216 protein-coding genes, 1 tRNA gene, 2 pseudogenes and 1 riboswitch (2 of these 220 only partly in view) are annotated in these 225,870 nt (G+C 68.9%); of the genes and pseudogenes, 83 read left to right on the top strand and 136 right to left on the bottom strand.

Annotation, left to right across the window (positions count from 1 at the left end; all coding sequences use genetic code 11):
- Positions 1-1,247 carry the 5' portion of a diguanylate cyclase gene (locus tag ACQP2E_RS35680; RefSeq protein ID WP_433827365.1) on the bottom strand. Its footprint begins 727 nt before the window's first position, so only the first 1,247 of its 1,974 coding nucleotides appear in the window; its start codon is at positions 1,245-1,247; its stop codon lies off the left edge, out of view.
- Between the two features lie 82 nt (positions 1,248-1,329).
- On the opposite strand from ACQP2E_RS35680, the gene ACQP2E_RS35685 reads away from it, so the two are divergent.
- On the top strand, positions 1,330-1,965 hold the full coding sequence (locus ACQP2E_RS35685; RefSeq protein ID WP_433827366.1) for a 5-formyltetrahydrofolate cyclo-ligase: 636 nt from the start codon (positions 1,330-1,332) through the stop codon (positions 1,963-1,965).
- 235 nt (positions 1,966-2,200) lie between these two features.
- Here ACQP2E_RS35685 and ACQP2E_RS35690 read toward each other — a convergent pair whose 3' ends face one another.
- Entirely contained in the window at positions 2,201-2,500 is a 300-nt protein-coding gene (locus ACQP2E_RS35690; RefSeq protein ID WP_433834288.1) for a hypothetical protein, read from the bottom strand.
- Between the two features lie 133 nt (positions 2,501-2,633).
- Between ACQP2E_RS35690 and ACQP2E_RS35695 the strand changes: the two genes are divergently transcribed.
- Positions 2,634-3,203, top strand: coding sequence for a hypothetical protein (locus tag ACQP2E_RS35695; RefSeq protein ID WP_433827367.1), 570 nt, complete (start codon positions 2,634-2,636; stop codon positions 3,201-3,203).
- A gap of 78 nt (positions 3,204-3,281) precedes the next feature.
- Here the strand turns inward: ACQP2E_RS35695 and ACQP2E_RS35700 are convergent, their stop codons facing one another.
- Positions 3,282-3,461 carry a hypothetical protein gene (locus ACQP2E_RS35700; RefSeq protein WP_433827368.1) on the bottom strand — a complete coding sequence of 60 codons (180 nt, stop codon included), beginning with the start codon at positions 3,459-3,461 and terminating at the stop codon, positions 3,282-3,284.
- A 64-nt stretch (positions 3,462-3,525) separates the two neighbouring features.
- Between ACQP2E_RS35700 and ACQP2E_RS35705 the strand changes: the two genes are divergently transcribed.
- On the top strand, positions 3,526-3,867 hold the full coding sequence (locus ACQP2E_RS35705; RefSeq protein ID WP_433827369.1) for a translation initiation factor 2: 342 nt from the start codon (positions 3,526-3,528) through the stop codon (positions 3,865-3,867).
- 95 nt (positions 3,868-3,962) lie between these two features.
- Here ACQP2E_RS35705 and ACQP2E_RS35710 read toward each other — a convergent pair whose 3' ends face one another.
- On the bottom strand, positions 3,963-4,439 hold the full coding sequence (locus ACQP2E_RS35710) for a DUF2231 domain-containing protein (protein ID WP_433827370.1): 477 nt from the start codon (positions 4,437-4,439) through the stop codon (positions 3,963-3,965).
- 126 nt (positions 4,440-4,565) lie between these two features.
- Between ACQP2E_RS35710 and ACQP2E_RS35715 the strand changes: the two are divergent.
- Together ACQP2E_RS35715 and ACQP2E_RS35720 are read left to right on the top strand one after the other, a co-directional pair.
- Positions 4,566-4,770 (top strand): annotated as a pseudogene (locus ACQP2E_RS35715) (hypothetical protein).
- Between the two features lie 40 nt (positions 4,771-4,810).
- Positions 4,811-5,662, top strand: a complete 852-nt coding sequence (locus ACQP2E_RS35720) for an oxygenase MpaB family protein (RefSeq protein ID WP_433827371.1) — start codon at positions 4,811-4,813, stop codon at positions 5,660-5,662.
- A gap of 27 nt (positions 5,663-5,689) precedes the next feature.
- Here ACQP2E_RS35720 and ACQP2E_RS35725 read toward each other — a convergent pair whose 3' ends face one another.
- The 7 genes from ACQP2E_RS35725 to ACQP2E_RS35755 form a co-directional block, all read right to left on the bottom strand.
- Entirely contained in the window at positions 5,690-6,514 is an 825-nt protein-coding gene (locus ACQP2E_RS35725; protein WP_433834198.1) for a RecB family exonuclease, read from the bottom strand.
- An 88-nt stretch (positions 6,515-6,602) separates the two neighbouring features.
- The gene (locus ACQP2E_RS35730) at positions 6,603-7,223 is read right to left on the bottom strand and encodes a MarC family protein (RefSeq protein WP_433827372.1); all 621 of its coding nucleotides are present in this window, start codon (positions 7,221-7,223) and stop codon (positions 6,603-6,605) included.
- 62 nt (positions 7,224-7,285) lie between these two features.
- Positions 7,286-8,071, bottom strand: coding sequence for a PHP domain-containing protein (locus tag ACQP2E_RS35735; RefSeq protein WP_433827373.1), 786 nt, complete (start codon positions 8,069-8,071; stop codon positions 7,286-7,288).
- Positions 8,072-8,130: 59 nt separating this feature from the next.
- Positions 8,131-8,922, bottom strand: coding sequence for a PH domain-containing protein (locus ACQP2E_RS35740; protein ID WP_433827374.1), 792 nt, complete (start codon positions 8,920-8,922; stop codon positions 8,131-8,133).
- Between the two features lie 9 nt (positions 8,923-8,931).
- A complete protein-coding gene (locus tag ACQP2E_RS35745) occupies positions 8,932-9,090 on the bottom strand; it encodes a hypothetical protein (protein WP_014447648.1) in 159 nt (52 codons plus the stop codon).
- 131 nt (positions 9,091-9,221) lie between these two features.
- Positions 9,222-9,830 carry a DUF6758 family protein gene (locus tag ACQP2E_RS35750; protein WP_433827375.1) on the bottom strand — a complete coding sequence of 203 codons (609 nt, stop codon included), beginning with the start codon at positions 9,828-9,830 and terminating at the stop codon, positions 9,222-9,224.
- 130 nt (positions 9,831-9,960) lie between these two features.
- Positions 9,961-10,593 carry a TrmH family RNA methyltransferase gene (locus ACQP2E_RS35755; RefSeq protein ID WP_433827376.1) on the bottom strand — a complete coding sequence of 211 codons (633 nt, stop codon included), beginning with the start codon at positions 10,591-10,593 and terminating at the stop codon, positions 9,961-9,963.
- Between the two features lie 495 nt (positions 10,594-11,088).
- Here ACQP2E_RS35755 and trxA point away from each other — a divergent pair, with 495 nt between their 5' ends.
- The 3 genes from trxA (at position 11,089) to ACQP2E_RS35770 (ending at position 14,207) form a co-directional block, all read left to right on the top strand.
- A complete protein-coding gene (gene trxA / locus ACQP2E_RS35760) occupies positions 11,089-11,508 on the top strand; it encodes a thioredoxin (protein WP_433827377.1) in 420 nt (139 codons plus the stop codon).
- Between the two features lie 120 nt (positions 11,509-11,628).
- Positions 11,629-13,695, top strand: a complete 2,067-nt coding sequence (locus tag ACQP2E_RS35765) for an intein-containing Rv2578c family radical SAM protein (protein WP_433827378.1) — start codon at positions 11,629-11,631, stop codon at positions 13,693-13,695.
- Between the two features lie 104 nt (positions 13,696-13,799).
- Positions 13,800-14,207: a CoA-binding protein gene (locus tag ACQP2E_RS35770; RefSeq protein ID WP_433827379.1), complete on the top strand. Its 408-nt coding sequence runs from the start codon at positions 13,800-13,802 to the stop codon at positions 14,205-14,207.
- Between the two features lie 979 nt (positions 14,208-15,186).
- Here the strand turns inward: ACQP2E_RS35770 and ACQP2E_RS35775 are convergent.
- The 3 genes from ACQP2E_RS35775 to ACQP2E_RS35785 all read right to left on the bottom strand — a co-directional run bounded on the left by ACQP2E_RS35775 (position 15,187) and on the right by ACQP2E_RS35785 (position 18,007).
- The gene (locus ACQP2E_RS35775) at positions 15,187-16,122 is read right to left on the bottom strand and encodes an SDR family NAD(P)-dependent oxidoreductase (protein ID WP_433827380.1); all 936 of its coding nucleotides are present in this window, start codon (positions 16,120-16,122) and stop codon (positions 15,187-15,189) included.
- Between the two features lie 133 nt (positions 16,123-16,255).
- Complete coding sequence (locus ACQP2E_RS35780; protein ID WP_433834200.1) at positions 16,256-16,849, bottom strand: hypothetical protein; 594 nt, start codon at positions 16,847-16,849, stop codon at positions 16,256-16,258.
- Positions 16,850-17,047: 198 nt separating this feature from the next.
- Positions 17,048-18,007, bottom strand: coding sequence for a DMT family transporter (locus ACQP2E_RS35785; RefSeq protein WP_433827381.1), 960 nt, complete (start codon positions 18,005-18,007; stop codon positions 17,048-17,050).
- A 140-nt stretch (positions 18,008-18,147) separates the two neighbouring features.
- Between ACQP2E_RS35785 and ACQP2E_RS35790 the strand changes: the two genes are divergently transcribed.
- Together ACQP2E_RS35790 and ACQP2E_RS35795 are read left to right on the top strand one after the other, a co-directional pair.
- On the top strand, positions 18,148-18,846 hold the full coding sequence (locus tag ACQP2E_RS35790; protein WP_433827382.1) for an HAD family hydrolase: 699 nt from the start codon (positions 18,148-18,150) through the stop codon (positions 18,844-18,846).
- A gap of 79 nt (positions 18,847-18,925) precedes the next feature.
- A complete protein-coding gene (locus ACQP2E_RS35795) occupies positions 18,926-19,420 on the top strand; it encodes a hypothetical protein (protein WP_433827383.1) in 495 nt (164 codons plus the stop codon).
- A 1-nt stretch (position 19,421) separates the two neighbouring features.
- Here ACQP2E_RS35795 and ACQP2E_RS35800 read toward each other — a convergent pair whose 3' ends face one another.
- Positions 19,422-20,300 (bottom strand): PhzF family phenazine biosynthesis protein, encoded by an 879-nt coding sequence (locus tag ACQP2E_RS35800; RefSeq protein ID WP_433827384.1) that lies wholly within the window; start codon positions 20,298-20,300, stop codon positions 19,422-19,424.
- Between the two features lie 27 nt (positions 20,301-20,327).
- On the opposite strand from ACQP2E_RS35800, the gene ACQP2E_RS35805 reads away from it, so the two are divergent.
- Genes ACQP2E_RS35805 through ACQP2E_RS35815 form a run of 3 tightly spaced genes read left to right on the top strand, consistent with a single transcriptional unit; the run spans position 20,328 to position 23,299 of the window.
- Entirely contained in the window at positions 20,328-21,608 is a 1,281-nt protein-coding gene (locus ACQP2E_RS35805) for a magnesium transporter MgtE N-terminal domain-containing protein (RefSeq protein ID WP_433827385.1), read from the top strand.
- On the top strand, positions 21,605-22,129 hold the full coding sequence (locus tag ACQP2E_RS35810) for a DUF1003 domain-containing protein (RefSeq protein ID WP_433827386.1): 525 nt from the start codon (positions 21,605-21,607) through the stop codon (positions 22,127-22,129). Before ACQP2E_RS35805 ends, ACQP2E_RS35810 begins: the two co-directional genes overlap by 4 nt.
- A gap of 21 nt (positions 22,130-22,150) precedes the next feature.
- Entirely contained in the window at positions 22,151-23,299 is a 1,149-nt protein-coding gene (locus ACQP2E_RS35815; protein ID WP_433827387.1) for an Mrp/NBP35 family ATP-binding protein, read from the top strand.
- Here the strand turns inward: ACQP2E_RS35815 and ACQP2E_RS35820 are convergent.
- Together ACQP2E_RS35820 and ACQP2E_RS35825 are read right to left on the bottom strand one after the other, a co-directional pair.
- The gene (locus tag ACQP2E_RS35820; protein ID WP_433827388.1) at positions 23,296-23,700 is read right to left on the bottom strand and encodes a preprotein translocase subunit TatB; all 405 of its coding nucleotides are present in this window, start codon (positions 23,698-23,700) and stop codon (positions 23,296-23,298) included. The two genes, ACQP2E_RS35815 and ACQP2E_RS35820, sit on opposite strands and share 4 nt — an antisense overlap.
- A 71-nt stretch (positions 23,701-23,771) precedes the next feature.
- Positions 23,772-25,025 carry a S1C family serine protease gene (locus tag ACQP2E_RS35825; protein WP_433827389.1) on the bottom strand — a complete coding sequence of 418 codons (1,254 nt, stop codon included), beginning with the start codon at positions 25,023-25,025 and terminating at the stop codon, positions 23,772-23,774.
- A 313-nt stretch (positions 25,026-25,338) separates the two neighbouring features.
- Between ACQP2E_RS35825 and ACQP2E_RS35830 the strand changes: the two genes are divergently transcribed.
- Positions 25,339-25,896, top strand: coding sequence for an O-methyltransferase (locus ACQP2E_RS35830; RefSeq protein ID WP_433834202.1), 558 nt, complete (start codon positions 25,339-25,341; stop codon positions 25,894-25,896).
- A 1,093-nt stretch (positions 25,897-26,989) separates the two neighbouring features.
- On the opposite strand, the gene ACQP2E_RS35835 is transcribed toward ACQP2E_RS35830, so the two are convergent.
- Both ACQP2E_RS35835 and ACQP2E_RS35840 read right to left on the bottom strand, forming a co-directional pair.
- Positions 26,990-28,381, bottom strand: a complete 1,392-nt coding sequence (locus tag ACQP2E_RS35835; RefSeq protein WP_433827390.1) for a leucyl aminopeptidase family protein — start codon at positions 28,379-28,381, stop codon at positions 26,990-26,992.
- Positions 28,382-28,473: 92 nt separating this feature from the next.
- A complete protein-coding gene (locus ACQP2E_RS35840; RefSeq protein ID WP_014447667.1) occupies positions 28,474-28,641 on the bottom strand; it encodes a DUF3117 domain-containing protein in 168 nt (55 codons plus the stop codon).
- 274 nt (positions 28,642-28,915) lie between these two features.
- Here ACQP2E_RS35840 and ACQP2E_RS35845 point away from each other — a divergent pair, with 274 nt between their 5' ends.
- Together ACQP2E_RS35845 and ACQP2E_RS35850 are read left to right on the top strand one after the other, a co-directional pair.
- On the top strand, positions 28,916-29,722 hold the full coding sequence (locus tag ACQP2E_RS35845; protein WP_433827391.1) for a PaaX family transcriptional regulator: 807 nt from the start codon (positions 28,916-28,918) through the stop codon (positions 29,720-29,722).
- A complete protein-coding gene (locus tag ACQP2E_RS35850) occupies positions 29,719-30,507 on the top strand; it encodes an enoyl-CoA hydratase-related protein (RefSeq protein WP_433827392.1) in 789 nt (262 codons plus the stop codon). The genes ACQP2E_RS35845 and ACQP2E_RS35850 overlap by 4 nt, the downstream gene beginning before the upstream one ends.
- On the opposite strand, the gene ACQP2E_RS35855 is transcribed toward ACQP2E_RS35850, so the two are convergent.
- The 5 genes from ACQP2E_RS35855 to ndhC form a co-directional block, all read right to left on the bottom strand.
- The gene (locus ACQP2E_RS35855; RefSeq protein WP_433827393.1) at positions 30,504-31,025 is read right to left on the bottom strand and encodes a hypothetical protein; all 522 of its coding nucleotides are present in this window, start codon (positions 31,023-31,025) and stop codon (positions 30,504-30,506) included. The genes ACQP2E_RS35850 and ACQP2E_RS35855 overlap by 4 nt on opposite strands.
- Positions 31,026-31,050: 25 nt before the next feature.
- Entirely contained in the window at positions 31,051-31,629 is a 579-nt protein-coding gene (locus ACQP2E_RS35860; protein ID WP_433827394.1) for a DNA-3-methyladenine glycosylase I, read from the bottom strand.
- Positions 31,626-32,129 (bottom strand): SRPBCC family protein, encoded by a 504-nt coding sequence (locus ACQP2E_RS35865; protein ID WP_433827395.1) that lies wholly within the window; start codon positions 32,127-32,129, stop codon positions 31,626-31,628. The genes ACQP2E_RS35860 and ACQP2E_RS35865 overlap by 4 nt, the downstream gene beginning before the upstream one ends.
- The gene (locus ACQP2E_RS35870) at positions 32,126-32,665 is read right to left on the bottom strand and encodes a DivIVA domain-containing protein (protein ID WP_433827396.1); all 540 of its coding nucleotides are present in this window, start codon (positions 32,663-32,665) and stop codon (positions 32,126-32,128) included. The genes ACQP2E_RS35865 and ACQP2E_RS35870 overlap by 4 nt, the downstream gene beginning before the upstream one ends.
- An 80-nt stretch (positions 32,666-32,745) precedes the next feature.
- A complete protein-coding gene (gene ndhC, locus ACQP2E_RS35875; protein ID WP_433827397.1) occupies positions 32,746-33,123 on the bottom strand; it encodes an NADH-quinone oxidoreductase subunit A in 378 nt (125 codons plus the stop codon).
- Between the two features lie 279 nt (positions 33,124-33,402).
- Between ndhC and ACQP2E_RS35880 the strand changes: the two genes are divergently transcribed.
- Both ACQP2E_RS35880 and ACQP2E_RS35885 read left to right on the top strand, forming a co-directional pair.
- On the top strand, positions 33,403-35,199 hold the full coding sequence (locus tag ACQP2E_RS35880; protein WP_433834204.1) for a 2-oxoacid:acceptor oxidoreductase subunit alpha: 1,797 nt from the start codon (positions 33,403-33,405) through the stop codon (positions 35,197-35,199).
- On the top strand, positions 35,192-36,211 hold the full coding sequence (locus ACQP2E_RS35885) for a 2-oxoacid:ferredoxin oxidoreductase subunit beta (RefSeq protein ID WP_433827398.1): 1,020 nt from the start codon (positions 35,192-35,194) through the stop codon (positions 36,209-36,211). The genes ACQP2E_RS35880 and ACQP2E_RS35885 overlap by 8 nt, the downstream gene beginning before the upstream one ends.
- Before the next feature lie 19 nt (positions 36,212-36,230).
- Here ACQP2E_RS35885 and ACQP2E_RS35890 read toward each other — a convergent pair whose 3' ends face one another.
- Positions 36,231-37,247 (bottom strand): potassium channel family protein, encoded by a 1,017-nt coding sequence (locus tag ACQP2E_RS35890; protein ID WP_433827399.1) that lies wholly within the window; start codon positions 37,245-37,247, stop codon positions 36,231-36,233.
- Between the two features lie 72 nt (positions 37,248-37,319).
- Between ACQP2E_RS35890 and ACQP2E_RS35895 the strand changes: the two genes are divergently transcribed.
- Complete coding sequence (locus ACQP2E_RS35895; RefSeq protein WP_433827400.1) at positions 37,320-37,781, top strand: phospholipase; 462 nt, start codon at positions 37,320-37,322, stop codon at positions 37,779-37,781.
- On the opposite strand, the gene ACQP2E_RS35900 is transcribed toward ACQP2E_RS35895, so the two are convergent.
- A complete protein-coding gene (locus ACQP2E_RS35900; protein WP_433827401.1) occupies positions 37,768-40,383 on the bottom strand; it encodes an ATP-binding protein in 2,616 nt (871 codons plus the stop codon). The two genes, ACQP2E_RS35895 and ACQP2E_RS35900, sit on opposite strands and share 14 nt — an antisense overlap.
- Before the next feature lie 1,065 nt (positions 40,384-41,448).
- Complete coding sequence (locus ACQP2E_RS35905) at positions 41,449-41,676, bottom strand: FmdB family zinc ribbon protein (protein ID WP_433827402.1); 228 nt, start codon at positions 41,674-41,676, stop codon at positions 41,449-41,451.
- Positions 41,677-41,777: 101 nt separating this feature from the next.
- Between ACQP2E_RS35905 and ACQP2E_RS35910 the strand changes: the two genes are divergently transcribed.
- Both ACQP2E_RS35910 and ACQP2E_RS35915 read left to right on the top strand, forming a co-directional pair.
- Positions 41,778-43,277, top strand: a complete 1,500-nt coding sequence (locus tag ACQP2E_RS35910; protein WP_433827403.1) for a lytic murein transglycosylase — start codon at positions 41,778-41,780, stop codon at positions 43,275-43,277.
- A gap of 83 nt (positions 43,278-43,360) precedes the next feature.
- Positions 43,361-44,386: a GNAT family N-acetyltransferase gene (locus ACQP2E_RS35915; protein WP_433827404.1), complete on the top strand. Its 1,026-nt coding sequence runs from the start codon at positions 43,361-43,363 to the stop codon at positions 44,384-44,386.
- Here the strand turns inward: ACQP2E_RS35915 and hemB are convergent.
- From hemB to ACQP2E_RS35955, 8 genes are all read right to left on the bottom strand, one after another.
- Complete coding sequence (gene hemB, locus ACQP2E_RS35920; protein ID WP_433827405.1) at positions 44,380-45,369, bottom strand: porphobilinogen synthase; 990 nt, start codon at positions 45,367-45,369, stop codon at positions 44,380-44,382. The genes ACQP2E_RS35915 and hemB overlap by 7 nt on opposite strands.
- Before the next feature lie 59 nt (positions 45,370-45,428).
- Positions 45,429-47,015, bottom strand: coding sequence for a uroporphyrinogen-III synthase (locus tag ACQP2E_RS35925; RefSeq protein WP_111649856.1), 1,587 nt, complete (start codon positions 47,013-47,015; stop codon positions 45,429-45,431).
- Entirely contained in the window at positions 47,012-47,941 is a 930-nt protein-coding gene (hemC, locus tag ACQP2E_RS35930; protein ID WP_433827406.1) for a hydroxymethylbilane synthase, read from the bottom strand. The genes ACQP2E_RS35925 and hemC overlap by 4 nt, the downstream gene beginning before the upstream one ends.
- Entirely contained in the window at positions 47,938-49,254 is a 1,317-nt protein-coding gene (locus ACQP2E_RS35935; RefSeq protein WP_433827407.1) for a glutamyl-tRNA reductase, read from the bottom strand. The genes hemC and ACQP2E_RS35935 overlap by 4 nt, the downstream gene beginning before the upstream one ends.
- Entirely contained in the window at positions 49,251-49,991 is a 741-nt protein-coding gene (locus ACQP2E_RS35940; protein WP_433827408.1) for a redox-sensing transcriptional repressor Rex, read from the bottom strand. Before ACQP2E_RS35940 ends, ACQP2E_RS35935 begins: the two co-directional genes overlap by 4 nt.
- Before the next feature lie 231 nt (positions 49,992-50,222).
- Positions 50,223-50,864, bottom strand: coding sequence for an HAD family hydrolase (locus ACQP2E_RS35945; protein WP_433827409.1), 642 nt, complete (start codon positions 50,862-50,864; stop codon positions 50,223-50,225).
- Positions 50,865-50,875: 11 nt separating this feature from the next.
- Positions 50,876-51,124: a glutaredoxin family protein gene (locus ACQP2E_RS35950; protein WP_433827410.1), complete on the bottom strand. Its 249-nt coding sequence runs from the start codon at positions 51,122-51,124 to the stop codon at positions 50,876-50,878.
- Positions 51,121-52,617, bottom strand: a complete 1,497-nt coding sequence (locus ACQP2E_RS35955; RefSeq protein WP_433827411.1) for an AMP-binding protein — start codon at positions 52,615-52,617, stop codon at positions 51,121-51,123. The genes ACQP2E_RS35950 and ACQP2E_RS35955 overlap by 4 nt, the downstream gene beginning before the upstream one ends.
- A 375-nt stretch (positions 52,618-52,992) precedes the next feature.
- Between ACQP2E_RS35955 and ACQP2E_RS35960 the strand changes: the two genes are divergently transcribed.
- Entirely contained in the window at positions 52,993-53,949 is a 957-nt protein-coding gene (locus ACQP2E_RS35960; RefSeq protein WP_433827412.1) for an ECF subfamily RNA polymerase sigma factor, BldN family, read from the top strand.
- Positions 53,950-54,115: 166 nt separating this feature from the next.
- A pseudogene (locus ACQP2E_RS35965) lies at positions 54,116-54,988 on the top strand (DUF5667 domain-containing protein); the annotation flags it as partial.
- A 441-nt stretch (positions 54,989-55,429) separates the two neighbouring features.
- On the opposite strand, the gene ACQP2E_RS35970 reads toward ACQP2E_RS35965, so the two are convergent.
- The 5 genes from ACQP2E_RS35970 to ACQP2E_RS35990 form a co-directional block, all read right to left on the bottom strand.
- Positions 55,430-56,407, bottom strand: a complete 978-nt coding sequence (locus ACQP2E_RS35970) for a lysophospholipid acyltransferase family protein (protein ID WP_433827413.1) — start codon at positions 56,405-56,407, stop codon at positions 55,430-55,432.
- Positions 56,404-57,540, bottom strand: a complete 1,137-nt coding sequence (locus ACQP2E_RS35975; RefSeq protein ID WP_433827414.1) for an NAD-dependent epimerase/dehydratase family protein — start codon at positions 57,538-57,540, stop codon at positions 56,404-56,406. Before ACQP2E_RS35975 ends, ACQP2E_RS35970 begins: the two co-directional genes overlap by 4 nt.
- Positions 57,541-57,621: 81 nt before the next feature.
- On the bottom strand, positions 57,622-57,723 hold the full coding sequence (locus ACQP2E_RS35980) for a 30S ribosomal protein bS22 (protein WP_007465623.1): 102 nt from the start codon (positions 57,721-57,723) through the stop codon (positions 57,622-57,624).
- Between the two features lie 185 nt (positions 57,724-57,908).
- Positions 57,909-58,121 (bottom strand): helix-turn-helix domain-containing protein, encoded by a 213-nt coding sequence (locus ACQP2E_RS35985; protein ID WP_014447695.1) that lies wholly within the window; start codon positions 58,119-58,121, stop codon positions 57,909-57,911.
- A gap of 145 nt (positions 58,122-58,266) precedes the next feature.
- A complete protein-coding gene (locus tag ACQP2E_RS35990; protein WP_433827415.1) occupies positions 58,267-59,187 on the bottom strand; it encodes a proline dehydrogenase family protein in 921 nt (306 codons plus the stop codon).
- 87 nt (positions 59,188-59,274) lie between these two features.
- Between ACQP2E_RS35990 and ACQP2E_RS35995 the strand changes: the two genes are divergently transcribed.
- Positions 59,275-59,811 (top strand): CGNR zinc finger domain-containing protein, encoded by a 537-nt coding sequence (locus tag ACQP2E_RS35995; protein WP_433827416.1) that lies wholly within the window; start codon positions 59,275-59,277, stop codon positions 59,809-59,811.
- A 28-nt stretch (positions 59,812-59,839) separates the two neighbouring features.
- Here the strand turns inward: ACQP2E_RS35995 and ACQP2E_RS36000 are convergent, their stop codons facing one another.
- A complete protein-coding gene (locus ACQP2E_RS36000) occupies positions 59,840-60,667 on the bottom strand; it encodes a sugar phosphate isomerase/epimerase family protein (protein WP_433827417.1) in 828 nt (275 codons plus the stop codon).
- A gap of 84 nt (positions 60,668-60,751) precedes the next feature.
- Between ACQP2E_RS36000 and ACQP2E_RS36005 the strand changes: the two genes are divergently transcribed.
- Entirely contained in the window at positions 60,752-61,597 is an 846-nt protein-coding gene (locus tag ACQP2E_RS36005; protein WP_433827418.1) for a hypothetical protein, read from the top strand.
- Here the strand turns inward: ACQP2E_RS36005 and ACQP2E_RS36010 are convergent.
- Positions 61,579-62,262 (bottom strand): response regulator transcription factor, encoded by a 684-nt coding sequence (locus ACQP2E_RS36010; RefSeq protein WP_014447701.1) that lies wholly within the window; start codon positions 62,260-62,262, stop codon positions 61,579-61,581. The two genes, ACQP2E_RS36005 and ACQP2E_RS36010, sit on opposite strands and share 19 nt — an antisense overlap.
- Positions 62,263-62,291: 29 nt before the next feature.
- Positions 62,292-63,572, bottom strand: coding sequence for a sensor histidine kinase (locus ACQP2E_RS36015; protein ID WP_433827419.1), 1,281 nt, complete (start codon positions 63,570-63,572; stop codon positions 62,292-62,294).
- 196 nt (positions 63,573-63,768) lie between these two features.
- Here ACQP2E_RS36015 and phoU point away from each other — a divergent pair, with 196 nt between their 5' ends.
- Positions 63,769-64,422: a phosphate signaling complex protein PhoU gene (phoU, locus tag ACQP2E_RS36020; RefSeq protein WP_433827420.1), complete on the top strand. Its 654-nt coding sequence runs from the start codon at positions 63,769-63,771 to the stop codon at positions 64,420-64,422.
- An 82-nt stretch (positions 64,423-64,504) separates the two neighbouring features.
- Here phoU and ACQP2E_RS36025 read toward each other — a convergent pair whose 3' ends face one another.
- Positions 64,505-65,254 carry a phosphoglyceromutase gene (locus ACQP2E_RS36025; RefSeq protein ID WP_433827421.1) on the bottom strand — a complete coding sequence of 250 codons (750 nt, stop codon included), beginning with the start codon at positions 65,252-65,254 and terminating at the stop codon, positions 64,505-64,507.
- A gap of 149 nt (positions 65,255-65,403) precedes the next feature.
- Here ACQP2E_RS36025 and ACQP2E_RS36030 point away from each other — a divergent pair, with 149 nt between their 5' ends.
- Positions 65,404-66,654 carry an MDR family MFS transporter gene (locus tag ACQP2E_RS36030; protein ID WP_433827422.1) on the top strand — a complete coding sequence of 417 codons (1,251 nt, stop codon included), beginning with the start codon at positions 65,404-65,406 and terminating at the stop codon, positions 66,652-66,654.
- A gap of 1,545 nt (positions 66,655-68,199) precedes the next feature.
- On the opposite strand, the gene ACQP2E_RS36035 is transcribed toward ACQP2E_RS36030, so the two are convergent.
- On the bottom strand, positions 68,200-68,688 hold the full coding sequence (locus ACQP2E_RS36035; RefSeq protein WP_433827423.1) for a YbjN domain-containing protein: 489 nt from the start codon (positions 68,686-68,688) through the stop codon (positions 68,200-68,202).
- The gene (mshA, locus tag ACQP2E_RS36040; protein ID WP_433827424.1) at positions 68,682-70,067 is read right to left on the bottom strand and encodes a D-inositol-3-phosphate glycosyltransferase; all 1,386 of its coding nucleotides are present in this window, start codon (positions 70,065-70,067) and stop codon (positions 68,682-68,684) included. The genes ACQP2E_RS36035 and mshA overlap by 7 nt, the downstream gene beginning before the upstream one ends.
- A gap of 74 nt (positions 70,068-70,141) precedes the next feature.
- Here mshA and ACQP2E_RS36045 point away from each other — a divergent pair, with 74 nt between their 5' ends.
- The gene (locus ACQP2E_RS36045) at positions 70,142-70,894 is read left to right on the top strand and encodes an SDR family oxidoreductase (protein WP_433827425.1); all 753 of its coding nucleotides are present in this window, start codon (positions 70,142-70,144) and stop codon (positions 70,892-70,894) included.
- A gap of 3 nt (positions 70,895-70,897) precedes the next feature.
- Complete coding sequence (locus ACQP2E_RS36050; RefSeq protein WP_433827426.1) at positions 70,898-71,656, top strand: class I SAM-dependent methyltransferase; 759 nt, start codon at positions 70,898-70,900, stop codon at positions 71,654-71,656.
- On the opposite strand, the gene ACQP2E_RS36055 is transcribed toward ACQP2E_RS36050, so the two are convergent.
- Both ACQP2E_RS36055 and ACQP2E_RS36060 read right to left on the bottom strand, forming a co-directional pair.
- Positions 71,653-72,066 (bottom strand): response regulator, encoded by a 414-nt coding sequence (locus tag ACQP2E_RS36055; RefSeq protein WP_433827427.1) that lies wholly within the window; start codon positions 72,064-72,066, stop codon positions 71,653-71,655. The genes ACQP2E_RS36050 and ACQP2E_RS36055 overlap by 4 nt on opposite strands.
- Positions 72,067-72,179: 113 nt before the next feature.
- A complete protein-coding gene (locus tag ACQP2E_RS36060; RefSeq protein ID WP_433827428.1) occupies positions 72,180-73,412 on the bottom strand; it encodes a S8 family serine peptidase in 1,233 nt (410 codons plus the stop codon).
- A gap of 237 nt (positions 73,413-73,649) precedes the next feature.
- On the opposite strand from ACQP2E_RS36060, the gene ACQP2E_RS36065 reads away from it, so the two are divergent.
- Both ACQP2E_RS36065 and ACQP2E_RS36070 read left to right on the top strand, forming a co-directional pair.
- A complete protein-coding gene (locus ACQP2E_RS36065; protein WP_433827429.1) occupies positions 73,650-73,862 on the top strand; it encodes a DUF7455 domain-containing protein in 213 nt (70 codons plus the stop codon).
- Positions 73,863-73,938: 76 nt separating this feature from the next.
- Complete coding sequence (locus tag ACQP2E_RS36070; protein ID WP_433827430.1) at positions 73,939-75,543, top strand: ATP-binding protein; 1,605 nt, start codon at positions 73,939-73,941, stop codon at positions 75,541-75,543.
- Positions 75,544-75,616: 73 nt separating this feature from the next.
- Here ACQP2E_RS36070 and ACQP2E_RS36075 read toward each other — a convergent pair whose 3' ends face one another.
- Together ACQP2E_RS36075 and ACQP2E_RS36080 are read right to left on the bottom strand one after the other, a co-directional pair.
- The gene (locus ACQP2E_RS36075; RefSeq protein WP_433827431.1) at positions 75,617-76,318 is read right to left on the bottom strand and encodes an SRPBCC family protein; all 702 of its coding nucleotides are present in this window, start codon (positions 76,316-76,318) and stop codon (positions 75,617-75,619) included.
- 81 nt (positions 76,319-76,399) lie between these two features.
- The gene (locus ACQP2E_RS36080; protein WP_433827432.1) at positions 76,400-77,128 is read right to left on the bottom strand and encodes a hydrolase; all 729 of its coding nucleotides are present in this window, start codon (positions 77,126-77,128) and stop codon (positions 76,400-76,402) included.
- Positions 77,129-77,351: 223 nt separating this feature from the next.
- On the opposite strand from ACQP2E_RS36080, the gene ACQP2E_RS36085 reads away from it, so the two are divergent.
- On the top strand, positions 77,352-78,215 hold the full coding sequence (locus ACQP2E_RS36085; protein ID WP_433827433.1) for a peptidoglycan DD-metalloendopeptidase family protein: 864 nt from the start codon (positions 77,352-77,354) through the stop codon (positions 78,213-78,215).
- Between the two features lie 45 nt (positions 78,216-78,260).
- Here the strand turns inward: ACQP2E_RS36085 and csrA are convergent, their stop codons facing one another.
- From csrA to ACQP2E_RS36110, 5 genes are all read right to left on the bottom strand, one after another.
- Positions 78,261-78,503: a carbon storage regulator CsrA gene (gene csrA / locus ACQP2E_RS36090; protein ID WP_111649829.1), complete on the bottom strand. Its 243-nt coding sequence runs from the start codon at positions 78,501-78,503 to the stop codon at positions 78,261-78,263.
- An 83-nt stretch (positions 78,504-78,586) separates the two neighbouring features.
- Positions 78,587-79,024 (bottom strand): flagellar assembly protein FliW, encoded by a 438-nt coding sequence (gene fliW, locus ACQP2E_RS36095; protein WP_181557829.1) that lies wholly within the window; start codon positions 79,022-79,024, stop codon positions 78,587-78,589.
- A 2-nt stretch (positions 79,025-79,026) separates the two neighbouring features.
- Positions 79,027-79,914 carry a flagellin gene (locus ACQP2E_RS36100; protein ID WP_433827434.1) on the bottom strand — a complete coding sequence of 296 codons (888 nt, stop codon included), beginning with the start codon at positions 79,912-79,914 and terminating at the stop codon, positions 79,027-79,029.
- A 62-nt stretch (positions 79,915-79,976) separates the two neighbouring features.
- Positions 79,977-81,401, bottom strand: a complete 1,425-nt coding sequence (gene flgK / locus ACQP2E_RS36105; protein WP_433827435.1) for a flagellar hook-associated protein FlgK — start codon at positions 81,399-81,401, stop codon at positions 79,977-79,979.
- Positions 81,401-81,886: a flagellar protein FlgN gene (locus ACQP2E_RS36110; protein ID WP_111649825.1), complete on the bottom strand. Its 486-nt coding sequence runs from the start codon at positions 81,884-81,886 to the stop codon at positions 81,401-81,403. Before ACQP2E_RS36110 ends, flgK begins: the two co-directional genes overlap by 1 nt.
- Before the next feature lie 283 nt (positions 81,887-82,169).
- On the opposite strand from ACQP2E_RS36110, the gene ACQP2E_RS36115 reads away from it, so the two are divergent.
- The 14 genes from ACQP2E_RS36115 (at position 82,170) to ACQP2E_RS36180 (ending at position 95,403) form a co-directional block, all read left to right on the top strand.
- A complete protein-coding gene (locus tag ACQP2E_RS36115) occupies positions 82,170-83,357 on the top strand; it encodes a flagellin (RefSeq protein ID WP_433827436.1) in 1,188 nt (395 codons plus the stop codon).
- A gap of 126 nt (positions 83,358-83,483) precedes the next feature.
- On the top strand, positions 83,484-84,896 hold the full coding sequence (fliD, locus tag ACQP2E_RS36120; protein ID WP_433827437.1) for a flagellar filament capping protein FliD: 1,413 nt from the start codon (positions 83,484-83,486) through the stop codon (positions 84,894-84,896).
- Positions 84,897-84,973: 77 nt separating this feature from the next.
- Positions 84,974-85,348 (top strand): flagellar export chaperone FliS, encoded by a 375-nt coding sequence (fliS, locus tag ACQP2E_RS36125; protein WP_433827438.1) that lies wholly within the window; start codon positions 84,974-84,976, stop codon positions 85,346-85,348.
- 8 nt (positions 85,349-85,356) lie between these two features.
- Positions 85,357-85,680, top strand: coding sequence for a hypothetical protein (locus tag ACQP2E_RS36130; protein ID WP_433827439.1), 324 nt, complete (start codon positions 85,357-85,359; stop codon positions 85,678-85,680).
- Positions 85,681-85,858: 178 nt separating this feature from the next.
- On the top strand, positions 85,859-86,206 hold the full coding sequence (locus tag ACQP2E_RS36135) for a flagellar basal body rod protein FlgB (protein WP_433827440.1): 348 nt from the start codon (positions 85,859-85,861) through the stop codon (positions 86,204-86,206).
- A 2-nt stretch (positions 86,207-86,208) separates the two neighbouring features.
- Positions 86,209-86,601 carry a flagellar basal body rod protein FlgC gene (locus ACQP2E_RS36140; RefSeq protein ID WP_111649820.1) on the top strand — a complete coding sequence of 131 codons (393 nt, stop codon included), beginning with the start codon at positions 86,209-86,211 and terminating at the stop codon, positions 86,599-86,601.
- Between the two features lie 5 nt (positions 86,602-86,606).
- Complete coding sequence (locus tag ACQP2E_RS36145; RefSeq protein ID WP_433827441.1) at positions 86,607-86,960, top strand: flagellar hook-basal body complex protein FliE; 354 nt, start codon at positions 86,607-86,609, stop codon at positions 86,958-86,960.
- Position 86,961: 1 nt separating this feature from the next.
- Positions 86,962-88,578, top strand: coding sequence for a flagellar basal-body MS-ring/collar protein FliF (gene fliF, locus ACQP2E_RS36150; protein WP_433827442.1), 1,617 nt, complete (start codon positions 86,962-86,964; stop codon positions 88,576-88,578).
- A gap of 36 nt (positions 88,579-88,614) precedes the next feature.
- On the top strand, positions 88,615-89,640 hold the full coding sequence (gene fliG, locus ACQP2E_RS36155) for a flagellar motor switch protein FliG (protein ID WP_433827443.1): 1,026 nt from the start codon (positions 88,615-88,617) through the stop codon (positions 89,638-89,640).
- A complete protein-coding gene (locus tag ACQP2E_RS36160) occupies positions 89,624-90,295 on the top strand; it encodes a FliH/SctL family protein (RefSeq protein ID WP_433827444.1) in 672 nt (223 codons plus the stop codon). The genes fliG and ACQP2E_RS36160 overlap by 17 nt, the downstream gene beginning before the upstream one ends.
- An 83-nt stretch (positions 90,296-90,378) precedes the next feature.
- Positions 90,379-91,686, top strand: coding sequence for a FliI/YscN family ATPase (locus ACQP2E_RS36165; RefSeq protein WP_433827445.1), 1,308 nt, complete (start codon positions 90,379-90,381; stop codon positions 91,684-91,686).
- 102 nt (positions 91,687-91,788) lie between these two features.
- Positions 91,789-92,241, top strand: a complete 453-nt coding sequence (locus ACQP2E_RS36170; protein ID WP_433827446.1) for a cell envelope biogenesis protein TolA — start codon at positions 91,789-91,791, stop codon at positions 92,239-92,241.
- Complete coding sequence (locus ACQP2E_RS36175; protein WP_433827447.1) at positions 92,238-93,221, top strand: transglycosylase SLT domain-containing protein; 984 nt, start codon at positions 92,238-92,240, stop codon at positions 93,219-93,221. Before ACQP2E_RS36170 ends, ACQP2E_RS36175 begins: the two co-directional genes overlap by 4 nt.
- Positions 93,222-93,243: 22 nt before the next feature.
- Positions 93,244-95,403: a flagellar hook-length control protein FliK gene (locus tag ACQP2E_RS36180; protein ID WP_433827448.1), complete on the top strand. Its 2,160-nt coding sequence runs from the start codon at positions 93,244-93,246 to the stop codon at positions 95,401-95,403.
- Positions 95,404-95,458: 55 nt separating this feature from the next.
- Here ACQP2E_RS36180 and ACQP2E_RS36185 read toward each other — a convergent pair whose 3' ends face one another.
- From ACQP2E_RS36185 to ACQP2E_RS36305, 25 genes are all read right to left on the bottom strand, one after another.
- Positions 95,459-95,683, bottom strand: a complete 225-nt coding sequence (locus tag ACQP2E_RS36185) for a hypothetical protein (RefSeq protein ID WP_433827449.1) — start codon at positions 95,681-95,683, stop codon at positions 95,459-95,461.
- Positions 95,680-97,359, bottom strand: a complete 1,680-nt coding sequence (locus ACQP2E_RS36190) for a hypothetical protein (protein WP_433827450.1) — start codon at positions 97,357-97,359, stop codon at positions 95,680-95,682. Before ACQP2E_RS36190 ends, ACQP2E_RS36185 begins: the two co-directional genes overlap by 4 nt.
- Positions 97,337-99,385: a flagellar biosynthesis protein FlhA gene (locus tag ACQP2E_RS36195; RefSeq protein WP_433827451.1), complete on the bottom strand. Its 2,049-nt coding sequence runs from the start codon at positions 99,383-99,385 to the stop codon at positions 97,337-97,339. Before ACQP2E_RS36195 ends, ACQP2E_RS36190 begins: the two co-directional genes overlap by 23 nt.
- Before the next feature lie 180 nt (positions 99,386-99,565).
- Complete coding sequence (locus tag ACQP2E_RS36200) at positions 99,566-100,657, bottom strand: EscU/YscU/HrcU family type III secretion system export apparatus switch protein (protein ID WP_433827452.1); 1,092 nt, start codon at positions 100,655-100,657, stop codon at positions 99,566-99,568.
- 31 nt (positions 100,658-100,688) lie between these two features.
- Entirely contained in the window at positions 100,689-101,456 is a 768-nt protein-coding gene (gene fliR, locus ACQP2E_RS36205; protein ID WP_433827453.1) for a flagellar biosynthetic protein FliR, read from the bottom strand.
- A gap of 4 nt (positions 101,457-101,460) precedes the next feature.
- Positions 101,461-102,315, bottom strand: a complete 855-nt coding sequence (gene fliP, locus ACQP2E_RS36210) for a flagellar type III secretion system pore protein FliP (protein WP_433827454.1) — start codon at positions 102,313-102,315, stop codon at positions 101,461-101,463.
- A gap of 23 nt (positions 102,316-102,338) precedes the next feature.
- Positions 102,339-102,767, bottom strand: coding sequence for a flagellar biosynthetic protein FliO (locus tag ACQP2E_RS36215; RefSeq protein ID WP_433827455.1), 429 nt, complete (start codon positions 102,765-102,767; stop codon positions 102,339-102,341).
- 11 nt (positions 102,768-102,778) lie between these two features.
- Positions 102,779-103,534: a flagellar motor switch protein FliN gene (gene fliN / locus ACQP2E_RS36220; RefSeq protein ID WP_433827456.1), complete on the bottom strand. Its 756-nt coding sequence runs from the start codon at positions 103,532-103,534 to the stop codon at positions 102,779-102,781.
- Positions 103,531-104,499: a flagellar motor switch protein FliM gene (locus ACQP2E_RS36225; protein ID WP_433827457.1), complete on the bottom strand. Its 969-nt coding sequence runs from the start codon at positions 104,497-104,499 to the stop codon at positions 103,531-103,533. Before ACQP2E_RS36225 ends, fliN begins: the two co-directional genes overlap by 4 nt.
- A gap of 121 nt (positions 104,500-104,620) precedes the next feature.
- On the bottom strand, positions 104,621-105,085 hold the full coding sequence (locus tag ACQP2E_RS36230) for a flagellar basal body-associated FliL family protein (RefSeq protein ID WP_433827458.1): 465 nt from the start codon (positions 105,083-105,085) through the stop codon (positions 104,621-104,623).
- Between the two features lie 16 nt (positions 105,086-105,101).
- Positions 105,102-106,103, bottom strand: coding sequence for a flagellar motor protein MotB (locus ACQP2E_RS36235; protein WP_433827459.1), 1,002 nt, complete (start codon positions 106,101-106,103; stop codon positions 105,102-105,104).
- A 3-nt stretch (positions 106,104-106,106) separates the two neighbouring features.
- Complete coding sequence (locus ACQP2E_RS36240; protein WP_433827460.1) at positions 106,107-106,898, bottom strand: motility protein A; 792 nt, start codon at positions 106,896-106,898, stop codon at positions 106,107-106,109.
- Positions 106,898-107,179: a flagellar FlbD family protein gene (locus tag ACQP2E_RS36245; protein ID WP_111649801.1), complete on the bottom strand. Its 282-nt coding sequence runs from the start codon at positions 107,177-107,179 to the stop codon at positions 106,898-106,900. The genes ACQP2E_RS36240 and ACQP2E_RS36245 overlap by 1 nt, the downstream gene beginning before the upstream one ends.
- A gap of 150 nt (positions 107,180-107,329) precedes the next feature.
- The gene (gene flgF / locus ACQP2E_RS36250; protein WP_433827461.1) at positions 107,330-108,580 is read right to left on the bottom strand and encodes a flagellar basal-body rod protein FlgF; all 1,251 of its coding nucleotides are present in this window, start codon (positions 108,578-108,580) and stop codon (positions 107,330-107,332) included.
- A 79-nt stretch (positions 108,581-108,659) separates the two neighbouring features.
- Positions 108,660-109,091 carry a flagellar hook assembly protein FlgD gene (locus ACQP2E_RS36255; protein WP_433827462.1) on the bottom strand — a complete coding sequence of 144 codons (432 nt, stop codon included), beginning with the start codon at positions 109,089-109,091 and terminating at the stop codon, positions 108,660-108,662.
- Positions 109,092-109,218: 127 nt separating this feature from the next.
- Positions 109,219-109,707 carry a hypothetical protein gene (locus tag ACQP2E_RS36260; protein WP_433827463.1) on the bottom strand — a complete coding sequence of 163 codons (489 nt, stop codon included), beginning with the start codon at positions 109,705-109,707 and terminating at the stop codon, positions 109,219-109,221.
- A 7-nt stretch (positions 109,708-109,714) separates the two neighbouring features.
- On the bottom strand, positions 109,715-110,077 hold the full coding sequence (locus ACQP2E_RS36265) for a response regulator (RefSeq protein ID WP_433827464.1): 363 nt from the start codon (positions 110,075-110,077) through the stop codon (positions 109,715-109,717).
- Positions 110,074-110,562, bottom strand: a complete 489-nt coding sequence (locus ACQP2E_RS36270) for a chemotaxis protein CheX (RefSeq protein WP_433827465.1) — start codon at positions 110,560-110,562, stop codon at positions 110,074-110,076. Before ACQP2E_RS36270 ends, ACQP2E_RS36265 begins: the two co-directional genes overlap by 4 nt.
- Positions 110,559-110,945 (bottom strand): response regulator, encoded by a 387-nt coding sequence (locus tag ACQP2E_RS36275; protein WP_433827466.1) that lies wholly within the window; start codon positions 110,943-110,945, stop codon positions 110,559-110,561. The genes ACQP2E_RS36270 and ACQP2E_RS36275 overlap by 4 nt, the downstream gene beginning before the upstream one ends.
- Positions 110,946-110,950: 5 nt before the next feature.
- On the bottom strand, positions 110,951-111,796 hold the full coding sequence (locus ACQP2E_RS36280) for a CheR family methyltransferase (RefSeq protein WP_433827467.1): 846 nt from the start codon (positions 111,794-111,796) through the stop codon (positions 110,951-110,953).
- Complete coding sequence (locus ACQP2E_RS36285) at positions 111,793-112,968, bottom strand: protein-glutamate methylesterase/protein-glutamine glutaminase (RefSeq protein WP_433827468.1); 1,176 nt, start codon at positions 112,966-112,968, stop codon at positions 111,793-111,795. Before ACQP2E_RS36285 ends, ACQP2E_RS36280 begins: the two co-directional genes overlap by 4 nt.
- Positions 112,969-112,981: 13 nt before the next feature.
- Positions 112,982-113,854, bottom strand: a complete 873-nt coding sequence (locus tag ACQP2E_RS36290) for a hypothetical protein (RefSeq protein ID WP_433827469.1) — start codon at positions 113,852-113,854, stop codon at positions 112,982-112,984.
- Positions 113,854-114,291: a chemotaxis protein CheW gene (locus tag ACQP2E_RS36295; RefSeq protein ID WP_111649792.1), complete on the bottom strand. Its 438-nt coding sequence runs from the start codon at positions 114,289-114,291 to the stop codon at positions 113,854-113,856. Before ACQP2E_RS36295 ends, ACQP2E_RS36290 begins: the two co-directional genes overlap by 1 nt.
- A gap of 1 nt (position 114,292) precedes the next feature.
- Positions 114,293-116,662 carry a chemotaxis protein CheW gene (locus tag ACQP2E_RS36300; RefSeq protein WP_433827470.1) on the bottom strand — a complete coding sequence of 790 codons (2,370 nt, stop codon included), beginning with the start codon at positions 116,660-116,662 and terminating at the stop codon, positions 114,293-114,295.
- An 83-nt stretch (positions 116,663-116,745) separates the two neighbouring features.
- Positions 116,746-117,444, bottom strand: coding sequence for a response regulator transcription factor (locus tag ACQP2E_RS36305; RefSeq protein ID WP_014447761.1), 699 nt, complete (start codon positions 117,442-117,444; stop codon positions 116,746-116,748).
- A gap of 370 nt (positions 117,445-117,814) precedes the next feature.
- On the opposite strand from ACQP2E_RS36305, the gene ACQP2E_RS36310 reads away from it, so the two are divergent.
- Positions 117,815-118,477: a CAP domain-containing protein gene (locus tag ACQP2E_RS36310; RefSeq protein ID WP_433827471.1), complete on the top strand. Its 663-nt coding sequence runs from the start codon at positions 117,815-117,817 to the stop codon at positions 118,475-118,477.
- Between the two features lie 8 nt (positions 118,478-118,485).
- Here the strand turns inward: ACQP2E_RS36310 and ACQP2E_RS36315 are convergent, their stop codons facing one another.
- Positions 118,486-119,550, bottom strand: a complete 1,065-nt coding sequence (locus ACQP2E_RS36315) for a UDP-N-acetylmuramate dehydrogenase (RefSeq protein ID WP_433827472.1) — start codon at positions 119,548-119,550, stop codon at positions 118,486-118,488.
- A 68-nt stretch (positions 119,551-119,618) separates the two neighbouring features.
- On the opposite strand from ACQP2E_RS36315, the gene ACQP2E_RS36320 reads away from it, so the two are divergent.
- The 3 genes from ACQP2E_RS36320 to ACQP2E_RS36330 all read left to right on the top strand — a co-directional run bounded on the left by ACQP2E_RS36320 (position 119,619) and on the right by ACQP2E_RS36330 (position 122,926).
- Entirely contained in the window at positions 119,619-120,380 is a 762-nt protein-coding gene (locus tag ACQP2E_RS36320; RefSeq protein WP_433827473.1) for a maleylpyruvate isomerase family mycothiol-dependent enzyme, read from the top strand.
- A 112-nt stretch (positions 120,381-120,492) separates the two neighbouring features.
- The gene (locus ACQP2E_RS36325) at positions 120,493-121,896 is read left to right on the top strand and encodes a GH1 family beta-glucosidase (protein WP_433827474.1); all 1,404 of its coding nucleotides are present in this window, start codon (positions 120,493-120,495) and stop codon (positions 121,894-121,896) included.
- 16 nt (positions 121,897-121,912) lie between these two features.
- Entirely contained in the window at positions 121,913-122,926 is a 1,014-nt protein-coding gene (locus tag ACQP2E_RS36330; RefSeq protein ID WP_433827475.1) for a LacI family DNA-binding transcriptional regulator, read from the top strand.
- 4 nt (positions 122,927-122,930) lie between these two features.
- Here the strand turns inward: ACQP2E_RS36330 and ACQP2E_RS36335 are convergent, their stop codons facing one another.
- From ACQP2E_RS36335 to ACQP2E_RS36375, 9 genes are all read right to left on the bottom strand, one after another.
- The gene (locus tag ACQP2E_RS36335) at positions 122,931-123,707 is read right to left on the bottom strand and encodes an EI24 domain-containing protein (RefSeq protein WP_433827476.1); all 777 of its coding nucleotides are present in this window, start codon (positions 123,705-123,707) and stop codon (positions 122,931-122,933) included.
- Between the two features lie 610 nt (positions 123,708-124,317).
- A complete protein-coding gene (locus ACQP2E_RS36340) occupies positions 124,318-125,205 on the bottom strand; it encodes an alpha/beta fold hydrolase (RefSeq protein ID WP_433827477.1) in 888 nt (295 codons plus the stop codon).
- A gap of 58 nt (positions 125,206-125,263) precedes the next feature.
- The gene (locus ACQP2E_RS36345; RefSeq protein WP_111649783.1) at positions 125,264-125,578 is read right to left on the bottom strand and encodes a DUF2516 family protein; all 315 of its coding nucleotides are present in this window, start codon (positions 125,576-125,578) and stop codon (positions 125,264-125,266) included.
- Positions 125,579-125,636: 58 nt separating this feature from the next.
- On the bottom strand, positions 125,637-126,140 hold the full coding sequence (locus tag ACQP2E_RS36350) for a hypothetical protein (protein ID WP_433827478.1): 504 nt from the start codon (positions 126,138-126,140) through the stop codon (positions 125,637-125,639).
- On the bottom strand, positions 126,137-126,526 hold the full coding sequence (locus ACQP2E_RS36355; protein ID WP_433827479.1) for a helix-turn-helix domain-containing protein: 390 nt from the start codon (positions 126,524-126,526) through the stop codon (positions 126,137-126,139). Before ACQP2E_RS36355 ends, ACQP2E_RS36350 begins: the two co-directional genes overlap by 4 nt.
- An 80-nt stretch (positions 126,527-126,606) precedes the next feature.
- Entirely contained in the window at positions 126,607-127,515 is a 909-nt protein-coding gene (locus ACQP2E_RS36360) for an asparaginase (protein ID WP_433827480.1), read from the bottom strand.
- A complete protein-coding gene (locus ACQP2E_RS36365) occupies positions 127,512-128,345 on the bottom strand; it encodes a 3-keto-5-aminohexanoate cleavage protein (RefSeq protein WP_433827481.1) in 834 nt (277 codons plus the stop codon). The genes ACQP2E_RS36360 and ACQP2E_RS36365 overlap by 4 nt, the downstream gene beginning before the upstream one ends.
- Before the next feature lie 15 nt (positions 128,346-128,360).
- Complete coding sequence (locus tag ACQP2E_RS36370; protein ID WP_433834206.1) at positions 128,361-129,389, bottom strand: YgfZ/GcvT domain-containing protein; 1,029 nt, start codon at positions 129,387-129,389, stop codon at positions 128,361-128,363.
- A gap of 8 nt (positions 129,390-129,397) precedes the next feature.
- Positions 129,398-129,796, bottom strand: coding sequence for a Fur family transcriptional regulator (locus ACQP2E_RS36375; protein WP_181557839.1), 399 nt, complete (start codon positions 129,794-129,796; stop codon positions 129,398-129,400).
- 56 nt (positions 129,797-129,852) lie between these two features.
- Here ACQP2E_RS36375 and ACQP2E_RS36380 point away from each other — a divergent pair, with 56 nt between their 5' ends.
- Positions 129,853-130,632, top strand: a complete 780-nt coding sequence (locus ACQP2E_RS36380) for an aminotransferase class IV (RefSeq protein WP_433827482.1) — start codon at positions 129,853-129,855, stop codon at positions 130,630-130,632.
- An 818-nt stretch (positions 130,633-131,450) separates the two neighbouring features.
- Here the strand turns inward: ACQP2E_RS36380 and ACQP2E_RS36385 are convergent.
- Together ACQP2E_RS36385 and mtfM are read right to left on the bottom strand one after the other, a co-directional pair.
- Positions 131,451-132,050, bottom strand: a complete 600-nt coding sequence (locus ACQP2E_RS36385; RefSeq protein WP_433827483.1) for an FABP family protein — start codon at positions 132,048-132,050, stop codon at positions 131,451-131,453.
- The gene (gene mtfM / locus ACQP2E_RS36390; RefSeq protein WP_041830316.1) at positions 132,047-132,151 is read right to left on the bottom strand and encodes a small membrane protein MtfM; all 105 of its coding nucleotides are present in this window, start codon (positions 132,149-132,151) and stop codon (positions 132,047-132,049) included. The genes ACQP2E_RS36385 and mtfM overlap by 4 nt, the downstream gene beginning before the upstream one ends.
- A gap of 14 nt (positions 132,152-132,165) precedes the next feature.
- Here mtfM and ACQP2E_RS36395 point away from each other — a divergent pair, with 14 nt between their 5' ends.
- Positions 132,166-132,540, top strand: a complete 375-nt coding sequence (locus tag ACQP2E_RS36395) for a DsrE family protein (protein WP_433827484.1) — start codon at positions 132,166-132,168, stop codon at positions 132,538-132,540.
- A gap of 4 nt (positions 132,541-132,544) precedes the next feature.
- On the opposite strand, the gene ACQP2E_RS36400 is transcribed toward ACQP2E_RS36395, so the two are convergent.
- Genes ACQP2E_RS36400 through ACQP2E_RS36410 form a run of 3 tightly spaced genes read right to left on the bottom strand, consistent with a single transcriptional unit; the run spans position 132,545 to position 135,769 of the window.
- Positions 132,545-133,396, bottom strand: a complete 852-nt coding sequence (locus tag ACQP2E_RS36400; RefSeq protein WP_433827485.1) for a hypothetical protein — start codon at positions 133,394-133,396, stop codon at positions 132,545-132,547.
- Positions 133,397-133,454: 58 nt separating this feature from the next.
- On the bottom strand, positions 133,455-133,865 hold the full coding sequence (locus ACQP2E_RS36405) for an NUDIX hydrolase (protein WP_433827486.1): 411 nt from the start codon (positions 133,863-133,865) through the stop codon (positions 133,455-133,457).
- A complete protein-coding gene (locus ACQP2E_RS36410) occupies positions 133,862-135,769 on the bottom strand; it encodes an ATP-dependent DNA helicase (protein WP_433834209.1) in 1,908 nt (635 codons plus the stop codon). Before ACQP2E_RS36410 ends, ACQP2E_RS36405 begins: the two co-directional genes overlap by 4 nt.
- Positions 135,770-135,924: 155 nt before the next feature.
- On the opposite strand from ACQP2E_RS36410, the gene ACQP2E_RS36415 reads away from it, so the two are divergent.
- Positions 135,925-136,431, top strand: a complete 507-nt coding sequence (locus tag ACQP2E_RS36415; protein WP_433827487.1) for a DUF402 domain-containing protein — start codon at positions 135,925-135,927, stop codon at positions 136,429-136,431.
- Here the strand turns inward: ACQP2E_RS36415 and sigJ are convergent.
- Complete coding sequence (sigJ, locus tag ACQP2E_RS36420; protein ID WP_433827488.1) at positions 136,414-137,349, bottom strand: RNA polymerase sigma factor SigJ; 936 nt, start codon at positions 137,347-137,349, stop codon at positions 136,414-136,416. The genes ACQP2E_RS36415 and sigJ overlap by 18 nt on opposite strands.
- A gap of 98 nt (positions 137,350-137,447) precedes the next feature.
- On the opposite strand from sigJ, the gene ACQP2E_RS36425 reads away from it, so the two are divergent.
- The 4 genes from ACQP2E_RS36425 to ACQP2E_RS36440 all read left to right on the top strand — a co-directional run bounded on the left by ACQP2E_RS36425 (position 137,448) and on the right by ACQP2E_RS36440 (position 141,980).
- Positions 137,448-138,383 carry a hypothetical protein gene (locus ACQP2E_RS36425; protein WP_433827489.1) on the top strand — a complete coding sequence of 312 codons (936 nt, stop codon included), beginning with the start codon at positions 137,448-137,450 and terminating at the stop codon, positions 138,381-138,383.
- A gap of 86 nt (positions 138,384-138,469) precedes the next feature.
- Positions 138,470-139,096: a DUF47 domain-containing protein gene (locus ACQP2E_RS36430; RefSeq protein WP_433827490.1), complete on the top strand. Its 627-nt coding sequence runs from the start codon at positions 138,470-138,472 to the stop codon at positions 139,094-139,096.
- Positions 139,097-139,099: 3 nt separating this feature from the next.
- Complete coding sequence (locus ACQP2E_RS36435; RefSeq protein WP_433827491.1) at positions 139,100-140,104, top strand: anion permease; 1,005 nt, start codon at positions 139,100-139,102, stop codon at positions 140,102-140,104.
- Positions 140,105-140,735: 631 nt separating this feature from the next.
- Positions 140,736-141,980 carry an IS256 family transposase gene (locus ACQP2E_RS36440; protein WP_433824898.1) on the top strand — a complete coding sequence of 415 codons (1,245 nt, stop codon included), beginning with the start codon at positions 140,736-140,738 and terminating at the stop codon, positions 141,978-141,980.
- Positions 141,981-142,315: 335 nt separating this feature from the next.
- Here ACQP2E_RS36440 and ACQP2E_RS36445 read toward each other — a convergent pair whose 3' ends face one another.
- On the bottom strand, positions 142,316-143,170 hold the full coding sequence (locus ACQP2E_RS36445) for an NUDIX hydrolase (RefSeq protein ID WP_433834211.1): 855 nt from the start codon (positions 143,168-143,170) through the stop codon (positions 142,316-142,318).
- Between the two features lie 71 nt (positions 143,171-143,241).
- Between ACQP2E_RS36445 and ACQP2E_RS36450 the strand changes: the two genes are divergently transcribed.
- Entirely contained in the window at positions 143,242-144,225 is a 984-nt protein-coding gene (locus ACQP2E_RS36450) for a Gfo/Idh/MocA family protein (protein ID WP_433827492.1), read from the top strand.
- A 134-nt stretch (positions 144,226-144,359) separates the two neighbouring features.
- Here the strand turns inward: ACQP2E_RS36450 and pstB are convergent, their stop codons facing one another.
- The 6 genes from pstB to ACQP2E_RS36480 all read right to left on the bottom strand — a co-directional run bounded on the left by pstB (position 144,360) and on the right by ACQP2E_RS36480 (position 151,172).
- The gene (gene pstB, locus ACQP2E_RS36455; protein ID WP_111649766.1) at positions 144,360-145,136 is read right to left on the bottom strand and encodes a phosphate ABC transporter ATP-binding protein PstB; all 777 of its coding nucleotides are present in this window, start codon (positions 145,134-145,136) and stop codon (positions 144,360-144,362) included.
- Between the two features lie 13 nt (positions 145,137-145,149).
- Positions 145,150-146,235 (bottom strand): phosphate ABC transporter permease PstA, encoded by a 1,086-nt coding sequence (gene pstA / locus ACQP2E_RS36460; RefSeq protein ID WP_433827493.1) that lies wholly within the window; start codon positions 146,233-146,235, stop codon positions 145,150-145,152.
- Positions 146,232-147,302, bottom strand: a complete 1,071-nt coding sequence (gene pstC / locus ACQP2E_RS36465; protein ID WP_433827494.1) for a phosphate ABC transporter permease subunit PstC — start codon at positions 147,300-147,302, stop codon at positions 146,232-146,234. Before pstC ends, pstA begins: the two co-directional genes overlap by 4 nt.
- Before the next feature lie 40 nt (positions 147,303-147,342).
- Positions 147,343-148,437: a phosphate ABC transporter substrate-binding protein PstS gene (gene pstS, locus ACQP2E_RS36470; RefSeq protein WP_433827495.1), complete on the bottom strand. Its 1,095-nt coding sequence runs from the start codon at positions 148,435-148,437 to the stop codon at positions 147,343-147,345.
- Between the two features lie 1,129 nt (positions 148,438-149,566).
- A complete protein-coding gene (mshD, locus tag ACQP2E_RS36475) occupies positions 149,567-150,433 on the bottom strand; it encodes a mycothiol synthase (RefSeq protein WP_433834213.1) in 867 nt (288 codons plus the stop codon).
- Between the two features lie 16 nt (positions 150,434-150,449).
- Positions 150,450-151,172: a winged helix-turn-helix transcriptional regulator gene (locus ACQP2E_RS36480; protein WP_433827496.1), complete on the bottom strand. Its 723-nt coding sequence runs from the start codon at positions 151,170-151,172 to the stop codon at positions 150,450-150,452.
- A gap of 280 nt (positions 151,173-151,452) precedes the next feature.
- Between ACQP2E_RS36480 and ACQP2E_RS36485 the strand changes: the two genes are divergently transcribed.
- The 5 genes from ACQP2E_RS36485 to ACQP2E_RS36505 all read left to right on the top strand — a co-directional run bounded on the left by ACQP2E_RS36485 (position 151,453) and on the right by ACQP2E_RS36505 (position 154,764).
- Positions 151,453-152,439 (top strand): hypothetical protein, encoded by a 987-nt coding sequence (locus ACQP2E_RS36485; RefSeq protein ID WP_433834215.1) that lies wholly within the window; start codon positions 151,453-151,455, stop codon positions 152,437-152,439.
- Between the two features lie 74 nt (positions 152,440-152,513).
- Entirely contained in the window at positions 152,514-153,251 is a 738-nt protein-coding gene (locus ACQP2E_RS36490; RefSeq protein WP_433827497.1) for an LmeA family phospholipid-binding protein, read from the top strand.
- 65 nt (positions 153,252-153,316) lie between these two features.
- Positions 153,317-153,394, top strand: a complete 78-nt coding sequence (locus tag ACQP2E_RS36495; RefSeq protein WP_433834217.1) for an Ms5788A family Cys-rich leader peptide — start codon at positions 153,317-153,319, stop codon at positions 153,392-153,394.
- Between the two features lie 177 nt (positions 153,395-153,571).
- A complete protein-coding gene (locus tag ACQP2E_RS36500; RefSeq protein WP_433827498.1) occupies positions 153,572-154,420 on the top strand; it encodes a sulfurtransferase in 849 nt (282 codons plus the stop codon).
- Between the two features lie 2 nt (positions 154,421-154,422).
- On the top strand, positions 154,423-154,764 hold the full coding sequence (locus ACQP2E_RS36505) for a DUF1416 domain-containing protein (protein WP_433827499.1): 342 nt from the start codon (positions 154,423-154,425) through the stop codon (positions 154,762-154,764).
- Positions 154,765-154,812: 48 nt separating this feature from the next.
- Here the strand turns inward: ACQP2E_RS36505 and ACQP2E_RS36510 are convergent, their stop codons facing one another.
- Complete coding sequence (locus ACQP2E_RS36510; protein ID WP_433827500.1) at positions 154,813-156,069, bottom strand: AI-2E family transporter; 1,257 nt, start codon at positions 156,067-156,069, stop codon at positions 154,813-154,815.
- 190 nt (positions 156,070-156,259) lie between these two features.
- On the opposite strand from ACQP2E_RS36510, the gene ACQP2E_RS36515 reads away from it, so the two are divergent.
- Entirely contained in the window at positions 156,260-156,556 is a 297-nt protein-coding gene (locus ACQP2E_RS36515; RefSeq protein WP_433834219.1) for a GroES family chaperonin, read from the top strand.
- Here the strand turns inward: ACQP2E_RS36515 and ACQP2E_RS36520 are convergent.
- Together ACQP2E_RS36520 and ACQP2E_RS36525 are read right to left on the bottom strand one after the other, a co-directional pair.
- Positions 156,547-158,127 carry a PrsW family intramembrane metalloprotease gene (locus tag ACQP2E_RS36520; protein ID WP_433827501.1) on the bottom strand — a complete coding sequence of 527 codons (1,581 nt, stop codon included), beginning with the start codon at positions 158,125-158,127 and terminating at the stop codon, positions 156,547-156,549. The genes ACQP2E_RS36515 and ACQP2E_RS36520 overlap by 10 nt on opposite strands.
- 45 nt (positions 158,128-158,172) lie before the next feature.
- Positions 158,173-159,285, bottom strand: a complete 1,113-nt coding sequence (locus tag ACQP2E_RS36525; protein WP_433827502.1) for an FUSC family protein — start codon at positions 159,283-159,285, stop codon at positions 158,173-158,175.
- Between the two features lie 29 nt (positions 159,286-159,314).
- Between ACQP2E_RS36525 and ACQP2E_RS36530 the strand changes: the two genes are divergently transcribed.
- The gene (locus tag ACQP2E_RS36530; protein ID WP_433827503.1) at positions 159,315-159,953 is read left to right on the top strand and encodes an HD domain-containing protein; all 639 of its coding nucleotides are present in this window, start codon (positions 159,315-159,317) and stop codon (positions 159,951-159,953) included.
- Here ACQP2E_RS36530 and ACQP2E_RS36535 read toward each other — a convergent pair.
- Positions 159,925-160,212 (bottom strand): DUF4031 domain-containing protein, encoded by a 288-nt coding sequence (locus ACQP2E_RS36535; protein ID WP_433827504.1) that lies wholly within the window; start codon positions 160,210-160,212, stop codon positions 159,925-159,927. The two genes, ACQP2E_RS36530 and ACQP2E_RS36535, sit on opposite strands and share 29 nt — an antisense overlap.
- Positions 160,209-162,047, bottom strand: a complete 1,839-nt coding sequence (locus ACQP2E_RS36540; protein WP_433827505.1) for a glycerol-3-phosphate dehydrogenase/oxidase — start codon at positions 162,045-162,047, stop codon at positions 160,209-160,211. The genes ACQP2E_RS36535 and ACQP2E_RS36540 overlap by 4 nt, the downstream gene beginning before the upstream one ends.
- A 130-nt stretch (positions 162,048-162,177) precedes the next feature.
- Here ACQP2E_RS36540 and ACQP2E_RS36545 point away from each other — a divergent pair, with 130 nt between their 5' ends.
- Positions 162,178-166,671, top strand: coding sequence for an Ig-like domain-containing protein (locus ACQP2E_RS36545; protein WP_433827506.1), 4,494 nt, complete (start codon positions 162,178-162,180; stop codon positions 166,669-166,671).
- The gene (locus ACQP2E_RS36550) at positions 166,664-171,307 is read left to right on the top strand and encodes an Ig-like domain-containing protein (RefSeq protein ID WP_433827507.1); all 4,644 of its coding nucleotides are present in this window, start codon (positions 166,664-166,666) and stop codon (positions 171,305-171,307) included. Before ACQP2E_RS36545 ends, ACQP2E_RS36550 begins: the two co-directional genes overlap by 8 nt.
- Positions 171,308-171,361: 54 nt before the next feature.
- Here ACQP2E_RS36550 and groL read toward each other — a convergent pair whose 3' ends face one another.
- On the bottom strand, positions 171,362-172,984 hold the full coding sequence (gene groL, locus ACQP2E_RS36555) for a chaperonin GroEL (RefSeq protein WP_433827508.1): 1,623 nt from the start codon (positions 172,982-172,984) through the stop codon (positions 171,362-171,364).
- A 365-nt stretch (positions 172,985-173,349) separates the two neighbouring features.
- Between groL and ACQP2E_RS36560 the strand changes: the two genes are divergently transcribed.
- Positions 173,350-173,856: a GNAT family N-acetyltransferase gene (locus ACQP2E_RS36560; RefSeq protein WP_433827509.1), complete on the top strand. Its 507-nt coding sequence runs from the start codon at positions 173,350-173,352 to the stop codon at positions 173,854-173,856.
- A 32-nt stretch (positions 173,857-173,888) separates the two neighbouring features.
- Positions 173,889-174,299 (top strand): hypothetical protein, encoded by a 411-nt coding sequence (locus ACQP2E_RS36565; RefSeq protein WP_433827510.1) that lies wholly within the window; start codon positions 173,889-173,891, stop codon positions 174,297-174,299.
- Between the two features lie 225 nt (positions 174,300-174,524).
- On the opposite strand, the gene thrC is transcribed toward ACQP2E_RS36565, so the two are convergent.
- The 4 genes from thrC to ACQP2E_RS36585 form a co-directional block, all read right to left on the bottom strand.
- A complete protein-coding gene (gene thrC / locus ACQP2E_RS36570) occupies positions 174,525-175,808 on the bottom strand; it encodes a threonine synthase (protein WP_433827511.1) in 1,284 nt (427 codons plus the stop codon).
- A 10-nt stretch (positions 175,809-175,818) separates the two neighbouring features.
- Positions 175,819-175,956, bottom strand: a riboswitch (SAM riboswitch).
- Positions 175,957-176,681: 725 nt separating this feature from the next.
- Positions 176,682-177,548: an ABC transporter permease gene (locus ACQP2E_RS36575; RefSeq protein ID WP_433827512.1), complete on the bottom strand. Its 867-nt coding sequence runs from the start codon at positions 177,546-177,548 to the stop codon at positions 176,682-176,684.
- A complete protein-coding gene (locus ACQP2E_RS36580; RefSeq protein WP_433827513.1) occupies positions 177,545-180,361 on the bottom strand; it encodes an alpha/beta fold hydrolase in 2,817 nt (938 codons plus the stop codon). The genes ACQP2E_RS36575 and ACQP2E_RS36580 overlap by 4 nt, the downstream gene beginning before the upstream one ends.
- 46 nt (positions 180,362-180,407) lie before the next feature.
- A complete protein-coding gene (locus ACQP2E_RS36585; RefSeq protein ID WP_433827514.1) occupies positions 180,408-181,025 on the bottom strand; it encodes a hypothetical protein in 618 nt (205 codons plus the stop codon).
- A gap of 75 nt (positions 181,026-181,100) precedes the next feature.
- On the opposite strand from ACQP2E_RS36585, the gene ACQP2E_RS36590 reads away from it, so the two are divergent.
- Positions 181,101-183,332: an AAA family ATPase gene (locus ACQP2E_RS36590; RefSeq protein WP_433827515.1), complete on the top strand. Its 2,232-nt coding sequence runs from the start codon at positions 181,101-181,103 to the stop codon at positions 183,330-183,332.
- On the opposite strand, the gene ACQP2E_RS36595 is transcribed toward ACQP2E_RS36590, so the two are convergent.
- The 5 genes from ACQP2E_RS36595 to ACQP2E_RS36615 form a co-directional block, all read right to left on the bottom strand.
- Positions 183,329-183,661, bottom strand: a complete 333-nt coding sequence (locus tag ACQP2E_RS36595; protein ID WP_433827516.1) for a DUF3263 domain-containing protein — start codon at positions 183,659-183,661, stop codon at positions 183,329-183,331. The genes ACQP2E_RS36590 and ACQP2E_RS36595 overlap by 4 nt on opposite strands.
- Positions 183,662-183,745: 84 nt before the next feature.
- Complete coding sequence (locus tag ACQP2E_RS36600; RefSeq protein WP_433827517.1) at positions 183,746-184,744, bottom strand: ABC transporter permease subunit; 999 nt, start codon at positions 184,742-184,744, stop codon at positions 183,746-183,748.
- Positions 184,741-185,733: an ATP-binding cassette domain-containing protein gene (locus tag ACQP2E_RS36605; protein WP_433827518.1), complete on the bottom strand. Its 993-nt coding sequence runs from the start codon at positions 185,731-185,733 to the stop codon at positions 184,741-184,743. The genes ACQP2E_RS36600 and ACQP2E_RS36605 overlap by 4 nt, the downstream gene beginning before the upstream one ends.
- 49 nt (positions 185,734-185,782) lie before the next feature.
- Complete coding sequence (locus ACQP2E_RS36610; RefSeq protein ID WP_433827519.1) at positions 185,783-186,109, bottom strand: contact-dependent growth inhibition system immunity protein; 327 nt, start codon at positions 186,107-186,109, stop codon at positions 185,783-185,785.
- Positions 186,110-186,766: 657 nt separating this feature from the next.
- On the bottom strand, positions 186,767-187,552 hold the full coding sequence (locus ACQP2E_RS36615; RefSeq protein ID WP_433827520.1) for a DeoR/GlpR family DNA-binding transcription regulator: 786 nt from the start codon (positions 187,550-187,552) through the stop codon (positions 186,767-186,769).
- Between the two features lie 192 nt (positions 187,553-187,744).
- On the opposite strand from ACQP2E_RS36615, the gene ACQP2E_RS36620 reads away from it, so the two are divergent.
- From ACQP2E_RS36620 to nagA, 3 genes are read left to right on the top strand one after another with little or no spacing between them, the layout of a single operon-like run.
- Positions 187,745-188,668, top strand: coding sequence for an SIS domain-containing protein (locus ACQP2E_RS36620; protein ID WP_433827521.1), 924 nt, complete (start codon positions 187,745-187,747; stop codon positions 188,666-188,668).
- Positions 188,665-189,588, top strand: a complete 924-nt coding sequence (locus ACQP2E_RS36625; RefSeq protein ID WP_433827522.1) for an ROK family protein — start codon at positions 188,665-188,667, stop codon at positions 189,586-189,588. The genes ACQP2E_RS36620 and ACQP2E_RS36625 overlap by 4 nt, the downstream gene beginning before the upstream one ends.
- Positions 189,585-190,694 carry an N-acetylglucosamine-6-phosphate deacetylase gene (gene nagA, locus ACQP2E_RS36630; protein ID WP_433827523.1) on the top strand — a complete coding sequence of 370 codons (1,110 nt, stop codon included), beginning with the start codon at positions 189,585-189,587 and terminating at the stop codon, positions 190,692-190,694. The genes ACQP2E_RS36625 and nagA overlap by 4 nt, the downstream gene beginning before the upstream one ends.
- Here the strand turns inward: nagA and ACQP2E_RS36635 are convergent.
- Positions 190,662-191,366, bottom strand: a complete 705-nt coding sequence (locus tag ACQP2E_RS36635) for a phosphatase PAP2 family protein (RefSeq protein ID WP_433827524.1) — start codon at positions 191,364-191,366, stop codon at positions 190,662-190,664. The genes nagA and ACQP2E_RS36635 overlap by 33 nt on opposite strands.
- Positions 191,367-191,375: 9 nt before the next feature.
- Positions 191,376-192,779 (bottom strand): trypsin-like serine peptidase, encoded by a 1,404-nt coding sequence (locus ACQP2E_RS36640; RefSeq protein ID WP_433827525.1) that lies wholly within the window; start codon positions 192,777-192,779, stop codon positions 191,376-191,378.
- A gap of 89 nt (positions 192,780-192,868) precedes the next feature.
- Here ACQP2E_RS36640 and ACQP2E_RS36645 point away from each other — a divergent pair, with 89 nt between their 5' ends.
- On the top strand, positions 192,869-194,098 hold the full coding sequence (locus ACQP2E_RS36645) for a DUF4032 domain-containing protein (protein WP_433827526.1): 1,230 nt from the start codon (positions 192,869-192,871) through the stop codon (positions 194,096-194,098).
- Between the two features lie 10 nt (positions 194,099-194,108).
- Here the strand turns inward: ACQP2E_RS36645 and ACQP2E_RS36650 are convergent, their stop codons facing one another.
- The gene (locus ACQP2E_RS36650) at positions 194,109-195,854 is read right to left on the bottom strand and encodes an NAD-binding protein (protein WP_433827527.1); all 1,746 of its coding nucleotides are present in this window, start codon (positions 195,852-195,854) and stop codon (positions 194,109-194,111) included.
- Positions 195,855-195,991: 137 nt separating this feature from the next.
- Between ACQP2E_RS36650 and ACQP2E_RS36655 the strand changes: the two genes are divergently transcribed.
- Positions 195,992-196,852, top strand: coding sequence for a hypothetical protein (locus tag ACQP2E_RS36655; RefSeq protein ID WP_433827528.1), 861 nt, complete (start codon positions 195,992-195,994; stop codon positions 196,850-196,852).
- Positions 196,853-196,991: 139 nt separating this feature from the next.
- Here ACQP2E_RS36655 and ACQP2E_RS36660 read toward each other — a convergent pair whose 3' ends face one another.
- Entirely contained in the window at positions 196,992-198,479 is a 1,488-nt protein-coding gene (locus ACQP2E_RS36660) for a PQQ-binding-like beta-propeller repeat protein (protein WP_433827529.1), read from the bottom strand.
- Positions 198,480-198,575: 96 nt separating this feature from the next.
- Between ACQP2E_RS36660 and ACQP2E_RS36665 the strand changes: the two genes are divergently transcribed.
- Positions 198,576-199,106, top strand: a complete 531-nt coding sequence (locus ACQP2E_RS36665) for an MSMEG_6728 family protein (RefSeq protein ID WP_433827530.1) — start codon at positions 198,576-198,578, stop codon at positions 199,104-199,106.
- A gap of 1,134 nt (positions 199,107-200,240) precedes the next feature.
- Here the strand turns inward: ACQP2E_RS36665 and ACQP2E_RS36670 are convergent.
- Both ACQP2E_RS36670 and ACQP2E_RS36675 read right to left on the bottom strand, forming a co-directional pair.
- Positions 200,241-200,654 (bottom strand): GNAT family N-acetyltransferase, encoded by a 414-nt coding sequence (locus tag ACQP2E_RS36670; protein WP_433827531.1) that lies wholly within the window; start codon positions 200,652-200,654, stop codon positions 200,241-200,243.
- 258 nt (positions 200,655-200,912) lie between these two features.
- Positions 200,913-202,001 (bottom strand): ABC transporter ATP-binding protein, encoded by a 1,089-nt coding sequence (locus ACQP2E_RS36675; RefSeq protein WP_433827532.1) that lies wholly within the window; start codon positions 201,999-202,001, stop codon positions 200,913-200,915.
- Positions 202,002-202,140: 139 nt separating this feature from the next.
- Here ACQP2E_RS36675 and ACQP2E_RS36680 point away from each other — a divergent pair.
- Positions 202,141-202,214 (top strand) — tRNA-Thr (locus ACQP2E_RS36680).
- A gap of 146 nt (positions 202,215-202,360) precedes the next feature.
- Here the strand turns inward: ACQP2E_RS36680 and ACQP2E_RS36685 are convergent.
- Positions 202,361-203,356 carry an NADP-dependent oxidoreductase gene (locus ACQP2E_RS36685; RefSeq protein ID WP_433827533.1) on the bottom strand — a complete coding sequence of 332 codons (996 nt, stop codon included), beginning with the start codon at positions 203,354-203,356 and terminating at the stop codon, positions 202,361-202,363.
- Between the two features lie 79 nt (positions 203,357-203,435).
- On the opposite strand from ACQP2E_RS36685, the gene ACQP2E_RS36690 reads away from it, so the two are divergent.
- A complete protein-coding gene (locus tag ACQP2E_RS36690; protein WP_433827534.1) occupies positions 203,436-204,245 on the top strand; it encodes a helix-turn-helix domain-containing protein in 810 nt (269 codons plus the stop codon).
- A 36-nt stretch (positions 204,246-204,281) separates the two neighbouring features.
- A complete protein-coding gene (locus ACQP2E_RS36695; protein ID WP_433827535.1) occupies positions 204,282-205,379 on the top strand; it encodes a PQQ-binding-like beta-propeller repeat protein in 1,098 nt (365 codons plus the stop codon).
- Here the strand turns inward: ACQP2E_RS36695 and rlmB are convergent.
- The 5 genes from rlmB to ACQP2E_RS36720 form a co-directional block, all read right to left on the bottom strand.
- The gene (gene rlmB / locus ACQP2E_RS36700) at positions 205,376-206,506 is read right to left on the bottom strand and encodes a 23S rRNA (guanosine(2251)-2'-O)-methyltransferase RlmB (protein WP_433827536.1); all 1,131 of its coding nucleotides are present in this window, start codon (positions 206,504-206,506) and stop codon (positions 205,376-205,378) included. The genes ACQP2E_RS36695 and rlmB overlap by 4 nt on opposite strands.
- Positions 206,506-207,915 carry a cysteine--tRNA ligase gene (gene cysS, locus ACQP2E_RS36705; RefSeq protein WP_433827537.1) on the bottom strand — a complete coding sequence of 470 codons (1,410 nt, stop codon included), beginning with the start codon at positions 207,913-207,915 and terminating at the stop codon, positions 206,506-206,508. The genes rlmB and cysS overlap by 1 nt, the downstream gene beginning before the upstream one ends.
- A 79-nt stretch (positions 207,916-207,994) precedes the next feature.
- The gene (locus tag ACQP2E_RS36710; RefSeq protein ID WP_433827538.1) at positions 207,995-209,647 is read right to left on the bottom strand and encodes a S8 family serine peptidase; all 1,653 of its coding nucleotides are present in this window, start codon (positions 209,645-209,647) and stop codon (positions 207,995-207,997) included.
- A gap of 78 nt (positions 209,648-209,725) precedes the next feature.
- Positions 209,726-211,081, bottom strand: a complete 1,356-nt coding sequence (locus tag ACQP2E_RS36715) for a class II fumarate hydratase (RefSeq protein ID WP_433834220.1) — start codon at positions 211,079-211,081, stop codon at positions 209,726-209,728.
- A 38-nt stretch (positions 211,082-211,119) separates the two neighbouring features.
- A complete protein-coding gene (locus ACQP2E_RS36720; protein WP_433827539.1) occupies positions 211,120-213,963 on the bottom strand; it encodes an AfsR/SARP family transcriptional regulator in 2,844 nt (947 codons plus the stop codon).
- Between the two features lie 380 nt (positions 213,964-214,343).
- Between ACQP2E_RS36720 and ACQP2E_RS36725 the strand changes: the two genes are divergently transcribed.
- A complete protein-coding gene (locus ACQP2E_RS36725) occupies positions 214,344-214,859 on the top strand; it encodes a hypothetical protein (RefSeq protein ID WP_433827540.1) in 516 nt (171 codons plus the stop codon).
- Between the two features lie 34 nt (positions 214,860-214,893).
- On the opposite strand, the gene ACQP2E_RS36730 is transcribed toward ACQP2E_RS36725, so the two are convergent.
- The 3 genes from ACQP2E_RS36730 to ACQP2E_RS36740 all read right to left on the bottom strand — a co-directional run bounded on the left by ACQP2E_RS36730 (position 214,894) and on the right by ACQP2E_RS36740 (position 218,510).
- Entirely contained in the window at positions 214,894-216,561 is a 1,668-nt protein-coding gene (locus tag ACQP2E_RS36730) for a fumarate hydratase (RefSeq protein ID WP_433827541.1), read from the bottom strand.
- A gap of 105 nt (positions 216,562-216,666) precedes the next feature.
- Positions 216,667-217,959, bottom strand: a complete 1,293-nt coding sequence (locus ACQP2E_RS36735; protein ID WP_433827542.1) for a PQQ-binding-like beta-propeller repeat protein — start codon at positions 217,957-217,959, stop codon at positions 216,667-216,669.
- A 62-nt stretch (positions 217,960-218,021) separates the two neighbouring features.
- Positions 218,022-218,510: an Lrp/AsnC family transcriptional regulator gene (locus ACQP2E_RS36740; protein ID WP_433827543.1), complete on the bottom strand. Its 489-nt coding sequence runs from the start codon at positions 218,508-218,510 to the stop codon at positions 218,022-218,024.
- A gap of 169 nt (positions 218,511-218,679) precedes the next feature.
- Between ACQP2E_RS36740 and ACQP2E_RS36745 the strand changes: the two genes are divergently transcribed.
- Both ACQP2E_RS36745 and hisC read left to right on the top strand, forming a co-directional pair.
- Positions 218,680-219,714, top strand: a complete 1,035-nt coding sequence (locus ACQP2E_RS36745; protein ID WP_433827544.1) for an RDD family protein — start codon at positions 218,680-218,682, stop codon at positions 219,712-219,714.
- Complete coding sequence (hisC, locus tag ACQP2E_RS36750; protein ID WP_433827545.1) at positions 219,711-220,790, top strand: histidinol-phosphate transaminase; 1,080 nt, start codon at positions 219,711-219,713, stop codon at positions 220,788-220,790. Before ACQP2E_RS36745 ends, hisC begins: the two co-directional genes overlap by 4 nt.
- Positions 220,791-221,514: 724 nt before the next feature.
- Here the strand turns inward: hisC and ACQP2E_RS36755 are convergent.
- A complete protein-coding gene (locus ACQP2E_RS36755) occupies positions 221,515-222,732 on the bottom strand; it encodes an MFS transporter (RefSeq protein WP_433827546.1) in 1,218 nt (405 codons plus the stop codon).
- Between the two features lie 44 nt (positions 222,733-222,776).
- On the opposite strand from ACQP2E_RS36755, the gene ACQP2E_RS36760 reads away from it, so the two are divergent.
- Entirely contained in the window at positions 222,777-223,982 is a 1,206-nt protein-coding gene (locus ACQP2E_RS36760; RefSeq protein WP_433827547.1) for an ROK family protein, read from the top strand.
- Between the two features lie 11 nt (positions 223,983-223,993).
- Here the strand turns inward: ACQP2E_RS36760 and ACQP2E_RS36765 are convergent, their stop codons facing one another.
- Both ACQP2E_RS36765 and ACQP2E_RS36770 read right to left on the bottom strand, forming a co-directional pair.
- Complete coding sequence (locus tag ACQP2E_RS36765; RefSeq protein WP_433827548.1) at positions 223,994-225,136, bottom strand: PQQ-binding-like beta-propeller repeat protein; 1,143 nt, start codon at positions 225,134-225,136, stop codon at positions 223,994-223,996.
- 18 nt (positions 225,137-225,154) lie between these two features.
- On the bottom strand, positions 225,155-225,870 hold the 3' portion of the coding sequence (locus tag ACQP2E_RS36770; protein WP_433834222.1) for a hypothetical protein. Its footprint extends 115 nt past the window's final position; the window shows 716 of its 831 coding nt (coding positions 116-831); its start codon lies off the right edge, out of view; it ends in the stop codon at positions 225,155-225,157.

A 225,870-nucleotide genomic window follows, 5' to 3' on the forward strand; every position in this document is an offset into this window, starting at 1 on the left:
TCCGGGCCGTCCTCCGGCTCCGGGTTCGGCGGCGCGCAGATCGGGACGGCGAGATACGACTCACACGCCGGTTCGTCGGGCGCGCCGCCTGTCGTCCCCCGCAGCGGAGCGCCGGTGGCCGCCACCGTGCCGAGCACACCCCGTCCGGAGATCAGCCGGCGCTGTGCCAGCTCGGCGGCGGTCACATCCCACTCGCCGGTCAGCCCGGCCCCACAGCGTGCCGCCAGCAGCCCATCCGGCTCGGCGAGCAGGAGCAGCCCGGCACGGGCGCCGGTCGCCGTCATCGCGGTCCGCAGGATCACCGGCAGGATCCGGTCGAGGTCGTGGGTGCTGGACAGGGTGTCGCCGAGGATCGCCAGATGCCGCCGGAGCTGGTCGCGGCTCGCGGTCAGCGCCTGCACGTAGGACTGCAGTTCCCTGGTCATCCGGTTGAACGTCGCGGCCAGCCGGCCCAGCTCGTCCGGTCGCGGGATCGGCACCCGGGTGTCCAGATCGCCGTTCGCCACCCGGTCGGCTGCCCAGGCGAGATCACCGAGCGGCCGGGTGGTGGACCGCGCCAGCCAGCGGGCGGCGAGGATCGCCACCAGAGCGGTCACCAGGACGATCATCAGCAGGATCGCGTACCGGAAGGTCGGATCGGAGGCCGGAACGGTCAGGCTCAGCGGCAGCGGGTTTCCCGGCTCGGCGCCCAGATTTCTGGTCGCGGCGCCGTCGCTGCCTCGCTGTCCGGTTCCGCTCAGCGCAACCGTCACGCCTCCGGCTTCGCCGAGGCGCGCGAGCAGGTCGTCATCCACCCGCTGGGCGGCCATCACTGTCACATCCGATGCGTACGCGACCGCTGCGAGCGCCGTGACCGCACCGCCCCGAGGCTCCGCGCAGTCCTGCCAGCCGGCCGGCCGCCCGCCCTTCTCCAGGACCTCTTCCCGACTGGATCCCCGCACCGCCTGCGTTTTCTGATCAGGACCGGTCACCCGGACGGCGGTTGCCAGACCTCGGACGATCAACTGGTCGGCCACCGCGGAACGCTCGGTAGCGGGCACCACCGCTACCGCATCGGCAACAGCCTGAAGTTGGCCACAGAACGCGCTCACCGCCGCACCGACGGTAACCGCGGCATGATCAAGTCGCTCGGCCGTCCGTTCGCGGCTCACCGCGCCGACGGTGAGGGCGACGAAGATTGACCCGAGTAGGACCGGACCGAGCACGACCACCAGAAACGCGCTGGTGAGCCGGCCACGTAGTGTCACACATCCTCCCGGAAGTGGCCCTCTTATCCAGCGATGCTGACATAGTGTGCGCCGTTTGCCGGTTTTCAAAAGGGGGTGTTGCATGTCGGATTTAGCCACTGACGCGGAAAAATCACCACAAAACAAGATCGCGCTGCGCACACGCCTACTCACAGCGCGTCGATCACTTTCGGTCCACGAGCTATCGCTCGCGGCAGCCAAAATCCAAGATCAAACCCTTGCCCTGGTACGCGAAACCGCACCGGCAACGATCGCCGCCTACGTGCCGGTCGGCTCGGAACCAGGCGGAGCCGAGCTTCCACGGCTGCTCGCCGAGGCCCTGCCACCCGGCGGCCGGCTGCTGCTTCCGGTCCTGATGTCCGACAATGATCTCGACTGGGCACTCTTCGACGGCGCCCTGACGGCCGCACCCCGCGGACTCCGCGAGCCGGACGGCCCACGGCTCGGCCCCGAAGCCGTACGCGAAGCGGACCTGCTCCTGATCCCGGCACTGGCGGTCGGCCCCGGCGGCGTACGAATGGGACGCGGTGGCGGTTCCTACGACCGGGTGCTGGCCCGGCTGGGCAGTCCCGGCCCGCTCACGGTGGCGTTGTTGCATGATGGCGAGATCGTCGACTCCGTGCCGGCCGAGCCCCACGATCGGGCGGTGCGCGGTGTGATCACGCCCACTGGCGGCCTGGTCACCTTCACCGTGACCACCCCTCAGGCAGGGGGCTGAGTGGACGAATTGACCTCCGATGCCGCAACATTGGCACTCGGAGTTGGCGAGTGCCAACAGCCGAACGATCCGGAGGGGCCGTGCCTACCTACCAGTACGCCTGCACCGAATGCGGTGAGCAGCTCGAAGCCGTGCAGTCCTTCTCCGACCCGGCGTTGACCGAGTGCCCGAACTGCCAGGGCAAGCTCCGCAAGGTGTTCAACTCCGTCGGCATCGTCTTCAAGGGCTCCGGGTTCTACCGCAACGACTCCCGCTCCGGAAACGTGAGCGCGGAGAAGCCGGGCTCGGAGAAGTCCGGTTCCGAGAAATCGGGCTCGGAGAAGACGGGCTCGGAGGAGTCCGGTTCCGAGAAGTCGAGCACGCCTGCGACGACCTCGTCGTCCTCGTCCGGGGACTCCTCGTCGTCGTCTTCATCGTCGTCGAGCGCTCCGGCGTCGTCGTCCTCCGGAGCGAAGACCAGCACGTCTTCCTGAGGACTTTCGCAGCTCAGAACGCGTCGGGCCGGATTCACGGCTCGGCGCGTTTCGTTGTTCACGCGTACCAAAGTCATGTGAATTTTCGCTGGTTGTCCACAGCCCGGAGTTGTCCACAGGGCTTGAGCGCCACGGCGCCGGCAGCGCCTACCGTCCCGATCGTCCGCCCGCACCGGCGCGATCAGGGAGGTTCCGATGGCCCGCAGACCCACGGCCCGGCACGAGCGTGCCGCGCGGCGAGAGGAACGCCTGGACCCGGTCCGATGGGGCCGCCCCCGGCGCGGCTCCCTGATTCGCATGACGCTGGCAGCGGTGTTGTTGCTCACATCGGCGGCGGTGCTCTGGCACCAGCCCACCGGAGACAACCCGGCCGCCCTCGATCCGAGCGCCCAGGCCCAGCGAGTCACCGACCCAGCCATCCCCGGCGGCGACACGGGCGCAGGCGACAACGCGAACGGGCCGGCTGGTGATGACACCGTCATCCCGGCTGGTGATGGCACCGCCATCCCGGCTGGCCTGGTCGGTGTGCCGGTGCGGCTGGCTGATCCGACCGCGCTGGCGCTGGTGCGGGCCGGTCAGCGGGTCGACCTGCTTCGGTCCGGGGATCCCAGCACGGCGGTGGCGAGCAACGCGCTCGTGCTCGAAGTCGCCGGCGAGAGCGATCCGGCCACCGGCGGCCTGCTGCTGGCACTCAGCCCTGACGAGGCGGAACGAGCCGTCGCAGCTGCCGATCAGGGTTTCGCGATCCTGATCAGGCCGGGATGACCGCGCTGCTCAGGTCGGGATGACCGCGCTGATCAGGCCGGGATGACCGCGCTGCTCAGGCCGGGATGACCGCGCTGCTCAGCCCCAGTGCGGTGGCCGGTCCTCGTAGAGACGATCGTCGTTGGAGTCGCCGCGCTCGCCCCAGCCTCGCTCCGTGTCGTCGCGGGTCTGCTCGGGCAGCACCGGCGCCTCCTCGGCCTCGAAGTCGACCACTCGCTCGGCATCGGCGTCCCGTTCGGGGCCATCCAGGATGTCCACACCTAGAAGCTTAAGCCGACGGCAACCCGGCCGTCCTCCCCCTCCGGCTGTACCGTCGGTGAACGTGACATCCCCCACCAGCGATCCGGACGACGCGTACTGGCAACGGCCCGACCCGTCCGCCGAATCACTCGGCCGCCCGGAACGGGACGAGCGACTCGCCACCGGCTTCAACGACCCGGGCGCCGGATATGCCGGCCCGCCCCGGACCGACCCGCCGGCCCCGAACTGGCGCCCGCCGACGATCGCCCACCCGCCGCCGCCCCGCAGCATGCCAGGCCAGGACATCGACGCCCTGGACGAGGCAGAGGGCTCAGCCCGCACGGTGACGTACGGCGTGGGCCTGGTAGCCGGCGCGGTGTCGGTGATCCTCGTCTGCCTGCTCTGCGCCAGAGTCTTCTTCTGACCACCGCCGCACCCACCACCACTCCCTTTCACAGATCTTGGCAAGTTCGGGTCGAAATGAGGCCCCGCTTGCCAAGATCTCGGGTGAGTGGCCGGTTAGTAGGTGCCCCAGACCGCGTTCGCCCCGGTGTCGCCTGTGTTGAAGATGTAGTAGCCGGTGAGCACGGCCAGCACCACGATCACCACGGCGAACGCGATGTCCGCGACCTTCGGCAGCGCTGCGCCCGCCCGTGACGTGAGCACCACCAGCACCAGGCTCACCACGCCCAGCGCGATCGACAGCCACATGGTGATGGTGCCGTAATTCATGTGGTCGTCGAGGATCACCTTGCCGGGACCGGACATCCCGTTGTCGAGGAGCCGGTTGTAGAGCTCGGTCCCGGACAGCTTCGACACGACCGCGGAGATCGGCGCGACGACCGCGAGGAGCGCGACGGCCCAGCCGATCTTGGCTCGCCAACGTGCGACAAGGGCGTAGACGATGCTGCCGAGCGCGAGCAGGGGTACGAAAATGACTGCGGCGTGGAGCACGAGGATATGTACCGGTAAACCGTTGACCTGGTCGAACACCATTCCTCCTCGATCCGGGCGTACGCAGGACCATAAATTACGTGACGACGCAAAGATCTTAGGGCGACAGCCGCCGATGTGACGACCGTCCCGATTGGTTAACCGCCGGTGTCGTGTTGTCATGTAGCGATGTCGAGCGGTGAGGAAATGCTGCGGTCACACGGTCTGCGGGTGACCCGGCCACGACTCGCCGTGCTCGACGTGCTGACCGCGTGAGCCGCCCTGCCTCACTCCGAGCGTCAGCCACGGCTTCACCCTGGACGAAGCCGAGGTCACGTTCTGTGGCCTGTGCCCAGCGTGCCAAGCCCGCCGCAACGCGGAGACCACTGCCTGACCACGAGCGGAACCCCGTCCGGCGTGGCACGCTGGACAGCATGGCGGGAGATGTCGGCCTGTTCGGACCGGATTCGGTCACCTGGAAACTGCACCGCGAGCCGATCCTGCTTCTCGGCGGGCTCCGTTCTCTCTATCTGCAAGCGCTGCACCCACGCGCCGTCGCCGCTATCGCTCAGAACTCCGGTTACCGCTCCGACCCGTGGGGTCGTCTGGTGCGCACCTCCAACTACGTCGGCACGGTCATCTACGGCAGCAACGACGAGGTGTCCGAGGCCTCCACCCGGCTGCGCCGGTTGCACGCACGGATGTCGGCGACCGACCCGCGTACCGGTGAGCGGTTCCGGATCGACGAGCCCGACCTGCTGCGCTGGGTGCACGTCGCCGAGGTCGATTCGTTCCTGAGCACGGCGGTGCTCGCCGGCGTACGCCTCACCGCCAAGGAGATCGACGGTTACTACACCGAGCAGCGGCGCTCCGCGGAGCTCGTCGGGCTCGACCCGGCCACGGTGCCCGGGACAGCCGCCGAGGTGGACGCCTATTACGCGGCAATGCAGCCGGAGCTCGGCCTGACTCGCGACGGCGCGGAGACGGCGCTGTTCCTCACCGTGCCGCCGGTTCCGTCGACGTGGGGCAGCCGGGCGTTCCGGCTCGGGCTCACTCTCGGGCCGCCCCGCTGGGCGTACCTCGGTGTCGCGAGCACGGCGATCGGCCTACTGCCGGGCTGGGCCCGGAAGTTGTACGGCGGAGTCGGCTGGCCCGGCACCGATCTGGCCGCCCGCCTCTCCGTTCGCGGCCTGCGCGCCGTGCTGTCCGGCGTCCTCGCCACCCTGCCCGAGCAGCACCGCGTCGCCCCGGCGAGACGAGCAGCGTTGGAAAGAGCCAGAAGCTGACGAGGGAAAGAACCAGAAGCTGACGAGTCAGGAGCTGAGATGCTCCACCGCGGTCCACGGCTCCTTGCCCGCCACCCCGGCACCCGCGGGACACGCCTTCCGGAAGTCGCACCAGCTGCACAACGACCCCGGGTTCGTCGGGAACGTCGCGTCCGGGTCAGCGCCGGCGGCCACCGCTTTCTCTGCCGCCACGATGTCCATCGCGGTCTCCTCGGCCCGGCGCACCTGCCGGGCCAGCGACTCCTCGGTGTGCTCGTGCGCCGCCACCGTGCCGGTCGGCAGGTGGTGCAGCTCCACCCGGCGGCACGGCCGGCGGAAGACACGCTCCGCGGCGTACGCGTAAAGGGCCAGTGCCTGCGACCCCCGAGCATCGTCGGCGTCCAGCCCCGAGCGGCCGGTCTTGTAGTCGACGATCACCGCCTCGGGACCGTCCGGGCCGGCGCGGCCGTCGATGCGGTCAGCCCGGCCGTTCAACGCCAGGATCGACGTTTTCGCGGCGACCGTCCGCTCGACGCCCAGCGGCTCGTCAGCCGGATCGAGCGTCGCCACGTAACTCTCGAGCCAGTCCAGAGCACGCTGGTAGGTGGCTCGCTCCTGCTCGACGTCGCGGTATCCCTCGCGTACCCAAGTGGTCTTCAAAAGGGTGGGAAGCGCGCCTGGCGCGCGCCGCTCGGCAGGAAGGCCGTACCAATTCTTCAGGGCTGTGTGGACGCTCGCGCCGAGTGAGTTGTGTGCCCAGGGCGCCCCTTTCGGCGGCGACGGGCGATCTATGTAAGTGAATCGGTATCGGCGGGGGCAGTCCGCATAAGCCCCGAGCTTGCTCGGCGTGCAGACGAAGAGCTTCTCGGGCATGCCGGCAAAACCGAGCTGCTCAGGAACGACGGCGCGAGATTTGGTGGGGGGCACACGACAATCCTGCCAGCACCCCCCGACAAGAATTTCAGAGCAGGCGGCTGTACGACTGCACGAAAGCGAAGATGGCATCCGCGATGAGCTGGACCGCGATGGCCGCGAGGAGCAGACCGGCGATCCGGGTGAGCACCTCGATGCCGGCCGGGCGCAGCAGCTTCACGATGATCCCGGAGAACCGCAGGACCAGCCAGACCGTGGCCATCACCGCGACGATGCCGGCCGCGATGACCAGGTATTCGTCGGCGCTCTCGGCCCGCTGCACGAAGAGCATGGTGGCGACGATCGCACCGGGTCCGGCCAGCAGCGGGGTGCCGATCGGCACCAGCGCGACGTTGCTGGTGCCGCCGCCCTGATCGGTGGGTTCGTCGGTCTTGCCGGTGAGCAGTTGCAGCGCGACCAGGACAAGCAGCAGGCCACCGGCCGCCTGAAGCGCCGGAAGTTGCACGTGGAGGTAATCGAGGAGGGTCTGTCCAGCCACCGCGAAGCCCACGATCACGCCGAGGGCGAGCAGCACGGCCTGCGTGCCGGCCCGGTGGCGGGCCTTCGGCGGCATGCTGCCGGTGAGCGCGAGGAAGACCGGGACCATGCCCGGAGGGTCGACAATCACCAGCAGAGTCACGAAGAACTCGCCGAACAGCTTGACATTCACCCGATCAAGGTAGGGCTCGGCCCATTTTTCCGCAGGCTGCTGGGGCGATAGTCACCCTGCGGTCAGCCCAGGACGGGCACTCCGGTCGCGGCGGAGGCGATTTTCTCGTACATCTCGGGCGCGGTCCGGAAGGCACCCAGCTTGACCGTCTTGTGCGTACCGTGAAAATCGGACGAGCCGGTAACGGCGAGGCCGAGCTGATCAGCCAGCGCACGGATCTGCTCGCGCTCCGCAGGCGTGTGATCCTCGTGGTCGGCCTCCAGCCCGAACAGGCCCGCATCAGCCAGCTCGACGATCAGCCGATCAGGAACAACCCGACCCCGGACCGTCGCCCGCGGATGGGCAAAAACGGTCACGCCGCCGGCATCACGCACCGCACGCACGGCCTCGAAAACATCAAGATCAGACTTGGGTACGAAGTAACGGGCGCCCAGCCACTTGGAGGCGAACGCTTCCGTGGTCGTGCCGACCAGATCAGCCCTGATCAGCGCCTGAGCGATGTGCGGCCGGCCCACCGAGCCGCCCGCCGCGTAATCCTGGACCTCGGCCCAGGTGATCGGCACCCCGTCGGCCCGCAGTTTCTCGACGATCTTCTCGGCGCGCTGCTCCCGATCGCTGCGCAGCCTGGTCAGCTCGGCCGCGAGCAGCGGCTCCGCCGGGTCGAAGAGGTACGCCAGAAGGTGCAGCGCGATGGCCGGCTCGGCACCGTGCCACCGGCAGGAGAGCTCGGCGCCGCGCACCAGCGTGAGGCCGTCGGGCCGGGCCGCGGCAGCCTGGGCCCAGCCACCGGTGGTGTCGTGGTCGGTGATCGCGAGAACGTCCAGCCCGGCGGCGGCGCCGGCACGCACCAGCTCGGCTGGTGTCAGGGTGCCGTCGCTCGCCGTCGAATGGCAGTGCAGGTCGATTCTCAGGCGTCGTCTCCGTCGTCCTCTTTGCCCAGCCGAGCCTCGACGGCCTGGGGCTCGTACATCTCCTCGACCACGCGGAGGTAGAGCTCGTTCGGGTTGGGCAGGTGCTTGACCTCGCGCAACGCCTGGTCCTGGCCGGCCGACTCCAGCACGAAGGTGCCGTAACTGAGCATCCGGCCGAGGGCCGACTGCTCGTATTTCATGTCGGTCACCCGGAGGAGCGGCATCATGGCCACCTTCCGGGTGACGATGCCGTTGACCACCATCACGCGCTTGTTGGTCAGGATAAATCTGTCGAAGTACCAGTCGAAGACACGCCAGGCGACCCAGCTGATCACGCCGAGCCAGACCAGGACGGCGACCGTGACCATGCCGTCGATGTTCTGGCGGGTGAGGAAGCCAGCGAGATAACCCAGGACGAGCGTCGCGCCGGCGCCGATCGAGATCGGTGTCGTCAGATGGATCCAGTGCCGTTTCCACTCACCGCGGTACCGCTCGGTGGGGAAGAGGTAACGAGCGACCAACGTGGTCGGTTCATCCTCGAGCGGCAGGAACCGGCGCGGGCCACCGCCCTGGTCCAGGCCCTCCAGCTCCTCCTGAGTGAACGAAGGAGGCTGGTACTCGGCGGAATCCTCGTAGACGTCGTCGGCACGCCGCTGGCCGCGTGCGTACGCGGCATCGTCCCCATAGGGGTCGTCGAACGCCGGGTCGCGGAACCCGTAGTCCTCATCGTCGTCCCGAGGGCGCCGGGCACCCTCGCCTCGCGTGTCGCGCGGCTCGCCAGGATCCATGTAGCGATGCTATGCGACGAGGTCGGTGAAGAAGGTGCCGAAGCCTCGTGCGATGTCGGCGATCGTGCCTCCGAGCGACTCGAAGACCGCCGCGGCGGATCTCGGGTTGAAGGCAATAAAGAAGATCAAGAATGCGATGCCAAGCCAGGTGAGGACCTTCTTGATCATGGCGGGCCTTCTCCTCCGGTGCGGGTTGCGTTCAGCGCCGCGGCAGTACTGACGGTATCAGCTTCGTCGCTTCGTGTGAACAAAGTGTCCAGAAAGCCGATTGTCAACACCACAGGTCACACCCGACAGAGTTAGGCACGACCGTGCAGGTATGGCGATGGCGCTCCGAACACCAGCTCGGGCGGCACACCGTCGGAGAGGTCGTGCAGAACGACGTGCTCCGCGAGTAGATAGCCCGCGCTTGCGGGCCACGCTACCGCATAGAGCCACATTCCTTTGGCCTCACTCACGTAGGCACTTCGATCTTCGGGTGACTTTACACACCACAGTGGAGTCGGATGCCCGGCCGCTTTGATCTTCGCGTGTGGACCGGTGTGCTCGGACAGCGCCTCGGAGAGCAGGTGACCCGGGTCGAGGCCGGGTATGCCGGCGAACCGGGTCCCGAGACCGACACCCGGCTGCTCGGCGACCAGGACAAGATCGGCCGGGCCACCGCCGAGCGGTTCCGGACCACTGCACGCGAGAACCGTGGCACGTACGCCGAACCGGTCGTCACCCGACCAGCCGACCCCGGTGACCATCCACCCGGACGGCAGCGGCCAGGGGCACCAGAGCGGTATCCGCTCCGCACTCGACGCCGACTCCCGCAGGACCGCTCCGACGATCTCCGCGCTGATGTGCTCGGCGACGTGAAACGGCGGAACGTCCCCACAGTCGTCGCAACGCCAGGTGCTGTGCATCAGGTCTGGCTTCCGGACCTGAGCTGCACATCTGGGGCAACTCACTGTGACACCCACACTCCATACCGTGCGGGTCGGCCGGTCCGCCGTCAAGCGAATCGGTGCTTTTCGTCAACGGGCTCAGCTCGGCTCAGCTCGGTGGCGGACCCGCGTGCGCCCTGATCCATGCATGCATGGCGATGCCGCTCGCCACTCCCGCGTTGATCGAGCGGGTCGAGCCGTACTGGGCGATCGAGAACAACTCGGCACACGCCGCCCGCGCCGGATCGGACAAGCCGGGCCCTTCCTGGCCGAAGAGCAGCACACAGCGCCGCGGCAGGGTGGTCGTCTCCATCGGGCGCGAGCCCGGCAGGTTGTCGATCCCGACGATCGGAACGCCGGACTCCACCGACCAGGCCACGAATTCTTCGATGGTCGGGTGGTGCCGGACATGTTGATAACGATCGGTGACCATGGCACCCCGGCGATTCCATCGTCGCCGGCCCACGATGTGCACCTCGGCGGCGAGGAAGGCGTTGGCGTTGCGTACGACGGTGCCGATGTTGAAGTCGTGCTGCCAGTTCTCGATGGCGACGTGGAATTCGTGCCGCCGCTCGTCGAGATCCGCGATCACCGCTTCCCGAGTCCAGTACCGGTACCTGTCGACCACGTTGCGGCGATCGCCCTGTTCGAGCAGCTCGGGATCGTAATGCTCACCGACCGGCCGCTCGCCGGGCCACGGGCCCACGCCGACCTCGGTCAATTGGTCCTCGCCCGCCGTCATGGGGCGTTACGCTACCGATCCCACGCCGGGACATGATCTTCGGCGGGCCGCTGCCAGAATTTCGGCATTCGGCATTCGGCATTCGGCAGGAGACGCAATGAGCGGCGGGGCCCTCCCCGGCACCCGCCGCCCACGCTCTGTTGTGGAAGAGTTTGCCTCACGGTCCGTATCCATGTGAAGGACTTTCAACTGTGAGCCAGCTCACATTTAAGTTTCTTTCCTATTTATCTAGCGGCTCGGGCGCGCTCCCACGGCGGCTACACAGGCTGGACAAACAGGCTGGTTCAGATCAACTGGGACGAAGCCGTCAGGTTGATCGTGTCGCCAATCAGACACCGCGCGCCTACATTCAGTTACCATGAGTTGCCCGGCCGCCTTGGCGCCCCGGCTCGCAAAGGTGCCGCACGCCACGTGTGCCTGCATCCCCAGCGGGAATGGGAAGTGGGTACCAGGAGTTTCACCGGACGAAAGCGATTCGGAGCAGACGGAGGCATCATGGCGACGGTTGCGCTCACCGCAGCGAACTTCGACGAGGTCACCGGCAAGGACGGCATCGTCCTGGTCGACTTCTGGGCCAGCTGGTGCGGGCCCTGCGTCCGCTTCGCACCGACCTACGAGCGGTCCTCGGAGAAGCACTCGGAGATCACCTTCGGCAAGGTGGACACCGAGGCGGAACAGGCTCTGGCCGCGAAGTTCGACATCCGTTCGATCCCGACGATCATGGCCATCCGCGACGGCATCGTGGTCTTCGCCCAGCCGGGCGCACTCCCCGAGTCCGCGCTGGAGAGCCTGATCGAGAAGGTCGAGCAGCTCGACATGGGCGAGGTGCGTGAGCAGATGTCCGCACACCGCAAGGCCGATCACAGCGAGCCGGCCAAGGCGGAGACCGAAACCGCGGCCGCAGGCCGCAGCTGACCCAGCGATACGCAAGGCCCGCGGACCGGTTCCGGTCCGCGGGCTTTTTCGTGTTCTTCACTTAAACCCTTCCGGGTATGAGCATGGACAGGTGATCGAACATGTGTTCGAATACCTGCCATGCGATGGTCCCACCTGTCGGCTCCCCCCGACGGCTCGCTCTCGGGCCGGGCGGTGTCAGCGGCCCCACTCCTGCCGCTGGCGCTGCCCGGCGCCACGGTCCGCACCTTCGACACGCCTAGCTTCGCCGGCATGACGTTCTACGAGGTGCGTGCCAAGTCCCTGATCAACCGGGTTCCCGGGGCGTCCAGGGTGCCGTTCGAGTGGACCATCAACCCATACCGCGGCTGCTCGCACGCCTGCACCTACTGCCTGGCCGGTGACACGCCGATCCTGCTGGCCGACGGCTCCACCCGGCCGCTCGCCGAGATCCGCCCCGGCGACGCGGTGATGGGCACGATGGGCGCCGGCCCGCACCGGCGTTACGTTCCGACCACAGTCCTCGACCACTGGGCCACCAGCAAGCCAGCTTTCCGGGTCACCCTCTCCGACGGCACCCGGCTGGTCGCAAGTGGCGACCACCGCTTCCTCACCGACCGCGGCTGGCGGCACGTCAGCCCCTCCGAGCCTGATCTGCCCGCTCTGGCGATCGGTGACCTGATGTTCGGGGTGGGCCGGTTCGCCGATCCGCCCAAGGAGTCCCCCGACTACCAGTCCGGGTTCCTCTGCGGCCTCGTCCGCGGCGATGCCTCAGGCGGCGGCACGGCCCGTGAGGGCGACGCGTGGATCCGCGCCGACGGCTACCTCGACGACATCTCCCTCACCGAGGCACTGCGCTGGCCGGAGCTGCCGACCGGCGATTGGTACCGCGGCTTCCTGGCCGGCGCCTACGGCGCCACCGGGCACGCCGAGCGGCTGGCCGTGGTGTTCTCCAGCGACGACCCGATCTACCTCGACCGCGTCTGCGAGGCGCTGGCCCATCTGGGGCTCGCCACCCGGCGTCCGGTGAGCACTCGACGGCCCCTCAGCACCCGGCGCGCCGGGTCGCCGTCCGAGTGCGTCGAGACCGAGCGCCACCTTGATGCGGCTCTGCGGTTCCGGCACATGACCGGTGCGCCTCAGGCCCCGCTGGATGCCTCAGGGGTGGGCGTGCGGGCCAACCGGCGGCTCGCTGTCGCCGACATCGAGGACCTCGGCCTCACCCTGCCGCTCTTCGACATCTCCACCGGCACCGGCGACTTCATCGCCGACGGTGTGGTCAGCCACAACTGCTTCGCCCGCAACACCCATACGTACCTCGACATGGACGCCGGCCACGACTTCGACACCAGCGTCGTGGTGAAGGTGAACGCCGGCGACCTGATCCGCCGCGAGCTGGCAAACCCGCGCTGGTCCGGCGCTCCGATCGCGATGGGCACCAACGTCGACGTCTACCAGCGCGCCGAGGGCCGTTACCGCCTGATGCCGGAAATCCTCGCCGCCCTGCGTGACCACGCCAACCCGTTCTCCATCCTCACCAAGGGCACCCTGATCCTGCGCGACCTCGACCTGCTCCAGCAGGCAGCCGAGGTGACCGAGGTCGGCCTCTCCTTCTCCGTCGGCTTCGTCGACGAGCAGGTCTGGCGCTCCGCCGAGCCCGGCACCCCGAGCCCGCACCGCCGCCTGGACGCGATCCGCCGCATCACCGACGCGGGCTTCCCGATCAGCGTCCTGATGGCCCCGATCCTCCCCGGCCTCACCGACACCGAGGACACCATCGACGAGACGGTCGCCGCCATCGCGGCCGCCGGAGCGACAAGCGTGATCCCGCTCCCGCTGCACCTGCGCCCCGGAGCCCGCGAGTGGTACGCCGCCTGGATAGCCCGCGAGCACCCCCACCTGCTGCCGCGTTACCGCGAGCTGTTCGGCAAGGGCTCCTACACCCCGAAGAGCTACCAGGACGAGGTGACAGCCCGAGTCCGCCAGGCCACCCGCCGCCACGGCCTGTACCGCCCCACCACCCGCAACCAGCCCGGCACCCGCAACCAGCCCGGCACTCCCGACCAGCCCAGCACTCGCGACCAACCCGGCACTCGCGACCAGCCCAGCACTCGCGACCAGCCCGGCCTCAATAACCGTCCCGGGACCAGCACCCGCCCCAGCGCATCCGGCCAGACCCAGAATCCCCACCAGCTGACTCTCCTGTGACCCGCCGAGCCAGCCGCGCCCCGGTCGGGGGGCCGGGGCGCGCTGGCTCGCGCCTGCACTCCTGCGCAAGGTCGTGCGGGGCCCCACGTGGATAGAGTTGATTTATGCGGAGTGCTCAGCAGATCCTCGCCGACGCCAAGGTCATCGCCGTGGTCGGCGCCTCACGGGATCCCTACAAGCCGTCACACACGGTGCCTCTTCAGATGCTTCGGCACGGGTGGCGGATCATCCCGGTCAACCCGTTCGTCGCCGAGGTGTTCGGGGTGCCGACCGTGCCCACGCTCGCCGACCTGACCGAGCCGGTCGACCTGGTCAACATCTTCCGCCCGGCCCGAGACGCCGTGGACGTGGTTCGACAGGCCGCCGTCATCAAGGCCCCAGCCGTCTGGCTGCAGAGCGGCATCGCCTCAGCCGAAGCCCGCCGCATCGCCGAAGAGGCCGGCATGGAATACGTCGAGGACCGCTGCCTAGCCGTCGAACGCGCCCTGGGCCAACTCACCAGAATCCCCTGACCACCGACAATTCTTGAACGGCTGGCTGCCGCTGTTCCCTAACAGCCGCTGAGACAGCAGTGATAGCCAGCCAGCCAAGATCTCGCGCAGCTCTATCTGCCACACGTCCCGCTGTCCGCTGTCCGCTGTCCGCTGTCCGCTGCTCGCAGCCCGGAGCCCGCTGCCCGCTGCCTACCGCCTGCTGCCCGTCGCCTGCCGTCCACCACACGCTGACGCTTGCCACTCGCTGTTCGCCACGGATCTTGAGCGATTTTCCACCCTCGAATTTCGCCATTTGAGGAGCGGTGGCGGGTTCGTGGCGGCGTGGCGGCGTGGCGTTTTCTCGGTGCGAGGTGCCGTTCGGAGATCTTGTGCGGTTCGGCCGGACGATCGACCACGAATGCACGAGTTTGCGGGACGACCATCGATGGCATGCCGGCTTTGGGCGGTTTGAGAGCTTTGTGGCGACCCTGCCACCGCAACGGGTTTGCACGGTTCCGACCTGGTGAACGTGGTGAAGCTGGTGCTCGTGCTCGTGCTGGTGCTGGTGCTGGTGCTCGTGCTGGTGCTCGTGCTCGTGCTTCGCCGATCTTGTGGAGTTCGGCGAACCGTTTGTGCGTAACTCCGCAAGATCGGCCAGGTCTGTTCGATCTTGTGGAGTTGTGCGGGCACGTCTGCGGGGAAGTCCACAAGATCCAGACCGAGCGGCGCGGGGCGGGCAGAGCGCGGGGTCGATGCCTACTGCGGAGCGTGGGGAAGGTCGAGCCCACCCTCTGGGGCACAAATCGCCCAAGATCTGCTGTAGGGCAGGGCATCGCCGGACCAGGCGTCGCCGCGCCGGACCACGCGAGGCCACGCCGGGGCGCGCGAGGCCGGACCACACGACGCCGGACCACGCGAGGCCGGGCAGGCGTCGCCACGCCGGACCACGCGAGGCCGGGCAGGCGTCGCCGCGCCGGACCACGCGAGGCCGGGCCGCGGGACGCCCGGCCGCGCGGGGCTAGCGGAACTGGGCCTCTCGGACGCTGTTGCCGCCGTCGACGACCAGCATTTGGCCTGTGATGTAGGAGGCTGCCGGAGAGCACAGGAACGCCACTGCTGCGGCTACCTCGTCCGGCGTACCCGGGCGGCCGATTGGAGTGCCGAGACCCTGCTTGATCTCGGTGACCGTTGACGCCGCCGTGTAGATCGTGCCGGGGGCTACGCAGTTGACGTTCACGCCGTCGGCGACCAGCTCCATCGCCAGCGCCCGGGTGAGGCCGACGACGCCTGCTTTTGCCGCCGCATAGGCTGCCTCGGTCGGAAGGGCGTTCACCGGGCCGGCCGTGGCGGACAGGTTGACGATGCGGCCCCAGCCCCGTTCCGCCATGCCGCCCACGAAGGCGCGGCTGCACAGGAACGCGGTGCTCAGGTTCCGATCGATTTCGGCCTTCCACTCGTCGAGGGTCAGCTGGGCCACCGGGCGCAGGACCTCGGGACTGGTACGGCTGGCCAAGCCGGCGTTGTTGACCAGGACCTCGACGTCGCCGAGCGAGTCGGTGATCGCGTCGGCCAGAGCGCCGACCTCGGACTCGTCGGTCAGGTCGGCTACGAAACCGGTCACGCCGAGCTCAGAGGCCCGCTCGTGGATCCGGCGGGTGGTCGACACGATGGCCACGCGGGCGCCCAGGTTTCGCAGGCGGCGCGCGGTCGCGTATCCGATGCCGTCCGGGCTGCCGGCGCCGGTGACCAGCGCGACCTTCCCGTCCAGGCGCATGGTGACCGGCGCTTGGCCGGATTCTTCGATCTCCGCTTCCACGATATCCATCATGTCCGGTTCGGCGGGCCGATCGGGGTCAGACCCGGGAGCACCGGAACGTGGTGGACGGCCATCAGCGGGGCGGGTGGCGTCGCGCCGGGACGGACTACCCCCGGCGGAACGGGCGTCGAAGACCATGCGGCGATCCTGCCCGCTCCCGCAAGCCGGGGCAAACATGCTGTCACCGTGGCGCACCCCGGGTTCCCGGCGCCCCAGCGCGAAGCCTGACGAAAACAGCCACCGGGAGACAACAACCCGACAACCCCGAAGGTCAGCCGCCGGCTTCCGGCACGACCTTCCTTCCGCTGGTCAATGGCAGGACCGGGCCCTCTTCGACGAACACCAGGGGCGCCTCGGCGCCGTACCGCTCGGGTAGCTGGAGGCGAGCCTGGTCGATGTCCCGGGTTCCGATCTCCACGCCGACGCCGTCGTGTCGGCTGCCGACAGTGACGATCCGCACGCCCTGGTCCACCCAGTAGTGGAGATCGGCCACCACCCGCTCCTGCCAGCCGGTCAGCTCGGCGACGGCGTGTGCGGAGTCGCGTACGACGATGCAGGCGTCCTCGGCGCTGCTCCGGACGAAGTCGTCGAATCCGGCGGACGGCACGCGGTAGACGACCGCGCGTACGCGTTTCTGGTCGATCTCCATGCCGGAGTACCGCTCCGCGAACCGGTCCCGGCCACCCTGGTCGATCCGCTCCATCGCGTCGGAGAGCACGGGCGGGGTGACCGGCACCCGGACCTTGCCGGTGACGGTGTACTGCGGCGACCGGGCGAACGCACAGCCCGCGGTACGCCAGCCGCCGACCAGGCCGGCTCGTTCCGGCGGGCGCCCGGCCCCGTCAAGCGCACCGCACCCGGCCACGCTCAAGGTAAGCGCTGCCAGAGGCGCTACCCGAGCCAGTAACCGGACCACCCGATCGCGATGCATCGCACTCCCCCTCGGTTTCCCCCGATTGCTGGTGCAACGAGCGGAACCGCGCCCTGGGTGACGGCCCAGAGCCGTACCCGATAAGACAGGTTGTGCGGCGGAAGGCGTACAGAAAGAGGGTTTTGTCTTTTATCAGCCGAAATCACGACGTCCCGAGCGCGCCGCGCCGATGATCACCACGGCCACTCCGGCCAGGAGCAGCGTTAGGCCCGGCAGCGAACCCGGGCGGATCGCCTGGCCGAGCCACCACCAGGCGATCAGCGCGGCGCCCGGCACCTCCAGCAGGATCAGCACGCTGACCGCGGTCGCCGACGTGTGCTGGAGCGCGTAGCTGAACATCGAGTGCCCCAGCAACTGCGCGCCCACCACCAGCGCGAGGATCGCCGCCCAGGTCCGTCCGTCGTAGCCGCTCAGCTTCGCGCCCGAACCCAGGCACACGACCAGCAGGATCACGCCGCACGTGCCGTAACAGATCCAGGTGTAGGTCGTCGTGCTCAGCGAGATCCGGGCCCGCTCACCGAGGGCCGTGTAGACCGCCGCGAACATGCCGCCGGCAAGCGCGAGCACGTCGGCGAACACCGCCTGGGTGGAGACGCCGAAATCAGCGCCGGTGGCCCAGGCAGCCCCGGCGACCGCGAGGCCGATGCCGATCCAGCCGGTGAGCGACGGCCGGCGACCCTGCGCGGCCGCGATCAAGCCCTGCCAGACCGGCTGGGTGGCGACAAGCGCGGTAGCGGTCGCGACGGTACCGAGTTGGACCGCCGGCATCCAGGTGGAGAAATGAGCGGCCAGGGCAATTCCGGCGAGAACGCAGAAAAGACCCTCGCGCCGCAGCGGGCCACTGATGATTCCGGTCACCTCGGTGCGCCGGGATGCCAGCACCACAGGAGTGAGCGCCGCCGTCGCGAGGGCGTTGCGCCAGAAAGCGACAGCCAGCGCGGGTGCCGCGGCGAAAGCGATCAACGGACCCGACGAGGAAACCGCCAGGATGGCCACGACCAGCGCAATCACCGTTGTCGGCGGCGGCAGAATTCCAGATCCAATTCCTTGGGTACGCGTGATCGAAGCGGCGTCTTGACGCGGTGAGCGCATATTCATCCCCGGCCGTCGCTTCTTGCACAGCCGAACTGCGCAAGTTGCAGATGTCTATTGGCTGACAGTGACGGAGTGGCTACAGTCACCGACGGCTCTTCTGCCGATTTCTTCCCTCGATGCCCTGGAGGCCGATTTACATGCCCGCATACCGTGCGGTCGTGTTCGACTTTTTCGGCACCTTGACCCGTTCTGTCCAGCGCGGCCCCCAGCACGCGGACATTGCCCGGTCGCTCGGTGCCGACCCCGAGACCGTCACCGGCGTCCTCGACCGGACCTTCCGGGCCCGGGCCTGCGGACGATACGGCTCGGCGGAAGCCACTCTCCGCTGGGTGATCGAGCAGGCCGGTGGCCGGCCACGTCCGGGCGCCATCCGAGCCGCCATGCCGGCCCGGATCGACGCCCTGCGCGCCGATACCCGGCTGCGGCACGACGCGGTCAGCGCGCTCACCGCTATCCGAGGGCGTGGCGTACGCACCGCGTTGATCAGTGACTGCACCCACGAACTTCCCGCCTTCCTGCCGGGCCTTCCGGTGGCGCCGCTGCTGGACGCACAGATCTACTCGGTCGAGCTCGGTGTCTGCAAACCGGATCCCGCTATCTACCTGGCGGCCTGTGACCGGCTGGGTGTCGATCCGGAGGACTGCCTCTACGTCGGTGACGGCGGCAGCCACGAGCTGACCGGCGCGGCGGCGGTCGGGATGACGCCGGTCCGGCTGGCAGCCCCGGATCTCGCGAACCATCTGGTTTTCGACGCCGACACCAATTTCGCCGGGCGTACCGTGCGGTCGCTGACCGAGGTGCTCGATTTGATCCGCCGCACCCCGGCGATGGTTTGAAGCCCGGCGATGGTTTGAGGCACAGCGATGGTTTGAGGCACAGCGATGGTTTGAGGCACAGCGATGGCAGGATGAGCCGGTGACCTCTGGTGTGCTCGACGAGGCGATCAAGAAAGCGGCGATCGCCTGGATCTCGGTGGGCGACGGTCCGGCGTACGCCCTGTGGTGCATGCCGGCCGAGAGTTCGCTCGTGGTGGTCAGCGGACCGGGTGAACAGTTCGCACCCGGGCTGGCCGAGGCGCAGCGGGCCACGGTCCGGCTGCGCGGTGATCACGGCGGGCTGATCGTGGTGACCGAGGCCGTGGTCGAACGGCTCGCCCCGGGCAGCGAGGAGTGGAGCACGATCGTGCCCGCGCTGGCCGGCAAGCGTCTGAACGCGTCGGGTTCGGCCGACGAGGTGGCGGCGCGGTGGGCGGCGAACGACTGCGCGGTGGTCCGGCTGGTACCGGTCGCCGAGTCCGCCGTCGGTACCGCCGGCCTGCCGGCCGAATCCGCGGCGGAGGCGCCACGGGAGACGCCGGCCCGGGTGGAGACGCGAAAGCCGTTCCGCCTGCACCGAGTTCGCAAACGCTGAGTCAGCCGACGAACGGCGGGACTGCGATCTCGCCCTTGGCGATCGCGCAGACGTGGCCGGCCACCGTCGCTGACGTCGCCGTTCCGCCCTTCGCGGTCACCGTGCACTCCAGCAGGGACGGGCGCTTCATCTCGTGGCCCTGGTGCACCCGGTACGACGACTCGCCGTCGCCGGGCAGCAGTCCTTCCGCGACCAGCCACACACCCAGGCCGAGCGCTGCCGAGCCGGTCGCCGGGTCCTCCCAGACGGCCTCGCCGGGAACGAAGACCCGGACGTGTGCGGCACCGTCCGACCACGAGAAGGCGCATATCCCGGTCACCCCGTGCCGGGCGGCGGCCGGCGTGTTCAACTGAATCCGGGCCAGCGCCTCCCGGCGTACCGGAAGGAATGTCCAATCCAAGCCGCAGCCGGCCGTCCTGGGGTGACCGGCGAGATCCGAGGCCGTCAGGCCGAGGGTGTCCAGCAGCGGTTCGGCCTCGACCGGATCGCCGAGCGAAGGCGCTCCGCCGGTGAGCGTGGCCGAGCCCGCGGCGGTGACCTCGATCGGCAGCAGGCCGGCGCCGCACTCCTGCACCACCCGGCCCGGCGGAAAATCGCCGCGGCGCATCAGCGTCACGGCGGCGCCCACCGAGGGATGACCGGCGAACGGCAACTCGGTCTCGGTCGTGAAGATGCGCACTCGATAGGTTGCGCCCTCAGCGCGCGGGGCAAGGATGAAGATCGTCTCGGCCAGGTTGAACTCGCGTGCCAGCGTTTGCATCTGGGCGGTGGCGAGAGCACCGGTGGCGAGGGCGTCGGCACTGTAGACCACCGCGAGCGGATTTCCCGCGAAAGGCCGATCGGTGAACACGTCGACGATCTCGTACGCCACGGTGGACATGTCCGGACCCTAACCTAATCTGAGGGCGTGACCATGGGGACGAGGGTTTATCTGGCTCGCCTCGCCGGGCTTCCGGTGTTCGACCCCAATGGCGACCGGGTCGGGCGGGTACGCGACGCCGTGGTTCGGCTGCGCACCACGAACCGGCCGCCGCAGATCGTCGGGCTGGTCGCCGAGATGGCGCTGCGCCGGCGCATCTTCCTGCCGATCGGACGCTTCACCAGCATGGACGCCGAGTCGGTTGTGCTCAGCACCGGCACGCTGAACCTGCGCCGGTTCGAGAAGCGGCCGAACGAGCTGCTGGCCCTGGAGGACCTGCTGGACCGGCGGGTCACCGTGGTCCCGGAGCACGGCGACGGCCCGGACCACATCGGCATCGTGGTGGACATCGGGATGGAGCTGAACCGGAACACCGAGTGGATCATCACGCGGGTGGCGGTCCGGGAGCACACCGGCCGGCTGGCCCGGCGCGGTCACGTCTACCAGGCGGAGTACAACCGGATCCGCGGGCTGGTCGGGCCGACCGACACCCAGGGCACGTCGAACCTGCTGGCGCTGCTCGACCAGATGCGTCCCGCCGACATGGCGAACGCGCTGCAGGACCTGCCGGACGCCCGCCGCAACGAGATAGCGGCCGCGCTGAGCGACCGCAAACTGGCCGACGTGCTGGAGGAGCTGCCCGAGCACGACCAGGTGGAGATCCTGGCCCGGCTGGACCGGGAACGCGCCGCCGACGTGCTCGAACGGATGGACCCGGACGACGCGGCCGACCTGCTCGCCGAGCTGCCCAAGTCCGAGCAGGCGGTGCTCCTCGACCTGATGGAGCCGGAGGAGGCGGCGCCGGTCCGGCAGCTGATGAACTACCGGCCGGGCACCGCGGGCAGTGTGATGACCTCAGAGCCGGTGATCCTCACACCGGACACCACGGTGGCCGAGGCCCTGGCCCGGATCCGCGAGCCAGAACTGCATCCGGTGGTCGCGGCGCAGGTCTTCGTGGCCCGGGCGCCGAGCGCCACGCCGACCGGTAAATATTTGGGCATGGTGCACTTCCAGCGGCTGCTGCGGGAGCCGCCGTCGTCGATCGTCGGCGGTCTGGTGGACAGCGGCATCGACCCGCTGCGGCCGGAGACCACGCTGCTCGAGATCACCCGGCGGATGGCGACGTACGACCTGATCGCCATGCCCGTTGTCGACTCGGCGCACCGGCTGCTCGGGGCGGTGACCGTCGACGACGTGCTGGACCATTCGCTGCCCAGGGACTGGCGGGACCGTGACGCCCACGACGACGAGCTGGCGGATCAGACATGAGCGAGCCACGCCGCGACCGCCTGGACCAGCCCCGCGAGCCGGGTCGCGTGCATCTGCCGAAATTCGACCCGGAGGCGTTCGGCCGCTGGTCGGAGGCGATCGCGCGGTACATGGGCACGGCGAAGTTCATCGTCTACATGACCGTGCTGATCGCCGCCTGGTTCGCGTGGAACACGCTGGCGCCGGAACACATGCGCTTCGACCCGTACACATTCACGTTCTTGACCTTGATCTTGTCCTTGCAGGCGTCCTATGCGGCGCCCTTGATCCTCTTGGCGCAGAACCGGCAATCCGACCGGGATCGTCTCTCGATGGAGGAGGACCGGCGGCGGGCCGCGCTGCAGAAGGCCGACACCGAGTACCTGACCAGGGAGATCGCCTCGCTGCGGATCGCCCTGGGCGAGGTCGCCACCCGCGATTTCCTCCGCAACGAGCTGACCAGACTCGCCGACGAACTGGACGAAGCGGCCCACCGGCGGGACAAGCGGGCGCGCATGGAGTGGGAGGAAGAGCACCCCTGAGCCCGACGTAGCATGGCAAACATGTCCGCACCTGCATCGACGCTCGAGGACGCCATCCAGGCCGCACTGGCGACCGTTGACGACCCCGAGATCCGCCGCCCGATCACCGACCTCGGCATGGTCTCCGGCTTCACCGTCAGCGAAGGCCTGGTAAAGGTCGATCTGCTGCTCACCGTCGCCGGCTGCCCGCTGCGCGACAAGCTGACCTCCGACATCACCGCCGCTCTCACCAAACTCCCGAGCATCGACCGGGTCGAGATCAACTTTGGCGTGATGAACGAGGAGCAGCGCAAAGCGCTGCAGAGCACGCTGCGCGGTGGTGGCGATTCCGCGGAACCGGTCATTCCCTTCGCCCAGCCCGGCTCCCGCACGCGTGTGTACGCGGTAGCGAGCGGCAAGGGCGGCGTCGGCAAGTCCAGCGTGACGGTGAACCTCGCGGCGGCGCTCGCGAAACGTGGCCTGTCGGTCGGCGTCGTCGACGCGGACATCTACGGCCACTCGGTGCCGCGGATGCTCGGCGTGGAGGGCAAGCCCACCCGGGTCGAAGAAATGATCATGCCGCCGCAGTCGCACGGTGTGAAAGTCATCTCGATCGGCATGTTCACCTCGGGCAACGCCGCGGTGGTCTGGCGCGGGCCGATGCTGCACCGCGCGCTGCAGCAGTTCCTCGCCGACGTCTACTGGGGCGACCTCGACGTGCTGCTGCTCGACCTGCCGCCGGGCACCGGCGACGTGGCGATCTCGCTGGCCCAACTCCTGCCGAACGCGGAGATCCTGGTCGTCACCACCCCGCAGATGGCTGCCGCCGAGGTGGCCGAGCGGGCCGGCGCGATCGCGCTGCAGACCCACCAGCGCCTGGTCGGCGTCGTGGAGAACATGTCCTGGCTGGAGCTGCCGGACGGCTCCCGGATGGAGGTCTTCGGCTCGGGCGGTGGCGAGACCGTCGCCGAGTCGCTCACCAAGACGGTCGGCGCCCGCGTGCCGCTGCTGGGGCAGATCCCGCTGGACACCCGGGTCCGTGAGGCCGGCGACGCCGGAACCCCGATCGTGCTGGCCGACCCGGAGTCACCGGCCGCGAAGGCTCTGGACGCGGTGGCCGACAAGCTGGCGATCCGCCGCGAGTCCCTGGTCGGCAAGCCGCTGGGTCTGGCGGTCACCACCAGGCGCTAGGTGGCATCCAAGTCGAATCGCTGGGCCGGTCGGGGACTCTCGACCGGCTCAGCTTTTTTCTTGATGTCGGCCGCTGCCGCGACGTCGCTCAGCTCGGACTTCACGCCGTTGAGGTCCTGCTTCACGTCGTCGAAGAGGTTCTGCAGCGGCTTGCGGATCGCCGCCTCGTCGTCCTCGCTCAGCAGGTGCTTGCGGATGAACGCTTTCGGATGCAGATCCTCGAGCTGGATGTCGGTGCCGAGCTCACGGCTCAGGTCGGTCGTCGCGTTCTGCGCCATCGCCCGCAGGCCGCGCAGCATGCGCAGACCGTCGCCGATCACCTTGGGCAGACGTTCCCCGAAGATCAGGAGCGCCAGCATCAGCAGCGCGCCGATCTCCCACCAGTTCAGATTCTCGAACACCGTACGGCCTCCCAGGCGGTCCCGGGCCAAGCGTACGCACGGCCGCTGTGAGTTGGCAGCCCGCCCGGCTGTCAGTTCGTGTCTGCGGCAAGTGTCACTGACGCCGACGCGGCTTTCGTGCCACGGCGGTAGTCGACGGTCACCACCGCCCCCGGAGCGTATTTACGCACCAGGGCGATCAGGTCGGTGCCGTCCTCCAGCACGTGCCCGTCGATCCGGGTGAGCACGTCGCCGCTTTTCAGCCCGGCGGCGGCTGCCGGGCCGGCCGGTTCCACCGCGCGCAGCCGGGCGCCACCAGCGGTCTCGCCGGTCACCACTTCGGCGCCGATCACCGTACGGCGGGCCTTGCCGGTGTCGATGATGTCTTTCGCCACGCGCTTGGCCTGATTGATCGGGATGGCGAAGGCGAGGCCGATGTTGCCCGCCTCGGTGTCGGTGCTGCCCACCGAGCGGATCACCGAGTTGACCCCGACGACCTGGCCGGCCGCGCTCACCAGCGGGCCGCCGGAGTTGCCCTGGTTCACCGCGGCGTCGGTCTGGATCGCCGCGTAATAGCGCGTGGCGCCGCCCGCCTCACCGGCCTCGATCGGCCGGTCCAGAGCGCTGACGATGCCGGATGTCACGGTGTTGACCAGCGCGAGCGGCGAACCGAACGCGAGCACCGGGTCACCCACCGCGATCGTGTCCGAATCGCCAAGGGCCACCGGAGTGAGCCCGGACTTTGCGACTTTGATCACTGCGATGTCCGACTCCGGGTCACGGCCGACCACCCGGGCAGAGGCCGTGGCGCCGTCGCTGAACGACACCGACAGGGTGTCACCGGCGCCCTCGACCACGTGGTCGTTGGTGATCACGTAGCCGTCCGCCGAGACCACGAAGCCGGAGCCGATCGCGCCGGTGACACGCACCGTCACGACGCTCGGCAGCACTCGCTCAGCCACGCCGGCCAGGGTTTCCGGCGCCCGCTGCAGCGACTCCGGAACCGGCTGGTCGGTGGCGCCGATCTGGGCGCCGGCACTCCCCACGTAACCGCCGCGAACCGCGAAGACGAAGCCCAGCGTGCCGCCGAGACCGCCGGCGAGCAGGGCCGTCACCAGGCAGATCGCGAGGATCGGGGCGAGCGAGCGGCGGGGTGCGTCCGGGTTGGGAACGGACTCCGGCTGCGGGACGTCGACGATCGGGGGGGCCGGGACATGCACGGCCGTTGGAGCGTAAGGGTCACGCCACGGGTCCGCCATCGCATCGGACCACCACGGCGAGGCCGGATCAGGTGCCCCAGTGACAGCAGGGCCCGAGGGCCGGCGCCAGTTCCAGCCGTCGGTCACTTCGGTGCCTCCACTCTCGGTCCGCGCGGCTCCGAGCATCCAGGATGACACGGATTCCGCAGAAACCACCTTGCCACCGATTCCCGTCCCGGGCCGCATGGGTCGTTTATCCATCGACGGCGCAGTGCATCACGCGTGAGCATCGCTCTACTCTCTTATCCGATGTGCGTGTTTGGACCACGCTCGTCACCACTGCCGTCCGGAGGTCGCCATCATCGGTCCAGCCCGTTCATTCGGTCAGCCGGTCCCGCAGTCAACGCCGTTCGCCGAGACCTACGCCACCGAGGATCAAGTCCAGCAGACCGCGCGTGCCCTGGCGCACGAACTCGGCCTGCCCTGCGTCTCGCCCGGCGCGGGCTCCGTGCTCCGCCTTCTCGCTGCCGCGGGCAGCGCCAAGTCGGTTGTCGAGATCGGCACGGGTACGGGAGTGAGCGGTGTCTGGCTCCTGCGCGGGATGCGCTCCGACGGCGTTCTCACCACGATCGACGTCGAGCACGAACACCAGCGGATCGCCCGCCGGGTCTTCCAGGAAGCCGGTTTCCCGCCGGGCCGCACCCGGATCATCAGCGGCCGCGCCCTGGACGTGCTGCCCCGCCTCGCCGACGGCGCGTACGACCTGATCTTCGTGGACGCGGACACCACCGAGTTCGCGGCCTGCACCGAGGCGGCGCTGCGGATGCTCCGCCCGGGCGGCGTGCTGATCGTGAACGGCGCGCACGCCGGCGGCCGGATCACCGACCCGACCGCCCGCGACGTGGACACCCTGACCATCAGGGCGACCGTGAAGGCGATCCGCGAGTCCGAGGACTGGATCCCCGCGGTCATCCCATCAGGCGCCGGCCTACTGGCCGCCGTCAAGCGAAGCCAGTAGCGCCCGTCCCGCCTCGCGGGGACGGTCTCACGTCGGCCCGTCTCAACGGGCGGTCTCGCGTCGCGTCGCACGACGGGTGTCCACGATCTCGCCAGCTGTGTCCGGGAAGTCTGCCGACGTCACCCCTCTCCCCGGTGACAGCGCGTCAACCGAGAGTTCGCGAATCACCCGAAATCAACACGTCGCGCTTTGGTGTACCCGGCAACTCGTGAGTTTGCGGTCGATCGGCCGGTTTGCGGTCGATCGGCCGGTTTGCGGTCGATCGGCCGGTTTGCGGTCGATCGGCCGGCCGAACCTCACAAGATCCGAACGACCCTCGCGGCGAGAGGCGCCCCGAACGAACCTGCTACGAGTCGACACAATGACGAGACTCGAGAGCGCCCTTCGAGTTTCGCCATGTGCGTGTGCCGATGCGGAGCGGGGAACCGGCTGATCAAGGGCAGCAAGGTCGCTATCGAGAGGCAGGGTGGGGCCCACCGTGTGCTCGGAGCTACGTGGCGCGTGGCCGGGAGCACACACATGCCCGCTTGGCGTAGATGAGATCGCACGGTTGCGGTCTGTGTGACCTCACCACGGCCAGGGCGTGGACCCGGGCCCACGGTGGCGTTGTGTGCGACCTGACCCACCCTGCCTCCGGACCCACCGTGCGACCTGACCCACCCCGCCTCCGGACCCACCGTGCGACCTCACCCACCCCGCCTCCGGACCCACCGTGCGACGGGGTCCGGCTGGTGCCAGTGCTGTCTCGGGGGCGTATGACAGCACTGACCTCGCTGGTCAATTGAGGCAGTGTGTCGATTCGGGTGCGATCCGCACCCAATGTCCACACGCACTCCACAAAACGGCTGCCCGTGTCGATTTCAGGTTCGCATCGCACCCTAAGTCAACACGCAGCGAGGGGCCGCGCCGGAGCTGTCCTGCGCAGTAGCGGTTCGCGGTTCGCCGGCGGCCTGTTTCATCGCTCCGCGTGTCGGGCCCGCCTCGCCGTGGCACTGAGCGACAACTTGCGGGGCGCCAGCCTATCTAGCCAACAGGGTCAGCGCTGGCAGGGGCGGTCGCCGCGCACCAGACGTCTGCGCGGGGGCGGTTCGCGTCAGGGCAGGCCGGAGAGGTAGCGCAGCAGGGTACGGGCACCCCAGCCGGTGGCGCCCTTGGAAAGGTCCAGGTCGTCGGCGTCGGACCAGCTCGGCGCGGACATGTCCAGATGCGCCCAGCGGGTGCCGGTGAAGAAGTCGCGCAGGAACAGCGCGGCCATCACCGAGCCAGGTCCGGCCGGCGCGCTGATCCGGTCCGCGATGTCGCTGCGCAGGTTGTCGGTGTAGTCGTCGGCCAGCGGCAGCCGCCACATCCGCTCCCCCGCCGCGGCGCCGGCCCCGGCGAGAGCCTCTGCCAGCTCGTCGTCCGGGCTGTACAGGGCGGCCGTGCGCTTGCCGAGCGCCACCGCGTTCGCCCCGGTCAGGGTGGCGAGGTTGAGCACCAGATCGGGCGCGAGCTGCTCGGCCGCGTACGCCAGAGCGTCCGCCAGCACGATCCGGCCCTCGGCGTCGGAGTTGGTGTTCTCGCTCGTCGAGCCGTCGTAATGGGTGATCACGTCACCGGGGCGGAACGCCGAGCCGCTTATCGCGTTCTCGGCGAGCGGCAGCAGTGCGGTGATGCGTACCGGAAGGTTCAGATCGGCGGCGCCCAGCGTGGCCGCGACGACCGCCGCGGCGCCGCCCATGTCCTTTTTCATCAGCTTCATGCCGTCGCGCGGCTTGATCGAGATGCCACCCGTGTCGAACGTGATGCCCTTGCCGACCAGGACCACGTGCGTTGTCGCACCGGCCGGGTGCCAGGAGATCTCGACGAACCGGGGCGGTGAGATCGAGCCGCCGCCGACCGCGCGCAGCCCGCCGAAGCGTTTCAGTTCGTCGCCGGCCCGGACGGTGACCGTCAGACCGGTGCGCCCGGCCGCCTCAGCGACGATCTGGTCGGCGAACCACTCCGGGTTCTTCACCGAGGACGGCGTGTTGGTCAGATCCCGTGCGAGCCACGTGGCGGTGGCGGTGACGCGTGCCAGAGTGAGGCTTTTCGCGTACCCAGGGGTCTCGCTCAGGATGAGCCGCACCTCGCTGGAGCGAGCCGCTTTGATGGCATCGCGATAGCGATAGCCGCCCAGCCAGAGGCCTTCCGTGAGGCCGCGCAGAGCGGCCTGGGTGACCTCGGCCGGGAGGATCACGTCAAGAGTCTCGTCGCCGGCCGCGCGGACCACGGCAGCGCCGGCAGCGCGCCAGTCCGCCTCGGCGCCGTCGCCGATGCCCGCGAGCAGAACCCGGGAGGGCCGGCCCACCGGTCGCGACAGAAGCGTGACCTGGCCGGCCTGACCTGCGCTTTCCGTCTGTCCGACAAGCGCGCTCAACTCGGCGTCGAGATCACCGGCCGGCTGTGGCCCGTCCGGACCGACCGGCACGATCCAGGTCGCCGACTTGTCGGAAGTGTCGGTCATGCGGATGTCGAACACGGGAGGATGACCTTTCCGTAAGACGTGGAAAGCCCGCCGGTACGGGCGGTACCGTACCGGCGGGCTCGCGTGAAACGTCAGCCGGCGATCGACTTCAACGCGTCACCCAGCGCGTTGGCCTCGTCCGGAGTCATCTCAACGACGAGACGGCCACCACCCTCCAGCGGGACGCGCATGACGATGCCACGACCCTCTTTGGTGACCTCCAGCGGACCATCGCCCGTCCGCGGCTTCATCGCCGCCATCTTGTCTCCCCTCAGACCTACGTCAGGGTCGGTGGGTTGCCCCACAGCCACTTGCTCCTGGAATGTCCAGCAGCCCCGTCACGTGCTCAGCCCCACGCGACGCGGTGCTCGTTTCCGACCGGCGGCCGTACAGGCCGTTTCACGTGTCAACGCGATGCGGCCCACCGTGCCGATCAAACATTTTCCCTGATGAACACCGGCGAACCCAAACCCAGCCCGGGCGGATGTGACAGCATCTAGCATATCGCCTTTTCGGCTGTCACAATGTGCGGTCATGCAGGCGCGGTCCGCACTCTTCGACCTGTACGGCGATTACCTGCGCGCTCGTGGCTCCCGGGCCCCGGTCGCGGCCCTCGTGAAACTGCTCGCCCCGCTCGACATCGCGGCCCCGGCGGTTCGTACAGCGGTGTCGCGAATGGTGCGTCAAGGATGGCTTCATCCGCTCCGCCTGGCGTCCGGACCTGGCTATCTGCTCACCCCGAAGGCCGCACGCAGGCTGGACGAGGCGGCCGGCCGGGTGTACCGAACCGGTCGCGGAGGCTGGGACGGCCGGTTCGACATGGTCCTTCTGCACGAGCCGCCGCTCGCCCGGCGGGACGCCATCCGGCTCAGCTTTCTCGGGTACGGATCGCTCAGCGAACAGGTCTGGGTGGCGCCGCGCGCGTCGGAAGAATTGGAGTCGGCGCTTAACGAGGCCGGCGCGAAATTCGAGCGATTCAGCGCCAGCCATACGGCAGGTTCCGCCTCAATCGTCGACCAAGCCTGGGATCTCCGGCGAATCGGACAGTCGTACGAGGACTTCGTGACGACATTGCACCCTGTCGTGAAGGCGATCACTGCACGTAGTTCCGACGAGGAGGCGTACGCCGCGCGGTTCCAGCTGGTGCACGCCTGGCGGTCGTTCCTCTTCCAGGATCCGCAGCTTCCCTCGTCGCTGCTGCCGGCCGGGTGGCCCGGTGCGCGGGCCGCCGGGTTCTTCGACAAGCACGCGTTGCGGCTGCGCCCGGCAGCCGATCGCTACGTGGAACGTTGCCTGCAATCGGCCATGCGTGGAAGCCGTGTGGGATTCTCGGACGTATGACGGACTCGCTCCTTGTCGACCGCACCGATGCGGTCGCCACGCTCACCCTGAACCGCCCCGACGCGATGAACTCCTTCACCGTCGACCTCAAAGAGGCGCTGCGGGACACCCTCGCCCAGCTGGAGAGCGACCGGTCGGTCCGGGCGATCGTGCTCGCCGGTGCGGGTGGCGCCTTCAGCGCCGGTCAGGACCTTCGTGAGCACGCCACGCTGCTGGAGTCCGGGTCAACCGACCTGAACACCGTCCAGGTGCATTACAACCCGATCGCGCAGCGTCTCGCGAGCATGCCGAAGCCGGTCATCGCGGCCGTTCGCGGCATGGCGGCCGGCGCGGGCGCGTCGCTGTCCCTGCTCGCCGACTTCCGGATCGGCGGGCCGTCGACCAAGTTCCTGATGGCGTTCGCCAACGTCGCCCTGGCCGGCGACAGCGGCATCTCCTGGTCGCTGCCCCGGATCGTGGGCCACGCCAAGGCCGTGGAGCTGCTGCTGCTGGCTCAGCCGGTGAAGGCCGAGGAGGCGTACCGGATCGGGCTGCTCACCCGCCTGGCGGAGGACGACGAGCAGGTGCTGCCGGCCGCTCAGGAGCTCGCTGCACGGCTCGCCGCCGGCCCGACGGTGGCGTACGGCGCGATCAAGCGGGAGCTCTCCATCGGCGACGCCGGCACGCTCTCCGACGCTCTGGCCGCCGAGGCTCAAGCCCAGTCGATCTGCGGTGGGACCGAGGACCACAAGGCCGCGGTGACCGCGTTCCTGAACAAGCAGAAGCCGGTCTTCAACGGCCGCTAGTCCTCGTCTTCTTCCTCGGGGTCCTGGTTCGCCTCGGCCCCGAGGACGAATGCCTGCATCGCGAGCTCGTCGCCGGACGGCCAGACATAGGTTGGCAGCTCCTGCGGCCCCAGCTCGGCGACGTGCGACCAGAACTGGCGCACCGCCTCGGCCGGGCTGGTCGCTTCGATCGGCATGGCCACGCTGACCAGCCACGACTTCTTGTCGCTCTGGGCGGCGAGCCGACCGGCCAGCCGCCGGAACAGCTCCTCGCCGATCGCGGTCACCGTGCCGTCGCCGGCCAGCTCGTCCGCCGGGACCGGCTCGTCGAACGCGCGCCGCAGGTAACCGAGAACCAGGTCGCCGCCGTCGGTCTTCTCCACCCGGGCCAGCGCCACGACACGTTTCTCGGCGACCAGCAGCACCTCGTCACCGGCTGAGGCCTCGGTGGGCCTGCTCGCCACTGTCACGACATCGTGCTGGAACAACCGCTCGGTCGCCCACTGCTCGTCCGGGATGATCACTGACCACTGCGCCATGCGGTCCATCTCATCACGCGCCGGCTCAGGCAGTCACCGGTGGGACCCAACAGCCGATCAGGTGGTCGTCCACCATGCCGGTGGCCTGCATCAACGCGTACGCGGTGGTGGGTCCGACGAACTTGAAGCCCTGTTTTTTCAGGCTCTTGGCGAGCGCTGCCGACTCGGGCGTGATGGCCGGCACATCCGCGCGTGTCGCCGGCCGGGGCCGGCCACCGGAGGGCGCGAAAGACCACAGCAGGGCGGAGAGTCCGTCCGGCAGGTCCGCGGCGACCTTGGCGTTGTGCAGCGCGGCGTCGACCTTCATCCGGTTGCGGACGATCCCGGCGTCGGCCATCAGGCGGGCCGCGTCGGCCTCGGAGTACGCCGCGACCTTGGCGATCGAGAAGTCGTCGAAGGCGGCCCGGAACGCCTGGCGCTTGCGCAGGATCGTGATCCACGACAGCCCGGACTGGAAGGCCTCCAGGGTGAGCCGTTCGAAGAGCGCGTCGTCGCCGCGCAGCGGCTTTCCCCACTCGGTGTCGTGATAGACCAGGTAATCGGGGGTGCTGGCGCCCCAGAAACAGCGGGCCCGCCCGTCGTCGCCGACCACCAGGTCGGTCACGGAATGAGGCCCTGCTCCACCAGACGGCCGAACTTCTTGAGCGCCCCGGTGAAACTGATCTTGGAGCCCGGCCAGAGCACCGGCCAGGCGATCTTCCCGACCGGCCCGGCCGGCAGGTGGAACCACTCGTGCATCACGACCTGGGTACGGTCGCCGGACATCGCCGTGCACCGCATCGAGCCGGGACCACGCAGCACCTTGCCGCAGTGCACGACCCGCACCTCGAACGGCGCGTTGACCTTCACGACCCGCAGCTCGTCACGGATCACCGCCGGGCCGAGCGCGGTGACCGCCTCGACCAGGCTGCCCTCACCACCGTCGCCCTCGACCACCCGGACCTTGGTGAACGGGATCCACTCGGACTGCTTCTCCCAGTCCATGAAGGCGGCGAAGACCGTGGGCGCGGGAGCGTTGACGATGACCGTGGCGGTGAACTCGCCGATGCCGGGCTTCGCCGCGTCACCCAGACCGCCGGCTGGGCCACCCTCCGCGGCGGTCACCGGCTCTCCGCCCGCTCTTCGTCGGCGCCCTCTTCCTTTCCGGCTTTCTCGGCGTCGGGATCTCCGGAACGCGCGTGCGGCGGCAGGCCGGCGACCTCGTCGATCGGGTCGTCGCTGCTGATCAGGTCGGTGTGCGGCGCGGCCTCGGTGCCGGCCGGCGGCTCCGGGAGGGCCGGGACCGCGGCCGCCTCACGGGCGCGGCGCAGCGCGTCGGCGTCCTCGAGCCGGCCGTCACGCAGCGCGGACACCTCGGCCTCGAGCACGCCGATCAGCTCGCCCTTGTAACCGATGTCGTACGCCGCACGCTGAAGCGCCTGGTCCACCTGGTTCATCCGGTAACCGCGCCAGACCGTGTCGAAACGCGCGCTGCCGATGTCGGACTCGCCGAGTGGACGGTCGCCGGGAAGCGGTACCGCACGCCCGTCGGGCTCGACCGGGGTCAGCCCGGAGTCGCCCCCGCTCAGCAGAACGGTCACGCCGAAGACGATCGTCGCGACCACCAGCGCCACGACGATGAAGAGCAGAAGCTGACCCATGCGCACGATGTTGACATGTCGGCTTTCCGGTGGCGAGCCCGCCACCCGGTCGATGACGCCGATAACTGGGCGACCGGCGCTCAGGTCCAGGTCAGGATGCGCTTACGCCACGCATAAAGGATGCCGAGCGCAAGCACCGCGACGAAGACACCCATCTCGGCGATGGCGGCGCCGCCGAACTCCGGTCGATCGAAGACGACCGCCCACGGAAAGAGAAAAACTGCCTCAACCGCAAAAAGGACATAAAGGTACGCGTAAACGTAGTACCGGATCTGCGCCTGAGCCCAGTCCCCGCCGACCGGGTCGATGCCGCTCTCGTACGAGATCCGCTTGCCCGCCGGCTCCGCCGGGTTCGACGGCCGCAGCAGCCTGTTCGCCCCGAACGCGGCCACGAACAGCAGCACTCCGGCGGCGAGCACGAGCCCGAGCGTCGCGTACGAACCGAGATATCCGTCCACGATCGGGGAGCCTAACCGACCAGGGCCCGCGAATTACGTGCCGCATGGTGGACATTGCTGGCTGGGACTTTACCCGCACCGCTACCGTGGGCAACGGTCCGAGGCCGCTTTGTAAGGAGTGGCGACGTACTCTGGAAGTGACGATTTGCGGACCGGCTCATCGACAAACTTAAGCCGCCGGACCGCGTCTTATGGAGGTTGAACGTGGCCGCTCCCGCGAAGCGAGTCGAGCAGCTGGACCGGGTAGTCATCCGATTCGCCGGAGACTCAGGCGACGGAATGCAGCTCACCGGGGACCGATTCACGTCGGAGACCGCGCAGCTCGGCAACGACATCTCGACCCTTCCGAACTTCCCCGCTGAGATCCGCGCGCCGGCAGGCACGCTGCCCGGGGTCTCCAGCTTTCAGGTGCACTTCGCCGATTACGACATCCTGACCCCCGGCGACGCGCCGAACGTTCTGGTCGCCATGAACCCGGCCGCACTGAAAGCCAACCTCGCCGATCTGCCGGCCGGCGCCGACATCATCGTGAACACCGACGAGTTCACCAGGCGAAACCTCGCCAAGGTTGGTTACCAGGTCAGCCCGCTCGACGACGGGTCGCTGGAGAGCTACGCGGTCCACCCGGTCGCACTCACCTCGATGACAGTCGGTGCGCTGGCCGAGCTCGGCGTCTCGAAAAAGGACGCCGAACGCGCCAAGAACATGTTCGCCCTCGGCCTGCTCAGCTGGATGTACTCCCGCCCCTTCGAGTCGACGCTGCGGTTCCTGGAGCGCAAGTTCGCGAAACGTCCGGACCTGGTCCTGGTCAACAAGACCGCACTGCAGGCCGGCTGGAACTACGGCGAGACCACCGAGTCCTTCACCGTGCGATACGAGGTGAAGCCGGCCAGGATGCGCCCCGGGACGTACCGGAACATCACCGGCAACCAGGCGCTGGCGCTCGGGTTGGTGGCCTCGGCGGTCCGGTCGAAACTGCCGCTCTTCCTGGGCGCGTACCCGATCACCCCGGCGTCGGACATCCTGCACGAGCTCTCCAAGCACAAACGGTTCGGCGTCACCACGGTGCAGGCCGAGGACGAGATCGCCGCGATCGGCGCGGCGCTCGGCGCGTCGTACGGCGGAGCGCTCGGCGTGACCACCACGTCCGGGCCGGGTGTTGCGCTCAAGAGCGAGACCATCTCACTCGCCATCGCCCTGGAGCTGCCCCTGGTCATCGTCGACGTGCAGCGGGCCGGCCCGTCGACCGGCATGCCGACCAAGACCGAGCAGGCCGACCTCAACATGGCGCTGTACGGCCGGCACGGCGAGGCACCGCTCGCGGTGATCGCGCCCCGGTCGCCGTCGGACTGTTTCCACGCCGCCCTGGAAGCGTCGCGGATCGCGCTGACCTACCGCACCCCGGTCATCCTGCTCTCCGACAACTACGTGGCGAACGGCTCCGAGCCGTGGTCGCTGCCGTCGGTCGACGAGCTGCCGGACATCTCGGTCGCGTTCACCACCGCGCCGAACGCTCCCGGCGGGCACTTCCTGCCCTACCTGCGAGATCCGGAGACGCTGGCCCGGCCATGGGCCATCCCCGGCACCCCCGGACTCGAACACCGGATCGGCGGCCTGGAGAAAGCCGACAAGACCGGCGACATCTCCTACGACCCGGCGAACCACGAGCACATGGTCCGGATCCGGCAGGCGCGCATCGACGCCATCCCGGTGCCGGACGTCGACGTGGAGGACCCGGAGGCCAATCTCTCCGGGCAGGATGGCGCCCGGGTTCTCGTCCTCGGATGGGGCTCCACCTACGGCCCGATCGGTGCGGCCTGCCGGGCGCTGCGCCAGCGCGGCCTGTCGATCGCACAAGCACACCTGCGCCACCTCGCCCCGCTGCCGGCCAACCTCGGTGAGGTGCTGGCGGCGTACGAAAAGGTCGTCGTCCCGGAAATGAACCTCGGTCAGCTGGCCTCGGTGATCCGCTCCAAGTACCTGATCGACGCGGTCCCGTTCAACCAGGTCAACGGCCTTCCGTTCACCGCCGCCACGCTGGAGAGCATGCTGGAGGACGTGGTCAAGAATGGCTAATCCCGTAACGGTGAAGCTGACCGCCAAGGACTTCAAATCCGACCAGGAAGTGCGCTGGTGCCCGGGCTGCGGCGACTACGCGATCCTCGCCGCCGTGCAGCAGTTCATGCCCGAGCTGGGCATCCCCCGGGAGAACATCGTCTTCGTCTCCGGGATCGGCTGCTCGTCGCGCTTCCCGTACTACATGAACACGTACGGGCTGCACTCCATCCACGGGCGCGCGCCGGCCATCGCGACCGGTCTCTCCACGTCGCGACCGGACCTGAGCGTATGGGTGGTCACCGGCGACGGCGATGCGCTCTCGATCGGTGGCAACCACCTGATCCACGCGCTGCGCCGCAACGTGAATCTGAAGATCCTGCTCTTCAACAACCGGATCTACGGGCTCACCAAGGGCCAGTACTCGCCGACCTCGGAAATCGGCAAGATCACCAAGTCGACCCCGGCCGGGTCGGCGGACTCGCCGTTCAACCCGCTCTCGCTGGCGCTCGGGGCCGAGGCGACGTTCGTGGCCCGGACCATCGACTCGGACCGCAAGCACCTCCAGTCGGTGCTGCGCGCCGCGGCCGCTCACGAGGGTTCCGCGTTCGTCGAGATCTACCAGAACTGCAACATCTTCAACGACGGCGCGTTCGACCTGATCAAGGACGCTGACTCGCGTGACGAGCACCTGATCCGGCTCGAACAGGGCAAGCCGATCACGTTCGGGACCGACGACCGGTTCTCCGTCGTGCACCCGGAGGGCAGCTTCGGCCTGAAGGTCCAGGAGGGCGGCGCCGCGATCGTGCACGACGCCACAGTCGACGACCCGGCGTACGCGTTCGCCCTGTCCCGGCTCTCCGGCTCGGAGCTGACCACCACGCCGATCGGGGTGTTCCGGGACGTGCAGCGCCCGTCGTACGACGAGATCGTGCGTAAGCAGGTGCTGGACGCGAGATCCCAGGTCGACGGCGTTCCGGAGGAGATGCTGAACAACCTGCTCAACGCCGGCGACACCTGGACCATCCTGTGACCGTCACACAGACGCAGCCTCAGACCGTCACGCCGCTCGGCACACCCTCGTCGTCACGGATGTAGACAAGCAGGTCGCCGGTCTCGATGGCGATCACGGCCTCGCCGCCAAGCGGCAGCACCTTGCCCCGGCGGATCAGCGCGACCACCAGCGTGACCAGCTCGCGCGGGTTCCTGCCGACCTCGGCACGCTCGGCCGAGCGCATCGCCAGCGCCATCCCCTGCCCGGGGGTGAGCAGGTCCTCCACCACGTCGATCAGCGGCGGGGCGGTGGTGGTCAGGCCGAGCAGGCGGCCTGCCGTCGAGGACGACACGATCACGTGGTGGGCGCCGCTCTGCTTGAGCAGGGCGGCGTTCTCCTGTTCACGGACCGCCGCGATGATCCGGACCTGACCGGCGGTGAGCTGGCGGACAGTCAGCGTGATCAGGACCGAGGCCTCGTCGCGGTCGGTGGCGATGATGACCGACTTGCAGTTCTTCACGTCGGCCTCGTTCAGCACTGCCGATCGGGTCGCGTCACCCTCGATGACGACGAACCCGCTGGCCTGCGCCTGCCGTACACCGGCTTCGCGGTTCTCCACGATCACGATGCGCGCCTTGTCGTACCCGGTCTCGAGAAGCGCGGCGACCGCGGCCCGGCCCTTGGTGCCGTAACCGCAGATGATGATGTGGTCCTTCAACTTTCGCCTCCACCGGCTGACCCGCAGGCCCTTGCGGTACTGGTCAGTCAGCACTTCCAGTGTGGTGCCGACCAGGATGATCAGGAAGAGGACGCGGGCAGGCGTGATGAACAGGACGTTCACCAGTCGCGCGCTCTGCGTCGCCGGGGTGATGTCGCCGTACCCGGTGGTGGAGAGCGTGACCACCGCGTAGTAGGCGCAGTCGAGAAGGGTCAGCCCGTCCTCATTGACGTCCCGGTAACCCTCGCGATCGGCATAGATGATCATCACGGTGACCAGAACGAGGCCAAGCGCCATCGCCAAACGCGCTGCTAGAGCCTTCAATGGTCCCTGACGGACCAGCGGCAGATGAATCATGAAACCGCCCGCACGCACTCACCCTAACGGTCAAGCTGGAGATCACACCCGTAGGACGCTATCGGAGGCTCGATGAGTTGGCGCGCCGCCGTCGCAGGTTTCCTCCTGGCCGGCTTGCTGCCGGTTCCTGCGGCTGCCTCGGCGACCGTCGACAAGGCCACCTTGCTGCTCAGCTGGACACAACCGACCGCCGCGAGCACCGCCGCCTGGAACACCGCACGGCGTAACCAGAAGAAGTGGGCGGAGTACGGGTTCGACTGGGCCACCGACCACTGCAGCCACGCCCCGGAGCGGCCGTTCGGATTCCGGTTCGGGCCGGCCTGCCGGCACCACGACTTCGGGTACCGCAATTACCGGGCCGCCGGCACCCTCGACAAGCACCGCAAACGTCTGGACGAGGTGTTCCGCGCCGACCTGCGCCGCGAGTGCGACAGCCATCGCCTGGCCGCCCAGCCGCCGTGCAACGCGCTGGCGTTCACCTATTTCCAAGCGGTGGTCCTGCTCGGTGCGAAGGAAAAACCTAAGACCCGCTGACCGCGTTGGCGAACCGGGCCGCGCCGTCCTCCAGGTCCGGGTGCTCCACCGCGAGGGCCAGCGCCACGATCCGGTCGAATCCGAGACCGGCGCCGTCCGCGTACGCCTCGTCGAAGGCAGCGTCCCCGAGAGCCGACCGCAAAGCCGTCTGCTGCGCCGACCAGAACGCGCCGAACGACTCGGTACGCCGAGCGCCCCGAGCCGCCTCCGCACCACCGAACAGGACCGTCGCCGTCGACGTGTCACCGCCCAGCACACACCGCACCGCGATCGCCGCGACCGCGTCGGCGGCAGCACCCCGAAACCCGTGCCGCAGCCGCGACCGCAACGCCACCACCAGGTGATCGTGCGCGGCGACCAGGTCACCGCGGCGCAGCGCGACCATCCCGAGCAGCCAGTCCACGGCACGGCGGCCCCGGTCCTCAGGATGCGCGGCCTCGATCTGCCGGGCGCCGCCAAGCAGCTCGGCGGCCTCGGTCAGAGCGTCCCGGCGCCAGAGCAGCTCGGCCAGGGCCAGCACGGCAGGCAGCGCCGCCGACGAGGTGCCGAGCCGTTCCGCCTCGGCGATCACGTCGCGGCAGGCCCGCTCGGCGGCCTCGGTGTCACCGTCCAACTGCACCCGCTGGGCGGCGAGCGCCCGGATCAGCAGCGACGCGTCGCCGGACTCCCGAGCCAGCTCCTCGGCGCGGGTCAGGAAACGTTCGCGCTCGCCCCGGTCCTCGGCGAGTCCGGCGTGGACCAGGTAGGCACCCGCCAGTTCGGCGCCGGACGCGTTGCCGACACCACGCTGATAGAGACGAGCCAGCAGCTCACGGCCCTCACCGGCACCGCCGTGCTCACGCCACCACGGGTCCAGCGCGCCGGCCAGACGCAGGCCGGACCGCACGTCGCCGCAGGTCGCGGCCCAGCGCAGCGCTGCCTGCCATTCACCGACGTAGGGGCTCAGCTCGGTGAGCGACACGGTCCCGTCGGTGTCTGTCGCGACCCGGTCCAGCGCCTGCATCGCCCAGGTCAGGTGGCGATCGCGGACGGCGTGCTCGTCACCTGCCGCTACCAGCTGACGGATCGCGTATGCGCGTACCTGGTCGGAGAGCCGGTAGCGCGCGCCCGGCACGACCTCGACCAGCGACTTGTCGGCGAGCTCGGAGAGCGCGCCGATAGATTCGGGTCCGCACCACTCGACCGTGGCGAGATCCACCGGCCCGGCGAAGACCGCGAGCCGGCGCAACAGATCCGCCGCACGGGTGCCGAGGGTCCGATAGGACCAGGTCAGGTTGTTGGTCAGGCTCGCGTGCCGGCCTTCGCCGGCCGCGTCGTTGTCGAGAGCGCCGAGCGGGTCGTCGAGGCGCCGCGCCAGCTGGTCGGCTGGCAGCAGCCGCAGCCGGGAGGCGGCCAGCTCGATCGCCAGCGGCGAGCCCTCCAGCCGTGCGGCGAGCCGGGCCAGCTGCTGGTCGCCGTCGCCGGGACGGCCGCCCTGCGCGGCCGACGCACGCTCCCTGAGCAGCGCGAACGCATCACCCGGCACCAGCGGCGGGATCCGCCAGACGGTCTCGCCGGCCATCCCGAGCGGTGCCCTGCCGGTCGCAACCACATCGAGCCGCCGGCAGCGGCTGAGCAGGCGGTGCACCAGTGTCGCGGTCAGCGCCGGTGCCGCGTCGCAGGTCTGCAGCAGCACCAGCATCCGCCGCTCGGCGCACTGCTCGACCAGGGTGTCGATCATCGGACGACCCGGTTCCGGCCGCAGACCCAGAGCCGCGGCCAGGGTGGTGGGCAAGCCATCTGCCGCGGTCGCGGCATCAATCGTCCAGACACCACCCGGGTACGCGGGAAGCAGCTGCTCAGCGACCGCAAGCGTCAGTCTCGTCTTGCCGGCGCCGCCCGGACCCACCACGGTGACCAACCGGTTGTGGCTGATCAACTCGGCCAGCTCGGCGGACTCGGCGCCGCGACCGACGAACCGGCTGTGCGCGGCGGGCAGGTTGTGCCGGGGCGCCTCGGCGGTGCGTGGCCGGGGGAACTCGCGTTCCAGCCCGGGCGCGACCACCTGGAAGATCCGCTCGTCGTCGTCGAAGCCGCGCAGCCGGAACGCACCGAGGTCCAGGAGATCGACCGAGGACAGATTCGATGCTCGGCCGACGGGCGGACGGGCGGACGCGGTGTAGGCGGCGGTCACAGCGAGTGCTGTCGCTTCGGAGCAGAGGATCTGTCCACCATGTGCAGCGGCCGACACCCGGGCCGCCCGGTGCACCTCCGCGCTGGCGTATTCACCACCGACCGGAGTGGCCCGTCCGGTGTGCAGTCCCATCCGGACGCGGGGCATCGCATCACGCCTCGGCCAGTCGTGTGCGGACAGCCGGCGCTGCGCTTCGACGCATGCGGCGACGGCCGCGTCAGCGTTGGTGAAAGCTACGAAAAATGAGTCACCCTCTGTTAAGAGTTCGACACCACCGAAGTCAGCAAACACAGCGCGTAGCACTGATCGATGCGCACCGAGAACACCTCGGTACGCCTCGCCGAGCATCCGGGCGAGCCGTGTCGAACCCTCTATGTCCGTGAACATAAAGGTCACCAGCCCGCTGGGTAGCTCGTTCCATCCCGACACGGTGGACCCTCCGCCCCCTTTGTGGAAGTCGCGACTCATGCTGCCGTACCTGTAAGTCACCGCCCATCGTAGAAACGGACGGTAATCACATGCCCGCCACGGCCGACCCCTTACGGATTACTTTTGATCGCGGCATCGACGCGGGACGTACGGGACTACGCGTCTCGTAACGAAAGAGATCGAAGGCGGAAACGCCGCGTACAGCCAAAACCGTCAGGACGTTCGGGTGTACCCAAACGGGGCAACGAATCGACACTCGGCGCGAGCAGAGGATCACCCGCCGGAGTCGAACTGGAGGCTTGACTCTCCGTCACCGGCCCGCGTGCGCCTACCGCCATCTCAGCCCATCTGACAGCGACAACGCGCCTAGATCTTGGCAAAGTAGCTCAAGGGTGACATTGGGCGGCCCACACGTTGGCGAGTTCAGCTCCACTCCGCCTGGATCTTGTGGACTTCCCCGCCGACGTGCCCGCACAACTCCGCAAGATCGAACGGCCCTGGCCGATCTTGCGGAGTTGTGCGCAAACGGTTCGCCAAACTCCACAAGATCGGCGATGCACCACGCTCACCACGCAGCGAAGCACCACGCTCACCACGCGGCGAAGCACCATCCTCACCACGTAGCGAAGCACCACCCTCACCACGCGGCGAAGCCACACTCACCGGCATTGCGAAGCACCAGGCTGACCACACCGAAACCGCCACAAAACTGGCAGAATGCCCGAAACCGACACGCCCCGGGCGGCCGTCCCGCAAAACTCGTGCACTCGTGGTCGATCGGCCGGCCAAACCGCACAAGATCTCCGAGCGGCACAGCACACCGGGAACCCGCCACGACGCCCCGAACCCGAGGGGAGCAACGACGGGCGAGGGCCAGCGTGTCGATTTAAGGTGCGCTCCGCGCCCAAAATCGACACGCACGGGATGGATCGGCTGGCTGTGTTGACTTGGAGTGCGAATCGCACACTGAAACAACATGCATCGGTGCTTCACTCACGCGGTGATGACTGACCGCCGGTGTCGCCCAGCAGTGCGTCGCGCCGGACGGGCTTCGGGCGTACTCGATCAGCAGCAGCCACCGCCGCAGCAACCGCCACCACCGGCGGCCGGCGCGGGTGCGGCCTGGGCCGCGCCGCCGCGGCCGGCGCCTCCGCCGACGGCGACTGTGGACAGCAGCTTGACGGTGTCGCCATGACCCTGGGGGCAGGAGGCGGGCGCGGCGGAATCACTCATCGGACGACTGACCTCGAAGGTGGCGGCGCAGGCGCGGCACCGGAACTCATAACGCGGCATCCGACCAGCGTAGGGCCCCTGCGATGATCTGTGCACCGGGAGTTCTCCACATGGCCGGAACGACTTCCGTCAGGTGTGACACGAACGGGTAGGGTCGTGCCGTGACGGAGGCGCCCAAGACACCTGCAGAGGGAATCGAGCTGCGTACGGCGGCACCGCATCAGAGCGGTCCGCTGGGGAGTTCTGGGGCTGCGCCGTCGGAGACCTCTGGGCCAGCCTCGCCGGACAAGTCGGATAAGTCCGGCGAGGGACCGGCCGAGAAGGCCACATCCGACACCGCCGTCGTGCCGAAGCAGCGAAGCAAGGACGACGCGGACAAGGCCGCGACGCCGGCGGAAAAGGCCAAGACGCCGGCGGCCAAGCCCGAGACCCCTGCGGAAAAGGCCGCAGCATCGGCGGACAAGTCCGAGGCATCGGCGGAAAAGGCCGCAGCACCCGCGGACAAGACCGCAGCGCCGGCGAAAGGTGAAAAAGCCGGTACGAGCGACCCTGACGGCCAAACCGATCCCGCCGCCAAGGCGACCACCAATGACGGCGGTTCGGACGGCAAGGGCGATCCTGGCAGGACCGGAGCGGCGGTTGCGGCCGGAGCGGCGACCAGGACTCGGCGGTTGGTGCACGTCGCCGGGCGGGCTGGGAAGGCCACGGTCGGCTGGGCCAAGGGGCCGAGCGGACGCGTCATCATCCCCGGCTTCGTGATCGTGGCGCTCGTCGTCCTGGCGGGTACCTCCGGCGCTTACCTCGTACCCAAGGCTCTGGACGCCGCGCCCGCGCCGAGCGCGACGCCTACTTTCGGCGGCGAGGCCGCGGCTGCGGCCTCCGCCGCGCCCGGTGGCCTTCCCGGAGATCCCGCGGCCGGACTGACCGGACTGCCGACCGGCCTGCCAACCGGACTCCCGACTGGTTTGCCCACGGGTCTGACCACCGGCATCCCCACCGCCGGGGCGACCGGCCTGCCCGGCATCACCGGACTGCCGACCGGATTACCGACCGGCCTGTCCACCACCCAGCCCGCAGTGGGTGGCGCCCGGCCGGCTGACGCGCTCGCCAGCTGGGCCACCCAGGTCGGCACCCAGGTCGGCATCCCGGTCGTCGCGGTGCAGGCCTATGGGTACGCGGAACTCGTCACCGCGAAGACCACACCGTCCTGCCACCTGAGCTGGACCACGCTGGCCGCCATCGCGAAGGTCGAGTCCGAGCACGGCAGCCACAACGGCGCTGTCCTCGGCGTCGACGGCGTCTCCACGCCGACGATCTACGGCCTTCCGCTGGACGGCAAGGGCGGCCGGATGCTGATCACCGACACCGATCAGGGCCAGCTCGACGGCGACCCTGCCTTCGACCGGGCGATCGGGCCGATGCAGTTCATCCCGGCCACCTGGAACGAGAGCGCGGTCGACGCCGACAACGACGGTGTGAAGAACCCGAACGACATCGACGACGCCGCGATGACCGCAGCCGTGTACCTCTGCAAGGGCGGACGCGACCTGACCAAGGCGGAGTCCTGGTGGGACGCGATCCTCTCCTACAACGCGGTCCGGCCGTACGCGCAGAAGGTTTTCCAGTTCGCGGACGACTACGGACGGCGCAGCCGAAGCTGAAAATCGCGACTCTGGGTGAGCGTGCCCATACTTTTGCGTGGCCAGCACTTCCCTGATGGTCACGTAAACGGCACGATGTACGGGTGAGGGTGCGTGAATGGGATCCACGCTCCGCGTCCGCGGCCGAGATCCAGTCGCTCGTGGAGACGGTGAACGCAGCCATGTCCGCAGACCTCCCCGACGATCCACCCTGGCGTGACGTGCAGGTCCGGGACTATCTGGCCGAGACCATGCCGGGCGAGCGGCGGATCACCTGGGTGGTCGAGGACGACCGGGTTCCCGAGGGCGAAGGCCAGATCTTCGCGCACGTCAACATCCTGTTGCTCGGTGACATCGGTGTGCTGGAGATCCTGGTCCGGCCCGATCTTCGCCGTCGTGGCCTCGGCCGTCAGCTTGTCGGGGTGGCTGCCCGCCGGGCGTACTTGGAAGGTTTCACCTCGATCGGGGTGGAGGCGATCGGCGGCACACCGGCGATCGCGTTCTACGAGTCGCTCGGCTTCGAGAAGGAGTACGTGGAGACCCGCAGCGTGCTCAACCTGGAGTCGGTCGACTGGCTGACCCTGGGCGCGATGGCGAGCGGCATCAGCTCCGGTTACCGGATCGAATATCACCCGGGCGGGCCGCCGGACTCGCTGCTGGAGGCGTACGCGCAGGCCAAGGCCGAGGCGCAGAACGACGATGACGACCTCGACCTGGCACCCCGGTCGTCCGACCCGCAGCGGCTCCGGGAGTCGATCGAAACGTTGCACAAGCGGGGCCTGAAGCCGTACATCGTGCTCGCCATCCACGAGGCCAGCGGAACCGTCGCGGGCCTGACCGAGGTGGTGGTCCCGGCGCAGCACCCGGAACGCGCCGATCAGTACGACACGATCGTGGTTCGCGAACACCGTGGTTACGGCATCGACCGCGCGATCAAGGCCCGGATGCTGTTCGAGCTGCGCTCAGCCGAGCCCGGCCTGCGCCAGGTGCAGACGTGGAACGCTCAGCAGAACGAGTCCATGCTGAAGGTCAACGCCGAACTCGGTTACCAGTCCGACCGGGACTGGTTCGAGTACATCGCCGACGTGACCCACCTGGTGCAGACGCTGGAGCCCCGGGAAAATCAGTAACGCTCGCGCAACCATTGGGCGACCTCGGTGGCCCAGTAGGTGAGGGTGATCTGTGCGCCGGCGCGCTTGATCGAGGTGAGCGACTCCAGGATGGCCCGCTCGCGGTCGATCCAGCCGTTGGCCGCGGCGGCCTCGACCATCGCGTATTCGCCCGACACCTGGTAAGCGGCCACCGGCACGGTGACCCGTTCGCGGATCGCGGCGATCACGTCGAGGTACGGCAGGCCGGGCTTCACCATCACGATGTCGGCGCCCTCGGCCACGTCCAGGTCGACCTCGCGCAGCGCCTCCCGCAGGTTCGGCGGGTCCTGCTGGTACTGCCGGCGGTCGCCCTGCAGGGACGACTCGACGGCCTCACGGAACGGGCCGTAGAACGCACCGGCGTACTTCGCCGAGTACGCGAGGATCGCGATGTCCTGGTGGCCGGCCGCATCAAGCGCCTTGCGGACCACGCCGATCTGGCCGTCCATCATCCCGGACGGGCCGACCATGTGGGCGCCGGCGTCGGCCTGGGCGACCGCCATCCGGCCGTAGATCTCCAGGGTGGCGTCGTTGTCGACGGAACCGTCGGCGCCGAGCACCCCGCAGTGCCCGTGCGAGGTGAACTCGTCGAGGCAGAGGTCGCTCATGATGACGGTGGCATCGCCGAACTCGGCCCGCAGATCGCGTACGCCGACGTTGAGGATGCCGTTCGGGTCGAGGCCGGCCGAACCGGTCTCGTCCTTGTCCGCGTTGTCCGGCACACCGAAGAGCATCAGGCCGCCGACGCCGGCGCTGATCGCCTCGTGCGCGGCCTTGAGCAGCGATTCCCGGGTGTGCTGGAAGACGCCGGGCAGCGTGCTGATCGGTTTCGGCTCGGTCAGGCCGTCCTTCAGGAAGAGCGGAAGGACCAGTTCGGAGGGGGCGACCCGGGTCTCCTCGACGAGGCGGCGGATCGCAGGCGTGCGCCGGAGACGGCGCGGGCGAATGTCAGGGAAGGACATCGACGCTCCCGTACAAAGAAGAAGCGCGCCGGCTCAGAGACCGGCGCGCTTCCATCGAATCAGCGGAATCGGAGGGCCGTCGGCCCCTGGACCTTGGAGCCACGGCGCTGCTTCGCGGGCATCGCCGCCAGCTTCTCGCGAAGCTCCAGGGCGTACTCGGCGAGCGCCTCGACCAGGTCCGGCACCGACGCGTTCTGCGGCTGCGTGTCGACCCGGAGGCCGAACTCGACAGCGGTCTCGGCGGTCTTCGGGCCGATCACCGCGACGACAGTGCGGGCGTGCGGCTTGCCGGCGATGCCGACCAGGTTCCGTACGGTCGAGGACGAGGTGAAGAGCACCGCGTCGAAGCCACCGGACTTGATCGCGTCGCGGATCTCGGCGGGCGGCGGGGCCGCCCGGACGGTCCGGTACGCGGTGACGTCGTCGACTTCCCAGCCGCGCTCGATGAGCCCGGCCGCGAGGGTCTCGGTGGCGATGTCGGCACGCGGCAGCAGCACCCGGCCGACCGGGTCGAGGATCTCGTCGTGCGGCGAGAACTCGGCGAGGAGGCCGTCGCTGGACTGCTCGCCGGCCGGGATGAGTTCCGGCTGGATGCCGAACGCGCGAACCGCCTCGGCGGTCGCCTCACCGATACAGGCGATCTTCACGCCGCCGAAGTGGCGGGCGTCGAGGCCGTGCTCGGCGAACTTCTCCCAGACCGCGCGGACAGCGTTCACCGAGGTGAAGATCACCCAGGCGTACCGGCCGTCGACGAGGCCCTTGACGGCGCGCTCCATCTGGGCCGGGGTGCGCGGCGGCTCGACCGCGATGGTCGGCACCTCGCACGGGATCGCGCCGTAGGCACGCAGCCGTGCGCTCATCGCGCCGGCCTGCTCCTTGGTACGCGGAACGAGAACCTTCCAGCCGTACAGCGGACGGTTCTCCCACCAGCTCAGGTTGTCGCGCTCGGCGACGTCCGAGCCGACGGTGAGCACGACCCGGCCGGTGAAGCCGAGAGCCGCCGCGACGAAGCTGTCCACGGTCGAGGTGGTGGTGTACTGCGTCTCGCCGGTGCCGTCGCCGGTCACGCCGACCGGCACACCCGGCTCGACGCCGGCGGCGAGCAGACCGTCACGGACGGCGGCGAGGTCACCGGCGTCCACGGCGACCGCGAACGAGCCCTTCTGGGCAGCGCCGGCGAGCGCGTCGAAGTCCAGGGTGGTGACGTCGTCGACGTCGGCGGCGATGCGGACGCCGGGCAGCGGGACACCCGCGTACGCCGCGACACCCTCGGCCTGGCCGATACCGGGGATCACCTCGAAGTGCACGGCGGTACGCGCGACCGCCTGCACCTCTTTCACCACGGACTCGTGCCCGAACGGGTCGCCGGCGACGAGGTGCACCGCGGAGAGACCGGACTTGGCGGCGGAGAGCAGCACCTTGGCGACGTCGCCGGGCGCACCCTCAGCCGGGCTGAACTGGGCGTCTTCCTTGGCGTCGGAACGAACGGCGCTCAGCAGTGACTCGGGCACGCCACGGTCGTAGACCACCTGGTCGGCATCGGTCAGCGCCGCGTACGCGCGACGGGTCAGCAGCTCCGGGTCGCCGGGTCCGGCGCCGATGAACGCGATGCGTCCTGCTGGCTTACGGGCGGTGCGGGTGGTCATTCTGTGCTCCCCATCAGGGTATCGGCGCCGGCGTCGAGGAGATCGGTGGCGAGCGCCTTGCCGATCTCCGCCGCGCTGGCGGGCGTTCCGGTGCGCGACAGCCGGATGGCTCGAACCCCATCCGGGCTGATCACCGCACCGCGCAGGTAAATCTCGTCGCCGTTCTCACCCTCGGCAAGTTCGGCATGTGCGGCGACCGGGGCGGAGCACCCGGCCTCCAGCGTGGTTAGCAACGCCCGCTCCGCCGTGACGACGGCGCGGGACGGTGCGTGATCGAGTGCGGCCAGCAGCTCGACCAGGTCTGTGTCGTCGGCCCGGCACTCCACCGCCAGCGCGCCCTGTGCAGGGGCGGGCAGCATGAGCATCGGGTCGAGCGTCTCGGTGATCTCCGCGGTCCGGCCGAGGCGCGCCAGGCCGGCCCGGGCGAGGACGACCGCGTCGAGGTCGGCCTCAGGGCCGAGAACTCGCGCGATCCGCGTGTCCACGTTCCCCCGAATCGGCGTGACCTGCAACTCTAGGCCCAAAGCCCGCAATTGCGCGATTCGGCGCACCGCCCCGGTCCCGATCTTGGAGCCGGGTGGGAGTTCGGCGAGCGTCAAACCGTCCCGGGCGATCAGCGCGTCACGGGGGTCTTCCCGTGGCGGCACCGCGGCGATGTGCAGCCGCGGGTAATCGCTGGTGGGCAGGTCCTTGTACGAATGGACGGCGAAGTCGATCTCGTCGGCGATCAGCGCGTCACGCAGCGCGGACACGAAGACACCCACGCCGAGCTGGGCGACCGGCGCCGCGGAGCGGTCACCCGGTGTGACGATCCGGACGAGCTCCACCGGGCGCCCGGTGGCGGCGGTCAGAGCGTCGGCGACCATCTGCGACTGGGTGAGCGCCAGCGCGCTCCCCCGGGTGCCGAGACGAAGTGGTGCGGTCACGCTTTCCCCCCGATCTCCGGCACCGCGTTCGCGTGAGTGGCGAGCGGCACGTCCAGGTCGAACAGTTCTCGCAGCAGCGCGGCGTACTGATCTCCGCCAGGCTCCGCGGCCAGCTGGCGCACCCGCACGGTCGGCGAGTGCAGCAACTGCTGCACGACCCGGTGCAGGGTACGGGAAACATCGGCCCGTTGCTCCTCGGTGAAATCCGGCCGCCTGGAGATCAACTTGCGCATCTCGGCCGAAACCACATCTTCGGCACGGGTCCGCAACGCCGCCACGGTAGGCGCGATCTCGGCCCCGCGCAGCCAGCCGAGGAAGTTGTCCACCTCACTGGCGACGATCTGCTCGACGGCCGCGGTCTCGGCCGCCGCCGGCAGGGCACGGCGGCTCGCCGCGAGCCCGTCGATGTCGACCACGACGAGACCGGGCAGGTCAGCGGCGTCCGGCGCCACGTCCCGGGGCACGGCCAGGTCCAGCACGATCAGGGGGTGCTCGGCGCCGTCCCGGGCGGCGAGCGCCGCGGTGAGTCGTTCGCGGGTCAGCACCGGCTCGATCGAGGCGGTCGCACTGACCACGATGTCCACCTCGCTGAGCGCCTGCTCCAGCTCCTCGAACGGAACCGCGACCGCGCCGTACGCCTCAGCGAGCCGATCAGCCCGGTCCATGCTCCGGTTGGTGATCCGCAGCGGTCCCACACCGGTCCGGGTGAGTGTCGCCACCGACAGGGCGCCCATCGCGCCCGCGCCGATCACCAGCGCGGACCGTCCGGTCAGGTCGACGCCGAGGTGGTCAGCGGCGACGTCGAGCGCGGCCGTCACGACGCTCTGGCCGGCCCGGTCGATGCCGGTCTCGGAGTGCGCCCGCTTGCCGACCCGCAGCGTCTGCTGCATGAGCTCGTGCAGCAGCCGGCCGACCGAGTCCACCTCGGTCGCCGCGTGGTACGAGTCCCGCAGCTGCCCGAGGATCTGCGCCTCGCCGACGACCATCGAGTCGAGGCCGGAGGAGACCCGGAAGGAGTGCCGGACGGCGGCCTCGCCGTAGTGCACGTAAAGGTGGCTGGCGAGCTCGCTAGCCGGGATGCCGGAGTGCTCGGCGAGCACGTTGCAGATGTCACCGAGACCACCGTGGAAGCCGCTGACGGCCGCGTAGACCTCGACCCGGTTGCAGGTGGAGACCACGACGGCCTCACCGACGTACGGCTGGTCGACCAGTTTCTGCAACAGGCCGGGCAGCGCGGAGTCGGGGATCACGAGTCGTTCCAGAGCGGCGACGTCGGCGGTGCGGTACGAGGCACCGATGCTGAGAAGATTCACGATCCGACCGCCTCCTGATTGCCCGCCGGGGCGGACCGGCCGCCGGGCAGCGCGGTCAGAGACGCCTTGCGGTGCTCATGGAACGAAAGGATCTGCAGCTCGATGGCGAGATCCACCTTACGAACGTCAACGTTTGGCGGCACCGAGAGAACACCCGGAGCGAAGTTGAGGATGCTTGTCACACCCGCGGCGACCAGCACGTCGGCGACTGCCTGGGCCGAGCCCGGAGGAGTAGCTATCACGCCGATGGCGATCGACTCCTCGGCGGCGACCTCGGGCAGCTCGTCGATGTGCCGCACGACGAGGCCGTTGACCAGGTCGCCGACCTTGCCCTGGTCAGCGTCGAAGAGGGCCACCACGCGGAAGCCACGGCTGGCGAAACCGGCGTAACCGGCCAGGGCGTGCCCGAGGTTGCCGACACCGACGAGGCAGACCGCCCGGTTCTTGTCGAGGCCGAGGATGTATTCGACCTGGTCGATCAGGAGGGTGACGTCGTAACCGACACCACGGGTCCCGTACGAGCCCAGGTGGGAGAGGTCCTTGCGAAGTTTGGCCGAGTTGACGCCGGCCGCCGCCGCGAGGCCCTCGCTGGACACGGTCTCAGCGCCGGTCTCGGCGAGGTGGTGGAGCGCACGAAGATATTCAGGCAGCCGTGCGATGGTCGCCTCGGGGAGATCCGGGAAGGCCGGGACGACACCGGCATCGCCGGGCGTGCTTCCTTGACGCTGCTGACTCATCTGACTCCGTGCCGACGAGGCGAACCTGCGGTGAGCCCTGTCTGTGCGATACCGGTGAAACCCACTTGGGGTGGCTGTGGTAGCGGGGCTCGTCGGAGTCACAGAGTAGGCGCTTGTGAAGGCGTGCACAAATCGCGATCTTGTTGGGACAATTGGACAAGATCGGCCCGGCTGTGTTAGCCGAACCGACCTGTCGAGTATTACCGAGCGACCCCGCCAGGGCCACCTGACTCAGAGTGACATGGCCGTCGTCACCGCGCCTACCAGCGTGTCGGCGACCGGATAGCCCGAAGTACGAAGCCGGTCAGGATCGGTGAACCCACCGGTGTAGAGAACCGCGCGGCCGCCCACCGACTCGGCCGCGTACGCGTCGTCGAGCGAGTCGCCGATCAGCACCACCTGGCTGCCCTCGACGCCGAGACCTTCGAGGTGCCGTGCCAGGTGCCCGGCCTTCATGTCGCCGCCCACCTCGGTGCGCAGTCCGTCGACCCGGGCGAAGAGCCCGGCCAGGCCGTACGTCTCGACGGCCGGGATCAGCTCGCTGTGGAACCACATGGAGAGCAGCGACTGGGTGCCCGGCCAGGTCTTGATCGCGGCCATCGCGTCGGCGGCGAGCGAGATGTCGGTCAGCCCGAGCCGGTACGCGTCATGGAAGATCCGGTCGAGCCGGCCGAACTCCTCGTCGTCCACGGCCCGGCCGAGCATCTCGGCGTAGAACTCGGCGACCGGGCGCCGGAAGGTCCGCCGGTGCTCGTCGGCGTCGACGTTGCGCGCGCCGACCGAAGAGAAGGCCGTGTTGGTCGAGGAGACCACCAGGTGAAGATCGTCGAGAAGGGTGCCGTTCCAGTCCCAGACCAGGTGCTTAGCTGTCACGAGGAGCCAAGTTACAGGCGTGGTTCCCCTGGTTGTCGAGACAAATCCCGCAGCAGGCGATCCTCTTCGATGCGCCAGTAACCGTGTTCCTTGCCGTCCAGCAGCAGCACCGGCACCCGGTCGCCGTACTCGCGTTCCAGCTCGATGTCGGAGTCGACGTCGACCTTGGTCCACTGCTGCGGCGCGATCCGGTCCAGGGTCTGCTCGGCCACCTCGCAGAGATGACAGCCGGCCCGGCTGATCAGGGTGAGTCGGTTCACAGCTCTCTCTTCCGTACTTTGCCCGTCGCCGACCGCGGCAGCTCGGTGACCAGCTCGATGCCGGGCAGCTTGAACCGGGCCAGCCGGGCCGCACACCACACCTGCAGTTCGGTCACGCTCGGCGCCGGGTCGCCGCTGAGCACCACGTACGCGTGCGGCCGCTGCCCGGAGTCCGGATCGGGCACGCCGACCACGGCAGCGGCGGCCACCCGCGGGTGCCCGTCCAGTACCCGTTCTATCTCGGCCGGGTACACGTTGAAGCCGTTCACCAGGATCAGCTCACCGATCCGGTCGACCAGGACCAGGTCGCCGTCGCCGTCCGCGTACGCCACGTCCCCGGTCGGCCACCAGCCGTCCGCCTCCGGTCCGCCGCTCGCGTCCGGCCAGTAACCGGAGAAGAGGTTCGGCCCGCGCACCACGATCTCGCCGGGGTCGGTGCCTGCCGAACCGGCCACGTCCACGTCGAGATCGCCGAGGTCCTCGTCGATCGAGGCGGTGCCGTCCCGCCACAGCTCGGCGCCGGCCCGGTTGCGCAGCAGCAGCTCGACACCGGGCAGCGGACGGCCGATCGAGCCGTTCTTGTCCCGGTGGCTCACGGCCGTCGTGGTCAGCACGGGGGCGGTCTCCGTCAACCCGTACCCGATCAAGATGCTCTTGCCGGTCAGCGCGCGGAAGCGCGCCGCTGTGCTCGCGCCCAGCGGCGCCGCGCCGCAGACTGCCGTGCGCAGAGCGCGCAGCGAGTCCCGAGCGTCCGGGTCGGCGATCCAGGCCTGGTACATCCCGGGCACACCGACCACGACGGTGACACCGTGCTCGGCGATCAGCGCGGACGCGGCCGCCGGCTCGAAGCGCTCGAGCAGCACCCCGGTCGCCGCGTGGTGCGCAACCGTCCCGAGCCCGGTGTTGAGCCCATAGGCATGGAAGAACGGCACCGCGAGCAGCACCACGTCGTCCGGACCGACAACCGGCGGCTCGATCCGGTCCAGCTGGTCATGGTTCGCGGTCAGCGCGGCATGGGTGAGCATGGCGCCCTTCGGCCGCCCGCTCGTCCCCGACGTGTAAAGCAGGACCGCGAGATCTCCGGCGCCCACCTCCGGCAGGATCCCGTCCCCAGCTTCCAGATCCGTGGGTACGCGCGGAGCGGTGACCAGACGCAGCCGAGGAGGCCCCGCCGGTTCCCCGATGATCAGGACCGCACCCGAGTCCGTCACGGCGTGATCGAGCTCATCAGCCGTGTAACCGGGATTGAGCGGGACGGCCACCCGCCCGGCGCGCAGAACTCCGAAGTAGGCGATCGCGAAGTCCACGGTGTTGCCGAGCACCAGAGCGATCCGATCGCCGGGAGCGGTGCGCGCGGCGGTCCAGCGCGCCGCGGCTGACACCCGGCTGTCCAATTCCGCCCATGTGAGGACCGCGTGACCGGCGATCAGGGCAGGCCGGTCGGGACGGCGACCGGCGGCCTCGGCGACCGGATCGCGAGCGGGTTCCTCCACGAGGCGAGAGTTTGGCACAAACGGCCCCCGAGCGGCATGCCGGACAGCGCGTCCGTTCGCGGCGAGAGGCCATCGGTGATGGTGAGGACGACTCAGGATGCCGTTAAAGATCCGTTTCGCGGCTTTGCGCGTAGCGCACTTGTTGTGCGACTCGCTGTGTCCGAAGTCGGTGATACTTCCGTCTGCGTAACGGAATCCACACCAACGGGTGAGGTAAACCGGCTTTTCAGCGGGTTGCTTCACCCCTTTTGTTGTGAGTGACCACCCTCATCCCGAGGAGGCCGCTGTGCCACACAAAGCACCTAGTAATGGCGAATTCACGTCTGGCGGGACTGAATCGCAACTGTCACAGGCCCGCCGGGTTGAGGAGGCGAAGTGACTCATGTGTACGCAGAGGACCCGTTCCACCGCGATGTCCTCGCGGCCCGGCTCGCGCTCAATGAAGGTCTGAACGCCCTGCGCGAGTCATTCGACGGCATGATCGTCAACGCGATCCGCGGTGAGAGCCCGAAGCAGACCGGCAGCCGCCGGACTCCGAACGGACCACCGGCCGTCACCCAGCCGCACGCGGGCAACGGGAAGTTCGGTGGCGGCCGGGTACAGTCGCCGCGCCCACCGGCCCAGCCGACCGCAGGCCAGCGGTCGAACATCGGCGAGCCCGAGACAGCGCCCGGCGACCACACCGTGGTCCTGCCGACGCAGAGCACCACCGGACCGCCCAGCGAGACCGCTCCCCCGAAACACCCGGCCAGGCCGGATCGTGGCGACCCGGCGGCCGAGGTGTGGGCGCTTGTCGAGCGGGCACAGGCCGGCGAGTCCGAGGCGTTCGGACTGATCTACGACCGGTACGTCGACACGGTGTTCCGGTTCGTCTACTTCCGGGTCGGCAACCGTCAGCTCGCCGAGGACCTCACTTCGGACACCTTCCTGCGCGCTCTCAAGCGCATCGGAAGCTTCACCTGGCAGGGCCGTGACCTCGGCGCCTGGCTCGTCACCATCGCCCGGAACCTGGTCGCCGACCACTTCAAGTCGGGCCGGTACCGCCTCGAGGTGACCACCGGCGACGTCCTGGACGCCGACCGGGAGGACCGCGGGCCGGAAGGCAGCCCGGAATCCGCTGTCGTCGACCACATCACGAACGTCGCTCTGCTCACCGCGGTCAAGCAGCTCAACCCGGAACAGCAGGAGTGCATCGTGCTGCGGTTCCTCCAGGGCTTCTCGGTGGCCGAGACCGCGAAGACCATGGGCAAGAACGAAGGCGCCATCAAGGCCTTGCAGTACAGGGCCGTTCGAGCGCTCAACCGGCTCCTGCCGGAAGGGTTCCAGTCTTGATCCGGCGCTCTCGGATGTCGATCTCCGATACCCGATGGCACCCCCTCTCACCCGTAACCGGGGCCGCGTGTCGCGCGTTTGTCCGGATGCGACCCGGGGCAGAGAAATCCGACTCGGTCGCCTACGCCGGCCCGCAGGCCGGCGAGACAGTCACGAGCGAGGGGAGGTGCCCACGGTGAAGTTCGAATTCCTGGACCGCCGGAGCGCCGAGCGCTTCGCGGAACTGATCGACGAGACCGGCGGCGTCCCACGGCACCACAGCCGGGGACAAACCGACGAGGAGCTCAACCGGCTGGTCGCCATCGGCAACCGGCTCGGTACGGCCCGGCCGGTCGCACCGGTCGACTCCGAGTTCCGCGTCGGCCTGCGCGCCATGCTGGTCGCCACGGCCGAGCGGGACGGCATCGGCCTGACCGCCGTCAGTGACGCCGAGCCGGTCGCCGACACCGTCGACGGAGCCAGGCGTTCGTTCTTCGGGCGCCGGATCCGAGCCCGGGGAGCGATCGTGATCGGCGTTGCCGCCGGCGCGATGGCAGTCTCCGGGATCTCCGCGGCGAGCGAGAGCGCGTCGCCCGGCGACGCGTTGTACGGCGTCAAGCGCTCCACCGAAAGGGCGCAGCTGGCGATCGCCGGATCGGATGTGTCGAGGGGTCAGCTGTCGCTGGACTTCGCCCGCAACCGGCTCACCGAGGCGGTTGCCATGGACGGCGACGACCCGGCGTTCCGCACGGTGCTCGACGACATGGACGCCGACACCCGCAAGGGTGTGCGGCTGCTCAACACGGCAGTGGTCTCCAACAAGGACCGCAAGCCGCTGACCACACTGAACGGTTTCGTCACGACGCAACGCAAGGCGTTCGAGCCGGCCATCGACGAGCTCTCCCCGGCGAACCGGGACCGGGCCGCGGCATCGCTGGCACTGCTCCAGGACGTCACCGACCGCAGCGAGCAGCTGCGGACCGGGCTGAACTGCGAGCGGATCACGCCGAACGGCTCCGACGAGCTCGGACCGAAACTGCGCGGCTGCGACAGCGACACCAACGCTGGAGCGGGCACGCAGTCTAGGCCGGGAGGCCACACCGGCAGCGGCAAGTCCTCGTCGAAGAACAACGAGGACCCGGACGCCACGCCGAAGCCGTCGAAGAGCGGGATCACCGCGAAACCGGACGTCACCGGTGACGCGACCCTGCCGGGCACGGTGGCTCCGACGACGCCGGCGAACAAGAAGCCGTCGAAGACGAGCGCGGTCACCTCGCCCAGTCCGTCCGAGACGGTCACGACCCCACCGGTCATCATCGACGAGGAGCAGGACGGCGGTGTGCTGGACGGGTTGCTCGACAACCTGTTCTGAGTAACACGCCAGACGATGGCGAGGGGCGGTGCCGAAAGTCGCGAGACTTCGGGGCCGCCCCTCAGTCGTCACTATAGGACGGTCCGGGCGATTCATTCCAGTGATTGGCGACAATCAGTCACTGGGTGGTCACGGACCGAACGCGTCGGGGCGCTTCTCGAGCAGCTCGTGCAGGGTTGCCTGAATCGTTTCGCGTACCTGGTCCGCCAAGTTGTAGACGACAAGAGGGTCGTCGGCGAACTCGGTCAGATGCGCGGTCGGGATCGGCGGGCAGAACTGGATGAGCCACTTGCTCGGCAGTGGCACCAGACCCAGCGGGCCGAGATGCGGGAAGGTCGGCGTCACCGGGAAGTACGGCACACCCAGCAACCGGGCCAGCGGCTTCAGGTCGGCCAGGATCGGGTACGTCTCCTCGGCCCCGACGATCGCGACCGGGACGATGGGCGTACCGGTGCGCAGCGCGGCCGAGACGAACCCGCCGCGACCGAAACGCTGAAGCTTGTAGCGCTCGGAGAAGCGTTTCCCGATGCCCTTGAAGCCCTCGGGGAAGACACCGACCAGCTGGCCGCTGGTCATCAGCCGCTCGGCGTCGGGGTTGCAGGCCACCGTGGCGCCGGCCGCGCGGGCCAGTTCGCTCATCAGCGGCATGCGGAACACCAGGTCGGCGCCGAGCAGGCGCAGGTGTCGTTGTTTCGGGTGCTTGTCGCGCATCGCGACGGTGAGCATCAGGGCGTCCAGCGCAACAGTGCCGGAATGGTTGCCGACCACCAGGCCGCCGCCGTCGGACGGCACGTTCTCGATGCCGAGGACCTCGGTACGGAACCAGTCGCGGTACAGCAGTTTCAGGATCGGCTGGAACACCGCGTCGGTCAGTTCCGGGTCGAAGCCGAACTCGTCCACTTCGTATGCCCCGGAGAGCCTGCGGCGCAGGAAGGCCAGGCCGTCCGCCATCCGCTGGTCCCACACGTCCGGTGCCGCGACGGGAGGCTCGACGGGTTTCTCCGGGATCGGCCGGTTCCCGTTCACCCGCTGCGCCGGTGCGGGAGTGGGCAGCTGGAAGTCGGCGTGCCCGGGCAGCAGATCACGGCGGAACTCATCCTGGCTCACGATCGGTCGCTTCCCGCCCGCACTCCTGCCGCGGTGTGACCGGCAGGGGCGGATGCGGGTTTCGGAACCGCGGCCGGCGCCGGAGAAGCAGTGGCCCGGACCCGGCGGATGCCGTCCAGAATCGTCTGCTCGGCGGCGGCCAGCCGGTCAGCGGTGATCGTCGCGCCGGCCAGGTGCGCCTTGATGAAATCGTCGAACGCTTCCGCGGTGGTACGCGGGGTGAAGTCGAACTCGCGGATCAGGCGGGAGGTGTCCACCACCCGACCGTGCACGAAGAGGTCGATCTGGTCCAGGCCGATCTGCTCGACGCCGAGATTGCGGAGCAGGGCCGCGCCGGTGGAGAGCGCCGACTCGGGCAGTGGCAGGGAAACCCGGCCGGCCCGGCGGACCGCCTGCGCGAGCATCAGGACACCGGCGCCGGCCACGTTGAACGTGCCGGGGTGGTCCTCGACCACCGAGCGGTGCAGGATCTCGAGCGCGTCCTCGACGTGCACGAACTGGAGACGTGCGTCGCGGCCGAGCACGGTCGGCACGACCGGCTGCGCGAAGTATCTGGTCAGCGAGGTCTCGGCCGTCGAGCTGATCATGGGGGCGAAGCGCAGCACGGTGGCGGCGACCTCGGAACGGCGCCTGCGGAAACCGCGGACGTAACCCTCGATGTCGAGGATGTCGCGAGCGAACGGCCCACGAGGCACGGCACGAGGCTCGGTGTCCTCGGTGAAGACCGCCGGGTCGCGGAACGACGCGCCGTACGCGGCCGTGGAGGAGCGCACCACCAGCTTGCGCAGGCCCGGCGCGCCCTGAGCGGCCGCGAGCACCTGCATGGTGCCGATGACGTTCTGTTCCTTCATCGCGGCCCGACCGCCGTGCTGCACGTCGGGCACGCTGGTCACAGCCAGGTGGACGACGGCCTCCGCGTCGAGCTCGGCGATGGCCTCGGTGGCCGCGCGAGCATCGGCCCGGATCCGTTCCACGCCTTCCAGCAGGCCCAGAAGGCCGGCCGGCGGGTCGTGCGGATCCAGACCGACGACACGATCGATCCGTGGGTCAGCGGCGAGGCGTGCGGCCACCCGAGCGCCGATGTAACGGCTGACTCCGGTGACCACGACGACGCGGGGCGGTGAGGTCACCACGGGCGCACCTCTCGATGCGTTGTCGGGATCCTCTGTCGAGGCAAGCGACGGCTCAGGCCGGGTGATGCACCCGGCCGTCCGTCACTTGCCGAGACGGCGACGCTGGACGCGGGTCTTGCGCAGCAGCTTGCGGTGCTTCTTCTTCGCCATACGCTTGCGGCGCTTCTTGACCACGGAGCCCATACGAAAAGCCTCTCGAAACCATGTGATGGCCGGCAGAACCCAAGGGCACGACCGGCTCCGGACTGGACGGCGCCCGGGGATGCTGCGTCACGATCGGCGCGCGAACCGGGAACCAACCGCTCCAGCGTACCGGGGCGGTCGCACCGGGCCAACACGACCCCGCTCTGGCACCGGGGCGACCGTCGTCAGGCGCTCTGCGAGAAGGCGCCGCGAAGATATTCGTGTACCGCGTGCTCTGGCACGCGGAACGAGCGGCCGACCCGGACCGCGGTGAGGTCACCGCCGTGCACGAGCCGGTAGACGGTCATCTTGGAAACCCGCATGAGTGCGGCCACCTCTGCCACCGTCAGGAACCGTACCTCCGAGAGTCGTTCCTCGGTCTGGGCTGGACCCGTCATCTCGTTCGCACCGATCCTTTCGCAGGCACGTGCGTGTCATCAGAACGGTATCGATACTGCTGTGACCAACGCGATGCGTTCCGTGAAATGCCCACAAAAAGTCAAGCCCGACACGCCAGATCTGCGAAGTTTTGACCCTATTGAGTTACTTGCGGGAGGTTACGACCTTCGCGACGAGGCCCATTCCGGCTGGTCGCTCGGCGATCCGGCGCATCAGGTAGCCGTACCACTGCTGTCCGTACGGCAGGTAGACCCGCACGGTGTGGCCGCCCGCGGCAAGGCGCGCCTGCTCGTCCGGGCGTACGCCGTAGAGAAGCTGGAACTCGTACTCCCCGGTGGAGCGGTCGAACCAGCGGGCCCGGTCCTCGCCGATCGCGATGAGCCGCGGGTCGTGCGTCGCGACCATCGGGTAACCCTCGCCCGACATCAGAATGTTCAGGCAGCGCACGAACGACTTGTCGACGTCGAGCGCCGACTGGAACGCCACCGACTCCGGTTCGGAGTACGCGCCCTTGCAGAGCCGCACCCGGGACCCGGCCGTCGACAGCTCCCGGCAGTCCCCCTCGGTACGCCGCAGGTGCGCCTGAAGCACCGCGCCGGTGTTCGGGAACTCGCCTCGCAGCTCCAGGAGCGTCTCCAGCGTCGCATCCGTGGTGGTGTGGTCCTCAGCGTCCAGCGTCACGCTGGTGCCCGCCTCGGCGGCCGCGGCGCAGATCGCGTGCGCGTGCTCGCGCGCGAGCTTCTCGTCGATCCGCTGGCCCAGCGCCGACAGCTTCAGGCTCACCTCGGCCGCCGGCGTCAGACCCGAGTGCTTCAGCCGGCCGAGCAGCGAGACGTACTCGTCGCGCACCGTCACCGCCTGCTCGATGGTCCGGGTGTCCTCGACCAGATGATCGAGAGTGACGGCCAGCCCGTCGTCGGCGAGCCCTCTGCTCACCCGCAGGGCCTCATCGGCGCTGCTGCCGGCGACGAACCGCCGCGCGATGCCCTTGCTGACCGGGGCGGACTCGACCAGACGCTCGAGCCGGGAGGAGCCGGCGGCGGCGATAAAGAGGGAACGGAGCATGAGCCGAGGGTAACCTCCGGAGGAGTCCGCAAACCCCGCCGCGCTTCATACATGCCCTACCCGGCAACGTCCCGCTACCGTTGTCGGGTGAACTTCGATGCGTACGCCCGGACGGCAGTCGACCTCGTCAACGCCGGACTGGACGATCTCGCCGGGTTGCGTGCCCTGTTCTCCGGCGAGCAGGCATACATGCGGGACCAGGTCGTCGAGAAAGACGTCGTCGCGTTCCGCCGCGCTCAGCGGCGCCTGCGCGAGGTCTTCGAGTACGGCACGACCGGCCGGGACGCCGAGGCGGTGCGCGAGCTGAACACCCTTCTTGAGGCGTACCCGGTGCAGCCACGCATCTCCGGGCACGAGGCGAGCGACTGGCACATGCACGTGACCAGCCGCGGCTCGTCAGCAAGCGCGGAATACCTCGCGGGCGCGGCGTGGGGCCTGGCCGTGTGGCTCTGCGAGTACGGCAGCGCCCGGTTCGGCATCTGCGCCGACGAGCGCTGCGGCAACGTCTATCTGGACACGTCGTCGAACAACTGCCGCCGCTTCTGTTCGGAGCGCTGCGCCACCCGCTCGCACGTCGCGGCACACCGAGCCCGCAAAAGAGCTGCGAGCCTCACGCCGGCGTGATCGCCGTTCCGGCGCCCTCGCCATCGGCTCAGGGACGAAGTGCCGCCGAGCCGGAGGCGAGGCCATTAGGCACGGCGAGATAACGACGGGCGAACTCCAGCGCCTCCCGCAGGTCCGCCTCGCGGGCCGCCCGGCTGGACGCCTTGCGTGTGTTGATCTCCAGCGCCACCGATCCGGTGAACCCGCGGCCGGCCAGCGACTGGAGCAGCTCGGCGCACGGCTGGTTGCCCCGGCCCGGCACCAGGTGCTCGTCGCGGCCCTCGCCCGTGCCGTCCCCGAGGTGCACGTGCCGCAGGGCAGAGCCCATCTTGTCGGCCATCTCCAGCGCGTCGATCCGGGACGCCGCACAGTGCGACAGATCCAGCGTGTACGCGTCGAAGCCGGTCTCGGTCGGGTCCCAGCCCGGCGTGTAGGGCACGAACCAGCGGCCCGCCATCTTCACCGGGAACATGTTCTCCACGGCGAAGGAGAGGCCGGGGTGCCGGCCGCGGACCTTGTCCAGGCCCTCCGCGAAGTTCTTGGCGTAATCGCGCTGCCAGCTGAACGGCGGGTGCACCACCACTGTGGGAGCGCCGAGCGTCTCGGCGAGCTGGGCCGCCCGGCTGAGCCGCTCCCACGGGTCGGAGCTCCACACCCGCTGGGTGACCAGCAGACAGGGGGCGTGGACCGAGAGCACCGGGACGTCGTAATGGTCGGCCAGACCTTTCAGGGCACCGGCGTCCTGGCTGACGGCGTCGGTCCACACCATGACCTCGAGGCCGTCGTAGCCCACGGTGGCCGCCATCTCGAAAGCGGCGGCGGTCGGCTCCGGGAAGACCGAAGAGCTGGAGAGAAGCACAGGAACGCGGGAACTCACGCCTCAAGCGTAGCCGCGCCCGGCACGCCCGGATATATCAGCTCTAAACGGTCATGATCCACTGATGGGCGTACCCTGAGCCGGATGAGCCGCTCGCAGCCTCCCGCCGAGGTCTCCCTCGACTTCCCTCGGGAGTGGATCGAGTTTCTCGATCCCGCCGACGAACAACACCTCGTCCGCGCCGACCTGACCTGGCTGCTCTCCCGCTGGACCTGCGTCTTCGGCTCCGCGTGCCGCGGCATCGTGCCTGGCCGGGCCGAGGACGGCTGCTGCTCGCACGGCGCGTTCTTCACCGACGCCGACGACGAGAACCGGCTCAAGACGGCGGCCGCGAAACTCACTCCGGAGACCTGGCAGCACTACCGGCGGGGCTTCAAGAACTACACCGAGATGGACTCGGTCGACGGAACAAAACCCGCACGGCGTACAGCCACCCGATCCAGTGACGGCCCGTGTGTCTTCCTTAACGAGAAGGACTTCCCGGCCGGTGGCGGCTGCGCCCTGCACGCCCAGGCTCTGCGCGACGGGGTGCACCCGCTCAAGTACAAGCCGGACGTCTGCTGGCAGCTGCCGGTCCGCCGGGAACAGGACTGGATCAAGCGGGCCGACGGGACAAAGCTCCTGCAGTCCACCCTGACCGAGTTCGACCGCCGCGGCTGGGGGCCGGGCGGGCACGACCTCGGCTGGTGGTGCACCTCAGCACCGGACGCGCACGTCGGCACCGAGCCGATGTACATCACGTACGCGCCGGAGCTGACCGAGCTGGTCGGCGAGGTCGCGTACGCCAAACTCGCCGAACTCTGCGCGGCCCGCCTCAAATCCGGCCTGATCGCCATCCACCCGGCCACCAAGGCAGCCGGCGTACCGCGCAAGCGAGGCGGACGTGAGCCCGCCTCGCCGCGCGCGGCCGATCAGGGTTCGAACTTGTAACCGAGACCGCGCACCGTGACGATGTAACGCGGCGCCGACGGCTCGGGTTCGACCTTGGAGCGCAGCCGCTTCACGTGGACGTCCAGGGTCTTCGTGTCGCCGACGTAATCGGCGCCCCAGACGCGGTCGATCAGCTGGCCTCGGGTGAGCACCCGTCCGGCGTTGCGGAGCAGCAGCTCCAGCAGCTCGAACTCCTTCAGCGGCAGCTGGACGCCGGCGCCGTCGACGGTGACCACGTGCCGTTCCACGTCCATCCGGACCGGGCCGGCCGCGAGCGTCGGGGTGGTCACCTCGGCGGCTTCGGTGCCCTGCCTGCGCAGCACAGCGCGGATCCGGGCGACCAGTTCACGGGGCGAGTACGGCTTGGTGACGTAGTCGTCCGCACCGATCTCCAGACCGACAACCTTGTCGATCTCGCTGTCCCGGGCGGTGACCATGATGATCGGGACGGCCGAACGCTGCCGCAACTGACGGCAGACCTCGGTGCCGGACATCTCCGGCAGCATGAGGTCGAGCAGCACGATGTCGGCACCAGTCCGGTCGAACTGCGTCAGAGCCGAGGTTCCGGTCGCAGCGACCGACACCTCGAAACCCTCCTTGCGCAGCATGTAGGACAGGGCGTCGGAGAACGACTCCTCGTCCTCGACCACGAGCACGCGGGCCAATGTGGTTCCTTCCGTCGTCGGTGGCTGGGTCAGCGCCCGGCCACACCGGACTCGATCTCAATCGCCGTCGGTGACGGCGAAGCGGCTTCAGGGGGACGCGCGGGTAGGCGCAGGGTGAACGTAGAACCGTCGCCGAGTGCACTCGTGACGTCGACACGGCCGCCGTGGTTGGTGGCGATGTGCTTGACGATGGCCAGGCCGAGGCCGGTGCCACCGGTTGATCGCGACCGTGCCTGATCGGCCCGGTAGAAGCGTTCGAAGATCCGGTCGACGTCCTGCGGCGAGATCCCGATGCCCTGGTCGGCGACGTCGATCTCGATCCAGTCGTCGATCTCACGCATGGTGAGCAAAACCTTGGTGTCCTCGCCCGAGTACGCGATCGCGTTCTCCACGAGGTTGGTGACCGCCGTGGCGATCTGGGTGTCGTTGCCGTACGCCATGGCGCCCTTGGGCCCGTCGACAACGACCTCGATGCCCTTGGCCGAGGAGGTGGTCCGGGTCCGGTCCACCACTTCGGCGATCACCCAGTCCAGCGCGACCGGTTCCGGCTGCGGCAGCGGCTCGGCACCCTGCAGGCGGCTGAGTTCCAGCAGCTCGCTGACCAGCCGGCCCATCCGAGCGGACTCGTGGTGGATGCGCTCGGCGAACCGGCGCGCCGCCAGCAGGTCCTCGGACTGCGCCTCCGGTGCCAGGTCGGGCAGTTGAGTGGCGTCCAGCAGCGCCTCGGCCAGCAGCTGGAGAGCACCGATCGGTGTCTTCAGCTCGTGACTGACGTTGGCCACGAAGTCGCGGCGGACCCGTGCCAGCCGGTGCGCCTCGGTCACGTCGGCGGCCTCGATCGCGACGTGCGTCGAGTTCAGCGCGACGGCTCGCAGGTGCACACCGAGCGGAGCCTGTGCCCCACCCGCGCGACCTCGCGGGAGGTCCAGCTCCACCTCGCGACGCACGCCTGTGCGTCGCACCTGCCCAGCCAGGGTACGCAAGATCGGGTGCGCCGCGATCGTGCCGGGCGCTCCCCCCGACCGCAACAGTCCCATCGCGCGGGCGGCTGGGTTCACCAGCACGGGGTAGTCGTCCGCATCAAGCACGACAACACCCACCCGCAGCGAATCGAGGCTTTTGCGACCGAGCCCTTTGAGCCCGTTCTTGCCTGCCGGGCGGTCATCGTCCGGTTCGATGGCGGCGCTCCCCTCCAGCGGCCCACGCGGGGCCGTCTCGCCCTGCCTGCGGACCCGAGCCAGAAGCAGCCCCGCTCCCACGCCGACGGCGAGCGTGGCCAGGACGAGGCCGACGACGTACTTCCATTCCACGCTGCGATCGTAGGGTCAATGTTTACCTGCGCTACAGGGCCAAAGGTACTAATCGGGCCCGCTTCCAATAATGTTCACCACTACGCCTGGCGTCGTTCACCAGTGTTCATGTTCGCGCCGCTGGGTCCGCCTAACCTGGGCAGCACACCGGCCGCCCGAGAACCGGGCCGGCCCTGAGGAGCACCGGGATCAAGACATGCGCGAGGAGTACCAGGCTGACCTCGTCGAGGTGGGCCGTCTTTTGGTGACCATGGCAGAGTCGGTTCGCGCCACTCTGCGTAAGGCGACGACCGCGCTGCTGACCGCCGACCTCAAGGCCGCGGAGGCCGTGATCGAGCGTGACGCCGAGGTCGACGCGATCTACGAGCAGGTCGAGCTGAAGGTGGCGGACATCATCGCCCGGCAGGCGCCGGTCGCGAGCGACCTGCGCCGGGTGATCACCACGCTGCACATCTCCGCCGACCTTGAGCGGATGGGCGACCTGGCCGAGCACGTGGCGAAAACCGCCAAGCGCCGGCACCCGTCGCCGGCGGTGCCGGCCGAGCTGCGGCCGACCTTCAAGGAGATGGCAAACGCCGCGGACGAGATGGCCGAGAAGATCATCCGGCTGCTGGGCAACCCGAACGTCGCGCTCGCCGCGGAACTGGAGAAGGACGACGACGCGATCGACGACGCCGAGCGTCACCTGTTCAAGATCATGCTGGCCGACGAATGGCCCTATGGCGCGGAGACCGCGATCGACGGCGCGCTGCTGGGCCGTTTCTACGAGCGGTACGCCGACCACGCCGTGAACATCGGCGAGCAGGTCATCTACCTGGTCACCGGGGAGAGCCCGGCCGGTCAGAGCTGATTCGATCCGCGTTGCAAGACGCCGGATCCGAAGGCCGGGACACCACGGGGGTGTCCCGGCCTTCGTCGTTCCTACCTCTTAGCTACTTCTTGCCCTGGTTGGCGACCGCGGCGGCGGCTTCCTTCGCGGCGACCGGGTCGAGGTACGTGCCGCCCGGGTTGGTCGGGCGCAGGTTCTCGTCCAGGTCGTAACGCAGCGGGATGCCGGTCGGGATGTTCAGCTTCGCGATCGCCTCGTCGGAGACGTCGTCGAGGTGCTTCACGATGGCGCGCAGCGAGTTGCCGTGCGCCGCGACCAGGACCGTCTTGCCGGCCCGCAGGTCCGGGACGATCTCGTCGTACCAGTACGGCAGGGCCCGCAGCAGCACGTCCTTCAGGCATTCCGCCTTCGGGAGCAGCTCCGGCGCGAGGCTCGCGTACCGCGCGTCGCCGGCCTGGGAGAACTCCGAGCCGTCCTCGATCGGGGGCGGCGGTACGTCGTACGACCGGCGCCAGAGCATGAACTGCTCCTCGCCGTACGCCTCCAGGGTCTGCTTCTTGTCCTTGCCCTGCAGCGCGCCGTAGTGGCGCTCGTTGAGGCGCCACGAGCGCTTCACCGGGATCCAGTGGCGGTCGGTCAGGTGCAGCGCGATCTCGCTGGTCCGGATCGCGCGACGCAGCAGGCTCGTGTGCACCACGTCGGGCAGCACGCCCTGCTCCTTGAGCAGCTCGCCGCCGCGGCGGGCCTCGTCCTCACCCTTCGCGTCGAGGTCCACGTCGACCCAGCCGGTGAAGAGGTTCTTGGCGTTCCACTCGCTGTTGCCGTGCCGCAGCAGCACCAGGGTTCCAGTCATGACCTCATCTTCCCTCTCCCGCATGGTGGCCGCGCGGGCACCCGCCACCGTGTCCACCGACACGTCGAAAACCGGTTGCGGCAGCCCTTAGGTTGTAAGGGAACAGAGCATGATCACTACTTACGGGAGACTTCATGTCGGTGGGTGTCGTGTCGGGTTGGTTGCGGCAGGCCGCGGGCGGATTGCCCCGGCAGTTCTGGTTCCTCTGGACCGGGACGCTGATCAACCGGCTCGGGTCGTTCGTGGTGCTGTTCCTGAGCATCTACCTCACCGGCGACCGCGGCTTCACCCAGACACAGGCCGGTGTCATTCTCGGTCTTTACGGCGCCGGCGGCGCGATCGGCGTCCTGACCGGCGGCGTGCTGACCGACCGCTGGGGACGCCGGCCCACCATGCTTGTCGCGCAGTTCGGCGCCGCCGCGCTGATGCTCACGCTCGGGTTCGCGCACACGTACTGGCAGATCGCCGCGGTCACGTTCCTGCTCGGTGCGTTCGCCGAAGGGGTCCGGCCCGCGTTCTCCGCGATGATGGTCGACGTCGTGCCGGAACACGACCGGGTCCGGGCGTACTCACTGAACTACTGGGCGATCAACCTCGGCTTCGCGCTCGCCGCCGTCGCGGCCGGCCTCGCCTCCCAGTTCGACTACCTGCTGCTTTTCGTCGTCGACGCGGGCACGACGCTGCTCACCGCGATCATCACGGCCATCTTCCTGGCGGAGACCAGGCCGGCGCGTACCCGTACCCAAGAAGTGGCCGCGCCCGGCGGCATGGGCACCGCCTTGCGCGACCGGGTCTTTCTCGTCTATCTACTGCTCAGCCTGGCGTCGGTGCTGGTGATCCTGCAGCACGCGTCCACGCTGCCGCTCACCATGCTCGCCGACGGCCTCTCCGCGGCGACTTACGGCGCAGTGATCGCGGTCAACGGCGTGCTGATCGTTCTCGGACAGCTCTTCGTCCCGAAGCTGATCGAGGGGCGAAACAGCGCCAAGGTCCTGGCACTCGCCGTCTTGATCATCGGCGCCGGCTTCGGGCTGGTCGCCCTCGCCGACACCCCTCTTGTGTACGCCCTAACAGTGATCATCTGGACACTTGGCGAGATGCTCCAATCGCCGAGCAATGCGGCCACCGTCGCGGCGCTGTCCCCACCGGCGCTGCGCGGCAGGTACCAGGGTCTGAACTCGCTGTCGTGGTCGGTCGGCACCGCCCTGGCCCCGATCCTCGGCGGGCTGGTGTTGCAAAAAGCCGGCGACGCGGTGCTGTGGGCGGGCTGTTTCGCACTGTGCGCGCTCGCGGCGGTGGGACAGCTTCTCTCCGGTCCGGCGCGGGAGCGAAGGGCGGCCCTGCGACGCGCTGAAGAGGCGGCGCTCGAATCACGCTTGAACGCCGTCGCGGTTCGATAGAACACATCGGACAGTGCGCGAAATCGGATTTACCCAAAGGGGCCGCGACCAAACGCACGCGCCAATGGAGAATGTGCGTCACAAGTTAGACCGCACAAACAAAAGCGCCGGCGGCGGCGGGCGGCACCCATCCCCATAGGCGCCGCCCGCACTAACCGCCGGTCTCGGGTCGCGCCGTCCCCCAACGGCTCATGCCACCCGTCCCCAAACGCCGAACCGCGGCGATCATTGCTGATCGACCCGTTCCCCGAACTAACGCTCCGGCGTCCATCGACCACGCTAGTTGGGGCAGTCAAGCCTCACAACCCGATTTCGTGTCGACATCTGTCTCAACCGTCACAGAAACCAACAATCAACCGATCGGACGAGTAGGCAATCACTCGTCCGGGCTCCCCGGTACGGAAGAATCACTACTCATCGATAAGCGGATGTTCACCGGAGAACCCGTCGAGCGCATCGGGAAGCCCCGATATAGTCGCTCCTAGATCAAATTCCCCTCATCGATGTGATGCACGGCGTTTGCCGCCCGGGGTTCCCGCCCGGGGTTCCCGCTATCTCCAAGATGTCCCCAGCTGGCCGCCACGGTTGCTTGAGCCACCACGAGACAGCACTGGCAGCCGGCCGGACCTCCGCAGGGTAGATCCGAGACCACCGTGTGCTCCCAGCCACGCCGGACACGGTCATGTCCGCACCAGGCAGGAGCCGTCCACGCCAGACAGACGCGTGTGCTCCCAAGACACGAGCCCGAGCCCACCGTGTGCCCTCGACCACGCGCGGCCGGCCGGCAACAAGCGCGGACCGTGCTCCCGGTGACCAGAGACTTTGCGATCGGAGTCCAGCCGGCAATCGCCAGCCGTTGTTCCGCGCGCGCCACTTCGCCTCACCGCCTCTGCGCAGGGCTTCGGGTGACGCCATTGCACCCTTGTCAGGCGCTTTGCAGGCGCCCTGCAGGCGCTCGACGGTCTGATATATCGCGATAGTCCCGCTTCACGGGCACGCGATCGGCAGGGACCAGGCTCGCACGCAACGGCGTGATCGGTGTGGATGAGGCCGCACGCAACGGCGTGATTGGTGTGGATGAAGACGCACGTAACGGCAACGTGGGACTTCATCTATGCCAGGGCCGAGACAGGAGCTCACGCAAGCGCTATGTGTGGTCTCGTCACCGCTGCCGGATCCTTGCGTGGGCCCCCATCTGGGCTGAACGACGAGCTGAGCACTCCCGGATCCGATCCAGTCGATCCTCGTCGCAAAGATGGCCTTCGGCAGCAACCCGGCCGCAGCCGAGGCAGGTCCAAAGGCTGGTCCGGGCAGCGCCGCCACGGCACCACCGCACCCGCCGCACCCACCGCACGCCGCACCCACCGCACGCCGCACCCACCGCACCCGCCGCACGCCGCACCCACCGCACGCCGCACGCCGCACCCGCCGCACCCGCCGCACCCGCCGCACCCACCGCACGCCGCACCCGCCGCACCCGCCGCACGCCGCAGCGCCGCCCTGGCCGCACCAACGCCGTCCGCAACCCAGCCGAAGCGCACCCCCTCAGGCGCTGGCGGGGCCTTCGGCCAGGTGCTTGAAGGCCTGCAGGTTCGCGAGCGACTCCCCCCGCTTGACCCGCCACTCCCACTCGCGCCGGATGGACGAGCCGAAGCCGATCTCCAGCATCGTGTCGAACGACTCGTCCGCATATGTCAGGACAGAACCCAGGATCCGGTCGAGCTCGTCCTCGTCCAAACCCTTCAGCGACACCCGGCCCGTCAGGTAGACGTCGCCGACCGCGTCGATCGAGAACCCGACGCCGTACATCCGCGCGTTGCGGCGCAGCATCCAGGCCCACAACTCTTCGTGGCGCTCGTCCGGGCGGCGCATCACGAAGGCCTCGATCCGCAGCGCGTGCTCGCCGACGATCAGGTTGCAGGCCGTCTTGAGTTTGTGCGTGCCCGGCAGAGTGACCACAAAGGACGACTCGCCGGTCGGTTCCCACTCCAGCTCACGCGAAGTCAGGAAGTCGGTGATCAGCTTCTTCACCATGCGTACGTCGCCCCCTCGAGCCGCGCCGCGATCAGCGCGCGGTGTTCGGTCACCGCGTCACGGTAGACCCGCAGCAGGTTGTCGGCAGTGCGATCCCAGGAGAACTGCGACGCGTGGGCGACCGCCCCGGCGGCCAGCCGGTGGCGTTGCGCGGGTGAGTCGAGGAGCCGTTCCAGCACGCGAGCCCAGTCGGCCGGGTCGTGCCCGTCGACCAGTACGCCGCTGATCCCGTCCTGGACCGCGGTGACCAGGCCACCGACCGCGGCGGCGACCACCGGGGTGCCGCAGGCCTGCGCTTCGAGGGCGACCAGGCCAAACGACTCGTTGTAGGACGGCACCGCGACCAGGTCGGCGGCCCGGTACAGCGCGGCCAGGTCGGCGCCGGTCTGCGGGGGCAGGAACACCACCGAGTCGGCGACGCCGAGTGAACCGGCCAGCTCGATCAGCGAGGTGGGCCGGTCCAGGCCGCTGCCGCTGGGTCCACCGCAGATCACCACGGTGACGTCGGAGGAGCCGCCGGCGGCGTCGGAGGAGCCGCCCGCGGCGCGCATCTCGGCGAGCGCGGAGATCAGGACGTCGGGGGCCTTGAGCGGCTGGATCCGGCCGACGAACGCGATGATCCGGCCGTGCTCGGGCAGGCCGAACCGGGCCCGGTCGGCGTCGCCGGGCCGGAAACGTTCCAGATCGACGCCGGGCTGCACCACGCTGACCAGGCGCGGGTCCGCGTCGTAGTGGGTGATCAGGTCCTGCGCCTCGAACCGGGTGTTCGCGACCAGCCGGTCGGACTCGGCGATCACCTGTTCCTCGCCGATCACCCGGGCCCGCGGTTCGGGGCGGTCACCGGCCGCGATGAACTTGTTCTTCACCTTGGCGAGGGTGTGCGCGGTGTGGATGTGCGGCACACCCCAGCGCTCCCGGGCCAGCCAGCCCACCTGGCCGGACAGCCAGTAATGCGAGTGGATCAGGTCGTAGTAGCCGGGCGGGTGCGCCGCCTCGGCCCGCAGCACACCGGTGGTGAAGGCGCAGAGCTGCGACGGCAACTCCTCTTTGTCGAGCCCTTCGAACGGCCCCGAGGTGACGTGCCGCACATGCACACCGGGCGACATCTCGACCAGCGGCGGCAGCCCGCTCGCGGTTGCCCGGGTGAAGATCTCGACCTCGACCCCGCGCGCGGCGAGACGCTTCGCGACCTCCACGATGTACACGTTCATCCCACCGGCGTCGCCGGTGCCGGGCTGCTCCAGCGGGGACGTGTGCACGGAAAGTGTCGCAATCCGCCGAGGAGTAGGAGCAGGCCACGAGCCGGAACCCGATGCCACGGTGACTCCCTCCGCTTCAGCGCCGCTTCCGGTGTGAAAACTTGTTGCGCCAACGTTCATCTTCCCCATCGGCGGGGTGCGAACCACCATGCAGCCGAACGAGGGTGACCCAGGTCATGAGGGAAGATCGGTACATGGAGAACATCGCAGTGGTCACCGGAGCCTCCAGCGGCATCGGCGCGGCAACCGCACGCCGGCTCGCCACCGAGGGATTTCACGTGGTCGCCGTGGCCCGGCGGGCCGACCGGCTGGACGCGCTGGTCAAGGAGATCGGTTCGGGCGCGACCGCGGTCGAGTGCGACGTGACCTCGGACGAATCGGTCGCGCGGCTCGCCGAGACGGTTTCCGGGCTGGGCACTCTCACCCTGCTGGTCAACAACGCGGGCGGCGCGCGCGGGGCGGATCCGGTGTCGGCCGGGTCGGTCGACGACTGGCAGTGGATGTACGACGTCAACGTGCTCGGCACCCTGCGGGTCACCAAGGCGCTGCTCCCAGCACTGGAGGCGAGTGGCCACGGCACGATCGTGACGATCGGATCAACCGCTTCGTTCGTGGTCTACGAGGGCGGCGGCGGTTACACGGCGGCCAAGCACGCGCAGACCGCGCTGGTCGGGACACTCCGGCTGGAACTGGCCGGCAAGCCGGTCCGGGTCATCGAGGTCGACCCGGGGATGGTCCGGACCGACGAGTTCGCTCTGAACCGTTTCGCCGGTGATCAGAGCAAAGCGGACGCGGTCTACGCCGGCGTGAAGGAACCGCTCATCGCCGGCGACATCGCTGACATCGTCGCGTTCGCGGCCACCCGCCCGCACCATGTCAACATCGACCGGCTGGTGGTGCGGCCGATCGCGCAGGCCGCCCAGCACAAGGTGCACCGGGAGAAGTAAGACGTGAAGCCGCTCGGCGCGATCACCCGGGGGACGACCAATCCCAACCGGTTACGCCGTGTGGACAACTTTCTCGCGTACCGATGCTCGTCGCTCTTGAAAGAGGCGGCGCAGCCGCTAGTCATTGATCTTGGGTATGGCGCCACGCCGGTCACCGCGGTAGAGCTCCGCGGCCGCCTTGCGGCCGCGGTGCGACCAGACGTCACGGTGGTCGGTTTGGAGATTGATTCGGTACGCGTAACCGACGCCCAACCCCACGCGGATCCGCCGTTCCTGCAGTTCCGTCGGGGTGGGTTCGAGCTGGCCGGGCTGGCGCCGCACGTGGTGCGCGCATTCAACGTGCTGCGTCAGTACCCGGAGGACGAGGTGGCCGCGGCCTGGCGGACGATGACCGCGACCGGCGCGCTGCTGATCGAGGGCACCTGTGACGAGCTGGGCCGGATCGCCACCTGGGCGGTGGTCGAGGCTGGTGTGCCGAGCACACTGACCCTCTCGGCCCGGCTGCCGGACCTGGAGCATCCGGCGATCTTCGCGGAGCGGCTGCCGAAAGCGCTGATCCACCACAACGTGCCGGGTCATCCGGTGTACGAGTTGCTGCGCTCGCTCGGCCGCGCGTGGGAGACCGAAGCGACGCCGTTCGGGCCGAGGCAGCGCTGGCTCGCCACCGTCCGGCGGATGCGCACCGAGGGCTGGCCCGTGCTGGACGGCCCGGCCCGATGGCGGCGCGGCGAGCTGACGGTTCCCTGGCCCGGTGTTGCTTAGGCCACCACGGATTTGAGGGCTTCCAGCAACGCGTCAGCGGTGAAAGGCTTCTTCACCAGCAGGGCGTCCTCGCCGACCAGGCCCTTGGTGACGGCGATGTCCTTGGGCAGCCCCGAAATGAAGACCACGCCGAGTCCCGGGCGCAGGTCCTGAACAACTCCGGCAAGCTCGCCGCCGGAGACACCCGGCAAGGTCAGGTCAGTGACCAGGGCCGCGATCTCCGGATGTGCACGGCAGACCGAGATGGCCTCTTCGTGATCACCGGCCACCAGTGTCGCGTACCCACGGCGCTCCAGCATGCGGCGCATGATGTCGCGCAGATCCTCTTCGTCGTCGACGACCAGGACGGTCGGCTTCTCAACGACCGGCGCCTCGGACATGCGTTCCTCCTCGGGGCTGTGGTCGAACATCACGCTATCCGCCGCCGGGCCCGAAAAGGGGCGCTTCGCGAACCGCACGACACCGAAACGGCGAACGCCCCGCGACGCAGTTGGCGTCGCGGGGCGTGCGGGACCAGGGAGCCTCAGGAGGCGAGGTGACCGGTGTAGAGGAGCTTGTTCGGCGAGCCGGATCCGGGGCTGCGGACCAGGCCCGAGCCGGCGTTGGTGACCAGGTCGTCGCGGACCTGGCGAGGCGTCCAGTCCGGGTGCTCGCCGAGCGCCAGGGCGGCCGCGCCGGCGACGTGCGGCGCCGCCATCGAGGTGCCGCTCATCGTCTTGACCGCGGTGTTCGAGGCCTTGCCGGCCGACTTGATGTCGACGCCGGGCGCGAACAGGTCGAGGCAGGTGCCGTAGTTGGAGAACGAGGCCCGCTTGTCGAACTTGTCGACCGCGCCGACCGTGATCGCGTCGGGCGTACCGCCGGGCGAGCTCTTGCAGGCGTTCTTGTTCTCGTTGCCGCCGGCGATCGCGTACGTCACACCCTTGGCGATGGACCTGTTGACGGCCGCGTCGAGGGCCTTGCTGACCGGGCCGCCGAGGCTCATATTCGCCACGGCGGGCAGCTTCGCGTTGGCGGTGACCCAGTCGACGGCCGCGATGAAGTCGGAGAACTTGCCGGAGCCGTCGCAGCCGAGAACCTTGAGCGCGACCAGGTCGACGTCCTTGGCGACGCCGTAGGTCGCGCCGCCGATGGTGCCGGCGACGTGCGTGCCGTGACCGTTGCAGTCGTTGGCGACCTTGTCGTTGTCGACGAAGTCCCAGCCGTTGCTCGCCCGGCCGCCGAACTCCTGGTGCGAGACCCGGACGCCGGTGTCGATCACGTACGCCGTGACGCCGGTGGCCGAGGTGTACCGGTAGCTCTTGGAGAGCTTCGCGGTGCGCTGGTCGATCCGGTCCAGACCCCAGGTCACCTGCTCCGCCGAAGCGCTCGGCACGGCGGTGCTGCTGAACGTCGCGTCCTGCTCGACGTACTGCACGGACTCGTCGGCGGCGAGGCGGGCCGCCTGGAACGCGGTCGCGTGGAGCTGGAATCCGCGTACGGTCGAGAGGTAGTTCGCGCCGACCGTTCCGCCGTACTCGCGCGCCAACTCCTGCGAGGCTGAGGAAACACGGCCGGCAGCGGCCGAGCCGGGCTTGAGGACCACGATGTAACTGCCCGGCACCGCGCCCTCGACGCCGGCGCCGGTGATGACGCCCAGCGGGGCTGCGGCCGGTGCGGCTGATGCCGGTGCGGTAAGACCGAAGAAGGTCACGGATGCGGCGCTCGCAGCAGCGATGAGACGTACGGCCTGGTAGCGGGCGTCGGTACCGAACATGCGGTGTCCTCTCGGTCTTGCTCCGGCGCCGAAGGCATGCCGTAGCGACTTGAGGGAAATGTTGAACTGAGACGAGAGCGCATCCGGGTCCTGCCGAGGTGCGTTGAGGTTGCCGGTGACCGGGCCAATTTCCATCGGTCTGATCACACCGGGAACCCTTAACCCGACCGTGTGCCGAACCGAACATCTCTGCTGTCAGGACCGCCCGCTGTACGCCACCTGAGCAAGGAGAGCGATATGACCACTCTGCTGTCGCCCGAGATCGACACCGTAGGCGAGTTGACCGAGCGTTGTGACCGCTGCGGAGCGGCCGCCAAGCTGGAGGTCGAGGTGTCCAGCGGTGGCGAGCTGGCGTTCTGCGGCCACCACGCCAACCGGTACGACGCCGACATCCTCCGGATCGGTAGCAAGATCCGCCTGGAGGAGGGCTTCGTCTGGGCGGGCAAGTAACCGCCCGCACCGGTTCGCCGCGTTATGCTCTTTCCCTCACGTCTTGGGGGTATATGTGCATATCGCGGCGCATGGCGTGGGCAGGCTGTCCCGGCTGATCGCCGGGTGCGCCGGGATCGCGGTCGCCGTCTTCGGCGTCGTGAGCACGCGCACGCTCGACGACGGCGGGCCGCCGGAGGGATATTCGTCCACTCCGGCGGTCGCGCTGATTCCGGCCGGGATCGCCCTGCTGGTCCAGGCCGCGCCGATATCCGGCGGGGGGGCCGGCCGATTACGCGCCGGCGCCGCCGTACTGCTCGCCCTGAGCGCCACCGGACTCGCGACCGCCGCCCTCGTCGACCAGCCGGCCGCGTCCGTCGCCACCCTGCTCTCCGGGCTGGCCCTCGCCTTCCTCGACCTGCGGCTGCCCCGGCAGGACGGCTCGATGCCGTTCCGCGTGGCCGACCCCCTGCTGCTGGGCGTCGCCGTCATCGCGCTTGTCGCGCTGGTGTCCCGGCTTTTCGCAACACCCGGGCGTGGGCCGGACAGCGTCATGTCGCTGTCCCAGGCCGGCGCCCTCCTGCTTCTCACCGCCGGGGCGTTCCTGGCCCGGCCCCGGCCCCTGCGCGCTCTCGATCGCGCTCTCGACGAGGCCCAGGCCGACCCTGAGCAGCGCCCCCTCGTCGAGGAGTTGCGCGACCGGGAGGATTTCGCCCAGACGCTGCTTCAGTCGATGAACGAGGCGGTCATGGTGCTCGACGCCAACTACCGGGTGATCGACGTGAACCGGCGGTGGCGGGAGCTGACCGGGTACGCCGACGACGACGTATCCCGCGATCCGCCACCGCTGCCGCCACCCGGATCCGGCGGGGACTGGACGATCCCGCGCGCCGACGGCACGGCGGTGCCGGTTCTCGCCAGCATGGCGGCTATCCCGGACGCCGCCGGAACGACCCGCGGATATGTCGCCACCTGCGTCGACATCGCCGAACGCAAGCATGCTGAGGACGCACTCACTGAGCACGCCGCCGAGCTGGAACGAGGAAACGCCCAGCTCGCCTCGGCACTCGCCTTCAAGAACGACCTGACCTCGATGCTGACCCACGACGTGGCGCAGCCGATCAGCTCGATCGCCAGCCTCGCCGAGCTGCTCTGCGCGGACTGGGCGGACCTGCCGGACGACATCCGTCTGGAACTCGCCACGAAGATCGACAAGAACACCCGGCGGCTGGTCAAGATGATGAACGACCTTCAGCTGCTCTTCCGGCTCGACACCGGTTCGGTCACCGCCCGCCGGGTGCCGGCGCCGCTGCTCGAGGTGGTCCGCACGGTCAGCGCCACGATGGCCGGCGAGGACGTCGAGGTCGCGATCGACGAGGACCTGGCCGCGCTGATCGACCGGGGCCATCTCACCGTCGTGGTGGAGAACCTGCTGAAGAACGCGCTGACCCACGGCGCGCCGCCGATCGTGGTCCAGGCCGAGCCGCAGGGTACGGCCGTGCTGCTGGTGGTGCAGGACAGCGGTCCCGGCATTCCGGAGGACGTGCTGCCGGGCCTCTTCGGCCGGTTCAGCCGGGGCGCCGGGCTCGGCCTCTTCATCGTCCGCCACCTGGTCGAGGCGAACGGCGGCACGGTCCGCTACGAACACGCCACCCCACAGGGCGCCCGCCTGCTGGTCACCCTGGAGCGGGCACCCGCCTAGGGTCTCGCCGACGGCCTCGCCGGCACGCGAAAGGCCGGCCCGATGGGGCCGGCCTTCACGACGTTTTGGCGGCTCAGCTGCCGCGTTCTTCCTCGTTGATCATGCCGTCGCCCCACATGTCGGACTTGCTGGTATGCCCGCCCATCGGAGCGCTGCCGGAGATCCCTCCGCTGATCTCGGGCTCCGCGCCGGTGTCCCATCCGGCGCCGGGTCCGGGTGGAGGCGTAGCGGCGTTGCGGTTACGGATGCGCTGGGCCACCGAGGCCGGTGACGCGGGGTTCGTCGTGGGGGCGTTGCCCAGGAACGAGCGTCCGGTGATCTGCTTCGTGCTGGCGCCGGTCGGAATCGGGCGCCCGCCCAGCACGCCGCTCTCCACCAGGCCCTTGAACGTGGTCAGATCGGCCTTGAGCCGGCGGTTCAGGGACTCCTGCCCGTGCCGGTCGCTCGGCATCAGAAAGGCGATGTCCGCCTCGAGCTGCGCGACGATCTGGGTCTTCGTCTCACCCATCGGCCGCAGCGTGAGCGTCTCGGCGAGCAGCGGACCTTCCATCGTCGACCAGGAGACCCGCTCGTCCATCGACCGCTCGATGATCTGAGCGTCGAATTCGCGCCGTTTACCGTCGACATCCATGATCCAGTGGGTCTGGTCGGCGCCGATCGACGTCACCTGCCGCACACCGGTCATGAAACGCGGGTAGTTCTCGAACGCCGCGAGCTGTTCGTACACCGTGTGTACCGGTGCACTGACTTCGATCGCCTGCTGAACCATGCTCATCGCAACTCTCCCATGCTGAAGTGCTGGCATGACCGAGCGTACGGAGACGAGCACTGGTCGTGTTCAGTTTTGATGCTTTGCTCAGACCCTGCGGAGGTACTGCCAGCGGCCGACCTCTGCGGCGTACCGGGCGTCACTCGCGGGAACGAGCGCCACAGCGGCGTCCCGGAGCGCCTGCACCATCCGCGGTGACGGGCTGCGCCACGCTTCGCTGATCTCCACGACCGTGCCGGTGCTGCGGCAGGCGGCGGCCAGGTCGGCGACCAGCGCAGGGCTCACCGCGGAGTCGTCGACACCGGCCTGCGCCAGGAGCGCGAGCGGCCGGGCCAGCTGGGCCGGAACGTACCGGGAGGCCCGCTCGATGCCCTTGATCGTGGCTCCGACGAGGTGCTCGGCGACCTGCGCGGACGTGAAGACGCCGGCGTCGAGGCGGTCCCGGATCTGCCGGGCGTCCAGGAGTTCGCCACCGATCGGCAGCGCGGAGACCGCGACCGAGAGGGCGTCCAGCTGGGCCAGGTCGGGCGGCAGAGCCAGCCAGCCGTCCGGGCTCACCACCTCGACCTCGGCGGCCACCCGCAGCGTCAGCTCGGTGCGGTGGCGGGCGCGGCGGACCGCATCGGCGTACGCGGAAAGCCAGGCGGTGTCCGGGCCGGCCTGGTCCGCGAAGGTGAGCGCGGTCAGGCCCGCCCGGTCGGCGGCCGAGACCACCACACCGACCGCTTCCCGGCCGGAGGAGAAGCCGGTGTGCACGTGGGCGTCCACTGTCAGATCCAGAACGCCGGCGACCACTGTCTCGCGCTCAACCACCACGCTTGCTCCCCGCAATCGAAGGGACGGGGTTCTTCCCGTCTGACCATGAGATTGCGGGAGCGACGTTGTCGGCCGGGTCAGCCGCCGGTGCAGGTGAGGAGCGTCATCCGCGGTCCGCACGGCGCAACCGAACCGCACTTTCCGGGCACCGGAACGGCATCCGTACCCCGGCAATCTTTCCCTCGACCGCGCGTACGCGCCTCGCGTGCCGGGAAGGGAAAGCATGAAGGTACTCGCTGCCGTAGCCACTGCCACTCTGCTGGGCACGCTGCTGCCCACGGCCGCGCAGGCGGCGCCCACCGCGACTGCGACGGCGGCCAAGGTGCCGGTGGTGACCGGCAGTGCGATGACCGGCGGGACACCGCTGAACATGCGACGCTCACCGTCCCCGAGCGCCGAGCGGGTCGGCTCGGTCGAGAACGGCAAGACGGTCTGGATTCTCTGCCAGGTCGCGGCGCAGCAGGTCACCGGCACGGTACGGACCACGAACCTCTGGGATCACCTGGCGAACGGCTCGTATGTCTCGGACGCGTACGTCGTACGCCCGGACACCGGGATCCCGGTCTGCGCGACGAAGCCGGCCATTCCGGTCACGCCCTCCGATCCGGCGCCGGCCATCCCGAAACCAGTCAAGGGCGAGAGCTGGGGGTTGCCGGTCGGCGCGAGCCTGGTGAGCGGATTCCGTACGGTAGCTCGCCCTTCGCACGACGGGGTCGACCTGTCCGCGACCCGTGAGACCCCGATCCTGGCCGCCGCGGCCGGCACCGTGATCCGGGTGGTCTGCAACGTCTCGGCCGGTTCGTGCGATGTGGACGGTAACCGCAACCTGGGCGGCTGCGGCTGGTACGCCGAGGTCCAGCACGCCGGCGGCATCGTCACCAGGTACTGCCACATGGTCCGGCGCCCGGTCGTGAAGGTCGGTCAGATCGTGAAGAAGGGCCAGCTGCTCGGCAACGTCGGCACCTCCGGGTCGTCGTCCGGCCCGCACCTGCACTTCGAGGTGCATGTGAACGGAGTGCCGGCGACGCACGCGAACGCGGTCGACCCGATCGCCTTCTACCGGGTCCGAGGCCTGACCATCCGATAAGGACAAGACGGCGCCTGCCGCTGTTCGCGACAGGCGCCGGGCATCTCATTCGTCCGGGTCGGGCTTCTCGAGCATCCGGGCCAGCGCGTGGACGGCTTCCTCGGTCGGCGATGCGGCCGCCCGGTTCGCGTCCTGGAGCTCGCGATAAACCTCCTCGCGATGGACCTGTACGTCCCGAGGAGCCTGGATGCCAAGCCGGATGACGTCACCACGGGCCTCAAGAACCGTGATGACGACGTCGTCGCCGATCATCACGCTCTCCCCTGCCCGCCGGGTCAGCACAAGCATCGGTGCCCTCCTCCATCCATGGAACGGACAGCATGGCAAAGGCGCGGCCGCGATGGAAACCGCGACCGCGCCTCACAGGAGGATCAGAAGTGGCGGTTCATGATCGCCCGGACCGGGTAGCCGGTTCCACTGAGGACAACCTGCATGGCCCGCATGCTGTCGCGATCCACCACGATCGGTGCGAGGAGGTTCGCGGTGGTCTCGTCCTGCCCAGCGGTGATCACCGAGAGCAGCAGCAGACGGTCCGGGTCCTTCGTGTTCAGCGCCGCGAACACCTGGTTCTCGATTTCCGGGGCGTACTCCGGGAAGAACGGCTCCGGCGGAGCGACCAGGAAGCGCAGCTCCGGGTTGTCGACAGACGTGAGCGCGAAGAGCAGGCCTTCGTCGTTGAGGCGCACGAGAACGAATTCCCGGTGCGCCGGGAAACCCGGCATGGGCACCGCCATCGTGATGGTCGGCAACCCGAGCGACGGGTCGGTCACGGTGGCCTCAATCGGTCGGGACGCGGTGCGAGTAGTCATGGTCACCTCAGGAAATCGATGAGCGAGGGCTGGATCACCTTGGCCGTGGCGGCCAGGGCGGCCTGATACGAGGTCTGCTGGAGCTGCAATTCCATGATCGCCTTCGGCAGGTCGACATCCTCGATATCGGAGAGCTGCGACGACACGGACATCAAGCGATCCTCAGCGGACTGCTTCATCTGGGTAACCCGATTATATCGGGCACCTACCTCCGAAAGAGTGGAATTCAGGATCTGCGACGCTTTATCGAGATTCTGTAGCCCAGCAGTTATTCCGGTGCTGTCTCCGTCACGCATGGACTTCGCAAGGCCGTCCAAGACCTTGAAGAGCTGTGCCGGATTTGCGACCTCATTACCATTCGAGTCCGTTATGGTCTCCGCTCCGAAGACCTCCGGACCTCGTACGTCGACCCGCACCTTGGCGTTCGGGCCGATCGCTCGGAGCATTTCGCCGTTGGATTCGCCGGCGTAAGCCCCGGATGAGTCGTAGGCGGCGGGTTCGGGTGTTGCACCGCCGAAGACCGGTCGATCCAGGTACTTCGTGTTCGCGTACTGGATCAGGGTGCCTTTGATCTGTTCGATCTCGGCTGCCCTGGCCTTGTTCGCCTCCGGCGTGCTGCCACCACCGGCGCTGACCCCGGCCAAGGTCAGCTCGCGGACCTTGGAGATGAGACCGATCGAGTCCTGCAGGGTGTCCTGCACGGCTCCGAGCCGGCCCACAGCGTCGTCCGCGTTGGCCGAGTACTTCTGGTTCGCGCGAACCTCGCTGCGTAACTGGAGCGCGGTCACGGTTCCGGTCGGCGAATCGGACGGACGCCGCAGTTGCTTACCACTGGAGATCTGGTCCTGCGCGGTCTGCGTACGGGACATCGTCCGCTGCAGGCTTGCCATGGTGCGGGTACGGACGCTGCTTTCGGTGATCCGCGGACTACTACTCATGAACGGGACTCCCCCTACCTACCGACAAGGCCGGTCCTGTTGATCAGTTGGTCGAGCATCGAGTCGATAGTGGTGAGAACTCGGGACGCGGCTTCGTATCCGCGCTGGTAGGTGAGGAGGTTGGTCATCTCCTCGTCGAGGTTCACCCCGGACTCGGCGTCCCGCGAGGCGTCCACCTGGTCCGTCACCGCGTTCTGGATGTCGCGGCGGCGCATCGAGGACTGCGCGGCGACACCGAGGTCGCCGATCAGGGACTGGTACTCGGCGTCGGCGCCGACTCGCGAGGTGGAGAGTTCGGAGAGGTCGTCCGCGAGCTCACCGTTGAGGACACCGGGAGTGCCCGTCGGGTCGCCCGACGAGATGGCGACCTTGTCGGGTTCGGTGATGCCCACCGAGATGTTCGCGGCCGAGAGCGGGTTCACGTTGCTCGCCACGAAGAAGTCCTGCCCCGTTGTCCCGTCGAGGCTGTACCCGGAGCTGTGCAGGGTGTTCACCGTCGACGCGAGCGTGGTGGCGACCGTGTCGAGGCGCTGGGACATGCTGTCCAGCGTTCCGCCGCGGGCGAGCAACTCCATCGACGCGCCCATGCTGCCGCCCGGGCTCACCGGCGTACCGGTGTCCGACCACCTCAGGTTGACCTCGGCGGTCGCCAGGTCCTCAAGCCGCAGGGCGCTGCCGGCTTGGATATCCACTCTGCGGGTGGAGAACTCGGCGACCAGCGGCGCGCTGCCGACGTAGATGCTCATCGCACCATTCGGCAACTCCGTCGCGGTGGCGCCGGCCATCTCGGACAGCTTCAGGATCGCCTGGCCCCGCTGGTCCTGCAGTTCGTTGGCCTGCAGGCCGGCACCCTTGGCGATCACGATTTCCTTGTTCAGCTTGGCGATCGTGTCGGCCGTCTTGTTGACCTCGCCGACGTACGTGTCCAGCCCCGCACGAGTCGCCTCGAACTGGTTGTTCAGCTGCTTGGACGCGTCGTTCAGAGTGGCCGCGACGGTCGTCGCCTGCTGGATCATCGCCGCCTTCGGAGCGGCTTTGTCAGGGTTCGTGGCGACGGCGTTCCAGCCGTCCCACATGTCCTGCAGACGAGCCTGCAGAGCGGTGTCGCTCGGCTCGCCGAAGGCGTCCTCGATCAGCGTGTACGCCGAAGCTTTCTCGTTGTGGTACGCCGAGTTTGCATGCTCGGTGAAGCTGCGCTGATCGAGTGCGCCGTTGCGCAATCGCTCCACCGAGGACACTGTGACGCCGCTGCCCACCGCGTCGGTGGTGGCGTACACGCCCGGTACCAGGTTGGCGTTCTGCGATTGCATCACCACGCGCTGCCGGGTGTAACCCTCGGTGTTGGCGTTGGCGATGTTCTGGCCCGAAACGTCCAGGCCACGGCGCTGCGCGTAGAGCGAAGTCAGTGCCGTATTGATTCCACCGAATGTGCTGCCCATCAGATCGCCTCATCAACCAGGCTGGGGCGGCGAGCGCCGCCGGTGACGGTCTGGCCCTGCGGCCCGTACGTTTCCACAGTCTGAGCAAACGCGAGCATGGTTTCGCGAGCAGCGCGCTGCCCGGCCGTGAGCAGGTCACGGTTGACGTCGGCCAAGGCCTTGATCTCCGACGTCAGCAGCAGGAACGCCTTACGGTGCTGGTGCAGCAGATCGGACCAGGGGTCGGGTGCCGCATCCGCCAGCTCGCCGAGGGAAGCATCCGGCGACAGACCCAGCTCGGCGGCGACCTCCTGCGAGTAGGCGGCGCGGATGACCTCGGTCTGCCGGATCTGGTCGAGCACCACTTCCACCTCGCGGGTGGCGTGGCTGAGCCAGCGTGACCGGTTGGCGGCGAGGAGCAACTGCTCCTCCTCAAGCTTGAACAGCAGCATCTCCAGCAGCTCACGTGCACGCCACAGGACGCTGGCCAGGTCGGTCAGGCTCACCCGGACCTCCGTGTCGTCTCGCTGTCGGGCTCACCCCCTCGGCGGACCCGCTCATTCGGACAGGTCGGCACATCCCCCGCGCCACTGAGCGGTTTCCGACGATCACCCCACCTGACCACCCGGAGTCGGACTGACGGCCGGGCTTCCCGGATTAGCCGGATAAAGACCGAAAAAATCTCAGAGAATGACTCATGGCCTCTCGGTGATCGGCCGAATGGATGAGGCGTAACACCACGGCTCAAGGACGGGCCGGTACGGACCCCAGTCAAGGAGGAGTTTTTCAATGGGTCTTCGCATCAACCAGAACATCGCCGCGCAGAACGCCTACCGGAACCTCTCGGTGACCGACAACCAGATGTCGAAGTCGCTCGAGAAGCTGTCCAGTGGTTTCCGGATCAACCGGGCGGCCGACGACGCGGCCGGCCTCTCGATCTCCGAGGGCCTGCGTTCCCAGGTCGGTGGCCTCAAGGTCGCCGTCCGCAACTCGCAGGACGCGATCAGCGTCGTGCAGACCGCTGAAGGCGCGCTCAACGAGACCACAAGCATGCTCCAGCGCATGCGTGACCTCTCCGTTCAGGCCAACAACGCGTCTCTGGACTCCGAGGCGAAGAACGCCGCCCAGGCCGAGTTCTCGCAGCTCCGTTCCGAGATCGACCGGGTCTCCGAGACCACGGCGTTCGGCAAGTCGAAGCTGCTTGACGGCAACTTCGGAAACACCCAGTCGGCCACGGGCGCAGCGCTCACCCTCACTGCCGACGGTAAGGCGACCGGGCAGCAGGACCTGGGCATCACCGGCGTCGCCGGCAAGACCCTGGCTACGCCGATCGCCGTGAGCGTCGCCAACACCGGCGACACCATGACGCCGGACGAGATCGCGGCTGAGATGAACGAGCAGCTCAGCACCCAGCTCAAGGCCAACGGCCTGAGCGGCGACGAACTCAGCGTCACGACGACGACCGACGAGACCACCGGTGCCGTCTCCTTCGAGGTCAAGGGCTCGAAGACCTTCGAAGGTGGCTCCGGCATCATCAGCGGTGACAGCGCCGCCAACCCGAATGCGACAGCGGGCGACTTCCAGATCGGCGCGAACTCCGGCGAGACGCTGAACATCAACATCAAGGGCGTGGACGCCAAGGGCCTCGGCCTGAAGGACCTCGACCTGACCACCGCGGCTGTCGGCAACGGCAAGACCGGCGCGGCGACGGCGATCGAGGCGATCGACAAGGCGATCACGTCGATCTCGGACCAGCGGGCCAAGCTCGGTGCGTCGCAGAACCGCTTCGAGCACACCATCAACAACCTGAACACCGCGGTGGAGAACCTGTCCGCCTCGGAGTCCCGGATCCGTGACACCGACATGGCACAGGAAATGGTCTCCTTCACCCGGAACCAGATCCTCACCCAGGCCGGCACCTCCATGCTCTCGCAGGCGAACCAGTCCTCGCAGGGTGTGCTGTCGCTTCTCCGCTGATAGCTCGCAACCGAACAGCACCCATAACAACTGAATCTCGTCGCCAAGCGACCGAATAGGTGGGGGTAGCCGGAAAGTTCGGCTACCCCCACCGCCGCAATTGTCCTCGGACGAAAGCAGGTTCCCGTGTCCAGTTCGGTAGACGGACTCGTCAGCGGCATGCAGACCAGCTCGATGATCACTCAGTTGATGAAGGTCGAGGCCGCACCGCAGACCAAGCTCAAGACCAAGGTCGAGACCGCTCAGACGGCGATCACGTCCTACCAGTCCGTGAACGCCAAGCTGAAGGCGGTCAAGTCGTCGGCCGAGTCGCTCGCGCGACTTGACACCTGGCGCTCGCTCAAGGCCTCGTCGAACAACGAAGCGGTCACCGCGACCGCCTCGGGTGGCGTGTCCGGCATGTCCGGCGCCACCACCTTCGACGTGATGCGCGTTGCTCGCGCACAGACCTCGGTCCTGCAGGTGGACACCGCGTCGACCGGGTTCCCGGCCAGCTTCACCATCCAGAGCGGCTCCTGGTCGGACCAGGACGGCAACCTGACCACCGACGACGACGCCTTCGCGTCGGACGGCACCGCCGCCAAGACCATCAACGTGGGCAGCCCGCAGACCGCCGAGAAGGTCGCCGCCGCGGTGAACTCCGCCGACATCGGCATCCGGGCCTACGTGGTCAAGACCGGCACCGGCACCGGCGCGCTCCAGTTCACCAGTTCCAAGACCGGCGCCGCGACCGGCTTCCAGGTCCAGGGCCTGTTCGACACGAACGACGTCAACGGTTACACGGTGCAGGACACGTCGGGCCGCGACGCCGTGATGAAGATGAACCCGGGCTCCGCGTCCGAATACCTGGTCACCAGCACCACGAACACGTTCACCGACGTGATGCCGGGCGTGACCATCACCGCCACCCAGCCGGCCAACGGCGTCACCGTGACCGCCACTAACGACGTCAGCGCCATCACGGCGAAGATCCAGGCGTACGTCGACGCGGCCAACGAGGCGTTCAACGAGATCAAGACGCAGACCAAGTACGACACCGAGACGCGGACCGGTTCGCCGCTGACCGGTGACTTCACGATCCGGCAGATGAACCAGACGATGCTCAGCAAGATCAGCGGTGGCCTGACCTACTCGAAGAACGAGTACGACGTAGATGGCACTGTCATCGGCACCACCGACGTCGCCTTCGGCTCGCTGAGCCAGCTCGGCATCGAGCTCAGCCGGGACGGAACACTCAGCTTCTCAGGCACGAAATTCGAGTCCGAGTACGCCAAGGACCCGAGCCGCATCCAGGGCGGCGCGATCGGCTTCGCGAACCAGGTCAAAGAGATGGCCACGAAGCAGTCGAACAGCGTCACTGACGTGATCACCGGGCGGAAGAACGAGATCGAATCGCTCAGTGGTCAGATCGAGAACTGGGACGTACGGCTCGCCTCCCGGAAGCAGGCCCTGCAGCGGCAGTACGCCGCGCTGGAGACCTCGCTCGGCAAGCTGAACAACCAGTCGAGCTGGCTCTCCGGCCAGCTCTCCGGACTTTAACAGCGCCGGCCGCACCCGTTGACCGGCCTCTCAAACGGCCAACAGGACCAACTACCGGACCTTGACCGAGGAGACTCATGACCGCGCCCAACCTTCGTGACCGTTACCTCCAGGATGCGATCAACACGGCTTCCCCAGCGAAGCTGCTGGTCATGCTCTACGACCGGATGATTCTCGACCTCGGCCAGGGCGAGGAGGCGTTCCGCAACGGAGACCGTGAAGCCGGTAGCGCGAAGGTGATGCACGCTCAGGAGATCGTGCTCGAACTGCGGACGACGCTCGACATGGACGCCTGGGACGGCGCTCCCGGTCTGGCCAGTTTGTACGGTTTCGTACTCACCGAGCTGATCGGGGCGAACATCGCCCGGGACGCCGACCGGGTGGCGAGCTGCCGAACCCTGTTGGAACCGCTGCGTGACGCGTGGCGCGAGGCGGCTTCGGCCGGGACGTGAGCGATTAGATGCAAACCCTGGACTGGCGGGAGGCCTGGTCCGCAGCGCTCGACGAGCTCGAGCTGGATGTCACTGCGGTCGAGTCGATGCTCGCCGACGAACAGCGGCACGCCGAGTCGCCGCCGGCCAACCTGTGGAAGCCACCCACCGAGCTGGGCGCGCTGCCGCTCGAACTCCGGCCCCGGGCCGACGAAATTCTTACCAGGCAGCTGGCCGCGGCGGAAGAGATCGCCCGCCGGCTGACGTCGAACCGCCAGCAGATGTCGGTGACGGCCCGGATCGAGACCGGTGAGGCGGTAAAGCGCCCCGTCTATCTGGACCGCGCGATGTGAACACGCGTCCCGGAACCCCAGCAGGGGTTCCGGGACGTTGTCGTCTCGGTGTGCAACCTCTCAGCAACCGCTTGGGACTCAGCGGATCGCGCCTCAGGCCGAATTGCAGGGTACGAGCAACGGATTGCTCACCGAGAAGCCACGGATCGGCGATCAAACGGATCGGCTAGGAGCTCCCGTGTTCGATGATCGTTCGTCGTCCGCACTGCGCGTCGCTGTTGCCGGCCTTGCCGCCCGCCAGACCGCCATTGCCAACAACATCTCCAACATCGAGACCCCCGGCTACCGGGCCCGTAAGGTCAAATTTGAGGAAGAGCTCAAAGGCGCCATGGACAAGGGCGAGTCGGCGAGCGGTGTCACCCCGAGTGTCATGACGTCCCTTGAGCCGACAAAGCCCAACGGGAACAACGTCAACCTCGACGAGGAGACCCTCTCCCACATCGATACGACGATGCGCTACAACCTCGCGATCCGGGCGCTGGACGGCAAATACGGCCTGCTCCGCGAAGCCATCAAGGGGGCCTGATCATGAGCACGTTCAACGCGATCGGGGTAGCCGGCACCGGCGTCACCGTTTACCGCAAGTGGCTCGACGCGGTGTCCGACAACATCTCGAACATCAACACCACCACCCGTACCTCCGAGAACGCCTTCCAGGCCCGGTACGTCGAGGCCCGTGCGGCGCAGGACGGCAACGGGGCCGAGGTGGCCGGCATCTCGCTCGGCAGCGCCGAGGGTGTGCTCGCGTACGACCCGGACAACCCGCTCGCCGACGCCGAGGGATACGTCCGGCGTCCGGACATCGACATGGGTTCCCAGATGGCCCAGATGATGATGGCGCAGCGCGCGTACCAGGCCAACCTCGCGGTGGTGGACCGGGCACGTGAGTCGTACACCGCCGCGATCAACCTCGGGAAGTGATCGTGATGACCTCTCCTATCGGTGGCATCCAGGGCATCGGCGGCTTCTCCGGCGTCGAGGGCATCTCCGGGCTGGGCGGCTTCAGCGGCGTCAGCGGGATCTCCGACGACTCCGGGACAGCCGCGCCCACCGGACCGAACGCGGACTTCGCCGGCATGCTCGCCAAAGGCCTGGAAGGTGTCCAGGCCTCACAGAGCAAGGCCAGCGAACTCTCCGTCCAGGTCGCCAACGGCACACTGGCCGACCCGGCGCAGTACACGATGGCGTCGACCGAAGCAGCTCTTGGACTTCAGCTCACCATGGCCATCCGCAACAAGGCCGTGGAGGCGTTCCAGGAGATCATGAGGATGCAGGCGTGACATGACCGACCGCCTTCCCGCTCCGGTACGCCGCGTCACGGACACCTTCAAGGCCTTCACCCCGGGACAGAAGGCTGTCACGATCTTCGCGGTCATCGCTCTCATCGTCGGTGGTTACTTCTTCGCCACCTGGGCGGCCAAGCCGTCCTACCAGATTCTCTTCAACAATCTTTCGACAAAGGACGCCAGCGCGATCGTCGAGGCCCTGCAGAAGTCGGGCGCCTCCTACGAGCTGGCCAACGACGGTTCGACAATTCTCGTACCTCGCGATCAGGTCAATGCCCTTCGCCTGCAACTCTCCGGTGAAGGCCTTCCCAACGACGAGGGCACCGGTTACTCGTTGCTGGACCAGCAGGGCATCACCACGAGCGACTTCATGCAGCACACCAATTACCAGCGCGCGCTGGAGGGTGAGCTCGCCACCACGATCAAGTCCATCGACGGCGTCGAGGCGGCCACCGTGCGCCTCGTCATGCCGCAGAAGGACGTCTTCGCCGACGACCAGAGCAAGCCGACCGCGTCGGTCCTGGTGGCGTCGAAGGGCAACGGAAACCTGACCAGCGACCAGGTGCAGTCGATCGTGCACCTGGTGGCGTCGAGCGTCGAGGGCCTCGATCCGACGCAGGTCACCGTCGCCGGCGCGGACGGCCGGCTGCTCTCCAGCGGAGGCGGCGCCACCATCGGGGCCGGCGGCGAGAGCGGTACCGAGCAGCAGACCGCTGCGTTCGAGAGCCGCCTGAACAACTCGCTCCAGAGCATGCTGAACAGCCTGGTCGGCCCGGGCAACGCGGTGGTCACCAGCCGGGTCTCGCTGGACTTCGACCAGACCGAGACGCGCAGCAAGAAGTACAGCGCCGACCCGGCGACGCCGGCCGAGTCGGAGAGCATCAACACCGAGACCTACAGCGGCAGCGGTACCGGCCAGGGCGGTGTGCTCGGCCCGGACAACATCCAGGTGCCGAACAACGCGGGCAACGGCCAGTACAACAACAAGAACGAGGTACGGAACCGGCAGCTCGACGAGGTCGAGGAAGTACGCCGGAACGCGCCGGGCAGCATCGAGAAGCTGGACGTCTCGGTCCTGATGAACAGCGCCGTGGCCGGCTCGGTGGACCCCGCCCAGATCCAGGAGTTGCTCAGCGCGGCCGCCGGTATCGACGCCACCCGCGGCGACACCATCGCTGTCGCCTCGATGCCGTTCGACACGAGCGCGGCCAACGCGGCCCAGGCGTCCCTCACCGCCGCGACCGCGGCCGAGACGGAAGCCAAGCAGCTCACCCTGATCAAGACGGGCGCCCTGCTCTTCGTGGTCCTCGCGCTGATCTTCCTGGCCTGGCGGGCCAACAAGCGGGCCAAGAAGCGCCAGCAGCTCACCGCCGAGGAGCGCAAGCACCTGGAGGACATGCAGGCCGCGCTGGAGGCCCAGCGCCGGGCCGAGCTGGACGTCACGACCGCTACCAGCATGAACATGAACGTGCTGGAGAGCCCGAACATGGCGGGCCAGAACGACGAGGCCCGCGAGGAGCGGCAAAAGGAGATCGACCAGCTGGTCAAGGAAAAGCCGGAGGAGACCGCGGCGCTGATCCGCAGCTGGCTCTCGGCCGACTCGACGCGCTGATGAACCACTGGCAACACGACGGTTGAGGAGTATCCGTTGACCACTCCGGGTCTCACCACGCTCTCGATGACGGGCGCGCGCAAGGCCGCGATAATGCTGGTCCAGTTCGGCAAGGAACAGTCCGCCGAGGTTCTGGCGAACATGACCGAGAAAGAGGTCGAGATGCTGTCCGCCGAGGTTGCTCGGCTCGGCAAGCTCGACCCCTCTCAGGTCGACGACGTGATGGACGAGTTCTACGCCATGGCGACGACCCGGTACGCCGGGTCGGGCGGCATGGACTACGCACGGGAGCTGCTGGAGGCGTCGCTCGGCAAGGAGCGGGCGGCGCTGATCCTGGATCGGCTCGAGGCGTCGATGAACGACATCCCGTTCAACTTCCTCAGCCATGCGGACCCGCGTCAGCTGCTCTCGTACGTCCAGTACGAGCATCCGCAGACCATCGCGCTGGTTCTGGCCCACATACCCTCAGCCCTGGCCTCGTCGATCCTGGCGGGGCTTCCGCTGGAGGTGCAGACCGAGGTCGCGCACCGTATCGCGATCATGGACCGCACCTCCCCGGACGTGATCCGGCAGGTGGAGACCGCGTTGCAGCGCAAGCTCTCCACAGTGCTCCAGCCGGACGAACTCTCCACGGTCGGCGGCCTGCAACCGCTTGTCGACATCATCAACCGCGCCGACCGTACGACCGAACGGCTCATCCTCGAAGCTCTGGAGGCACGCAACCCGGAGCTGGCCGAGGAAATCCGCCGCCGGATGTTCATGTTCGAGGACATCATCAGCCTCGACGACCGCTCGGTGCAGCTGGTGCTTCGCCAGGTGGAGCCGGCCGATCTGGCCACCGCTCTCAAGGGCGTACCGGAGACCGTGCGCGAGAAGGTCACCAAGAACCTCTCCGAGCGTGGCCGGGAGAACCTCCTGGAGGAGATCGACCTGCTCGGACCGGTCAAGGTCAAGATGGTCGAGGAGGCACAGGCGAAGATCGTCGGTGTCATCCGCACGCTTGAGGACTCCGGACAGATCGAGATCCAGCGCGGTGGCGAAGACGATGAACTCATCGCTTGACGGGCCGGTGATCCGGGGGGCGGTGGCCGATGCGGCCACCGCCGCGCGGTTCGCCGTCGACCTGCGCCGCGACGAGCCGATCGACAGCGAGGCCGTGGATCGGGCGAAACAGCAGGCCCGCACGACCGGTTACGCCGAGGGCTGGGCACAGGGCAAACGCGATGCCACAACGGCTGCCGAGACCGCTGCGGCTCGTGCTGTCGCCAGCGAGGAGGCGTACGAGCACCGCAGGGCCGCCGCTCTGGTCCAGGCGGTGAACGCCCTCGGCCGGGCGGTGACCGAGCTGGAGACCCAGCTGACGCCGACCTTCACCGAGCTGCAGGAGGTCATGCTGGCGACCGCCTTCGAGCTGGCCGAGGCAATCGTCGGGCGTTCCCTGGTCGACGATCCGGAACGCGGCATCGATGCGGTACGCCGGGCCATGAGCGCCGCACCACAGCAGGGTGACGTGGCCGTGAGCCTGCACCCGGACGACTACCAGACGCTGGTGGGCGAGCCCGGCAACAACGAGTTCAACTTCGAGGGGCGGCGGATCACCCTGCGCCCCGACCCCAGCCTGCGCCCCGGCGACGCCGTCGCCTCCACCGGCACTGCCACCATCGACGCGACGATCGAGTCGGCGATGCATCGGGCACGCGAGGCGCTCCGGATCTGAGCGCGAACCTCCTGCGCCGATCTTGTGAACTTTTCACGAGAACGATGCGGCGGAAATCAACAAGATCGACATTGGGGATCGGCATGACCGACGTCTTCCAGCAGCGGCTGCAGAGCGCGATCGCCGCGGCCCGGCCCATGGTCAGCGGCCGGGTGACCGGCGCGGTCGGCCTGCGCGTCACGGTCAGCGGGGTCGACGCCAACGTCGGTGACCTGCTGCGCATCGGCGACGGGCCGGACGCCGTGTTCGCCGAGGTCTCGGCGCTCGACGGCGACAAGCTCGCCTGCCTGCCACTCGGCCCGATCGCCGGGATGGGCGCCGGCACCCCGGCGTACAGCACCGGCGGGCCGCTGCGGGTCGCGGTCGGACCGGACCTGCGCGGCCGGATCCTGGACGGCCTGGGCCGGCCGATGGACGACGGCCCGCCGCTGCGCGGCGAGATGGTGCCGATCGACTCACCACCGCCGGGAGCGATGGAACGCCAGCTGGTCGACAAGCCGATGTCCCTCGGGGTACGGGTGCTCGACACACTCGTCCCGTGCGGCCGCGGCCAGCGCATCGGCATCTTCGCCGGCTCCGGCGTCGGCAAGTCCACCCTGATGAGCATGATCACGCGCGGCACCTCCGCGGAGCTGAACGTGGTCGCCCTGGTCGGCGAGCGCGGCCGCGAGGTACGCGAATTCATCGAGCACGACCTCGGCGAGGAAGGGCTCGCCCGTTCCGTAGTCGTGATCGCCACCTCGGACACACCACCGCTGGTCCGGCTCCGGGCCGGCTCGGTCGCCACCCGAATCGCCGAGTACTACCGGGACGAGGGCGCCGACGTGTTGCTGATGATGGACAGCGTGACCCGTGCGGCGATGGCGCAGCGCGAGGTCGGCCTCTCGGTCGGCGAGCCGCCGGCCACCCGCGGATATCCGCCGTCGGTCTTCGCGATGCTCGCCTCACTGCTGGAACGGGCCGGTCCGGGAGCCCGCGGCAGCATCACCGGGCTCTACACCGTGCTGGTCGAGGGCGACGACCACAACGAGCCGATCGCCGACGCGGCGCGGTCGATCCTCGACGGCCACATCGTGCTGGACCGCAAACTCGCGACGGCCGGTCATTTCCCGGCCATCCAGGCCCTCGACTCGATCTCCCGGGTCGCCAACAAGATCACTTCCCGGGAGCAGCGCGCCGACGCCACCGAGCTGCGCCGCCTCATGGCCGCACACCGCGAGGTACGCGAACTCGTCGAGATCGGCGCTTACGTGGTGGGCACCAACCCGGACGCCGACCGGGCCAACGCGGCCTGGTCGCAGATCAGCGCCTTCCTCCGTCAGGACCTCGACGAACGCCTCAGCGCCGAGGACGCCTGGGCCCAGTTGCGAGCCGTCCTGGCCACCACCTGAAGTCGGCCGGCGGAGTAGCAAGCAGGTAGCAGGCGCTCAGCGATTCGGGTGTCGGGCCGAACCGGGAGGTGAGGGCCCCTCCCGGCCCGGTAGGAGGCGAACGTGAACCGCTTGTTCCGGCTCGGACCCGTGCTTCGTGCCCGAAAGGCGCAGGAGGACGCCGCTCGCGGTGCGGTCATCCAGTCCCGAGCCGAGATCCGTGAAGCCGAAGCCCTGCTCAAACGCCGGAGGCTGGAGCTGACGGGCGCCGATGCGCCCACCGAAGGCACCGCCCGTGCCATGGTCGCCTCGCTGGTGGCCCGGCAGTCGCTCGCGGCCGGACTGTTCTCCGCGCAGCGCATGGTCACCGATGCCGAGGACCTCGAACGCGAAAAGATCGCCGCGCTCACCGAAGCCGCCAAGAAACGGCGTGCCGTGGAGATGATGGCCGAACGGCACGCCGAAGCCGTCCGCGACCACGATCTCCGCGTCGACCAGGCCAACCTCGACGAGCTGGCGGTCACCTCGAAGGCGCGGCAGGCCGCCAATGGCACCCAGGACGGAGGCCAGGAATGACCTCGATGGGCGTCAACGGGGTGATTTCCCGCGTCGCCGAGATCAAGGAACAGCTCGGCCTCAACCCACCGCCGGCGGCCACGGCCGGCAGCGCCTCCGGCACCAAATTCGCATCCGCGCTCGCCAACGCGACGGGCGCCGGGATCGCTCAGCCCGGAAAATCCGGACCGAGCGGTGCCGACGTCGTCGCGGCGGCAAAAAAATACTTGGGTACGCCCTACGTCTTCGGCAGCGACACCCCGTCCAAGGGACTGGACTGCTCGGGGCTGGTGCAGCAGGCGTACGAAGATCTCGGTGTTGATCTGCCGCGCAACTCGTGGCAGCAGGCCAAGGCCGGTCGGCCCGTCGGGAGCATGTCCGACGCCAAGCCGGGCGACATCCTCGCCTTCAACTCGCCGGTCGACCACGTCGCGATCTATCTCGGCGACAACAAGATGATCGCGGCGCCGAAACCGGGCGACCACGTCAAGATCCAGTCGGTGTACGAGAAGCCGAGCCACATCCGGCGCGTCCTCGACGACATCCCTGCCGCCGCGGTCCAGGACATGTCGGCGCTGCGCCCGGCCGGCCTTCGCGCACCGGCCGGCGGTGTGACAGGTGTTCCGTACGCCGACCTGTTCAACCAGGCGGCCTCCCGGCACGGCATCTCGCCGAAGCTGCTCGCCGCGGTCGCGAAGGTGGAGTCCGGGTACAACCCGCAGGCCGTCAGCAAAGCCGGTGCGCAGGGAATGATGCAGCTCATGCCGGCGACGGCGCGTGGGCTCGGCGTCAAGGACGCGTTCGACCCGGCGCAGGCCGTGGAGGGCGCCGCGAAGCTGCTCTCCCAGCATCTGAAGGAGTTCAAGTCGGTGCCACTGGCCCTGGCCGCGTACAACGCGGGCGGCGGCGCGGTGCACAAGTACGACGGAATCCCGCCGTTCGCCGAAACGCAGGCGTACGTGCCGAAGGTCCAGAAGGCTCTGGCCGCCCTCGGCGGCTGACCATCCCCTTAGGAGATACCCGATGGCGCACTCCGTGACGGGTCCCGATCGCCGGCCCACGACCGACAGCACCCGCCGGCCAGGGGCGCGGCGGGACGAGGGAGGTGCGGACTTCGGGTCGGCGCTCTCCGCCGAGATGGGCCGGCCGGGCGGCGAGGACGACAAGGGGGTCGCCTCCCGGAAAGCCGCCGAACGCAAGGCCGACGATCGAGCCGCGGCCGTCGCCGATCGAGCCGCCGCTGATCGCGCCGCGGCTGATCGCGCAGCCGCCGATCGTGGCCTGATGAATCGGGCGTTGCGCGGGCGGCCGGCAAGCCTGACCGGGCAGACGGCAGCGGCGCGCGCCGCCGAGCAGAGGGCCGCTGTCGATCAACGAGCCGCCACCGAGCAGAAAGCCGCCTCCGCGCGCGCTGCCGCCGCACGTGGCAACACCGGCCGGGCCGCCACTGATCGCGCTGTAACTGATCGGGTTGCCGCGGACCGAGCCGCGGACCGGGCCGCGGACCGGGCGTCCTCCGTGCGTGACGCGGACCGGAATGCCGCCGCACGGTCCGTCGCCAACCGTGCCGTCGCAGGAAAAATCGCTGCGGACCGGGCGGCAGCCACCCGTGCCGCCGCCGACCGTGGTGTTCCAGACCGGCCAAGGACGGAACGCCCGAGCACGGAACGCCCGGGCACGGAACGCCCGAGCACGGAACGCCCGGGCACGGATCGTGCCGCCGATCGCATCGCGACGGATCGCCCGGCCGCCTCGGAACGCCCGGCGGCCGCTGCGGACCGGCCGGCCGCCGAACCACGTGCCGCGACCGATCAGTCGGCCACCAAGCCGGCCAAGATCGCTTCGGATCAGACCGATGTGGCACTTACCGAACAGCAGAAGGCTGCCGCCGCCATGGCGGCGATGGCGGCCGCTCAGCAGCCGTTTGCGATTCCGGTCGAGGGTGCCGCTGCACAGGCCGTCCCGGGCACCGAAGGCGCCGGCGGAGCCGGAGCCATCAGCGGTGCCGGCGGCCCGGGTGGCTTGACTGGCTCGGGTGGCTTGAGCGGCCCGGGTGGCACCGCTCCGGGCGGCACAGCACCGGCCGACGCCCAGCTCACCGAAGGCGGCGCGCCCGTCGCGGGAGACGCCGCCGCGGGACAGTCCTTGGCAGCCGGGCCCTTGGCGGCCGGAGCAGCGACCGGCCCAGCGGCCGGAGCAGCTACCGGAACAGCAGCCGGAGCAGGGGCCGGAGTGGCTCAGGGCGGCCCGGCCGGGGCACTGCGCCTGGACCCCGCTCTGACCGGTGCGGTCCCGGCCGGCACGCAACAGACCGGCGGGACACCGGCCGACGGGACACGGACCGACGCAGCACAGACCGCCTCCTTGACCGAAAACGCACAGTCCGCCGAAGCACCGTCGGCAACCGCCGAGACCACGACAGGCACCGAGAACGCGACGGCCGCACCCGGATCGGAAACCGGGGCCACCGGTCCGGCCGGTGAGGCGGCGCAGACCGGTGGCGGTTCATCGGACGGCTCCAGCGACGGCGACAGTGCCGGGCGTGGCGGCGAGCAGTTCCGGGCTACGGAGACCGCCGAGGCCGGAGCACCGGCTGCTGGTGCTCCGGGCGTGCTGCCGACTGGCGTACCCGGGCAATCCCCGGCCGAGGCAGGCCTGCCCGGCGGCGTACCCGCGGGTGTTGCCGGTGTGACGGGGCCGCAGGCCGCGGCGCCTGTCGCAGCGACCGCGGACGTCGCGCCCCCACCGCCTTCCACGCCTGTTCCCGGGCCGACCGCGCATCAGCTGGCGATGCGGATCGTTCCGCTGAAGCTGGACGCGGACGGCATCCACCGGCTCACCGTGCATCTGCACCCGGTCGACCTCGGCCCGGTCCAGGTGGTGGCGGAGATCCGCAACGGTGACATCAGCGTCCAGCTCTCCGGCGGCACCGAGGCCGGCACCGAGGCGCTGCGGTCCGCAATGGACGATCTTCGTCGCGAACTGGAGGACTCCGGGTTCGCGAACTGCACGCTCGACCTGCGGCAGGGCACCGCGCAGCAGCAGGCACGCCAGCAGTCCGGCATGCCCGGATCGCCGGGTCGTCCGGGATCCTCGGGCGGACCCGGCGACCTGCCGACCGAGTCCGCGCCGAACGCCACCCGCCGAGTCGCCGCGGACGGGCGTGTGGACGTCGAAGCCTGATCCGAAAACACCGACGACCACCCGCCGTGGCGGGTGGTCGTCGGTGTTTTCGCGACTATGTTCGGTCGGTCGGCTCGGGTGTGACCGGAACGCCCTCTGACGGATTCTTCCGATAGCCGGCCAGGATGAACCGCACCCCGGCCAGGAGCACCGCGGCGATCGGCACAGCGATCAGGAACCGGATCAGCACCTGCACGAAGTCGAGCTGGTCGAACAGCAGGCGGTACCAGGCCGGCGCGCTGATCAGCAGCGCGAACAGCAGAACCGACGGACGGATCATCGCCGGGCGGCTCGGGTTGTCCGGCGGGGCGAGGCCGCGGACGGCATCACCTCGGCCGCGATCCGGGCGCAGAGCATCGCGGCCCAGGCGTGCGGTGTGGCCGGCTTGCCGTCCAGCGAGAAGATCGGCACGTCCAGCCCGAGCACCGAGGCCGGGTCACTGGTGAGCTCGACGCTGTGCACCACAAGCGATTCCACATCACCGAGTCCGCGCAGGTGGCGGGCGGTGTCAGCGGTCTTGCGAGTGGCGTCCACGACGGCCCACAGCGCGGTGGCCCCGAGCGCGTCGCACATGTCGTTCACCCAGAACGGGTCGGTGCCGCCGACCGGCGCGTCGATCACCACGATCCACGAGTGGTCCGAGCTCTGCAGCTTGTCGGCCCGCGACTCGGCCGCGCTCCGGCTGGAGATGAGCCGCGACGAGTGCAGCCCCGTTCCGGCCGTCGACGGGCCGGCCAGCAGCAGGTGGCTCTGGTCCACGTGGACCTGCTCCAGCAGCTGCTTCGCGATCGGCATGGTGGTGTGCACCTCGCCGGCGAGGACCAGGATCTCACCGGGTCCGTCCGGGATGGCGGGCGCCGAGGGCCGGGCGGCAAGCACGCTGAGGACGCCGGCGTACGTGTCCCCGCCGGTGATCTTGCGAGCCATCTCCTCCGGCATGCCGACCGTCATGAGGTTGCGCTGCACCGGATCCATGTCGCCGGACCGGCTGATCGGGGCCGGTGCCACGACCGGAGCGGGTGCCGGTGGGGCGGACGCGACCGGCGGCGCGGCCGGGGAGACCGGCTCGGGCGTTTCCTCCAGCCCGTACACCTCGGCGGCGGAACGGACCGGCGCCGGGCTGAACGGCGCCGCGGTCGCCGCGCGAGGCGGCACGGCGGACGGCTCGGAGGTACGCAGCGGCGTAGGCGTTGCGGTCCTGGCCTGCGCGGACATCGCCGTGCGGATCGGTGCGACCGGCTCCGGCATGTGCGGCATCGGCGCCGACGTCATCGAAGCCGACGTCATCGGGGCCGGTGAGATCTGCGCGCCCGGGGACACCTGGGCGATCCTCGGCGTGTACCCGGTCGGCGGCATCGGAGCCGCCGGCGGCCGGGGCGGCTCCTTCGGCGCCGCGGCCCGAGCCGGGAAGCTCGGCACGGAGGGCAGCGCGGCCGGCAGAGGCCGGTTCATCGCGGCGCCACCGGCAGCGGCCGGCCGGAACGGGCGTACCGTCGGCGTCTCCTGGTGGGCCTCGGCCTGCCGGGATCGCGCCGCGACGGCGGGCGGGCTGGCCCCGCCGGCGTGACTCGCGACGTCCAGGCCGGCCATCAGGTCCGCGAAGGCCGCACCGGTGTCACCCAGGCCGGCGGTCCGGCCCTCACGCTGAGCGCGCGCGTCCGGGGCCATGCCCGGCTCGGTCGTCACCCGATCCTGCGATTCGGCCTGTTCGAGCAGGCGCTCGAAGTTGTTGGGGTTGTTGCCGGCAACGGTCTGTTGCGCCATGTCATCACTGTCCTCGGTCGAATCCGGTACCTCTACGGAAAGCTCGTAGTGCTGCTTCGCGAAGAAGCCCCCAATACCACCGCTGCGTACCTTGTCGGCGGAAATGATCTTCACACTGGAGCCGTACTCGTCACGTACCTGAGCCAGAAGCGGCTCGATGGTCGGTCCCTCAAGCAGCACCCGCGTAGGCACCGTTCACCACCCCTATCGTCTCGATCTGTGCGGTGGAACCAGAGATTTCGCTGTACGACAGCACCTGCACACGGCGGGAACCGGCCCGCAGCAGTCGCATCAGTGGCAGCCGCAGTTGTGGGGAGCAGGCCAGGATCGGATTGAGTCCCTGCTGCTCGGCAGCCTCCGCGATCCGGCTGGCCTCGCTGACGATCGCCTCGGCACGCATGCCGTCGATCGCCATGAAGGCGCCGGTGTCGCTGGGCCGTAGCGACTCGAGCAAACCCTGCTCGAGCATCGGGTCGAGCGTGATGACGGTCAGCCGTCCGCCCGAGGCGTACTGGGCGGCGATCGCCGGGCCGAGGGCGCCACGTGCCGCCTCGACCAGGCTGTCGTGATCCCCGGTGACCTTGGCCCGCAGTGAGAGCGCCTCGAAGATCCGGACCAGGTCCCGGATCGGCACGCCCTCGTCGAGCATCGCCTGGAGCACCTTCTGGATCTGGCCGAGGCTGAGCAGGCCTGGCGTCAGCTCCTCGACCACCACCGGGTGGGTGCGTTTCACCATCTCGGTCAGTGCGCGTACGTCCTCGCGGCCCAGCAGGCGGCTCGCGTTGGTCCGGACGATCTCGGCCAGGTGCGTGATGATCACCGACGCGCGGTCCACCACTGTCGCACCGGAGAGTTCGGCCTGGTAGTGCAGTTCGGCGGGCACCCACTTGCCGGCCAGGCCGAAGACCGGTTCGACACCGGCCCGCCCGGGAAGTGCGTGCAGCCCTTCGCCGATCGCCAGCACCGCGCCGGGCGGCGCCTGTCCGGCGCCGGCGTCGACACCGGAGATCCGGATCGCGTACGAGGAGAGCGGAAGATCAAGATCATCTCGGGTACGCACCGGCGGCATGATGATGCCGAGTTCCATCGCCATTTTGCGGCGTAGTGCGCGTACCCGGTCGAGCAGGTCTCCGCTGCTGGCGTCCACGAGGTCGACCAGGTCCGGCGCCAGGGCCAGCTCCAGCGGGTCGATCCGCATCTCGCCGATCAGCGACTCCGGAGAGTCCGGCGAGGGCAGATCGACTGCTTCCGCCTCGGCTGTGGCCTTCTCCTCCTCCGGCTCCGGCTCCTTGACCCGCTGCGCGATCGCCAGGACCACGCCGCCGACCAGCAGGAACGGCAACTTCGGCAGACCCGGGATGATGCAGAGAGCGAGCGCGGCGCCCCCGCCGATACGCAGGGCCAGCTTGTTCTGGCCGAGCTGGGCGGTGACGGTCTGGCCCATGTCGCCGGAGGTGGCCGACCGGGTCACGATCAGGCCGGTGGCGACCGAGAGCAGAAGCGCGGGGATCTGTGAGACCAGACCGTCGCCGATGCTCAGCATGCTGTAGTGGTTCATCGCGTCGACCGGGGCCATCCCGGCCTGCATGATGCCGATCGCGAAACCGCCGACCAGGTTGATCAGCGTGATGATGATGGCCGCGACGGCGTCACCCTTGACGAACTTGGAACCACCGTCCATGGCGCCGTAGAACTCGGCCTCGGCGGCCACCTCGGCCCGGCGTTTCTTGGCCTGCGGTTCGTCGATCAGGCCGGCGTTGAGGTCGGCGTCGATGGCCATCTGCTTGCCGGGCATGGCGTCGAGGGTGAAGCGGGCGCCGACCTCGGCGACACGCTCGGCACCCTTGGTCACCACGATCATCTGGACGATGACCAGGATTGAGAAGATCACCAGGCCGATGACCAGGTTGCCACCGACGACGAAGCTGCCGAACGCGTGAATCACCTTGCCCGCGTCGCCATCACGGAGCACCAGCCGGGTCGCGCTGATGTTCAGCGCCAGCCGGAACAGGGTCATCACCAGGAGCAGGGCCGGGAAGATCGCGAAGTCCAGCGGCTTCTGCACGAACATGGAGATCAGCAGGGTCAGCAGGGCAACCGTGATGTTGACAGCGATGAACAGGTCCAGCAGGAAGGTCGGCAGGGGTACGACCATCATGAGAATGATGCCGACGACCCCAACGGGTACGGCAAATTTACCGATGCTCTGCTTCTTCACGGCACCTATCCCTCGCCGTCACTGAGGCCGCTATGGCACCGCCACGCTTCGATCTTCCCTGCTCTTGCACCGCAATGTGAGGCAATCTCCCGAAATTTCGGTTACGCCACAAAGACCACAGTCGTCAAGGAACGGCCTCTTCGGCGTGTCGCGCCACACGGGTCCCATCGACCACACGACTCACACGGATGTTCGCTCGGCATTCGGGTTCTGGTGCAGGCCGGCCGCCGAACCCTTCTGCTTCAGGCTCATCACGAACGCCAGCACCTTCGCCACCGCCCCGAAGAACTCCGCCGGGATCTCCTGCCCGATCTCGCAGCCGTCGTGCAGCGCCCGCGCCAGTGGCACGTCCTGCACCATCGGAACCCGGTTCTCGGTGGCCAGGTCACGAATTTTCGCGGCGATCGGCCCCTTCCCCGAGGCCACAACTCGCGGCGCGCCCTTCTGCGCCTCGTACTTGAGCGCGACAGCGACGTGTACCGGGTTGACCACGATGACGTCCGCGGTGGGCACGTCGGCCATCTGCCGGTTCATTGCCATTGCCATCTGGCGTTGCCTGATCTGGCCCTTGACGTGCGGGTCGCCCTCGGAGTTCTTGTACTCCTGCTTGACCTCTTCCTTCGTCATCCGAAGCTGCTTGTTGGAACGCTTCTTCACAACGAAGTAGTCGGCCGCCGCCATCGCGATGCCGGCCGCTGCTGCTGCCCGGATCAGCGAGATCGCGGCATCGGTGACGAGCTTCAGGGTTGAGGCGAGCGGCAGCCGGCCGGCCTGCAACATTTTCGGGACGATGTCCTTCATCGTCATGTAGAGGACACCGACCAGCACAGCGGTCTTGACCACAGCCTTGGTCAGCTCCCAGAGCGACTGCATGCCGAACATCCGCTTGATGCCGGGCAGCGGGTTGAGGCGGTTGAACTTCGGCACGAACAGCTTGGTCGCCACCCGGATGCCGCCCTGCGCTCCGGCTCCGGCCACACCGACCAGCATCATCGTCAGCGCGAGCGGCAGGACCGCCCAGACGGCCCCCTGCAGCGCGTCCCGGAAGATGCCGAGGGTCTTGCCCGGGTCCGGGTTCTGGATGGTGTCCGGGATCTTCTCCACCAGTTCCTTGGCCAGCTCCATGGCCTTGGCCAGGGTCTTGGGCAGCACGACGCTGGCGGCCAGGATGCCGAACCAGGCGCCGAGGTCCGGTGTCTTGCCGATCTGGCCCTCTTGCTTGGCCTTCTTCAGCTTTTGGGCTGTCGGTTGTTCGGTCTTCTCGCCGGACATCTCACCCCCTCAGGTCAGCCGGCCGCGGGAGTCAGCCGCCGCCGAGCTTCACGACTGCGGTAACCGCCTTGTCGACAAGCGTGTTCAACACCGACGGCAGCATGGTGATGGCGAGCCCCGCCATGGTCACCACCATGAGGATCTTCACGGGAAAACCGAGCTGGAACGCGTTGAGCGAGGGCGCCACCCGGTTCAGCAGGCCGAGCGCCACGTCGGCCAGGAAGAGCACCCCGATCAGCGGGCCGGCGATCTGGACCCCGGCCAGGAACATCTCACCCACGCCCTTGAGCAGGACCTGGCTGGAGGTCTCCATGGAGAACGCCGAGGCGTCCAGCGGCATCGTCCGGAAGCTCTGCAGGAAGCCGCGCAGAATCAGCTGATGCCCGTCGCTGGCGAAGAGCAGCGTGATCGCCACCAGGTTGTAGAACCGGCCGAAGATCGAGCTCTGGCTCTGCGACATCGGGTCGTACACCGAGGCCATCGTCAGGCCGCCGAACAGGTCGAGCAGGTCACCAGCGGCCTGGATAGCGGCGAAGAGCATCGCGGTGATGAAGCCGAGCGTCGCGCCGATGAAGACCTGCAGCAGGACACTGAAGATCAGGTCCTGGGTGTCCAGGCTCGGGACGTTGTTGCGCAGGTACGGCGCCATCGGCAGCGTGAGACCGACCGAGAGAAGCGCCTTCACCTGGCCCGGGATGAGCCGCGAGCTGAACGGCGGGCACAGCATCATCCAGGCGCCCGTTCGCACCGCGCCCAGCATGACCGCCAGGAACTCCGCGGTGGCGACTTCGAGATCCATGGCCTCAGTACGAACCCACCAGCGCCGTGATGATCAAGGCCCAGCCGTTGACCAGCACGAACAGCAACAGTTTGAACGGCAGCGCCACGGTGACCGGCGGCAGCATCATCATGCCAAGACTCATCAGCGACGCGGAGACCACCAGGTCGATGATCAGGAACGGGATGAAGATGACGAAGCCGATGATGAACGCGGCCCGCAGCTCGGAAAGGATGAACGCCGGGATCAACGTGGTCAGCGGGACGTCGTCCATGTTCTCCGGCTGCTCCGCGCCGGCGACCTTGGTCAGCAGCGCGACCTCGTCCGGGCGGGTCACCGAGCTCATGAAATCGCGCAACGGCTGGATGCCGTCCTGGAACGCCTGCGTCTGCGTCTTGTCCCCGGCCAGATAGGGCTGCACGCCGATCTCATTGATCTCCGAGACGGTCGGACCCATGATGAACAGGCTCAGGAACAGCGCCAGCCCGGCGAGCACCTGGTTGGGTGGCATCGCGGTCAGGCCCATCGCGTTGCGGGTGATGCCCAGCACCATGAAGACCTTGGTGAACGAGGTGCAGAGCAGCAGCAGCGCCGGCGCCACCGACAGCGCGGTCAGACCGAGAACGATCACCAGGGACGAGGCCGGACGAGACCCGTCGGGATTCGTACCGTTGACGTTGAGGTTGATCGAGGGTGGCGACGGCGGAGCCGGAGCTTGGGGCATCGGAGCTTGGGGCATCGGAGCTTGGGGCATCGGAGCTTGGGGCACAGGCATTTGCGGCGCGCGTTCCATGCTCACCGCCGTGCCCGTGCCCGGGTGGCCCGGCATCGCGGAGGCCGCGCCCGGCAGCAGCACCAGGGCCAGTCCTGCCGTGGCCATCAGGAGCAGGATTGCGCGTCGCATCATCGCCTCGCAGTTCGCTCGGGCCTCGCCGTACGCTCGCGAAGGAAGTCCACTGCGGACAGCCAGGTTCGCGGCGAGAGCACCGAGCCCTCCAGCCGCCCACCGGCGGCCGCCGGATGTCGACCGGGCAGCTCGCTGCCCTCCAGATCGACCGGGATGTGCTCCTCTTCCGGCTCGGTCACGAACGCTTCGAGGTCGTGCTCGACCAGAAGGCTCACCTGCGTGTCGGTGATGCCGATGACAAGAGCACGGTCGGCGACACGGACCACGGCCACAGCCGCGCCACGTCCCACCTGCTGGCTGCCGAGCACCGAGAGCGATTCGTTGCCACGTAAGCCGAGCGGCCGCCGGACCATCCGGGCCAGACCCCACATGAGCAGCAGAACCACCAGCAGCGTCAAGGCCACCTGGATCAGGAGCTGGATCAAGGCGGTGACTCCTACTCGGCGCCGGGCGCGACGATCTCGGTGATCCGGATGCCGAAGTTCTCGTCGACCACCACGACCTCGCCCCTGGCGATCAGCCGGCCGTTGACCAGCAGGTCGGCGGGACTGCCCGCGGCGCGGTCGAGTTCGACGATGGCGCCCGGTGTGAGCGAGAGCAGCTCTCGCACGCTCATCCGGGTCCGGCCCAGCTCGGCCGAGACCTCCATCTCGACGTCGTGCAGCATGTCCAGCCCGCCGCGGCCGCCCATCACCGCGGCGATCCGGGGGCCGGCCTGCTGAGCGAGGCCGCCGGACGGGTCGTCGCCGGGCCACTGGCTGAGCGCCAGGGCCACGACTGCGCGTACCGCCTCGTCGTCGCGCAGCGGCACCGCCACCGCGCCGTCCTTCGCGGCCAGCGCGCTGAGCGCGACCTCCGGCTCCATCAGCTGGCCCGGATCGAGCACCACCGGGCCGAACACCCGGGCCGCGGCTTCCAGAGCCGGCCGGACCGCGGCGGTCAGGTCCAGCTCGCCGAGCGGGCTCTCCCGCAACGCGTCCGCGAGATCCTGTCCGACGACCACCACGACCTCACCGGAGGCCGCGCCGGTGAAGCGCGCGGTGATCGCTTGACCTTCGATCACCGTCCCGGCATCCGGAATCACCGGATCAGCGGCGAACAGAGCCCGGCTGGTGGGCAGGACGGCCAGCGCGGCCTCGGCGGCATTCCGGGCTAGCGCCATCTGCGGCGCGGTCATGGTGGGCGCTGTCATTGGGGGCCAGACTCCTTGGACGGGCTCTCGTTGGGCGGCGGCACGACGAGACAGGCGAGCCGGGCGCCCTGGTTACCGGGAACTGCATGAGCGAAGACGATCTCGTTGACGGTCACCTCGAGTGGCCGGCTGGTCGCATGTCCCAGCGGCACGACATCTCCGGGACGTAGATCCACGATGTCATCGGTACGCATCCGAATGGGCTGAAATCGCACTGCTACGTCGATCGGAGCAGCGGAAAGTCCGGCAGTGAGGTTCCGCAGCGCGCGATCCTTCGCCTGCCGCTCAGCCGCGCTCAGCACGATCGTCTCGGTACGCGACAGCACCGGCAGGATGGTGTTGAAGGGCAGACAGATCGTCGAGACGCACTCCTCCGCGCCGATCTTCATCTCGAACGAGGCGATGACGACGGCGTCGCCGGGCGCGTGTGCCCGCAGGAACTGCGCGTTGTACTCGATCTCCTTGAGATGCGGCGTGATGTCCACCAGCGTCTCGAAGCCGTACCGCAGCTCGCCCAGCATCCGCTCGACCAGGCCGCGCAGCAGCGGCATCTCCACCTCGGTCAGCGGCCGCTCCGGCTGGGTTCCGCCGGGGCCACCGAGCATGTGGTCGATCGCGGTCATCACTGCTGACTGGGCGATCTCCAGCAGGACCGTGCCGGGCAGCGGGTCGAGGGTGACCACCGCGATGATCGTGGGGTTGGCGAGCGCCGCGACGTACTCGTCGTAGTTCAGCTGCTCGATCGAGATCAGCGAGCAGTTGCTGACCGCGCGCAGCCGGGTGGTGAGCAGGGTTCCGCAACTGCGCGCGTACGTCTCGAACGCGATCTGGAGCGTGCGTACGTGTTCCCGGGACAGCTTGATCGGCCGACGGAAGTCGTACGCTGTCGGGCCTCCACCGTGGCCGCGGCGTGACATCTTTCCGGGGGAACGGGCGGCGGAGACCGCGGAGGGAGACTTGGTCACGTCGTCCTCATCGGCTCACTTCGCGAACCGCTGAGCCGGTGCGGCGTTTTCATCCACTTTTACGACCGATGGGCAGGTCCTCCACACGGAGAGCCTGCCCATCGGTCGATGCCTCACCGCGTCATTGGGTGACGAACGAGGTGAAGTAGACGTCCATCACCATCTTCACGTCATCCTCGGTGTACGCCTTGATGAGCGCCGCGAGGAACTCCTCCTTGATCGCGTCCCGGCCCTTCTCGGTCTCCAGCTCCGCGACCTCCAGGCCGGTGTACGTCTCGATCGCGATGTTCAGCGCCTCGTTGATGTCGACCGCTTCCTCACCGCCCGCTTCGGTTTGCTGGAGAGCGAAGCCCAGCTTGAGGTAGTGGCCGTCGGCCAGGTTCACGGTGATCGTGTTGTCGATCGCCGTGACGATGCCCTTGACCGGAGCTTCCGCCTCGGCCTCGGCCGAGTCGCCGCGGAGCATGAAGAACGCTCCGGCGCCACCGCCGGCGAGCACCACCACCACGATCCCGATGATGATCATCAGCATCTTCTTGGACTTCTTCGGCGCCTCAGCGGCGGCGGCGTCCTTCTCATCAGCCATGTCGGAGCCCCTTTCGTCAGTCGTGGGTGGTGGTGGTCTCGGCGGCTTCGGCGGCCGCCTCCGCCTCCGCCTGAGCTGTGGTCTGACCCGTGTGCAGCTTCGCGTCCGCACCGGCCGCCGATGGCAGCAGCGCCGCCTGGTCTGCCGTGAGCGTCGTCAGGACCACGACGTCCACGCGGCGGTTCTGGGTCACCGACCGCGGGTCGGACGGGTCGATCAGCGGCTTGGTGTCGGAGAAGCCGACCGCGCTGAGCCGCTTCTTGACGATGCCGTGCTCGGTGAAGAACCGGACCACCGTCGAAGCGCGAGCGGACGACAGCTCCCAGCCGCTCGGGTAGAACGTCGTCTTGGCCTTGAGCTGGTTGGTGTGCCCGTCCACCTCGATCCGGTTGGGCAGCTTGACCAGCGTCGGCGCGACGGCACCGAGAATCTTGCGACCGCCGGTCTGCAGGTCCGCCCGGTTGCCGGCGAACACCACCTCGTTCGTGATGATCGTGACCACCAGGCCGCGCGAGTCGATGGTGAACTTCGCGTTGCCGAGCAGGTTCTCCTTGGCGAGCGCGTCGGAGATCTTGTTCTCGACCTCTTTGAGGTCCTCGGCTTCCTGGGCCGCCTTCTCCGCGTTGGCCGAGGCCTTCTTACGGTCCTCGGCCTTGATGGCCGCTTCGACAGCGTCCTTCTGCTTCTGGTTCAGGCCCTCGGTACCCGAAGTGCCGTCACCAGGGTTGGAGCCCGGGTCGATCTGAACCACCTGGGCGGTGTTGGCGGCGCCGTCGAGCGGTGCCGACTGGCCGGAGAATGCCGCGCTGTCGGCGCCGAACCCGGCGGAGAGACCGGCTGCCAGTTCGGCGAACTTCTTCTGGTCGACACTGCTCATCGAGAAGAGCACGACGAAGAGGACGAACAGCAGGGTGAGCATGTCGGCGTACGACACGAGCCAGCGTTCGTGGTTGACGTGTTCCTCGTGTTCTTCGTGGCCCTTCTTCTTCCGGCCACCGCCACCACCACCGGAACTCATCTATCAGGCTGCCTTCTTCGTCGACGCGGCGGCTTCGGCCTTCTTCATCTCGTCCGGCGGCAGCAGACTGCGGAGCTTCTGGGCCACGAGACGCGGGTTCGAGCCGGCCTGGATCGCCAGGACGCCGTCGATCACCAGCTCCATCTCCTCCGCCTCGATGGCACTCAGCCGGCCCAGCCGGGCTCCGAGCGGAAGGAACATCATGTTGGAGCTGAGCACACCCCAGAGGGTCGCGACGAAGGCCGCTGCGATCGAGTGGCCGAGGGTCTCGGGCTGATCCAGGTTCTCAAGAACGTGAACAAGACCCATGACCGTGCCGATGATGCCGATCGTCGGGGCGTAACCGCCCATGCCTTCGATGAATTTGACACCGGTCTTGTCGGCCTTCTTCTTGGCCGTGACCTCAGCGTGCAGGATGTCGTGCAGTTCGTCCGGATCGGTGCCGTCGATGGCGAGTTGAAGACCGCGTTTGAGGAACGGGTGCTCAACCGTCTTGACCGCGTCCTCGAGGGCCAGCAGACCCTCACGGCGGGCGCGCTCGGCCAGCTTCACGACGGAGTCCAGCAGCTCGGTCGACGGGGTGACTTTCGCGGTCAGGGCCTTCTTCAGCGAGAGCCCGAAGCCCTTGGCGTCCTTCAGGACACCACCGGCCATTGCCGCACAGAAGGAGCCGCCGAACACCAGCAACATCGCCGGGAGCAAAAGGATGGAGGTGGGCGTGCCACCCTCCAGGATCTGGACCGTGAAGACGATCACCATGCCGACGACGATCCCGACGATGCTTGCGATATCCATCAGCGGTCCTTTCGGTGCAACTGAAGCACCTTGGCGGCGGTGTCGTCATCAACGGAGGACTCGGCACTGGCCGCGGGGTCGGTTTCCATGCGGCTCGCCTGGGCTATCAGCGAGGCGCGGTAATGGCGTACCGAGTCGATGAATTCGGGCACGGACTCGGCGATGACGTACTTGGTGCCGTCCACCAGGGTCACGACCGTGTCGGGCGTGCAGTCGACACGCTCGACAAGATCCGGATTCAAGGCGAACACGGAACCGTTGATGCGGGTTACGAGGATCACGACTTCCGTCCCTGGGGCGTCTCGGGCGGTCGGGCCCTCCGTGGCCCGTCAACTACTACTTCGGCCAGTTGCGGGCAGCTGATGAGACGGTGGGCAATAAAAAGACCGGGCGGGCAGGAATGCCCGACCCGGTCTCTTTCGAGAACTTGATTAGCGCTTCATGCTCACGAGTTCCTGGAGGATCTCGTCGGATGTAGTAATGATCTTCGAGTTCGCCTGGAAGCCGCGCTGGGCGACGATCAGGCTGGTGAACTCCTGCGCCAGGTCGACGTTCGACATCTCCAGCGCGCCGGAGATGACCTGACCCATACCGGCGCTGCCGGGCTGGCCCACCTGGGCGTAACCCGAGTTGACCGAAGACCGGTACTGCGAGTTGCCGACCTTCTCCAGGCCGTTCACGTTCTTGAACGTCGCCATCGCGACCTGGCCGAGTGTCTGCTTCAGACCGTTGCTGTATACGCCGACGATCTCGCCGGTGTCCGAGACGGTGTAGGAGAGCGAGGTCAGCGCGCCGGCGGTCTGCCCGTCGGTGCCGAACACCCGGGCGTCGGAGAGTCCCGCGTACGAGGTCACATCGGAGAGGTCGACCTTGTAGTCACCCAGGTCCATCGTGCCGTCGGTGCTGGTGACGACCGGCTTGCCGCCGGAGAAGTCCAGGTCGGTCGGACCGTCCAGGGTCGAGCCGTCCTCGGCCAGCAGCGTGACGGCCCAGGTCGAGGTGGGCGGCGAAGCCGTGGCCGCGTTGGCGGACCGCGCGAACTGAGCGGTGACGGTGTGCGTCGCGCCCTGGTCGTCGTACACCTTGACCGGGATGGTGGTCTTGTAGTTGAGACCGGCGTTGTCCGTGTCGTTGGCGTCCGGGATGTCGTCGCTGCTCAGGTTGCCCTTGAGCGTGATCGTGCTGGTCGCGACCGGCGGGATCGTGGCGCCCAGCGGCATCCGGATGTCACCCGGCTTCGCCGCCGCGTTGACCTTGCCGTCCTCCGCGGTCCAGCCCTGTACCGGCTCGCCGGTGCTCGTGCACAGCGTTCCGTTCGCGTCGAAGAGGAACGATCCGGCCCGGGTGTACAGCGTCTCGTCGCCGCTGCGGGTCACGAAGAACCCGTCACCCTGGATCATCATGTCACCGGACTTACCGGTGGTCTGCGCAGAGCCTTGGCTGAAGTTCGAGGTGATGCCGGCGACCCGGACACCGAGGCCGATCTGTGCGGCGTTGGTGCCGCCCTGGCCGTTCTGCGGCGAGCCGGCGGCGCCCATCATCTGACTCAGCGTGTCCTGGAACTGCACCTGGGATGACTTGTAACCGGCGGTGTTGACGTTCGCGATGTTGTTACCCGTAACGTCGATCATCCGCTGATGCGCGTTGAGGCCGCTGATACCGGAGTAAAGAGAACGCAGCATTTAAGGTTCCTTTGCTTCAAGGCGGAAAACAGAATGCCTTTAGTCCGCTTAAGGGTGGCGGCGGGCGGTCGGACGGGGATCAGGCGGTCTGGGTGATTTCCGTGACCTTGGACAGCTGCACATCCGTGTTTCCGACCTTGAGCGTCGGTTCGCTGTCTCCGTTGAGCTTCGCTGAGGTGATCACACCGGTCTGCGTGGCGCCCGTGTCGTCCATGTAGGTGACCGTCTTGCCGACGAGCGAGCTGGCTCCGATCATGCGCTGCGACTGCAGCATGCTGATCATGTCTTCCAGCTTCTCGACCTGCGTGAACTGGGCAGTCTGTGCCAGGAACGCGGCCGAGTCAGCCGGTTTCGTCGGGTCCTGGTACTTCAGCTGGGCGACGAGCAACTTCATGAACGTGTCTTTGTCGCTGAGCGACTTGCTCTTCGCTTCGGCACCCTTGGCGCCGGCCAGGGCCGCGGCCTTGGCGGCGTCACTGGAACCGATGGGTCCGGAGGTCGGCGAGGTCATTGACTTCTCCTGTCCGTTACGAGCTCAACCTAAGGTTCGGCTCGCCGGCGGATTTGCTTAGGCACAAATTTGCGGGCCCGCCGATCGGCGGGCCCGCAACAGGAGATCTTCAATTTTTGGGCCTCGGTCAGGGTGCGACGGACAGGCTGAGCTTTCCCTTGCCGTATCGGTTGACCTCACACATGAGGTCGAGACGGCGACCGAGGGCGAGCAGGATCGCGCGGGCGTCGCCCGGCAGCTCCATGCCCGGGTAGATGACCTGGTAGAGCTTGAGGTGCGGTTGCCCCTCGCGGTTGAGCAGGCTGGTGAAGACGTTGCAGAGCTCGAAGACGTTCTCCGCGAGGTTGGGAAAGAGCTGCTTCTCGTCGATGCTGTCCTCAGCCGCACCGGCTGGGAGCAGGCCGAGAGCAGCGCCGGCGTTCGCGGCGAGGCTCAACTGCATGCCCATCACCGCGTAAATCTTCTGGCTCGGGTCGGTGAAGATGGCGACCGTGGCGGTCTTGATCTCCTCGGCGCTCAGCGGGTCGCCGGGACTCACGACCACCTCACGGCCGAGCAGATCCTCGAACAGGTTACGGACGGCTAGAGAGCCGGGAAGTACCGAGACGTCTGACATGTCTTAATCATCCCAAAATAGGAGCGAAAACCTCATCGAATCGCTCAGCTGTGAAGGGTTTGACGATGAAGAACGCCGCCCCTGAGGATTCGGCGGCCGACTTCATCTCCGGAGTGCTCTCCGAAGTGACGAAACCGAACTTGACGTTGTTACCGGCGGACCGAAGCTGCCGCAGCACCTCGATACCGGTCAGATGCGGCATGTTCCAGTCCGAGATGACCACGTCCGGATTCTCGGCGATGGCCTTGTCGAGTGCTTCCTGCCCATCCGCGGCCTCGATCAGGTCGTGGTCACCGAACCCGGCCTGACGCAGGGTCCGGACGACGATCTGCCGCATCACTCGGCTGTCATCGGCAATGAGGATCTTCATGCGCCCTTCTCCTCCTGTTTGTCGGCGCTGCTGTGCCACATCGAGATGGACACCGGTTCGCCCTCCCAGATCCCGTAGACGCCGCTGATGCGCCTGGCGTTCGGGTACCGCGTCGAGGTTTCCGGCGCGAGCATCACTTGAGGGAGGGACAGCTGTGCGCCGGAGGGCAGCATCGCCTTGACGTTGCCACCGACGATGTTGGCGAGTTCGCCGAGCGTGTCGGAGATGTCCTCCTCGCTCACCTCCTCGGCCTCCATGGCGAGGAAGGCGGCCGCCGCACGCCGGGCGGCGACGTGTGAGGAGGCGAACACCACGTGCCCGCTCCAGGATCCGGTGATGGACACCGAGGAGTGCACCTCGGAAGGCTGGTTCTCGTCGTACGTCGGGATCAACGGGCTCACGCCCTCCGGATCCAGGTACGACTCCCACACCTGTTCCACCATCTCGGCGAGGTCGCTCTCATTGACCTCGACTTCGACACTCATGAGTTCGCTCCGGTCGGCACGAGGCCCAGCAGGGCCAGCTTTTCGATCATGGCACCCTCCGTGAAGGGCTTGATGACGTATTCATGGGCACCCGCGGCGAGCGCCCGGACGATCTGGCTCTGTTCGCTTTCGGTAGTGACCATCACCAGGGTCATCTCCCGCAAGCGCGGATCGGCCCGGACTTTGGTGACGAACTCGAGCCCGTTCATGTTGGGCATGTTCCAGTCGATAAGTGCCAGCTCCGGCACCTCGGTCATCTCGGCCAGGCGGTCCATGGCCTCCTGGCCGTCACCCGCCTCCACCGCCTCGAAATTGAGCTTCGTGACGATGCGCTTGAGGATCATGCGCATCGCGCGGGAGTCGTCGATCACCATGGCGCGCATCGGCGTCATCCCCTTCTCGCGGCGCCGGCAGGCATCGCGTTACGAGTTCGGTAAGCAGAGGTGCGGCCGGCGGCCACGCGCTCGTAGTTGTCGTCGATGCCGATCGTGGTCTCGGCCGCGCCCAGGAAGAGCCAGCCGTCCGGACGCAGGATCTTGGCAGCGTTCTGGAGCACCTGGCGCTTGGTCGCGACGTCGAAGTAGATGAGCACGTTCCGCAGGAAGATCACGTCGAACGGCTGCATCGGCGGGAACGGCGAGGTCAGGCTCATGTGCTTGAACGAGACGCTGCGGCGCAGCGTCGGCACGATCCGCCAGTGCGCGCCGGCCCGCTCGAAGTACTGCACCAGCTGGGTGGCGGCCAAGCCGCGGTTGACCTCGACCTGGCTGTACTCGCCCTTTGTCGCACGCTCGACCATCGCGGTGGAGATGTCGGTGCCCACGATCTCGTACGTCCAGCCCGCAGGCAGGTTCTCCTGCAGCGTGATCGCGAGGCTGAACGCCTCCTGGCCGCTGGAACTCGCCGCTGACCAGAACCGCAGCTTGCGTACCGCGGCACGCGACTTGATCAGCTCGGGGAGCACCACCTCGGTGAGCGCCGTGAACGGCTCCCGGTCCCGGAAGAACGACGTCTCGTTGGTGGTGAGCGCGTCGATGATCTTCCGCTGGAATTGAGGGTTGGGCCGCCGCTGCAGGTCAGCCAGGAACTCGTTGACGTTTGCCGCCCCCACCGCTCGGGCGACTGGAATCAACCGGGCCTCGACCAGGTATTCCTTGCCGGGCGCCAAGACGATCGACGCCTCCCTGCGGACCAGGGTGGAGACAAAGTTGAAGTCGGCTTGGGAGAGTGTCATCGCGCCACCGCCGGCGATCGGCCCACCCGGACACGGTTGAGCAGCGCTCCCGCGATCCGGTCCAGAGGCAGCACCTCGTCGGCAAGCCCCGCGCCGACCACGGCGCCGGGCATACCCCAGACCACCGAGCTCGCCTCGTCCTGTGCCAGCACCTCGGCGCCCGAGTCTCGTAGCACTTTCGCACCACTCCGTCCGTCTTGTCCCATTCCGGTGAGCACAGCGGCGAAAGCCGATGCGCCGTACAGCGAGGCCACCGAGCGGAACATCACGTCCACTGCCGGTCGGCACGAGTTTTCCTGTGGGGCACCGCTGAGCTGGGTGAGCGTCGCGGTTCCCCGGCGAAGAAACACCAGATGTCGATCACCCGGAGCGATATAGACAGTGCCCGCCGCGAGTTCCATGCCCTCACCCGCTTCGAGCACCCGCAGCGGCGTGCTGCGGTCCAGCCGCTCGGCGAACATCTTGGTGAAGACCGGCGGCATGTGCTGTGTGATCACGACCGGCACCGGCAGGTCGGCGGGCAGACCGAGCAACACCTTGGTGAGCGCGTCCGGGCCGCCGGTCGACGAACCGATGGCGAGGATGTCCACCCGGCCACCGGGTGCGCGGCGCGGTGCGGCCGGCCGGCCCGGAGGTGGCGAGGCGGCCGAAAGTGGCGGGCGCCCGGGAGCCGCCGGCGGAAGGCCGGGACGCGGCGGAGCCGCTCCTGGACGCATACCGGCCGGTGCCGGGCGCGAGGGCGGTCCGGCCGGTCCGGCCGGCTTCCGCCGGCCACCACCAAGAGCCAGGATCTTGGGTACGAGTTGCTCCCGTACCGCTTCCATCGATTCCTTCACCGAGCCCACGTTGCTCGGCTTGGTGACGTAGTCGGTGGCACCAGCAGAGAGCGCCTCCAGGGTGGCGGAGGCGCCTGCCGCGGACAGTGTGCTGAACATGATCACCGGCAACGCCGCGTGCCGTTTCCGCAGCTCGCGTACGGCAGCGATGCCATCCATCTCGGGCATCTCGATGTCCATGGTGACCACGTCGGGCTTGAGCTGGTCGATCTTGGCTTGGGCCAGCAGGCCGTTCGCCGCCGTGCCGACGACCTGGATGCCCTGCGCCTCGCTGAGAGCGTCGGTGATCAGCCGACGGACCACCACGGAATCGTCGACGACGAGAACCGAGATCATTCGACCACTCCCTTCAACCGAGCCAGGCCGGACCGAGTGCCGCGACAACCGGTGCGAGCAGCCGGTGAGCTGTTGCGGTGTCCAGCAGATCGCGGACCACCAGCGCCTGTACGGCGCCGCTGAGCATGTTCCAGACGCCACCGGCCCGGTCGGCCAGCGGAATCCCGGCGGTGTCCACCGCCTGGACCAGCAGCATCTGCGCCGCCGCGGCGGTACGGACCCGGTCCGAGAGGTACGCGGCCCAGGAGGCCGAATGCACCGCTGGCGACCACCCGGCGGTGTTACGCCTGGCATCGTCGGCGGAGGTGAGCACTCGCCCCTGGTCCTCCGGCCGCAACGTGCGCAGCCGGTCGAGCAGGGCCGACACCGTGTAGTGGTGAGGTCCCAGGTCGATCGGGGCCCCGGCCGGCAGCTTCTTCACCGCCGCCACCCACCCGGCGCCGAGACCCCGGCGGGTCTCGTCGTCGAGCACCTCACGCAGGTAACTCGCGACCGCCGCGTCACAGAGCAGCGCGGTGGCCGCGGTCGCCTCGTCGCTCTGCCGTGCGTCGCGCCCCTTGCCCTCCCAGGTCCACGACATCACGTCGTATCGCAGGCAGGTGAGAAGCGCGTCCACCGAGCCGATCGGCGCGCGCTCGACCAATGTGAGGTTTCCCGTGGGGTCGTCCTTCGACATCCCCTTCAGCGAGGGCATCCGGCGGGCGGCGCTCTCCACCTCCACCCAGAGCGGACCGCGTACGCCCTCGTCCGGCAGCTTTTCCGCCAGGATCGGGAGATCCTCGGCCTGGAGGCGGAGGGCGCGCAGCAGCACATCGGCAGCGGCCGGCCCACCTTGCAGGCGGGTCAGGTCGAAGCCCAGGACGGGGGCGCTGACGAGGCTGTACATCAGGTCGTGGCGCGGTACGTGTCGACGGCCTGGTTGACGTCGAGAGCCAGCATGAGCCGCCCGTCCAGCTTGAAGGTCCCGACGACCAGTTCCCTGGTCGGGCCGCTGAGCGTGTCCGGCGGTGGTTCGAACGTCTCGTCCTCCAGATCGACGACCTCGCCGATCTTGTCCACCAGAAGGCTTACCGGCTCGCCGTCACCTCGAAGGATGACGTTCATGACCGGACCCTTGAGCGCCTGCCGGACGAGTCCGAGCTGCACCCGGAGGTCCACCGCCGCGATCACCTGACCTCGAAGGTTGAACAGGCCGCCGACGGCCGCCGGGGCGAGCGGCACCGGGGTGTACTCGTTGTACGAGAGCACCTCCTGCACCGTGTGCACCTCGACGCCGAAGAGCTGCCCGGCCACTTCGAAGGTGGCGAACTGACGACTCGCCATCTCAGGCCTCCACCAGCATGTCGTCCATGGTGTCGTTGTAGAAGTTCGGGTCGGCGGCGAGGATCGCGCGGCGCACGTCGAGCAGCTCGGTGACCCGTTGCTGGATCACCGCGGTGCCGACCAGGCCGTCCTCCTCGGCGTCCCGGCGAGCCGTGGTCGAGTTCTCGGCGATGTCGACGATCCGGTCCACCACCAGAGCCACGCTCTTGCCGCCCTCGCTGTAGACCACGACCGAGACGGTGTCGCCCTCGATCTCCTCGCCGTACGCGCCGAGCAGATGGGAGAGCCGGACCAGCGGAAGGATCTGCCCGCGGTACTGGACGACCTCGCGGGAGCCGGCGTGTTCGAGCCGGTCGCGCGGGAACTCCTCGAGTCGCGTGACGGTGTCCAGCGGGATCGCCACCCGGCGTTCGCCGACCGCGGTGACCAGTAGGCGCTCGGTTCCTCCGCCGGCCGCTGCCCGGGAGTTCGCGACGACGTTCTCGCGCTCCGAGTCGACGGCCAGGTGCGAACGGCGGGCCAGCGACGAGACGTCCAGGATCAGGCCTACCTTGCCGTCACCGAGAATGGTGGCGCCGGCATAGAGACCGATGTCCTTGAGGCGCGTGTTGAGCGCCTTGACCACGACTTCTTCGGTGTTCAGGACCCGGTCCACGACCAGGCCGAACCGCCGGCCGTCAGCCTGCAGAACCATGATGTAGACGCCTTGGTCGCCGCCGACCTCGAACCCGAGGGCTCGGTCCAGCCGGACCAGCGGGAGCAGCTTGCCGCGCAGCCGGTAGACCGGCGCGCCGGAGGCGTACTCGACCTTCGTGGTGTTGCCGTCGATGAAGACCAGTTCGAGGACCGCCACCTGCGGGACCACGTAACGCTGGTCGCCACAGTCGACAGTGAGCGCCTGGATGATGGCGAGCGTCAGCGGGATGGTGAGCCGCCAGACCGTACCCTCGCCCGGGGTTGAGTCGACGCTGACCGCGCCGCCGATGTTCTCGATGTTGGTCTTCACGACGTCCATGCCGACGCCGCGGCCGGAGACGTTGGTGACCTTGGCCGCGGTGGAGAAGCCAGGCTGGAAGACCATCGACATGATGTCGCGCTTGTCCATGTTCGGAACCTGCTCCGGCCGGAGCAGACCCTTCTCCACGGCCTTCTGCGCGATCCGGTCGACGTCCAGGCCGGCGCCGTCGTCAGCGACCTCGACAGCGACGTGGCCGCCCTCGTGGTACGCGCGAAGCGTCAGCGTGCCGACCGGGCCCTTGCCGCTCGAGGTCCGCCGTTCCGGGTCCTCGATGCCGTGGTCGACCGCGTTACGGACCAGGTGGGTCAGCGGGTCCTTGACGGCTTCCAGCAGGCTGCGGTCGAGCTCGGTGTCCTTGCCCTGCATCACCAGCTCGACCTGTTTGCCGAGCGAGTTGCTCAGGTCCCGGACGACTCGGGGCAGCTTCGACCAGATGTGCTCGATGGGCTGCATGCGGGTCTTCATGATGCCCGCCTGCAGCTCGCTGGTGATCATGCCGAGCCGCTGGGCGCTGCGTACCAATGTCGCGTCGCCGATCTCCATGACGCCACGGACCAGCTGGTTACGGGCGAGGACCAGCTCACCGACCATGTTCAGCAGGGTGTCCAGCAGGTCGACGTCGACGCGGATCGCGCTGTCCGCGATGCTCCGCTTCGGCGCCTGTGCCTGCAACGCCTCACTGACCGCGGCGGGCTGGGTCTTGCCCTCTTCGAGCAGGATGGTGCCGAGTTTGCGCTCGTCACCCTCGATCTGCTGCTGGAGCGCGGAGCTGACGTCGACGGGCTGGGCGGCTCCGGCCTCGACCAGGATCTGGCCCAGCGGCTGGCGCTGCTCGGCGACCGGTTCGGGTGCCACTCGCTTCGGCGTCTCGTCCAGCTGCACCGGGGCCTCGGCCTCCGCCGCGGGCGCTGCCTCGGCGGCAGCGTCCGGCGCGGCCGCGGGAGCAGCTGCCGGAGCGGCGGCCGTCGGCGCGTTCATCTGCGCGTTGACCTTGACGAGGATGCTGTCGATGTCGACCTCGTCCTCGGTGCCCTTCTCCTCGATGGAGGAGAGCAACGCACGGACGCCGTCGATGGTCACGAGCAGTACGGTGATCGTCTCCGGGGTGACCGGCTGAACGCCGTCCCGGAGCCGGGACAGCAGCGACTCACCGCCGTGGGCCAGCTTCTCCAGGCGACTGAACGCCAGGAATCCGCTGGTGCCCTTGATCGTGTGAATCGCCCGGAAGATACGGGAGATCAGGTCACGCGAGTTCGGTTCCTGCTCGAGGCTCACGAGGTCCCGGTCGATCTGGTCCAGGTTCTCGTGGCTTTCCATCAGGAATTCGCCGACGATCTCGCCAAGGTCTTCCACCACTTACCTCCTGCTCGGCTTTCACAGCCCTCTTCGACGTGTGCGTGCGCCAACTGAGAAGACTCGACCGGAACGACGAGATGTCAGGCTTCCCCGCCTGGTCGCCGGTATCGGTAGCCGAATCCGCGAACGGATTCGATGGGTGACTCGTCCGGGTCGGACCAGCCCAGCTTGCGGCGCAGTCTCAGCACTGCGAACTTGACCCGCTCCTGGCCGATGCCGGTCGGGTCGTCCCATGCCTGGGTCAGTAGTTGGTTCGGCGACAGGACTGCTCCGGCATGCCGAACCAGGGCGTTGAGCAGGCGGAACTCGGTCGGCGTGAGGCGCTTCTCCTCGCCTTTCACATAAACCCGGCGCTTCGTCGGGTCCAGGTGCACGAGACCGTCGTCGTAGATCTGGCTGGCCCAGTTGTTCTGTCCGCTGGAGGACCGCCGCAGCAGCGCCTCCACCCGGGCCAGCAATTCGTTGTTCGCGAACGGCTTGGTGAGGTAGTCGTCGGCGCCGCCGCGCAGGCCGCGTACCTTCTCGGCCTCCTGTCCGTGCGCCGTGAGCACCAGCACCGGGACGTCCGAGACGTCACGGAGCCGCTCCAGCACCTGCCAGCCGTCCATCTCCGGCAGGCCCACGTCGAGCACCACGAGATCGGGGTGTTCGGCGTACGCCTCCTTCAGGCCGGCGCGGCCGTCGGCGGCGTGTGCCACCTCGTATCCGGCTCGGCTGAAAAGTAGCCGCAGAGCGAGCGCGATGTCCGGGTCGTCCTCTACCACGAGTAGGCGACTCATCGTTTGTTCACCATGCCCCCAACCCGCACTCGCACCCTTCTCGGGCACGGCCGATCGCCGGGCGCGCGCCTGCGACCTGGCGGAATCAGCATCTTGCCTGGCACCGTTCGCGCGACCACGAACGGAGGAATTTACAACGGCGCAAAAACACCATAGCGTGATGTCACACCCTATTTACGGACAGTGACAGTTTAGCGTCCTATGCCCGGCGTAAGGGCATGTCCGCGAGGATCCGTGGCCAGCTCACTTTCGGCGGCGGGGAACGGGCGCGAGCGCGGCAATCCCTTCAGCCTGACATTTTGTGTACGGCTTTTAGCCCATTTCGAGAAAGATGTGACACGCCACGAACAACGGGGTGCGATAGGCCCTGATGGACGATCCACGTCCGTTCCGATCGGAGGCACCCGTGTTCGACCTGGCGGTACGACGTGTCGTGATGATCGCGGCAACGCCCGCGCTGCTTGTCCTCGCCGCACCCGCGCTGGGCACCGGTCCGATCTCCCCGCCGCGTCCGGTACGCGTATCCCCGCCGCCGGCACAGCCCGCACCGGACAAGAAGCCGGCCGAGGCACAGGACGCCACGCCGCGCACAGTCTCCACCGCTGCCCCGGCCGCCACTCCTGGCGCCGCCACCGTCGCCCGGCTGCGCGCGCGCTCGATGATGGCGCAGGTGCTCCGCCTCACCAACGAGAGGCGCAGGGCCGCCGGGTGTCCGGCTCTCGCCCAGGACCAGGACCTGGTCACCGCTTCGCTACGGCAGAGCTGGTACATGGCGCGGACCCGGCTCTTCAGCCACGTCTGGCGCGATGGCTCCACGTTCGTCAGCCGCAGCCGGGTCGCCGGGTACCGGCAGCCGGCCGGGGAGAACATCGGCTGGGGTTACCCCACCGCCACGGGAGTCGTCGACGCCTGGATGAAGAGCCCCGGCCACCGGGCCAACATCCTCAACTGCGGCGCCAAGGCGATCGGTACCGGCGTCGCGTACGCGGCCGACGGCACTCCTTATTACACGCAGGTGTTCGGCTGGCAGTAGAAGCCGCCTCAGAACTCGCAGTTGACCAGCACCGGCTCGGGGTGCAGGTCGACGCCGAAGCGGGTCCGCACCCCGTCGCGGATCGTGCGGGCCAGGTCGAGCAGCGCGGTCGTGCTGCCGGCGCCCCGGTTCGTCAGGGCCAGCGTGTGCTTCCCGGAGATCGCGACGCCGTCACCGGCGAAGCCTTTCGGGAAGCCGGCCCGCTCGATCAGCCAGGCGGCCGGCAGCTTCACCATGTCGTCGCCGGCCGGCCAGTGCGGGATCTCGCCGAGCGTACGGAAGAGCTCCTCGGAGATCACCGGGTTGGTGAAGAACGAGCCGACCGACCAGGTGTCGCGGTCCTCCGGGTCGAGCACCATGCCCTTGCCAGCGCGCAGTTTCAGCACGGTGTCGCGGGCCAGGTCGAGCGGCACCCGGTCACCGGCCTCGGCGCCCAGACTGCGGGCCAGCTCCGCGTACCGGATCGGGGCCGAATCGCTGGAGCGCTCCAGCCGGAAGTCGACGGAGAGCACCAGGTAACGGTCGTTGTGCTTGAAGACGCTCGCCCGGTAGCCGAAGCCGCACTCGGCGGGCGTCATCTTGCGGATCTCGTCGGCGACCCGGTCGTACGCGTGCACGGCCTCGATCGTGTGCCCGACCTCCTGGCCGTACGCCCCGACGTTCTGGATCGGGGTGGCGCCGGCCGAGCCGGGGATGCCGGACAGGCACTCCACGCCGGACAGGCTGTTCGTTACGGCGTACGAAACAAAATCGTCCCAGGTCTCGCCCGCCGCGACCCGGACCACGACGCTGGCCGGGTCTTCGCCGACGATCTCGATGCCGCCGGTGCGCAGCAGCAGCGTCTCGCCGGGAAAGCCGGCGTCGCCGATCACCACGTTGCTCCCGCCGGCCAGGACCAGAACCGGCCGCCCGGCGGCTGACGCCGCACGCACCGTCTCGACCGCCTCGTCCGCGTGGACAGCCGTGGTCAGGGTGCCGGCTGGGCCACCGAGGCGTAGCGTCGTGTAGACCGCCAAGGAGTTCTCGGCAGCCGGGGGTGTGTCAATCAGATGGTCGGCGAATGCGTCGGGCACGAGGTTCACCCTAAGCTCAGGCTGTTGGGGGCGACACCGGCGGTCCGGCCGAGCGGGAGACATCTGCGATGAACAGGTTGCACGCGACGAAGGACTTCTGGCTCGCGGCGCTGCGCGCCGACGGGCCGGCGTTGTGGGATGCCGTCGCCGAGACCGGTCCTGACGTGGCGATCGCCGCGTGTCCGGGCTGGACCGCCGCCGACCTCGCCGACCACCTGACCGGGCTGCTGCGCTGGGTCCGCGCGATGGTCGCGCGCGGCGTCACCGACCGGCCCGACCCGCTGGACGAGACGACTGACCGCCCGGAGTGGTCCGAGGCGCTTGACCAGTTGCGGCGTGAGCTGACCGGCACGATCGAGACCCTCGAGGCGCTCGACCCGGACTTCCCCGCGTGGAACTGGGCGCCGCAACCCAAACGGGCGAGCTTCTGGGACCGCCGGATCGCGCACGAGATCTCGGTCCACCGCTGGGACGCCGAGACCGCCGCCGGCCGGGCCACCCCGATCGAGACGAAACTCGCCGCCGACGGCGTGAGCGAGGTGCTGGACACCTGGCTGCCGGCCGGACGCCGGCAGGGCCCGGACGACCTGCACGGTGTGGTGCACCTGGTCGCGACGGACGCTGCGCACGAGTGGTTCGTCCGGCTCCGCGGGCCCGGGATCGCACTGCTGGACACCAGCACGATCCTGGACACCGACGACCACCACCCCCGGGCCAAGGCCACCGGCACCGCCAGCGACCTCCAGCTCGCGCTGATGGGCCGTAAGCGGACCGACCAGCTGGCCCTCGCCGGTGACCCGCGCCTGGTTCAGGCTCTGCGGACCGGCTGACCCCCAGCGGTTGAGAAAACGCTCTCCCGAGCGGGGGCCATAGCCGCATGAGCAAGTATCCTCTGAACCGGTTAAGTCACAGAACCTGATCAAGAGCAGGAAGCGGTGCAGAATGACGGCAACCGTCACGTCCACGTCGGCGCAGCCCGCGCCCACGGGGATCACCTTCCCCGAAGGTTTCGTCTGGGGCGCGGCCACCGCGTCGTACCAGATCGAGGGCGCGGCGCGGGAGGACGGTCGCGGCCCGTCCATCTGGGACACCTTCAGCCGCACCCCGGGCAAGGTCTACGCCGGCCACACCGGTGACGTCGCCTGCGACCACTACCACCGGTACGCCGACGACGTCGCGATGATGGCCGACCTCGGTCTTGGCGCGTACCGCTTCTCGGTCGCCTGGCCGCGGATCCAGCCGGACGGCACCGGCCCGGTCAACGTACGGGGTCTCGACTTCTACGACCGGCTCACCGACGAGCTGCTCGCCAAGGGCATCGACCCGGTCGTCACCCTTTACCACTGGGACCTGCCGCAGACGCTCGAGGACCGCGGCGGCTGGACCGTACGCGAAACCGCCGAGGCCTTCGCCGAGTACGCCCAGATCGTGCACCGCCGCCTCGGCGACCGGGTTGCCACCTGGACCACGCTGAACGAGCCGTGGTGCTCGGCGTACCTGGGTTACGGCAACGGCATCCACGCGCCAGGCGTGCAGAACCCGGCCGCTGCCCTGGCCGCGGTCCACCACCTCAACCTGGCGCACGGCCTCGCGGCGAGCGCCCTGCGGTCGGCCGGCGCCCGCAACATCAGCATCACGCTCAACCCGTGCGAGGTCTCCCCGCTCGACCCGGCGAACCCGGCCGACGTCGAGGCCGCGCGGGTCATCGACGGCGTCGCCAACCGGATCTTCTTCGACCCGCTGCTGACCGGCCGCTACCCGGCGGACGTCCTGGAGCACATCGCCCGGATCACCGACCTGTCGTTCATCCGCGACGGCGACGAGGCGCTCATCCACCAGCCGCTCGACGTGCTGGGGATCAACTTCTACACACCGTCGTACGTCTCGGCGAAGGCGGGCGCTCCCGGCGCCGGCGACTACCCGGGCAGCCAGGGCATCGCGTTCCGGCCGCCGGTCGGCCCGGTCACCGACATGAACTGGCAGATCGAGCCGGCGTCGCTGACCCGTCTGCTGACCCGTATCCACCGGGATTACCCGGGCACCGCACTGATGATCACCGAGAACGGCGCGGCGTACCCCGAGGTTCCGGCCGGGAACGGTGAGGTTCAGGACCTCCGGCGCATCGAATACATCGACGCTCACCTGCGCGCATGCCACGACGCCCTGGCAGACGGCGTGGATCTGCGTGGATACTTCGCGTGGTCCCTGATGGACAACTTCGAATGGGCCGAGGGCTACAAGAAGCGCTTCGGTATCGTGCACGTCGACTACACGACGCAAGAGCGTGTGCTCAAGGACAGTGCGAAGTGGTACCGCGAGGTGATCCGGCGTAATGGGCTGGAGTGACTTTTAGGAGCGGTTTGTGACGACGCGGGAGCGGCCCACCCTGGAAGCGGTGGCCCGTCGTGCCGGGGTGTCCCGGGCGACCGTGTCCCGCGTCGTCAACGGCTCCACCACGGTGGCGGCCAGCATCCGGGACGCGGTCAACCAGGCCGTCGACGAGCTCGGTTACGTGCCGAACCAGGCCGCTCGCAGCCTGGTCACCCAGCGGACCGACTCGATCGCGCTGATCCTGCCGGAGACCGCCAACCGGGTCTTCTCCGACGACCTGTTCTTCCCGGCGATCATCCGGGGTGTCGGCATGGAGCTGGAATCCGCCGACAAACAGCTCGTGCTGATGATGACCGGCTCCGAGGCCGGTCATCATCGCGTCGAGCGGTACGCGGTCGCCGGCCACGTCGACGGCGTGCTGTTCGCCTCGATCCACGGCGCCGACCCGCTGCCCGGCGCGCTGGCTCAGCGTGGGATACCGGTCGTGTGCAGCGGCCGTCCGATGAACGACGGCCCTCAGGTTCCGTACGTCGACGTCGACCACGCCGGCGGGGTGGCTGCCGCGGTTCGTCACCTGGTCGCCTCGGGACGCCGCCGGATCGCCACCATCGCCGGGCCGCAGGACATGGTCGCCGGCCTGGCCCGGCTCGCCGGTTACCAGGACACGCTGCGCCAGGCCGGCCTTCCGGAACTCGTGGCGCAGGGCGACTTCACCCGTGACTCCGGCATCGCCGCGATGCGCGACCTGCTCGACCGCGACCCGTCCCTGGACGCGGTCTTCGCCGCATCCGACCTGATGGCACACGGCGCGTTGCAGACGTTGCGCGCGGCCGGGCGGCGGGTGCCGGACGACGTCGCGGTGATCGGATTCGACGACTTCGACATCAGCCGGTACAGCGATCCGCCGCTCACCACGGTCCGTCAGCCGATCGCCGAGTCGGGCCGGACGATGGCCCAGCTGATGCTGCGGCTGATCGCGGGCGACGAGGACGTGCCGGAGTCGGTGGTCCTGCCGACCGAGCTGGTCCTGCGCGAGTCCGCCTGAGTCCTTACAGCGACGATGTCGTGGTGATCGTGATCGGCTTGCCCAGCGACCTGCGGGCCAGCAGCGTCGCCCCGGCGATCGCGGCCGGCATGAACAGCACAGCGCCGAGCGGAATCAGGAACACCGCGAACACGGCCGCGCCGAACCCCAGCGTGAGCGGCTTGCTCGCGCCCAGAACCGCCCGCCGGTGCCGCAGGCGCTGACCACGCCGCTGGAACGGCACACCGGTCAGCTCCAGCGCGAGCAGCCAGCCGCCGATCGCGCCGCCGATCACCGGGATCACGGTCTGCCCGACCACCGGCAGCAGCCCGAGCAGGAAGAGCGGGATCGCGACCAGCACGCCGATGCCGATCAGCCGCAGCGAGTCGGCGAGGCTGCGCCGCAGCGACTCCAGCAGGCCGACCTCGACCTCGTCCGGAACCCCGCCGAAACGGTTCTCGATCCGGCCCGAGATGGTCTCGTAGAACGGGTCACCGATCAGCAGCGTCACCGCAGTGAACGTGAGAATGCCGAGCAGCACCGAGAGCCCGAGGATCCCGGCGCCGGCGAAGACCTGGACGACGTCGCGCAGCCAGCCGGCCCAGCCGTCGGCGAACCAGGTCGCGTCCTCCGACAGGTCGGGCAGGAACCGGACCAGCAGGACCAGCAGGACGATGTAGAGGATCCCGGAGAGCACCGCTGGGATCAGTCCGAGCAGGAGCAGCCGGGGACTACGCAGGATCAGGCCGAGCCCACGGCCGAGCAGCCCCGCCCCGGTCACGAACTCCCGGACCGCCGACACCGCTCGACTTTGATCACCGCTCACGGTCCGTGAGCTTAGGACCCGCTCGCTACACCCGATGGAGCGAGGGTCTCCGATGGCGATGGTGTCGCACTCGACGACGGCGTCGCCGACGGAATCGGCGGGTCGGTCACCGACGTCGGCGTCGGCACCGGCGGATCAGTGAGAAGCGGGGGCAAAGACGAGGTCAAGAGCGGCGGGGGTACGGAGGTGACGACCGTGACCGTCACCGTGGCCCCCGGAGTGACCGGCGCGACCGTGGCCGCTGCCGTTGCCGGCGCGGTGGTCGTGGCTCGGGGCGGGCGGCCCGTGTAGCCGTGAGGGTTGACCTTGTCGGGCGTAATGGTCGCGGGGGCGGCACCGATTCCACCGACGCCACCGGCCTCGCCGGCGATGCCCAAGGCGGCGGGCTCTGCCGCTGGAGCAGCGAGGTTCCAACCGGAGACGATCGCGAACGGCAGCCCGACGGTAACTAACCCGAAAAAGAGGGATTTAGGGGACAAGCGCACGCCTTAAAGACGTCTCAGACCACCCAAAAGTTACGGCTTTCGGACATAACGCCACCAAAGCCAGACAGCCGCACACCCAGCGACCGCGGCAGCAGCTGCTGCTAGCTGTTCAGGAAATTTGAGATTCGGGTTCGGAGTTCCTGGCGGCTTGTCCAGAGGATCGAGGGGCGGTCGAAGACCTCCAGCTCGGCTCCGGGCAGCAGCTCGGCCAGCCGTTCGGCCCAGCTCACCGGGTGCACGTCGTCGCCGAGACAGCCGATCACCAGGGCGCGGCCCCGGAACTCCCGCAGCGCCGACTCCTCCTCGACAGCTGGCGAATCCCAGACCGTCGCTATCTCCTGGGCCAGGCCGTCGCGCTGCAGCGACTCCACCCGCTGACGCAGGTGGCTCCAGCCGGCCGGGGTGTTACGGACCGCGGGCGGGATCTCGGTCTCCACCGCTTCGGCGATCATGGCGGCTTCGCCCGACTCGACGCAGGCCAGGAAACGTTCCATGCGGGTCACCGACGCGGCCGAGCGCTGACCGTCAAGTGGGGCGGGCAGGTACAGCACCACCCGCTCGAACCGGTGCGGGTCGGTGGTGAGCAGCCGGCAGAGGGCCGCCGCACCCATGCTCACGCCGAGCGCGCGGGTGGCGCCGGCGAGGTCGGCGACGGCGGAGAGCTCGGCGGCCAGGTCGGCGAAGCTCCACGGGCCGGGTGGCACGTCGGAGCGGCCGTGCCCGCGGAAGTGGAAGAACACCCGCCGGCCGGTCACACCGCTGCCGAACGGGCGGGTGCCGGCGATGTCACCGGCCAGGCCGTGCGCGAAGACGGTCACCGGGTCGCCGGCGCCGGTGATCAGCTGCTCTACGCGTACCCCGGAAGGGAGGGTGACCAGCTCGGTGGCCGGACCCGGCAACGTAGGGCGACCGGTCCGCGGGCCGGTCCGATCAGCACGCTGCAAGCGCGGGCCGCCGTCCGGAGGCGGCGGCCCGAAACGGCCTCTCAAAAGACCGGCCCAGGGCAGGCCGATCCAGAACAGGCCGCCTCACAACAGGCCGAAGCGGTCACCAGAAGCCCTTGCCGTCCGACAGGTCCTTGAGGCCGGGACGGACGTCCAGCAGATAAACAAGCGCCGCAGCGATGCCGATCATGCTGAAGATCAGGAGAGAACCGCCGGTCAGGAACGTGATGACCAGGCAGACGCCGATGATCGCGGCCCACGCGCCTTTCGGCAGTGTGCCGATGGCCTGGAAGCCGGCACCCCGCTGGATGAGGCAGTGGATCAACGCCACCGACTGCACGATCAGCGAAACCAGCAGCACCAGGAGGTCGATGTAGTTGCGTACGTCGTCGAAGAAGATCGGCGCGGAAGAGGCCATGAGGCAGATTCTATGCCGCGGGCCCCAGCAAACGCCGGGGCCCGCGATGCATGTCGAATTACTCGGCGGTCTTCGGGGCCGACGGCTTCGCGCGCTTGCGCGGCGCCTTGGTGGCGGCCTCGACAGCCTTCGGGCCGGCGAGCGTGGCCTCGGCGACCACGGCGTCGGCAGCCTCGACGGCCTTCGGCTCCTCGGTCGTCTCGATGTCCGCGTTCACCACGTCGGCGGCCTCGACCACGCCGGTGCCGACCACGCGCTCGCCCCGAGCGACGAGGGCGGTGTAGATGGTGGTGGCGCGCTCCTGGGCGACCTGCGCGAACGCGGTCGCGGCGGTGGCCGCGTTCTCCCGGAGGGCGACGAAGTCGGTCGTGTTCGCCTTGTCACGCAGCTCGGCGGCCTTGGTGCCGGCCTGGTCGTTGTAGACCTTGAGCGAGGCGGCCGCGCGGTCGCTCAGCTCGGTCAGCACGGCGGGCAGCTTGCGCAGCTGCTGGTACGCCAAGTCGCCGGCACCGGCAGCGGCGTACAGCGGGGCGGGGATCTTGGTGTTCGTCTGCTCGGTCATTTGGTCTCCTCAGCGATCGGGTCGGAAGTCTCCGCCTGGTTGCGCGCACTCTCGTTGCGGAACGTCTCGTAGATCTGCGACAGGGACTGCTTCTGCGCGATCGTGAGATCCGGGTCGACAGCGATGGCGGCCAGAACGCCCTGATGGCCTTCGCCATCAAGCAGCCCGGCCCGCAGGTACATCGCGGGTGTCGACACGCGCAAGGCGCTCGCGATCTGCTGCAGCACCTCGGCGCTCGGCTTGCGCAGGCCACGCTCGATCTGGCTCAGGTAGGGGTTGGACACCCCGGCCTTGTCGGCGAGCTGCCGAAGCGAGATCTTCGCGGTCTGCCTGAGGTCCCGGATGAAGGATCCGATGTCCTCAGGCAATTCCTTGGAATCGGCCATGGCTCGAAGTTAGCTCGGAGTGCTAGCTGTTGCAAGCATTTTGCTTGCAACAGCTAGCGTGAACCGAGTCACCACGCCATTCACCAAACTGCGCGAATTTCACCGACCGGGCGGCCGCCGCCGAAGATCAGCTCTGGCAGAGCGGGAGTTTCCAGGCCAAGGCGGCTTAAAGCAGAGAGCAATACCGGCATGCGCGCGCGGGACGACCCGTCCGAGATCTTGAGCGCCACCGCGCCGACACCGGGCAAGGCGGCCGCCGAGACCCCGTCGGCGCCCTTCTTCGCGAGCAGGCCGGGCATCGCGGTCATCAGCACGGTGTCCTCGGTGCCGGTGCCCGCCACGAGCGACGGATGTGCTCGCATGGCGTCGGCCACCCGGCGTTCCGGCGTGCCCGGCTCCGCCTCGACCAGCCGCAGGAACGCCCGGGCCAGCCCGAGCGGTGAGATCGCGAAGATCGGCGCGCCGCAACCGTCGACACCGAGCGCCGCGATCGGCTCGCCGGCGAGCCGGCTCACCGCGTCGCCGAGAGCTTTCTGCAGCGGATGATCAATTTCAAGGTACGAGTCAAGGGCCCAGCCGTTGACCACACAGGTCGCGAGCATCCCGGCATGCTTGCCCGAACAGTTCATCAGGATCGGCTCGGCCTCGCCCCCGCCGCGCAGCCAGGCGTTCCGCGGGGTCTCGCCGAGCGGCAGGTCAGCCGGGCAGCGCAACGCCTCGACGCCCAGGCCGGCGGCGTCCAGGATCGCCCGGACCCGTTCCACGTGGAACGACTCGCCGTCGTGGCTGCCGCTCATCAGGGCCAGGTCGGCCTCCTCGCGCGGGACCAGCCCGGAGGTGAGCAGGCCGACGGTCTGCAGCGGCTTGTTGGAGGAGCGAGGGAAGAACGGGCTCTCGACATCACCGAAAGACGTGCCCTTTGTCATTGCCACGATGCCGTGGTGGGTGGACTCCACGAAACCCGAACGGACGACTTCAGCAACGATCATCGGGCTGGCACTCCGAGCAGGTCGCGGGCCTTGGCCGGGGTCAGTGGCGGGCGCTGGGCCAGCTGGGCGAAACCGACGGCGCGAGCCACGAGCTGCATGTTCGATTCGACGGGGCGGCCTTTTGCGTACGTCAGGGTGTCCTCCAGTCCGACCCGCAGGTGGCCGCCGGCGGACAGCGACGCCAGCATCACCGGCAGCGTGCTGCGGCCGATCCCGGTCGCCGAGAACGTGGTGCCTTCCGGCAGATCGCGGATCACCTGCTCGCAGGCGACAAGCGCGGCCGCCGTGCCCGGCATTCCGCCCGGCACGCCCATCACCAGGTCGACGTGCACGTGACCGCCGAACGGCAGGCCGTACTTGCCGAGCAGCCGCTGCAGCGAGGTCAGCTGGCCGAGGTCGAAGATCTCGTATTCCGGCACGATGCCGCGCTCCTGCATCCGGGTGTGCAGGTCGACGATGAATTCCCAGCGGTTCAGGAACACGCCGTCACCGAAATTGACCGTGCCCATCGTGCAGGAGGCCATCTCCGGGCCGGCGTCCAGCACCGCGAGCCGGTCCGATTCCGGGTCGGTGACCGCGCCGCCCGAGGAGAGCTGCACGATCAGGCCGGTGGCCTCGCGCAGACCCTCGACGGTCGCCCGCAGCCGGCCCTGGTCCAGGGTCGGCCGGGCATCAGCGTCCCGGATGTGCACGTGAACGATCGAGGCGCCGAGCGCCTCACACTCTTTCGCGGTCGACACGAGCTCATCCAGGGTCACTGGCAGAGCCGGCACGTCCGCCTTGCTGCTCTCCGCGCCGGTCGGGGCGACGGTGATCAAGGTCCCGGTCATGCGGCCCATCCTGCCCTAGGCGGGGTCGATGGCGGCTGCCGATTCCCCCACGGAGAGGCGAGCGTCGTCCGGCACGTTCCGTTTGAGCACCGCCAGCGCGATCATGCCGAGCTCGTGGTGGCGGACCGCGGTGCCGATGAAGCCGACGGCACGGCCGTCCAGCTCGACCGGAGTGCCCTGCACGGGCGGGTGGTCGGAGGCGATCCCGTCCAGGTGCAGCAGCACCAGGCGGCGCGGAGGCTTGCCGAGGTGATGCACCCGGGCAACGGTTTCCTGGCCTCGGTAACAGCCCTTGTCCAGGTGCACACCGGCGGCGAGGAGCCCGGCCTCCGGCGGAATCGTCCGGTGATCGGTCTCCCAGCCCAGCCGCGGCGTCCGGGTGGCCACCCGGACCGATTCGTACGCCCACAGGCCGGCCCGGGCCACCCCCAGTTTCTCGATCACCGCGGTCTTGGCGGCGCGGGGCACCAGCAGGTCGACACCGAGCGGGACTCGACGCGCCAGGCCGCCTTCGAAATCCCGTACCGAATAGAGGCTCGTCGGCTCGGGAGGCACCGAGCCGGCGGCAAATTTCGGGCCTGGCACCGCACCCACCCGGGGTTCGGCGAGGCCGGGGACGAGATCGGCCGCACCCGGACCGACGAGCGAGAGGACCGCAAGCTCGGATGACGCGTCACGCGGCTCCACCTTGGTGAAGAAGCGCATCATCGTGAGGTATTTGAGCAGGCCGGCGCCCGCGCCCGGCTCGGTGTCGAGCCAAGCCGTCGCGCCGTCCTCGGTGATGAACGCGTGCTGCTCGACGTGCCCGTTCGGCGAGAGGACGAGGAGTTCGCTGGCCTGCCCGCTGGACAAGTCCGACAAATGCTGAGTTGTCAGGGTGTGCAGCCAGCTGGCCCGCTCCTCGCCCGGCACCGCGATCACGTCTCGGTTGGAGCGGTCGACCAGGCCGACCGCTGTCTCCAGCAGGCGCTGCTCACGCATCGGGTCACCGAAGTGGGCCGGAACACCGGCGTCGGGGGACTTGGGGTCGAGGTCCTCGACCATGACGACGGTCACGCGCTCTCCTTGCAATTGCCGCAGACCCCGAAAAGGGACACGTGGCCCACATCGACCCGGAAGTCACGCTCGTCACGCAGGCGCTCGGTGACCGGCAGCATCACCGCCGGATCCACCTCCGCGATCGAGCCGCAGGCCCGGCAGACCAGGTGAACGTGCTGGTCCTCGCCGGCCGCATGGTAGGTCGGTGAGCCGTGCGACAGGTGGGTGTGGTTGACCAGGCCGAGCTCTTCGAGCAGCTCCAAGGTCCGGTAAACCGTGGTGATGTTGACGCCGGCCGCACGCTCGCGGACTGCGTTGTGCACGGACTCCGGAGTCGCGTGACCGAGCTCGTGGACCGCTTCCAGAATCAGCTGGCGCTGCGGGGTGAGCCTCAGTCCACGCTCACGCAGCATGGCGGCTAGCGATGTGGCGGACACGGTTGAAGCATAGTTCGCTATTTTCGACAGTTGTGACCGAGCGGATCCTGGTCTCGCCCGGCGACCTGCTCGGCGACGGCGTCTTCGAAACGATGCACGTGCGGCCGTCCGGGCCGTGGCTGCTGGAAGAGCATCTGGCGAGGCTGGCGTCGTCGGCCGCGCTGCTCGACATGCCGGAGCCGCCGCTGGCCGAGGTGCGAGCGCGCTTGACCGAGGCGCGAGCGCGCTTGACCGACATTTCCGATTTGTCGGGCGAAGCGATGGCCCGCGCCGTCTACACCCGCAGCGGCCTCATCCACGTCTCCGTCGCCGAGATCCCGCCGAACATCCTCCGCGAACGCCGCGACGGCATCCGCGTCCTGACCGCCGGCCTGGGCGTCTCGATCCGCGCAATCCCGCCCTGGTCCATCACAGCGGCCAAGTCACTCTCCTACGCGGGCAACTTCGCCGCTCGCCGCTGGGCGACGCGCCATTCCGCCGACGACGTGGTCTGGCTCTCCACCGAGGGGTACGCCTTGGAAGCCCCGACAGCCTCGATCATCTGGCTGTCCGGCGGGGTGCTCCACACGGTCCCGCCGGCCGAGGCCGGAATCCTGCCCGGCATCACCGCAGCCCACCTGCTGTCTGCGGTTTCCTCGGTGGGGCTCGATGCACGGCAGCAAATGATCACCGCACCCGAACTGGCCGGCGCCGAAGCGATCTGGCTGGCCTCATCGGTCCGAGGCTTAGCCGAAGTGACAAGTCTCGACGGGGCAGAACGCCCCCGTTCCCCCTGGACCCCCCGCCTCCTGACCCTGCTCGGCTTCCAGTAACCACGATCCCGGCAGGGGCGAGTGCGGCCAGCGCACGCATGCGTTCCGCGTACGCCCACCGCCCGCGGGTAAGCGTTTCTGTGTACGCCCACCGCCCGCGGGTAAGCGTTTCTGCGTGCGCCCACCGCCTCTCGCGCGGGGTGATCACGGGCGTCGACGCCCCACGCCGGCCGTCCGGAGGCGCTGATCGCTTCGGCCAGCCGATCATGCAGCGAACGGTCCGACACGACCGCGAGGACAAAGCCCACGCACGACACGACCACGTCGACGAAAACGCACGCAGCAGCGCGACCACGTCGACGAAAGCGCACGCAACGACTCGGTGCGACTTCGTCCACGCCAGGACCGAGGCAGGAGCTCACACACGCACTCGGTGGGCCCTCACCAGCGCTGCCGGCCCCATACGTGTGCCCGCATCGCCGCCGCCAGCCCATACGTGTGCCCGCACCGCCGCCGCCAGCCCATACGTGTGCCCGCATCGCCGCCGCCTGCCCTAACCCCCCGCGATCTCGGCAATCTGGCCGCCAATTCAGCCGCGAGTTGCCAAGATCGGCGCAGGGTTCGGGTCGGTGAGGCCGCTCGATGAAGCCGCTGCAGCCACTCGGTGAGGTCGCCTCCGAGATGCGCGCCGGCCCGCCCGCCGCCGAGCCCCCGGCCACTGCCACGAGCCGTAGCTGGCGTAGGTCATCCGCCCCGATGACCTACTCCAGCTACGGCTCGACACGAAACAGCGCTCAACACGAAACAGCGCTCAACACGAAACAGCGCTCAACACGAAACAGCGCTCAACACGAAACAGCGCTCGGCACGCCGGAGCGTCAGCCTCCGATGCGCAACAACCGCGCTGACATGTGTGGCTGCAGGCCGCTGTTGTCGATCGAGATCTCGTGGGCGTACAGCAGCGCGCCCTCGACCACCCCGAACAACCGGTGCCCACCCGTCACATGCAGGCCCGACGGCGTATAGGCCACCGCATCCGTGCCCATCTCCAGCCGGGTCGTCGCGGCCTTGCCCATGTAGAGCTCGGCCACCCCGTCCGGGCGGATCATCGTGGCTTCCATCTCGTCGCCCGGACGCCCGTCGATCAGGACCGGACGCCAGAACCCGGACTCGGTCAGCGCCGGCCCGATCGGTTCCGACTCGTCGTCGAGCAGCCAGGCCCGCGACTCGTAGCGCAGGAACGCCCGGCCGTCGTGGCTGATCCGGATCTCCTGGGCGAAGTTGTAGTCGTTCTCCTGCGGGTAACCGCCCTGCCCCCGACCTCGCCAGAGGCCCACGAACGGCAGCAGGCCGAGCAGCGCCGGATTGAGGTCCGGCCCCGACCGCAGGTCGTGGGTGTCCTCGTAGGGATAGCGGGCAACCGGTGGCGCGTTCAGCCACGGCGGCGGCCCCAGCGGGTTCTCCTGCTCGGTGCTCACCAACGCCCCCTCGAAATACGAACGGCCAGATAGCCGAAACCGCCCGCCAGCGCGCCCAAGGCGGCAACCAGCAGGCTCACGAACCCGATCTCCGTAACCATGACGCGCCCATCCTATGCTGGCCGGTATGGCACGTTTGCTGGTCGTCAAGGCCACCTCCGGAGCGGATGCGCCCGAGCGCAGCTCACAGGCTTTCACCGTGGCGAGCACCGCGGTCGCTTCCGGGGTGGACGTCTCGCTCTGGCTGACCGGCGAGTCCGCCTGGTTCGCGCTGCCGGGCCGGGCCGCCGAGTTCGAGCTCCCGCACGCCGCTCCCCTGCCGGACCTGCTCGAAGCGATCCTGGCGGCAGGCCGGGTCACCCTCTGCACACAGTGCGCGGCCCGCCGCGACATCGGTCCGGACGACGTCCTGCCAGGCATCCGGATCGCCGGTGCCGCGGTCTTCGTCGAAGAGATCATGTCCGAGAACGCCCAGGCGCTCGTGTATTAAGAACTCAACCCGCACGGCAAGCGGTGGTCACGCTCACCTGCAGCCGCTCACCCTGGGCGGTCACCACGACCGATTCAGACCCCATTCGGTACGCCCAACCGCCCGCATCACCCCAAACCGGCACCGCCCCGTCCGGCACCCCGCGCGGCCCGTCCTCAGGATCAGCCGTCCCACCGTCAGCCACGAACGTGGCCGCCGTCCCACCGTCCGGACATGTCACCGCCCGAGTCCGCGGCTGAGCCGGCGCGCTGGCCCCCGGCTCAGCCGGTGTGCCGGCCTTGAGGGCAGCCAGCACCGCGGCGAGTGACGCCGGCGCCGGCCCGGCCACCGGGTCAGTGGTCTGCGCCGTCCCGCTCGCCGGGCGACAGCCGGAGTCGACCCGGATCGTCAGATGCTGGTCGACCGAGAGCGCCTCGGCCTCGATCGCGATGAAGACGCCCGCGTCGGCATAAAGCGACAGCCGCGTCCCGCCGCGCATCGCCATCACCGACGGCTGGTATCCGTCCGGCAGTCCGGCGGCGATCGCGTCCAGCGCGGTGCGGGCCTCACCCTCCGGCACGAAAACGGTGAGATCGCGGCTCGCCACCCGGCCCGGCCGCACCGGTGTGATCGAGCAGTCCTCGATCCGCAGCTCGCCGAGGCGCAGCACCCAGCGGTCGTCGCCGGCCGCAGCGGCGAACAGTGATCCGGTCGCACGGTTCAGCTCCGGCATCGCTTCGGCGATGTCACGCTGCTCGGCGACCGTCGGCGGGTCCTTGCGCACCGACCAGAAGCTGACCGCGAGCAGCACCGCGACCCACGCGGTCACCACCGCGGCGGTCCGCAGGCGCCGCCCTTTCGCCGTCACGGCTGACATGGTGCCATCCGCCATCTCGCCGTCGGCCCGCCGCCGGTGCTCATCGACCCCGTCGATCTCATCGCAGAGATGCGTACTCCGGTGAGGCCAGGAACCGCTCGATGACCTCGGCGCTGCCCGGGGTGAACGGCCGGCCCAGCACCTCGGCGGCCGGCACGAAGACCATCGCGGCACCCTCGCCGAGCACCACGTCGGCCTGGGTCGCGCGCGTCACGCCGTAGAAGTAGTGCTTCTCCCGCTGGTGCTCGGGCAGGTCCTGCCGGACGAAGAGGCGCAGCGGCCCGTCCGCCCGCAGAGCGGACTCCTCAAGAAGCTCGCGGGCCGCACCCTGCTCCGGCGTCTCCCCCGGCTCGATCTCGCCGCCCGGGAGCCCCCAGACGTCCGGGTAGTAGGGCGCATGCTCGTCACGCAGCTGGAGCAGGATCGCGCCGGACGTGTCGACCAGGAAGGTGCAGGCAACCCGCTTCAACTTTTCGCCAGCCTGTTCAGGGCGCCGAGCGCCACGTCGGAACGGGTCGTGTACCAGAACGGGGGCAGCGACCTGCGCAGGAAGGCGCCGTAACCCCGGGCCGTCTCCAGCCGCGAGTCGAGGACCGCGACCACGCCCTTGTCGCCGCTCGACCGGATCAGCCGGCCGACCCCCTGCGCCAGCCGGACCGCGGCGATCGGCACGCTCACCGCCGAGAAGCCGGAGCCGCCGGTCGAGTCCACCGCCGCCGAACGGGCCGCAGCGAGCGGCTCGTCAGGCCGTGGGAACGGCAGCCGGTCGATCACCACGAGCTGGCATGCGTCACCCGGCACGTCGACGCCCTGCCAGAGCGACATCACCCCGAACAGACAGCTCTCTTTCTGCTCCTTGAACTTGCGGACCAGGATCGGCAACGTCTCGTCACCCTGCAGCAGGATCGGCAGGTCGGTCTTGGCACGCAACAGCTCAGCGGCCTGCTGCGCGGCCTTGCGCGAGGAAAAGAGCCCGAGGGTACGCCCACCGAGCGCCTCGACCATCTTGAGCAGCTCGGCGCCCGCCGCGTCGGGCAGGCCCGACTGGGCCGGCCGGGGCAGGTGCGCCGCGACGTAGAGAATCCCCTGTTTGGGGTAGTCGAACGGGGAACCGACGTCCAGCGACGTCCAGCCCTCGCCGGAGGTCGCCTCGCCGTCCGGCCCCGGTGTGGCGGCCGGCAGGCCCAGCGAGCGGGCCACCGTGTCGAACCGGCCGCCGAGCGTCAGAGTCGCCGAGGTGACCACGACCGTCCGGTCCGTGTAAAGGCTCTGCGAGAGCGTGCCGGCGACCGAGAGCGGCGCCACCACGAGAGCGCGGCGGCCGTTGCCCAGGTCGGATTTCTCCACCCAGGCGACGTCGAAGTCGTCTTCCTCCAGCACCCGCTGCGCGGTCGTGGAGAGCTCGTCCAGCACGGCTTTGGCCTGCTGCTTGCCGACCGGGTCGGAATCGTCGGATTTTACCTCGCCGATCGCGCTCAACCCGGCCCGGGTCGCCGACTCGAGCAGGGTGACCGCGACCCGCAGCTGCTCCGGCAGGCCGCTGGTGATCCGGCCGGCGGGCGCCTCGGCGAGGCCGATGGTGAGCGCGTCGGCCGACTCGGCGAGCTGCTCGGCCGCGACGGGCGTGATCATGGTGCGGGCGCGGCGGCCGGCTCGCTCGATCGCCTCCGGGGTGAGCTCGGCCTGCGCGGCCGAAGAGACCCGATCGGCCAGCTCGTGCGCCTCGTCGACGACGAGCAGCTTGTGCGGCGGGACGATCTGCCGCTCGGCCAGCATGTCGACGGCGAGCAGGCTGTGGTTCGTCACCACGATGTCGGCCTCGCGGGCGCGGACCCGGGAAGCCTCGGCGAAGCACTCAGCGCCGTACGGGCAGCGGCCCGCTCCGACGCAGTCCCGCGCCGGCATCGACACCGAGCGCCAGGCCGTGTCGTCGACGCCGGGGTCGAGCTCGTCGCGGTCGCCGGTCTCGGTCTTGTCGGCCCAGGCCCGGACACGCTGGATCTGCTTGCCGAGCCGACCCGCCTCGCCGAGCCACTGCCCGGCCTTGGGCGCGGGCGCGTCGTCGAAGAGCGTGTCGGACGGGGCCTCCTCGTCGGCGTGCTCGAGTTTCGCCACGCAGAGGTAGTGGTGACGCCCTTTGAGCACGGCGAAGCTGGGTTTGCGGCCGAGGACCGGCTCGACCGCCTGCGCCAGGCGCGGCAGATCGTGCTCGACCAGCTGGTTCTGCAGGGCGAGGGTGGCCGTGGAGACCACGACCGGACCGTCCACCAGCAGGGACGGTGTCAGGTAACCGAGGCTCTTGCCAGTGCCCGTGCCGGCCTGGACGAGCAGATGCTTTCGGTCCTTGACGGCCTTGTCGATCGCGTCGACCATGGCCTGCTGGCCGGGGCGGGTGCTTCCGCCTGGCACGGCGCCGACCGCCGCTGCGAGAAGCTGCTCGGCGGTCGCCTTTTTTCGGGTAGCTGCGGGCACGCAGGAACCGTACCCGCCACCACCGACAGAACCGGACCACCGCTAGGGTGCACCTCATGCCGAGCGAGATGGTCCGGGTCATCTACACGAAGTACGACGGATCAGCTCATCGTGACTACCCGGCCCGCCGCCTGGCCGAGGACGACCTCGGCATCTGGGTCGGTGTGACGCGCGGAACCCCGTCGGTCTACCACGGCCGGCCGTCGGTGGAGCAGATCCCGTTCGTCCTGCTCATCCCGCATTACGCCTGGTGGACGGGGATGTTCAACCCGCCGCCGCGGACCAGCGAGGTCTACTGCGACATCACCACCCCGGCGCGCTGGGAAGGTGACACGGTCCACATCGTCGACCTCGACCTGGACGCGGTCCGCCGTCGCGAGACCGGCGTCGTCGAGCTTCGCGACGAGGATGAGTTCGAGGAACACCGCAAGGCTTTCGGTTACCCGGAGGAAGTCGTGGTGAACGCGCAGGCGGCCGCCCGGCATCTGATCACGGCGCTGGGCGACGGCACCGAGCCGTTCGCCACGCATCACCGCAAGCACCTGTCAGAGGTCACCCAATAACAACTTCTCCGGGTTCTGCTGGTTGAACAGGCCGGTGATCCGGCCCTGGTCGACAGCGACCGTGAGCACCGCGAGAAGCGGGTGACCGTCCGGCCGGCTGCCGCGCAGCAGCATCGCCGCACCGCCGTTGACAAGCACCGGCTCGACCTTGATGTCGGTGATCCCGGCGAGCTTGTGCCCGAGCAGCCCGGCGTAGAAGCGGGCCACCTTGTCGGCGCCGCCCACCACGTTGATCGCGGTACGGACCAGGCCGCCGCCGTCACTGATCGCGACCACCTCGGGCGCCAGCACCGCAGCGAGCGCGACCACGTCACCGCTCTGCGCCGCGGCCAGGAACGCGTCGAGCGCCCGGCGCTGCTCGGCCAGCCCAGCGGTGTGCTTGATCCCGCCGTCGGCGACCGCGCGGCGACCCCGGCTCGCGTGCTGCCGCGCCGCTGCCGGTGTGGTGTCCAGGACCGTGGCCACCTCGTCGAACGGCACCGCGAACGCGTCGTGCAGTACAAACGCGACCCGCTGCTCGGGTGTCAGCCGTTCGAGCACCACGAGCAGGGCGACGCTCACCTGGTCGGCCAGCTCCGCGAGCTCGGCGGGGCCGGCGTCCGGATCCACGAAATAGGCGGGCAGCCACTGACCCGGGTACGCGGCTCGGCGTACCCGGGCTGAATTGAGCTGGTCCAGGCAGATGCGCGCGGTGACCGTCGTGAGCCAGCCGCGCGGGTCTCTGATCTCTTCGGTCTGCTGCGCGTAGCGCAGCCAGGCCTCCTGTACGGCGTCCTCGGCCTCCGCGCGATTGCCGAGCATCCGGTAGGCGACAGCGGTGAGGTAAGCGCGGTGAGCCTCGAACTCGGTGGCGTCCTCGGTGGCGTCAGTCGGTTCTCCGGGCGATTTTCCGCGCGGCATTCCGGTCGGCGGCGGCATAGGAGGAATTCTGCGCGAGATGACCGGCTGCCGGTATCACTTATGCCACAGTATAAAACACGCAAATCGTACGTATCGGATGGTGGACCGTGCAGGACGTGGCGACTATCGCGGGTAGCCTCGCAGGGCTCGCCGGTGCCGGCGGCGCGGCCGCGGTCGCAGTGCGCCGCAGGAACCGGCCCTGCCTCGCGGCCGGGCACGCGCTGCTCCGGGAAACCGACACCGACCCGCTGCCCGGCGTGCTGCGCCTCGGGCTGACCGGGATGACCGTGCCGGTGGTCCCCGGACCACGCGGCGAGCTCTTCCTCGGGCCGGGCGCACCGCAACCCGGGCGGACCCTGCGGCGCCTCGTGCTCGCCCCGCTGTTCAACCGGGCCAAGGCCGGCGACGGCAAGCTCTACCGCGACCAGCGGGCCCCGTTCCGGCTGGTGGTCGAGTTCGGCGGGCAGAGCCGGGACACCGAGACGCTGTTCCGTGCCTACCGGATGCTCGACCAGCAGCTGCGCGACCACGCCGGCCTGCTGAGCCGGTTCCGGGACGGCCTGCTGTCGCCGAGCGTGGTAACCGTGACGGTCACCGGCATCGTCGACGTGCGCGAGCTGCTCGCCGCACAGCGCGATCGGTACGCGTTCGCCGAGGGCACCTTCGACGACCTCGGCACCCGCTCCGCACCGCCGTCGCTCGCGCCGATGATCAGCGAGTCATGGAGCCGCCGGTTCGGCTGGGACGGCCGCGACACGATCACCGCCGAGGAACGGCACCAGTTGCACGCGCTGGTCCGGGCCGCACATGAGGACCGCCGGACCGTACGGATCTCCGGCCTTCCCGACGGCTCCCGCAAGGCCCGGGCGGCGGTCTGGACCGAACTCGGCGCCGCCGGAGTCGACGTGATCGCGGATACCGATCTGAGTGGACTCGCGAAGCATCTGCGCAAGCACCCGGCCAGCCCGGCGCCACTGCCGCACGTGCCGACCCGGGCCGTACGCCGCGCCGCGCCCCGCCCTCACGTCACCGGGCGTCACGAGACCGTTTAGGACCGTGGCGAACGGGTCAAGCAGCGTGGACCGATAACATGCCCTGCGGAGATCCAACAAAAAGCCGTCGATAGAGGGTCCACGCCGTGAAGTTTTCATTCCGTCCCGTCGAGGGCGCGTTCTACGACCTCTTCACCAAGGCGGCGTACAACCTGGTCAAAGGCACCGAGCTGCTCAACGAGCTGGCGCTGCCTGGCGTTGACGTGCAATCGGTGTCGGACCGGCTCAGCGACGTGGAGCACGACAGCGACTCGATCACCCACCAGCTCTACAAGAAGATCAACTCGACCTTCATCACCCCGTTCGACCGGGAGGACATCTACTCGCTGGGCTCACAGCTCGACGACGTGATGGACCACCTCGAAGCCGCCGGCAACCTGCTCTACCTCTACGGACTCACCGAGTTGCCGTCGCTGCCCCGCGAGATGCATGAGCTTGTGACGGTCCTCGACCAGCAGGCGAAAATCACCGCCGAGGCGATGCCGCGACTGCGCTCGATGAAGGGCCTCGAGGAGTACTGGATCGAGATCAATCGGCTGGAGAACGACGGGGACCGGGCGTACCGAATGCTGCTCGTCCGTCTTTTCTCCGGTGAATACGACGCTCTCACGGTTCTCAAGATGAAGGAGGTCGTGGACGAGCTGGAAGCCGCCTGCGACGCCTTCGAACACGTGGCGAACACCGTCGAGACCATCGCGGTCAAGGAGTCCTAGGCCTTGGACCCCCAGCTCATCGCCGTCGTGGCGGTGATCCTCGCCGCGATGGCGTTCGACTACACCAACGGCTTCCACGACGCCGCGAACGCGATCGCCACAAGCGTCAGCACCCGGGCGCTGACACCCCGGGTCGCGCTCGCCATGGCCGCCGTCGGCAACTTCGTCGGTGCGCACCTCGGGACAGAGGTCGCCAAGACGGTCGGCGACGACCTGGTCAGCCTGCCGGTGGGCGTACCCAGCCTCGGCGTCGTCTTCGCCGGCGTGCTCGGCGCGATCACCTGGAACCTGATCACCTGGTATTTCGGGCTGCCCTCCAGCTCGTCACACGCCCTGTTCGGCGGGCTCGTCGGCGCCACGCTGATCGCCTCGTTCGGCGAGGTCCAGTGGGGCAACATCGTCACCAAGGTGCTGGTGCCGATGGTCGTCTCGCCAGTGGTCGGCCTGATCCTCGGCTTCATCATGATGGTCGCCATCATGTGGATCTTCCGGCGTGGACACCCCGGGAAACTGAACCGCGGCTTCCGGCTGGCGCAGACCTTCTCCGCCGCCGCGATGTCCGTCGGCCACGGCATGCAGGACGCCGCGAAGACGATGGGCATCGTGGTGCTGGCTCTGTACACGGGTGGCTACCAGAGCTCCGCGACACACATCCCCGAGTGGGTCTACTGGGCGTCCGCCACGATGCTGGCCCTCGGCACGTACGCCGGCGGCTGGCGCATCATCCGCACCCTGGGCCGGAAAATCATCGACCTGGGCCCGGCGGAGGGCTTCGCCGCCGAGACGGTGGCCAGCGCGGTGCTGTTCTTCAACGCCCAGGTCCTGCACGCCCCGATCTCCACCACCCATACGATCACCTCAGCCATCATGGGCGTCGGCGCAACGAAACGCCTGAGCGCGGTCCGCTGGAACGTAGCCGGCAACATCGTCATCGCCTGGGTCACCACGTTCCCGGCGGCAGCTTTGATCGCCTGCCTGATCTACGTGGTGGTCCGCCCCCTGTTCTGACGGTCCCCGCTCCTGATCAGGAGCGGGGACGGGCACGGCAAGCGAGAACAAGCACCCAAGCCGACGAGCACCCAGCCAGCCACGCCGACGGCGGCGCAGGCGGCGGCGCAGGCGGTAGGTGCGGGCGGCGGCGCAGGCGGCGGCGCAGGCGGTAGGTGCGGGCTAGCGAGCGGCCAAGCGCTAACGGGCTGGCCGGCACGCCGGCTGACGGACTGGCCGAGCAGGCGGACTCGCGGGCGGGCTGACGGATGGGCGCGCTAGCGGATGGGCGGGCGGATCTGCCTAAAGTCCGATCCGCTGGCTCTTACGGCCGTCTCAGAGTCCGCGAAACAGCTTGGCAGCCAGCCAGACCGTTGCGGGGCGAATTCAGGGCCCACCGTGGGCTCCTCTTCACGCTGCCCTCGCTGCGAGCACACGCAAGGGGCGGGCGGCGGTGACCGGGGATCACGTAGCGCCAGTGTGTGATCTCGTCTCGGCCCTGGCATGGATGAAAGCGCACGGTGAGATTGCGTGCGACCTCGTCTACGGTCACGTCCACCGAAGTGGTGTACGACCTGGACTTTCCGGGACGTAAGAGGCGGCCACCGCAGATCCTTCGGATTGCTTGAAGATCACGAAGGAGAGACCTGCGATGGCCGCAACAGAGAGTTTGAACGTCGCTGAGCTGCTGGGCCAGCATCTGGAATCGGCGAGCCCTGATGTACTGCGGGCGATGGTGAAAACTTTCGCGGACGCGTTGATGTCTGCTGAGGCCGACGCCCTGTGCGGGGCCGGCTACGGCGAACGCAGCGACGAGCGCACCAACTCGCGTAACGGATACCGCCAGCGGGAGTGGGACACCCGGGCCGGCACGGTCGAGCTGGCGATCCCGAAACTGCGCACGGGTTCATACTTTCCGGACTGGCTGCTCGAACACCGGCGCCGGGCTGAACAGGCCCTGGTCAGTGTGGTCGCGACGTCGTATCTGCTTGGCGTGTCGACACGGCGGGTGGAGAAACTTGTCGAGCAGCTCGGCGTCAAGTCTCTGTCGAAGTCGCAGGTCTCGGAGATGGCCCGCCACCTCGATGTCCAGGTCGAGGCGTTCCGTAACCGGCCTCTGGACGCCGGCCCGTACACGTTTGTGTGGGTCGATGCCCTGGTCATCAAGGTGCGGGAGAACGGCCGGACGGTGAACGTGCACGCCCTGGTCGCGGTCGGTGTCAACGGTGACGGCGGCCGTGAGGTACTGGGTCTCGACGTCACGTCCGACGAGGACGGTGCCGGCTGGCTGGCGTTCCTGCGCTCGTTGACCGCCCGTGGGCTGTCCGGGGTCCGTCTGGTCGTCTCCGACGCTCACCGTGGTCTGGTCAACGCGATCGGCGCCGCGCTGCCGGGGGCGCAGTGGCAGCGCTGCCGCACCCACTACCTGCGTAATTTGCTCGCGAAGGTCCCGAAGAGCGCACAGCCGTGGGTCGCGACGCTGGTCCGTACAATTTTCGACCAGCCCGACGCCGACGCTGTCCGGGCGCAGTTCGAGCGGGTTCTCGACACGATCGCCGCGAAGTTCCCCGACGCGGCCGAGCACCTCGACGACGCCCGCGGTGACCTGCTCGCCTTCACCGGGTTCCCGCGGGAGCTGTGGCGTCAGATCTGGTCGAACAACCCGCAAGAACGCTTGAACAAGGAGATCCGGCGCCGCACCGACGTTGTCGGGATCTTCCCGAACCGGGCCGCGATCATCCGCCTCGTCGGCGCGGTCCTGGCCGAGCAAACCGACGAATGGGTCGAAGGACGCCGCTACATGGGCCTTGATGTTCTCCGTAAAGCACGCCTGACCAGCATCGATACCGAGCAACACGACACCGAAATCGTCGAAACCACCGCGATCGCCGCATAAGATCAACACACACGGATCAGCGCTGGCCGCCTCTTACACCACGCCAGCGGACGTGACCCTCGTCTACCCAATTCTTGCCTTGGGTGTGCTCCTGTCCACGCGAGTCGTTCCCGGAGTTCGCGCATCCGGCACCCACGGCCGGCCAGCGCTTGCGGCAGCGCTGAGTCCGATTTGCGGAGCCGCGAGCGCAAGCCAGGCGGCCCGCAAACAAGGCAGCCCGCAAACAAGGCAGCCCGGAGACGAGGCGGCGGGTGGCGTGGGCTGCGGCTTCAACTGCGGCGGTGGCTACGGCTCCGGGTGCGGATGCGGATGCGGATGCGGATGCGGTGGGTTGGTCAGGTTGGTAGGTGGAAGGTTGCCTGGCCGTCCGGGGTCAGCTTGATCTGGGGCTGGACCGGGGTTGCCGCGTCTCGGTGGGCTGATGCGGTGATTACGCCGGCTGGGGTTCCGCACGCTGCCATCTGGGCGAGCGTGTGGCGGGTGGGCGGGAGCATCGGTAGGTCCGCTACGGCTGACGGGTCTACCCAGGCTGTTCGGTCGGCTTCGCCGGATACGTCGCGGGTTTGCTGGGATTCCGGCATGAGGGCGGCGAAGAACCAGGTGTCGAAACGGCGGGGTTCGAACTCCGGGGTGATCCAGCGGGACCAGGGAACCAGGAGGTCGTCGCGGAGGCGCAGGCCGCGGCGGTCCAGCAGTTCGGTCATCGAGAGTTCGCGGCGTTGCACCGCTGCCCGATCGGCCTCCCAGCCATCAACGCCGGACGAAACCAACCCGCCGGACGAGGCCAACCCGCCGGACGAAGCCAACCCGCCCGACGAAGCCAACCCGCCGGACGAGGCCAAGTCGTCGGGTGGAGGCATCCTCACCGTGTGGTCTGGCTCGGAGATGGGGGCGGCCAGCAGGACGCCTGTCTCCTCGAACAGCTCTCTGGCCGCCGCGCCCACCACCGCGTGGGCCTGCTCCTCCGGGACGCCCAGCCGAGCGGCCCAGTCGCTGCGGATCGTCGTCGGGCGGTCCGACGGGTCCACGACGCCGCCAGGAAACGCGTAAACGCCGCCGAAGACCATTGTTGTGCGGCGCCTCAGGACGTACACCTGGAAAGCCTGGCCGGAAGGTCGGAGAAGGACCACCGTCGCCGCGGGGCGGGCCGCCGCGGGCGGGCCGGTGAACTCGCGCGCCCGCTTGAGCATGGCGGGCGGAAGGGAGTCGGTCACCGGTCGATCCTGCCACTGGGGGCGGTTCGGGCGATACGGTATCGATCATGAACGGACAGAAGGTGCGCTGGGGCATACTCGGCCCCGGCGGGATCGCCAGCACATTCGCCGCCGACCTGCCGCTGGTTGAGGGGGCCGAGCTGGCCGCTGTCGGGTCGCGTTCCCTGGCCACTGCGGAGGCATTCGCGCAGCGGCACGGGTTCGCGCGGGCGCACGGCTCCTATGCGGATCTCGCCGCCGACGACGGTGTCGACATCGTCTACATCGCGACGCCGCACGCGTTCCACTTCGAAGGCGCGATGCTCTGCGTGGAGGCCGGTAAAGCGGTGCTGGTCGAGAAGCCGATCACGCTTGATCTGGCGTCCACGGCTCAGGTCATCCAGGCGGCGCGCGCCAAAGGGGTCTTCCTCATGGAGGCCATGTGGATGCGGTGCAACCCGGCCATTCGCAAGATCGCTGAGCTGGTCGAGGAGGGTGCGATCGGCTGGGTCAGCGCGGTGCACGCCGACTTCGGTCTGCAGGGGCCGTTCGACGCCTCGCACCGGCTGCGTGATCCGGAGCTGGGTGGTGGCGCGCTGCTCGACCTGGGCGTCTACCCGATCCATCTGACGCACATGCTTCTCGGCAGCCCGGCGAAAGCGCATGCCTGGGCTCATCTGACACCGGAGCGGGTGGACGAGAACACCGGGGTGCTTCTTGGGTACGAGGCCGGCGCGGTGGCCGCTCTGACCTGCAGCATCAATGGCGAGAGCCGGAACGCGGCGTCGATCACCGGTACTGACGGGCGGATCGACCTGCCGCCGGGGTTCTTCATTCCGCGCAGTTTCGTGCTGAACCGGCCGAACAAGGCGCCGGAGAAGTTCGAGTTCCCGTTCGAGGGCAGCGGATACCAGTTCGAGGCGGCTGAGGCGCAGCGCTGCTTCCTCGCCGGGGAGTTGGAAAGTCCGCTGGTCAGCCACGAGACGACGCTTGAGGTGATGGCTCTTCTCGACGCGCTGCGCGAGGAGATCGGGGTTTTCTACCAAGCGTGACGAAACGCCGGGGCCGCCGGCGGTGTGAGCCGGCGGAACGGGCGTCAGTGCCGGGAAATGACGGTGCCGCTGAGGACGCGTACCTAAAAAGAAGCGCCGGCCCGGCAGTGAGCCGGACCGGCATTTCACAAGGCTTAGCCGAAGCGACCGGTGATGTAGTCCTCGGTCTTCTTCTGCGTGGGGTTGCTGAAGATCTTCTGGGTGTCGTCGTACTCGATGAGGCGGCCCGGGTCGCCGGTCTTGTCGATCGAGAAGAAGCCGGTCTTGTCGCTGACGCGGGCGGCCTGCTGCATGTTGTGCGTCACGATGATGATCGTGAAGCGGTCCTTCAGCTTGAACATCAGGTCCTCGATCGCCAGCGTGGAGATCGGGTCGAGCGCGGAACACGGCTCGTCCATGAGGACGACCTGCGGCTCGACGGCGATCGTGCGGGCGATGCAGAGACGCTGCTGCTGACCACCGGAGAGGCCGGCGCCGGGACGGTCGAGGCGGTCCTTGACCTCGTCCCAGAGGTTCGCCGAACGCAGCGACTTCTCGGCCGCCTCGTCGAGGACGGCCTTCTTCTTGACGCCGTTCAGCTTGAGCCCGGCGACCGCGTTCTCGTAGATCGACATCGTCGGGAACGGGTTCGGCCGCTGGAAGACCATGCCGATCATGCGACGGACGGCCGTCACGTCGACGTCCGGGTCGTAGATGTTCTGGTCGTCGATGGTGAGCCGGCCCTCGATGCGGGCGTTCGGCAGCACCTCGTGCATGCGGTTGATGGACCGCAGGAACGTCGACTTGCCGCAGCCTGACGGGCCGATCAGGGCGGTGATCGTCTTCGGCTCGACGGCCATCGAGACGCTGTCGATCGCCTTGAACGAACCGTAGTAGGAGGAGACGTTGCTCGCCTCGATGCGCTTGGCCATTGGAGACATCCTTCTAACGGGACAGCTTGTTGCGACGGGCGAGCAGCTTGGCGGCGATGGTCAGGACCAGCACCAGCGCCACCAGGGTGAGCGCGGCTGTCCACGCGCGAGCCGGCGCGTACCGGGAGGCGTCGCCCGCCTGCTGGTACACGAAGAGCGCGAGCGACTGCTGGTTACCGGCGAACGGGTCGAAGTTGATCGCGGCAGCACCACCGGCGACCAGCAGGACCGGGGCGGTCTCACCGGCGGCACGGGCGATCGCCAGCATGACACCGGTGACGATGCCGGGCAGGGCGGTCGGGAGGACGACCTTCAGGATCGTCTTCCACTGGGGTACGCCCAGCGCGTACGAGCCCTCACGCAGCGGACCCGGCACGAGGCGCAGCATCTCCTCCGTCGACCGGACGATCGTCGGCAGCATCAGCACGGTCAGCGCCAGTGAGGCCGCGAAGCCGGAGAAGCGCGGGTTTCCGTCGTTGAACCACGGGCTGACGATCAGCACCCAGAACGACAGGATGAACAGACCGGCCACGATCGACGGGATGCCCGTCATGACGTCGACGAAGAAGCGGACCGTGCCCGCGAACCGGCCCCGGCCGTACTCGACCAGGTAGATCGCGCCGAGCACACCGAGCGGCACGGCGATCAGGGCGGCGATGCCGACCTGCTCCAGGGTGCCGATGATCGCGTGGTACGCGCCACCGCCCGGGTCCCGAGCGCTGATGTTGTTCATCGAGCTGCCGAAGAAGTTGCCGTCGAGGCGCTCGACACCCTTCGACACGAGCGTCCAGACCACCGAGGCGAGCGGCAGGATCGCCAGGATGCAGGCCGTGTAGATCAGCGACTGCATGGTGCGGTTCTTCGCGGCTCGGCGGCCCTCGACCCGGCTGGCCGCGAAGTAGAGGCCCACCAGGTACAGAGCGACGGCGACCACGGCGACAAGCACCCAGTTGCCGACGCCGGTGCCGAGCACGACCACGGCCGACAGCACGATCGCGGCGAGCGCGACACCGATGTTGACGACGAGCGGGAGCTGCTTGGTCCGGATGTTGTCCGGCGTCATCACGACGCCGGCAGCTTCACGTTCGAGAAGACTCATGCGGCACTGTCCCGGAACTCGCGACGGCGGTAGATGATCGCCCGCGCCGTCATGTTGACCACCAGTGTGATCGCGAAGAGCACCAGACCGGAAGCGATCAGAGCGCCGCGGCCGGTGGAGTTGGCCTCGCCGAAGGTGTTCGCGATGTTGGCGGCAATCGAGTTACCGCCGTTCTGGATCAGGTTGAACGAGATGTTGAACGTGATGCCGAGAGTCAGCGCCAGGGCGATCGTCTCACCGAGCGCGCGGCCGAGGCCGAGCATCACGGCGGCGATGACGCCGGGCTTGCCGTACGGAAGGACCGCGGTGCGGATCATCTCCCAGCGGGTGGCGCCGAGAGCCAGCGCCGCCTCCTCGTTCATCCCCGGGGTCTGCTGGAAGACCTCGCGGGACAGGGAGGTGACGATCGGCAGCACCATGATCGCCAGCACCAGGCCACCGAGCATGATCGACTGCCCGAACGGGCCCTCGCCGCCGAAGATCGGCAGCCAGCCGAAGTAGTGGTTGAGCCAGACCGAGAACTCCCGGACCGGCTGCTGGAGAACGTCACGACCCCAGAGGCCGAAGACCACACTGGGCACTGCGGCGAGCAGGTCGATCACGAAACCCAGCGGCGTGGCGAGCCGCTTGGGTGCGTAGTGCGACAGGAAGAGCGCGATCGCCAGGGCGATCGGCACCGCGATGACGAGCGCGATGACCGAGCTCAGCAGGGTGCCGAAGGCGAGCGCCGCGATACCGAAGACCGGCTCGGCGTCGTTCGGGAACCACGTCTTCTCGGTCAGGAAGTTCGCGGTGTTGTCCTGGAGGGCGGGTACCGCCTTGGAGACCAGGAAGACGGCGATGGCAACGATGATGACGAGCACCATCGAGCCGGCTGCCGTGGACAGGCCGCGAAAGCCTGTCTCCATCGAGAACCGGGTCTTCTTGGGAAGGGCGCCGCCGCCACCCAGCGGGGGCTCGTAACTGCTCGGTGACATGCCGGAGCCGGCGCCCTGGGCGTGACCGTTACTGGTCACGCCCAGGTCGCCGGCGGTGGCGTTCACCGAGCGGGAGGGGTTGTCACCCATCTGCGCGCTCGCTGTCGTCTCGGAGGGATTGACGAATCGATCAGGAGATCGCGGCGACCGAGGTCTCGACCTTGGCCCGCAGCGCCTCGGGCAGCGGGGCGTAGCCCAGCTCAGCGAGCGCCGTCTGACCGGCGGTGCTGGAGGTGTACTTCAGGAAGGACTGGATCTCCTTGGCCTTCGCGGAGCCCTTGCTGCAGGCGATCTCGTAGGTCACCAGCACGATCGGGTACGCGCCCGGGGTGGTGGTGGCGTAGTCGAGCTCGAGGGCCAGGTCACCGTCGGTGCCCTTGACGGTCGCGTTCTCGAAGGTCTTACCGGCCGACTCACCGGTCAGCTCGGTGTACTCGCCGGCGCCGTTCTTGATCTTCGCCTTCTGCAGGTCGCTGTTCTCAGCGAACGACAGCTCGACGTAGGAGATCGTGTTCGGGGTGCTCTTCACCTTGCTGGCCACACCGTCGGACTTCGCCGCGCCGGTGCCGCCCGGAGCCTTCCACGCCTTCGCGTTCGCGAACGACCAGTCGGCCTCAGCGGTCTTGCTCAGGAACTTGGTGAAGTTGTCGGTGGTGCCGGACTCGTCCGAGCGGTGAACCGTCTCGATGGTCGCGTCCGGGAGCTTCGCACCCGAGTTCTCCGCGGCGATGGCCGCGTCGTTCCACTTGGTGATGGTGCCGGCGAAGATCTTCGCGATGGTGGAGGAGGACAGCTGGAGGCCGTCGACGCCCTCCACGTTGTAGACGACCGCGATCGGGCCGATGACCATCGGGAGGTTGAGCGCCTTGCCGTCGGGGCACTTGGCGTCCGCCTGCGGCTGCTCGTCCTCCTTCAGGGCCGAGTCGGAGCCGGCGAAGTCGGCGGTGCCCGCAATGAAGGCCTCGATACCCGCGCCGGAACCGGTGCCCTGGTAGTCGACCTTCGAGTCGGAACACTGCGTCTGGTACGCCTTGATCCACTCGTCCATGGCGTTCTTCTGGGCCGTCGAGCCCTGCGCCGTCAGGCTGCCGCTGACGCAGCTGCTGGTGTCGGCAGACGCGGCACCGCTCGCCGTCGGCGCCTCGTTGTCCGAGCCGCACCCGGTGAGTGCGATCGTCGCAGTCAAAGCAATGCCGGCCACGAGTCCGGACCGCTGGAGCTTCACGGTTTTCCCTTCGGGTTATCTGCAGCCGGTCTCTCACCGGCTCACAACCGAAAAGTTAGGAGCGCGAAGTGACCGGTTAACCGGCCCCAAATGAACTGAGGGTGAACAGGTAAACCCCAGAAGGTAGCCATCCTTGGAGCGCCAGTTGTCCGTTAAGTGAACCGAGTACTCACTACCCGATATGTCGGATAAATACGGTCGTCCGTGACCTTCGCGAGATCTCCCCTTGTCCGGGCCGTGACCAAAAACCAGCGCTGATCACTCGCTGCTAATTGCTACTAACCCAGAGTGCGCCTGTAACTCACGCCACAACCCAAAACCCCCTTTTCTGCTACGCCTTCCCGTGGCCCCACAACCGCATCAGCGGGGCTAGCGCCCCGTCCGGGCGCGGCCCCCTGCAACGCAATCCAGCCAGCGGCGCGCGCCGGCACCCCGTGCCCACTCACCGTGCGCCGGCACCCCGTGCCCAATCACCGTGCGCCGGCACCCTGTGCCCACTCACCGTCTCGCCAGGCCCGAAGTCGCCAAGCACACCAGCGGGCGACGGCCCACCAGAGCCCAGCGACCCGTAGCCTCCAAGCTCGCAGGCCGGCCGTAGTTCAGATGGCTACGGCTCACGCCCCATCACCTCTGCAGCGGCCCGCGCTACATCCCGCGACCTTGGCAACTTCCTGTCAACGCCCGGGAACTCGGCGTTCGTCCAGCCGCCCCGCCAGGTGGCCTGCGGTGACAAAGCCGGGATCGGCGTCACCTGCCTCCGGCGGGGGTCCACGGCCCGCAACGGCACAACCGGGCGATCAAGCCAACGTGTCGACCTAGTGGTCCCGCGTCAGCTCACGGCCCCGCGTCAGCTCACGGCCCCCGCGTGTCGGCTTACGGTCCCGTGTCGACTCACGGCCCCGCGTCAGCTCACGGCCCCGCGTCAGCTCACGGCCCCGCGTCGGCTCACGGCCCCGCGTGTTGATTTCGGGTGCAATCCGCACCCGTTATCGCCACGCACACGGGGAAACGGCTGCTGCGTGTCGACTTCAGGTTCGAATCGCACCCGAAATCAACACGCAGCGGGGTTGTGGCGGCACCGGCCCACGAGGGGCGCCAGCCAGCTTGGATCTTGGATCTTGGACAGCGTTTAAGAGCGCTGGTAACTGACGTCGGTCTTGTGAATCCCGTAGCCCAGCCCGCGGTAAAGCTTGACCGCCCCCGCATTGGACTCGTCCACATAGAGGTTCGACATCGTCAACCCCTGGGCGGCCAGGTGGCGTAAACCGGCGACGCTCAAGGCCACGCCCAGGCCACGGCGATGCCCGGACGGGTCGACACCAAGAACGTAGATCTCGCCGAGCGCCGGATCGTCACCCGCCGCGGGATGGACCTTGGTCCAGTGGAAGCCCAGCACCTTGTCGGTGATGTCGACGGCGAGCAGGAAGCCGGCCGGGTCGAACCACGGCTCCGCCTCGCGGGCGAGCAGGTCGTCGAGGGTCCAGCGGCCCTGTTCCGGGTGGTGGGCGAAAGCGCGCGCGTTGACGTCGAGCCAGGCCTGCTCGTCGTGGCCGGGGCTGAACGCCCGCAATGTCACGCCCGCTGGCACCGGGATCGACGGCAAAGGCAGAAGCAAAGAGCGGCGCATCTGCCAGAGCACCCGCACCCGGTCGAAACCGTTACGTGAGGCGAAGGCAGAAGCGCCCGGATTGTCGCCATGCGCCCAGAACGTCAGCGGGCCAGGACCGGCCGCAGCGAGCAATGCGGTGCCATGACCGGCGCGACGAAAGTCAGGATGAACGACCAGCTCGCCGGAAGAATCGGAAATATAAGCATAACCCGCCAGCCGATCGCCAGCGAAGGAGAGCAGATGACGGCCAGCACCCCGCAACCCGAGAACAGCGTCCTCGGACAGTGGGTAAACCCCGTCCGACGCCGCGGCCGCATCGGCCAAAGCCAGAACGTCGGACACCGAGGACGCGGACAGCCGGTCCGCAGCGCGGACCGGCTGCACCATCGTCACCTCAGTCTGATCAGACCGGCAGGGAAACCGGCTCGTTGTCCGGCAGCTGGCGACCGTTCGGCGGGACCACGAACTTGTAGCCCACCTGGCGGACGGTGCCGATCATCGATTCGTACTCGGTCGTGAGCTTGGCGCGCAGGCGACGGACGTGCACGTCGACGGTACGAGTACCGCCGAAGTAGTCGTAGCCCCAGACCTCGCGCAGCAGCTGGTCGCGGGTGAAGACCCGGCCCGGGTGCTGAGCCAGGAACTTCAGCAGCTCGAACTCCTTGTAGGTGAGGTCGAGCGGCCGGCCCTTGAGCTTCGCCGCGTAGGTGTCGGGATCGATGTTGAGCTCGCCGGCCCGGATCGAGCCGCCGGCACCGGCCGTCGCGTTGGTGATCCGGCCGACGCAGAGCCGCAGGCGGGCCTCCACCTCGGCGGGACCGGCGCTGGCCAGGATGACGTCGTCGACACCCCAGTCGGCGTTGAGCGCGATCAGGCCGGCCTCGGTGACGACCGCGATCAGCGGCACACCGATACCGGTGGCGTGCAGCATGCGACAGGTCGCACGTGCCTCGGAAAGTTCGGAGCGTGCGTCAACCAGCACGGCGTCGGGGCTCGGCCCGGACACCAGGGTGCGGACGTCACGCGGTGCGGTACGTACTGAATGAGGCAGAAGGTCCAGGGCGGGCAGTACGGCTGAAGGCTCACCGGCACGTGCCGTCACCAGCAGAAGGATCTCCACACTCACCTCCGTCCTCGCGGCACTCGAAAGGCCGCTCGGGTGACCCGGTCTGCGCAGCTCAGAGCTCCGCCACCGGAGAGACTGGGCCCGGCGTCACCGACGGGTGGGTTGCGATTACCTTAACCGATGGACCCATCCCGACATCCAGGTCAAGCCTGCAAGTGATGTAGAGAACGCTAACAAGGTGACTGAACGGCCGATTCGTAACCAGCCTTTTACCTGACTCTAAAGAGCAGATTGGGACCGTGGTCACGGGTCTGGCACGATCGGCGTCGTGTTCCCCTCCATGCCGCAGGACGATGCCTGGGATGCCGAAACCTCCCAGAAGGTCGCACGCAACCCGGGCCGGCCGAAGCCCGGATTCTACGGCGCTGTGCCCGACGAGGAGGGTGAACAGCCTCCGGCCGAGCCGGAGGAGTACGACGAGTTCGAAGAGATCGAGGTCGTCCCGGTCCGGCCGCGGCTCTCCATCGCGATCGCCGGCTTCGCCGCGCTTCTCGCGATCGCCCTCGTGCTGGGTTCGGTCACTTCCGGTCCGGATGCCCGTCTTTCGTACGCGATAGTGCTCTTCGGTGTTCAACTGCTCGGACTGCTGGCCTGGACGATGGCATTGCAGCCACCCGCTGCGGCCACGACGGCGGCGGTGGCCGCACTGGCCGCACTGGCCGCCGACTATCTGGCGGTCACGAGCGAAGCCCCGGCGCTGATGCCGATTCTGTACGTGGGCGCGGCCGCGACAGTGGTGGCCCTGGTCGGCCAGCTGTTCAAGGCGGACGACCGGCACCGGATCAGTGACTCGTACCGTTCCACCTCGATGATCGTTTTCGGCTCGGTGGCGTACGCGATCCTGATCGTCCTGACCCGCCAGCCGATCGGCACCCAGGCGATCCTGGTCTGCTGCACCGGCGCGGGCCTGGCCCTGCTGGTGTCCCGGCTGACCGACGCGATCTTCCCGAAACCGCGGATCGCGGCGCAGGTGCCGCGCGGCGCGACAGGCATCGTGCTGGGTGCCATGGTCGGCACGCTCGCGTCCGCGATGCTGGGCAGTTACCTGGTGCTGCCGTTCACTCCGGCGAAGGGCGCGGTCCTCGGCCTGGTCGCGGCGGTCGCGGCGATCCTGGTTGATCTCGCGGTGAACTTCAGCGAGGCGGGACGCCGGCTGGCCGGTGACGCGCCGACGTTCTGGCTGGCACGGCACATGCAGGGCCCGCTCGGCGGCTTCGCGCTGATGTCCGTCGCGGCGTACGCGCTTGTTCACCTCTACCTCTCCTGACTCATCCGTTTCGGTGAACCCCCAGCCTGGGCATGTACGTTTCCCAGACATCCGGCCGCGAAAGGGGAGGCATCGTGAGGCGCAGGCTGCTCACCGTCGTCGTTGTACTGGTGCTGCTCCTGCTGGGTGGCGCGCTGGTCCTCGACCGGGTCGGTAAGTCGTACGCGGAGCGCGAGCTCTCCGACCGCATCGCGGCCGAGGTCGCCTCGCAGAACGCGACGAGCGGCATCCCGGACGTCACCATCGACGGCTTCCCGTTCCTCACCCAGGTCGCGGCCGGTGACTACCAGCAGGTCAACATCGCGCTGCCGGACTTCGCGGCGCCGGACGGCACCGGCGGCACGGTGAAGATGTCGCTTCTCGACATCAGCGCCCAGGACGTACGCGCACCGCTGAGCACCCTGCGCAACGGCGGCGACGTGATCGCGGGTGTGGTCTCCGGCGCCGGCACGATCGGGTACGCGGAGATCACCGCCCTGGTCAACCAGGACGGCCTGAAGCTCGCCGAGAAAGACGGCAAACTGAACGCCACGGTGCAGCTGGACATCCCCGGTCAGAAGCCGATCGAGATCACCGGCACCACGAACCTGACCGTGGAGAACGGGTCGATTCGGGTTCGTTTCTCCGAGGTGACGTCGAAGGATCTCCCGGCCCTGCCGTTCCTGCAGAACATGATCAACGCGTTGGCCTACGATCTGAAGATCCCTGAGCTGCCGTTGAACCTGGTCGTGCAACAGGTCGAGGCCCTTCCGGAAGGCCTGCGGGTGACCGCCGGCGCCGAGAACGTGAACCTCTCCGCAGGCGGTCTGTGACCGTCCGTTCCCGGATGGTGGTCGGCTCTGTTCCGCGCCTTGGGCTCGCTGGTACTGTCGGACGCATGAGCCCGTTGCTCACGAAAAGGCGCGCGATCGACCTGTGTCGCGTGGCCGCGTGCCTGTGTCGCCCCGCAATCTGACGGGGCCACTCGGTGCTGAGCACCTTCTCTAGATAGCCCGGGGCAATTCTTTGTCCGGCAGTGGCGCCGTCGCACAGCAAGCCCGTGATCCCACCTCTCCACCTGGGTCCGCGCGGAGTGCGACAGCATTTCTCCGTGCGCTGACTCTCTCCTCACCCACCATCAGGGAGTGAACCGATGAGTCGCGACACCGCACTCGTTTCGGCCGACTGGGCCGAGAAGAACCTCGAGACCCCCGGCATCGTCTTCGTCGAGGTCGACGAGGACACCACCGCGTACGACGGTGGCCACATCCCGGGCGCCATCAAGATCGACTGGAAGAAGGACCTCCAGGACCCGGTCCGGCGTGACTTCGTCAACCAGGAGCAGTTCTCCGCTCTGCTCTCCGAGCGCGGCATCTCCAACGACGACACCGTGATCCTCTACGGCGGCAACAACAACTGGTTCGCCGCGTACGCGTACTGGTACTTCAAGCTCTACGGCCACGGCGACGTGAAGTTGCTCGACGGCGGCCGCAAGAAGTGGGAGCTCGACGCCCGCGTCTACACCAAGGACGTGCCGACCCGGACCACGGCGGTCTACAACGCCAAGGAGCCGGATCTGGAGATCCGCGCGTTCCGCGACGAGGTCGTCCAGGCCATCGGCGTGAAGAACCTGGTCGACGTCCGCAGCCCTGACGAGTTCGCGGGTCGCCTGCTCGCCCCGGCGCACCTGCCGCAGGAGCAGTCGCAGCGGGCCGGCCACATCCCGACCGCGCTGAGCGTGCCGTGGAGCAAGGCCGCCAACGAGGACGGCACCTTCAAGTCCGACGAGGAGCTCGCCAAGATCTACGGCGAGGCCGGCCTCGACGGCAGCAAGGACACCATCGCGTACTGCCGGATCGGCGAGCGCTCCTCGCACACCTGGTTCGTGCTCAAGGAGCTGCTCGGCCAGCAGAACGTGAAGAACTACGACGGTTCGTGGACCGAGTACGGCTCGCTCATCGGCGTCCCGATCGCGCTCGGCGACGAACCTGGAAAGGCCTGATCATGACTTCACCCGCCGCAAACGTGACGGCCGCTGCCAGTTGCGCTGCCCCTGATCAGTCCACGCCCCTCCCCAGCAGCGTGGACCTGACCCGGGAAACGGTCATCACCGGCATCGTGACCAACGCCGAGGGCGACGCTGTCGGCGGTGCGTACGTTCGCCTGCTCGACGCCTCCGGTGAGTTCACCGCCGAGGTGGTGTCCTCTCCCGAGGGTGTTTTCCGGTTCTTCGCCGCTCCCGGCTCGTGGACCGTGCGGGCGCTGAGCCGGCACGGAAACGGCGAGCTCGCGGTGGACGCCGGCGTCGGCGTCAACGAGATCTCGCTGAACGTGGCTACTGCCTGATCGCTCACGCTCTGTTGAAAAGGGGGCGGGATTTCCCGCCCCCTTTCGCTATCCACCGGCCGTGACCACCACCGCGTCCGGCGGCACTTCCGGGCGGCGGCGCGACAGCCGCCGCACACCGGTGTTGAGCACCGCGATGAGCGGGACCGCCACGAGCGCGCCGATGATGCCCGCCAGCACCACGCCGCAGGCGATGCCGATGATCACCGCGAGCGGATGGATCGCCACCGCCCGGCCCATGATCAGCGGCTGGAGCACGTGCCCTTCGAGCTGCTGCACCAGGATCACCGCGCCCAGCGTGAGCAGCGCTACCACCCAGCCCTGATCGACGAGCGCGACCAGCACGGCCACCGAGCCGGAGATCGCGGCGCCGACGATCGGGATGAACGCGCCGAGGAAGACCAGCGCGGCCAGCGGGAATGGGAACGGCACGTCCAGGACCAGCAGAGCCAGGCCGATGCCGACCGCGTCGATGAACGCCACCAGCACGGTCGCCCGGACGTATGCCCCGAGCGTGGCCCAGGAGGCATCGCCGGCGTCGGCGATCGACCAGCGGGCGTTCACCGGGAAGAGCCGGACGATGAACCGCCAGATGTTGCGGCCGTCGCGCAGGAAGAAGAACGTCGCGAACAGCACCAGCACCAGCCCGGTCGCCACCTCGGCGATGGTCGCCGCGGTCGCGATGCCGGTCGAGGTCAGCTGCGAGGTGTTCGAGTTCACCCACTCCTGCGCCGAGTCGATCGCCTGGTCGACCTGTGCGTCGGAGAGGTGCAGCGGGCCGGTCCGCGCCCAGTCCTGAATCTGCCGGACACCCGCGCTGGCGTTCTCGGTGAGACTCGGCAGGCCGTTGATGAACTGGTTCACCACGAGCGTCAGCGTGCCGGCCACCGCGGCGACGCCGCCGATCATCACCAGGAAGGTCGCGAGCGAACGCGGCAGGCGCGCACGCAGCAGCCAGCCGACCGCCGGGCCGAGCAGCGCGGAGAGCAACAGCGCGATGGCGAGCGGAATCACCACCACGCTGACCATGCCGATCAGCCGTAACAGTGCCAGGCCGATCACGCCGACCACGATCAGCCGCCAGCTCCAGGCCGCCGCGATCCGTAGCGGCTGCGGCACGTCGGCGTCGTCCCGGCTGTTCGTCGAGTGGTGCACGATCTCCGGCTCGGGTGCGCGAGGCACGAACTCGGTGTAACTCTCTTCCCGCTCCGGTGCCGGGCGGTCGTCGTGGGCCGTCCGGACCTGTTCCCGGCCGGAGTCGTAGGCCTTCTTCAAGTTGTCCCGGACCCGCCTGAAGCGGTTCAACAGGTTACCCCCTCGGAACTGTGTGATACGCGCTCGTAACGGTAGTGCCCGCGTGCCTCAATGGCGGCCCGGCCATGCCCGGCAGCGGTGAGGGCCATGCCCGCCCAGCGGTGAAGAGCTGTTGGTCACGGGCGTACCGTCTGCGGATGTGAGCTCCGATACCCACACCGAGGCCGGATTGCCGATCCGGATGCTGCACGACCGGGTCCTGGTCCGCCAGGACGGCGGCGAGGGCGAACGCCGTTCCACCGCGGGCATCGTGATCCCGGCGACCGCGTCGATGGGACGCCGGCTGTCCTGGGCGACCGCCGTCGGCGTCGGCCCGAACGTCCGCTCGATCGTCGTGGGCGACCGGGTCCTCTTCGACCCCGACGACCGTTCCGAGGTGGAGCTGCACGGCAAGGGTTACGTGCTGCTGCGCGAGCGCGACCTGCACGCGGTCGCCGCCGCCCGGGTCGAGTCGGACGGCACCGGCCTCTATCTCTGAGGCCACCCGCCGCCCTGCGGCGGCTGCTGCGGCTGATCCCAAGGCTGCTGCGGCTGCTGCCAGGTCGGTTGCTGCGGGAACGGCGGCGGGCTGCCAGGACCACCACCCACTGGGTACGCATGAAAGCCCGGCGGTGGATAAGCAGGAACAGCGAGACGCACCGGCACCGGCATGACCGGTTCGGCCGGAGGAGCCACCGCCCGCACCACCCCGTCCGGGAACGTGATCCGGTAATGGTTGCCGTCCCACCAGGCCGGCGGCGTCTGCGGGTCACGGCCCGCGAAGACCGACCGGTAACCGGTGATCGCGGCGAGCAACTCGCGTTCCTCGATCGCGTCACGTTCCGCGTCCCGTGGCTCGCGGGCAAGGCCTCGTTCCATGCCGTCGCGCAGCAGCGCCAGCCGGGTAGCCGCGAACTGGAAGCTGCGCATCGCCTTGTGCCCGGCCGGGCCGGCGACCCGCTTGGCCCACTGCCGGGCGGAGTGCCGGCGGCCGAGGCTGGCGAGCGAGGCCACCTCCGGCGGCGCGAACCAGCCGGTCGCCACGTAACGCGGCAGGACCCGCTCGGTGAGCCGGCCCTCCCAGCTGCGCAGCGCGATCGCGAACCCGACGACGGCGAAGAAGAACGGCACCATGAAGCCGAGGTATCCGTACAGCATGATCAGTGACTCGCCGGTGGCCGCGGAGAGCGTCGGCAGCAGGTTGAAGAGTCCGTGCAGGATCATCGCGGCCAGCAGGCCGGCGATCGGGGCGAGCCAGCGGATCGACCGGTCGGCGGACCGCGCCGCGATGCCGAGGCCGATGCCGGCCATCGAGGTGAAGAGCGGGTGCGCGAAGCCGGTGAACAGGATCCGGACGATGAAGATGAGGAAGACGTTCTGCAGGCCGGTCGCCGGGCCGTACTCGTCGGCACCCGCCGCGTAACCGTGTCCGCCCAGGTAGAGCACGTTCTCCACCATGGCGAAACCGAGCGCGGAGAGCCCGCAGTAGACGATGCCGTCGGTGATGCCGGACCACTCGGCGCGGCGCCGCCAGAAGAGCAGCAGCGGGCCGAGGAATTTCATCGACTCCTCGATGAACGGTGCCACCAGCACCGCCACCAGCGCGTCCGGCAGGCCGATCTTGTCGAAGAGCCAGGCCGCGCCGGTGTTGACGACGAGCGCCACCGCGGTCGCCACGGCGGCACCCCAGGCGAAGCAGAAGGCCAGGTATTTGACCGGCTCCGGTTCGTACCGATCCAGCCAGGCGAACGCGCTGGCCAGCAGCGGGACCGGCAGGATCGCCGCGGTAAGGCCGATGGCGAGGCCGGTGACGCCGATCGAGTAACCGAGGAACACGAGCATGCCGATGGCGGCCGACGCGATCAGGGCGATCACCGCGGAGACCGGCAGCCAGCGCCGCCAGCCCATCCGGCGGCCGGGGATGGGCGCGCTCGCCATCGCGTCGGTCGTCTCCGGATATGCCGGGATCGGATCCGGAGAGACGGCGTTCTCCTCGTCGGCGGTGACGGAGGTGACTGCCTGCGGGTGAGCACCGGGGTCGGACGACCCCGGCGGCGAGACGTCGGCCATGAACGCCAGCGTAGTCACCGCGGTCGCGTACGGCGCGCCCCGTCTTCAGGACTGCTTGGGCCGGCGTGAGCGTTGGCGGGCCCCGTGCGGGCGGCCGTGCCAGCCCACCGCGTCCCGGACCTGCCGGGTCGCCTCGGCGTACTCGATGCCGGTGGCCCGGAGAAGGTCGGCCACCGCGGTACGCACCTGCGCCACCACGACACCGCCCGAGTACCCGACACCCTCCTGGTACGCCCGCCCCGACTCGGCCACCGCCCGCAGCGCCCGTTCCCGGGTGGCCAGCGGCTCGACACCCCGGTCCCACTCCTGCCGGAGCAGTTCCACGGCGTCGCCGAGGTGCTGGATCGAGGACGGCAGCACGTCCGGGACCGGCTCGTTGTCGTTCAGCGCGGTCTGTGCCCGGCGGATCATCACCCGGACGTTGCGGAGCGAGTGGGTGAGCTGGGTGGCGCCCTCGACGTACTGGGCCAGGGCACCTCGCGCTCGCCACCTCGCCGGTGCGAACGTGACGTTCTCCCGGGCCGCTTCGATTGCCGTACGAAAGGCGGTGAAGGTCCCCTCCGCCGCCCGTAACCGTTCGAGCGCTGCCTGGATCATGTCGGGGTCGCGGGCGGCGAGCCCGCGCGCCGCGTCGTGCAGGCCGCCGGTGAAGGCGCGCAGCGCCGGATCAGCAGCGCGCGACACCACCGTGAGCGGGTTCAGCGGCAGCAGCAGGCTCATCACCGCGAGACCGATTCCGCCGCCCACGAGAGCGTCCAGGAAGCGTGTCCACGGCTGACCGGTACTCGTGGTGAGGGTGGCGACCAGCACGGCTGACGAGGCCGATTGGACGATCAGTGGCGTGCCGCCACCCACCGCTGTGGCGATCAACACGGCGAGCAGCACGATCAAGCCGATCTGCGCCGGTCCGGTTCCGATCAGCAGGATGATCCCGTCGCCGAGTCCGATGCCGACCGCGACACCGAGTACCAGCTCGGCGGTACGCCGCACCCGCTGGCCCACTGACGATCCCAGCGTGATCACCGCGGCGATCGGGGCGAAGAACGGCGTCGGCCGTCCGAGCAGGTCGTGCGCGACGAACCAGGCGAGCCCGGCCGCGAGACCCGATTGCGACGCGAGCATCAAGCCCGCACGTCCGCGGGCCAGAGCGGCGATCATGCACCCAACCTACGTGCCAGGATGGTTTGGTGACATCTTTGCCCGATCGTTTCCGGGCGGCGGCGCGGGGCGCCGGCGCCACCGCGCCCGACGCCGACCTGGACGCTGCCGCGAACTACCTGCTCGGCCGCTGGAGCGAACCGCAGCGCCACTATCACGACGTGACCCATCTCGCGTCCGTTCTGGACGTGGTGGACCGGTTCGCCGGCCTCGCACCGAACCCGGACCGGGTACGCCTGGCCGCCTGGCTGCACGACGCCGTCTACGACCCGCGGGCGCTGGGCGACGCCAACGAGCGGGACAGCGCCGAGTTCGCCGAAGGGCTGCTGCTGAGCCTGGGCGTGCCGGAGGAGGTGTCCACCGACGTGGCCCGCCTGGTCGGGCTGACCGCCGGCCACGCCACCGAGGAGACCGACCCGGACGGCGAGCTGCTCTGCGACGCCGACCTGGCGATCCTCGCCAGCGACGACGAGCGGTACGTCGCGTACACCAGCGCGATCCGCCGCGAGTACGCGCACGTGCCGGACGACGCGTTCCGGGCCGGCCGGACCCAGGTGCTGAACGCGCTGCTGGAGCTGCCGTCGATCTACCGGCACGCGGACATCCGCGCCGAGTGGGAGGACCGCGCCCAGGCCAACCTCAAGGCCGAGCTGGAAGACCTGGCTTAGCGGCCAGATGCTTCGGGCGGCGTAATCCGGCCGCCCGGAGCCGGGCCGCCAGAACCCGCGACGGCATCAGGGTCGCGCCGAGCCAGAGCGCGCTGTGGAAGCGAAACTCCGGGATGTCGTAATGGTCCCGGTCGAACGCCTTCCTCGGCGAACCCAGCATCTCGGCGAAGGCGTGCAGCTCGTCGAAGGACACGTCACTGATCAGGTGCGACCAGAGGCAGCCGCGACCCGGCCAGAGCGGTTCGTCGACGAGGATCAAAGATCGATCTCGAGCAGTTCCACCCGGCGGTCGGCGGCCAGGCCGCGCACGTCCGGCACCCCGATCCGGGCCGCGTCGGCCGTCGCGTCGTCCGGCATGGTCTGCGACTGCCGCTCGGCGGTCACCCGGGCCAGGTAGTGCTCGATCTCTTTCTGTCGCACGGTGGCGTCCCAGCCCAGCGCGTCGCCCATGATCTGCGCGGTGTGCTCGGCGGACTCGGTGCCGCGGTGCGTCGTCTCGATCGAGATCCGGGTACGCCGGGTCAGCACGTCGTCCAGGTGCAGGGCACCCTCGGCCAGTGCCGCGTACGCCACCTCGGCCGCCAGGTATTCCGGTGCTCCGGCGAGCGGCGCCGCCAGCTCCGGGTCGGCGGCCATCATCGCGAGCAGGTGGACGGTGAGCGTGCCGTATCGCTCCAAGAGGTGCTCGACCACACCGGCGGTGACGCCGTGCCGGCGGGCCATGTCCTGCCGGTCGCGCCACGCGGCGGCGTAACCGTCCGCGCCCAGCAGCGGAAGCTGGTCGGTGCGTGACGGCTGCGCCGGGCCGCCGAGGCGGCGAACGGCGTGGTCGATCACGTCGGCGGCCATCACCCGGTACGTCGTGTACTTGCCGCCGGCCACCAGGAGCAGCCCGAGCATCGGCTCGACCACGGCGTGCTCCCGGGACAGCTTCGACGTCGAGTCGGCCTCGCCGGAGAGCAGCGGGCGCAGCCCGGCGTAGACGCCCTCGATGTCGTCGGTGGTGAGCGGCCGGTCCAGCACCGTGTTGACCTGGTCGAGCAGGTATCGGATGTCGCGGGCCGAGGCGGCCGGGTGCGATCGGTCGAGCTGCCAGTCGGTGTCCGTGGTCCCGATGATCCAGTGGCCACCCCACGGGATGACGAAGAGCACGCTGGTGGCGGTCCGCAGGATCAGCCCGGCCTCACCGGTGATCGCCGAGCGGGGCACCACGAGGTGCACGCCTTTCGACGCGCGGACCCGCAGGCCAGGGCGCAGGCCCACGTCGCGCAGCATCTGCGACATGTCGTCGCTCCAGACGCCGGTGGCGGCGACCACCGTCTTGGCGCGGACCTCGAATTCGTCATCGCGGGTTTGCGTGGGTTTTCCGCTGCGGAAAGGCTCAGTGCCTGGGGACTCCAGGTCGCGGACCCGGACGCCGACCACCTGGCGCGCCTCGCGAACGAAGCCGGTGACCCGGGCGCTGGTGACCATCGCCGCGCCGAGGCTCGCCGCGGTCCGGGCCAGGTTGACCACCAGACGGGCGTCGTCGACCTGACCGTCGAAGTACCGGATCGCGCCGGCGATCTTGTCGGCGCGCAGGCTCGGGAACATGTGCCGGGCGCCGTCGCGGGTCAGGTGCCGGTGCAGCGGCATGCCCCGCCCGGAGCCGAAGGCGCCGGCGAAAACGTCGTACGCCGCCACGCCGAGACCGTAGTAGGCACGCTGCCAGGTGCGCTGGGCGTAATTCGCCTCCGGCAGCGGCACCAGGATCGGGACCGGACGCACCAGGTGCGGCGCGAGGCGGGTGGCGAGCAGGCCGCGCTCGGTCAGCGCCTCGTGCACCAGGTGCAGCTCCAGCTGCTCCAGGTAACGCAGGCCGCCGTGGATCAGCTTGCTGGACCGGCTGGATGTGCCGGCCGCGAAGTCACGGGCCTCGACCAGAGCGACCTTGAGCCCCCGGGAGGCGGCGTCCACCGCGGCGCCGGCGCCGGTGACGCCACCGCCGATGACCAGGACGTCGAACTGTTCGTCGCGCAGCCGGCGCAGGTCAGCTGTCCGCCGGATCGGAGAAAGACGTCCTGCCGAGTACCGGGATTCCGAGGGATCACGCACCTGTCCCACGTTAGCGCGATGGAGTGTCACCCCGGTGGACGAATGTTTGCCACCGAGAAGCACCGTCGTTGCACCCGTTCTGCACCTTCGACTTCCTCCCGTTGCACCCTCGGATTCATAGCCTGCGACCATGTCGTACCGTTTGGCGGCTTTTATGACCGCGATCGCCCTGCTCGTGCTTACCGGGATCGCCGTCACGACGCGGGAGGCGAGCGCCGCCATCACCGACCCGTTCACCCAGCGGTTCGGGGTGAACGCCAACGGCGCGATCATGCTGCGCGGCAACACGAACCTGCGCTGCCCGGCCGCCGCGAACGGCTGCCCGGCGGGCCAGGGCGGGACGGCCACGGCCGGGTTCAGCGAGTCGCTGAACAACAACGGGTACGACATGGAGCAGATCAACACCGACAGCGACCCGCTCACGTTCAACCACAGCGCCGCGACGGTCACCCTGCCGACCGGCGGCACGGTTCTCTTCGCCGGTCTCTACTGGAGCGCCGACACGACCGCGGGCACCAACGGGGTGGCGGCCACCACCCCGGCGGACAAGAACAAGGTGCTGCTCTCCACCCCGGCCGGCGCCGCGTGGAACACGGTCACCGCGGATCGGATCTTCAACAGCGGGTCGCTCACGGCGTACCAGGGGTTCGCCGACGTCACCGCACTGGTGTCCGGCGCCGGCAACGGCGTCTATCAGGTCGCCAACATCCAGGCCGGCACCGGCAAGGACCGGTACGCCGGATGGGCACTGGCGATCGCGTACCACGACGACGCTCAGGCCATGCACAGTCTGCGGATCTTCGACGGGTTCGGCGTGGTCAGCAGCAGCTCGAACTCGCTGACCATCGGCATCAGCGGTTTCCAAACCCCGCACACCGGCATCGTCGACGCCGACATCGGCACCGTCGTCTACGAGGGTGACCTCGGCAAGAACGGCGACACGCTGCAGCTCGACGCGGCGCCGACGAGCGACGCGCTGAACCTCGCGAACAACTTCTTCAACAGCACGGTCAGCCAGGGCGGCGGGGCGGTTGCCGGCCGCACGCCGGCCTGGTCGAACCTGATGGGTGTCGACATCGACCAGTTCGACGCGAACAACAAGCTCGCCAACGACGCCACCTCGGCCTCGCTCACGCTGACCACCACCGGTGAGACGTACTACCCCGGCGTGGTCACCTTCACCACCGACCTGTTCGCGCCGAAGCTGGTCACCACGACCACGCCGACCGACCTGAACGGCGGCGACGTGCTGCCCGGCGACGTCATCGAGTACCGGATCCTGGTGCGCAACGACGGCAGCGACACCGCGAGCCTCGCCACCCTGATCGACGCGATCCCGGCCGGCACCACGTACGTTCCGAACTCGCTCACGATCGGCGGCTCCCCGATCAGCGACACCGGGAACTACACGCCGAGCAAGGCCACGTTCGACCTCGGCACGCTGGCGTACAACGACACCAGGTACGTCACCTTCCAGGTCAGGGTGAACACCGGCACCGCCGCCGGTTCGAGCATCGTCAACGTCCCGAACACCACGTTCCAGGGAACCACCAGCTCGATGACGATCTCCGGCATCGGCGATCAGAGCACCCTGACCGTGCACCAGCCCAACGCCGACCGGCGGGCCGGGCTGACCGTGGCGCCGGCCGTCGTGCAGCGGGCCGTCGCCTCGAACGCGGTCAACTACACGATCACTGTCGACAACGACGGGCCGCATCTCGAACCCGAGCCCAGGGCCGTGCTCACCCTTCCCACCGGTGTCACCCCGGGCGTCACCCAGCCGGCCGGCTGCTCGGCCGCCGGTCAGACCGTCACCTGCACGCTCACCGCGCTGGCCAGCGGCACCCAGGGCACTGTCGTCGTGCCGGCCGTGGTGGACAACAGCGCGGCCACCACGGCGAGCGCGAGCGTGACCGTCTCCGGTGCCGGATCCGACGCGAACGCGGCGAACAACACCGCGACCGTGAACCTGCGGGTCAACGCCGCGCCGCAGCCCCAGCCGGAGAACCCGAGCACCGGCAGCGCCACACCCGTCACGATCGCGGTACGCGCGAACGACACCGACCCCGACGACGCGACGAACACGCTGACCGTGTCGGTCTCCGGCGCGCCGAGCCACGGCTCCACGGTCGTGAACGCCGACCAGACGGTCACGTACACCCCGAACCCGGCCTGGCGCGGCGCGGACACGTTCACCTACACGCTCACCGACCCGCAGGGCGGCACCGGCACCGCCACGGTCACGGTGACCACCGGGAACGGCGTGCCGGTGGCCTTCGACGATCAGATCGGCACCCCGGCCGGCGTGGCGGTCACCATCGACGTGGCCGCCAACGACACCGACCCGAACGGCGACACCCGGACGGTCAGCGCGGTGACCCAGCCGCCGGGTGGCGCCGGATCGGTGGCGATCAGCGGCAACCAGGTCGTCTACACCCCGCCGAGTCCGATGTTCCACGGCCCGGCGATCTTCACGTACACGATCTCGGACGGCAACGGCGGCACCGCGACGGCGAACGTACGCGTGGACGTCGGCAACACCACCCCGGTCCCGGCCGACGACGCTGACACCGTGGTCTACCTGGGCACAGTCGCCGTGAACGTGCTCGCCAACGACACCGACCCGGACGGTGACGGGCTCAGCATCACGGGCGTGGGCACGCCCGACCACGGCAGCGCGACCATCTCGGGCGGCATGATCAGCTACATCGCGCCGGCCGGGTTCTCCGGGGACGCCACGTTCACGTACACCATCTCGGACGGCAACGGCGGCACGGCGAACGCGCAGGTCGTGGTGACCGTGGCCAACGCGCCGCCGTCCGCCGCCGCCAAGTCGGTGAGCACCCCGTACCGCACCGCGGTGACCGTGGACCTGGTGGCCGGGTCGAGTGACCCGAACGGCGACACCCGCTCTGTGCTGAGCACCGGCGCTCCCGGCGACGGCGTGGTGGTCCGCAACGCGAACGGCACGGTGACCTACACCCCGAACGCCGGGTTCTCCGGCACTGACCACTTCGACTACACGCTCAGCGACGGGCACGGCGGCACGGCTGTCGCCTCGGTCACGGTGGTGGTGGCGAACGGCGTACCCATCGCCCGGGCCGAAGCAGTGAGCGTCGCGTCCGGCGCGCCCACGCCGATCGACGTGCTCGCCAACGACTCCGACCCGAACGGCGACCCGCTCACGATCACCGTCGACGTCCCGCCCTCGCACGGCGGCGTCACGGTCACGGCGGGCAAGGTGGTCTACACCCCGGTGGCGGGTTACCACGGGCCGGACACCTTCCACTACACGGTCAGTGACGGGCAGGGCGGCACCGCGGGGGCGACCGTCGCCGTCACCGTCCTCGACGTGGCGCCGATCGCCCGGCCGGACTCGATCGCCACCGACGCGGCCACACCAGTGCTCATCAGGGTGCTGGACAACGACTCCGACGCGAACGGCGACACCCTCAGCGTGACCGCGACGACCACCCCGGCGCACGGCCAGGTCACTGTCGACGCGGACGGCACGCTCACCTACACCCCGGCGTCCGGGTTCCTCGGCATCGACACGTTCACCTACACGGTCACCGACCCGGACGGACTCACCGACACCACGACGGTCACCGTGACCGTGCACAACGCCCCGCCGATCGCGGTCGACGACCGATTCACCGTCAAACCAGGGAGGGCGGCCACGCTCGCGGTGCTGAGCAACGACGTCGACCCGAACACCGGTCAGGTCCTCACCGTGACGTCGGTCGGCACCGCGCCGAAGGGCACCGTGAAGCTGGCCGGCGGCAAGATCGTCTACACCCCGAAAAAGGGCGCGACCGGCACCGACACCTTCACCTACGTGATCGCCGACGACCACGGCGCGACCGACACGGCAACCGTGACCGTGGTGATCGGCGTTGTTGCTCAGCCCTCGCCGTCGCCCTCCGCAACATCCACCGCGCCGGACAAGTCCGTCGTCGCGAAGCCCGGCACCCCTCTCCCGATCACCATGCCCAAGACCGACAAGAGCGGCAGCAAGATCAAAATCAAGTCCCTGGGTACGCCTCAGCACGGCACCGTCCGCCTGAACAGCGACGGCACCGTCACCTACACGCCCGCTCCCGGTTTTCGAGGGACTGACACGTTCACCTATTCCGCGGTGAACGCCAAGGGTGTGCTGGTCAGCGGTGTCATCACCGTGCGGGTGGCCGGCGCCGACCGCCCGCCGACGGCGACCGACAACCGTTACTCGGTAGTCAGCGGCAAGTCGATCGTGGTCCGGCCGACCTCCGACGACACCGATCCCGACGACGATTTCCTGAGCGTCGTCTCGGTCGGCCGGCCCGAGCACGGAACCGCAGTGGTCACCGCGGACGGCGGCATCACGTACGCGCCGGACGACGGACGGACGACCGGCCTCGACACGTTCACGTACACGATCAGCGACGGCCACGGCGGCACTGCCACCGCGACCGTGACAATCCGAGTCCGGTCTGCCGGCAGCCTCGCCACCACCGGCGGGAACATCTCCACGATGATCAACACGGGTGTGGTGATCCTGCTGATCGGCGGCGTCCTGTACACGGCCGGCGTGCACGGCACGCTTCCGCCGGGCCGGCACCGACCCGGTCGCCACCGTGCGTGACGGATATCCGGCGAAAAGCGCCGGAGTCCTGCTCCTGGTCCTGGCCCTGATGCTGACGATCGTGCCGCCGGCCCGGGTCGCGGCCGCCATCACGACGCCGTTCACCACCCGGTTCGACGTGAACGCGAACGGCGCGATCCTGCTGCGCGGCAACGCCAACCTGACCTGCCCGGTCCACCTGCTCACGCCGACCTGCGCGGACGCGCGGAACGGCATCGGGTCGACAGCCAACGAGGAGCTGAACGACAACGGCTATCCGATGATCTTCACGGATGCCGACGGCGACCCGGCGACCTTCAACGACAGCACCGCGACGATCGACATGCCCGCCGGGAGCACGGTGCTCTTCGCCGGCCTGTATTGGGGCGCCGACCCGAGTGCCGGCAGTTCGGTCGGTGCGCTGCTCGGCGCGGCGGCGCCCACCGCGGCGAACAAGAACAAGGTGCGATTCCGGACACCGGCCGGGCCGGTCTGGAACCCGATCACCGCGTCCAGTCTCTACGCGATCAGCGCCACCGGGGCGTACCAGGGTTTCGCCGACGTGACCGCGCTGGTCGCCGGCGCCGGCAACGGCGTGTACGGGGTGGCCGACATCCAGTCCGGCCGGGGCACCGACCGGTACGCCGGGTGGACGCTCGTGATCGCGTACGCGAACCCCGCCGAAGCGCTGCGCAGCCTGCGGGTCTACGACGGATTCGGCTCGATCACCTCGGGCAGTGTGTCGATCCCGGTGACCGGGTTCGAGACGCCGCACAGCGGGACCGTGCGTGCCGAGGTGGGCGCGGTCGCGTACGAAGGTGATCTGGGAAAGAGCGGCGACAGCCTGCAGCTGAACGGCCAGTCGCTGAGCGACGGGCCGAACCCGGCGAACAACGTCTTCGACAGCACGGTCAGCCAGGCCGGGGCGATCGTCGGCGGCCGCAACCCGAACTATCGGAACCTGCTCGGCGTCGACATCGACCGTCTTGACGCCTCCGGAGTGCTCGGCAACGCCGCGACCAGCGCGACCCTCACCATGACCACGGCCGGCGAGACCTATTACCCGGGCGTCATCACCATCGCCATCGACCTGTACGCGCCCAAGATTGTCACCACCATGACCGCGACCGACCTGAACGGCGGCCCGCTGGTGCCCGGCGACGAGATCGAGTACCGGATCGCGGTACGCAACGACGGCAACGACATCGCCGACGGCGTCACGCTCGCCGACGCGATCCCGGTGTATACGTCATATGTACCTGGATCGCTTAATATGGGCGGTTCCCCGGTCACCGACACGGCCGACACCGACGGCGGCCAGGCAAGCGGTGGCACCACCCTGTTCACGCTGGGCAGCATCCCCTATCTGGGCAGCACCTACGTCACGTTCCGGGTGAAGGTCGATCTGAACACACCGGCCGGGTACGCCATCGCCAACCTGGTGAACGTCAGCTACACCGGGCGTACCACCAGTGTGGCCGTGGCCTCGGTGGGCAGCACCGCCGCCAGCACGGTTCTCCAGCCGGACAGCGATCTCACGGCGACGCTGACCGTCGTACCCGGTTACGTCCAGCGTGCCGCCCTGCCGGCCGCCTCGGCCTGGACCGGGATCGTCGGCAACGCCGGCCCGGATCCGGAACCCGCCGCCCGGGCCGAGTTCACCCTGCCCGCCGGGCTGACCGCCGGCGCCCTGCCCGCCGGCTGCGCCGCCGCGGGTCAGGTGGTCGCCTGCGCCCTCGGCCCGTTGCTCGCGGGTCATCAGGCGAGCGTCACCATCCCGGCCGTGGCCGATGTCTCCACCGCGTCCACCGCGGTCGCCACGCTTGCCGCCGCCGGCTCCGGCCGGGACACCGTCAGCGGCAACAACACCGCCACCTCCCCACTCGGCGTCAACACCCCGCCGGCCGCGGTCGCCGACGCCGCCGGCACGACGAACGGCACCCCGGTCGCGATCGAGGTACGCGCCAACGACACCTCCCCCGAACCACTCCTGGTGTCGATCACCTCGATGCCCGGACACGGCGCCGCGGTCGTCGAGGCGGACGGCACGATCACCTACACCCCGGTCCTCGGCTGGACCGGTGCGGACACGCTCACCTACGAGGTGGACGACGGCCACGGCGGCACGGGCACCGCAACGGTCACCGTGACCACGGCGAACGCCCTGCCGACGGCGTTCGACGACGCCCGGAACGCCCCGCCGGCCACCGCGGTGACCATCGCGGTGCTCGCCAACGACACCGACCCGAACAGCAGCTTCGGCGACTCGGTGAGCCTGATCGGTTTCGGCCAGCCGCAGTCCGGCGCGGGTGTCGTCACGCAGACCGGGTCGCAGCTCACCTACACACCTGACGTCTCGTTCAGCGGTCAGGCCCACTTCACCTACACGATCGCGGACAGCCACGGCGGGCAGGCGACCGGCGATGTGTACGTGGACGTGGAGAACGCCGCGCCGACCGCGGCCGACGACGCGGCCAGCACGCCGTTCCAGACTGTCGTGCTGGTCGACGTGCTGGCCAACGACACCGACCCGAACGTGGCCGACGCCAAGATCCTCGACTCGGTCGGCGCCCCGGGTTCAATCTCCGCCGGGCAGGTCCGGTACCAGCCGCCGGCCGGGTTCTCCGGGACCGTGACGTTTCCGTACACGATGAGAGACGGCGGTGGGCTCACCTCCGCCGCGACCGTCACGGTGACCGTGCGCAACGCCGCGCCGGTCGCCGCCGACCTGGTCTTCAGCACCATCCCGTTCGGCCAGTACCTCGACATCGACGTGCTGGGCTCGGCAACCGACGCGAACCTGCCGGCGGACACGCTGCGAGTGAGCGGCGCGGCCAACCCGTCGAACGGCAGCACGGTGCTCCAGCCCGACGGCACCATCCGGTACACCCCTGACGCACGGTTCTCCGGCGCTGACCAGTTCGACTACACGATCGACGACGGGCACGGCGGCACCGACACCGGCCGGGTCAGCGTGACAGTGGCGAACGCGCTGCCGGTGGCCCGCCCCGACGCGGTGACAGTTCGGGCCGGCATCGCGTACGTCATCGACGTGCTGGCCAACGACGATGACGACCCGAACGGCGACCCACTGACCGTCACGGTCACCTCGCCGGCCACGCACGGCACCGCGGCCGTCGGCCCCGGCCGGAAGATCACCTACACGCCCGGCGCCGGATACAGCGGGGCCGATTCCTTCGGATACACGCTCAGCGACGGCATCGGCTCGTCCGGCGCCACCGTGACGATCGGCGTGGTCAACTCGCCGCCGGTGGCCCGGGCGGACTCGGTCACCACGGACACCGACACCGCCGCGATCATCGACCCGCTCGCCAACGACGACGATCCGAACCTCGATGTCCCGGCCCTGGTCGGTACGACCGCCGCCACCCACGGCTCGCTGGTCCGCAACGCGGACGACACCATCACCTACACGCCGGCGGCCGGGTTCTACGGCACCGACGCGATCGGTTACACGATCGAGGATTCGGGTGGGCTGGCCTCCTCGGCGATCATCACCATCACCGTGCGCAACGCGGCGCCGATCGCGGTGGACGACGTCTTCGTGGCCCAACCGCAGGTCGTCACACCGCTGAACGTGCTGTCCAACGACCATGATCCGAACACCGGGCAGGTGCTGCGTGTCGCCTCGGCCGGCGCCGCGGGCAAGGGCGCCGTCGTGCTCCACCCGGACGGCACGATCACCTACACCTCGGCGGCCGGTGCCAGCGGGCCGGACACGTTCACCTACCTGGTCAGCGATGATCTTGGGCGTACCGACACCGGCCTGGTGACCGTCACGATCGTCGCGAACGCCCCGCCGGTGGCCGGCCCGGACACGGCCACCGTGCTCACCGGCAGCACCGTGCTGATCGACGTGCTGGCCAACGACACCGACGTCAACACGGGCCAGACCCTGACCATCGACTCGGCCGGGCTTGCGGGGCACGGTTCCGCTTCGCTCTCCGGCGGCCGGATCCGGTACGCCCCGGCGGGTGACCAGACCGGCCTGGACACGTTCACCTACCAGGTGAGCGACGGCGCGGGCGGAACAGCGTCAGCCACCGTGGAGGTGACCGTCCTCGACGGCCGTCCGCCAGCGGTGCCGGACCGGGCGGCGGTCACCAAGCCCGGGGAACGAGTCGGAGTCTGGCTGCCCAGCATCGACCGTCAGGGGCGGGCGGTCACGGTGACCGAGGTCGGCACGCCGGCGCACGGCACGGTGGTGCTGAACGCGAACGGCAGCGTGACGTACACACCGGATCCGGGCTTCATCGGGACGGACACGTTCACCTACACCGTGGTGGACGCGAACGGAAACGTGGCGCAGGCGTCCGTGGTGATCATGGTCGGCCTGGAGACGTCGCCAAGCCCGGAACCCAGCTCATCGGCTGAGCCCAGCCTCTCGCCTGCGCCCAGCGTTTCAGCGAGCCCGCACCCCACCCAGTCGGCGAAACCGAGCGTTCCACCAGGTCCAAGCCAGCCGGCGCCCAGCCCGCCGGGGCCAAGCACGCCGCCTCACTCCTCGCCGACAAGTCCGATAAATCAGGAACTACCCACCACCGGGAGCGAAGCCATATCCCTGGTCCGAGCCGGTGCGGCCGCTGTCCTGACCGGCGCCGCCCTGCACCTGCTGAGCCGCCCCCGCAAGAGCTGACCCCAACGAGAAAGGGCGGCCCGCCGAAGCGGACCGCCCTTCCAAGACTTGGACTTAGAAGTCCATGTCACCGCCGCCCGGGGCACCGGCCGGAGCCGGGTTCTTCTCGGGCTTGTCGGCCACGACGGCCTCGGTGGTGAGGAACAGCGCGGCGATCGACGCGGCGTTCTGCAGCGCCGAACGGGTGACCTTGGCCGGGTCGATGATGCCCGCGGCCAGGAGGTCCACGTACTCGCCGTTCGCAGCGTTCAGGCCCCAGCCGGGCTCGAGGTTGCGAACCTTCTCCACCACGACGCCACCCTCAAGGCCGGCGTTCACGGCGATCTGACGCAGCGGGGCGTCGAGCGCGACCTTGACGATGTTGGCACCAGTGGCCTCGTCGCCGGACAGGTCCAGCTTGTCGAACGCGCTCTTGCCGGCCTGAACCAGCGCCACGCCACCACCGGGGACGATGCCCTCCTCGACGGCCGCCTTCGCGTTGCGAACGGCGTCCTCGATGCGGTGCTTGCGCTCCTTGAGCTCGACCTCGGTGGCCGCGCCGACCTTGATGACCGCAACGCCGCCGGCCAGCTTGGCCAGACGCTCCTGCAGCTTCTCACGGTCGTAGTCGGAGTCCGAGCGCTCGATCTCGGCGCGGATCTGGTTGACCCGGCCCTGGATCTGCTCGCCGTTACCGGCACCGTCGACCACGGTGGTCTCGTCCTTGGTGATGACGATCTTGCGGGCCTGGCCCAGCAGGGTCAGGTCAGCGGCGTCCAGCTTGAGGCCGACCTCTTCGCTGATGACGGCGCCACCGGTGAGGATGGCGATGTCCTCCAGCATGGCCTTGCGGCGGTCACCGAAGCCCGGGGCCTTGACGGCGACGGACTTGAAGGTGCCACGGACCTTGTTGACGACCAGGGTGGCCAGGGCCTCGCCCTCGACGTCCTCGGCGATGATGACCAGCGGCTTGCCGGACTGCATGACCTTCTCGAGGACGGGCAGCAGGTCCTTGACCGCGGAGATCTTGCTGTTCGCGATGAGGATGTACGGGTCGTCGAAGACGGCCTCCATCCGCTCCGCGTCGGTCATGAAGTAGGCCGAGATGTAGCCCTTGTCGAAGCGCATACCCTCGGTGAGCTCGAGCTCGAGGCCGAAGGTGTTGCTCTCCTCGACGGTGATGACGCCTTCCTTGCCGACCTTGTCCATGGCCTCGGCGATGATCTCGCCAACCGTGGAGTCACCGGCGGAGATGGAGGCGGTGGAGGCGATCTGCTCCTTGGTCTCCACGTCCTTGGCCAGCTGCTGCAGGCCCTCGGAGACGCTGGCGACAGCAGCCTCGATGCCACGCTTCAGGGCCATCGGGTTCGCGCCTGCGGCGACGTTACGCAGGCCCTCACGGACCAGCGCCTGCGCCAGGACGGTCGCGGTCGTCGTGCCGTCACCGGCGACGTCGTCCGTCTTCTTGGCGACCTCCTTGACCAGCTCGGCGCCGATCTTCTCGAAGGTGTCCTCGAGCTCGATCTCCTTGGCGATGGATACACCATCGTTGGTGATCGTGGGGGCGCCCCACTTCTTCTCGAGGACGACGTTGCGGCCCTTGGGGCCGAGCGTCACCTTGACGGCGTCGGCAAGCTGGTTCATGCCGCGCTCGAGGCCCCGACGAGCCTCCTCGTCGAATGCGATGATCTTGGCCATACGGCGTTGTCCTCCCGGACATCCGCGGTGCCGGGCCTCGTCGGCCCCGCTTTCCGCACGTTGAGGAACGTCTGTGGACGTCACCACCTGGCGATGTGACGTCCTCAGGCCGAGCCGGATAGCCCGCGACGACCGGTTTCGTGTCGAAGCACCGATGGCAGCGCTGCGACCGGAACCCCACCGTCCCGACCTGCTGGCACTCACAAGTAGCGAGTGCCAATGACTTGTTTAGCACTCTGGGGTACCGAGTGCAAGAAACACCATCTTCCCGCGAAACCCCTGACCCCGGCCGTGTATTCACATAAGGATCTTGAAAGTGCAGGTCAGGGTTGCTCCCGCGCACGGCGGACGGTATGGAGGACGTCATGGAGAACTGGACCGTACGCCGGGTCACACCAGAGGACACGGGACGGATGCGGGCGCTGCGACTGGAGATGCTCGCGGACAGCCCGCTCGCTTTTCTGGAAACCCTGGCCCAGGCGGCGGCTCGCCCGCACGAGAGCTACCGGCACCGGACCCGGCAGTCGTCGTCCGGTCCGGACACCGCTCAGTTCGTCGCTGACCCGGTCGACGGTCCCCTGATCGGGCACGCCGGCGGGACCGTGCTGCCGGACGATCCGCACTGCACTGTCGTGTTCGCGGTCTACCTGACTCCGGCGTACCGGGGTGGCAAGGTGCTGGCTCAGCTCGTTGACGCGGTCGCCGACTGGTCGCTGGCGTCCGGGCGGGACGAGCTGATGCTGGAGGTGGTGGTCGGCAACGATCGGGCCGTCCGGGCATACGAAAAGCTGGGTTTCACCGACACGGGGGTGCGGCTGCCGCATCCGACGGTGCCCACGCTCACCGAGCTGCAGATGCGCCGGCGGATCTGATGCGCCCGCGGGCTCGCACTGTCCTCACCGCCGTGAACGGCACCACGGGCGCGGGCCTGCTGCTCGCGTTTGCGACCAGGACGAAGATCAGGCGGGGCCCGGACGGGATTTTCATCGCCGAGAACTACCGCTTCAAAAAACCGCCGGCGTCCTGTTTCACCATCGGCTCGGTGATCATCACAAAGCGGTCAGCGGAGTGGCTGCTCGACCCGCGCCGCGAGAAACTGTTGCGCCACGAGTGCCGGCACGCCAGCCAGTACGCCGCGCTCGGCCCGTTCTTCTGGCCTGCGTACTGGATCGCCTGCATCTGGTCGATCATGCTCACCCGCTCATTCGGGGTTCGCAATTATTTCGAGAAGGCGGCCGGGCTCGTCGATGGGAACTATCCCGACTTCGAACCCCTGCGGCCATGGCTGCAGCGGCTGCTGCGAAGGCAGCTCTGAGAAGTTTTGGTCGGGAGGACGGACGCACAGCGCCTCCGGCTCGAAAGCCACGTGGGTCAGCGCTGGATCGTTGGGTCCCTCGGAGATTGTCGCCAATGTCCAGGTGAGGAGCCTCGTACGGCGTCGCGTCCTCCCGCAGTGAGCATCCTGCCGATCCGGAGATCAGATCGCAAGTCCTCGCAGGAGGGAATCTTCGACAGCGGGCAGAGAACCAACTACTGAGAGTTATCCCAGCAGGCCGGCCTCCCGGGCGCCCTTCAGCGACGGCTTGATCGTGTGAGTCGGTCCAACCTGGCCGGCGACAGCGTCCAGAGTCTTCAGACCCTCGCCGGTGTTGTAGACGACAGTCTCTTTCTCCGGGTCCAGCTTGCCGCTCTCGACCAGCTTCTTCAGCACGGCAACCGTGGTGCCACCGGCGGTCTCGGCGAAGATGCCGGTGGTCTCGGCGAGCAGCCGGATGCCGGCACGGATCTCCTCGTCGTCGGCGTAATCCATCCAGCCGCCGGTCCGGTTGACCGCCTCGATCGCGTACGCCCCAGCGGCCGGGTCACCGATGTTCAGCGATTTCGCGATGCCGGTCGGCTTCACCGGGATGATCTCGTCGGTGCCCTTGTGCAGGGCCGTGGCGATCGGGTTGCACCCGGCCGACTGTGCGCCGAACACGGCCCAGCCGCCCTCCGGCGCCTCGACCAGTCCGATCTCGACCAGCTCGGTGAACGCCTTGTCCACCTTGGTGAGCAGCTCACCCGACGCCATCGGGATCACCACCTGGGCCGGGATGCGCCAGCCCAGCTGCTCGGCGACCTCGTACCCAAGGGTCTTGGATCCTTCGGCGTAGAAAGGCCGGACGTTCACGTTGACGAACGCGGTGTCCTCGAACTCGTCGGTCTCGACCAGCTCGCTGCAGAGCCGGTTCACGTCGTCGTAGGAGCCCTCGATCGCGACCAGCTCACCGCCGTAGACAGCGGTGGTGATGATCTTGCCCTGCTCCAGGTCGGAGGGGATGAAAACGATGCTCGGCACACCGGCACGGGCCGCGTGCGCGGCGACCGAGTTCGCCAGGTTGCCGGTTGAGGCGCAGGAGAAGCGGTTGAAGCCCAGCTCCTTGGCCGCGGTCAGGGCCACCGAGACGACCCGGTCCTTGAACGAGTGGGTCGGGTTCTGCGAGTCGTCCTTCACCCAGAGCGGCGCTTTCAAGCCGATCGCGGCGGCCAGCGCCGGGGCGCTCACCAGCGGGGTCAGACCGGGGTCGAGCGTCACCCGGGTGGCCGGGTCCTGGCCGGCCGGGAGCAGCCCCGCGTAACGCCAGATGTTCTGCGGGCCGGCTTCGATCTCGGCCCGGGTGACCCGCGCAAGCGCCGCCTGGTCGTAGGCGACCTCGAGCGGGCCGAAACACTCGTAACAGGCGTGCTGCGCGGCGAGCGGGTATTCCGCGCCGCAGGCACGGCAAACCAGGCCGCGAGCAGGGGAAGTGGTGGTAGCGCTGGGTGCACTGACGGCAGACGTCATCGAGGCTTTCCTCTCATCTTTCCCCGCGGCGACCTGCCGGAACGGGGACGGAATTAGCACCTGCCGCAGCGCTGGCCTCGCCATCGAGACACGCGCGGTGGTTGCCGGGGCTTCATCGGGCCGTTCCCTCTGCCCCTCTGGATGAGGTATTCAGTTGTTTCTCGAAGCTTACGACGAGATTCCGCCATCACCACCACGAGTTCCCGAGGTGTGAGCGACTACTCCCCCGAAAATCCAGATCAACTTCAGGTCGCAGCTGGGTGGTGGGTACCGACCGCTGCTCACGCCGAGGGCCCGGCGCGACTCGCTGGCCGCTCCGCGTCCAACCCGCTCCCCCCACCAGGCGACCTGCGAAAATGGCTCCCGCTCACCCCACGGCGTGTTGATTTAGGGCGCGATTCGAACCCGAAGTTCACACGAGCGGCCGTTCCGCGACGTGCGTGTGGACATAGGGTGCGGATCGCGCCCTAAATCAACACACTGAACCCGAAGTCGACAGGCCGCGTCCCCGTGTTGACTTCGGGTTCCCAGCGCACCTCAAGTCGACACGCATCGGTGGCGGGGCGGAGCAGAGCTGCGGTTCGCCAGGGTGCCGGCCACCCTTTGGCCGCTCCGCGTGTCGTGCTCGCGGGCGTCCCGGCAAATCTTGGTAACGAGCGGTGTCTGGAGGCACCGCCATGCTCCACACATCGGCCGCCCGTCGGCCCTTGCCGTAGCAGCGAGTAACTCCGCAGCCGGAAATATCCAAGATCGCGGAGTGACCGGTGCCCACCTCTCCCGGGGCCGACAGACCGGACGAAACGGGCCGGGCCGAACCGAGCTGGGCCGGGCCGAGCCGGCCCGGCGTGGTGAATCCACGCCGTCGCCTGACCCTCAGGAAGTGATGTCCTTGCGGGTGAAGCGATAAAACGCGATCCCCCAGAAAATCGTGGCATAAACGACAGCCGAGATCGCGCCCTTGGCCAGGTCCTCGGCTTGGATCGGGGTGGAGAGCAACCCCCGCCACGCGTCCGTGTAGTGCGTCGGCAGGAAGTCCCGGATGCCGCCGAGCGCGGTGATCTGGTCCAGGATGCTGGAGAGGATCCACAGCATCACGGCTCCACCCACGGCACCCAGCGCCGCGTCGGTCAGCACCGACATGAGGAACGCCAGGCCGGCCACGACCAGCATGGTCACCAGCAGGTAGGCCAGGATCCCGAGCAGTCGCAGCAGCCCCTCGGCAGGCGAGATCTCCGCCGCGATGGTGCTGCCCAGCGGCCCCCAGCCGTACCGCAGCGTGCCCATCAGCAGCGCCGAGCCGAGCAGGGTCAGGAACGCCAGTACTGAATACCCCGCCGCGACGATCAGCTTGACGCCGAGCAGCCGGGCGCGCGGCACCGGGACGGCCAGCAGGTATCGCAGGCTGCCCCAGCTCGCCTCCGAGGCCACCGTGTCGCCGAAGAACAGCGCCACCACCACGACCAGAAGGAATCCGGCCGAGACGGCGAGGCAGAAGAGCGCGAAGTTGAGGCCGCCCGAAGTGCCCAGGTCGGCGATGCTGCTGAACGCGCCACCGCCGTCGGCGTCCTCGTCGCCCGGACCGCCGGTGTCGAACTCGAACGCGATCAGGATGATCAAAGGCAGAAGAACCATGAAACCAAGAGCCAATTGGGTACGCCGGCGCGAGGCCTGACGGCGTACCTCGGCCCAGATCGGCAGCGTGCGAGACGCCCGATACCCGGTAGCGGCAGAAGCGCTCATCGGTCCCCACTTCCCCGCGAGTTGTCGCCCACCAGGGCCAGGAACGCGTCTTCGAGCCGGCGCCGGGGCACCAGCCGGTCCACCCCGATGCCGGCCGTGACCAGCGAGGCGACCAGCTCGGACCGGGCCGTTCCATTCATGTCGACGATCAGGCCGGACGTGCCCTCCGGTGTCACCGAGCGCACGCCCAGCTCTTCCAGGACCCGGGTGGCGGCCGGCACGTCGGAGACGTCCAGCTGCACCGACGGCGAGTCGCCGACGATGTCGTCGACCGGGCCGGACGCGACGATCCGGCCCTTGTTCACCACCACGGCGTGCGTGCAGGTCTGTTCCACCTCGGCGAGCAGGTGGCTGGAGACCAGCACGGCCCGGCCGTCGGTGGCGTACCGCTGCAGGACGCGGCGCATCTCGGCGATCTGCGGCGGATCCAGACCGTCCGTCGGTTCGTCGAGTACGAGCAGCTCAGGCAGGCCGAGCATGGCCTGTGCGATAGCGAGACGCTGCCGCATGCCGTGGCTGTAGTTCTTGGTCCGGCGATGCACCGAGTCGCCCAGGCCGGCGATCTCCAGCGCCTCGTCGAACTGCGCGTCCTCCCACGGGCGGCCGGTGGCCTGCCAGTACGCCTTGAGGTTCTGGTACCCGGTCAGGTGCGGCAGGAAGCCCGGGCCCTCGACGAGCGCGCCCACCCGGGACAGGATCGGCGCGCCCGGTACGAGACGGTGCCCGAACACGTAGATCTCGCCGGCGGTCGGTGTGGTCAGGCCCATCAGGACCCGCAGGGTGGTGGTCTTGCCGGCGCCGTTCGGACCGAGCAGGCCGACGACCTGACCCCGTTCGACAGTGAAGCCGATCTCCTGCACCGCGACGAACCCATCCCCGTACGCCTTGCGCAGTCCGTCGACCACGAGGGGCGTTTCCGCGTACCCATCAATCACCGAGGTCTCGCGACGCCGATGCCGGCGGCGAATCACCAGAATGACCACCGTCAGGCCCAGAAGGATCGTGGCGATCACGCCGGCCAGGGCGTACCACCAGAGCGTGCCCGGATCCGCGATCGGCGTGCCGGCCAGCGTGGGAAGCGTGAGCGACGGCTCCACCGCGACGATGTAGGTCGCTGGCTGGGCCGACGTGAGAAACGCCTGGTCGGAGGTGGCGACGGCGATCCGCACGGTGTGACCGGCCTCGATCCGCCGCACGATGGCCGGCAGCGTGACGGTGACCGGCGCGGCGGTGGCGATGTCGGCGGGCAGGCCGGTGAGCCGGACCGGGGCGACGAGACCGGCGCTGAGCGTGGACGCGCCGTTCTGGTCGACGTCGTAGAGCTTCACGAACAGCGTCGCCTCGCCGGTCGGTGACGCCGCCCGCAACTGAAGCGCCGGCGAGCCACCGACATCCACCCCGGCGGTCAGCGGCTCCGAGGTGAAGGTCGCCACCTGACCGGGAATGTCCATCGCGACGCCGCCGCTCAGCACCGAACTGAGCCGCCCACCGAGGCCGGGCAGCGAGCTCAGCGCGCCGGGATTGCCGTTCGGCGGATTGGCGATCGGCTGCGCCGATCCCGTGAGCGAGATCTGGGTGCGACCGGTTCCGCCCATTCCCGGGTACGCCTCCGCGGAGTACCCATTGGTCACCAGCCCTCGATCGAGGGCGCTGAAACCGGCCACCCGTGACCACGTGAAGTCATCGCCGGGCGCCTCACCCTCGCCGTTGAGGTAATGATCGAGCCACTGAACCGTGAGGTATTTGACGCGATCCGAATCGGACGTCGGCCCCTCGCCTCCGTCGTGTCCACCGGTGAACCAGGCGACCCGGACCGGAGTGCCTGTCGCGCCGATGCCCTTGGCGTTGGCGTCCGCTTCGGAGAGCGGGAACAGCGTGTCGACAGCGCCCTGCACCAGCAACGTCGGCGCCTTGATCTTGTCGAGCACGGTGGCCGGGCTGGACTTGCGCAGCAGCTCGGTGGTGGTGGCGTCCGGGATGCCGGTCGTGGCCATCTGCAGGTACGCGGCACAGACCTCGGCGGAGAACCGCCCGCAGGCCGGATCCTGCGCGGTCGCCGGTGCGCCCGCGCCCGCCCCACCGTTACCGCCGGCGTCGCCGGTGTCGCCGCCCAGCTGGCTGCTCAGCGCACTCTCCGCACCGGCCGCGCCGTTGCCGAAGAAGAGGCCGGCCCAGGACTTCTTGAAGACGCCTGTCGCGTCGGTGCCGGCCGACTGCGGCAGGAACGATGTGTTCAGGTCGTTCCAGGTGATCGACGGGACGATCGCGTCGACCCGCTGGTCCTGGCCGGCGAGCAGCAACGCGAGCGCGCCGCCGTACGAGCCGCCGACCACGCCGACCTTCGGATCGCCGGCCGCGTCGGTGCTCACCTCAGGACGGGTGGCGAGCCAGTCGAGCAGACCCTGGGCGTCCTTGACCTCGTAATCCGGGCTGTCCAGGTGGATCTCGCCGCCACTGCGGCCGAAACCGCGGGCGGTCCAGGTCAGTACGGCGTAACCACGGGAGGCCAGGCTTTCCGCGTCCGAGCTGACCGAGTTCTTGGTGCCGCCGAACCCGTGCGCGAGCAGCACCGCCGGGACCTTGCCGGACCGGTCCGCCGGCAGGTAGAAGCGGGCGTCCAGGTCGACCGGCTCGTTGCCGGCCGGGCCGGAGCTCACGGTCAACCGCAGATCTTCGGAGGTCCAGTCGCTGCGATCGGATCGAACGGTCCAGACGGCCGCGGCGGCGAGCAGCACGACCACGACCGAGGCGGTGATCGCCCGGCGCCGGGTGAGCCGGGGCAGCTTTCGCAACCCGGCGGACAGGGCAGACATGGCGCACACGCTAGCCGGAACCGCCTGAGCAACGCCTGTGAACTGGTCAGCAGCCCATTCCGGCTTTGTAACGCCGTTCGACACTGGTGGCGAGGCCGCCGATGAGCGCGGTCACGTCGTCGCCGGTGATCTTCACGAGCAGGGCGTTCTCCCCGTCGACGGTCTCCCAGCCGGCACCGGCCGGACCGTAGATCACTTTGCCGTCGGGGTACTTCTCCTGTGCCTCGGGGAGCTGCGCACCGATCATCAGTCCGGTGTCGGTGACCGCGCCCGGCGTGGTCAGCTCGATCTGGGCCAGCTTGCCGCCGACGAATCGGAGCCGTGGCGCGTTCATCAGCTTCGAACCCCAGCCGATCACGCAGCCGGTCTCGTCGACCTTCACGGCCCGGGCCATCTTCGCGTCGACCAGCTCCTGCTGGCTCTGACCCACCCGGTACGGCCCGTACCCGCTCGCGCTGAGCATCAGCAGCGTCCCGGCGCTCGCGGAGTGCCCGCCCGGCTCGCTGCGCAGCGGTTTCGGCGATCCGATGTCGGTAGGCGGCATGTCCACCGACCCGCTCGGCGCCGGCGTCGGCGAGACAGCCGGTCCGGCCTCGTTGCCGCCACTGTCGGTGCACCCGGCGAGGCTCGCCACGACGAACGCGGCGATCAGTACGAACCTCACCAGACGACCTCCCGAGCCTGCGGCGGATAGCGTGGACGTCCTAGAGCCCCAAACGATCAATCGGAGGCATCCGCAGTGGCTGATGATCTCACGCTGACCGTGACACTACGGCCGGCAGCCCTGGACGCGCGCCGAGGCATCGTCCGCCTTCACCCCGAGGTGATGGCCGCGCTCGCGCTGCGCCCTGGCGATCCGGTACGCCTCACCGGTGCCCGCACCACGGCCGGCATCGTGGCGAGAGCCGAGACGACGGCGAGCCGGGCGCTGATCTACGCGGACGATCTGATCCTGGGCAACCTGGGTGTCCGCGACGGGGGCCAGGTCACTGTCGAGCCCGCGCCGGTGGTCGAGGCGCGCCGCGTGACACTCACCGGCCCGCCCGAGATCGTCGCGGTGGTCTCACCGGAGATGCTGCGCCTCGCCCTGCTCGGCAAGGTGGTCAGTACCGGCGACGATGTCTCGCTGCTGCCACAGGACGTGCTGCCCGGCGCCGCTCATCGCGGCTTGGTCGAGGCGGCGCGGCGCAGCCTCGCCAACCGGGTCGGGTACGCGTGGACGAGCACCCTGTTGACCGTGACCGAGCTGGCCGGGCCGGACGCCGCCCTGGTCACCATGGACACCGTGGTCGCCTGGCAGGACGGCCAGGTCACATCCGGGCCGTCCCCCGCCGCGGTCACCGCCGTCGTCGCCGACCCCGAGGTGCCGCAGCCCAGCCTCGACGACCTGCCCGGCCTGCGCGCCCAGGCCAAGGAGCTGGAGGAGCTGCTCGACCTGGGCTTCAACCATGGCGAGGTGCTGGCCCGGCTGGGCACCAAGGTGACGCTCGGCGTACTGATCTCCGGCCCGTCCGGCTCCGGCAAGTCCGCACTGGTTCAGGCGGTCGGCGCGGCTGTCGGCGCGACCGTGCGGCCGATCTGGGCGCCGGAGCTGGCCGCGCTGACCAACAACGCGGCGGCGGCCCGGCTGCGCGAGCTGAGCAAGGAGGTCCGGGCCGGCAAGCCGTCGGTCCTGCTCGTCTCGGACGTGGAGGCGCTGGCGCCCCGCGACGAGCCCGGGCCGATCTCCACGGTCTTCCGCCAGGTGCTCGCCGAGACGGTGGCCGACGGCGTGGCGGTGGTCTGCACGACCAGCCGGCCGGAGTCGGTGGACCCGGCGTTGCGAGCGCCTGACCTCCTCGCGGTTCAACTGACTGTCCCGCTGCCGGACGCCGCGATGCGCCGCGAGCAACTGGGCGCGCTCACTCGCGGGATGCCACTGGCCGAGGACGTGCGCCTGGACGAGGTCGCTGGGCGTACCCCAGGGTTTGTCGCAGCGGACCTGGGCGCGCTCGCGCGCGAGGCCGGGGTACGCGCGGCGCTGCGCCATGTCGGCAACGGAGTTGCCGGATCTCTTCCTGACGACGAGGCCGCGGCCGAGGCGCCCAGCGTGACCATGGCCGACTTCGAGGCGGCGCTCGACGTGGTCCGGCCGACGTCGATGGCCGACTCGACGCTTGAGGTGGCCGAGGTGACGCTTGACGACGTCGGCGACATGGTCGAGGTGAAACAGGTGCTCACCGAGTCGGTGCTGTGGCCGCTCACCTACCCGGACACGTTCGCCCGGCTCGGCGTCTCACCACCGCGAGGCGTCCTTCTGTACGGTCCGCCCGGCTGCGGAAAGACCTATCTCGTGAAGGCGATCGCCGGGACCGGCAAGGCGAACGTGCTCTCGGTGAAGGGCGCCGAGCTGCTCAGCAAGTGGGTGGGTGACAGCGAGCGGGCTGTGCGGGAACTGTTCCGCCGGGCTCGCGAGGCCGCGCCGACCCTCGTCTTCCTCGACGAGGTGGACGCGCTCGCGCCGACCCGTGGGCAGTCCACCGACGGCGGCACCGCGGACCGGGTGGTGGCCGCGCTGCTCACCGAACTGGACGGTGTCGAGGACCTGCGCAACGTCGTGGTGATCGGGGCGACGAACCGGCCGGACCTGATCGATCCGGCGCTGTTGCGGCCCGGCCGGCTGGAACGGCTCGTCTACGTGCCGCCGCCGGACGGCGAGGCGCGCGCCGCGATCCTGCGGGCGTCGTCCAAGGCTGTTCCGCTGGATCCCGCCGTGGACCTGGACGAACTCGGCGCCGACCTGGAGGGTTTCTCGGCAGCCGACTGCGCGGCGCTGATCCGGGAGTCGGCGCTGGCCGCGATGCGGGACTCACTGGAGGCGTCGACGGTCACCGCGGCGAACGTGGCGGCCGCGCGCAAGCGGGTACGAGCGTCGCTCGACCCGGCGCAGGTGGCCTGGCTTTCGGCTTACGCCGAGACACACCAGCCTTAGCGTCTGCGGGTGCGGGCCCGGGCTGACCGCAGGCGCCGGAGGCGGCCGATCAGCACCGGGTCGTGCGCCAGCGCGGCCGGATTGTCGAGCAGGCCGTTGAGCAGCTGGTAATAGCGTGTCGAGGAGAGGTCGAAGGTGTCCCGGATCGCTTGTTCCTTGGCGCCGGCGTGCTTCCACCACTTCGTCTCGAACGCGATGATCTGCTGCTCGCGCTCGGTGAGTTTCGGCTTCTCATCCGAATTTTCGGACGGCTCGGCCTCTCGCGGAGCAGGGATGTGCTGCTGCTCCTCGACCGGCTGGTCTCCGGTCGGTTCGGCGGCGGGCTGCATGGCACTCCAGAAGCATCGGCGAGCACAGATGTACGAAGGGGATCACCAGCATAAACGCAGCCGGCGATCCCCGCGTACGTTACATCACGTGATGTCGCGCTTACGGATTGTCCACATCGCTGTCGCCGTAACCAGTACGAAGAGGGCCGCCAGCACCGCACCGGACATCTGCCACGTGATAGTGAAAACCGGCTGCTCACAACCGCTCGTGGCGGAGAAGTCACACGGCGCGTTCCAATCCGTGATCTCCACCGACTTGTCCAGCCACGCGACGATCCAATACGGCGCCAGATAGAGATCGGAGAACCGCACCTGCGCCAGGTTGAGAACCGTGCCGAGGCCGAACTGAAGAACGACCACCGCACCGATAGCGACACCGAACGCCGCAGCGGTGTGCCGCCCGATCGAGGCGATCCCGAAGCCCAGCGTCGCGGCGACCAGCACCAGCACCAGGCCACGCAGACTGGTCAGGCCGAACGACTGCCAGACGCCGGAGGTCAGCCGTCCGGTCTCGCCGCGGTACTTGCCGATCGCCCAGAAAGCCGCCGTCCAGAGCACCGTGGTGAACGCGGTCAGCGCGGTGAGCGCACCCAGCAGCGCGGCGAGCTTGGTGACCAGCACCCGGATCCGCTGAGGACGCCAGAGCAGCAGGTTCATCATGCCGCCGGTACGCCACTCGACCCCGACGAAGGACGCCCCGATCGCGAAAGCCGCAAGCGCCAGCAGGACCGCGAGCACGAAGAGCATCGTCGGGAAGAGCTCCCGGAAGTTGAAGATCGCCGGAAGATAGTTCTCGGCGACGTAGTCGCTTTCGGACGGCGTCCAGAGGCTGTCGCAGTTGCCCCCGTACTGCTCGGGCGCCGCCGCACACCGCGTCTTCTCCTCGTTGGCGTACCCGGTGTCCTGCTGGTAAGCGGCAGCCGCGTCGGCCTTCGCCTGCGCCAGAACCGCCGGCGTGTGCTGCTTGCTGACAAATCCGGTACCGCCCACCACCGCGGCCAGAGCCAGCACCAGCAGCACCAGGAAGACGCGGGTCATCCGTCGTTTGGACAGACGACGGGTCTCGGCGCTGTACAGGCTCACTGTCCCCACCCACCCTTGCTCGGACCCGCGCTGACCGCGGACTCGTCGACCTGCCGGCTGTGACCCGCCACCGGCGCGGTGCCGGTGAGCTCCAGGAAGACCTCCTCCAGGTCGGCCGCGACCGGAGTCAGCTCGCTCACGTAGATCTGCTGGTCGGCCAGCAGCTTGGTGATCTGCGCCGGGTTGCTCGCGTTGCCGACGGTGAAGTAGTCCTTCTCCAGGGCGACCTGGGCGCCTGCAGCGCGCAGCATCTGGGCCGCGCCCATCAGGTCGACACCCGGTTCGAGGCGCACCTTGACGCCACCGCTCGTGTGCTGCGCCAGTACCTCGGAGACCGAACCCGACGTGACCCGCTTGCCGGCCGAGATGATCGTGACCGAGTCACAGATCAACTGGATCTCACCGAGGATGTGGCTGGAGAGCAGCACCGTCATCCCGGAATCCGACAGGTCCCGCATCAGCGTGCGCATCTCCCGGATGCCACCCGGGTCCAGGCCGTTCGCCGGCTCGTCCAGGATGAGCAGCTTCGGCTCCTTGAGCAGCGCGGAAGCGACCGCAAGGCGCTGCTTCATACCGAGCGAGTACGTCTTGACCCGCTCCTTCGCCCGGTCCCGCAGACCCACCAGGTCCAGCACCGACACGACCCGGTTGCGATTCACACCCCCGGCGTCGGCGAGCAGCGACAGCGTGGTCTCGGCGGTGAAGTTCCCGAAGAACTGCGGGCTCTCCACAATGGCACCGACCTCGCGGGCCACCTCGGGCAGATACCTCGGCACCTCACGCCCGAGGATCGCCATCCGGCCGCCATTGGGCTTGATCAGGCCGAGGAGCGTACGCAACGTCGTGGTCTTGCCGGAGCCATTGGGCCCGAGAAATCCATGCACCTGGCCGGCTTCCACAACCATGTCGAAGCCGTCCAGCGCATTCCGGACACCTTTACGGCCGCGATAGGTCTTCCGCAGCCCTGATATCTCGAGTACGGCGGTCATGCGCCGCACGATAGGTGAAGATCGCCACCACCGGGATCCCGTAATCCGGTCACCACCCCGAAGCGCCACTCCCAAGCTTCGCGATCTCGGCCTGAACCTCGTCGTCGATCTCCGCCGGATCAACGGCAGCCAGCACCGCCCGCAGCCGCGCACCCTGGTCCGGATGAACGGCCCAGTGCTCCGCGGGCACCCGGAGAACCGCGGTCAGAAGATCACCCGGATAGAAGTCCCCCTCGGCGAGCGGATCGGCCTCCAACACCCCCAGCGCCTCCGGCACGAGCACCGCCAGACCCACCTGCCGGCTGATCAGCAGCCGCAGGCTCTCAGTGCCGAGCTCACCGATCGGCCTGCTGCGCAGAGCGTGCACGGTCGCCACGAGGCGAGTGGAGTCAGCGGGCGGCTCCGACTGATGTACGGCACGTTCCTTCCGGATGACGCGAGCTGGCTTCCAGTGCTGACCCCGCTGGTCAATTCGCGAAGTCGACAACGGTGTGTAGTTGCGCCATCGGACCGACCTGAAACTCACAAGATCAGAACGCACGTGGCAGTTGGCGCGGCAGCATGTCGACAGAGGGGTCCAGTGTGTCGATTAAGGTCCAGCGTGTTGATTTAGGGTCCAATCCGCACCCACTGCCGACACGCACGCGGCCAAACGGCTGCTGCGTGTTGACTTCAGGTTCGAAACGCACCCTAAATCAACACGCATCGCTCTGCGTGTCGTGCCCGCGGGCATCGCGGCCGATCGTGGAAACCGGCGGAGCCTGGAGGCACCACCATGTTCCACACATCGGCTACCGGCCGGCCTCGCCCTGACAGCGCGTGACACTCCGCAACCAGAAATCTCCAAGATTGCGGAATTGGCCCGCTCGTCGCCCCGGCGGGACCCTGAGCGCCGCCTTCCCGGGCGACGACCTAATCAGCCGGCAATCAGCGAACCCATTCGCTACCTTGCGCGATCTAGGCGAGGGAAGGTCACACGGCGGGCAGAGGTTGCCTAGATCTGCCGGCTCGGGCACCGGAACCACGCCTGTCGTCAGGCGGTGATCACCTCTACTCCTGCTTCACGGAAGGAGGACACCACTGCGGGTGAAGCTCCGGAATCGGTCACCAAGGTCTCCACCTTGGAGATGGGGCAGATCCGGGCGAACGCGTGGCCGCCCAGCTTCGACGAGTCAGCGATCACCACGACCTTCTTGGCCCGAGCGACCATCAGGCTGTTCATCGCGGCCTCGCCCTCATGATGCGACGCCGCGCCCAGCTCCACGTCGAGCGCGTCGACGCCGAGCAGGACGATGTCGATCGTGACCTCCTTGAGGAGGGCGCCGCCCAGAGGGCCCACCACCTCGAAGGACTGCGGGCGGACCACGCCGCCGGCCACGACGATCTTCATGCGGGAGCGGACCAGCAGCTCGTTGGCGATGTTGAGCGCGTTGGTCACGACGGTGAGCTGGGCGCCCTCGCCGACCGCGTTCAGATCGGGGCGGACCGCCAGCGCGCGGGCCACCTCGGTGATCGTGGTGCCGCCGTTGAGGCCGACCACGGTGCCGGGGGTGACCAGTTTCGCGGCGGCCTCACCGATGCGCTGTTTCTCGGCCGAGTGCTTGGCGCTCTTGTATCGCAGGGGCAGGTCGTACGACACTCCGTTGGCGACCGCGCCACCCCGGGTGCGGGTGATCATCTGCTGCTGGGCAAGTTGGTCGAAGTCGCGGCGGATGGTCGCCTGGGACACGTCGAGGGTGTCCGCGGCCTCTTCGACCGTGACCCGGCCACTCTCGGTCAGTAGCTCGAGCAGGGCATTCCACCGCGCGTACCGGTCCACCCGTCACTCCCAGCTGCACGTTTCATGATAAGTGTGTGCACATTATTGCGCGAAAGGCCCGGAAGCAAAGCGACACGGTGCTCGAAGGTCTCGCAGAACTTGCCCCCACGGCAGCGTCATGAGCACAATAACGCGCGAAAGTCCCGGGAACCGAGCGCGAATGCGCAGCTACTACCGGTGTGAGGAACAGCCATGAGCCATGTGAAAGCGGAGATCGCGACTCAGCCGGAGTGCTGGCGGCAGGCAGCGAAGCTAGCCACGGCACCGGGCCTGCCGGCCACCGGGGAGCGGGTCGCCGTCGTCGGTTGCGGCACCTCCTGGTTCATGGCGAAGGCATACGCGGCACTACGCGAGAAGGCCGGACAGGGCGAGACGGACGCCTTCCAGGCTTCCGACTTCCCGCCTGATCGACGGTACGACCGACTCGTCGCGATCACCCGTTCCGGCACCACCACCGAGGTGCTCGACGTGATGCGCGCCTTCGGCGAGACCGCACCGGTCACCGTGCTCACCGCGGACCGTGCCCAGCCGGCCGCCGAGATCGCCACGAACGCCGTGGTGCTGGACTTCGCCGACGAGCGTTCGGTCGTGCAGACCCGGTTCGCCACCAGTGTGCTCGCCCTGCTCCGCGCCTCCCTCGGCGAGGACATGGAGGTCGCCGCGACCGACGCCGAGGTGGCGGTACGCATGCCGCTGCCGGTGCACCCGGCCCTCTTCGACCAGATCACCTTCCTGGGCCGCGGCTGGACCGTCGGCCTCGCCGAGGAAGCCGCGCTCAAGTGCCGGGAGACGGCCGGTTTCTGGACCGAGTCGTACCCGGCAATGGACTACCGGCACGGACCCATCTCGATCGCCGGCCCGCGCCGCGTCGTGTGGGCCTTCGGGGACGTCCCGGACGGCCTCACCGAAGAGGTGGAGGCGACCGGCGCCGCGTTCCTGCACAGCCGCCACCACGGCGGTTACGCCTCCCTCGGCAGCTGGGTCGGCGGACGCGACCCGCTCGACCCGATGGCCGACCTGATCCTGGCCCAGCGCGTCGCCGTGCTGCTCGCGACCACCCAGGGCCTGGACCCGGACAACCCGCGCAACCTCACCCGCTCTGTAGTCCTGAAATGAGCCAAGCCGTCGTCGCCCTCGACGTGGGCGGCACCGGGATGAAGTGCGCCCTGGTCCGGCCGGACGGCACGGTTCACCACGAGGAACGTCACCCCACCCGGGCCGAGCGTGGCCCGGCCGCGGTCACTGAGAACATCCTGGAGATCGCCGAGTCGCTCGCCGGCAAGGCGCGTGCCGACGGTCTCACCCCGGTCGCCGCCGGCATCGCGGTGCCGGGTGTGGTCGACGAGGTCACCGGCGTCGCGGTCTGGTCCTCGAACGTGGGCTTCCGGGACGTACCCCTGAGGGATCTTGCACGGCAGAGGCTGGGCATGCCCGCCGCGCTCGGCCACGACGTTCGGGTGGGTGCCCTCGCTGAGGCGCGCCTCGGCGCCGGGCGCGGGCGCAGGCACGTGCTGTTCGTGGCGATCGGCACGGGTATCGCGGCCGGTCTGGTGGTCGACGGTTCCGGCTATTCCGGAGCGCACGGCGCCGCCGGCGAGCTCGGGCACGTGGTGGTCCGGCCGGGTGGCACGCCGTGCGGCTGCGGCCTGCGCGGCTGCCTGGAGGCGGAGACCTCGGCGAAGTCGATCGGGCGGAAGTACGCGGAACTGTCCGGCGAGCCCGGCGCCACCGCGTTCGACGTGGCGACCCGAGCCGCGGCGGGTGAGGAACTCGCCCGAAAGGTGTGGCAGGACGCGGTCGAGGCGCTCGCCGACGGTCTGCTGACCGCGCAGGCGCTCTACGACGTCGGGGTGATCGTGCTCGGCGGCGGGCTGGCCGAGGCCGGCGACGACCTGCTCCAGCCGGTGCGTGCCGCGCTCGCCCAGCGGGTCACCTTCCACCGCCCGCCGGAGATCGTCCGGGCCGAACTGGGCGACACCGCCGGCTGCCTGGGCGCGGCGCTGCTCGCCCTTGACACCCTTGAAGAGGCACAGTGAACGGCCGGATCGTCACTCCGAACGGCATCATTAGCGGACATATAGCCATAAAAGGCGAAATCATTGAAGCTGTCACCTCGGATGACGCCGCGGGCACTGACATCATCGTGCCCGGTTTCATCGACCTGCACTGTCACGGCGGCGGAGGGCACACCTTCACCACCGGTGAACCGGAAGCGGCTCGGCAGGCTGCGGCCTTCCACCTGCGGCACGGCACCACGACGATGCTGGCGAGCCTGGTCAGCTCACCGTTCGAGCTGATGCGGGACGCCGTCGAGGCGTACCAGCCGCTGGTCGCCGAGGGCGTGATCGCCGGCATCCACTTCGAGGGCCCGTACCTCTCCCATGCGCGCTGCGGTGCGCAGAATCCCGCATACCTGCGAGACCCCGTACCGGTCGAGCTCACCGAGCTGGTCAAGGCCGGTCCAGACACGGTACGCATGATGACCATCGCCCCCGAGCTCCCCGGAGCCCTGGAGGCAATCACGTTCCTCCGCGATCACGGTGTGCTGGCGGCGATCGGGCACACCGACGCCTCGTACGATCAGACCCAGGCCGGAATGGCAGCGGGCGCGACCGTGGGCACCCACCTCTTCAACGGAATGCGCCCGCCGCACCACCGCGAACCCGGACCGGTCGTCGGTCTTCTCTCCTCGATCGCGGCGGTCGAGCTGATCGCCGACAACATCCACCTGCACCCGGGCATGCTGGCCTTCGCCGCCCGCAGCACCGGCCCGGACCGCGCCATCCTGATCACCGACGCGATGGACGCCACCGGCATGCCGGACGGCCGATACGAGCTGGGCGGCCAGGAGGTCGTGGTCGCCGACCGGGTGGCCCGGCTGGCACACAACGGCTCGATCGCCGGCAGCACCCTGACCATGGACGTCGCGCTGCGCAACGCTGTCGCGGCCGGCCTGTCCCTGACCGAGGCAGCAACGATGGCCGCGACCACCCCGGCCCGCCTGCTCGGCCTCACCGACCGAGGCGCAATCACCCCGGGCCTGAGAGCCGACCTGGTGATCCTCGACGCCGACCTGAACCTGAAACAGGTAATCCACGCCGGCGTCCCGCTACAGGCCGGCGGGGCGTTCCCAGCCTCGTAACGGGGGCAGCGGGATCGTGTCCCAGGGGATTCGGGTGAGGAGGCGGGCCAGAACCAGACCCAGCAGCACCCCCGCGACCGAGTCGGTAACCCAGTGGAAGCCCAGGTAAACCGTGGTGCAGAAGACGATCACCACGGGGGCCACCCGGATCGCCAGCCACTCGGTACGCGTCAACTGCCGGTGCAGCAGGGCCGTCAGCAGCAGGGCCATCACGGTGTACCAGACCAGCACGTTGCCCATGTGCCCGGACGGATAGCTCATCCCGTATTTGCCGATGGCCGCCGGGTTGAAGAGTTCGGTCTTGTCCGGGCCGGTGAAGGCGGGCGCGGCCCGGTCGAAGAGCAGTTTCGCCGGACCGATCGTGACGTAGGTCAGCACGAACGCCACCACGAACGGCAGCACCGCGCGCACCGACCTGGTCCGGTACAGCAGCAGGCCGGTCAGGATCAGTGAGATCGGGGTGAGCACCTGCCCGCCCTGACCGAGATAGTTCAGCACTCGCGCGGGCCAGTAGACGGCCGCCGGCTGGTGCGCGAACGCCCAGTCGGCCACCCGCTGGTCGAACGCCAGCAGGTGGCCGGAGGCGAGCGCCACGGTCAAGCCCACGAAGGCCACCACGGCCAGCAGGTCCGGCCACCAGCTGGACACCCGCCTGCGAAGTACAACTGTCACACCACAAAACTAGAGGTACGTGCGCAACCTGGCCGCCAGCAGGTCTCCCCGGACACCGGAGTTGGGACACCCGCCGAAGTGATGCAGCGCCACGACCTTGTTGGTCCGCCGCGACAGCACCGGCGAACCGGACGAACCCCCAGCCGTGTCGCAAAAATACGAAACATCCGAATGCGCGGTGTACCCCGTGTAATCCGGGTTCTCGACCGCGCAGTTGCTGGCCTTGTCACCCTTGGCCCCGGCGATCTTGGTGGGTTCGCCGGCCGGGTGCTGAGGCACGTAGAGCTCCTGCCCGCGTACCGGCCTGGTGGTGTCGAAGGTGAGGTATCCGAACTTCTCCACCGTCGCGAACCCGTCGACCGAGAAGAGCGTGTAATCAAGCGTCTTATCAGTGGCGAGCACCTTGTCGCCCCAGACCTTTGTCGGCTTGAAGACGTCGTACCCGCCGCACTTGGCGCACTGGTAGTTGAACCACACCTCGGTGTCGTAGGCCTCGCCCGTCGACGTGAGGCAGTGGTTGTTGGTGATCATCCGGTTCTGCGGACCGACCCGCCAGCCGGTGCAGAGTTCGGTCCCGTTGATCAGGAGCCGGGCGATCGCCTTCGACTTCGTGTAGGCGACCGGGTCAGCCGACTGGTAACAGACCGCGTCGCTGGAGGTGTCCGCCCCGCAGACCGACTCCTCCCGGCCAGGTCCGGCCTTCTGCCGTTTGGAAGCTTTCTCGGTACGGTCGAAACCCTTGGCCACCCGGTCCACCCGCACCCCGAGATCGCCGAGCAGGTCGCCGAGTCCGAGCGGGTTCACCGCCCGGTGCATCCGGACCACCGCGGTCTCCCCGGTGATCGACATGGCCCACCGGCTGGATTCAGGCTCCTTCGGCGCGTCGTACCGATAGCTCTCGGTGCCCGAAGGGTTCGAGACGGTCAGATAGTCCCCGGGCAGCATCGCCATCCGGTCGAAGTGCACCTTCACGTACGACGCGCCGGGGTAGTGGAACTTCTGCACCTTCGGCCCGCTCAGGTACTCCAGCACCTTGCGTACCGGCACCAGCTCGCCGATTCGCTCCCGGCCACCGGTGGCTGTCGCGGACTCGATGGGCCGTTCCCGCGTACCCGGGGATGGTGGCGTGGCGGAGGCCGGGGCGGAAGCCGCGGCAGAAGGCTTGACCGGCGCTGACCTCGCGCTCTTGACCGGGGTCTTTGTCACTGTCGCGCGCTCCGCGCGCGCCGATTCCTCGATGGTCGCGGCAGGCGCCTTCGCTTGCGCTGCCACTTGGGTACGCGCTAACGGCGGCGATTCGTGCCAGGTGCCGACCGGGCGATCGCCGGCCTGTGTCACCACTACCGCAGTGGCCGTGCCGGCCAGCGCGAAGGCGGCACACGTGCCGATGACGATGCCAGTCTTGCGTCGCATGCCACTCCCGTACGTCGTCGGCCGTTTCGCACCTGTGTAACGAGCCACGTACGTACGCGACGCGCCGGGCGAACGGGCACACTGGGGCGGTGCGCATCACCTCTGCCCTCATCGACCCCGCGCTCCTGGACCTGCCGTGGCACATTCCCCTGGAGGATTGGCCCGCAGATCACCTGGTCGCACTCCCGCAGGGCATTTCGCGGCACATCGTCCGGTTCGTCAAGCTGAACGACACCGTCTACGCGATGAAGGAGACCCGCGAGCGGATCGCCGAGAAGGAGTACGACCTCCTCCGCGCGCTCGAACGGATCGACTTCCCCGCGGTGCAGGCCGTCGCCATCGCGACCGACCGGCAGACCAAGGAGGGCGAACCCCTCGAGACCGTGCTGGTCACCCGGCATCTGCAGTTCTCGTTGCCGTACCGCGCCCTGTTCTCCCGGGTGCTGCGGCCGGAGACGATGAACCGGCTGCTGGACGCCCTGGCCGCGCTGATCGTGCGGATGCACCTGACCGGCTTCTCCTGGGGTGACTGCTCGCTGTCGAACACGCTGTTCCGGCGGGACGCGGGCTCCTTCGCGGCGTACCTGGTGGACGCCGAGACCGGCAATCTGTACCCGAAGCTCTCCGAGGGCCAGCGCAGCGAGGACATCGAGATCCTCCGGCTGAACATCTTCGGCGAGTGCCTCGACCTGCAGGCCGCCGAGCTGCTGCACGAGTCGATCGACCCGATGTCCGTGGTCGACGACATCGTGGCGCGGTACGAGCGGCTGTGGCACGAGGTCACGTACGAGCAGGAAGTGGCGAAGGACGCCCGGCACCACATCGAGCGCCGGATCCGCCGCCTCAACGAGATGGGCTTCGACGTCGCCGAGGTGTCGATGTCCACGATGGATGGCGGTTACCGGGTGCGGCCGAAGGTGGTCGACGCCGGGTACCACACCCGCCGCCTCATGCGGCTCACCGGACTCGATGCCGAGGAGAATCAGGCCCGCCAGCTGCTCAACGACCTCGACACGTACCGGGCGGAGAGCCACCTCACCGACGAGCAGCAGGCCGCCCACCGCTGGCTCACCGAGGTCTTCGAGCCGGTGGTCCGTGCCGTCCCGGCGAACCTGCGCCAGAAACTGGAGCCGCAGGAGATCTTCTCGCAGATCATTCAGCACAAGTGGCTGCTCTCCGAGCGGGCCGGCCGGGACGTCGGGATGGGCCCAGCCGTGGGGTCGTACTTGACCGAGGTCCTGGTCAACAAGCCGGACGAGCAGGCCGTGCTGGGTGTGGACGCGGATGATCTGAGCGCTGTCGAGGCGGGGTTGCTCTAGCCGCGTTGCTCTAGCCGCGCTTTCTTCCAGGGCCGGCCAGCTCGCTCAGCCCTCGCAGACCGCCTCGCCGGGCGACCACCAGGATCCGGTCGCCCTCGGCCAGCACCCGGCGGCGGTCCGGCACCCAGTCGACCCACTCGCCGCCGTTCGCGGACATCCCGAGCACCCGTGACTCGCCCGGGTGCTCGGCGTGTTCCAGCGGTGCACCGTCCAACTCCGAGCCGGCGGCGACGGTGACCGTGGCGACAAGCACGGCGTGCCTGTCGACCGGGATGGTGGTGTGCACGTCGCGTTCCAGCAACGCGGCCGCGAAGACCGGCGCGCACAGCCGGGACACGCTGCGCGAGGTGTTGATCTGGAAGGCGGACTCCATCCGCTGGGCGAAGTCGTCGTCGAAGAGCCGCAGCACCACCCGCAGGTCCTCGTGGTTGCTGCGGGCGCGCAGGGCCGCTTCCAGGTTGACCGGGTCATTGGTGGAGAGCACCACCAGCGCCTGACAGGTGTCGATCGAGGCGGCCCGCAGCGTCTCCTCGGACGCCGCGTCGCCGGTTATCACCGGGATGCCACGCTGCCGGGCCGGCTTCACCCCCGGTGCGTTCGGGTTCCGGTCGATCGCGACCACGCGTACGCCGAGGTCGTGCAGCTGGCGCATCACCTGGGTGCCGACCGTGCCGAGCCCGACAAGCACCACGTGGTCGGCAAGCTCGCTGGTGAGGCGGCCCTGGGTGAGCGCCAGACGCGCGTTGACCATGCCGTCCACCACTGCCGCCGTGATCAGCGGGATCAGTGCGAGGCCGGCCAGGGTCAGCACGAGCTGCGCGGCCTGGGCGATCGCGTTGCGTTCCTCTTCCACATCGGACGAGCCGACAGCGGTCAACAGGGTGATGTAGATCTGCTCCCAGGGGCTGTGCGGATTGTTGTCGTATCCGTTCAGGACCGCGCCGGCAACAAGCGTGGTGCCAATCGTGATCATGACGGCGATGCCCAGTTTGCGGCTCAGCGCGGCGCGTATCGCCCGGGCGAACGTGAGCAGCCGACGCGGTCGGCGACCGGCCCGGGAGAGCAGCCGCCGGGTCACGTCCTCGCCGGGAGGACGACCGACCGCCTCGGCCAGCACCAGGTCGGTCGGCAGCATCTCGCCGGGTGACGGCTCGGCCGGCAGCACGCTCACCTCACCCTCGGCGTCGGTGACGGTCAGCGTCAGGACGGTACGCCGAGCCGGTACGTCGGCCCGCTGTGCGACGTACAGCGTCCGGTTGGCCCGCCGGAAATGGGTGGGCGCGACCTCGCCGAGCGCCGCCGCGACGAAGGCCGGCGCCGCCATCTCGGCATCGGAGAGAACCGCGCAGTCCGGGAAGAGCCGGTCGACACTCTTGGACAGGCCACGGCTCGACATCCGGACCACCACCCGCAGCGTCGCCTCGACCTCACGGGCACAGAGCGCGGCGTGTAGGTTCGTCATGTCGTCCGGCATGACCAGCGCAAGAGCGGTGGCGCCGGCGAGCCCGGCTTCCTCGAACGCCTTCTCGTCCAGCCGATCGGCTTTCTGCCACTCGACGCCTCGGTCGGCCAGTCCGGCCAGATCGGGTACGTCGGCACGTACCCGATGGGGAGTGATCACTGTGATCCGGATCCGGTCCCGTGAGTTCGCCAGCTCCTCGGCAAGCGTGTAGACCAGGGCATCCGCGCCGCAGAGCACCAGGTGGAGTCGGCTGTCCTGATCGGACTCGGGCTGGTTTGCCGGTAGAACACTCACGTCCGCAGATCGTAGTCAGCCGGAACCCCTGGCCGGGGCCGCTCGTTGCCCCATCCGAACCATTCGTCCGACTTGGTGGGTATTAGCCCGGTGGGTGTGGCGTCTGCCCATCGTCCGAAGCGGCTTGGAGATGATCAGTGCGGAAGTTGTGGTGTGCCGGAGCGATCGCCAGTGGAATCCTGCTCTTCGGGGCGGCGCCTGCCCTGGCCGACGAGAGCCCACTGTCCGCGGCCCTGCAGGAGACCGGCGATCTGCGGGAGTTCGCGCCGCTCGCCACCGACCCGCTCAGTGGACAGCCGCTGATCAACTATTCGGCGGGGGGCTTCGGGCGTACCGATGCTGGGCGTACCGATGCTGGGCGTACCGATGCTGGGCGTACCGATGCTGGGCGTACCGAAAAGAAGGCCTCGCCTCTCCTGCCCGCAGCCGACGTGGTGAGCGGGACCCTTCCGTCCGGAGCCGGTGTTGCTGCCGCCGCAGGCGGCAAGGCGGCGAGCCGGACACCTGGAACGCTCGGCAGGCTGCCCAACCCGGGGCCGGCCGCCCTGGATGCCAAGGACGCCGCGTTCTCCAACCTGCCGTTCGAGACGTTGATCAGCGGTGGGACGCGGAGTTTCACGGCACTCGGGCCGGACGGGATCGGCACTGATGGCGCCCCGCGGGCGGAGGCGGCTCGCAAGCCTGCCGAGCTCCCGGTGGTCGGTGGTGTCCAGCGCAGGCTCGATGATCTTGGGAACGATGTGGCCGGGCTGCCGCTCGGTGGTTCGCCGGTGCAGCTCCAGTCCGGCCGGGCCGTGCCGTCATCCCCGGCTTCGATCGCGCCGTCGTCCGCTTCTCCCAGTGTCGACGCTTCTCCCAGTGCCGCTGTTTCCCCCAGTGCCGCTGTTTCCCCCAGTGCCGCTGTTTCCCCCAGTGCCGCTGCTTCTCCCAGCATCGCCGCGCGGGACAAGGTCGATGACCCGCGCCTGCTCGAAGAGCCCACCGAAGGCCTCAACTAATTCTTTGATCCCAGCGAGAGCGCGCGCCGCCAGCGTCCAGCGGCGCGCGCTCTCGCGCAGCTTCAGGCATTCCGCAGGCACTTTTCGGGCACTTTTCGGGCACTTCTCGAGCGCTTCTCGGGCACTTCGCGGGCACTTCTCAGGCAAACGAGAACAGGGCAAAATCGCTCTCTCGCACACAGGCGAGAACCGTCGTGTTCCAACCGCAGGCGCCCGGCCGCACATCCCGCAGCAGACCCATTTCGGTGGCCTCGTCACCTACGTGAACCCCGGACAGCGAACGGCTGCTCACCGACGTCGTCAGACTGTCCGAGAATCGCAGGACATTGCCGGCGTCGAGGCGTACCGCAACGCCCGGCACGGTCCACATCGGATCACCGTTGGCGTCGAGGAACGTGCTCGACTCGTCCGCCACTACCAGCAACGATTCACCGACCGGTGTCAGCGACTCGACGTCGGCCACGTCACGACGCCAGACCTCGCCGCCCTTGACCGCATCCACGGCCACCACCTGGTCCTTGTCGTGGCGGTATCCGGCCGTCTCAACGAAACAGAGCCGCGACTCGCCGCACGGGGTCAGATCGCTCATCGAAGCCGCCGGGGCCGCGGTGTGCAGCGTCGCCGGCTCACCGAGCGTCTCCAAGTCATAGGCGAAGATCCGCTGAGCATTTCCGGACTCCTGCACGAACAACCGGCCATCGTGGGCGACCACCTCGTCGGAGGTGGAGGCGACACTGGGCCGGGTCTTGGCGATCTTTCCGGTACGGATGTCCCGCACACTCACCGACCGATCGCTGTTGATCTGCACGAACCGGTCGTCGTCCGACACGTTCGGCGAAAACGGCCGCCCCGCCGAACCCGCCGGCCCGGCCAGGTCCGCCGGAGTGGTGACCGTGACGACGGTCGTCGAGTCCGGGTCCTTTTCCTCCCACCGGACCTTGCCGCTCGCCAGATCGAGCCCGAGCAGCCGCGACTCCACCCGGTCGACAAGCACCATCGTGTCCGCGCCGATGTGCACGACGTCCGATCCACCGAGCATCCGGTTCCACAACACCGTGCCGTCGTCCGCACCGAGCACCCGCATCTGCATCTTGCCGGTGCCGGACTCCAGGTGGGAGAAGACCACCAACCCCACAGGCAGCGCGATCATCCGATCCCAGAGCGTCGAGACACCGGCCGCCGGATTACTCCAGACGACCTCCTGCCCATCGGTGTCGACCGCGACCACACCGAGCCGCCCGTCCGCATCCGAACTGGCAAAATAGGCTCGATCCCCGATCACCTCGGCGTCTGACCAGGCCGAACTGATCGCCACTGCCGGATCAAACCGGGCGATCTCCTCCACCGGGTGAAAATCCAGCGCCCGGACACCCGGCCAGAAAACCACCGCGGCGGTCAAGCCCAGCGCGACGACGCCGGCCACCACCAAGATCAAAACCCGCTTCCTGTACGCCTTGACGACCGGTTTCTCAACAGTCGCCGGTGCCGTCGGCGTCCCCGCGATCGTCCAGGTGACGTCATCTTCCGGGCTCATCTGATGGGGCAGCTGATGTCCGGCCGCGACCGCGGCGGCTTCGGCTGTCGCCCAGGGGTCGACCGGCTCGGCGTACCCGTCCTTCTCCCCCATCCCGCCACCCCTTCATCCACCACCGTCGTCGGCCCGTCATGCTACCGATCCCCAGGTAGCAGGTTTGCCGACGCGCGACCTGGAGACGATCGTGATGTGCAGACCTTCCTGCCATACCCGGACTTCACGGGCAGCGCGCAGACCCTCGACCCGAAGCGGCTGGGCAAACAACGCGTCGAAACGATCCAGGTCCTCCGAGGCCTGATCCAGCCCGGCTACGGCTGGCGCCACCACCCGGCCGTCAAGATGTGGCAGGGATACGAGGAAGCCCTGGTCCGCTACGGCCTGGACATCTGCGCGGCATGGACAGCCACCGGCCGAGCCGACACCTGCGCCACGACCCTTTTGACCGACCTGCGAACGGCAACCGGCATAACCGAGATCCGCACAGCGGCCGAACTCTCCGCAGCAGGCGACATGCCCCCCTGGCTGGGCGACGATCCCCTGCACGAGAGCCACCGCTCAGCCCTCCTACGCAAGGACCCGGCGCACTACCGCCCCCTGTTCGGCCCCACCCTCCCCGACGACCTGCCCTACGTCTGGCCCCCAGCAACCCGTCCAAAACCCCCAGCAACGACAAAGCCCCGCCAACCTGAAACCCAAAACACCCCGCCGACAACGGCCTAGCGCAGCCCAGCCCTCACGACGGCGCTCGCTCACAAGATTCAACGGCGAACCGTGGCCGGCAACACGCCACCCACCTCGTTTCCGCGCTCCACCCAGCCCTGCCGCGCTCTGCCCGCCTGCCCCGCCCTGCCGGCCCTAGCCCTACCTGCCCAACCTGCCCCACTCTGCCCGCCTTGCCGCACCCTGCCTGCCCTGCCGCGCTCTGCCCCGCTTGCCCCGGCTCTGTCGAATTTTGTCGCGCTCTGTCCCGCTCCGAGCCCGTTCAAGCCGGCTCAAGCCGCTCCGAGCCGGTTCGAGCCGCTCCGAGCCGGTTCGAGCCGCTCCGAGCCGGTTCGAGCCGCTTCAAGACGCTTCGAGCCGCTCCGAGCCTCTTCGAGCCGCTTCGAGCCGCTTCGGGCCGCTTCGGGCCGCTTCGCCTGGATCTTGTGAACTTCCCCGCAGACGTGCCCGCACAACTCCACAAGATCGAACAGGCCCGGGCCGATCTTGCGGAGTTACGCGCAAACGGTTCGCCAAACTCCACAAGATCGGCGAAGCACCCCGCTCACCACGTCGCAACGGCGAGGCACCACGCTCACCCCGTCGAACCCGTGAAGCACCGCGCTCACCACGCCAGAATGGTGAAGGACGGCCGTCTCGCAAACTCGTGCACCCCTGGTCGATCGGCCGGCCAAACCGCACAAGATCTCCGAGCGGCGCCTCGCACCGAAAAACCACCACCCCACCACGCCGCCACCCCACCACGCCGCCACGCCGCCACGCCGCGCCACGCCGCCACCCCGCGCCACCCCGCGCCCCGCCGCCACCCCGCGCCACGCCGCCACGCCGCGCCACGCCGCCACCCCGCCCCGAACCCGCTACCGCTCCACGGCTGACGAAACTCGAGTGCCGCTCAGTTTCACGAGATTGCCGCTTCTATGCCCCGCCGAGGCGTTGCCCTGGCGCAGCTACGGGCTGGCGGGCAGTCGCGGCGTGTTGACTTCGGAACCGCTGGGGTAGAGAACAGTGCCCGCAGCTCAGACAGGTCATTGGACTTCGGCCGGCTCCCTCGACCGGGCCGGGCCGGGCCGGGCGGTCGCCGGGCCGGGCCGGGCGGTCGCCGGGTCGGGCGGTCGCCTAGGCGAGTGCGTCGGGTTAGCTCAGGTCCCAGCTCAGCAGGGTGAAGGTCATTTCCTCGCAAGCTCCGGCTCGGCGGTAGGTTGCCAGGGCCGCCTTGTTGTCCGACTCGGTGGCTACCCACATGCCGTAACAGCCGTTCTCGCGGGCGATCTTGGCCAACGACTCGACCAGGGCGGTGCCGACGCCCTGTAAGCGGGCCACCGGGGCCACCCCCAGCTCGTAGACCAGCATCTCGGTGCCCTTGTCCGGGTGGGTGGTCTCGACGCCGCTGATCATGCCGACCGGGCGGTTCTCCTCGTCGTACGCCAGGAGGAGGTGGTGGTTCGTGTCGGCGAGGAAGCGGGTGGTGGCTTCCTCCAGCGGGGGCGCGTCGAAAAGGTCTGCCGCACGGTGGACATCGGAGGCGGCGGTTACTCGTTCGATGCGCATTTCGCCACGATAGCCAGCCGCCGATGGGTGCTCCAGGCGAAAACCGCGCCAGGGCCCGGCCGCGAGGGCTCCAAGAGACAGGCCAAAACCGCGCCACACCCGGCGGCGGGTGCTCCAAGAGAAAGGCGCGCCGGGGCCGGCGGCGGGACGCGCCGGGCCGGGGCCGTCAGGGGCGGAAAATGACGTGGCTTGTGGTCTTGCGTACCAAAGAAAAAGCGTGACCTCCCCGATCGGAGAGGCCACGCCTGGTTTTCAGTTTCAGATGCGCTGGCCGGAGCCGGCGTTGAAGACGTGCAGGGCGCTGGCGTTCGGCTTGATGTAGACCGTCTCGCCCATGCTCGGCATGTAACGACGCTCGGTGCGGACGACGAAGCGCTCGGAAGCGCCGCCGACCTCGGAGTGGCCGTAGACGTTGGCGTCCGAACCGAGGTCCTCGACCAGGTCGACGACGATCGGGAGGGCGCCGGTCGACTCGGTGACGACCTCGGCGGCCTCCGGGCGGAAACCGACGGTGACCTTGCCGTCGCCACCCTGCTGGGCGGCGGCGATCTGCTCGCGGGTCAGCGGGATGCTGATCGAGCCGAAGGTGGCGCCCTCCTCGGTGAGCGGGACCGTCTTGATGTTCATGGCCGGGGAGCCCATGAAGCCGGCGACGAAGACGTTGCCGGGGGTGTCGTAGAGCGCCCGCGGGGTGTCGACCTGCTGGAGGACACCGTCGAGCATGACGGCGACCCGGTGGCCCATCGTCATGGCCTCGACCTGGTCGTGGGTCACGTAAACGGTGGTGACGCCGAGCTTGGCCTGCAGCGAGGCGATCTGCGAGCGGGTCTGGACGCGGAGCTTGGCGTCGAGGTTCGACAGCGGCTCGTCCATGAGGAAGACCTGCGGCTGACGCACGATCGCGCGGCCCATCGCGACACGCTGACGCTGACCACCGGAGAGCGCCTTCGGCTTACGCGAAAGGTATTCCTCCAGCTGGAGCAGCGCGGCGGCTTCCTTGACCGCGCGGTCGATCTCCGACTTCGGAGTCTTGCGCAGCTTCAGGGCGAAGGCCATGTTCTCGTACACCGTCATGTGCGGGTACAGCGCGTAGTTCTGGAACACCATCGCGATGTCACGGGACTTCGGCGGGAGGTGCGTGACGTCCTTGTCGTTGATCAGGATGCGACCGCGGTCGACATCCTCAAGGCCGGCGAGCATGCGCAGGCTGGTGGACTTGCCACAGCCGGACGGGCCGACCAGAACGAGGAACTCACCGTCGCCGATCTCGAGGTTCAGCTCGTTGACGGCGGGACGCTCAGAGCCCGGGTAGATCCGGGAGGCCTTGTCGTAAGTGACGGTAGCCATGGTGAATCGACTTCCTTTCCACCGGCAGGAACGTGCCGGACGATCCGAGTAGAAGGAACTGCCTGGCAAACGTAATTGTTTTTCACCCACCTGCCAAGATGGCAGCCAAATCGCAGGACGTTATGCTGAGACCTGATACGCCCCTGTAGCTCAGATGGCTAGAGCACCCGTCTTGTAAACGGGAGGTCGTCGGTTCGATCCCGACCGGGGGCTCGCTTTGGGTGCCTGTGCCTGCGGAGAGCGCAGGCACAGGCGCTCGCTTCGCTTGCCGGGGGGCCGAGCCCCCCGAACCCCCCACGTTGACGATCGGTTGCGCTTTGTGGGGGGTTGCGCTTTGTGGGGGGTTGCGCTTCTCTCTTTCAAGAGGTCAGACGTACTAGCATTTTTCCGATATTTTCGCCTTTTAGTACGCCTAGCAGGGCTTGTGGGGACTGGTCCAGGCCGTGGAGGACCGTTTCGGTGGTTTGCAGGGTGCCGGTGGTCAGCCAGGTGGTTGCGCGGGCGGTCCACTCCGGGAACTTGTCAAAGTACGAGGTGACCAGTAGGCCTCGCAGGGTCAGCTCCTTCCAGTAGGCCTCGAAGAGGTTCTTTGGAATTTCGGTGCTCATTGCCCCTACCAGGGCGAACCTTGCCCGGGGTTTGGCTGCGGTGATCGCGGCCGCCAGGTGGTCGCCTCCTACGTTGTCCAGGTAGACGTCGATGCCCTGGGGTGCTGCTCGGATCAGCTGGGTGGCGATCGGGGCTGCCTTGTAGTCAAGGGCCACGTCGAAGTTGAAGTCGGTGGTCAGTTTCTTGGTCTTTTCCGGGCCGCCTGCTGAGCCGATCACCGTGCTGGCCCCCAGGAGTCTTGCTATCTGGCCGGCGACGCTGCCCACCGCTCCGGCCGCCGCTGAGATGAACACGGTATCGCCGGGGCGGACCGGCGCCACCTCGGTCAGCGCGACGTACGCCGTCAGGCCGGTGGTGCCGAGCGCACCGAGGTATGCCTGCGGCGGCACAGCCGTGACGTCCACCAGCTGCGCGGACGCGGCGTCGACGACGGCGTAGTCACGCCAGCCCAGGAAGTGGGACACCGTCGCGCCAACCGGGATGTCCCCGGACCGGGAGTCGACGACCTCACCGACCGCGCTGCCGTCCAGCGCGGCACCGACCTGAAACGGCGTGAGATAGGACGGCACGTCGTCCATCCGGCCGCGCATGTACGGATCGACCGACATCCAGGTGTTGCGGATCAGGATCTGCCCGGCGGCGAGCGGCGGGACGGTGTCGCTTACCAGTTCGAAGTGCTGCGGGCCGGGTACCCCGTGCGGGCGGCCGGCCAGCCGGATCTCCCGGCTGGTGATGTTGGTTGCCATGCCCACGAGCATCCGATTCCGGATCATCGCTAACCAGCACCCTGGGCTGGGTACCCACCTCGTGACTACCCTTGGCGCGGTGGACAACCGTGCGGAGTTGACCGGCTTCCTGATGTCACGCCGGGCCAGATTGCAGCCCGAGAGCGTCGGCATGCCCCGGTACGGCGAACGCCGGCGGGTCCCGGGTCTCCGCCGCGAGGAGCTGGCTCAACTCGCCGGGGTGAGCGTCACCCACTACACCCGGCTGGAACAGGGGCACGGCCGCGGCGTCTCGACCGAGATCCTCGACGCCGTGGCCGGCGCGTTGCGATTGACCGCCGACGAGCGCGAACACCTGACCAACCTGGTCCACCCGCCGCGGTTCGATCGCGGGCCGGGCGAGCCGAAGGTCCGGCCGGACCTGCTGTGCCTGATCGAGGGTATGGCGCACGCGCCCGCGTTCGTGCACGGCCGGCACGGCAACATCCTGGCCGGGAACGAGCCTGCCAAACGACTTCTCGGCGATCTCGCAGGGAGTTCCTGGCCGCATCTGGTCTTCCTGGACGGCTCCTTTCGATCGATGATCGCCGACACCGAATGGGAGCCGCTGGCCCGCCAGCACGTGGCGTACCTGCGGTTGAGTCTTGGCCGCTACCCCGGTGACCGGGAGCTGGGCGCCGCCGTCGGGTCACTGCGCTCGTCGAGCGCCGAGTTCTCCCGGCTCTGGGCCGAGCACCAGGTGGCGGACTGGGCCGGCATCACCTGTCGTCTGCGGCACCCGGTCGCGGGTGACATCGAGGTCGCCGTCGACGTCATGAAGCCCAGTGGCGAGCTTGATCAGTGGCTGGTGACATTCGCGATCGAGCCGGGCTCGCCGTCGCAGGAGGCGCTGAGCCGGGTGCCGGGTTGATCGCGTCTTTATCGACGACCGGCGCGTTGATCTTGTATGAGTTCCGTACTGGTGACCGCGCTGGTCGCGGTCCTGACCCTGCCCCTCTCAGGCCCTCCGTCTGAGTGGACTCAGCCCGGGTACGGCCCGGGCGCGACCTTCTACAACCCACTGGAGAAAGGCCTCGACTCGTCGAAGCTCGCCAAACGGTGGGAGATCCCGACCCACGGCTCGCCGGAGTGCGAAATCGGCCGGGAACCGCTGATCGCGGGCGGCAACGTCTATTCCAGCGTGGCCGGAGGCTTCGCCGCTTTCGACCCGGCAACCGGCGCCCGGCGCTGGTTCACCAAGCTGGTTCGCCGCGGGATCACCCGGATGGCGATCGCCGACGGCAAGATCGTCACGCTCACCTACACCTGCGACGGCCAGGGAAGCTTCCTGACCACCTTCTCCGCCACGACCGGAGCCCGGCTGTGGGAGGTCCCGATCGGCGGGCCGGCACAGGACATGGTGGTGGATCGGGGTGTGGCCGTGGTCGACACCCGGCCGGACTACACGCTCAGCACCACCGGTTACCGGCTCAGTGACGGCGGCCGGCTGTGGCGGCTCACCGGGACCCGGGGCGACGGCCTGCTCTCCTCCGGCGGACGGCTGCTCCTGCGCACCACCGAGAGCGGCGCCCGAGCCGTCGACATCAGGACCGGCGGAACCGTCTGGCAGACCACCCAGAATTGGTACGCCGTAGGCAGCGACCCAGCCGGCACCAGGTTCTACGTCAGCGGCACCGGCGGCGCCCTGACCGCGGTGAATGCGGCGAACGGCTCGACGATCTGGAAGTCCGACATGCCGTCGCCAGGCGTGACCGCCGACGAGAAACGGGTGTACCTCCCGCGTTATCGCAGCGTGCAGTGCCTGGACGCGGCGACCGGACGCAAGCTCTGGTCGGTGCAGCTGCCGGAAGCGGCGGGCCAGCCGGTACGCGCCGGCGCCCTGCTGTTCAGCCCGTCCGGCATCAACTCACCGCTGTCGATTGCCGACGCGGTGACCGGCAAGCCGATGAAGGGCGGAATGCCGAGCGACCAGCATTACCCGCCGGCTGTCGCGGGCGGCCGCCTGTTCCTCACGGACGGCGACCGCCTGCGCGCGTATTTCTAGCCCTGGGCCCGCCGGCGGCGGCTGACCTCGGCAAGGGTCACCGCGGCCGCCACGCTGGCGTTCAAGGACTCCACGTCGGAGGCCATCGGGATGCCGACCCGCAGGTCACAGGTCTCGCCGACCAGGCGGGACAGCCCGCGGCCTTCCGAGCCCACCACCACGAGCAGCGGGCCGACCGCCGCCTCGAGCTGGTACAGGTCGGTCTCACCGTCCGCGTCCAGCCCGATCGCGGTGAACCCGGCCTTCTGCGCCGCCTTGATGGCACGGGTCAGGTTGACCACCTGGGAGACCGGCACACGGGCCGCCGCGCCGGCGCTGGTACGCCACGCCGTCGCGGTGATCCCGGCCGCACGCCGCTCGGTCATGAACACGCCGTGCCCACCGAACGCGGCGACCGAGCGGATCACGGCGCCGAGGTTGCGCGGGTCGGTGATGCCGTCGAGCGCGACCAGCAGCGGGGCGGTCTGCTCCAGCGACGCCGCGACGAGGTCGTCGAAGTCCTCGTACGCGAAAGGCGGCACCTGAAGCCCGACGCCCTGGTGCAGCACGCCACCGGTCATCCGGTCGAGCTCGTTGCGGCTGATCTCCAGGATCGGGATGCCCCGGTCGCCGGAGGTCCGGACGATCTCGGTGATCCGGTCGTCGATGTCGATGCCCTGCGCCACGTAGAGCGCGGTCGCCGGCACCAGAGCGCGCAGCGCCTCGACCACCGGGTTGCGGCCGAGCAGCAGCTCGGGGCCTTCCTTGGTGGGGTTGGACTTGCGGCCCGGTGCGACCCGCGGACCACGCGGACCGGAGGCCCGGCCACCACGGGCAGCGGCAGTGGCCCGGGTCATGCTCGTGCCACGCCCACCGCCCCGGCCCCAGGTGGTGTCCTTGGTGCCTGGCTGGCCGATCTTGGGCGCCCGGCCTTCGGCGGCCGCCGCGCGGCGCTCTTTGTCCTGCTTGCGCGCGGTCTTCTCGGGCAGTTTCTCAGTGCCCGAGTAACCCTTGTGCCACGGGCGCTCGTCGGCGGGCAGGGTCTTGCCCCGGCCCTTGAGGCTCCCGCGGTTCTTGCCGCCGGAGCCCATGGCGGCGCCCTTCTTGGCGGTGGCGCGCTTGCTCGCGTTGTGAGTATTTCCTGGCATCAGTGCTCTCCTACCGTCCAGCGCGGCCCGGTCGGAGTGTCCTCCACCTGAATACCCGCGTTCTTGAGCTGGTCCCGCACCGAGTCGGCGGCAGCCCAGTCTTTCCGTGCGCGGGCCTGTGCCCGCTGTTCCAACGCCAGGGCGACGAGACCGTCGACCACCGGCTTCAAGTCGTTGCCGCTCTCGCCGCTGTTGTCCCACGCGGGGTCGAGCGGGTCGATCCCGAGCACACCCAGCATTGCCCGGACCGCGGTGAGCGCGCCCCGGATCCCGGCCTCGTCGCCGGCCGCGAGCGCGGTGTTGCCCTCACGGATCGTGTCGTGCACGACGGCGAGCGCGGCCGAGGTGTTCAGGTCGTCGTGCATCGCGTCGGCGAACGCCGGCGGCACCGTCTTGGGCCGGCCGGGGCCGACCACCTCGACGGAGCGCTGCACGAACCCCTCGATCCGCCGGTACGCCACGGCGGCCTCGCGCAGCGCCTCCTCGGAGTAGTCGATCCGGGAGCGGTAGTGCGGGGATGCCAGGTAGTAGCGCACCTCGACCGGGCGGATGCCGGACTCGACGAGCGAGTCCAGGTCGATCACGTTGCCCAGCGACTTGCTCATCTTGGACTCGCCGAGGTTGAGCAGCGCGTGATGCACCCAGTAACGGGCGAAGCCGAGGCCGGCCGCCTTGGACTGGGCGATCTCGTTCTCGTGGTGCGGGAAGGTCAGGTCGAGGCCGCCACCGTGGATGTCGAACTCGTCGCCGAGGTAACGCCGGGCCATCGCGGAGCACTCGATGTGCCAGCCGGGCCGGCCTTTACCCCACGGCGAGGGCCAGGTGGCGTCATCGGGCTCGGTGTCTTTGACACCTTTCCAGAGAGCGAAATCCCGTGCGTCCTTCTTGTGACGGTCGGGTGCGTCCCCGGCCGAGCGCATGTCGGAAGGCTTCTGACCGGACAAAGCACCATATTCCGGAAACGATGCCACGTTGAAGTAAACATCGCCGGCGTCGGCCGCATATGCATTGCCGCGCGAAATCAAGGTCTGAATCAGGGCGTGCATCTCGATGATGTGCCCGGTCGCCAGCGGCTCGTAGGTCGGCGGCAGAACGTTCAGCGAGCGGTAGTCACGGTCCAGCAGAAGACGGTTCTCGAAGGCGATCGCCCAGAACGGACGTTTCTGCTCCTGGGATTTCTGCAGGATCTTGTCATCGACGTCCGTCACGTTACGGACGAAGGTCACCTCGAAGCCGGTGTGCAGCAGCCAGCGACGTAGAACGTCGTAGTTGACCGCGGACCGCAGATGCCCGATGTGTGGTGATGACTGCACGGTGAGACCACACAGGTAGATCCCCGCCTGACCGGGGGTCATCGGGACGAAATCCCGGACCGATCGGGTCGCGGTGTCATACAAGCGCAGCGTCACCGTACAAGGGTACCGGCACTAAATAGCAGAAGGCCGCCCCACCTCAGCGGGGCGGCCTTCCAAAGATCAACAGTGCGGATCAGCGTCCGCCGACCGCCGCGTAGGCGTCGACGATGCCGTATCCGTAGAACCCGTTGAACTGCTTGCTGCCCTCGCAGAGCGCGTCGAACTCGGCCGGACGGCCCTCGTTCGCGTAGCTCACCAGACGCGGGGTCGGGCAGGCCTGCTCGGCCGCCGACTTGTAGAGCTGCTTCTCGACCACGTTCGGGTCGAGGGTGATGCCACCACGACGCCAGTCGGTCTTGCCGTAACGGCTGACGATCAGCGCGGCGACACCGGCGGCGTGCGGCGACGCCATCGAGGTGCCCTGCAGGTACGTGTAGTACCCGCACTTGCCGGCCGTCGTGCAGTCCTTGAAGACCAGGCCCTCACCGGCGGGCAGGATGTTGCCGGCCGCGTCCACCAGCTCCTCCTCGATCAGCACCTTGAGCGGGTACGTCGAGAGGATCCGGTTGCCCGGGGTGTTGTAGGTCGGGGTGCCGAAGCCGTCACGGGCGTAACCACCCGGCGCGGCGACCGAGATCTGCTCCAGGCCGTAGTTGCTGAAGTCGGCCTTCTTGCCCGACGGGCCCACCGACGAGACGCCGATGACGTGCGGGCCCTCGACCGGCAGGTCCCAGCAGGAGCTGTTGTCGATCGGACGCTCGTACGGGTCGGCGCCGTAGTCCGGGCTGGAGATGTCGGTCCGCGGCTTGCCGAGGTCCTCGTGGTTGTTGCCGAGCGCGCCGACCAGGGTGACACCCTTGCGGTGCGCGTAGTTGAGCGCCCGCTTCATGGCGGCGATGATGGCCCGCTGCTCCGCCTGGTCCTCGGCGCTGTCCGCCGGGTTGGACGTGCAGTTGTAGAGCCACGGGTCGACGTAGAACGACATGTTGACCACGTCGATGCCGACGTCAGCGGCGTGGGTGAGGCCGTTGACCACCGGGTCGAGGAAGAAGTAGCCGGAGTCCTGGCCGGCCTTGAGCTCGACCAGCGTGACGTCCGGAGCGACGCCGGAGAGGCCGACGCCGTTCGCCGCGGCGCCCACCGTGCCGGCCACGTGGGTGCCGTGCCCGCCGTCGTCGGTGCCGACCGGGTCGAGGCAGCTCGCGACCTCACAGGGACCGTCGATGTCGACCATGTCCGGCGCGAAGTTGCCGGAGAGCTTGGAGCTGAAGTGCGGCGCCAGGTCCGGGTTGGACGCGTCCAGACCGGTGTCCAGGATGCCGACGGTCACGCCCCGCTCGCCGGACTCGATCTTGCGGGCCTTGTCGGCGCGGATCTGCTTGAGACCCCAGAGCTTCTCGTCCAGCGGGTCGAGCTTCGGGCCTGTGGAGGAAGTGCCCTTTGCGGAGTGCCCGGTCTTCTCGACCTTCTCCAGACCGTTCGGTGCCTTGCCGATGGCCTTGCGCTCGGAAGCGCCGATCAGCGCACCCGACTTGATGGCTTTCGCAGTGAATTTCGTGTCCGTCGACGTGACCCGGTAGACGCCGACCGAGTCGTTGCCGGTCACGATCGTGCCGCCAGCGGCCTTGATGGCGGCAGTGGCCTCCGCGGCCGAGGCGCCGTCGGCGGCCACGACGGTGTAATCGACCGCGTTACCTGGCTCGGCGACGGCCGAACCAGGTACGACGGTCAAGAAAGCCAGACCGGTCGCTGTAACGACCGCCCCCGTGATGACGCGTCTTCTCATGGAATTCGCTCCTAGTGTTTTGACTAGGAGGAATCAGATCGAGAAACATCGCTCAACACAAGATGAACGTGAGTCAATTTACGGACGGGTCATACGAAGAACATCAAGTGCCTCGTCGAGCTGCTGCTCAGTGAGCTTCCCCGATGTCACGTGACCGCGTTCGATCACGACCTCGCGGATGGTCCGCTCGGTGGCGAGCGCCTGTTTCGCGATCGCGGCGGCCTCGTCGTAACCGAGGTACCGATTGAGCGGGGTGACGATCGAGGGCGAGCCTTCCGCGTACGCCCGGGCCACCTCCACATTCGCCTCCAGGCCCGCGATGCAGCGGTCGGCGAACTGGCGGGACACGGCGGCCAGCAGGCGGATCGATTCGAGCAGGTTGCGGGCCATCACCGGCAGCATCACGTTGAGCTCGAAGTCGCCCTGGGTGCCGGAGAAGGCGACCGTCGCGTCGTTTCCGATCACCTGCGCGCAGACCTGGCGTACCGCTTCGGGCACCACCGGGTTCACCTTGCCCGGCATGATCGACGAGCCCGGCTGCAGGTCGGGCAGGCGCAGCTCACGCAGGCCGGCCCGGGGGCCGGAGCCCATCCAGCGGATGTCGTTGGCGATCTTGTAGAGCCCGACGGCAACCACGCGCAGCTGTCCGGACGCCTCGACAAGCGCGTCCCGGGCGCCCTGCGCCTCGAAGTGGTCGCGCGCCTCGGTCAGCGGAAGGCCGGTCTCCTCGCGGAGCAGCTGGATCACCGTGGGCGCGAAACCGGGCGGCGTGTTCACCCCGGTGCCGACGGCGGTGCCGCCGAGCGGCAGCTCACCGAGCCTCGGCAGGGTGGCGGTAAGCCGCTCGACGCCGTTGGCGACCTGTTGCGCGTACCCGTTGAATTCCTGGCCGAGGGTGACCGGCGTGGCGTCCATGAGGTGGGTGCGGCCGCTCTTGACCACGGTCTTCCAGCCTTCGGCCTTCGCCCGGAGCGTGTCTGCCAGATGCTGCAGAGAAGGGATCAGATCGGCGCTGACCGCCTCGGTCGCCGCCAGATGGATCGAGGACGGGAAGACGTCGTTGCTGGACTGCGAGGCGTTGACGTGGTCGTTCGGGTGTACCGCGCTGCCCAGGTCACGCGATGCGAGCGTCGCGATCACCTCGTTGGCGTTCATGTTCGACGAGGTGCCCGAGCCGGTCTGGAAGACGTCGACCGGGAACTGGTCGTCGTAACCACCAGCGGCAACGTGCGCCGCGGCCGCCGCGATCGCGTCGGCGAGGTCTTTCTCCAGCACGCCGAGGCTCGCGTTGGCCTGCGCCGCGGCACCCTTGATCCGGGCCAGCGCCCGGATGTGCGCCGGTTCCAGCCCACGCCCGGAGATCGGGAAGTTCTCCACGGCTCGCTGCGTCTGCGCCCGCCACAGCGCGTCCGCCGGAACCTTGACCTCGCCCATGGTGTCGCGTTCGATTCGGAAGCCACTCTCGTCAGTCGTCACGGTTTCATCCTCTCTCTCCCGTTCACGAGACGCCCGTCGATCGTGGTGATCCCCATTCGGTCGAAAAGATCACACGCACTCGCCCGGAGCCTGACAGCTTCCGGATCGCGGTGGTCCAGGCAGTCGGCAAGTCCCTCTTGAGCCCGAGCGATCACGTACGACAGACGAGCGGCCGTTGCGATCCGCAGCGAGTGCTCGAACGTCGCCTGAGCAGCCGGGATGTCCCCGGAAAGCCGGAGCGTGACCGCATGCTGGTAACGGAATTCCGCTTGGTGGTGCAGATCCTTCAACTCGGTCGCGCCGACCACCGCCCGCTCGTGCTCGACGCTCGCTTCGGCGTAGCGGCCCTCGTCGCGCAACAACCGGGCCCGGTCGTTGTGCGCGTCGGCGAGTAACGACCGGAACCCGATCCGCCCCGCCATCGCCGCAACGGTGTCGATGTAACCCCGGGCGCGTGCCGGCGAGATCGCTCCGGCCAGATAACGGAACCGGCCCAGGCCCAGCACCGCGGCCATGGCCATCGACTTCTCGCCCGAGTCCAGCGCCAGCAGCAGCCGCAGGCGGGCGTAACGCACCGCTTCGTCGTACCGATCGAGCCGGGCGAAGATCTCCGAGGTGGTGCCGAGGGACCCGAACTCGAAGTTCCGGCTCTTCCGGTCGAGAATCGCGATCCGGCGCCCGGTGAATATCATCTCGAGACTCGCCGCCATCCGGCCCTGAGCCAGATAGATCATCGCGAGGTTGGTGTACGCCCGGGAGCTCCGCTGGCCGATCTCCTCCTGGGAGCGGATGGTGAGCAGGAGGTAACGCTCGGCTTTCTCGCTCTCGCCGGCCCGGCCGTACGCCGCAGCGAGGTAGTTCGCCGTGAGACCGATCGCGTGATGGTTCCCGGACTTCTCGATCTTGGACATCGCCAGCAGGTGCAGGTCTCGGATGTCGTCCATGTACCCACGCACGAACAGCGGCCGGAACGAGGACCGGGGGATCATCCAGACGTAGTCCAGCAGGCCCGCCTCAGCGGCCTTCTCCACGAAAGCGGTCAGCTGCGGCCGCTCCCGCTCCAACCGGGCACTCGGGTCGGTGACCTCGGCAAGCAGATCGGGGCGCAGCGGACGCAGCGGGCGCAGTTCTCCAAGATCAGCGAGGAGGGTGCCGCGGAATCCCGGTGTCGTCGCCGCCACCGCAACGTGCACCTGCTGGTCCAGCACCGCGGTCAGGGCGGCCATACGCTCCTCCGCCGGTAGCTCGGCCGCGAGCGCCCCGGCGTACTGCCGCAGCAGATCGTGCATCCGGAACAGGCCCGGCTCCGGCTCGTCGACCAGGTGCACGTCGACGAGATCGTCGAGCACGTCCGCGGCCTCGTCCGCCGCGATCCCGGCCAGCGCGGCCACCGCGAGCCCGTCGAAGGTCGCTCCTGGATAGACCCCGAGCAGGCGGAACACCCGCTGCGGCAGCTCCGGCAGCTGGCGATAGGTCAGCGTGAACGCACCGGCCACGGTCCGTTCCTCGGCGGCCAGCTCCGGCAGCGCCGCCTCACCCATCCGGTGCAGCAGGTCCGCCACCCGCCAGCGTGGCCGGTGCACGAGACGGGCGCCGGCCAGGCGTACCGCCAGGGGCAGGCCACCGCATCGGCGGACCACTTCGGCCGCGGCCTGTGGCTCCGCGCGTACCCGATCGCCGGCAATGCGTTGCAGGAGCGCGACCGACTCGTCCGGTGAGAGGAGCGGCAGCGACTCGATCCGGACACCGTCCAGACCGGAGAGCCGGCGGCGCGCGGTGATCAGGGTGAGGCTGCCCGGCGCGGCCGGGAGCAGGTCCGCGATCTGCGCGCTCGAGGCTGCGTTGTCCAGGACGACAAGCACCTTGCGGCGGGCCATCTCGGTGCGCCACAGGCCGATCCGGTCCACCGGTTCGAGCGGGATGTCGGCGGGCGCAAGACCGAGCTGGCGTAGCAGCACGATCAGCGCGGCGGCCGGCTCGACCGGAGGTTGCTCGCTGTAACCGCGCAGGTCGACGTAGAGGTGCGCGTCCGGGTACCGATCGCCGGCCCGGGCCGCGAGGTGCAGGGCCAGGGTGGTCTTGCCGCTGCCGGCCATCCCGTCGATGACCAGCACGGCCGAGTCGTCCGGGTGGATCTGCGCGAGAAGGCGGTCGACAAGCGCTGTCCGGCCGGTGAAGTCACCGACGGTGCGGGGCAGACAACGAACCGCCTGTGCGGCGCCGGCCAGCATGATCCGGTGCAGTTCCTGCAGCTCATGGCCGGGCTCGATGCCCAGCTCCTCGCGGAGAACCTCGCGCGTCCGGCGGAACTCGGCGAGCGCGTCGGCTTTGCGCCCGGCCTGATCCAACGCGGTCATCAGCTGCCCGCGCAGCCGCTCACGCAGCGGGAAGCGCTCGACCCATCCGGCCAGCTCACCGAGCAGCTCCCGGGCCTGCCCGGCGGCCAGCTCCAGACCGGCCCAGTCCTCCACCGCCATCGCGCGGCGCTCGTCGAGGGAGGCAGCCGCCGCGCGGACCGCCGGCGCGTCGATCTCCGCGCAGGCGTCACCCTTCCAAAGATCAAGAGCTTTCTTGTACGCCGACCGCGCGGCCACCGGATCCGCAGCGGCTCTCGCCTGCTCGACCAGACGCAGGAAGACCGTGGCATCCAGCTCGTCCTCGCCGGGCCGGATTCCGTACCCCGCCGGGTCGCTGAGGATGACGCCGGCCGGCAGCACCCGGCGCAGCCGTGAGACGCAGGTCTGCAGCTGGCCGCGCGCGGTGGCCGGCGGGTCGGCGCCCCAGACCGCCTCGGTGAGGTCACCCACCCCGACGATCCGGCCGGGTCGCAGCAGCAGCATCGCAAGCACTACGCGGTCACGCCCTGCGGTAATTGCTACCTTTTGCTCACCGAGGGTGACGGAGAGTGGCCCCAAGATTCCGTAGCGCAACGCCTTCACCCGCCCCCCGTGCCGTGACGGAAGCCTATCCGAGCAGGCAGGAGCGGATCGACAGCGAAACGAGAGCGGCCCCGGGCAGGCTGCCCTCAGCGCCGTCCCGCCGCCTGGGCGCCCCTCACGCGGCGGGACGGTCCTGGCATCCAACGGGGGTGTGCGGCCCGTCCGTGGGTATCCCACGGACGGGCTGTTCGTATCTTGATGATCACTCTCGGTTGGACGCGATAGCGAACGGAACGTACCGTCGGCTGGGTCCCCGACCCGAGACGAAGAGGATCCCCCTGATGCGACGCGCCATCCTGGCCGCGCTCGCCGGTGGCGTGATGCTGACCGGCGCCGCCTGTGAGAGCGATGCGAACACCAGCGAGATCGCGGCGCCGGCCGCCGTCACCGCTTCGGCCACACCGGCCACCACCGTGCCGAAACCGGACTACTCGGCGAACACCGAGAAGGTCTGCGGCCGCCTCGACGAGGTGTTCAGCGCCGCACTCGGCGACTTCGGCACCGAACTCGGCAAGATGATCGCCCACAAGGAGGCGAAGCAGACCGACGAGGCGGAGAAGGCCGAGAAATCAGCCGCCGCCGAGCTGAAATCGGTCGGCACCCAGATCCGCAAGGAAACGGCAAGCGCGGAGAACCCCGAGCTCAAGGAGGCCGGCGACACGTCGGCCACCAAGATCGAGAAAAGCGCGAAGGACCGCAACTACATCGAAAAGATCAAGACCACCAAGGACCTGGACAAGACACTGAAGGCCCAGCTGGCCGAGTGGCTGAGCCCGGTCGCGGGTTACTGCCGCTGAGCTGTTCGAAGGGCCCCCGCGGGGGCCCTTCTCCTCAGCGCTTGCCGATGGTCAGCACCGGCTTGGGCTTTGTCACCTCGGCGAAGAAGTCCTCGCCCTTGTCGTCGACCACGATGAAGGCCGGGAAGTCCTCGACCTCGATCTTCCAGACCGCTTCCATGCCGAGCTCCGGGAACTCCAGCACCTCGACGTGCCGGATGCAGTCCTGAGCGAGCCGGGCCGCCGGTCCACCGATCGAGCCGAGGTAGAACCCGCCGTACGTCTTGCACGCGTCGGTGACCTGCTGCGACCGGTTGCCCTTGGCGAGCATCACCATCGAGCCGCCGGACGCCTGGAACTTCTCCACGTACGAGTCCATCCGGCCGGCCGTGGTCGGACCGAACGACCCGGACGCGTACCCCTCGGGGGTCTTCGCCGGGCCGGCGTAATAAACCGCGTGGTCACGCATGTACTGCGGCATCGGCTCACCGGCGTCCAGCCGCTCGGCGATCTTCGCGTGCGCGATGTCCCGGGCGACAACCAGCGGACCCGTCAGCGAAAGCCTGGTCTTCACCGGGTACTTGCTCAGCTCGGTGCGGATCTCCGACATCGGCCGGTTGAGGTCGATCTGGACGGCGGGCTGCTCCTCGCCGAGGTCGGCCTCGGGCAGGTACCGGGCCGGGTCGGTCTCCAGCCGCTCCAGCCAGACACCGGACGGGGTGATCTTCGCGACCGCCTGCCGGTCGGCCGAGCAGGAGACCGCTATCGCAACCGGGCAGGACGCGCCGTGCCGGGGCAGCCGGATCACCCGGACGTCGTGGCAGAAGTACCGTCCGCCGAACTGGGCGCCGATGCCGAAGTCGCGGGTCAGCTCCAGCACCGCGGCCTCCAGTTCGAGGTCGCGGAAGCCGTGCGCCAGCATCGTGCCGGACGTGGGCAGGTTGTCCAGGTACTTCGCGGAGGCCAGCTTCGCGGTCTTCAACGCATGCTCGCCGCTGGTGCCGCCGACCACCACGGCCAGGTGGTACGGCGGGCAGGCCGACGTGCCGATCAGCCGCAGTTTCTCGTCCAGGAACTGCATCATCCGCTGCGGGTTGAGCAGCGCTTTCGTCTCCTGGTACAGGTACGACTTGTTGGCCGAGCCGCCGCCCTTGGCCATGAAGAGGAACTTGTAGGCGTCGGGGTGGCCGCCCGGGTCCTCGGCGTAGAGCTCGATCTGCGCCGGCAGGTTCGTCCCGGTGTTCCGCTCGTCCCACATGGTCAGCGGCGCGAGCTGCGAGTACCGCAGGTTCAGCCGGGTGTACGCCTGGTACACACCGAGTGCGATCGCCGCCTCGTCGGTCCCGTCGGTCAGCACGTGCCGGCCGCGCTTGCCCATCACGATCGCGGTGCCGGTGTCCTGGCACATCGGCAGCACCCCGCCGGCCGCGATGTTCGCGTTGCGCAGCAGGTCCATCGCGACGAACCGGTCGTTCGGCGACGCTTTCGGGTCGTCGATGATCATGCGCAGCTGGGTGAGGTGCGCCGGACGCAGGTAATGCGCGATGTCGTGCATCGCCTCGGCGGTGAGCGCGGTGAGCGCCGACGGCTCGACGGTCAGGAATCGCCGGCCACCCGGTCCCTCGACGACATCCACGCCCTCGTCGGTGACCAGACGGTACTCCGTCAGATCCTCGCCGGTCGGCAAGAGCGGCGAGTAGGTGAAAGCGGCGCCTCTGCTCATGAGCGGCAAGCCTAGGGCAGCGGACCCACCCCGCGCGAACCCTCCCCGATCCTTCGCCCGACCGGAGACGATCCTTCGCCCGCCCGGAGACGAAACCGAGACGAATCAGGAGAACGGCAGGTAGGCCATGTCCCGGCCGGAGACCGCGATCAAACCCTCCGGACCGACCGCGAAGACCTTCGCATCGGTACGCACATCGGCACGGATCACCCCGCTGGCCGGTGCCAACGCGGTGACCCGGTTCTTGGAGACGACGATCGCGGCGTACGGGGTGAGCGCCGCGCCGGCCTTGTTCCGCCCGGTCTGCGTCCACACCGTCTTGCCCTTGCTGAACGAGTACCCACGCAGAGTGTCGTCCTTGCGGATGACCGCGTAGGTGTCGTTCACCGCGACCACGTCGGAGTCCTTGTCGCCGTACCAGAGGTTGCGCCCGTCGTTCCCGTTGATCAGCACCTCACGGCCGTACGGGTCGACGCCGAGCACCACGTTGTACCCGCCGGCCGGGTCCTTCTCCTGCTCGCAGGCCGACCCGTTGTCCGCGGTACGCAGATTGAGCCCGTCCCGCCGCCACACCACAGCGTTGCCGGGCGGATCGGTCGCCACCACCTCGTAGTAACAGGTGCCGTCGGCAGGGGTTCCGTTCACCGTGAGCACCCGGCCGCCGACCACCACGACCTTCTGGTCCCGGGCCGCCCGCAGGGTCTGCACGAGCTTGCCGTTCGCGGTGTCGATCACCCGGATCTGCCCGTCGTGCGGCAGGCCGAGCAGTCCGGGCAGCGCGGGCGGCCCGGCGACGTCGTCGTCCACGTCGTCCGAGACCAGCCGCCGGGTGTCCGGCAGGTCGGGGTTGGCGGCGTCCAGCACGAACCCGATGCCACCGGTGTCCACGCTCCAGAGCTGGCTCCCGGCCTTCGGATCCCAGGCGGTCAGCCGGCAGTCGTTGCCTGCGGAGCAGCTCAGGTCGACGATCGCGTCCTGGTACGTCCAGACGGCGCCGGCCTCGGCGTCCGATCGGCGTACCGCCCCGGTCCGCGGGTCGAGCACCTGATAGCCCTTGGTGAGCAGCCGGCCGGTGACCACCACGGCGTCGTCACCCTTGCCCGCGATCGAGGCCCAGTCGGCGTCCGACTTCCAGAGCGGGACGGCCGCGGTCAGCCCGTACGCCTCGACCGACGTCCGGTACTCGACAACCACCGCGTCGCCGACGATCGCCACGCTCTGCGGTGTGCCGCCGAGCGTCTGCTGCCAGCGGGTGCCGGGCGCCACCGGGCCGCTGGTGTTGACCCAGGACCACATCTGCGGGAACGGGTTCCACACGCCCGTCGTGGCGAGCACGGTGACGACCACCGCAGTGGTGAGCACCGTGTATCCCTTCCAGGAACCCCCGCCCGAGGCCATTGGAGCAGGGTAATGACCTAGATCGGCTCAGCCCGAGAGCACGAAATGCCCGTGTCGACGCCCTATTTCGGGTTATAAGCCGATTGGACCAGTGGCGCAGTCCGGTACGGAATCAGCTCCGCCAGCGCGATGATCGTGTGCGCCCGGACGATCCCCTCGTACCCGACGATCTGGTCGATCACCCGCTGGAGATCGGCGTTCGCCCGGGCCACGATCCGGCACAGGATGTCGCCGCTGCCGGTGATCGTGTGCGCTTCGAGGACTTCGGGAATGTCGGCCAGGTGCCCGGCGACGGCGTCATGCCCGTACCGTTGCCTGATCTCCAAGGTCACGAAGCTCGTGACGCCGAACCCGATCGCGGCCGGGACCACCTCCGGGCCGAAGCCTTTGATCGCGCCGCGCGCGATCAGCTTGTCGAGACGCGCCTGAACCGTGCCGCGCGCCACCGCGAGCCGCCGGGAAAGCTCCAGGACGCCGATCCGCGGCTCCGCACCCAGCAGTGCGATCAGCCGCGCGTCGAGGCCGTCGAGCTGAACAGTCTGCTCACCCATCCGGCGAAGCTACCGTACGGATTGCACAGGTTGACCAGCACGGATCCAAACTCTTGTCCAGCCTTGGACGGTGCGCCACTGTGACCGCAGGACAACGCGGCGCTCTGGGACACTGAGATCAAAGACCGGGCCGCAGGGAACGGTCAGGCTGTCGTGTAAAGGTTTGCCCATGAGTTCGCTTCCCGCGGGTTGGTACAAGGACCCGGCCGACACCAGCACCCAGCGCTACTGGGACGGTGACGGCTGGCTGGGCCAGGCCATCCCGGCCGACGAGGTCCCGCCGGACGGGCCACCCGCGGTCGAGGAGGAGCCGGCGGCACAGGTCTCCCCCGCCCCGATCACCCCGGCGCCGCAACCCCCGGCCCAGCCGCAAGCGCAGCCACCAGCCCCTTACGGCCCCCCGCCGGGCTGGCAGCAAGGCCCGCCGCCGCCGGGCTGGCAACAAGGCCCGCCGCCGCCGGGCTGGCAACAAGGCCCGCCGCCGCCGGGCTGGCAACAAGGCCCGCCGCCGGGCTGGCAGCAAAACCCGCAGCAATACCCTCCCCAGCAATACCCCCAGCCCACCTGGGCCGGCCAGCCCCCGCACGCTTACCTCTACCCCATGCCGCAGGCGATGCCGCACGGCTTCCCCCTGGCCGGCCTGGGCCGCCGGCTCACCGCCCGCCTCATCGACATCGCGGTTGTGCTGCTGCTCAACGTCGTGGTCAACGGCTGGTTCATCTACCAGTACTGGCAGGACTTCGCCCCGATCATGCGGGACTACATGACCCAGGTGGAGGCGAACAGCGCCACCGCCACGGTCGGCGAGCCGACCGCACGCATGCAGACGCTCTCGATCGCCATCGTGCTGGTCGCGACCCTGCTCTGGCTGGTCTACGAGGCTCCGTCGATCGCCAGTCGCGGCCAGACCATCGGCAAACGGCTGATGGGCCTCAAGGTGGTGCCGGTCGAAAGCACCAACCCGCTCGGTTTCGGGCGCGCCTTCACCCGCTGGGCCCGTCTCGGCATGTGGACGCTGTTCTGGTGGTGCGGGATCGGCCTGGTGATCCAGTTCTTCGCCGCGCTGTCGCCGGTCTTCGACTCGCGCCTGCGTCAGGCCTGGCATGACAAGGCAGCGGCCACCGTCGTCGTCGCCGTTCCGCACGGCGTACACCCGATCGCCCCGGCCGCGCCGGGCAGCAAATCTCCCGGAGGACCCCAATGACCCGGCTGACCCGCGCCGATCTGGACGCGCTGCCGAACTACGTGCCCGGCCGCAACGTCGCCGATCTCGCCCGCGAACTCGGCATCAGCGAGGCAATCAAGCTGGCCAGCAACGAGGTGCCGTACGGCCCGCTGCCCGGCGTCGTGGAAGCCGCCGGCGAGGCCATGGCGTCGGTGCACCGCTACCCCGACATGGGCGTGGTGAAGCTGCGTGAGGTGATCGGCGAGCGGTTCGGCGTGAGCCCGGACCGGATCGTCACCGGCTGCGGCTCGGTCGCGCTCGCCGAGATCCTGGCGAAGACCACCTGTCTGCCAGGGGACGAGATCGTCTACTCGTGGCGGTCGTTCGAGGCGTACCCGATCATCGCGGCCGGCGGCGGCGCGACAAGCGTCCGGGTTCCGAACACGGCAGCGCACGGCCACGACCTGGCCGCGATGGCCGAGGCGATCACTGACCAGACCCGGATGATCTTCGTCTGCAACCCGAACAACCCGACCGGCACCTCGCTGCGCAAGGCCGAGATCGACCGCTTCCTCGCCGGCGTGCCCTCCGACGTGCTGGTCGTGCTCGACGAGGCGTACCGCGAGTTCGTCACCGACCCGGACGTCCCGGACGCACTGCAGACCTACGGCGACCGCCCCAACGTGGTCGTGCTGCGGACCATGAGCAAGGCCTGGGGCCTGGCCGGCCTCCGGATGGGTTACCTGGTCGCCCAGCCCGAGGTCGCCGCGACCATCCGCAAGGTGGTCACCCCGTTCTCCACCAGCACTGTTGCCCAGGCCGCCGCACTCGCCGCGCTCGCTCAGGAGGACGAGGTCCGCCGCCGCTGCTCCCTGGTGGTCGCCGAACGCGACCGCCTCACCGAAGCGTTGCGCAAACTCTCCATCGAGGTCCCGGCCAGCCAGGCCAACTTCGTCTGGCTCCCGCTCGGCGCCCGCACCGCCGCCTTCACCGCCGCCTGCGAAAACCGCGGCGTCATCGTCCGCGGCTTCCACCCGGACGGCGTCCGCGTCACCGTCGGCACCCCCGACGAGAACGACCAGTTCCTCGCCGCCGCCGAAGCCGCTCTCGCTTAAATCTTCTTTGATACGCGTCCCCGGCTGCGCCAAGCGCAGCCGGGCCCGCGCCGTCAGCCCCCGGTCCTGACGTCCATGCCCCGGCGCGACCCGCCGCCGGCCCCGACACCCAGAGCAACAAAGACAAATCACCGCAGCTCGCAAACCGCACGGGCCTACCACCCACCACAGCCCAGCCGCCAAGCCAACCGCCCCTCCAGCAAGCGAGCCGACCGCCCCTCCAGCAGGCGAGCCGACCGCCCCTCCAGCAGGCGAGCCGGCCCATCCTCCGGCAGGCGAGCCGTAGCCCAGAGAGGTCATCGGCCGTGATGACCTCTCCCGGCTACGGCTCGCCTCCGCCAAGACCCGCGACACTGACAACCGGCCGCCACCACGCGAACGAAGCACCGAAGCGTGTCGATTCAGGGCGCGAATCACACCTAAAGTCGACACGAGCAGCCAATTCACGGCCTGCGTGTCGACTTGAGGTGCGGAGCAAACCCAAACTCCACACGGAACAGGGCGCCCACTCGTGCGTGTCGAGTTCAGGTGCGGATCGAACCCTGAAGTCGGCACCCAGGCATGGGCCGACATCGCAGCCGCGAGCACCCGCCGGGCCACCGGGCCGCCGGGCCGCCGGGCCGCCGGGCCGCCGGGTCGCCTGGTCGCCGGGCCGCCGGGCCGCCGGGCCGCCGGGCCGCCGGGTCGCCGGGCCGCCGGGTCGCCGGGTCGCCGGGTCGCCGGGTCAGTGTTGGAGTGCGGCCGCCTGTGCCTCGTCGTGTTCCTCGGCGCTGATCCGGGCCGGGAAGGTCTGCCGGAACGTCACTACCAGCACGGATGCGGCCACCGCGAAGACCGCCGTGACAATCGGCAGCACACCGAGGTGACCGGCCCCGACCATCCGCTCGCCGATGAACGCCCCGCTGCCGATGCCGATCTGGAACGCCACCACGTAAACAGCCGAGGCCGCGTCCCGGCTGGCCGGCGCCACCCGCAGCGACGCCGAGCCGAGCAGGACCGGGATGGCGTTGAACGAGCCACCCCAGACCAGCACGGCCAGCACCGTCCCGACCGGGCCGAGCACCGGCGCCAGCAGGATCACCGACGCGGCGACGGTCACCGTGAGCCCGAGCAGGATCGGCCCGGGCCGCCGGTCCACGAACCGCCCGACCACGAAGTTGGCGACCAGCCCGACCGCGCCGTACCCGAGAAGCAGCACGCTGAGCGCCGCGCCGTCGAGCCCGGCGTCCCGGCGGACCAGCGGCGCGATGTAGGTGTACGCCGCGAAGTGCCCGACAACCACCACCAGGGTGACCGCGCAGAGCCCGAAGACCCGCCTGTTGCGCAGGATCAGCACGGCGTCGCGCATCTGGTCCTTGAGCCGGGCGGCCCGGTCCCGCGGCAGCACCGGCATCTCCGGCAGCAGGAAGATCAACGCGACGAAGCAGATCGCACCGGCTGCCGCGATCACACCGATCGACAGCCGCCAGCCGAGCCACTGACCGAGCGCGGTGCCGAGCGGCACACCCAGGACGATGGCGAGCGAGTTGCCGATGAAGACCAGTGACGTGGCCCGCCCGACCTGCCCGGGTGGCGCGAGCCGCGCGGTGATCGGCCCGATCACCGACCAGAACACCCCGTGCGCCAGCGCGCAGACAAGTCTGGAGAGAACCAGCACCGTAAAGGTGGGCGCGAGCGCCGCGGCCGCCTGGGAGACGACGAAGACCGCTACGGTGACCGCCAGCAACGTGTGCCGGGGAACCCGCATGGTGAGGGCGGTGAGCGGGATGGTGCTCAGCGCGGCCACCACGGCGTAACTGGTGAGCAGCAGCCCGACCTGGGCCTCGGTGACGTCGAGGCCGGCCGAGATCTGCGGTAACAGGCCGACAGGAAGGGTTTCTGCTGTCACATAGCAGAACGTCGAAGTGCCGAGGACGACAAGCGCCGGGCGGTTGAGCTTCACCGCCACAGAATAAGCTCTGATGCAGAGCAAAAAAAGGAGTTGACGTGACGACCCGCTCCACCGAGCTTCTCCGTGTGGTGCATCACACGCCCGGTGTCACCCGCGCCGACGCGGCCCGCCTCCTCGGCGTCGGCACCGGCGCGGCCACCGAGCTGGTCACCAAGCTCAGCCGGGCGTCACTGCTGGTCCAGGCGCCGGCCGCACCGAGCGGCAGCCGAGGCCGCCCGACCACCGTGCTGCTGCCCCACCCGGAAGGCCCGGTCGTGCTGGCCGTGGCGATCACCCACGAGGCCTGGCGGGTCGACGTGGTCGAGCTGGGCGGCGCCACCGCCGCCTCCCGATCAGGCCGTCACGCCTCGACCGGCTGGAACGAGGTCCGCGCGACCGTCACGGCCGCGATCGCCGAGGCCATTTCCGGGTTCGGCGACCGCCCCCGCGCCGTAGGCGTCTCGGTGCCGGGCACTGTCTCCCGGTCACTACGCCTGGACGCCTCGACGGCAGGCTGGCACGACGTCGACCTGACCGCCCTCTGGCCCACGGCCGACGTCTTCGTAGCCGGCAACGACGCCACCCTGGCCGCCACCGCCGAATCCCGCCGAGGCGCCGCGGCGGGCGCCGCCGTAGCCCTGCACCTGCGCATCGAAGCCGGCCTCGGCGGCGCGGTGGTCGAAGGCGGCCGCCCGACGATCGGCGCACTGGGAGCGGCCGGCGAGTTCGGCCACATGCCCTTCGGCGACCCGTCGGTCCGCTGCCCCTGCGGCGCCCCGGGCTGCTGGGGCACAGCCGTGGACGGCACCGCCCTGGCCCGCCTCCTGAACGAGCACCCACCCCGAGACCCGGTCACCTACGCCCGCCGAGTGATCGCAGCAGCGGCCGGGCATGCCGCCGGCCCGGCAGCCGAGCAGGCCACCGATCCAGCAGGCGGGCAGGCCACCGATCCGGCAGGCGGGCAGGCGGAGCCGGCCTCCGCCGAGCTGGCAGCGGTCCGAGAGGTCGGCGCGGCTCTAGGCCGGGGCATAGCGGGCCTGGTCAACGGCCTCGACGTCGACCTGGTCACCCTCGGTGGCCTGGGCGTAGACCTGCTGGCGGCGGTGCCGGACGCGATCGACGCCGCCTACCGAGACGGCCTGATGCTGATCCACCGAGCGTCCCCACCCCCGGTCCTGCCCGCCACCCTGGGCGACGACGAGGGCCCGATCGCAGGCGCAGCCGAAGAGGCCTGGGCAGCCCTGCTACCCCATCTGACCTAGCCCGACCGCCTCTACAGAGCCGCGATGATCACCGTGTCGAGCGTCAGGTAGTAGATCGGGGACTCCGGGTCGTTTTCCGGGGCGTCGACGTTCAGCCGTTCCATCGCCAGATAACCGCCGGCGATCCGATAGAGGCCCGGCTTCCACTCGGTGCTCTCGGTCCCGAAGGCCAGCGGGAACCGCAGCGCCTCCACACCGGTCCCGGCGTCCACTCCGACCAGCGTGTTCTCCGGCGTCAGCAGCAGCACTGTCGCGTCCGAGCCGCCCAGTACCCGCGCCGAGCCGTTCCATGTCCAGAGCACCGCGCCCGCGGGCGAGCGGCCGGTCACCACCGAACCGGCCGAGCTGACCACGACCCCTGCCGCGACCGTCGCCTCCGGGTCGTCGAGCGCCGGCGCCCGCTTCCCGGCGATCCAACCCTGCCCGGTAGCGTCACGGAGTCCGGCGCATGCGGAACCGTCCGGCTCACACCCCACGGGTGTCCACGGCCCGGCCGGCAACCCGGTCACCGGCTTGCCCGTCGCCGCGTCATAGGCGACGGAACACGCGAACACCGCACTCGACGTCGTGAACGTTTCCGCACACCCGGCAGGCCGGGGCAACCGCCAGCTGACTTCGCCCGTGCTCACGGCGTACCCAAGCAGCTCTTGATCCTCGGTGACCACGACGGTGCCGGCGGCGATCCGCAGAGCCTGCGCGTCCCAGACCGTCGCCGCCCCGGTGCGGTGACCGGCGTAACCCGGCGCCGGCACCGTGGACGTAGTCCGCCAGGCGATCTCACCGGTACGCGCGTCGACCGCCACGAGTTCGCCGTCCGACCAGCGGGTGACGACCGTGGTCCCACTCGCCGTCACCGCGCTGAGCTGCTCGGGCCAGCGGCGCAGCGACCACCGGGCGGTGTAAACGGTCCGGCCGTCGACCGGACCGTCGGCCCGCACCTGATGCTTCGCCGCGTAGACCCGCAGCCGGCCGTCGACAACCAGCGGGGCCACATTGGTCCGGCCGGTGACACCCGGCGCTCGGATCGTCAGAGGGGGATAAGGCGAGGACGCGCTCGCGAGGACCTCGGCCGGGCCGAGCACCCGCCAGCCGATCAGGACGGACGCGACCAGCAGGACCGCGGCCGCCAGAGTTCGTAGCAGCACCCGGGTCACCAGGGGATCATCCCATGGTCACTCGTAACCACCGTTTATCAGGCCCAGCCGGACCAGCTCGGTGAGTGGCTCCACCACGTTTGCGGCGCCGAATCCGACGAACAGCGGCCGGGTAACGGCCCGATGCACCCGGGCCGGCTCGACGAGCGGAACCGGGTGTGTCGCGGCGAGCGCCTCGGCGACCTCCGCCACCTCACCGCCCTCCGCGGCAGCCACCGTCGCGATCAGCACGTTGAGGAATCCGTGATGGGTGAAACCGGTCTCCGGATCGGTGTGCCGGGTGGCGTGCCGCTGCCCGGCCGCCAGCTTGAACGGCAATTCCCGGTCACGGCAGGCGCAGATCACCGCGGCCAGCTCCACCGGGGTCGGGAAGAGTTCGGCGGCGAGCCCGCCGACCCGGAATTTCGGCGCGATCGTCAGCCCCTCGGCGCGCGCTTCGGCGACCGTGTCCAGCGCGGAGAGGAGACCCCAGCTGAGCGGGATCTCGGCGTACAGCTGGAGGTCGCCCTGGCGGGCCGCGAACTCGCGCAACCCGGCCAGCCCTGGCTGCGGGTCCTCACCTCGACGGGCCACCGGCGCCTCGACGTGCTCGATCACCATGCCGGCGGCGCGCAGCTTTTCCACGGTCATCGGCAGGTTGGCGGCGGGCACGTCACCGATCAGACCGGCGCGGACCTTCGGCACCGGACCGGCGCCGACAGCCGAAGCGGGCACCAGCAGCGAGCCGATCAGGT

This window comes from Actinoplanes sp. CA-015351, assembly GCF_050955685.1.
GTDB lineage: Bacteria > Actinomycetota > Actinomycetes > Mycobacteriales > Micromonosporaceae > Actinoplanes.

Excerpts from the sequence above, each read along its gene's own strand:
- ACQP2E_RS36130 (WP_433827439.1), top strand. The coding sequence starts at position 85,357 with ATGCAAACCCTGGACTGGCGGGAGGCCTGGTCCGCAGCGCTCGACGAG.
- ACQP2E_RS36165 (WP_433827445.1), top strand. The coding sequence starts at position 90,379 with ATGACCGACGTCTTCCAGCAGCGGCTGCAGAGCGCGATCGCCGCGGCC.
- ACQP2E_RS36200 (WP_433827452.1), bottom strand. The coding sequence starts at position 100,657 with ATGTCCGGCGAGAAGACCGAACAACCGACAGCCCAAAAGCTGAAGAAG.
- fliF (WP_433827442.1), top strand. The coding sequence starts at position 86,962 with ATGACCGACCGCCTTCCCGCTCCGGTACGCCGCGTCACGGACACCTTC.
- ACQP2E_RS36055 (WP_433827427.1), bottom strand. The coding sequence starts at position 72,066 with ATGTTCGACCACAGCCCCGAGGAGGAACGCATGTCCGAGGCGCCGGTC.
- ACQP2E_RS36140 (WP_111649820.1), top strand. The coding sequence starts at position 86,209 with ATGAGCACGTTCAACGCGATCGGGGTAGCCGGCACCGGCGTCACCGTT.
- ACQP2E_RS36260 (WP_433827463.1), bottom strand. The coding sequence starts at position 109,707 with ATGTCAGACGTCTCGGTACTTCCCGGCTCTCTAGCCGTCCGTAACCTG.
- ACQP2E_RS36505 (WP_433827499.1), top strand. The coding sequence starts at position 154,423 with ATGACTTCACCCGCCGCAAACGTGACGGCCGCTGCCAGTTGCGCTGCC.
- ACQP2E_RS36545 (WP_433827506.1), top strand. The coding sequence starts at position 162,178 with ATGTCGTACCGTTTGGCGGCTTTTATGACCGCGATCGCCCTGCTCGTG.
- ACQP2E_RS35870 (WP_433827396.1), bottom strand. The coding sequence starts at position 32,665 with ATGGGTCAGCTTCTGCTCTTCATCGTCGTGGCGCTGGTGGTCGCGACG.
- ACQP2E_RS36175 (WP_433827447.1), top strand. The coding sequence starts at position 92,238 with ATGACCTCGATGGGCGTCAACGGGGTGATTTCCCGCGTCGCCGAGATC.
- ACQP2E_RS36730 (WP_433827541.1), bottom strand. The coding sequence starts at position 216,561 with ATGAGCAGAGGCGCCGCTTTCACCTACTCGCCGCTCTTGCCGACCGGC.
- ACQP2E_RS36695 (WP_433827535.1), top strand. The coding sequence starts at position 204,282 with ATGAGTTCCGTACTGGTGACCGCGCTGGTCGCGGTCCTGACCCTGCCC.
- ACQP2E_RS36185 (WP_433827449.1), bottom strand. The coding sequence starts at position 95,683 with ATGATCCGTCCGTCGGTTCTGCTGTTCGCGCTGCTGATCAGCGCGCCG.
- ACQP2E_RS36035 (WP_433827423.1), bottom strand. The coding sequence starts at position 68,688 with ATGGTGAAGAAGCTGATCACCGACTTCCTGACTTCGCGTGAGCTGGAG.
- ACQP2E_RS36605 (WP_433827518.1), bottom strand. The coding sequence starts at position 185,733 with ATGACCGCCGTACTCGAGATATCAGGGCTGCGGAAGACCTATCGCGGC.
- ACQP2E_RS35885 (WP_433827398.1), top strand. The coding sequence starts at position 35,192 with ATGGCTAATCCCGTAACGGTGAAGCTGACCGCCAAGGACTTCAAATCC.
- ACQP2E_RS35695 (WP_433827367.1), top strand. The coding sequence starts at position 2,634 with ATGGCCCGCAGACCCACGGCCCGGCACGAGCGTGCCGCGCGGCGAGAG.
- ACQP2E_RS36740 (WP_433827543.1), bottom strand. The coding sequence starts at position 218,510 with ATGGGTGAGCAGACTGTTCAGCTCGACGGCCTCGACGCGCGGCTGATC.
- ACQP2E_RS36575 (WP_433827512.1), bottom strand. The coding sequence starts at position 177,548 with ATGAGCGCTTCTGCCGCTACCGGGTATCGGGCGTCTCGCACGCTGCCG.
- ACQP2E_RS35925 (WP_111649856.1), bottom strand. The coding sequence starts at position 47,015 with ATGACCACCCGCACCGCCCGTAAGCCAGCAGGACGCATCGCGTTCATC.
- ACQP2E_RS36375 (WP_181557839.1), bottom strand. The coding sequence starts at position 129,796 with ATGCTGCGTGAGCGTGGACTGAGGCTCACCCCGCAGCGCCAGCTGATT.
- ACQP2E_RS35800 (WP_433827384.1), bottom strand. The coding sequence starts at position 20,300 with ATGTCCACCGTGGCGTACGAGATCGTCGACGTGTTCACCGATCGGCCT.
- ACQP2E_RS36620 (WP_433827521.1), top strand. The coding sequence starts at position 187,745 with ATGAGCCATGTGAAAGCGGAGATCGCGACTCAGCCGGAGTGCTGGCGG.
- ACQP2E_RS35895 (WP_433827400.1), top strand. The coding sequence starts at position 37,320 with ATGAGTTGGCGCGCCGCCGTCGCAGGTTTCCTCCTGGCCGGCTTGCTG.
- ACQP2E_RS36445 (WP_433834211.1), bottom strand. The coding sequence starts at position 143,170 with ATGCTCAAGCGGGCGCGCGAGTTCACCGGCCCGCCCGCGGCGGCCCGC.
- ACQP2E_RS36285 (WP_433827468.1), bottom strand. The coding sequence starts at position 112,968 with ATGATCTCGGTTCTCGTCGTCGACGATTCCGTGGTGGTCCGTCGGCTG.
- ACQP2E_RS35880 (WP_433834204.1), top strand. The coding sequence starts at position 33,403 with ATGCAGCTCACCGGGGACCGATTCACGTCGGAGACCGCGCAGCTCGGC.
- ACQP2E_RS36675 (WP_433827532.1), bottom strand. The coding sequence starts at position 202,001 with ATGGCTACCGTCACTTACGACAAGGCCTCCCGGATCTACCCGGGCTCT.
- mshD (WP_433834213.1), bottom strand. The coding sequence starts at position 150,433 with ATGGTGCAGCCGGTCCGCGCTGCGGACCGGCTGTCCGCGTCCTCGGTG.
- ACQP2E_RS36365 (WP_433827481.1), bottom strand. The coding sequence starts at position 128,345 with ATGACCGGGACCTTGATCACCGTCGCCCCGACCGGCGCGGAGAGCAGC.
- trxA (WP_433827377.1), top strand. The coding sequence starts at position 11,089 with ATGGCGACGGTTGCGCTCACCGCAGCGAACTTCGACGAGGTCACCGGC.
- ACQP2E_RS36670 (WP_433827531.1), bottom strand. The coding sequence starts at position 200,654 with ATGCGCATCGAACGAGTAACCGCCGCCTCCGATGTCCACCGTGCGGCA.
- ACQP2E_RS36350 (WP_433827478.1), bottom strand. The coding sequence starts at position 126,140 with ATGACCGAGCAGACGAACACCAAGATCCCCGCCCCGCTGTACGCCGCT.
- mtfM (WP_041830316.1), bottom strand. The coding sequence starts at position 132,151 with ATGGTTACGGAGATCGGGTTCGTGAGCCTGCTGGTTGCCGCCTTGGGC.
- ACQP2E_RS36160 (WP_433827444.1), top strand. The coding sequence starts at position 89,624 with ATGAACTCATCGCTTGACGGGCCGGTGATCCGGGGGGCGGTGGCCGAT.
- ACQP2E_RS36710 (WP_433827538.1), bottom strand. The coding sequence starts at position 209,647 with ATGAGAAGACGCGTCATCACGGGGGCGGTCGTTACAGCGACCGGTCTG.
- ACQP2E_RS35980 (WP_007465623.1), bottom strand. The coding sequence starts at position 57,723 with ATGGGCTCCGTGGTCAAGAAGCGCCGCAAGCGTATGGCGAAGAAGAAG.
- ACQP2E_RS36720 (WP_433827539.1), bottom strand. The coding sequence starts at position 213,963 with ATGCTGCTGCTGCGACCCGGCCGGATCGTCGGGGTGGGTGACCTCACC.
- ACQP2E_RS36085 (WP_433827433.1), top strand. The coding sequence starts at position 77,352 with ATGAAGGTACTCGCTGCCGTAGCCACTGCCACTCTGCTGGGCACGCTG.
- pstC (WP_433827494.1), bottom strand. The coding sequence starts at position 147,302 with ATGGGTGACAACCCCTCCCGCTCGGTGAACGCCACCGCCGGCGACCTG.
- fliN (WP_433827456.1), bottom strand. The coding sequence starts at position 103,534 with ATGACAGCGCCCACCATGACCGCGCCGCAGATGGCGCTAGCCCGGAAT.
- ACQP2E_RS36290 (WP_433827469.1), bottom strand. The coding sequence starts at position 113,854 with ATGTACAGCCTCGTCAGCGCCCCCGTCCTGGGCTTCGACCTGACCCGC.
- ACQP2E_RS36370 (WP_433834206.1), bottom strand. The coding sequence starts at position 129,389 with ATGGTCGAGGACCTCGACCCCAAGTCCCCCGACGCCGGTGTTCCGGCC.
- groL (WP_433827508.1), bottom strand. The coding sequence starts at position 172,984 with ATGGCCAAGATCATCGCATTCGACGAGGAGGCTCGTCGGGGCCTCGAG.
- ACQP2E_RS35685 (WP_433827366.1), top strand. The coding sequence starts at position 1,330 with ATGTCGGATTTAGCCACTGACGCGGAAAAATCACCACAAAACAAGATC.
- ACQP2E_RS35740 (WP_433827374.1), bottom strand. The coding sequence starts at position 8,922 with ATGGATCCTGGCGAGCCGCGCGACACGCGAGGCGAGGGTGCCCGGCGC.
- ACQP2E_RS36180 (WP_433827448.1), top strand. The coding sequence starts at position 93,244 with ATGGCGCACTCCGTGACGGGTCCCGATCGCCGGCCCACGACCGACAGC.
- pstA (WP_433827493.1), bottom strand. The coding sequence starts at position 146,235 with ATGAGTCTTCTCGAACGTGAAGCTGCCGGCGTCGTGATGACGCCGGAC.
- ACQP2E_RS35815 (WP_433827387.1), top strand. The coding sequence starts at position 22,151 with ATGTCCGCACCTGCATCGACGCTCGAGGACGCCATCCAGGCCGCACTG.
- ACQP2E_RS36500 (WP_433827498.1), top strand. The coding sequence starts at position 153,572 with ATGAGTCGCGACACCGCACTCGTTTCGGCCGACTGGGCCGAGAAGAAC.
- ACQP2E_RS36395 (WP_433827484.1), top strand. The coding sequence starts at position 132,166 with ATGCTGGCCGGTATGGCACGTTTGCTGGTCGTCAAGGCCACCTCCGGA.
- ACQP2E_RS36735 (WP_433827542.1), bottom strand. The coding sequence starts at position 217,959 with ATGGCCTCGGGCGGGGGTTCCTGGAAGGGATACACGGTGCTCACCACT.
- ACQP2E_RS36325 (WP_433827474.1), top strand. The coding sequence starts at position 120,493 with ATGACGGCAACCGTCACGTCCACGTCGGCGCAGCCCGCGCCCACGGGG.
- ACQP2E_RS36560 (WP_433827509.1), top strand. The coding sequence starts at position 173,350 with ATGGAGAACTGGACCGTACGCCGGGTCACACCAGAGGACACGGGACGG.
- ACQP2E_RS36025 (WP_433827421.1), bottom strand. The coding sequence starts at position 65,254 with ATGACTGGAACCCTGGTGCTGCTGCGGCACGGCAACAGCGAGTGGAAC.
- ACQP2E_RS36520 (WP_433827501.1), bottom strand. The coding sequence starts at position 158,127 with ATGGCCGACGTCTCGCCGCCGGGGTCGTCCGACCCCGGTGCTCACCCG.
- ACQP2E_RS36255 (WP_433827462.1), bottom strand. The coding sequence starts at position 109,091 with ATGACCTCGCCGACCTCCGGACCCATCGGTTCCAGTGACGCCGCCAAG.
- ACQP2E_RS36525 (WP_433827502.1), bottom strand. The coding sequence starts at position 159,285 with ATGATCGCCGCTCTGGCCCGCGGACGTGCGGGCTTGATGCTCGCGTCG.
- flgK (WP_433827435.1), bottom strand. The coding sequence starts at position 81,401 with ATGGGCAGCACATTCGGTGGAATCAATACGGCACTGACTTCGCTCTAC.
- ACQP2E_RS35810 (WP_433827386.1), top strand. The coding sequence starts at position 21,605 with ATGAGCGAGCCACGCCGCGACCGCCTGGACCAGCCCCGCGAGCCGGGT.
- hisC (WP_433827545.1), top strand. The coding sequence starts at position 219,711 with ATGACCCGGCTGACCCGCGCCGATCTGGACGCGCTGCCGAACTACGTG.
- fliR (WP_433827453.1), bottom strand. The coding sequence starts at position 101,456 with ATGGATCTCGAAGTCGCCACCGCGGAGTTCCTGGCGGTCATGCTGGGC.
- ACQP2E_RS35835 (WP_433827390.1), bottom strand. The coding sequence starts at position 28,381 with ATGACCGACACTTCCGACAAGTCGGCGACCTGGATCGTGCCGGTCGGT.
- ACQP2E_RS36270 (WP_433827465.1), bottom strand. The coding sequence starts at position 110,562 with ATGAGTGTCGAAGTCGAGGTCAATGAGAGCGACCTCGCCGAGATGGTG.
- ACQP2E_RS36005 (WP_433827418.1), top strand. The coding sequence starts at position 60,752 with ATGAGCCGCTCGCAGCCTCCCGCCGAGGTCTCCCTCGACTTCCCTCGG.
- ACQP2E_RS36280 (WP_433827467.1), bottom strand. The coding sequence starts at position 111,796 with ATGACACTCTCCCAAGCCGACTTCAACTTTGTCTCCACCCTGGTCCGC.
- ACQP2E_RS36415 (WP_433827487.1), top strand. The coding sequence starts at position 135,925 with ATGCCGAGCGAGATGGTCCGGGTCATCTACACGAAGTACGACGGATCA.
- ACQP2E_RS35720 (WP_433827371.1), top strand. The coding sequence starts at position 4,811 with ATGGCGGGAGATGTCGGCCTGTTCGGACCGGATTCGGTCACCTGGAAA.
- ACQP2E_RS35990 (WP_433827415.1), bottom strand. The coding sequence starts at position 59,187 with ATGCTCCGTTCCCTCTTTATCGCCGCCGCCGGCTCCTCCCGGCTCGAG.
- ACQP2E_RS36715 (WP_433834220.1), bottom strand. The coding sequence starts at position 211,081 with ATGGGCGAGGTCAAGGTTCCGGCGGACGCGCTGTGGCGGGCGCAGACG.
- ACQP2E_RS35855 (WP_433827393.1), bottom strand. The coding sequence starts at position 31,025 with ATGGCGCAGTGGTCAGTGATCATCCCGGACGAGCAGTGGGCGACCGAG.
- ACQP2E_RS36345 (WP_111649783.1), bottom strand. The coding sequence starts at position 125,578 with ATGGCCTCTTCCGCGCCGATCTTCTTCGACGACGTACGCAACTACATC.
- ACQP2E_RS35940 (WP_433827408.1), bottom strand. The coding sequence starts at position 49,991 with ATGAGTCAGCAGCGTCAAGGAAGCACGCCCGGCGATGCCGGTGTCGTC.
- ACQP2E_RS36660 (WP_433827529.1), bottom strand. The coding sequence starts at position 198,479 with ATGGGGGAGAAGGACGGGTACGCCGAGCCGGTCGACCCCTGGGCGACA.
- ACQP2E_RS35710 (WP_433827370.1), bottom strand. The coding sequence starts at position 4,439 with ATGGTGTTCGACCAGGTCAACGGTTTACCGGTACATATCCTCGTGCTC.
- sigJ (WP_433827488.1), bottom strand. The coding sequence starts at position 137,349 with ATGCCGCCGCCGACCGGAATGCCGCGCGGAAAATCGCCCGGAGAACCG.
- ACQP2E_RS36045 (WP_433827425.1), top strand. The coding sequence starts at position 70,142 with ATGGAGAACATCGCAGTGGTCACCGGAGCCTCCAGCGGCATCGGCGCG.
- ACQP2E_RS36295 (WP_111649792.1), bottom strand. The coding sequence starts at position 114,291 with ATGGCGAGTCGTCAGTTCGCCACCTTCGAAGTGGCCGGGCAGCTCTTC.
- csrA (WP_111649829.1), bottom strand. The coding sequence starts at position 78,503 with ATGCTTGTGCTGACCCGGCGGGCAGGGGAGAGCGTGATGATCGGCGAC.
- ACQP2E_RS36360 (WP_433827480.1), bottom strand. The coding sequence starts at position 127,515 with ATGATCGTTGCTGAAGTCGTCCGTTCGGGTTTCGTGGAGTCCACCCAC.
- ACQP2E_RS35745 (WP_014447648.1), bottom strand. The coding sequence starts at position 9,090 with ATGATCAAGAAGGTCCTCACCTGGCTTGGCATCGCATTCTTGATCTTC.
- rlmB (WP_433827536.1), bottom strand. The coding sequence starts at position 206,506 with ATGCCAGGAAATACTCACAACGCGAGCAAGCGCGCCACCGCCAAGAAG.
- ACQP2E_RS35845 (WP_433827391.1), top strand. The coding sequence starts at position 28,916 with ATGCAGGCGCGGTCCGCACTCTTCGACCTGTACGGCGATTACCTGCGC.
- ACQP2E_RS35840 (WP_014447667.1), bottom strand. The coding sequence starts at position 28,641 with ATGGCGGCGATGAAGCCGCGGACGGGCGATGGTCCGCTGGAGGTCACC.
- ACQP2E_RS36410 (WP_433834209.1), bottom strand. The coding sequence starts at position 135,769 with ATGGTCGACGCGATCGACAAGGCCGTCAAGGACCGAAAGCATCTGCTC.
- ACQP2E_RS36745 (WP_433827544.1), top strand. The coding sequence starts at position 218,680 with ATGAGTTCGCTTCCCGCGGGTTGGTACAAGGACCCGGCCGACACCAGC.
- ACQP2E_RS36305 (WP_014447761.1), bottom strand. The coding sequence starts at position 117,444 with ATGAGTCGCCTACTCGTGGTAGAGGACGACCCGGACATCGCGCTCGCT.
- ACQP2E_RS36145 (WP_433827441.1), top strand. The coding sequence starts at position 86,607 with ATGACCTCTCCTATCGGTGGCATCCAGGGCATCGGCGGCTTCTCCGGC.
- ACQP2E_RS36240 (WP_433827460.1), bottom strand. The coding sequence starts at position 106,898 with ATGGATATCGCAAGCATCGTCGGGATCGTCGTCGGCATGGTGATCGTC.
- ACQP2E_RS35890 (WP_433827399.1), bottom strand. The coding sequence starts at position 37,247 with ATGATTCATCTGCCGCTGGTCCGTCAGGGACCATTGAAGGCTCTAGCA.
- ACQP2E_RS35785 (WP_433827381.1), bottom strand. The coding sequence starts at position 18,007 with ATGCGCTCACCGCGTCAAGACGCCGCTTCGATCACGCGTACCCAAGGA.
- ACQP2E_RS36640 (WP_433827525.1), bottom strand. The coding sequence starts at position 192,779 with ATGCGACGCAAGACTGGCATCGTCATCGGCACGTGTGCCGCCTTCGCG.
- flgF (WP_433827461.1), bottom strand. The coding sequence starts at position 108,580 with ATGCTGCGTTCTCTTTACTCCGGTATCAGCGGCCTCAACGCGCATCAG.
- ACQP2E_RS36685 (WP_433827533.1), bottom strand. The coding sequence starts at position 203,356 with ATGGCAACCAACATCACCAGCCGGGAGATCCGGCTGGCCGGCCGCCCG.
- ACQP2E_RS35905 (WP_433827402.1), bottom strand. The coding sequence starts at position 41,676 with ATGCCGCGTTATGAGTTCCGGTGCCGCGCCTGCGCCGCCACCTTCGAG.
- ACQP2E_RS36725 (WP_433827540.1), top strand. The coding sequence starts at position 214,344 with ATGCGACGCGCCATCCTGGCCGCGCTCGCCGGTGGCGTGATGCTGACC.
- ACQP2E_RS35755 (WP_433827376.1), bottom strand. The coding sequence starts at position 10,593 with ATGACGGCGGGCGAGGACCAATTGACCGAGGTCGGCGTGGGCCCGTGG.
- ACQP2E_RS35770 (WP_433827379.1), top strand. The coding sequence starts at position 13,800 with ATGCGGAGTGCTCAGCAGATCCTCGCCGACGCCAAGGTCATCGCCGTG.
- ACQP2E_RS36485 (WP_433834215.1), top strand. The coding sequence starts at position 151,453 with ATGCCGCAGGACGATGCCTGGGATGCCGAAACCTCCCAGAAGGTCGCA.
- fliP (WP_433827454.1), bottom strand. The coding sequence starts at position 102,315 with ATGGCCACGGCAGGACTGGCCCTGGTGCTGCTGCCGGGCGCGGCCTCC.
- ACQP2E_RS36595 (WP_433827516.1), bottom strand. The coding sequence starts at position 183,661 with ATGCAGCCCGCCGCCGAACCGACCGGAGACCAGCCGGTCGAGGAGCAG.
- ACQP2E_RS36495 (WP_433834217.1), top strand. The coding sequence starts at position 153,317 with ATGAGCCCGTTGCTCACGAAAAGGCGCGCGATCGACCTGTGTCGCGTG.
- ACQP2E_RS35790 (WP_433827382.1), top strand. The coding sequence starts at position 18,148 with ATGCCCGCATACCGTGCGGTCGTGTTCGACTTTTTCGGCACCTTGACC.
- ACQP2E_RS35775 (WP_433827380.1), bottom strand. The coding sequence starts at position 16,122 with ATGGTCTTCGACGCCCGTTCCGCCGGGGGTAGTCCGTCCCGGCGCGAC.
- ACQP2E_RS36625 (WP_433827522.1), top strand. The coding sequence starts at position 188,665 with ATGAGCCAAGCCGTCGTCGCCCTCGACGTGGGCGGCACCGGGATGAAG.
- ACQP2E_RS36060 (WP_433827428.1), bottom strand. The coding sequence starts at position 73,412 with ATGTTCGGTACCGACGCCCGCTACCAGGCCGTACGTCTCATCGCTGCT.
- ACQP2E_RS36115 (WP_433827436.1), top strand. The coding sequence starts at position 82,170 with ATGGGTCTTCGCATCAACCAGAACATCGCCGCGCAGAACGCCTACCGG.
- ACQP2E_RS36440 (WP_433824898.1), top strand. The coding sequence starts at position 140,736 with ATGGCCGCAACAGAGAGTTTGAACGTCGCTGAGCTGCTGGGCCAGCAT.
- ACQP2E_RS35765 (WP_433827378.1), top strand. The coding sequence starts at position 11,629 with ATGCGATGGTCCCACCTGTCGGCTCCCCCCGACGGCTCGCTCTCGGGC.
- ACQP2E_RS36450 (WP_433827492.1), top strand. The coding sequence starts at position 143,242 with ATGAACGGACAGAAGGTGCGCTGGGGCATACTCGGCCCCGGCGGGATC.
- fliS (WP_433827438.1), top strand. The coding sequence starts at position 84,974 with ATGACCGCGCCCAACCTTCGTGACCGTTACCTCCAGGATGCGATCAAC.
- ACQP2E_RS36320 (WP_433827473.1), top strand. The coding sequence starts at position 119,619 with ATGAACAGGTTGCACGCGACGAAGGACTTCTGGCTCGCGGCGCTGCGC.
- ACQP2E_RS35750 (WP_433827375.1), bottom strand. The coding sequence starts at position 9,830 with ATGCACAGCACCTGGCGTTGCGACGACTGTGGGGACGTTCCGCCGTTT.
- ACQP2E_RS36355 (WP_433827479.1), bottom strand. The coding sequence starts at position 126,526 with ATGGCCGATTCCAAGGAATTGCCTGAGGACATCGGATCCTTCATCCGG.
- thrC (WP_433827511.1), bottom strand. The coding sequence starts at position 175,808 with ATGACGTCTGCCGTCAGTGCACCCAGCGCTACCACCACTTCCCCTGCT.
- ACQP2E_RS36230 (WP_433827458.1), bottom strand. The coding sequence starts at position 105,085 with ATGGCTGATGAGAAGGACGCCGCCGCCGCTGAGGCGCCGAAGAAGTCC.
- ACQP2E_RS36075 (WP_433827431.1), bottom strand. The coding sequence starts at position 76,318 with ATGAGCATGGTTCAGCAGGCGATCGAAGTCAGTGCACCGGTACACACG.
- hemB (WP_433827405.1), bottom strand. The coding sequence starts at position 45,369 with ATGTCCTTCCCTGACATTCGCCCGCGCCGTCTCCGGCGCACGCCTGCG.
- ACQP2E_RS35850 (WP_433827392.1), top strand. The coding sequence starts at position 29,719 with ATGACGGACTCGCTCCTTGTCGACCGCACCGATGCGGTCGCCACGCTC.
- mshA (WP_433827424.1), bottom strand. The coding sequence starts at position 70,067 with ATGAACGTTGGCGCAACAAGTTTTCACACCGGAAGCGGCGCTGAAGCG.
- fliW (WP_181557829.1), bottom strand. The coding sequence starts at position 79,024 with ATGACTACTCGCACCGCGTCCCGACCGATTGAGGCCACCGTGACCGAC.
- ACQP2E_RS36310 (WP_433827471.1), top strand. The coding sequence starts at position 117,815 with ATGGACGATCCACGTCCGTTCCGATCGGAGGCACCCGTGTTCGACCTG.
- pstB (WP_111649766.1), bottom strand. The coding sequence starts at position 145,136 with ATGGCCAAGCGCATCGAGGCGAGCAACGTCTCCTCCTACTACGGTTCG.
- ACQP2E_RS36265 (WP_433827464.1), bottom strand. The coding sequence starts at position 110,077 with ATGAAGATCCTCATTGCCGATGACAGCCGAGTGATGCGGCAGATCGTC.
- ACQP2E_RS36065 (WP_433827429.1), top strand. The coding sequence starts at position 73,650 with ATGACCACTCTGCTGTCGCCCGAGATCGACACCGTAGGCGAGTTGACC.
- ACQP2E_RS35725 (WP_433834198.1), bottom strand. The coding sequence starts at position 6,514 with ATGCCCGAGAAGCTCTTCGTCTGCACGCCGAGCAAGCTCGGGGCTTAT.
- phoU (WP_433827420.1), top strand. The coding sequence starts at position 63,769 with ATGCGCGAGGAGTACCAGGCTGACCTCGTCGAGGTGGGCCGTCTTTTG.
- ACQP2E_RS36580 (WP_433827513.1), bottom strand. The coding sequence starts at position 180,361 with ATGTCTGCCCTGTCCGCCGGGTTGCGAAAGCTGCCCCGGCTCACCCGG.
- ACQP2E_RS35985 (WP_014447695.1), bottom strand. The coding sequence starts at position 58,121 with ATGACGGGTCCAGCCCAGACCGAGGAACGACTCTCGGAGGTACGGTTC.
- ACQP2E_RS36235 (WP_433827459.1), bottom strand. The coding sequence starts at position 106,103 with ATGAGTTCCGGTGGTGGTGGCGGTGGCCGGAAGAAGAAGGGCCACGAA.
- ACQP2E_RS36400 (WP_433827485.1), bottom strand. The coding sequence starts at position 133,396 with ATGTCAGCCGTGACGGCGAAAGGGCGGCGCCTGCGGACCGCCGCGGTG.
- ACQP2E_RS36100 (WP_433827434.1), bottom strand. The coding sequence starts at position 79,914 with ATGGCAAGCCTGCAGCGGACGATGTCCCGTACGCAGACCGCGCAGGAC.
- ACQP2E_RS36515 (WP_433834219.1), top strand. The coding sequence starts at position 156,260 with ATGCTGCACGACCGGGTCCTGGTCCGCCAGGACGGCGGCGAGGGCGAA.
- ACQP2E_RS36275 (WP_433827466.1), bottom strand. The coding sequence starts at position 110,945 with ATGCGCGCCATGGTGATCGACGACTCCCGCGCGATGCGCATGATCCTC.